This is a genomic window from Clostridium sp. L2-50, assembly GCF_000154245.1.
Classification (GTDB): domain Bacteria; phylum Bacillota; class Clostridia; order Lachnospirales; family Lachnospiraceae; genus Coprococcus.
Genome location: NZ_DS480322.1, coordinates 1 through 197,148 on the forward strand (window position 1 = coordinate 1; position 197,148 = coordinate 197,148).

A 197,148-nucleotide genomic window follows, 5' to 3' on the forward strand; every position below is an offset into this window, starting at 1 on the left:
CACACATGCGCATTCCGGACTATCGTCCTTCATGCTTATGTGTGTTTATCCGTCAAATAAATAAGCAGCGTTGTCTGTACACAGACACGCTGCTTATTTGCTTGACGGATTTATTTTTACATCTTGAACATTTTCTTTTTCTTGAGGATTAGGGCTATGATTATGCAGATCAGGACAATGATACCACATACAATGTAGAAGCCGTATGGGGTTTCTGCGAGAGGCATCCACTTACCTGATACGTTCATTCCATAGATACCGGATATGATCGTCGGGATCGCCATTACGATGGTGATAGCCGCTAAGAACTTCATGATATTGTTCAGGCGGTTATTGATAATCGTCGTCATCAGTTCTCTTGTACCGCTTATGATATCTCGATAGATTCCGGTCATCTCGATAGCCTGTTTGTTCTCGACCATAACATCATCCAGAAGCTCCTGATCCTCCGGATACTGCTTGATACTGCTGTATCTTGCAAGCTTATCTAATACAACTCCGTTTGCACGAAGTGATGTTGCAAAGTATACAAGGTTAGATTCCAGTTCGTGAAGATCAATCAGATCCGCATCCTCTGTCTCATCCTGGATCCGTTGCTCGATCAGATTTCTTCTGCGATCCATAACTCGCAGATAATACTGATAGGTCATGCAGTTTCTATATAAAATCTGGTACATGAAGCGCATCCGTTTCTTTGTACTGAATTCCTTTACCTTTGACTCAATAAATGCATCCAGAACAGGCGTATCCTCCGCGCATACCGTGATCAGAATGTCCTTTACGAGGATAATACCCAAAGGAATAGTTGTATATGCTTCGCGTTCATTTCTCATCTCGATCGACGGAATATCGACAAGGATCAGTGTATAACCATCTTCGACCTCCACACGGGAGCTCTCCTCATCATCCAATGCAGCTCTGACATCTGCCAGATCAATCTCAAAATCTTCTGCAATCAGTTTGGTCTCATCTACTGTAGGTTTCGTCATACAAACCCACATATTGTCTTCATATTCTGTTATCTCTGACAAAACCTTATGATCTGTTCTGTAGAACTTTATCATTCCAAACTACCCACTTTCATATATGGTTTCTTCCATATGAGGATTTCTAACCGAATTTATATTAACACAAAAGCCCACCATGTTCAATCTCAAACCTTATTTTTTACATTCTGTCTGCCGCAGCAAATAGAAAACTGCTCCAAAAGAAACGGTTGTTTTTCCTTTCTGAGATGTATATAATGATGGCATTGAGATTTTATGAAATGAGGTTTTTCTATGGATGCCTATACAAGCTTCGCGCAGGTATACGATGAGCTGATGGATAACATTCCTTATGACGAATGGATATCTTATATCACCAGCCTGCTCCATGAATACAATATCACCGAAGGTCTGGTTGCCGAGCTTGGTTGCGGAACGGGAACGATCACGGAAGGACTTGCAGCCGCAGGCTATGATATGATCGGAATTGATGTGTCTTCCGATATGTTGGAGATTGCAAATGAAAAAAAGATTGCGAATGGTTTCTCATCCATTATGTATCTCCAACAGGATATGTGTTCCTTTGAATTATATGGAACAGTAAATGCCATTGTATGCGTCTGTGACAGCATCAACTATCTGTCAAATACAGATCAGATCACTACCGTTTTTTCTCTTGCAAATAATTATCTGGAAGCAGGGGGTATCTTTATCTGTGATTTTAAGACCAAACACTATTTCCGGGATGTCGTTGCAGATTCAGTGATTGCTGAGGATCGGGATGATGTCAGCTTCATTTGGGATAATTATTATGATGAGGAACAAAATGTCAACGAGCTTGCACTCAGCCTGTTTCTGAAAGAGGAGAACGACCTGTACCGAAAAACGCAGGAATTCCATTACCAGATCGGACTGACCTGTGAGGACATGATTCGTTGTGTAGAACAGGCAGGTATGGAGCTTCTTGCCATGTATGATGCATTTACGCACACGCCAGCAACCGATGACAGTGAACGTGTCTATGTGATAGCCAGAGAAAAACATCACGAAGGCAAATTATATATCTGATCTCCTGCCCGTAGTGATTTTAGTCATCAATTTTTTATTAAGCACTACTTTTATAAGTACAAGCATTATTTTGTTATTAATCAGCACTTTATAAATGCAGGTATTATTTTTAAAAAGGCACCTTAAAAGTGCAATATTTTACGTTATATATAGAAAGAACGAGGAATAACATATGAGTGATTATATTATCAGAGGTATGGCGGCAGATGGACAGGTTCGTTTCTTTGCCGGCACCACAAAGGAAATCGTTGAAACAGCAAGAAGTATTCACAATACCAGTCCGGTTGCTACCGCTGCCCTCGGTCGTCTGCTAACCGCAGGTGCATTGATGGGGGCTGCATGTAAGAATGACTCCGATCTGCTAACGCTCCAGATCCAGTGCAGCGGTCCAATCGGCGGACTAACAGTGACTGCTGATGCGCACTGCAATGTCAAAGGCTATGTCAACAATCCGGAGGTTATCCTGCATGCAAATGATAAGGGAAAACTGGATGTCGCTAAAGCTCTTGATATGGGCGTGCTCTCCGTGATCAAGGATATCGGTTTAAAAGAGCCTTATATCGGTCAGACCCAGCTTGTTTCAGGTGAGATTGCAGAAGACCTGACGTATTATTTTGCAACCTCAGAACAGATTCCAACTTCTGTAGCTTTAGGTGTTCTGATGGAGAAGAACAACACAGTAAAACAAGCCGGGGGCTTTATCATTCAGCTTATGCCATTTGCATCCGAGGAACTGATCTCTGATCTGGAAAAACGTCTGGGTGAATTCACATCCATTACCGCTCTCCTCGACCAGGGTATGGAACCGCTTGATATCGTGAAGCAGATCTTTGAAGGCTATAATGTAGAAGTTACCGATACCATTCCTACGAAGTGGCACTGCAACTGCAGTAAGGAACGTTTCTCACAGGCCGTTATCAGTCTCGGTAAAAAAGAGATCGCAAATCTGCTCGCAGACAATAAGCCGATCGAGGTAAACTGCCAGTTCTGCAACTCGTCTTACACCTTCTCACCGGAGGAACTGGAAAATATGTTACTTGGCAAATAAAACAGAAAACGCTGATCTGTTCCTATGTGAGTGAATATTACAAAAAGAGTTTATCGGTAATGTGAATATGCACACCTATTATTACGCAAGACGCTTGCACTCTATTTCAACGCAACGGTACTAAGTTCTTCGCCTATGGCGACTCACTAAGAACCGGCGTTAAAACAGGCTTGCTTCATAATAGTATACATGTTCACATCGCCGATAAACTCTTTTATAATTCACTTAATTCGTATAGAAACAGATCAGCGTTTTCTATATTCTTGAATTGTCTCTATTATTTATCACTTCTTATTATGGTAACGAGTGATGTCAGCAGCAAGAACATCGGATAAAAAAGCTTCGGCATGATCTGAAAAGCAGAAATGGAATCACCCAGTTCTCCTACCGCGGCAATTGCAACTAACATCTGCGCACCATATGGGATTATCCCTTGAAAGATACAGGAAAAGGTATCAAGCAAAGAGGCAGTCTTCTTCGGAGAGATTCCATATTCCTGTGCCATTTCTCCGGCAATCGGATTTGCCATAACGATTGCTACCGTATTGTTTGCAGTTGCAATATCCATTGTTCCGACTAGCAACCCCATTCCGAGCTGTCCGCCTTTCTTTCCTCGAAAGATCCTGTGTATCCAACTGAGAAGTGCATCGAAACCGCCATATTCCCGGATCAGTGCACATAACGCCGCTACTAATATTGCTACCATACAGGTTTCAAACATTCCGGAAACACCGGAGCCCATATTTGTCAGAAGATCAACAGGTGCAGTATGTCCCCACATCAGCATAATAAATGCTCCGGATACAATTCCCGTAAGTAATACGATAAATACATTCAGCCCTATAATTCCACCGATCAGCACCAGAACATACGGTATGATCTGCACCAGATTATAAGACTGGCTGACCTGACCCCGTATGTCGGTCTGAAATGAAAGTACAAGAATTAATATCAGCGTTATAACCGCTGCCGGAAACGCGATCCAGAAATTCTCCCGGAATTTGTCTTTCATCTCACATCCCTGTCCATTACATGCCGCAATCGTCGTATCTGAGATAAAAGAAAGATTATCCCCAAACATTGCTCCACCCATAACCGATGCAACACAAAATGCCATATCAAAGCCAGACGCTCTCGACACTGCTACAGCAATCGGTGTTAACAATGTGATCGTTCCAACCGAAGTGCCCATAGCAACTGATACAAAGCAGGCAACAACAAACAAAACCGCTACTGAAAATCTTGCCGGAATCAGTGTCAGCATAAAATATGCTACACTCTCTGCGCTGCTTCTTCCGACTACCCCGACAAATGAACCCGCTGCCAGGAAGATCAACAGCATCGTTATAATATTCTTATCCCCAACTCCCTGTGCCATAATCTCAAGCTTCTTATCAAATACCAATTCCCGGTTCTGGATACATGCGACCAGAATAGCTGCAAGAAATGCCACGATGATAGGCACATTATAAAAGCCCATCGGAATTTTCATCACATATTCAAATATAATCCCAAGTCCCAGATACAATACCAGAAATACACCGATCGGTAACAGTGCGATCGCTCTGCCCTTTTTCTCATTCATTTTAATACCTCTCCAAATCACTTATTTAGCAGGAACCGTTCCCGCCTGTCATACTTTCTAATAATAACATATTTTTGTACAGTTCGGCGCATTTTACCGAATATTTTGGTGTAATTTTCGGCTATCATTTCCATTGAAATGCTTTTTTTCGTATGCTAGAATGGTAAACGTTGTATTGTAAGTAATTTTAATATCATAAAGAAAGAGTGAAAAAAATGAAGATTACCAGAGATGATATCAGAAATGTTGCGATTATTGCCCATGTTGACCATGGCAAAACAACATTAGTGGATGAACTTTTGAAACAGAGTGGTGTATTCCGTGATAATCAGGAAGTTACCGAACGTGTCATGGACTCAAATGATATTGAACGTGAACGTGGTATCACGATTCTTTCCAAGAACACTGCCGTCCGTTATGGTAAGACAAAGATCAACATTATCGACACTCCGGGACATGCTGATTTCGGTGGTGAAGTAGAACGTGTCCTGAAGATGGTAAATGGTGTTATTCTTGTTGTTGATGCTTTCGAAGGTGCCATGCCACAGACCAAATTCGTTCTGAAGAAAGCATTGGAGCTGAACCTCAGTGTTATTGTATGTGTAAACAAATGTGACCGTCCTGAAGCTCGTCCTAAAGAGGTTGTAGATGAAGTTCTTGAGCTTCTAATCGAATTGGATGCAAATGACGATCAGCTTGACTGCCCATTTGTATTTGCATCAGCAAAGACAGGTGTTGCTTCTCTTGATCCAGATGAACCGGGTACAGATATGAAGCCACTGTTTGATACCATCGTTGATTATATTCCTGCTCCTACCGGTGATCCGGATGCAGGTACACAGGTTCTGATCAGCACGATCGACTACAATGAATATGTAGGCCGTATCGGTGTTGGCAAGGTTGACAACGGTAAGGTCGTTGTAAATGAGCCTGTTGTTATTGTAAATGAACATGACCCTGACAGAATGTTAAAGGTTAAGATCGGTAAGCTCTATGTTTACGAGGGTCTGAATAAAGTAGAAGTAAATGAAGCAGACATCGGATCGATCGTAGCCATCTCCGGTATTGCAGATGTTAATATCGGTGATACGATCTGTTCTCCTGAAAATCCGGACCCAATCCCATTCCAGAAAATTTCAGAGCCAACTATTTCCATGACATTCATGGTAAATGATTCTCCTTTCGCCGGTAAGGAAGGAAAGTTTGTAACCTCCAGACATTTACGTGACAGATTGTTCCGTGAATTAAATACAGATGTCAGTCTCCGTGTAGAAGAAACAGAGACAACAGAAGCTTTCAAGGTATCCGGTCGTGGTGAACTTCACTTATCCGTCCTGATCGAGAACATGAGACGTGAAGGATATGAATTTGCAGTCAGCAAAGCCGAAGTTATCTATAAGACAGACGAACGCGGTAAGAAGCTTGAACCATTTGAGATTGCATATATCGATGTTCCGGATGAATTTACCGGAACAGTTATTAATATGTTAAATTCCAGAAAGGGTGAGCTTCAGGGTATGGCTCCTACCGGAAACGGTACAACCAGACTGGAGTTCCTTGTACCTTCCCGTGGACTGATCGGTTTCCGTGGTGACTTCATGACCGCTACAAAGGGAAATGGTGTTATCAATACGATCTTTGATGAATATCTCCCATATAAGGGTGATATGAACTATCGTTCACAGGGTTCTCTGATCGCATATGAGACCGGTACTTCTATCACTTATGGTCTGTTCAATGCACAGGAAAGAGGTACACTGTTCATCGGACCAGGTGAACCTGTATATGCCGGAATGGTTATCGGTGAAAATGGACGTACCGATGATATCGAAGTAAATGTCTGCAAGAAGAAACAGTTGACCAACACCCGTTCTTCCGGTGCTGATGATGCATTAAAGCTGACACCTCCTAAGGTACTCAGTCTGGAGCAGGCACTTGACTTCATCGATACAGATGAGCTTCTTGAGATCACTCCTAAGAGCTTCCGTATCCGTAAGAAGATCCTTGATCCTACACTTCGTTTCCGTGCTAAGAGAGATGCCGGAAATAAATAAGCATTTATGTTATAATAATAAATATTACAGTAAGACCGCAGGCAGCCTGATCGCTACCTGCGGTCTTTATTTGTAGAATAACAAGAAAAGCCCTGTATTTTCATACAGAGCTTTTCTTATCAGATTTATTAATCCTCCCATGGGCGGATTCTGTATTTTGCACCGATCGAATCACAGATTCTCCGGCATTCTTCCTCTTCCTCTTTTGTAATCGTGGTATCTACAGTCGTCATAACTACATTTGTTACATACTTTGTAGAACTTCTTGCAAAGTCAAGCATCGCATCAAAGGATTTATCTCCAAACTTACTTCTGACCAGTTCATGATACCGATCTGCATTCGGCGTATTCAAGCTGATCGATACCGTGTCGATCAGGCCTTCCATCTCCGGTGTGATATCTCTGCCATTTACAAGATTTCCCAGCCCATTCGTATTCAAACGTATCGGCATATGATAAGTCTCCTTTACAAATGCCGCAACCTTCTTCAACACCTCAAAGGCTTCCGTCGGTTCTCCGAATCCACAGAACACAACCTCATTAAACCGGCTCATATCGAATTTTGCAAATTCAGCAATCACTTCTTCTGCTGATGGTTCTCGCTCTAACCACAGACTCTTTGATTCACCAACATGATCCATGTTCTGTCTGAGACAGAATGTACATGCACATGGGCATTTATTTGTCAGATTTACATACAGATTATTATGAACTTTATATAATATCTCCATACTATTCGCCTCCTGTTATCTGGCAAGCTTGTACAGACATTCCTCAAAACACACTCCATCGGTCAATGGAAGCTCCATCTCAACGGAACGTTTGATACATTCTTTGATAAATACACTTGCCTTCTTAACTGATTCTGTAAAATCTACATTATTTACGGCATCCGCCGCAAGAATCGCCGAAAAGACATCTCCGGTACCGGAGCGCGACTCTCCGATCTTCTTCGTCTTCACAACGGTTACTTTTCCATTTTCATAGCAGAAGTTAGCAAGGAAGCTTCCCCGCCTGATTCCTGTTATCACAACTTTTACCTGTCTGCTCTCTGACTGTGCTGCCAGCTTCTCCGCCATAGCTTTCAGTTCATCCATATGCCAGTCATCCTTATATGGTGTATCCGTCAGAACACATGCCTCTGTGGTATTTGGAGTAAGGATATCAGCAAACCGCACCAGCTTTTTCATCTGCTGGCACAGTTCGTCTGTATAGGTCGGATATGGTTTGCCATAGTCACCCATTACCGGATCCACGATCACCTTTGTCTCCGGTCTTTTAAAATCCGTAAGGAACCGTTCCACTATACTGATCTGTTCACTGGAACCCAGGAATCCGGTACAGACACCGGAAAACTGCAGATCCAGCTTCTTCCATTCATCGATATACCTCTGCATATGATCTGTAAAATCTTCATAATAGAAGCTGTCAAACCCCGTATGATTGGAAAAAATCGACGTCGGAACCGGACAGCACTGAACCTTCATTACAGAAATAATCGGCATTGCTACTGCTATGGAACAGCGTCCAAATCCTGAGTAATCATTTATAACTGCTATCTTTTTCTGGTTATTATGCGAACCCTGCATATCTTATGCACCTTTCTAACATAAAATCTTGGGTGTATATCAAAATAATCTTCTATCCGGTAATCTATACATAAATACCTGATTTTCTCTGTTACTGTCTTACCTTGATATGAACCTCACGGAGCTGCTGCTCTGTAACCTCACCAGGGGCGCCACACATCAGATCCTGTGCATTTCCGTTCATAGGGAACGGAATAATCTCACGAATATTTTCTTCATTACGAAGGAGCATGATCATACGATCAACACCGGGAGCCATACCGGCATGTGGTGGTGCACCGAACTGGAATGCATTGTAAAGTGCTCCAAACTTTGTCTTCAGATCTTCTTCTGTGTATCCTGCGATCTCAAATGCTTTTACCATGATCTGCATATCGTGATTTCTGACAGCACCGGATGAAAGCTCGATACCATTACATACGATATCATACTGGTATGCCAGAACATCTAACGGATTCTTCTCATTTAAAGCTTCCAGACCACCCTGTGGCATGGAGAACGGATTATGTGTAAAGATGATCTTCTTTGTTTCCTTATCGTACTCGTACATAGGGAAATCGTTAATATAGCAGAATCTGTATGCATTCTTCTCGATCATATCAAGTCTTGCACCGATCTCATTACGAAGCTGTCCTGCAAAGGAAGCTGCCAGTTCTTCTACATCGGCAATGAAGAAGATAGTATCACCTGCTTTCAGATTTGCAAGCTCTGCGATCTCACTCTTCATATCATCCGGAATGAACTTATCGATTGGTCCCTTGTATGTCATATCGTCCAGAACTTCCAGATATCCAAGACCTCCCATACCGATAGACTGAGCATACTTTAAGAGCTTCTCATGCTGTCCCTTTGACAGTTTCTTCGGTACATTGATCGCACGTACAGTCTTGCCATGGAATGGCTTAAATGTACATCTCTGGAAGAAATCTGTCAGATCGATGATACGAAGCGGATTACGAAGATCCGGCTTATCCGTACCGAATTCTAACATTGCCTGCTTATAGCTGATGATCGGATAAGGAGCCTGTGTTACAACAGAGCCTTCCGGTGCGAATTTCTCAAATGTTGCTGAGAGAACTTCCTCTCCTACTTTAAATACATCTTCCTGTGTTGCAAAGCTCATCTCAAAATCGAGCTGATAGAACTCACCCGGTGAACGGTCTGCTCTTGCATCCTCGTCACGGAAGCATGGTGCAATCTGGAAATATTTGTCAAATCCTGCAACCATCAGCAGCTGCTTGTACTGCTGTGGAGCCTGTGGCAGAGCATAGAACTTGCCTTTAAATTTTCTGGATGGAACAATATAGTCTCTTGCACCTTCCGGTGATGAAGCACACAGAATCGGTGTCTGGATCTCTAAGAATCCCATCTCTGTCATCTTCTGACGAAGGAAGCTGATCACCTGTGAACGGAAGATCATATTATCCTTTACTTTTTTATTTCTAAGATCCAGATATCTGTATTTGAGTCGGACATCTTCTCTTGTCTCCTTGGATGTCATGATCTCAAACGGAACCTGCTTGTATACTCTTCCAAGCACTTCTACGGAATGTGCCTCCAGTTCGATCGTTCCTGTCGGGATCTTTGGATTGTATGTCTCCTCATCTCTGTGCTCGATCACACCTGAGATGGATACACAATCCTCTTTTGTAAGTCCATCTAATAACGAAGTGTCTCTCATAACTACCTGAAGAACACCATACATATCTCTCAGGTCGATGAAGGATACACCACCATGATCACGGATGTTCTCGATCCATCCTGCCACCTTCAGCTCTGCGCCAACGTCGCCTTCGCTGATCTCATTTAAGGTTCTGTTACGATAAATGTTTGAAATGGTCATTTTCTGCATTATCTCCTTTGACTGATTTTTATATTTCACAGGTTGCATAAAAAAAGAACTATGCCTGCCCTGCATCCAGGACGAACATAATTCATATCCGCGGTACCACCTGATTTACTGTCTCTTATCTGACAGTCCCTTTCCTTGTTTCACGCACAATTGCGGCGCACCTACTACTGTGAGGTCCATTTCGCAGAACAACCATCTCGCATTTTCCGGTCATCTCTGCAAATGTCTTCTTCACGGGTTCAGCTTGCAGCTGTTAGAGTGTTATTCACGCTTATTCATTCTGCCGGATTCTCACCACCGCCGGCTCTCTGGGAGCGATAAAAAGCGCTACTTCTCTCCGTCTTCGCCTTTTCAATGTGTCAATTATATAGCAGGGAAAATGGCTTGTCAACGGACTTTTCTTAAAAATACAACCCCATTCATAAAAAAATACTTGCCACATAAAAACAATTATGCTAGTATTGCTTTAAACCGTTGAAGGAGAGTAAGTACATGATGCGACAAACATCCCAGAGAGCTGCCGCCGGTGGAAGGCAGTATGTTTTCCATGATGGAATGGACTCCCGAGGGCAAGCTGAACGATGTGGTACGATTCCTGTATATGCATTCTGTATGTAAGCCGGAGATGATACTCCGTTAAGAACGAGATATCTGTAATGTATGTATTTGCAGACAATGAGCGGGCGTATCTGATACGTCAAGCCGGGTGGCACCGCAGGAAACAGTTTCTAATGAACAATCTCCTGTCCCAGCATTTTTATACTGGGGCAGTTTTTTTATGTCTTAATATCTATCACAAATCCATGCAAAATTCTTTGCCCACAAGGATGATGATTTTGCAAAATGCATGACATTATAAAATTCCCCGGAACATATTTATATATCCCATCAAAGATAACCGGGATAACTTAAACTATTTATACAAATGAATCAAGCATTGGAGGGTTATGATTATGAAAAAAGATGCAAACATTCCGTACAAAATCTATTTAAGTGAAAACGAGATCCCAAAAGAGTGGTATAACGTACGTGCCGATATGAAGAACAAGCCGGCACCTCTGTTAAATCCGGGAACACTTCAGCCAATGACAGCCGATGATCTTCGTCCTGTATTCTGTGACGAACTGATCGCGCAGGAGCTGGATGACACCACCCCATACATCCCGATTCCACAGGAAATTCAGGACTTCTATAAAATGTACCGTCCTGCTCCACTGGTTCGTGCATACTGTCTGGAAGAAAAGCTGCAGACACCAGCTAAGATCTACTACAAATTTGAAGGAAACAACACAAGCGGCAGCCACAAATTAAACTCCGCTATCGCTCAGGCTTATTATGCTAAGCAGCAGGGGTTAAAGGGTGTTACAACCGAGACCGGTGCCGGTCAGTGGGGAACCGCCCTCTCTATGGCATGCTCCTACTTTGGCCTGGACTGTCAGGTATATATGGTTAAGGTTTCCTATGAACAGAAGCCATTCCGTCGTGAAGTTATGCGTACCTACGGTGCAACCGTAACTCCATCTCCTAGTACCACAACAGAGGTTGGCCGCAAGATCCTTGCTGAGCATCCTGGAACAACCGGAAGCCTTGGCTGTGCCATCTCAGAAGCTGTTGAAGCAGAGTCCAAGCAGGAAGGCTATCGTTATGTACTCGGAAGTGTACTGAATCAGGTATTACTTCACCAGACTGTTATCGGTCTTGAAACAAAAGCAGCACTTGACAAATATAACATCACACCGGATATCATCATCGGATGTGCCGGCGGCGGTTCAAACCTCGGTGGTCTGATCTCCCCATTTGCAGGCGAGGTTCTCCGTGGCGAGAAGAACTACCGGATCATCGCTGTAGAACCGGCATCCTGCCCAAGTCTGACAAGGGGTGTCTATGCCTATGATTTCTGTGATACCGGCAAGGTATGTCCACTGGCAAAGATGTACACCCTCGGAAGCGGATTCATTCCTTCACCAAACCATGCAGGCGGACTTCGTTATCACGGTATGAGCCCTGTTGTATCCCAGCTCTATCATGATGGCATCATCGAAGCCAGAAGTGTTGAACAGACAGCAGTATTTGAAGCAGCAACCCAATTTGCAAGAGTGGAAGGTATTCTTCCTGCTCCTGAAAGCAGCCACGCGATCCGTGTTGCTATCGACGAGGCACTGAAATGTAAAGAAACCGGGGAAGAAAAGACGATCGTCTTTGGTCTGACCGGAACCGGATATTTCGATATGGTTGCTTATGGCAAATATAACGATGGTGAGATGAGCGATTATATTCCTACCGACGACGATCTGAAGGCAGGTTTTGACGGAATCCCTCATTTCCCCGGAAATGAATTCTAAATCGGCCCTATAAAAAAAGGAAGCTGACAATACATATTATTACGCAAGACGCTTTCGCTCTATTTCTCATGTAGCGGTACTAAAGTTCTCCACTTCGTGGCTCACTAAGTACCGACATTCGAAAAGGCTTGCTCCATAATAGTATTGTCAGCTTCCTTTTCTAGTATCAACTTATAGGATATACTTCATGCTAATATCTTTTTCTCATTTTTATTCTGTTTTCTTCATCACCGCAACAGCTTCCGGACTTCGGTGTTGTAGGTATCCGGATCGTTGGCTTTGCGAATCTTTTTTAATATCTTCTGCTGGTCGGGAGCTTCAAAAAGACATTCCATAAACGACCACAACTCTTTCATCTTAAACATGACATTTCTCGCTCCAAGCCCTGCTTCCATATAACCGGCAAACAGTTCATCGTGGAATGCCAGAAGGATTCCTGCGTTATAGCAGCACCTCTGTTCTGCAATCTCCTGTGGAAGAAACGGATTTCCTATGATTCCACGTCCGATCATGATCTTATCAACCTGTGGATATCGTTCCTGAATATTTTTATAGCCGGCAGCATCGGTAATATCACCATTATAGCAAAGGACACTTTCTGTCTGCTCTCCATATCGTTCTACTGCCAGATCGAACATAGCAAGATCTACGCTGCCACCATAATAATCTTCTCTGGTTCTCGGATGAATGATCACTTCGGTAAATGGATATTTCATTAATACATCCAGAATATCCGGGAATTCATCTGCAAATTCCATTCCCAGTCTGGTCTTTACCGATATTTTGCAGATATCGGCTGCAAATATCTCCTCAAGGAAATGATCCAGCTTTACGGGATCTGCCAACATCCCTGAACCTTTTCCTTTTGAAACAACCGTACCGGAAGGACAGCCCATGTTTATATTGATCTCATCATATCCCATATCAGCTAAAGCTTTTGCCGCTTTTATAAAGCCTTCTGAATGATTCGTCAGAATCTGCGGGATCACCGTTATGCCCGTATTATGTTCAGGGCGAACATCCGCCAGCTCACGATGTCTGAACGGTTTCCCCTTTGCAGGAGCTATAAAAGGCGTAAAATACCGATCGATTCCTCCAAAATATTTCTGATATGCATTTCTGTATATATATCCGGTTATCCCCTCTAAAGGTGCCAGATAGAGCATCATAATTCTCCTTCCAATTATTAAAACATATGTCATCATGATAATCGCAGACACAGACTTCTTATACTTTTATGTCATCACAGCAGTCGCCAAACTCAGTACTCAAATATAGCCAGTGATATATGTTATCTGCATATTCTCACCGGCTATATTCTGACTTATATTTCTATTATACTGTTATTACTCTACGCTGTAGTTTGGAGCTTCCTTTGTGATATGAATATCATGTGGATGGCTCTCTTTTAATGATGCTGCTGAGATCTTAACAAACTCTGCTTTCTCATGTAATTCAGGAATGTTGTGAGCTCCACAGTATCCCATACCGGAACGAAGTCCGCCGATCAACTGGAATACAGTATCTTCAACAGAACCCTTGTATGCAACACGTCCTTCTACACCTTCCGGAACAAGCTTCTTTGCATTCTCCTGGAAGTATCTGTCCTTGCTTCCATTCTCCATAGCTGCGATAGAACCCATACCTCTGTATACCTTGTACTTACGTCCCTGATATAATTCGAAGTCACCAGGAGCTTCATCTGTACCTGCAAATAAGCTACCCATCATACATACATTTGCACCTGCTGCAATTGCCTTTGTGATATCTCCTGAGTACTTAATACCACCATCAGCGATAACAGGAATACCCGCATTCATAGCTGCATCATATGCTTCCATAATAGCTGTGATCTGTGGTACACCGATACCTGCAACAACACGGGTTGTACAGATAGAACCAGGTCCGATACCGATCTTAACTGCATCTACGCCCATATCGATCATTGCCTGTGTACCGGCCTTAGTAGCTACGTTACCGGCGATAACCTGAAGATCCGGATACTTCTCCTTTACCATCTTGAAAGTACGAAGTACGTTTGCTGAATGTCCATGTGCTGTATCAATAACGATCGCATCAACCTTTGCTGATACAAGTTCAGCAACACGATCCAGAATATTTGCTGTACATCCAACGGCTGCTGCACAGAGAAGTCTTCCCTGTGGATCCTTAGCAGAATGTGGATATTTGATCGTCTTCTCGATATCCTTAATTGTGATAAGTCCTTTTAATCTGAAATCATCGTCAACGATCGGAAGCTTTTCTTTGCGAGCCTTTGCAAGAATCTTCTTTGCTTCCGGTAATGTAATGCCTTCCTTTGCTGTGATCAGACCTTCTGAAGTCATTGACTCGCTGATCTTCTTGGAATAATCTTCTTCAAACATCAGATCACGGTTTGTAATGATACCGACTAATTTGCCATCCTCTGTGATAGGCACACCTGAAATTCTGAACTTTGCCATAAGTGCATTTGCATCGGCAAGTGTATGCTCAGGAGATAAATAAAATGGGTCAGAAATTACACCATTCTCAGAACGCTTAACCTTATCTACTTCCTCTGCCTGCTCCTCGATTGACATATTTTTGTGAATAACACCGATACCACCCTGACGAGCCATAGCGATAGCCATTCTGTGCTCTGTTACGGTATCCATACCGGCACTCATAAGAGGAATCTGAAGCTGTATTTTCTTTGTTAAGTTAGTTGTTAAATCCACGTCATTTGGAAGCACCTCAGAATATGCAGGTACTAATAATACGTCATCAAATGTAATTCCTTCGCCTATGATCTTACCCATTTTTTTCTCTCACTTTCTTTTTTTTATTTGTAAGTTGATATAACAGGAGCATTCAAACGAACGCTCCTGTTATATCCAAAATATATGATGCTATGCTATCAAATAACCTATTTAATGTCAAGATTATTTATTACCAAAAATTTCTTTTTTATGAGGAATTATCAGTTATCTTTAATTTTCTGCTACCGGAGCCTGATAAATAAACGCTTCCGACTTTCCGATATCAATGCTGTCATCACCAACCTGAGCAACATAGACTTCCTCACCATCGTCAAACGTGATATCAGGAATAAACAGAGTATTCCGATCTATATAGATTGTTTCCTTCTTGAATCCGTTGTTGATCCAAACAAAACTGCATTCATTGAAATTCTCACCCTTGATATAATATCCATGGGGCTGCTCCGGTGCTTTCTCCGGGTCATCGGACAATTTCTGATAATCGCCTTCTTTTATATCCGTAATATAGATTGGTTCTACACCATACTGCATATCGGTAGGCTCATATGGCCAGCCATCCGGATACATATATCGCTTACCGTATAACATATCATATTCTACATTCCACATTACATCGCTGTATTCAGGATCATCTTCGCTGTAAAGTGTATGCACCTTCTGCATGGCACTCTTTTCAAGTCCGATCACATCAAACAGCTTCGTACTCAGATCATAAGCCGGAATGTCTTCATCTTTATCAATGAAATGCTTCATATTGCTCCATATGAAATATTCCGTCTGATACAGATTTCCATTCTCTACATCATCATTTGTCAGTTCAAATCCCGGTAAATGATCACCATACATTACCAGTACTACATCTTCATCATAATTCTTCAGTTCTTCAATTAAATCCTTGATAAATTCATCCATCTCATGAAGCTGATTGCAATAATATGTCCATTCATTGTCCAGTTCTTCACTTCCCGTACCTGTTACTTTTACCGGATAGGAATAATTCTCATAATCTAATTCACTCGGATATCTTCCATGTCCCTGAACGCTGACCGTGAAGATAAAATCCTTGTCCTCTGTAGATTTCAAGGTCTTCATGATCTCTCCGGTCAGTACATTATCCTTTTCCCAGTTTTTCTGGGTATGCTCTACGTCATACATGTATTCCATAGGGGTAAATGTATCAAAGCCAAGATTCTTGTATACGATATAACGGTCATAGAATGTACCGTCATGGTTATGCATCGCATGAGTAGAATAACCAAGCTTTTTAAACTGTGTCGCCATCGTCTCACAGGTTGTACTTCCAAGTACCGTCTTATATGGATATTCACCGGCACCGAAGTATGCCACATCAAATCCGGAAAGCACCTCAAATTCCGAATTTGCCGTTCCCGCTCCGATTGCAGGCATCGTAAGGAAACCTGACGAACATTCTTCTTTTAATTTTGTGAAATTCGGAATCGGATTCATATTAAAAGATAATTCTTTTACATGTGATGGATCCATGAAGGATTCCAACTGAACTACAATTACGTTTGGCTTTCTCTTTGCAAATTTTGCTCCCGAAGCTTTCACCGTATCCAGTTCATCCTTGATCTCAAGCATCTTTTCTTCACTGTAATCTGACGGCTCACTGATTCCGACATCCACTACACTGTTTGAAAAGCAATATACAAAACCATATTTATCGTATGCTGTTGCCAGATTTGCAAAGTTATCCGAGATTGCCTGTGCATTTAATGCAATCTTTGTAAATAGCATAACCATACAGAAAGATGCAACGATCAGAACCGTTGTACGGATCCTGTAAATATTTCCCTGGATTGTCGGGGACTTTAAGAACAATATGATAACCGCTGCCAGTGCAACAAATAACGCTACACCGATGAATACAACCTGCCATACTGAGAAATACTTATCAATGATGGTGATCGTATTTCTCGCCATCAGCATATCGATCGCTGAAAACGGAGTGATACGAAAGCCTAAAACAATACAGTTCGTTACACCACAAAGCAGCCATGCAAATGAAATAATACCGTAACCAAACACTCTCTTACGCATCAGCAGTGCCAATGTCAGAGTAAAGAAGATAATGGAACAGTTATATAGGAACACCAAGGGTTCATTCACAATATATTTCATCGTATTGATAAATGAGTGTCTTCCCAATATCTCCAAAATAATATCCAGCACAATTGCAATCGCAACACACTGGAATATAGCTGTACTACACAATTTCTTCAATTTGTCTTTCATCTAAAACTCCATTCTGCCGTGATTCGGCAACCACTAACCAAATACTTAATGCAATCCTGTTATCTTATTCATAAACCGGTAATTTCAGAATAAGATTAAATCGGTTTCATTATAGCATTCCTTTCTTTTTATTCAATCCGCAAATTTTACAAATAATTACCTCATTTTTTCATTTTTTGCGTAATTTTTACTTACTTTTCTTCTATCTATATCTTTGGGAATGCTTTATATGATGGGAAAATATCATATTTCGGAGGAAACTACAATAAAACAATTATTAAATCTTCTTTAGGATTATTAAGAAGAAGCCCTTTGTTCCAGCATCGGATCATCGAAAGTCAGTCGTCTATGCTACTGTTTTTCTGATAAATGGCAGTGGCTCATTGAGGTTCAAAGTATCAACCATAAAAAAAGAAGCCTTAAATCTTAAGGCTTCTAAAAAATAAGAGCGCGAGACGGGGATCGAACCCGCGACCCCCTCCTTGGCAAGGAGGTGCTCCACCGCTGAGCCACTCGCGCATTTTCCATTGTTGTGATTTATTTGCCTCACAACAATGGATATGTTATCATAAGACGTTGTATCTGTCAACAACTTTTTTCAACTTTTTTAAATATTTTTTTCACGCAATGAATTACCGCATTGAGCCTAGTTGTTTTCATTCTCTGAAGGCGCCTGAACAGACTCATTTTCAATGGTCTGCAACTGCCCTTTTGCTCTGCGAACATAGCCAACGATGAGCACAACTGCACCAACTAAAAAGCATGCAAATCCAAGGAGCTGTGATACACGGATACCGGAATTGCCGATCATTAAGGAATCTGTACGAAGTCCTTCAATGATACATCTTCCAAGTCCATAGCCTGCTACATAGATAAATGCGAATTCACCTGTAAACTTCTGATGCTTTCTATATATAAGAAGAAAGATCAGCAACATCAGATTCCAGAGTGACTCATACAGGAACGTAGGATGTACTGTTATACATTCCATACCATGAAGCATCTGTGTATTTGCAAGCATGGTATCTGAGATCACTCCACTGCTGATCAGACTGTTTAGTGTTCCTTCATGTCTGTAATAATCAAGAGGGATTCCCATCGCAAATACAGAATCTGTATACGCACCAAACGCCTCCCTGTTGAAGAAATTGCCCCAGCGTCCAAGGATCTGTCCGATCAGCAGACCAAACGCTGCTGTGTCGGCAAGCCGAAGCACATTTACCTTCCGCTTCTTCGCAAAGATGCATCCGGTAATAATACCAGCAATTACACCACCATAGATCGCAAGTCCGCCACCTCTGATATTTAACATGCCAAGGATGGTTTCTTTTATATTTCCCGCCACTATATACTGATCCAGCCGGAACAATATATAATAAATTCTTGCGCCTAAGATTACCGGAATAATCAAGATCAGGATAAAGTCCAGATACATTTCCGGATCCTGCCCTGTTCGTTTCGCTTCATTTGTCACAAGGAAGTAGGCAAGGATAAATCCACACATAATGATGATACCGTAAAACCGGATTTCAAAGCTGCCAATGGATATATGATCACCTACATGCTTCAGGAAGATTCCCAAATGCGGAAAGATAATACTGTTAAAATATTCTGAAATAGTTTCCATTTTCTTGTTATCTCCTAAAGGAAGCTGTATTATACGTTGAACTTAAAGAGGATGACATCTCCGTCCTCTACCACATATTCTTTACCTTCCTGTCTTACCAGACCTTTTTCTTTGGCAGCTACCATATTGCCACATTCCATAAGATCTTTATAGCTTACAACCTCTGCCTTGATGAATCCACGCTCAAAATCAGAATGGATCTTGCCGGCTGCTCCCGGCGCTTTTGTTCCCTTCTTGATCGTCCATGCCCTGGATTCTGTCTCACCGGCTGTCAGATAACTGATCAGTCCAAGCAGTGAATAGCTTGCCTTTATCAGCTTATCAAGACCGGATTCTTTTACTCCAAGGTCTTCCAAAAACATTTTCTTTTCTTCGTCATCCAGTTCTGCCAGCTCCTGCTCGATCTGTGCACAGACAACAAATACTTCTGAATCAAATTCTTTTGCATATTCTTTTACTTTCTGAACATACTCATTTGATGCTCCATCATCTGCTACATCGTCTTCGCTTACATTTGCTGCGAAAATAACCGGTTTCCATGTAAGAAGGTTGTATTCCTCAATCCAACCCTGTTCGTCCTCATCTGTTACTTCAAGAGTCTTTGCAAGCTTACCTTCCTCCAAATGCGCTTTGATACGCTGCTGGAAATCCAGCTCCTTTGCAAGCATCTTATCATTTCTTGCACCTCGTATCGTCTTTGCTATTCTACGATCCAGAACTTCGATATCGGAAAAGATCAGCTCCAGATTAATCGTTTCAATATCACGGATCGGATCAACCGAACCATCTACATGAATAACATTTGTATCTTCAAAGCATCTGACAACATGAACGATCGCATCTACCTCTCTGATATTTGCAAGGAACTGGTTTCCCAGGCCTTCGCCTTTGGATGCGCCCTTTACGAGTCCTGCGATATCTACGAATTCAATAACTGCAGGAGTGGTCTTTGCTGAGTGATACATCTCTGTCAGCTTGTCTAACCTCTCATCCGGTACTGCAACGACACCTACATTTGGGTCGATGGTGCAGAATGGATAGTTTGCTGATTCTGCACCTGCTTTTGTCAGAGAGTTAAATAATGTACTTTTTCCAACATTGGGAAGTCCAACTATGCCTAATTTCATTTTATATATTTCCTCCTTAAAAACCTTGATTTTATGCGGCTTTGCAGGCTTCGTATTTCGCTGGTGTACCAATTAGTGTACCAATCTTGTTATATTCGCATGAAAATACATGAATTTTCATATTGCAACACCTGCCTTCAAAGCCTCTGCCACAAGGTCTATTTCTTTTTGTTTTTCTTCTTCGGTTATATGAACATACAAATTCATAGTGATACCAATATTAGAGTGTCCCAATATTTTCTGTAAGGTTTTTGGCATCATTCCACCTTCAATACATCTAGTTGCAAAAGTATGTCTTAATACATGCATCGAAAAACGCTTGATTCCTGCTTTATCGCAAATTTTAAATAAAGCTGTATCATAAGTGCTATTTTTTACAGGTTGCCCCTTTCTGCAAAGGAACACTGTATCAGCCCACTCTTTATCTATCACTTTGATTTTTCTGTTCTTTTCTTTTTGAGCCTTAAGAATACAAATTGCTTCGTCCGTAAGTGGTATTGTCCTGTATCCAGACTTGCTTTTAGGCGGTCCAACTCTCCACTCACCAACTTTGTACCTAAACTCCATTGATCTTTCGATTGTAAGAGTCTTCCTTTCAAAATTAATATCTTCCCACTTTAGACCAACAAGCTCTCCTGTTCTAAGTCCCGTCTGCAACGCAAATCTATACTGATACTCATAACTCTGTCCTTTAGCTGCCGCAAGGAAACGCCTTTGATCATCAATTGTAAGAGCCTCTTTTTTATCTGATGGCTTGCCAATATCACTCTTCACCGATTTCTTACAAGGATTTGTTATTATAACTTCGTTTTCCTTTGCAAACTCTAACATGTTATACAATGCAATTCTAGTCTGATAAATGGTTGTCGTCTTATATCCTTCATCCGCCATATCTGAAAATATTTTCTGACAATGTATCGGTTTCACTTCTGTAAGAAGTTTATTTTCTATCACGTTCTTGATATTTCTTTCATAACGTTCGGAATAATTACGAACCGTATTGGGTCTCACTGTCTTTTTCTTTAGATCGATCCAATATTCAAACCACGCATCCACAAGCATGTCTGTAGCATTCTCTAAATCACTATGTTCATCAATATATGTTGCATCTGCTATCCATTGTCTGCATTCCTGCAGTTTCTTAAAACGTTTAGATTTTCTTCGTCCAAATCTATCAGTAAATCTAGCCACATAAAGGCCATTCGTCTGCTGAGAAATTCCGACACCCAGTTCCTTACCTTTTAAGCTTTTTCCCATTCTGGCTCCTTTCCACAAGAAGCCCCAAAATAGCAGAATAAGTATACTACATTGAGGCTTGTATTTCAATATTTACCATACATATGTGTTCACAATCTACTCATGAGTAAACGAAAAAATGCTCTATTATATTTCAATATTCTCGGATATAAACTTCTCAAACTCCTTCCGTTTCACCAGTTTCTTTTTTCCTACATATAACACAAACGGACATCTTGGTGCTCTAAGCAAGCTTTCAATTCTATTTATTCCTATATTGGAATATTCTGCCGCCTCTTTTATTGTGAGCGTTACTTTCTGATAAATAGGCACCTGTCCCTGCACTTCTTTACTGTTGTCCGTTATCAAGCACATTCTGTTCCCCCCTATTCAAATTTTCATTATCCAACGCCAATTCCCTCACAATGACCTCATTGATCTGCTGAATGACACCCTCATCCTTTATCTCACCAAATACATTTATGATCTGACGCTCTCCTATCGTACACATCTGCTCTCCCATAAAAAACGTATCCTTGTAAAGCCTTCCATTCACATCCTTAGCTGTGACCTTCACATGTACCGGAAAATCCTTCTTCTTATCCTGCGTTGTTCCAGGCATTACAGTAAATACCGGTGAATGTGCATTGGCTGTATTGTTGCTAATAACTACACAAGGTCTGATTCCTGTCTGCACACACTTACCCTGATTTTTTAGTTCTGCCCATATCACCATATTTCTTCTAATCTTCATCTGTGAACACCCCCTTCTTTGGTGGCATATACAGGTGCATCATCGGCTCCTTCTCATCTACTGTAAATATACGAAAGCCTGCCTCCTTAATAAGTCCAACTCTGTAATATGCATCTGCTATTCCATAATAAATTGTATCCATATTTACGCATACAACAACTTCAGCCTTTCCCTGCCTCATACACTCTATTGCACCACTGAAGTAGCGATTATAAACCACTCGTCCCATTATTCCACGTCTGACAATCGCCACTGGGATAAGATTATTCTGTTTTGTAAATTCCCTGATTCTGTTCAACTGCCTGTTCTCTGCCTCTTCAGCTTTTATTTCATTGTGCTGCTCATCTAATGACAAAATAACAATACATCTTGTTGGATTTGTCATCAGTGGTTTCTTATTTCTGCCTTTTCTTCTCATCTCGTACTCCTATATAATGAAATTTCTTTCAAAATCTATCTTCTTCAAATGGTGATGCTGCGTGTCAAGTTTTCGTGGAACTCAATACGCCCATACACCGTTCGCGAACATCTTCTAATGCCTCATCCTCTGTCGGATATATTCCAATCACAGAACCATCACCGGCTCTCACAATCGTTCCATAATCTGTGATAGTAAACCTGATACCTATCAGATTCTCAGTAACGGGTTCTGAAGCTTTCTGATCTGTTTCTAACATCCTGCTCCGTTATCAGGTTCTGCTTTCACCTGAACTCCAGTGTTCAGCACATACACCATCACATCCAGATCCCTAGCTTTCAGAAGAAATGCCTCCAGATCATCTCTATCCTTTGTGATATCATTTATCTCCCTGACGAAAATCACTTTGACATAATCCTTTTCCATCCACTCACAAAGGCTTGTCACCTTAGCACGGTCAATATCATCCGAAGCCCCTTCATCAACGATAATTTCCACAATCGGCAGTTCTACACTCTTTGCCTTATCCAGCATATCAGCCGCCATATCCATGATCTTATCAACACTCTTTCTGGACTTGATAAAGCCAACTCCCATCACTTCATGCTCTCTCTTAAACTCATTCACATTACTTCTTGTAAATCGCATATCGCTTTCCTTCTTTCTGTAGAATTTGAAACCGATATTTGTGCACTCATATCGCTTTTTATTCCAGTCAGCGTCCTGTCTGGTATGCATTTATCATACTGTACCTGCTCTTTCAAAGTACTCCCTGCAAAAGTGAACCTTCTTCATAATTTCATCTTTCAAGGACGATTCTGTATACTCTCATACAATCTGGTAATAAGCTCCGTCTGCTCCTTGGACATGCCAGTATTCTTCTTACCAAATAGAAGGTAATCAGCGGAGCAGCCAAACTCTTGGCATATCAAAACAAGCTGATAAATAGAACATCTGGCAACTCCTGTTTCAATCCGAGACACCTGGTTCCCATTTATTCCAAGACAGGCTCCAAGCTGTGCCCCTGTCACCTCATTTTCAATACGGATATCCTGTATCCTCTGTCCAACCTCCATCATCATCTGCTTTTCTTCTGAATTTGCTTCTCTCTTCTTTTTCTACATCCTTTCTGATCGTCGTTCTGGCAACCAGAAACGGATTGTTTTTCATATTCAAAATAAGAATCGCCACACTTGCATAAAAAAGGACGCTAAGAGAAAGCCAGATCCAGTCTGGTTGCTTTCCCCTGCGTCTTTGGTGCTGCCATCTTCCGATGTGCCCGTATCAGGTGGGCTATTATTTAATTATCACATATCAGATTCTGAAAGCGCCATCTATCAGACGGCTAATTAACATACCCTCAGTATATTCCTTCAGAATCATCACACGTTTACATCTGTCACACTTCACTCCTATACCTTGAAGTGCAACCGCAGAATCATCTCCGCACACATGATAGTTCATCATCAGCTTCTTACATTGTCTGCAGCGTATCTCAATCACATCTTTATTATTCATACTACAGTTAAGCTCCTTTCCAAATACAAAAACCATCTCTTTGTACTTGAAAAGGAAAAGGGAATCACCTTTGCAAGCTTGCTTGCCGGGAGTTCCGCGCATACCTCTCGTATGCCCCGGTAAATGCTGATCTTTGAAGCCAACTGACCATGATACATCAAGGTCAGGCTCTTCCCTCTACAAACCATAAATTATTATCCTCGTAATATAGATGACGTTCTCTGCCATCAATCATACATGTGTACCTCATTCCAACACCTCCCGCTTTCAGGCTCGTCGCCCTTCTCATATTGTTTACCCGTTGTATCTCATAAACCGTTCCGTCCTTCCAGCAGAGACTTCTCGGTATCAAAATCCCATCCGTGGTAAATTCTGCAAGCACATCTACATATACCTTATTACTCATTGCTTCAACCTCCTGCCAATTATCACTAACAAATCTTAATTGTACGTGGGCAGTCCTTGAGTCTTGCACTATAGCCACATTCCTCCAGTTTTTTAAGATATGCCTGAACGCTTGATGTGGATTTCAGTCCTACATGCTTTCCTATCTCTCTGACTGTCGGAGAATACCCATGTTCCCGGTTAAAATTGCAAATAAACATATACACAACTGTCGTTTTCTCATTCAAATCATAATACATAATTTAAAATATCCTCCTTTACCTGCCATCTGGCAGTAATCGCGTATGCCAAAGTGTCAAAGCCACCTTGTACACCGTTAAGTAGAGCAATATGCCCTTATCCAAAGTATCCATGTGGATGAACCGTATGGTCTTCCTTCGCATTGATTTTTGAAAGATAACTATCCATATACATGAGTCCTCTCTGCACACTGTAATAACCAAACCTCCTGCGTATATCATCGACCGCTGCATCAGCCTTCATCATTTTCTCTCGTCTGGAAATGTCATCAAATAGATCTATCTGTTCCCAATACTTATCCGTGACCAGATCTGCCCCCCTGACTCCGATGCTCCTGATTGTCTTTGACCAGTTGTAATTCTCCTTGAACAGCCGATATGCATATTCTGTAATCTCACTGGTAATATTGGTTGCATGATCAATCTTCATCTGACGGGTAAATGAATATAAGTCACAATCGACTATATCAGCCTTTTGCATGCCTCTGGCAAATACGAAAAGCACGTATGTCAGATCATTCCTTTTCGCAGAGCCATCACGGTATACGAAAATGCAGTATCTGCTGGTACTGGAAACTTCCTTGAAGATGGTCCAAGCAGGACTCTTAACATAGATGAAGCTCTGCTGCCTGAAAACACTTCTTTCGGTGTAAAGATCAGTGGTGACAGTATGGAACCAGAGTTCCATGATGGAGACATTGCATGGGTAGTCAAACAGGAAACTGTTGAAAATGGTGAAATCGGCATTTTCTCCCTGAATGGAGATGCCTATATCAAGAAACTACGAGAAGACAAGGAGGGTATCTTCCTTGTATCACTAAATAAAAAATATGCACCCATCCGTGTCAGTGAAAATGATCGTTTTGATGTATTTGGAAAGGTCGTAGAAACCGGCAGCGCCACAGATTTATCTATCTAAATAGCGAACCATCAAATTCATGCACATTATTTTGGACATATATTCCACTATACTTTGATTTAAAGACAAACTTAGAAAACTACAAGGAAGTGATTGAAATGGCAGTTGTCAACAACTTAAAAGAAATCCGTGAAAGCCGTGGCATCATTCAGGATGATCTTGCAGCTGCAACAGGCTTCTGTACCAGAACCATCAGCCGTATTGAACGTGGAAAGTGCACTCCATCCGCTGAGTTTATGCTTCGGATATCCGCATACTTCAACCTGCTGGTTGAGGATGTATTTCATATAGAATAGTAGAGACCGGGGCAATCTGCCCCAGTCCTTACTGTTTATTATGGGGAGAGTTACCTAATAAATAGCTTTTAAATAAAACCCCATCTATATTTTTATTTTCGTATACAAACTCCCACGTATTTATAGAAGAGTTCTCTTGAAGTGTTTTTTTTACATCATCATAAGCCATTCTCATATACTGTGCTACAATTTCCGATTTAACATTACCCGTTAGATGTCCAAACGCAGGCAACGTTATTGTAAAAATCTGGTTTTTTATCGCTTCAACAAGTGTACTGCGAGTTGCCGTATATATAATTTGCGGATCTAAAATCGGTTGGGGAATCCTCATCGTTGGTGTATGTAGTATTTTTTTGTTATACCCCGGTATATCTATAGTTAAACATGTTCCTACTGGTTGTTCGCCAAGAAATTCTTTCTGAATTACCCTTTGCACATTTGACTGTAATTGTTCGCCAAAGAAATCAACCAGTGCCTTATCAAGCCCTCCATCCATTATTCCAAATGAATTTGCCGCACTTGTCACTCCGTCTATTTTTTCTATATGATCTTTCAGAAAGCTCTCTATATCGCAACAACAAAGTTCAACATTAGTCTCCCATTGAAAATACTTCATCAAGCTATCTATCATTTTTTCATCAATATCTATTATATATATTTTGTCCAGGAACTTCACTTTCCCATTTCCTTTCACCTGTCTATTTCGTAGATTTGCAACGTTACCCTTTCAATTTCTCTCATACCACTGTCTAAGATTAATCACTCAGCAATGCAATCTCAACTCCAACCACTCCATACTCCTTCTCCTCCTCACTGCTATAATATTTTAACATTGTTGAAGGCTCAAAATCATTTTCTTCAATCAGATTCTTTTTAACAAGCACTTCTTTTAATTGCACAAAAGAATCCGCTTTATGAATATCCACAACATAGGTCAATATGTTTTGTCCGGTATCTGTATTTGTAAATAATATCTTATCTCCGGGTTTGATAAGCCGTCTCTTTTCATCACAGAGTCTGAACTCAATTTTCTTCTTGCCGGCTTCTATTCCCTCGAACGGATCTGGTTTTAATCTCATTTCATGAAGCATCACCTGCAACCTCCTGATCCTTTGCTAAAGATATATCTCCTCATCAGTAGTAACGCAATAACAGCCCAATGTTCCCCCTTGTTCCATGTGTCCAGCTCCGGCGTCAATATCCATATAGTAATCTGTTCTGTAGAACTTATTACTCATATCTTTATTTAATCTGAAACAAGGAACATGTCCCACAATAATAAATTGATCAAACCGTTCTTTATCTTTCTTGGGGACTTGATGTAAGTCCATACCAACCATATAACTGTAAATATTATTTTCAAAAGCCTTTTTTATACTACTCTTAACATTAATTGTTCCATCTGCGTTCATTACATAATTATTACAATCAATACCAGTATGCGTAACGATTACATTTCCTAGATATCGGGAGCTAATTTCCGAGTAAATAGGCAAGTGCTCCAAAAAGGATAATAAATTTTTCTTCTCAAAGGCTGTCATGTTTTTAATCGACTTTAACGTGTCTCCACCTCCAAAGGCCGTCCATGTTCTCTCATCAAGAACCTTATCTGTATTCTTTTTGCCAAGAACACCGTTTAGATACATAACGGCAAATAACTCATGATTACCAAGCAGCAATTCCATCGAGTTATCTAAAATATATGGTTTGACATATCTCAACAGAGCAATCCCATCCGGCCCTCGATCCAAAATATCTCCCATAATTATTAAATTATCTTTTTCTCCATCAAATTCTATCTTCTTCAAAATTTGCTTAAATTCTAACAAATTACCATGAATATCTGATATTAAATATAGCATATTACTCCTACCCATTCTGATCTATGTTTTCATCAATTTTCTTAAGTTCCGATATAAATGATTCATCCTGTCTAGGCCAAATAAATCTCGTTAACAACCCTATAAATATCTCTTCCGCAGACAGCAGACTCATACATACCATTACAATATACAATATCTTTGAAAAAACATTGATTTCTGCAAAGCACTCCTCAACAGCTACTGTTGCAAGTCTTACATTAAAAGGAATCGTAACAAATAAAACAAGAACGAACATCCATATACTTTCATTCTTTTTAATGAAAGACACACTTTTCACAGCTAAACACAATATTCCAACTGCAGTTGCAATTCCCCATAAACCAAATGTGCATGTCAATCCTGAACATACGGAAGAATACAATATCATACCTACATTGACTGCACCTATTACTAATTTTGCCATATCGTATCTCAAATTCATTGAAACAGCGCTCCTATCCATATACTGATATCTGCAACTACTACAAGCGGCACTATAAATTGAAAAACTAAAATTACAAGACTTACACATATATTTGCTGCCCCACATATACCATGTACAGCAAAATAATCGACTCTTCTTTGTCTATCAAACAACACAGAAAGATTTGCTTTTGCTGCATCGACAACGAAACCTCCAAATAGACTGCTTAAAGCATGTTCCCCATCTAATCCTTCAGTAAAAGCCAGGTTCATGAGTACTAAAAAAACATTCTGTAATGCGGCAAATAACAGAGCTACTTTCCATGGTCTCAAGAAATTTCCAAATGTTGCCAATATCATAAGTACTCCTGCTAACAACAAATTCATTTCCACACCAGCAAGATTAATCTGTGCTCTTTTTGTATTGCTCTTTATCTTTGATTCATCGATTAAAACATATGCACCAAGGAACATTCCATTCAACATCACTCCAGCTTCAAACACTCTTCCATTTTCATCACTTAAGCAGGAAAAAGCATGTGCAGATTCGTGCAATATCGTTCCCAGAAAAATACCTCCAATACTTCCCAGTAATATATTCAATATAGTAAGATCTTCCATCCCCCATGTATTTTCATATGCAAATATACAGTAAAGCCCATATGCAAAAACCGGCAGGAATAAGATGCACAACAGAAAGTTCAATATTCTAGGAATTACCGAATTTGTTCTAGTCTTATTAGGAATAATCAATGTATATAATTTCATCTCATCTATATGCATACTTCTTCCTGCTTCTCTTACTAGCATACATTCTTTTAAGAATCTAAAGTAGCTGGTACATTCATCGGCTGAAAATCCTTTCATCCTATATGGATTTCTATTTCCATTAAGTCTTGTCAAATATCTAGCCTCTCTGTCTGACAACTTAATCGTTTCATCAATCAGACAGTTTTTCGCTATTACACCATCACGTGTTCTTTTCATCACAACCCAATTAGCACAACACGGATACTTTCCATTTACATTAATTTTTGTTGGCATAAACTCACCTCCGCATCTACCGACTTATGCCAATATATCCACAAAATAATCTGCTTTCCCCATCTCCATGAACTTACACAGATCCACAACATGTTCATTAAAAAGCATAAGTTTTTCCTTACCATCTTTCCATGGATACAATCTGTCCGCATGATAATGTCCCCAGGCCCATCTACGATAATCCAACTGGTTTTCAATTTCACCCAAATACAATTCCATGGTCTTATCTACCTGAGATTGATCAATTGAGCCAAGGAACAAGTCATTCGGTTCAAATTCTATAGGACATGTATGCGAAATAACCAAATCCACTGATTTTTCATGATTAACCAGCATTCTTCCATACTGCATTTCTTCTTCCGATAGCTGCTCATCAGCAAACCACTGCCACCCATTTGCCAATCTGAGCCATTTGTCAACAGAGTATGCTCCTGGCAAAGACAATGTCTTGTAATCTGCAAATTCATAAATAGCCGGACCATCCACAAGATATTCGATATTCGGAAAATCATTTTCAACATAAACCAATCCGCCATATTTTTCTATCGGATTCCATCTCGATGGATTGCGCTTAATCACATCACTGACTCTAGATTCATGATTTCCTCGCAAACAAATATATGTAAATGGCAGCTTTGATAGTGATGTCTTGTAATAAAAATCCGCCAATCCTGTTATTGAATAGTTTAATCCAACATCTCCTAACAATATGATATTATTCTGGCAATCATCCAACTTTAGTCTTTCTCTATGATGATTATAAAAATACTCTATGGCTGCAGCTTCGCCATGGATATCTCCTAGTAAAAACCAATTTTGTTTCACTACACCCTCCTGTTATCTAAAAACTACGAGTAAACAATGCAATATCGTGATTTATAAGCTGTAAACAGACTTCCTTTGCATCTTTTTTATCACAAAGTACCGAATACATTACAGTTACTGTATTTTTGTTGTTCATTGAGCTTCTCACTTCACACTCATGAACCAATGACGATAAATATATGTAACCATTTCTCTTCTCTATATCTGCAACTGTGTCCAGCATCATATCATTATAATCATCATCTACAAATTTATATTCCAAACTATGCATCACATAAAGCTGCTGGTTTGGATTGCTCTCTTCGTTATCCAATCCATAGAATTCAAACTTCAACTCAAACCACTGTGCATAGCAAGAATCAAGGTAAAATCCACTTGTAAATCCTGTTTTCTTACCATTGTCATTCATGTCGATTCTAATATGTATCTTTTCATTTATAACACTTTGCAGCTTATCAAATTTTTTAATAAATGCAGCATATGGCTCGTTAGTTAAAATATCATCTCGTTCTTTCTTCCTGAATATCATCATATGTCCATCTCCTCCTATAATGTATACTTCACGGTTCATTGTCATATATAGTAATAATCTCATCCTCAGGTTCTTTGATTTCTTCTAATATCTAGTCATCTGTCTGTTTATTCAGAAGACTATCAATCGTTAGGTAATATATCTGAGCCGCTGTCTCCGCATAGATTCTGGCATCCCTTTCAATCGGCTGCTCATAATACTCCATCTGTCCTTCCAATGTTTCGTCCCCTGGTTTATAATTACTCAAATTTGTTATCCAATCATTCACTCCATCCTGCTTGAATACGTATAGATTTCTCTGTTCCGGAGTTACATTAATATACATTTCTGAAACAAGATTCTGATAGCAATGTCTGCATTCATGTAAAATAGTCATAAGGAGTTCGTCAGATGTTCCGCCTGGCAAACTACCATCTTTTATCGGCTTAGAATTAATGATAATCGTCTTGGTTGAATGATTATATGTTCCGAGCAATGATGTATCTTCAATATCTTTAAACTCGATATCTATCTTACATAGCCCAAGATATCGTCCTTCGCAATAACAGATTGCTCTCAAAACATCACACTTTTCTTCATAATCAAGTGTTTGAAATGTATCATTATCTCTTATCCATTTTATGGTATCTATATTTTCCTCGAGCCTATATTCATCTCCATAGTCTTCATGAACACTTAGTTCTCCTCCATATCCCGATATTCCAATTCCATCTTGTACATCTTCAGCATTAAGACCATACTCTGCACAAACCTTTGCATAATAATCCTCGTTTAATTTATCATTTGGAAAGCATTTAAGTGCTATTGGCAGCGCTATAATGACTATCGCCGCACAGACTCCAGCATTGCGCCTTACCACCTGTGTGCTTCTAAGGAATCTTGAAATAATAATCTGTTTTTTTCTATCTATTCTCCTTATCCTCTTAGCAATTATGCGAACAACTCCAAGCAGCGATATCACAAATAGTCCCACTCCTAACCACCTGATGAAACTAAACGCGTATTTCCCAATAGTTAAAACTGTATAAGATCCAATACCTAATAAAACATCTTGAATAACCCCTTTACCACTCCGATTATAATTGTAACTGAAAAGGATTCCGAACATACTGGTCAATAACATGCAAATAATCAACCTTGGAATTGAATTATTATATTTTGCGATTGGCACAAAATATGGAAGTATATTATATATGTCAAATGACCCTAATATAAGCCCATACAAAAAATGATCAAACAAGTATTCGCCCTTTGAGAGTGTTGATTTATCCTTGAGTTTAATCCCCTGTTTTCGCATGTTACCAGCCTCCTTCGTGTATCTATATTGTTTTCTATTATGTAATTCTACGCATCTTTATGATTTCTTCTCGTTAAAGCTCAAGTACAATTCTGCATAATCAAGTTCGTCAACATCAAAAAATCTATCTATTGTACTGCAGTAAAGCGAAAACGAATAATATGTTCCACTAACAGCAGGATAATTTTTCCAGCCGTTTAGTACATATAGTATTGTTCCTTCCTTGTCACATAAATTAACATACACCCTAACTCTCTTGATGTTTTCATAATTATTTCCTACCATTTCTATAGAACCATTTACGTGAATATCGTTATCTTCACTTAAAACACCATACAACTGGTCTATCTTAAACTGTTCTGATATCCCATCCCTACAACGTACAATTACTCTTTTTCTTTTATTTGTAGAATCTGACTCCGTATTTTTATCCATAAATAATCCTTTCAAAAAAGTCACTCCATATATTTATTTGCTCTATTTTCTTATAACTCAGCCAATCAATAAACTATTACTCAATAGTGTTCAGAAAACATGAAATCGATTGTATCTTTTTAAATTAATCCCCAAACGGCATTCTGATTATCTCTGCACTTCTTCCTTTATCAGAAGTCTCTGAAACTCTGTCAGTTTCTTTTGATCTACGCTGCTCTGCCGATTTCTTACTTTCTCTTTCCTTGCGTTCCTCCTTTTCTATCTGTTTATCCAGTTCAGCAATTTTTTTATCCAACAGCCTCATGAACTCATCGTCAGCGACGTCTAACATTGGGTAATCCTTATCTTCTCCATCATAACTTCCCTTATTATTCTCTTCATCATTAACGCCAAAGAAAAATTCTACACAATCAAGAATCCCATGTCCGGAATGCATTGCTATTCTTTCATATGGATTTATGGTTACGTTCTCCAACAAATAAATTAATGCAGTTGTTGTGGCATTCTCATCGTACCGATCAATATCTATATCCATAAGATAACCCATGGCTTCTATGTATCCATCGCCTTTGATAATGTCCCCGTCATAACAGTACGCTTCCACTTCTGAAAGACTGTCCATGATCCTGCTCAGAGTAAATGGCATGGGCAGTCTGTCGAAGAAGCAGGCAAATTTGATCCGGTTACCGATATGCTCATCAAAGTTCATACGGTCAAAATCATAAAGAGTTAACAGCAAACCTTTCCATAACATCTCTTTACTTACTTTGTCATTCTTCAGACAACGTAACATCTTCTTCCTTGTTACTTTCCCGATATCTCTATTATTACCTATCTCTACATCCTTTCGTCTAAATCTGCTTTTCCAATAAATTTCATTACCCTCTACGCTGGTTACCCCAATAAATGCATTATCAACTATCACCTTCTTGATTCCAGTCTTGTCCAGGCAAATAAGTCTGCTGCCTTCAAGAATCAAAAGACTGCCATCTGCCAGCTGATTGAGGATATTACCCTGCATGTATGAATAATCGCATATGTCGTCTTTCACATCTTCTATCTTTATTATACCACCCTGTATATCTTCGACAAATACAGATTCATCATTATCGAAGCGATAAATTCTGCCATCTGCCAGTGCCTCTTCCATAAGTAATGCATCCTCTAGTGCATTACGTTCTCTCAGGAAAGCTGTTACATCCTTTTCTCTTTTCTGTATATACAAATGGATATTTTCTTCATCCTTCTTTGTGAAAAATATCACTTCATCGCAGATATAAAAATCAATCCAGGTATCAGATGACAGAATTTTCTGTCTGTCATCCCCATAATCATTAAGAACACTCTTAACACCTTCGTAATTTTCTCTGCCATGAAGATTTCTCTTCATGATTGGATCTTTACAAAGTGCCTCTGTGATCCATGTTATGTATTCTCTGAGATCAAATGAATCCTGTTCATGTGTCTCTGTATTGAGCAGAACAACATGATTGGTATGACTTGAAATCACCTGAATATCAGATAGACGAATTTCCCTTGCAAGAAATGTTTTGATCCTTTTTCTTGTCGTATTGGTGATCATATCTGCGTTGACCAGCCGATCAAGTACATATAAAATTCTTTCAACACAAGATCCAAATGCAGCTCCGTCTCCGGTATATATTTTTTTATAAGCCGACTCAGCAACATCCCCTAAGTAGTCAAATGGCATAAATGGATTCATCTCTGCACCTCCTCGCTCCATACATATTTAGTTACATCTGCCATCGTATCTACCGGAACTAGCTCTACACTTAACCTGCAAAGCTCGTTTCTGTCTACAAGACTTTTGTAACACTCGGATGGAACAATAACTTTTTTTATCAATGATCGTTCTGCAGCAATACACTTTTCAAATGTTCCACCTACCGGTCCTATATTTCCATAAAGATCAATAGCTCCGGTAAAGGCTATACCGTCAGGAATCGGCCTTTCTAACAGACATGAAAGGATAGACATCGTTATTGTTAAGCCTGCTGAAGGACCATCCTTCTTTACAGCATCCGTCATATGAATATGCAGCTTGGGCAGCTCTTTCTCCATATATCTTCCAGCATAACAACACGCAAGTGTTACCGATTCCAGACAGGAGCCTTCTAATAAACCCGTTACAACAACTTTCTTATCCTGATAAGGATTAACAACTGTTTCCACTGCCGTGCATACACCAATACCACTTGTTGTAACAGCGAGAGCCTGTGCTAATCCGCATTTTCCCACTGCAAGTGGCGGCACATCATTCATCCCTACTGTTCTCTCCTGCCCCAGAGCCTCGCGTAAAAGCTCCTTACTAATGACCACACAATCGTCAAATTCACCATTATTGTTTCTTGCAATTCTCATAAGGATGTATTCGAGATCTCTCTCCGCATCACGCATACCGGGAAGAACATCATACTGATTCACATACAGTTCCAATGCGTCACCGGTTATAGACAGTTCACCAATCGAGAACTTCTCCCTTAACTTCGGCAGAATATAATCAGTTATGATTATCTTCTTATCCTGAATTGAATAGTTACTATATTCAACAACCTCCATACGATCTATGATTGGTGAAGGGATACAGGTAATATCGTTAAATGTAAGAATAACAATAAAGTTATTTTTCGGGATCTGGCACTCAAGGTACTGGTCATATATATACTCTTCATTCGGATCAAGAAATTCATATAAGGCATTAAAGAAATCCGGTGTAGCTTTATCTACCTCATCTAAGATGATCACATCTGAATAACTTCCATGACCACTTTTTTCAAGTTCCCGAATGATCATAGAAGGTCCGGCATTACGAACTGTTTTATTCGTTCCCTTTATGATCTCGCCTCCTCCAGCACCTCCTACATTGATCTTAATACAGTTTCTTCCTGTTGCTCTGGCTATCGCCTTTGCTGTACTGGTTTTACCTGTTCCAGCTCTGCCCTTTAAACCGATAACGGTCATCCTGCCTGTATTTTTTTCCAATTTCTTTGACAAAACCGCGGTTTCAATTCTCTCCCCAAGATCATTCTGAAGATAATGAGTCTTATTCAGTTCATCAACTATTGAGCCGATAGCCAGGGGTGCTGTATCTCCTTTAAAGATATTTGCCAGATAATGTACCACGTCTCTAGCATACTCCTTCTGGCTCTCATCATTTCCCCAGTTAAGGATCTCAAACAGCTTGATTGCCTTTTTCTGTACACACTCCTCATACTCATCATAACAGACAAAGAACTTGTGCTCTGCACCAGTGATGTTCCGTACATAAGTATCATGAAGTTTCTTATAATCTTCTTCTGTATAATAATAATTATCGATTTTCTGTACTGAAAAATCCGGGAAGGCTGTCTCTCCTTTTGTCACCGTCTTGACAACTATGGTGCGGATTACATTGTCAAGCTTATTCATATCCATGTTCGCAAGCTTGTATATAAGTATTCTGCAGCTTTTTGCCGGAATCTTCTTCGGGAAATCAATACCATATTCCCTGCAATACTTCGGCACGATAATCTTGTTGATTGTCTCAATGATCTCTGACTCTTCCGCATCCTGAAAATATATCGTAGTCATGTTGGCTCTTAACGACATCGGAATATCCTTGATGTCACTGCATGTAACGATCACGAACATATTCGCAAGGCCTATTTCCACCTCAACAAACTTATCAACAAACGAAGTTTTCTCTATTATTGGAAGGAGCGTATTTCTGATTCCAGATTCATAGAGCTCAAAATCTTCTATAACAAAGACTCCTCTCACTCCCGCTTCCTTGATATGCTCATATACCAGACCAGCCCGTGCATTATCATATATCTTTGATGTACCAGTAAGAGAATCGGTCTCCTTCATCTGTATACCCGCCAGATTTATCACTGTATGTCCCCGCCCTATAGAACCGGCAATCACTTCAGCAAGATGATTGAGTCCTACATCAGGATGCCCAATCAGACATATTGTTTTAGGAGCTATACCAGATATGTTAGCAGCTTCAAATTCTGTATATATCTCTTCAAGCTGCTTACGATGACCAATATGTTCCTTCTCTATCTTTTTCCTTAAAGTATCTATATCTATGTATTTGTAATCTGCATCACGAACCCAGTCGATGTCCAATATGTCCCCCATCTGTTTCAGGTAATTACGTTTTTCTGATGATGAGCAGTTTTTATCAAGTCTGCATCTTATTGTTTCATAAACATTACGAAACTCCAGTGGCATAACTTTTTTGAGTATGTTATATAGTGCGTCCAATTCTTCCTGCTCTTTGTATATCGTCACTTCAGACTTTTTCTCTTCTTCAGCATTTTTATCTGCTAGTGCCAGTTTTTTATTTCCCAGATCTTTCTGTATTTCGGGAGTAAACTTCTCAACACTTCTCTGAAACTTCACCTTCTCTTCTTTCGAGATTTTGTCGGTCTTTACAAGACTTTCTTCCATGTCAGTCACATCATTACAGGAACAAATGTACCATTTCTCTTCATTTTCATCTTTGCATATAGATTTGAGACCTGAAATATACACTGTCTTGCCAGCATATCCATCGAAGTATTCTGGTTTACGATTAGTTACAACCGACCATCTCTTACCAGCAGCCTCAACTTCCAAAGCAGCCATACCATCGGATGTAACTATAATATTGATAAGTCTGACAATCTCGCCTAATGGTTCACACCCATTATCAAGGCTGGTATGATTCATCAAGTAAAAAGCTCTTTCATCCATATTTGTTGTTACATCATATAATGTTTCTTCAAACGTCATTGCGTTATTTCTCTCAAACCTTTTCTTATCAATTGGTATTATATTTCCGCTCATATCGCATCACCTCATTTCCGAATTTATCTGCAACGCATCTTCCGTCCGGAGTATTCCCCTGTCAAGATATTCCAGTTCTAATCCCATATCCACGTACCCCTGAACAACTATCCTATAGTACGACTCCGTAGGTTTCTGATATGATCTAATATTCGCATTCATGATATAGGCCATCGCATTGTACATTTCACCATTTATGGTAACTGGAAGTGTCTCTTTACTATAAAGTCTCGGATATCCCTCATAACGGTCCAGACTCTTTTCACACTCACTGTCTATACTCCATACAGTTATAGGAACCTTTTCTCCGCTTGCTTTCTCAATAGTCGCATACATACGAAAAACAAGCTCATAGTCCATAAGATATCCGTTCCCCACTACATGTGCAGTGGGGCAGCGGTACTTCATCTGTTCCTTGTTCAGATTACTTCCATACGCAATATAATAACTCATATCATGCCACTCTCCTTCCACCATCCATATTTTTCATCAGCTGTGATCTGACACTGCTGAATTCATTGCCAACTATTCCTACCTGATTCATAAAGCTTGACATTTCCTTTCTTTCGAAAGAACACGCCTTCATATGACTACATCTATAAGCATTATTATATCCCCTTGTTCTTTTCAAATAGCAACCCGTACAGCAAATAGCAAGTGCCAATACAATATTTGCTCTAACCTCTTTCTCATCAAGAGTTGCGTTAAAAAGCCTGAATTCTATTCCTTTTCCTTCAACGAAACTATGAAGATTAAGAATACGATATCTTGTACGATCATAATGATTATGTGATGAACCACTATTTCCATACCATATATTCATTATTTTAGCCAAAGATATTTCCCGTCTTGGTATATCGTTAATTACTTCGGCAAAACCAATTTCTGTCTTATGGCACCATCTCATGACCCTGTCCGGGCTAACCCTAAGTACTTCGCATAACATATCTTCGTTACGTGCTGTAATATTAACTATGTTGCGGAGCTGAATAGCAGATATGCCTTTTACATCCACATGAACATGCATTCCACAAGACTGATTCACACCCCCTCCCTTAGCCTTGATTTCACTTGTTATCTTTTCGAGGAGCTGAATATCCCCATAATCAAGAATAGGCGTGACAAGCTCACATTTATAATGATCCAGCTTCGGATTCTGACGGTCAGCCGTAACCGAAGGCTTAATAGATGCATCTCTGACTATCTTCCATGTACGACTCATTCTATCAATAATATGATGTTCGTTATACACGCCGCCCTTATAGATCTTCTGTGTGCCAAGAGTTCTCGCAACTACTCTTGCAGCAGTATCTCTCGATATACCGGTAAACTCTATCTCACATCCAAACCTGCGCTTTTTGATTCCATGCTGCTTACGATAAGCATCTATTTTTTTCTTATATATACCATTTATCCACTCATTAAGGTCTTCTCTCACAGTACCAGGATGCTTGAACACAAAATCTTCAGAATATCCTGTGCAGTAATGATTAGGATCTATCCACGTAGAAAACATCCTAATATCTGTCTGACTATTTATACACGCATTCATATGTTCACAATAGCCCATGCGTGTGTTCAATTCTTCAATATCATTTACTACAGGACATTTTAGATACAACCAATTATGTACCACTCTGGAAGTTCCTTCAAACAATATCTCTCTATCACTGTTGAGCCAATACTGAGGTATTCCTTCTCCCTCAAAAACCGGATTTTCATTGTTACAGAAAAACCTGGCATGATATACATCTTTCCAATCCATACCATGCTTACTGATTCTGGTTGCTCTGATCACTTTATGATGAATAACCTTATCCTCATTCCAAAAAAACTCATGATAAATAGGTTTATCCAGTTTCTGATTTACATACTGCATTGAATCCGAAACGAACATTACCCGGCCATATTCTTTCGCAACCAAAGGATCGACTTTCCTGCCTGTTGCCGCATCTGCATATGACTTGTTTTTACAAAGAACAGGAATATGACAGTTCTGATAGTGAAGCTCAATAGCTCTCTCAATTTTGGTCTTTGACATACTGCACCTTGTATGACTATTTATAAGCTAATAATCATATGTTTCCTTTCTTTTTAATATCGTAGTTCAATACATTCAGATACTGTGTACTTTTGACTATTAACACGTAGCTATGACTACTAGAAAGAGTATATTTCCGTGGTCTTTATCTGAATTGTTTATAGCCATATGTTGCCGGAGTATTCCAAGTACTTATTTCCATCAAGTCTACGATGATAAGCATCAATGATATCATGGTATTTGGACTTTATAAAAGGAAGTAAAACCTCCTGATTTACATAGACATTGATAGTGCCAAACTTAACCTATTTGCCTTAGCTATATCTGCTCTTTCGTCAATAAATACTTCATGTTTTCCCACTATCCAGTGACCAACCGGAGTCTGCGTCACAGCCAGCCACTGGATTTCGACCAATCACCAATCGGTCTCTTCTGGTAGAAATATGTTCAGGAATGGTAAATATCATATCCTGTCAAATTGCCATCATCATCATAATCGAACCCCGCATGTCCATGCCCTTTCGATGAACTGCTTGGCCAAAATACAGATACATGATTTTCTGTTCCCTTCATTACGGTTCCATCATCACTAGTCACTACATCCTTGCCGTTAATAATATCTGACAACTGATTAACTAATGTATAATCCTCTGGATTCCAATGCTTTGACATATTATTTCCTCCTAATATTATATTATTTTAGGTTACCGGCCGGCTCCCATGACATATCAACTAATGTTGCAATCTATGTTTCGATCTGCGCCAAAGATCATCATCAGATGGGGAATATTTCATTCAACATTTTCTTTCTTATTCAAGAACTTGTTATATATGCCGATAACGTTGTCTACCAATATTTTCTTTTTATCTCTTCTTTTTTTATTTTAAAAAAATGTTATAATTTATTTGTTGATATTGTTTTACCACTCAGAAATATTGGAAATAAATTGAAAATATATAGTAAATTTACAACAGGAGGAAAACTCAACATGGATGATATAACCCCAAAGAATTTATATTTAGACATCTTTACAAATAGCGAAACGAACGAACCTATAATATACACTCCACAATATGAATACAGAACTCCTGCAGTTTTTTACAAAGCCATTTTCACAGGACAAATAATTAATAATGAACAGGCTCTGTGGTCGGATGCAACTAGAGTAAATCGTGTAATTAATAAGACACCTGGCTATGAGAAAAAATTCTGGAGCAAACTTGAAATAATGCTCCACTATAATCCACAGATAATTAGCGAAATACGTGATAATTGGATTCTTTTGTTAAATTCTGCAACAATAAATAAAAAAGGACTTATTAATTATGTTAATAAAAATTTTTCTACATCACGTACTGAAACAGTTTTTTTACATAATCTCATAACAAGCGATTTGACCGAATTATTAACTTGGCTTACAATATTTTCTTTTTTACCCGATAAAAGCTATAGATTATATGAAATTCATAAAAATAGGACAAAATCTATTAAACCACCCACTTTTTGGGAAACTCGTCCTGTATACTATGACTGTGTAGCAATAAATGACGCGTTTACACGTCTTAACCTTTCCAATAATACTGATTATACTCCATCTGATATAGACTATTACCGTCTATCCAAATTAACCAAATACATTGAAGATAAAGAATATATTATCGACCTATATTCTGATACAACATGCATTTTCCCTGTTGAAGAACTTTGTATCATGTCAGGGGATTTCAGATTAATAGATATTTTTGCTCAAGGCAAGCACTTAGAAGATTTTAGAACTAACATGTTTGATTTGCTATCAATCCCCGAAGAAAGTATATCATTTTATTTTTCCACTTTTAATATTCCCATTACGCTCAGCATGATAATAGGTGGAGATAAAATGGTTTTACCTATGAGGCACCTTCTACAAATCATTTTTGAATCTGACAGAATTTTTTCTTTTAATATAATGGGATATTTGTCAAGGCTAACAGATATATCATATTCTCTTAAACCAATAAATATCTCATACAACAGTACAGCACTTCATAGACAACGACACAATTTAAAAGTAAACCAAAACCAATAGTTTGCTTATAATTTACCCAATTTTTCATTTTGTCGTTGCTCCATTGTAAATATATATGTTGTACATATAAACTCTAAATAAATTTGAAGGAGTATATAAACACACATATCCACATAGTTTCTGTCCGATTTGAATATATAGAAAAAATATCCTATTCTGTAGGTTTGTCAAACATATGTTACACAGATGCCAGATAATCCTTTAGTACCTGATTTGGAGATTTCCATCCTAATGGACGCATAGGAAAGTTGTTATAATCCCTGCGATTATACACTTTCAACTGTTTGGCAAAGTCCTCAAAAGAATAAAAAGTATGAGTTGCATAAAAACGCTCATTATCCTTTCGGTGGCTTCTTTCAACTTTCCCGTTATGTCGTGGTGTAAAGGGTCGTATAACTTTATGGCGAATCCCATGCTGCTTCAGATGCACCTGAAATAGTGTGGGTTTATCACGGTGAGTGGTAAAACGATTTGTAAATTCTGCTCCATTATCAGTTTGGATACATTGAATGGGTAACGGAAAGGCTTTCACCAGATGCTCTATAAACATAGCAGAAGAATACGTGTTGTGTTCTTCAAAAGCCTCTACGAAACGCCATCTGGAATACTCGTCAATGGCAGTATACTGAAAGAATTGTTTGCCGATGACCTTGGGGTTTTTGAGGCATGCAGAAGGAACAAATTTTACATCAACCTGTATGCGTTGTCCCGGATAATCCATCTGTTCGTAAGGCTTTGGAATATATTTAGGATTTGGCGGATGAACTGCCATAATTCCCTGCTTACGGAGAAATCTGTATAGTCCAGGGATGGAACGGGAGTAACCACGCTGCTTGAGTTTAACCCAAAAGACAACAAGACCGGCATTGGGATTGCGTCTGCGCATATCAAAGATCAGCTTGATCTCTTCAGGGGTATGTTGGTTTGGATGATGATGGGGTCTGCGAGAGCGGTCACGAAGGGACTCAATAGAACCATCATAACGTCGTTTCCAACGATAAATGTATTGACGGTTGGTTTTATATTTGATAGCAGCTTTGGTGACACCAAACCTTTCAGCGTATTTGATTAAGGATAGACGATACCGCATATCTTGTGTTATAGTAGCCATAGCAGAGAACTCCTTTTTTGTTTTTTTGTTGTGGTGACTAAAATATAACACAAAAGAAGCATCTCTGCTTTTTTTATATTCAGTTGTAACACATGTATTGTAATCCTACAAATATATAGAAAAAATATCCTATTCAATCTTGACATAAGATTGGATATAATATATTATGAATGTAAATGTGGGAGGTGTTAATTATGATTGTGATATCCGAAGGAAAAGAAAATGAATTGTCAATTGGCTGTATTGAAAATGAAGGTGATTGTGGTGGTGTGGTCACTCACTAGATCAGCAATTTTCGACCATGATAGGGATTGCATATGTCATGCAGTTCCTATTTTTTATGGAGGTATCGAATGAAACTATCTAAATACAATTATATTGTCAAAAAATCCTCATATTTTCTTATATACAATACATTTACATGTGCATGTGTTATTTTAAATCAACATGAATATAATAGTTTTTGTGACACTTCTCATGATACTGAAAAATCAGAAGAATTTATAAAAATGGGACTTTGGGTTAATGATGAATGCGATGAAACGCAAAAAGCAATAGATAAACTAAAAGAAGACATATATAATAGTAAATACCAAGTATTTAAGATATACATGACTATGAAATGTAATGCAAAATGCTATTATTGCTTTGAACAGCAGTCTGTTGAAGGAAAATACAATATTAACTGTATCGAAGATATTGTAACTTTTATTAAAAATCATCTGATTCCGAATAAAAAGACCGTTATTGAATTTTTTGGTGGTGAACCATTGATAAATTCGAATGGCATTGATGATTTATGTAAAAAGCTGAATTCAAATAACATTGATTTCTACTCTAAAATGATTACTAATGGATATTTATTTAATCAAATGACAATAGCTAATAGTCTTAAAAATTGGAGATTGAAAGTAGTTCAGATTACCTTGGATGGTATGAACTGTTATTATGAGAAAGTAAAAAAAATTTGGCGATCTAAATTCATTTGAACACGTTATAGAGAACATCGATACACTTACTGCTAATAAAGTTATAGTGAATATTCGAATTAATTATAGCAAGACTAATTTTGATGAAGTAATAAATCTCATTCATTTTTTAGGTGAAAAATATGTTCAAAATGAGATGGTAGGAGTTTATACCAGCCCTATTTTTGAGACTGAATCAGAAAGTAATGGATTGAAGATAGCCTTGTTCAATGAGATGTTGGGTGTAGGATTGATTAACAATGTATATAACACAATTACAACACGTGCTGGAAGATGCATTGCAAATTTGCCAAATAGTTATGCTATCTATACTAACGGGAAAGTTGGGAAATGTTCTAGAGCTATTTCTGATGGAGAATTTATAGGAAATATCTATTATACAAGTCGAGAAAAAGAAAAAAAATGGATAAATACTGAAATATCGGTTAAATGTACCAAATGCAAAAGATTTCCATTATGTAATGGTGGGTGCATTTACAAACAAAGTATAAATGAAGATTTCTGTGAAATTGATGAAGATTTATTATTGCACAAACTAAATATAATATTAGATGAAAATATTAGTAGAGTGTGTGAATAAAAGTCTGTAAATGTGATCTTCTATGATAATGATTGGGCTGAAGGCTCTCAAATGAGCATTCAGCCCTTGCTTTATATATAACAGTATTGATTCGAGCATGTCAAGAGCAGGCGAAAATTTCCGCCTGTAAAACAAGCTTTAAATTTTTTATTCGGGCAGTCGTCCTTCGTACATGATGCTCAACTCGCCATAAACCTGTCCCCAGTTTCGAAGCGGCATCGATCATTTCTTGGTTGCCTCAAAAGTGGATAGATATAAAGCCTTTAACAATGCAGTATCGCTAGGGAAGACACTTCTCTGCCGATTAAGTTTGCGGTAGGTAGCATTCAGGCTTTCGATGGCATTTGTTGTATATATAACCTTTCTGACCTCTGCAGAAAACTTAAAAATTGGCGAAATAGCATCCCAGTTTTGTTTCCAGCTTTTCATGGAATTCGGATACTTTTCGCTCCATTTTTTTGTGACTCGTTCCAATGCATCCAATGCTTTTTCTTCGGTTGGAGCCTGATAAATGGTTTTTAGGTCTGCACAGAACGGCTTACGGTCTTTGTCTGCAACATATTTCATGGTATTTCTGACCTGATGAACAATGCACCGCTGATACTCTGTTTTAGGATAGGCGGTAGCGATTGCTTCTTTAATGCCTGTCAGTCCATCTGCACAAATGATCAAAATATCCTTAACCCCACGATTTTTCAGACCATTCAAAACAGAAAGCCAGTATTTTGAACTTTCGTTTTTCCCTACTTCAATGGTTAAAACTTCCTTGTAACCATCCTGATTGATTCCCAGGATAACATAGGCTGCTAGTTTTCGGATAACGCCATTATCGCGGACAGAATAGTGGATTGCATCAATGTAAAGAACCGAATAAACTTCTGAAAGCGGTCGGTTCTGCCAATCTTCAATCTGTGGCATGATTTTGTCGGTTACATCTGAAATAAAGCCTTCTGACGCTTCAAATCCATAGATATCCTCCAGTGTATCTGATATTTGCCGGGTAGTCATACCTTTGGCATACATTGAAATAATCTTTTGATCAATGTCTGAAATGTCTTTTTGACGTTTCTTTACCACTTGTGGCTCAAAGGTAGATTTACGATCCTGTGGAACTTCGATTTTCATACTTCCATAGCTACTGTTTACCCGTTTGGTCTTATAGCCGTTACGGTAGTCGTCGCTGTCTGAGCGTTCAGATTTGGAGTATCCAAAATGATCGTCCATTTCAGCTTCCATCATTTCTTTGATGGTTCCGCCAAGCAGATCTTTCAAGGCATCTTGAATGTCCTGCGCGGATTCAATGTCATACTCTTCAAGGAGCTGACGAATGATGTTTCTTTTTTCTTCGGTCATTTGTACTTTGTGTACCGGTTTCTTTTCTCTTGCCATAAAATAAGGCCTCCTATGATTTTATATTTTATCATAGAAGACCTTAAAATCCTATTTACAGAAAAACTTTCACAGGCTCGCCTTCTATAAAACATGGGAGTTTCTCATTTGGAAAAGCTTCTGCATAGATTAGGCTACTTACTCCAAGCGTGGTCGCAAAAATATGAACCTTGTTAATCTCACCTGTTTCAGTGTCTGTTAAAAGTTCCGGCTGATCGCCGACCCAGTCGATATACATCTTTTCACCCGGGATTCGGTTTACAGCCATTGATACTTTCTGACCACCATAGTTTTCCGCTATGAATCGGTTGAAGTATTCATAAAACTGTGACTTCTCATAACCATCAGGATTCTTTTCTTTATAATCCAGCCAGCAGAACGAAATGTTCATGCGGCTTCCTGGTGTATGGATTCTGTCATAGTAATACTGGAAATCTGGAAGAGGGATATCTTTCCTCTGTAGATTTTTCTGCGGATAGAAAAGGTCCTCAACTTCCTTAGGTGCCATCATTCGGAGTTCCTCAATCGGGATCCCGTTGGCATGATATCGGCTCATGATCAGATTTAACGTACCTGAGCCAATCTTGTAACGGTCCATAACAGACTTGGTCTGGCATCCATTCAAACGCATCTGGATGGAGCCGATAATCGTGTTGTAGTCTTGCATAGTTATGCCTTCTTTCGTAATCATTTGATGACTACGAAAGAACTATAACACGTTGAAAACTTATTGATCAGCTGAAGCGGAAATACGTTCAGCTACATCCGGAAAGACCGATCAGTTCTTAGCGGAATACGTGGTCAGATGAGCCGGAATTTGCAACCTCCTTAACGTAGTTGGAAAATACGCGCGAATTTTCCAACTTTTTAGGAAGATTATCTCAAATTTTTTAAGAATACGGTAGGGTACTGGCTATGGAGCGTTTACGATCAGTAACAGAAAGATCCATACAAAGAAGCGCCAGAACCGACATTTGCCGAAACTGGCGCTTCTTTATCTACGGACTTTTTTTACAGCCCCTTATTATTTTAATGGCAACTGTGGCGAAACTTTTATCCCCCCCCAGATACTCATCTAGTTTATTTACTTGTATCATTAGCACAGTGTTAGTAATCAGCTATATTCACTTACCAAACACGGTCATCAATTATAATATCTGAATAATTTTTGATATTTTTTGTTGATTCCAAAGGCGTAAGTCTAAATGCTCCATTGCCGATATATGTTATTGATTTTGGTAGGCAAATGGAATCTATATTAGTTTCACTGAATGCCATGTTCCCAATATATGTAAGCGTTTCAGGAAGCACAACACTTGTAATATGCGTACGTGCAAATGCACTTTCTCTAATCTCGGTAATACCTTTTGGAATAACAACATCTTTTTGAATGCCTATATATAAGAGCAACTTATTATCTGATACTATAAACTGACTATTCCAATCAAGATTTTTTATATGAATCAGTTCTTTTACATAGTTGCTACAGTCGCATGCACCATTTTGAAAATTGACGCTATAAATTTGATCGCCTAACCCTATCATACTATCAAAGTGCATATAGAATTCCATACCATTATTGAACACCAAAGAAATATGTCCATTACAATCTTCAATCATACCACTTTTAGCTCTATAACGAATTTCTCTGAGCTCTGATAACTTTAAATTTGTGCACTCACAATCAATAACCAGATTACCATTTTTATCAACTCCATAATCTGCATCACACTCTGGATCATCCGAGATAATAATCCTGTCATTATAAGAAATTCCTGTGATTTTACATACTTTTTCCAATATTCTTGTGAATTCTTTCACGAAAGTTTTTCCATCCATTTTGAAACAACTATATCCTCCTAGTCCATTCATAATTTTATATGTTACAAATGAAACACATTAAATATCAAGTCCATTAGCAATACGCACAGCATGTTCCCTCTGGGATTCTCACACACCTTTTGTTCTCTTCCATGGTTGTACATCCTTGTTTTCATGTTCTCTACTCATTATTACGTTACTCTGCATATATCGACACAAAAACACGATTATTGCATACTCTCATCATTTTTCATAAACATTTTTTTATTATTATATTACTTTCATAGCATCAAAGCAATATATTGTCATCTTGTTAACCTTAGGTATTACCAATGGGAAATATATTGATTTCAAGCCGTTAAGCTGCATTGTTATCTTTGAATAATTCTAATTCTTTTAAAGCGGTTTCTTCTGTTGGAGCCGCATATATAAGCTTCAGATCAGCCATCAGCTTTTTGATATCTTTGTATGAAACAAACTTTTTGATCTTAGCTGTGCAAAATGCGAAATCATCTGTATTTTTATTGAATCGTACGCATGCAATATCTCTTACCTACGTCCCGCAACATATTCTATCAACAACTTAATTTTATCTCACTATCTACTCTTATGCTTATCCATCTGCCCCCGATTTATCATCGTATCCGTTATATTCTTTTTCCCATCCTGCTTTGCCATATATGCCTCAAAAGCATCAGCTCCATATACCGGCTGTTCTTCATCAACTACTGCTAATCGCCCTAGAGGAAGATGTGATGTTTCTCTTTCTGGTGTTCCATAGTTTTCCTTATTTTCTGACTTTGACTCTTTCCTGCGATCTCTCAGCTCCTGCATGCGTCTGTCCATAACATCGAGGCGAAGATTATCTACTTTGTCGATGGCGGCATCGAGGTGAAGTTCCAGCCCAGTATAAACTTTCTTCTGCCACTCCCATGGTTTACGGAGATATGTCTGGTTATCACGGGCTATATCATCCTGCACATAATCTTTTTTCTCCCTGCCAGCAAGCGCGCGGAAGCTGTCTGCGATCTGACGACTCGCGGTTCTCATACCTTCTGAGAATCCATCAATTCTTGCAAGTGTCTGGTCTGTCTCACGGATTCCCTCACGTACTTTCTCACGGATTTCTGACAGCTTCTCCTTTGCCCCGAGGAAGTCAGCCACCTTGTTCAGAGCCTCTTTCCCCTTCTGCCTAAAGTCACCTACAATCTCTGCAGCCTTTATCTCCATATCATTTTTCGCCTCAAGAAGTTTCTGTTTCATCTCATTACATCGCGACTGTGCCTTACCGACCACATCTGATAAGACTTCTTTCAGACTCTTTGATACCTGTTCATCACGCATCGCCTGCATTTCCTTGCGCATCTGATTTATTTCCTGCGTCATCTGATCTAAGCGATTGCCGATGATATCAATATAAGCTATCATCTCAAATACGTCTCCAGCCTGACGTCCTCTGTCATTTGATTTTCAGCTATTAAAGATTGCATCCGCACTGGGTGTCAGCATAAATGAATTTCTTACTTTTGAAATCTCTACAATAGGGGATGTCCTGTCTATCCTTATGAGACTGGATGAACAAACTGACATGGACATAACAGGTAAAAAAGACGAAAACGGAGATTACATACCGGACAGCATTTCATTCTCATTTTCAAATGATTCCATCAATAATGCCCTTGCTGCATATCTTGCCTATAAAGATAAGAAGAATGCAGCTATCAAACCAGAAGCTGCCGATGTAGTATATTCTGTTGATGAGCAAAAGATATTGATGGAACATACGCGAAACACACTACTTATTTCTACAGAACATATTTAACATTTCATTATAAAAAATAAAGACGTCATGCATTTTTCTATGCTGACGTCTTTATCTTATAATCCTATCTTGGGGCAATCTTATTATATCCACATTACTCAGTTAATTTTTGGTGTACCAGTTAGTGTACCATTTTTTTATGAATTATATAAATTTATACTAGATTTTATGTATCTAGCAATCACCGAAGAACCCTTGATTTATAAGGCTTTATCGATATTTATGAGGATATATAGAATTATGAAAATAAGGCTGATAAATAACTATGCCGAGCTTCATGGTTATAATTCCTCCTTAAAACCTTGATTTATAAGGTCATACAACTCATACCATTCAGCCATATTACGTTATGTCAGATGGCCGTTCAAAGTTGATGCCACAAGGTAATTTTTCTCTGTATTCTTGTTCTTTACCTGTATAATGGCGCAAAAAAGCCCCAAAATAGCACGATGATTATACTACATTGGGGCATAAAATTCAATGATTATCAGCCGGTTGCCGTCAAATTACTGTCAAATTCCAAGACACATTCTCAGAATTCCCAATATCAGAAGATGCACCGGATAAAACAAATAGTTCACAAGCTTATTCTGCTTTCCACGCTTTCCATTATAAGTAAGCATCAGGCCAAAGCCCAGAAGTGCCCATGGTTCCTTATACATCGATGCAAAATTAAACGGAATAGCAATAATCGGTCTGTCATGAAAAAGATACAGAAAATAACCGATCAACACCGCATGGGAATCATAATCCAGACTCAGATTCATGGCTATCAGACAAGTTACTGCTACAATTATAAAAGATACAAGATACCACAAGAACTTGGGCAGTGTCTGCATCTTCTTTTTCAGGGCATCAATAATCCAGATCATCGCCAACACCAGCGCAAGCGTAAACATGATATTATTCCAGTTTGGTTCAAAAAATACATTAGATGTACACATATCAAACGGAACCTCTGATATAATTCCAAATACCAGGAGTGTTCCCAAATATCTCCATCGATTTCTCGTTTTAAAATATCCCTCCACCAACAGGGAAATAAAGATAGGAAATGCGATCCTGCCTAATATATCAAACAGTTCACTCATAACTATTAAAGCCTTGCTGTTAAAATATATGAAAAATGTTTTATTAACATGATCGATCAACATTGAAGCAAATGCTATATATTTCAGTTGTGCACCGGATAATAATTTTATCTTTTCTTTCATCTTTAATAACGTTCCTCTCCTACTTAAAAATAACTCTGTCTCTCGTCAATAGCGTAACAACCTCTGTATGCTCAGTAAATGGGAAGAGATCAAATGGTGTGATCTTTAACACCTGATAGCCATGTGTGGTCAGATACTTCAGATCTCTCGCAAGGGTATCCGGTCCACAGGAAATATAAACTACCTTACGCGGAGACAAAGTTACAACGGAAGAAAGAAATTCTTCCGTGCTTCCTGAACGAGGCGGATCCATAAACACAACATCAATATGCTCATCTGCGTCTGCCAGTTCTACCATAAACCTGCCTGCATCATTTGCATAGAACTCGATATTTTCTATCTTGTTCATCCGGCTGTTAATCTTCGCATCACGGATTGCTTCTGCATTCAGTTCCACACCAATCACTCGTTTTGCCCGGTCGCTTGCAACGATACCGATCGTTCCGATTCCGCAGTATGCATCTATCACCGTCTCTTTCTTTTTCAGATCCGCATATTTGATCGCCTTGTTATATAATTTCTCCGTCTGAACAGAATTGATCTGGTAAAAGCTTCCCGGCGACAGACGAAACCGTTTGCCACAGAGAACATCTTCTATATAGCCTTTGCCATAGATGACCTGATTTCGGTCACCTAACACCATATTCGTATCCTTTATATTTATATTCTGAACGATCGTTGTGATCTCCGGATGAAGCTTCAAAAGTGCATTTGCAAAATTCTTCTTCGACGGAAATACCGGAGATGCCGTCACAATGATCACCATGATCTGTCCGGTCTGATGTGCTGTCCGGATCAGCACATGACGGATCAGTCCATATCCGCTGTCTTCATTATAGATCATCATTTTAAATGAACGAAACAGCCCTGTGATATCCTGAATGATCGCATCCGCCCGCTGATCTTCGATCTTGCAGCCTTTTGTCTCTATGACATTATGAGTACCCTCCTGATATCGGCCGGAGATGATCGTACCATTCTTCAGTTTTCTGAATTCCGCACATACTTTGTTCCTGTAATAATACGGATTTTCCATTCCCACGATTGGATCGACCGGTGCAAATCCTGAAAGCAGCTTTTCCATCTCTGCCTGCTTCTTTACAAGTAATCTCCGATATTCTTCGTCTGTATATTCGTATGCCACGGGGTTGGGTTTCTTATTTGGAGACTGGACTTTTCTGCCATCCGGTTTTCTATTTCCCGGCTGTCCCTTTATATTTTCTTTCATATTTTATTTCCTTTCAAATCTCTCGTCTAAACATAGCAAAAACCAAACACATGGTCAACAACATTTCCCTGAATGTATATGACTTATGGCCTGTTTTTTTCTTTGCTCTATGCTTCACCTGTCAGGACGACTTTTGTCATATCGTGTCCGACCGCATCCAGATACGATCCGAATACATCTGCCGTGCGCATCCGCAGACTGGATGTATTCACACATGGGTGGCAGCCAAGATACTCGCCTTTTAATATGTCTTCATCCACCAGCAGCCGTACATGATGCTCCGTATCATTCATCAGTCCCATGACACTGACAGCCCCCGGTTCGATATCCAGATATTTCTCCATGTCCTCAGCCGATGCAAATGACAGTCTTGCGCTCCCGATCTGTGAAGTGATCTCCTTCGTTTTAAACGGCTTGTCGCCCGGCATCATCAACAGATAAAACTGTGTCTTCTGACGATTGCACAGGAAAAGATTCTTACAGATTGTCGCCTGCAACATCTTATCAATCTCCTCACATACTTCCATCGTAAATGCCGGTTCATGGTCGACTCTCTTATATTCTATTCCAAGATGGTCAAGAAAATCATATACCCGAATCTCCTTCTCCAGTCTTCCTTCCGTATTCTCCGGTCTTCCATCCAAAAGTTCCAACAGTACTTTGTCCTCCCGTTCCTTATATCTACCTCTGCTGCTCTGTCTGCTGTTCATCCAACATATGTTCAAACTCCGGAATCGGAACAGGCTTGGAAAAATAAAATCCCTGAGATACGCTACATCCATTATCATAAAGGAAATCTGCCGTTCCTCGATTCTCTACGCCTTCTGCTATAATACTTAAGCCCAAATCATTTGACATGGATATCACATGAGAAATGATCGTCTCACCCTGTTTACTGTCCAAACATTCATCCAAAAACTGCCGATCCATCTTCAATACGTCAAATGGTGTATTCTTCAACATACAAAGGGAAGAATAACCTGATCCGAAATCATCCATTAACAATGTAAATCCCGCCTGTTTCAAACTATTGATATAAGACAATGATTCTGCATTCTCCGTTGTCTCCGTGATCTCTAACTGGAACAGCTCCATCGGAATCTGATATTTGTCGATCAGATTCTTGATATATCCAGCAACATCTTCTTTCTGAAGATAGGTTCTCGACACATTCACCGAGATTGGAAGTGGTTGCCTTCCGGTATCCAGCCATCTTCTAATAACTTTACATACCATCTCCCACATGAAACAGTCTAATTTGTATATAAATCCATTTGCCTCAAATACCGGAATAAATTCCATCGGCGACTTGCATTTTCCATTTGCATCAATCCAGCGCACAAGCGCCTCTGCTCCGACGATCTTCGCATGGCTTCTGTCATACTGGTACTTTGGCTGAAGATAAACCTGAAATTCTTCCCGTCTCAGAGCCTCCTCCTCAACTTCCTCGATCGCTCCCGTCTGTTTCACATGATTCATCAGCGTATCCTCATAGAATACAACCTTATTCAAAATCGTCCGCTTACCCTCTGCACGGGCAAGTCCTGCTTCATCTCCATGCTTGCGATATGCCGTTGAGCTGCCCGGTACGATATTCACTCCATATGTAATGCTTAACTTGATATCACCATATCTCCGAATTTTTTCATCAAGTTTATCAATAAATTCCATGATTTCTTCTCTGGAATTATAATAGGTCACGATCTGGAATACATCCGCTGACAATCTACAATGCAGATGTTCCTTATCACACATCACATCCAGCGTGTCATATATATACCGAAGAATATTATCTCCTGTATCACTGCCATACTTCTCATTGATATACTTAAATCTACGGACATCAAACTGAATATATGCATACTCCCGCTCCGGATGCTCTGCCTGAAAACGCGCAATCTTCTTGAGAAAGAATGCCGGATTCTTATCATTGCTAAACGATGTCACAATCTCCCGATTCTCTAATTCCTGTTTGCGCATGATCCGTATCATGCCCACATACTCCCGAATCAATCCTTTTTCATCTTTCTCAAGGTAACAAAGGACTGCCATCAGAGCTTTCTTCCCTGATCTGGTCTCAAGATGCACCCATGTCTCCAAATCATCCATCTTGATCGGCTCTTTTGTTCCCTGCTCAATCTGTCTATACAAATTGCACATTTTATTCTTCTCTGTTTCTTCTATACATGTACAGTCGCAAAATGCTTTTAGTAAATTTTTATCATCCGGATTCAACTCATCAGGCAGAATATCATTTTCCTCAATCGTGTAAAACCGCTCTTGCAGATTCGCGTAAAAATATATGGCGTCGCGGTGATTTTTCCTTATTCTGTTAATCTCTCTCCATGATTCAAATGCCATAATAATATCTTCTCCCAACAATGAATACTTACCTAATTTTACATGTTCTGTTCCCACAGGAACTTGCTATTATATGTATATTAACATGTTCTTTAGCAAAAAGAAAGTTTGCATCCAACTTAATTATTCGGAAATTAAGTGAAATTTGGGTTAATCAATTACTTAATTTCTTGTTAATTGTCAACCAGTCAAGAAACGCCTGACAGCCTTCTACAACATCTTCATAAGTCTCCCGAAAATTTCCACTGTACCACGGATCTCTGACATCTGCATCCCGCCCGGCAAACTCCAGCATCTTATAGATCTTATCCCCACGTCTGTGTCCGGTCATTCGTTCAATATTCCTCATATTCATAGAATCCATACCGATCAGATAATCGTAATGATCATAATCTGAGGCTGTAAGCTGCACGGCTCTTTTACCTTTGCAGCTTATCCCATGTCTGCCAAGTTCTCCTCTTGCCGGCGGATACACCGGATTCCCAACACCATTCCAAATCTCTTCTGTGCTGGTGGCTGCCGATGCGATCTCAAACTGATCGGCAATACCACGTTTTGTTACTATATCTTTTAATATGAATTCTGCCATGGGGGAACGGCAGATGTTGCCGTGGCAAACGAAAAGTACTTTAATCATAGTTTTGTTTCTCCTTGTTTTGCCCCGAAATGCCCTGTTTTGCAAGGGTTTCCGGGGATTTTATGGTTTGCTCTGAAATGTGTGAATGTGGCAAATCAGAGCAGATTTTAGCAAGTTATTACTACCTGTTAGTAGTAAAATTAGTAGTAAAAGGAAGTTTCTTACTACTAAGGAAAACATTTAAACCACATCTATAATTACTGCCGCATGGTCTGTCATTCCACAATCCATCGGCATAGGATCTATTTCCATATTTGAAATAGATGCATAAACTGCTTCTGAAGCGATTGCATAATCCAATCTTCCTCTATATTTTGCCTCAGTTACTGTATCATCTGGATTTCCCTTTTGAACCCACACATCCTCATATCCATATGTTTTCAATCTCTCCACCAATTGTTTATTGCCTCGAGAAACATCATTTGCATTTAAGTCTCCAATAATTATTACTTTATCATTTTTCCTCGCCTTACAAAACATCTCAACAGCATTTAGAAACTTAGTATCACTTTCCTGTGGAAAATGTGTACCATTTACATAAATCCCTTCAACAAAATACAAAATAGACCTATTTTCTCGATAACCACTGTTAGGAGATGCAAATAACGTACATTTCATATTTTTATAAAACATCATTGTAAATGAGTATTTTCCGCTCGGTATTGTTTCATCAAAATAAGAAAAACCCATCTCTTCTATTTTTGATATAAAATCTATTCTTTCTAGTGGACTAACTATCATTTCATTAACTATTAAAACATCCGGTTGCTTATCCTCAATATAATTAAGAAATTTATTGAAAACTACATCTTTATCTATAGCACTCCAGTATTTCCAGTCAATACACTCTCTACCAACCCAAGCATTGTATTTTTTATGCTCCATTAGATGATTTTCTAACCCACCAAAATCATTTATATTGATACTTAAAATTCGCATATATAACTCTCTCTAATTATACTTCTTTCTTTTTAACCTGAAATCTATTACCCGTTAAAACAATTTGATAGTGTTCCTCTTCACTAAATAGAACTCCTGCAGAACACATATATTTTTTTACAGCCTCATCATATCCTTCGATTTCTTCAATCGTTGTTATGTTTTTAAGTGTTTCCCCTGCAGAAGTCAAAATCACATCTCCAATCGGAATACTCTCACTTTCGTGTTGGGTTATTTCCATTGTTTTTCCATTTACACAAAGAAGCACTTTTTTATCTTTAATTCCTGTTGTAATATACCCGGCAACTGAATCAAACTTTATCACTCCTAGTGTTTCCAACTCATTAATTACTTGAAAAGAAATTCCCAATTCATTCATTAATTCGATATTTTCGCTATATGGAACTGCCATCTTCCAATATGCTCCCGTTATTTCCTCGTTTTCAGAAATAGAAACAATCAAAAACCTCATGCTACATAATTGTCTAAAAGCCTTAGCATATGTAGGTGTCATTTCTGATAATATTCTTATCATATTAGGTGGAGTAGTTCCCGGATTATCAAACTCATTACTTAAAATTTTTCCCCATATAAGCTGTATGTTTTCATCTGACACATAAGCTGCCGAATCCATAAAACGCTCTAGCCACTCTTCACTCACACCACAATCACTCGTAAAACTTGTTCCTTCTTTAGCGTTCTGCATTGCAATCTCTGCAATTTGTTTCTGATTTTTCATCTGCTTAAGTTGCTTTTTTGCATTCATCATGGCATACATTTTCGCATCTATTGGCATATCCGATTTTTCAATTTCAGCAATATACATATCAACAGCTTTTTTTGTTATACCTGCATAGGGGAATAACATTCCTAAAGCCCCTACAGTTTTGTTTAACACATTTTCATTTTGAACCAACTCTAACGCTGCTTTACCAGCAACACCTGCAGCAGTTTCAATTCCCATACAAAATACCTCTTTTCATTAGTAACATTATTGTTATATATTATATCGCCACCCTTATCATTTTTCCATAGAAAAAACGCTCCAGTATAACCAGAGCGTTTCTGCTATGTAGTATTGCTACACTACCTTAAACATTTTTTGCGATACCGCTTTTGCATCGTTTTTCTTTTCAATCTCTGCCTGCGCCTTCCTAAACTCTTCCATTCGCTTCAATTCTTCCTCAGCATCATCGAATCCGATATGTGTGTACACATTCATTGTGACCGATATATCCGAATGCCCCATGAGGTATTGTAATGTCTTTGGATTCATTCCCGATTTTGCCATATTCGAACAATAGGTGTGTCGGCATACATGAGGTGTAATATTTGGCATCTGCACTCGGTAGATGTCATTGTATCTGCCAACCATATGGTTGAATCGGTGCTGCCAATGCATTGCCACAAGTGGCATTCCATTATCATCATAAAATAGAAATCCGCTATATCCATCTATGGCTTTCTCCACTTTCGGTGCGTTTCTATCCTCAATGATTGCCTGAAACATCTGCGCCACATCCTCTGTAATAGGAAGTTTCCTTGTTCCGGCATCCGTCTTTGTAGTTTCTATAATATACCTCATATCTGATGTTCTCTGTAGCTGATGGTCGATATTAACGATTCGCTTATCCAAATCAATATCTTTCAGTGTCAGACCGCAAAATTCCGATATTCGCATTCCCGTGTGGAAAAGTATGTAAACCACTTCATAATATTTACAGTACACCACATCGTCATGGACAAACTTTAGAAACTTTCTCATTTGGTCTTTGCTAATAGCCTCTCTTGTTACCGAATCATTTACCACAACTCCAGCAAGCTGGAATCCGAATGGATCCTTTACCAAAATGTCATCATCCACAGCCATCTGAAAAGCTGGTCGCAGCACTCCCCGGATGGTATGAATGGAACTGTAGCTTTTTCCATCTTCCTGTTGCAATTTTATAAGGAACAGCGTTGCATCGGAAGTTTTCACACTTCGTATCGTCTTTTTCCCGAATGCTTCCTTTGCAAGTAATCTCTGCAATATAACATATTCCTGCTTGGTGCTCTGCCTTACTCCTGTTTTGGTTTTCAGATAACGGTCTACCAGTTCACATACTGTCATCTGTCCGTCCACGATATTTACAAGCAAATCTAAATCTGTGTTTACCTGTTTTTCCAACTCTCGAAGGGAAAGGCATGGTTTCTTGCCCTTTGGGAGTTTATCCGTAGGCTCCAGTTTCCAACTATAGACAAAATGTGGTTTTCCATCAATATGGTACTTATACTGATATTTTCCATCTGCCCTTACGCGCTCTCTCGGCCTGAGAACCCTGCGTTTGGAATCCCGCCTTGTCTGTCCTCTTCCTGCCTTTGCCATTATACCCGCCTCCTCAACTCTGGATGGTTACGCAGATACCTTTCAAAGGCTACACGAAGAATCAGCTTGCGTTCTCCGTAGTATGCCAGGAAATCTTCCCCATCCGTATTATTCAATAAATCATAAAATTTTCTCCGGCTCAAAACAAAATATTCGATTGCCTCAGAAGGATTCAAAATATCCTTTTCTGCTAAATCTGGTCATGCCATAAAACACTTCCTTTCTTCCAAAAGTGGCTGTTTTCAAGGGTTTTCGGGGTCATTCTATGTTCGCTCTTCTGCCCTGTAATAGCAACTACTTTCGGCAGATAAAAGGAACTATATTTCTGAAGAACCACTAATAAATTCTTCAAACTTCGGGCGGATGATCAGGAATCTGTTTCCGCAGTACACCGCCACCGTTCCAAGGTTATCCTCTGCAATTCTTCTCAGTTTCTTTATACCAATATTAAAATAAGCTGCTGCCTCCTTGATGGTGAGCATATACTTCTCACTAACAGAAAGCGCTTCATTGCTTTCTGCATTCATAGTATCTCTCCTTCCGACAAGGTGGTCACACAGCTGACTCCTTTGTACTATTTTTTCTTTTTTGTCATTTTCACTCTGATTCTGTGATATTTGCCCCCAGGGGCGGTCTTAATCTCTGTCACCTTTCATGCCGGGCAACGGTGCCGCCCCTTCACGCACAAAAACTGCGAATTTAAACGGGGTATTAACCCCCAATACAGCTAAATACCATACAAGAGGCATATATCCCATTCAAGATGATAGAAATAAAATCAAACAATTCTATGATTATTTCCCTGCATCTGCCATCTGGATAACCTTGATTGCTTCATTTCTTACAAGTTTTCCATCAAGGTACTCAAATGCAAGATATCCAATCTGATCATACAGTACAAATTTTTCCAACAATGTTCTTACCGTCACAGGCTTTCTTCCCACAATCCAGTAATAAGAAAAGTCACCAAATGCAATCGGCTTAGTACCTGTTTCGATATCCGGCATATATTCCGAAATAATAACCTGTTTGCCAAGAATTGTATCATTTGCCTGATTCCACAAATAATTGCCATCGTTATCCTTCAGCTTTCTGAGTGCAAGTGCTGTCTTATCATTCATAAGCCAGATGCCATTTCTTCTATTCTCTGCTACCGCTCTTGGCGGCTACCAGTCCACGCAGTAACAAAGGCTTGTTCATTAAGAACGGGATGAAATTGTCAAGGTACAAATCCGTTACATCATTTTGTGTAACTTTTTATTGTTTTCATGAATATTTTAAGCTATAATGTAACCGAAGTCCAAAAACTGACGGTAACGCTAACGGTTACGAATTAACGATTGGAATGAGGTATGATATGCCATTAAACTGGAATGATGAAACGATTCCATCAGAAGCAGATAAAACAACAGATATATTAGGATTTAAAGAAATCGGTGGTATCGGGCAACTGATTTACCACCCTTTCCGATTCAAGAAATATGAACTTGATATTGATAAAAGCGATGATTATTGTGCAACACCATTTTGCCGCCCCGGATATGAACCCATATTTCCTAAAGAAGATTTTCTTTCCGGACAGGGACTGCTTACCAGCCTTTGCAATCTGGCAATGCAGATAAACAGCTTTGATAATAAAATTCCATATACACAGCTCATCATGGAATGGTGTACAAATAATATGCATCCATATAATATTGATTTCATTTATTCTAAATTGAATGAATCGTTTGATATAAATAGCTTCGATGCAGAAATGGTAGAAAAAGACGGAACATTCGAGATTAACAACTTCTTAGATGACCTCGGAAAATTATATAATGCAGTCATGTTTTATGTTGCTCTCGAAGGTATCTGTATTGCCGATGACGAAGCTGCATATGATTTATCCAAAGAAGGAAAATACTTTGAGGGCTACTCTTTCTTTGATAAATATAAGCATCCTATCGTTGCAATACCGGATGACTTAGATTATGGGGATGCAAAAGGAAACCTCATAGAAGAAATGCGAATTGATAATGAGTACATTACAAATCATCCGGCAGAAAATCCTCCAACCGGAGAATTTGCTACTACACCATATGACGATTACGATGAATTGCGGAATGCTCTTATTGACATCATTCCGGAATTTACCATGAAATTAAAGGTAGATCCCCGCACTAACCGATTAGAATTTTCTACCGATATTAATTCTGTATTTGATATTGCATGGCTGACACTTGCAAGAATGCTTTCCGAAGACCCTGCACCAGAAGATAAAGGGAAATCAGATAATCGTCCAGAAGGCATTATGATTCGTTGTCGAAACTGTGGTAAATTCATAATACGAAAGAGCAACCGACAGGAGTTTTGTGATGCCGAAGAATGCCAGAAAGTTCGAAATGCCCGAAAGCAAAAAGCCTATCGTGAGCGAAAAGCCATTGAAAAGGCTCAAAAAATCAAGAAAAAAGCACATTAATTTATATGATTTGGCGGAAAGGCAAATAGATTATTGTATCTAATGTCAGCCAGATACATGCAATTATGTGCTATGATATTATATAAAATATGTTAAAAGACACCAGAATCCCCCCTATGCAATTTCGCGAAAAAACGTGTTTGAGGGGGCATCGGTCTTTAAGATGAATAGTCACAAAGATAATACTCCCCCTGGGGGTAAGGAGGAATACATGGAGCCATTACTTAAATATAGAGGTGGAAAAAGACGTGAAATACCAAATTTCAGAAATCTTATCCCTCAAAACTACACAACATATATTGAACCATTCTTTGGTGGAGGTGCAGTTTTTTTTGATCAAGAACCAGTCCAATCAATTATAAACGACATAAACCATCCATTGATTAATTTTTATCAGCAAGTTGCCAACAATTATCCTCAGTTAATGCAAGAACTAACTGAATTACATGTGCTCTATGAGCAAAACGAAACTGTATATGCAAGGCAAAAGACCTTACATCCCGAAGCCAGAGTGCCAAATAATAATGAGCCCTTATATTATCAATTGCGTGATATGTATAATGGATTAACACCTTCCACTTACTTAGATGGCACCTTGTACTATTTCATTAATAAGACAGCCTACTCTGGAATGATTCGTTATAATGCTCAAGGCCAATATAATGTTCCTTTTGGAAGATATAAACATTTTCGCGTAAATAACATATTACCTCAACACAGTACATTACTTCAGAATGCGCAAATATTGCAAACTGATTTTGAAAATATATTTGCACTAGCAAATGCAAACGATTTTATGTTTTTAGATCCACCATATGACTGTATATTTCACGACTACGGCAATATGACAACTAATTTCGGTGAAGATGAACACAGGAGACTAGCTTCTGCTATACAAAACGTCAATTGCAGAATTCTTATGGTAATTGGAAGAACTCCATTAACCGAAGAATTATATGCAGGACATATTGTCTCAGAATATCCAGTAAGATATTCCGTTAACATCCGAAATCGTTTTGATACCGACACCACTCATATTGTTGTCACTAATTATTAGAGGAGGCTTGCTTATGAATTCAACAGATATTATAAGAGACTATATAGACAATCAATTAGGATATACAAGAACTATACGAAATAGTAGTTTGAATATGGATGAAATTATACTCCCTTCCGGAGAAAATGTAATCATCTCATATGCCGATGTTTCTATCACTGGCACAGATAGATCAAAGCCACAAATCAGAATCTTTGCAGACAAGGCAGTTGAAGCCTTTAAGACTGCACGCACCGAAGGAAAACGCTTTTTTTGTTTGACTATTTATAGTAAAGCAATGACATATGTAGCATACATGTCCAATATCACACTAGATGAATACATTATTTCTATTGAAACAAATATGAACAATATGTCAGGTCGTATGGATATCAGAAGCCTATACGAATGGTTAGATAATTATACCGCCACCCACGGTCCACAAGACTATGTAAGATGTAATAAATCAGACCATACCTGTAGCATCTTCCAGGCATCTTTCATAAGAATCAAAAATAGAACCACTAATTTGACCACAAAAATGAAAGAATACTTTGGAATGTTTGATTTGAGGCCATATTTTGTAACTGCATTAAGAGCTTTCAACTATGAACCAAACACAAATACTGATAAAAAAAACATAATTGCATTTGGAGCACCTGGAACAGGGAAAAGCTATGGTTTCAAGAAAAAGCTTGATGATTTGGGCGTTTCGTCAACAAATTACGAAAGAGTTACTTTTTTTGCAGACTATTCTTACTCTCAATTTGTTGGAACTTACAAACCTATTGAAATTGGTGGCACAATTACATATAAATTCGTTCCCGGTCCATTTATGAGAATATTAAAAAAAGCATTAGAAAGTGGATTAACCAACACACCCGAAAATTTTTACCTTATTATAGAAGAAATAAATCGTGCAAAGGCTGCTGCCGTATTTGGAGATATGTTTCAACTTTTAGATAGAGACGACAGCGGCAAAAGTGAATACTCGATCAATGCTAGTGAAGACGTCAGAGCATACTTGGCCGATACTTTTGGCGGATCGTCAAATGATTACTCTGAGTTGCGTATTCCAAACAATATGTATATCTATGCTACTATGAACAGCGCTGACCAAGGTGTATTTCCTATGGATACCGCATTCAAACGTAGATGGGGATTTAATTATATTGGTGTAGATGATGAAGAATTTAAAATTGTACCAATTCCTGGAAGCGGAGGTCATGTAACACCTGTAGAGAATCAAAATGACACATTCAACTTAGCTGATGGACCAATTGAATGGAATGTTCTAAGAAGAGCAATAAATCTGAAACTTTCAAATGAAAAAATAAGAATGCATGAAGATAAACTAATGGGACCTTTCTTTATAAAAATATTAGATGCGAGTTGCAATAGTATCTTTTCTCCTGCAACGAAAGATGCAGATTTCATTAAATTGTTCTGTGACAAAGTGCTTATGTACCTATTTGAAGATGCTGCAAAGACCAAACGACCAGACCTATTTGAAGGCATTCGCCCGAAAGAAAAGCTAAACAGATATTCTTTTGTCTGCTCAGAGTTTAGACGAATAGGTCTTGGTATTTTTGGTGACAATTTTAGGACTAAAGAATATGCCAATCAAGAAACAGAACGAAATAATAAAAGAATCGATTTAACACACTAATTAAGGAGTTGATACTATGTCTGTTATTTCCGCTTATGTAAGGGAAGACTGGTATTATTCCATCGAAAGCATTAAGGAGATGTTTCTTTTCAATAAAGAAAGCTACTCCACAGAGGAAGAAGTCTCTAGGCATTTGAAATCTTATATAAAGGAATTACTCAGTAGAAATATTTTAAAAGCCGAAAAAAAACAACAACCTGATGAAGCCGATATCGAATTTGAAAATTATGATGATAGCGATCTTGTTGCAAATACTAAAAGATATAAATTTTCCTTTGTGGGCATAGCCATATGCCAAAATCGAATAATATATGTTTATCCCAAATATATCGGAAGCGCCACTGCTCTTCCAACTTATGAGCCTCAAAAAGAATTAACACAAGTTGTACGTGTTATTGAAAAGTATAGTAGAGAAAAAACAAAACAGGATATTCGAGATATAAATTTATTTGTTGATGAAGATGATAACGGCAAACCGAACACCTTATCTGTAATGTTATTTCTACTTGAAGATTACGCTACGAACGGTCCTTATGAAACAGATGAAGCTATTATAGAAATAAATGGTAGTGATAATATTTTGTGGCAAAAAACAATCGATGATACATATCCTATTATCACAGATAACAGGCCTTTGTATGTCGAATTATACACCCAACGCAATGTATGTGATGATTACGATTTTATTAAAAGACTGCATGCCTATGTTGTAACATCCTGTTCCTATGAAATAGATGCTGCTGGATTAAGTGATTTTTTTAGCCTACCGTATGCTGAAATCTCAGATGATGAAATAGATTCATTTGGTGACACTGATTATATTCTTGAAAAATTGGATTTAGCTTTATCGGAGACATTTGATGATCGAAAGATAATGGTATTAAAAGCTATGAAATTATATTTCAAGAGTAGTAAAATACTTGTTGGTGATACTGAAATCCAACTTATAGGAACTCGTTCTTTCAACTTAATTTGGGAAGAAGTATGCGCAAAAGTATTCAAAAGTCAAAAAGCTGATAAATCCAGACATCCTGACGTAACAGAGATTGAGCCTAATATAGATTACTCCGTTATAAATAAGGAATTTGCACAAAAACCACCGACTTTAGTTGAGCTAATAAAGCAACCAATATGGAAAAAATATAAAAAAGGAAGTACCGGGCTTCCTACCGCTACTTTAAAACCTGATTATTTAAGATTCGAAAATACAGGGCAGAGAAATCACTATATTTTTTATATCTTAGATGCCAAGTACTACTGCCCTGTATGGACTGATAATAAAATTGAAGGTCAACCTGGTGTTGAGGATGTGGCAAAACAATACATGTATTTCATTGCATACAAAGACATACTGAAGCAACTTCGCGAGGTTCAACATCAAACAGTGGAAGTAAAAAATTATTTTCTCATGCCACAACGCGAGAACGATCCTAAAGTAATGGGCTATGTGAAATTCAATGTACTTAAAGACTTAGATGTTAATATTGGTCTAGGTGTAGTCGAGGTTCGTATGCTTTCACCTACTTTTATGTTCAATCACTATCTCAATAACACAACTGCAAATTTAGCCGACTTGCAATAGCTATGTTAGTAAAAGCCACAATCCCTGTGTTCTTGCTCCCAACGATTGTGGCTTTTTATGTTCAAAGTTTTGTATGTGTGCCATCGCTTAGTAGTCGGTTACTACTAAGGATTTCTCCCAACACCTTTGCCTTTATCCCGATTCCGCCCATGAGCCTTAGTAGTCGAAACCGTAGTAATTCCAAGGCTTTCTGCCATATTCTGCCCTGTGTTGCCCCAGTCTGCGAAGATATGCATTATCATAAAACTGGAGTGCCGTGGCAGATGAATAATACTTTAATCATAAAATTCTCCTGTTCTCATCTCGCTATCGCACATTGTCACGATCTCCATCAAATAGCCACTTATGCCAGCATAGTGGTTATTTCACGCAAATACCCTGTAATGCCGATTTTTGCGTTGGTTTACCGTTTTTGGTGGCATTGTATTTTTCCTATTAATGACTACACTTTTCGTAAAACACTTCAAAATGCAGCAATTGGGGGGCAGTATGTAGTAGTCAAATCGTAGTTAGTTAAGGGGGCAGACTACTGACTGAGATGTGCATTTTTCATTATATCATGCAATTGCTGTACATGCTTTGTCCTCAAATACTATCCATCTAGATACTTTATTACTAATTTCAATAGAAACTTATAATAACCTGATGCATACTTTATCTTGCCAATTGTAATAGGTTTTATCAGTCCCATACTTTCTCCATGCTCTCAAAAGTCTTTATGCATAATCGGCATTCATAAGATATTCTCTTAATTCTACTTTCTCTTTTTCCTTTTCAAGATTTATACAATATTCTTCTATATATTTTCTGTGGTCAATATAGTCAATACCCTTAAGATTATCCTTCAGTAATTTGAGGAAGTCTATTTTTTGCATAATTAATGGGATCTCGCTTCCTGACCATGAGCAAGATGAGGGAAATAAGTGTATTTTCTTGAAATCTTCCAGCTTCTTGTTTTCTTTTAGGAATTCAAGAATATATTCCAATTTCCAATCCGGCAAGACATTTACAACCATATCTATAAATCTTTTACATTTATCAATTTCAAAATTGTTTTCCCGTATCTTTTCAAACAGCCAATATTTCTTTCGTTTCATTATAATTTCATCTGATGTCTTAGCAAATAATAAAACAGCCGGTTCTTTTATGTAAAAGATCATGTCGTCATCTATAAGAATCTTAAATGCATATTCCACACATTCACGCCACTTATCTTTTCTCCATATTAATTCAAAAATTTTACGTACATTTCCATCTCTGTGCATATTATCTTTTGATTTAACCCAATCAATATATTTCTTCCAAACTATAGGTTGTTTCTCGAATATCTTTGCAAAAAGTTTTCCACTGTAATCAACATAATGACTATTTTCTAGCGCATTCATATAAATTCTTACCAATGCATCAATATCATTTCTAAAGAAATTAATAATCCTATCTACCTCTGTATCATTATTACGTACATGGTCTAAAAAACTTGCCGATAGTTTAGAATTAGTTAATATCGCTTTTATTACTGTTGCTTTAAATTCACTATCTTGTTCACTGTAACGAGCCATAACCTGTACTGTAGTAATGATTGGCTTGTCATTTGCCAAATTATTAACTATAAAAGCTTTATAATCATTAGCAATCTTCTCATTTATTTCTTTTTCCGGCACACACTCCCAAATAAATGACATCCATATATCTCTCTTGTCAAATGCACTATCATTTACAAAGCAATATGTTGCTTCATAGCCTATATGATCAAGCAAATATTTTACCTGGCGATATCCATTCAACCTAAATGGTGCATTTGCATCAAAATATTCTTTAAGCACCTTCAAATATAAATCGGATTTATCTTCTAGAATTTCAAAAATATAATCTAACCCCGAATCTAGTGACCATTGTTCCCTATCATAGACTATCTTTTCCAGAAATTTACAAGAGCAAAATAATTTTTGAAAATCATTCAAATCATATGTGTCTATTTCTTTCGAAATAAACTCTTTATGTAAGCGCTCATCTTCTTCTATTGTTTGACCAGTCAAAGGCTCATAGGTCAGCATTCTATAAATTCTGAACTCTGTATTTCTCTCAGCAACCATATAACGATGATCCGGCTTTATGCCGATTTGCTCTGCTGCCTCTTTGTATTTTGCAATAACCATCGCATCAAAAAAATCAGGCGAATTCTTGTCAATTATATAGTCATATATTATATTAAAATCTAGCTGTAAATAATTCTTAGAGTCCTCTTCGTCTAATCTATTAAGATGAATTTCTAAAAGGAAGTTATTGATTGCATTATAATACTCTTTTTTCTTACGTAAAATAGCTAGATTCTGCCATATACGAGTACGTATATGAGCTAATTCCTTAGTATAACGAAGTGTCATCCTTACAAAATTGACTGATCTGCTATTTCTAATCTCTTCTGTAAAAGACACTTCTGTTTTTAATGCACATTCAGCAATCTGTAAATACAGTATGCTGTTATTATAGTTTTCACCCTCCCCTGTATAAGCCCATAACTTATCTAACAAACGCATTTCATGATTATACCTATCTCTATATGAATATTTATCATATAATAACCGATCACTTAACACAAAATTAAAATCCATTATCAAATCTGGCCTTTTTTTATAGTACAGCATCAAAAGATCAACTGCATCTTCAAAGTTCTTTGTATATTTATAACCTCCCAAAATTTCTATTATTTTTTTTGTAATTTTGTGATATTTTTTTTTAGAGTTAATATCAAAACTATGTAAGTCAAAATCAACGTTCGATTCTTGATCTATACAATTCTTAATAATAGATAAGGCCTTATCTGGATTAACTCGATAAAACGATTCAAGATACTCCATATCCTGTTCCATTGGTGCATTATTCCACGCAGCAATTATTGATTCTTTAATATATTTTTTACACTCTTCTGAATTGAATATTGTTAACAGAGTATTCAATGTATATATTATTTTATTCCGAAATGTAGGAAATCCCATTGATATCAAGCTTTCTACACTTATCCATCTTTTCTCAAATAAAACATAATAAAGTATATAATTGCTAAAACTTTGATCTGCAATTTTTGTTATCTCGTTTTTAAACCAATCTATTAATTCCAAAGAATACAATTTTTCAATTATATCATCCTCAATAATTTTCTCTCCATATAAATTTTTTATATCACTATACAGTTGATTTTCATTATTTTTCACCGGTCCAGCTATAGCAATAAAAAACAACATAAGCACATCTTCTTTTGTCAGCTTCGCTTCATTGATAATTCTTCCATAGTAATTTTTAAAAATATCCTCAGCATTACATATTGCTTGATATCCGTCATCTATTGATCGCATACCTGCAAGAAAAGCAAGTCTAATATTTCCATTTGCAATATCTGCAATCTTTTTAAGATAATCTGGATTCACTATCCCTAAGTCCGACTTTAAAATATCTTTTATTTCATCATCCTTAAATTCTCCAATTTCAATGATACAAGGTAATACAAACATTGATACAGCCTCTATCACTCTATCTTTGGCATAATCTCTTACGGAAATAAGTATCTTAACATCAAAATCTGTTGATAATGTCAAAATAGTATTAAGCACATTATCTATACTTGCAACCATATTAGCATCATCGAAGAAAATTAGATATCTTCCAGGATCAGAAATGTAATACCTTATATCATTATATAAAAGATTTCCATTACTTTTGACGCAGAAAACTTTTATCTTTTCAGAATCTTGTCGTCTACATGCTTCTATGGCCAATCTTGTTTTTCCAATTCCCGATGGTCCTGTCAATACGGTCACTTTGTTATTAAGTATACTAGTACATGTCTCATTAAGTTCCAGCTCTCTATGAAGAAAATCACAATTAATTGGCGCATTTATACCATATACATCATATATTTTAACAAAATCCTCTATCTCAAAAAATTGATTTGTATCAATTGAAATCCCAAGCTCATCTTTTGCAATATGTGGATAAAATAATGCCAAATCATGTGAAAGCGTATCTATTCCAATAAGTTCAATTTCGATGCCATCAATAATTTCCATAATGTTATCGAATTGCTCTATATGAATATTTGTAGAACGGTGACCACAAATTATTTTTTTTATTTTCTCCTTAGGTATTGATAGTTTCGATTTATCAAAACATGATAAAATATCAGCACGTATTTTCTCTACAGGATTTGAACTTACAGTTCCATAGTTTATTAAAATATATTTTCCATCATTAGTTACTACATATGAGTCAGGTGTCCCCTTTGTAGTTTTATTAGTTCCTGTTTCAACTCCCAAAGTTTGAATATTATTAAATTTATATTTTTTGTAAAGATATGCATCAAACAATTTTTGAAAGGCTCCCCCCTCCAACTGTATGATTGCATTTTGAATAGAATTTATATTTTTCAACTAAATCTCCCCCTTAGTATTTCTATGTTAAAACTAACAATAACGTATCATTTCATTGTTTCAATTACTATACTATCCATTCGTATTGGAAAATTTTCTGATCTAAGCATTTTTCCAGCAATTTTACCCAAGCAATACACCTACCTCACCCCAAAATAGCAGGTATTTTTTCCTTTTCCTTCTTTCCTCAATTCTCCTGATGCAACCAATTTTCGCAATGCACCTTCAATAGAGCTGTCACTGAGTGTAGGGCATAGCTCCCGTATATCCTGCTTATTGAAACGTCCAATTTTATTATGACTTGCTCTCCGTACCATTTCAAGTGCAGGTAGTTTTATTTCAACCAACGCCATTCTGTCTTCAAAGTCTTTATAGGCAGCAAGAATGGTACCAAGTAAATATTTAATAAATGGCACTACATCTTCTGTTCCATCATGCCAGCCCGGCTGAGCCGCAGCAAGAGCCTCATAGTACAGGTCTTTATTCTTGGCAATCTTTGCTTCCAATGAGACATACTTTCCAACATAGAATCCACTCCGATATAGCAGTAATGTAGTGAGCAGACGGCTCATTCTTCCATTTCCATCATTGAAAGGATGAATACATAGAAAGTCATGTATAAAAACAGGGATAGCAATAAGTGGCTCCAATTCCATATTTCCTATGACACGATTGTATTCCTCACAGATTCTGTCGAGTGCCTCCTGTGTTTCAAATGGAGCAAGTGGTGTAAACAGCACTTCGACATGTCCATCTGGATAAGTAGCACTAATATAATTCTGTACATTCTTTGTTTGCCCTGCAAGCGGATTGTTCATATGACTATATAACATCTTGTGCAGTTGCAAAATATAATTTTTTGTAATAGGAATCGCATCAAAGCTATCATGAATAACATTCAGAACATCACGATACCCCGCAATTTCCTGCTCATCCCGGTTCTTAGGTGTTGTCTTTTCTTCAACAAGCTGACGCATTCTGGTACTCGTCGTAACAATGCCTTCAATAGCATTAGATGCCTCGGTGCTTTGTATTTTTGCAATCTCTACAAGTTTATCAAGTTCTTCTGGACGCTGCCTCAAATACATCTCCTGTTTTCCAGCTTCTTTATAAATAGCAGCAATTAACCCTAAAATCTCTGAATCCCATTTCTGATATTTAATTGCAGAATAATTGAAGTTTCGCATTCCCTTACTTCTCCTTCCTTTTCCTTAAATAATAGTGTTAATTAAGGGAATAGTCAACAAATTAAGCGAATAATCTTATAATATTCTATCCCAATTAAGGAAATATTATTTTTACCTATCTAATCCTTATTTCTCTCCATCTCTCTCTGAATCCAGGTCATGATCACATCCACAAGATACTCCTGCTGTATCTGGCTCAATTCCCTGCCCAGCTGTATCTTATGCCATTTTCGGATGCACTCCCTGCAGCAGGTTGCAGTTGCATGCTGTGCGATAAATACCGGATGCCCTTTCATCGGCGTCTGTTTTCCATCGTTTGGAATAACCGCCGGAGCTTCCCGCTTTGCAATAAAGTCCTGCGCATGCTGTCTTATAGTATCCAGTCCTTTTTCATTTATGTAATCAATATCCTTCTGCTTTAAATGAAAGCTGCTTCGGAACTTGGAATTACCAAGTCTCTCAAATAGCTGCTTATACCATTCCTCTTTTGTCATCAAAATTCTCCAAACTTCTTATGGCATCCTAACACTTCCTGTTAGAATGCCATCTATAAACATAAATACTATATTATTTTTCCCCATGCTCCTTCACGACCAGTCTGCCTCTTCCACTTTCCTTCGCCTCGTATAATGCATTATCTGCTTCCTCATATAACCGGTTAAAGGTTACTTCTGACTTAGCGATGACTGCGCCCATAGAGATGCCGGTCCCTCCCTCTGCAGATTTTACTGTCAGATTTACTTTGTCAAATATCTGCTGGGCATGTTCTTTGATCGCCTTCTCCGGCACACTCTTATTGAAGAACATCATTACCGCAAATTCGTCCCCACCCATACGACTGGCAAAATCTTCATTTCGTAAAGACGCAAGCAATGTCTGGGCGACTAAGATCAGATATTTATCACCATTATGATGACCATAGGTATCATTATATTGCTTAAATTTATCAACATCTATCATGATCATCATTGCATTAAAATCACCTGATAACAGCTTCATCTCCATATCATTCCGAAAAGCCGCATGATTCAAAAGGCCCGTCAGGGAATCTGTACGATATGTATTCTCCCAATTCCGCAATCTGACTTCCGCCTTATTCTGCTCTGCATCTGTCAGGATTTTCATGGAATAAGTACTCGATACATCTGAAATAATAATCTCTGCACGATCCTGTTTAACTGCCGAATCGTAAAAGACACGTCCATAACAAAAGACATAAATATCCTTTCCATCCTTTCGATGGAGTCTGTGTTCCTGCAATACATATGTACTCTTAGCCAGATTGGCATTTGTCCGGCACAAATATTCTGTCCGATCAGCTTCAGGGATCAGATCCATCTGATTCATGGAATTTTTTTCTACATCCTCACCGGAATAACCTGTCAGCTTCTCGAAATTATCATCCACAGACAAAATATTCCATGAACCATCCAGCAAATATCTACTGCATTGCACTGTATGTACACAGAATGCTTCCTGAAGTGTACTGTTATCCTCCGGTTTTGCCACTTGTTTGTGTTGAGGTTTTTCCTTCTCCTGCCTGAACTTATGAACTCCCTTTACGGTATCAGAATAATTCTCTGATATCATTTGAATAAACTCGGAAACAATAAACGGATCAAATTGTGTTCCGGCGCATTTTTTTAATTCTTCAAGTGCATCGGATACAGGCATTCCATTTCTATATGGACGGTCACTTACCATCGCATCAAATGCATCAACAACAGCAATTACACGTGACAGTACAGGTATACTCTCCCTGCTCAGTCCGTCAGGATAGCCCTTTCCATCCCATCTTTCATGATGATGTCTGATTTCCTCTGCGATCTGCTTCAATTCTACATTACTGTTTGCAATATCATAGCCCTTTTCAACATGTGAACGCATGATCTTCCATTCTTCATCGGTAAGTTTTCCCGGTTTGTTCAATATCTCCATTGGAACACCGATCTTTCCGATATCATGAAGCAGACAGAGAAGGGACAAGCGGCTTTGCTGTATATCGGATAACTCTATACGTTTACCAAGCTCTGCACCCATAATCTGTGTACGGCGAACGTGATGCTCCGTATCACTGTCACATTCCTCAAGTGCCCGTATCAGAGATGCCAGCATATCCGAATGAATGGATTTGCTGTCTACTAATTTCTTTGTACGCATAGCTTTAGTTGTATTTCGAATGCTTTCAACTATACTGTGTGTCTCATCTTCTACTACACTGACTGCGTACTGAATACTTCCGTCGAACTTCTCCTTAAGTTTTCCGGCACATACTGCCATCTCATCTTCACTGCTTCGGCTACACAATGCTATAAGATGTGCCTCGGTTCCTCTGACATAATATGCCCTTTCAGGAAAACAGGTTCTCATATTTTCCGACAACAACCGGATCTTCTGATCCCCTGCTTTTTTCCCAAGTGTGCTGTTGATAACAGACAAACTATTAATATCGCATACAGCAATTCCTACCGGGAACGTAAAATGATCATTTTTTTCCAATGCAAGCTGTTTGAAATTTTCCCATTTCTGAAATCCTGTAAGCATATCCGTCTCAAGTGCGATATCTGTAAATACAAACATCTGACCAATCTTATGGCCGTTTTTATTTTCAAGCTTCTTTACATCACACCGCAATGTTTTTTCTTCCGTTTCCAACTTAACATAGCATTGCAGGGAAAAGCTGTCGTCATCTGATTCCGGATCAAACGACAATCCATATACATCCAGAAAACTCTGAAGATCTTTACATCCGGTCAACAGTTCTTCTCCCAGGAAAAAATCAGCTCTTTCATTATGCAGAATCAGGTGCTCGTCATCATCAAACAAAACGATGCCCTGCCCTATATTTTCAAATATACTTGTCTTCAATTTATTCAACATCCCATGTGTGGAATAATCAAAGCAGCTCCAATAAATAATAAATGATACTACACTGTATCCTCCGATCGAATAGTCCAGTAAATTCACTACAGATTCGCCCGGTAAAAATAAAAAGATCGCATTTGACCCTACAATAATAAGAATTCCTATGATAACACTTAAATACTGCCAACGATATTCATGCGGAATCTTGCAAATCTTCCGAATCAATAAACCTACCACCAATAACACCATTACATACGAAAATATCAGATGGAGCTCATACAAGGGCTTCATCTGATAGCTATACTTTGCAATCAGCGTATCCCGTGGTTTATATTCAATTGCAATTTCCATAAATGGATTAACTGCAAACACGATCAATTCATATATACAATATAAAAAGCAGAATGCTACCATCCATTTCCCATATCCGGAAAACTTTCCTTTTGTGAAATAAACCGTGAAAATTAAAAGAGAGACAAGCATAAAATCTATACTTATAAAATATATACTCGACATAGCCGCCATGCACATATAGGAATCACTCATGATACTGATCAGATAACTAATATCTACAATAGCCGCACCCATACAGGCAAACCCCAGAAATCTACCTGTTGTTTTATTCTTTTTAAAAGATTTTACCGCTAATAATATATCTGTAGCAGCAATAATAATTGATATGACTATATATGCATTGATCACAACTGTCTCATTCATAGTAAACCTCCAATATTCAGACAAAATCCGAGTTTATTTTACTATTTTTGAGGCAGCATGGCAACACCTATGCGTATCACAAACGCCGGCAATTTACCAAATCTGTTAAATTCAACTCTTATCGTTTATTCAGTATCAGAATCTTGTTTGAAAAATTCCTTACAGCCGGAATCTTTCCAAGCACCTTATATACAGGAACGAATTCCTTCATTCCTTCTACCAGACTGATATCTTTTTCGCTCCGGAAAGAAGGTGCCACACTCTGAAATGCTTTTCCGCTTTTCACACCCCAGATGAATTTCGCCTGGCTTCCCTCTATGGACTTCTCTTTCATATGCTTCACAACAAATGGTGCCATTACCTCAACCAGAACCTTTGCCTGTGTAAATGTCTGATCAATAATCTCAAACATCTTACGCACATCCTGCTCCGTTAAATACATCGTAAGCCCTTCTATGACCACCAAAACCGGTTCTCCATGATACTCGATATCCAACGTATACGATGGATCTGTTGCAGACTTAGCGATCTGGTAAACAGGGCCATTCTCCTCAAGGAAACGACTTCGAATATCCATGGTCTCCGGAAGATCAATATTGTACCAACGTTGATACTTTCCCTTCATCCGGTAACACCGGGTATCCAGTCCACAGGCAATATTTACAACAATGGCATCCGGATGCTTGGTCAGATAATCATTTACCAGACGATCCAGTACGATCGTTCTTGCAATTACACCGCTGCTCATCAGTTTATCGGATTCCGCCTTTGAGAAATCATAATCTAACCGGGATACGATCTCGATTGCTTTCTCATCATAGATATTGTGATTTTCTTTTCTGGATTCTGCTGCTCTTGCAAATAAAGTCTGCAGCATTGTCTCCGGTACACCCTGTACACTGACCTTTGTCTTATTCTGATTTTCTGTCTGCATTGCTTTTCCTTCACTCATTGTTTTATTCTCCTTTTCTGCATTTACATAACAAATGTTATTTTTTGTTATGTTGTAAAAAAAGAACCCCACAGCTACATATCACATGCTGTGAGGCTCTCTTAGATTCTGTATTAATTTATCTGTTCCACCCATCGAGTAGATCCCAATCTTCTCAACCAGATACAAACTATCTTCCATACTATAATTTCCTTTAATAATCTCCAGACATCCATCCAAACGGATCTTGGCCAGTATCTTTACAAGCTTCTCATCCGGCTCACATTCCATCCGGCTCTTATAAAATGTATATATCGACTGCTCCATCAGTTCTTCTACCTTGGAACGATACATTTCATAACAGCTTCCTTGCGTCTTCTCCAGAATGACCACCGCTTCTTTTCGGTGTTCCAGAATAAATCGCATCATCTGAACATCTAACTGCGTACCAATCTCCGGCTCTGCAAGCTCTAACTCCATATATCTGACAAGCAATTCTTCATACTGCACAACCAGTGGTTCAAAAATCTCCCGGAACAACGCTTCTTTATTCTTAAAATAAAAATACATTGCACCGGTTGTAACTCCTGCCCGGCTGCAGATCATTCGAAGACTTGCTTTATTATAGCCATGTATGAAGAATTCGTCTAATGCTGTCTGTTTGATTTTCTCTATTGTGTTTTCCTGATCATTCATCATAACACATGTTATGTTAGACGTTTCTAACCAAAATGTCAAGTATTATTTTCCGGTCACGCTCTTTACCTTATAATTTCTGACACCCGAAGCCTTCTTCTCTTTTATTTTTCTATCACCTGACATATATTCCTGCAAAATCTGTGTCTTCTATCCCACGTGATCTTACAGGAACAACAGTAATACAATATACATTTATTTTACTTACATAATCTTTCCATCTGTTGAAATTGTAACCACATTCCACGGAAGGAATTTGCCGCTGTTCTGAAGAGCATTTTTTACAGCCATCTCAATACCACCACAACACGGGACCTCCATTCTCACAACCGTAACGCTCCGGATATTATTATTCCGGATGATCTCTGTCAGCTTTGCAGAATAATCTATCATGTCAAGCTTCGGACAGCCAACCAAAGTGATATGTTCCTTAATAAAATCCCGATGGAAATTCGCATATGCATACGCTGTACAATCCGCCGCAACAAGCAGCTTTGCTCCATCAAACCAAGGGGCTGTCACCGGAACAAGCTTGATCTGTACCGGCCACTGGCGCAGCTCTGACTCCTGCTGTCCCATCATCGATGCTAACTGCTGTACAAGCTCAGATGATACTTCACCATTTTGCACAGTCTTACTCCCTGCTTCAAAAGTTCTTGTCTTTTTGTCATACCGGTCTCTGTTAAATGTCTTCATAGCCGTACCCGGACAACCACATGGTAGTGGTTCTCCTGACGGACTGCCTGCTCCATTTACTGTCTTCTCAGCTTTTGCCGCCAATACCGCTGCCTCATCATAGTCCGCTGCTTCACGTTCAACAAATGTAATGGCTCCGGTCGGACAGGTAGGAAGACAGTCTCCCAGTCCGTCACAATAATCATCACGAAGCAGCTTTGCCTTTCCATTCACCATCCCGATCGCGCCCTCATGGCATGCCGATGCACATGCCCCACAGCCGTTACACTTTTCTTCATTAATTTCTATAATCCTGCGAATCATCGTTTTTCCTCCTGAATACCTGATACCTGATCATTCTATGATATTTGCTGTTATATCTGTCGCTTCTTTGATCGACATTATACATCGCAGCTTACTTTCATCACTTAACTGTCAATCAGGTTCTTGATTTTATGTGCTTATTCTAATATACTTATTTCAAAATGTATGTTGGATTTCCAACAAAACAACATTTAAGGAAATGGAAATTTTATGAACAAACACGATCTTACATCCTATATTGATACCCTGTCAGCCTGCCGCCTGTTTACCGGCATCGATGAACAGGATCTGCCGGCTATGCTTACATGTCTGGACGGAAACCATATTCATATAAAAAAAGGGAATCCCATATTCGTAGAGGGCGATCCGGCACGCTTTATCGGAATCATTCTTACCGGAACAGCGCAGGTGATCCGTGAAGATTATTATGGGCACCGAAGCGTCATGACCAATCTACAACCCGGTGATCTGTTTGCAGAAGCCTTCTCCTGCGCAGGTCTTTCTACTGTACCGATCAGCGTCTTTGCCATGACTGACAGTGATATTCTGCTTCTGGACTGCCACCACCTTCTGACCTCCTGTTCGAATTCCTGTGATTTTCACAACACCCTGATTCGAAATCTGCTGCACGAAATTGCCCGGAAAAACCTCGCGTTAAATCAAAAAATACGCTATATGTCAGAGAAAACAACCCGTGATAAATTAATGGCATACCTCTCCGACCAGGCAAAACAGAATCATTCGGATACCTTCACTATTCCTTTCAATCGTCAGGCACTCGCAGACTATCTCGGTGTAGAACGCTCCGCCATGTCCGCTGAAATCAGCAAACTAAAAAAAGGCGGAATCATCGACACTCAAAAGTCGACCTTCCGCCTACTCTAAAAACATGCTTGCAAAGAGCATTCTTATTATATAAGTTCGTGACATAAAACATCACACGGACGGTATATATATCTTTATTGCGCAGAACACTTTCGTTCTATCCTCATGTAACGGTACTAAGCTCCCGCTTAATAGCGGATCGCTAAGGACCGACATTCGGACAGGTCTGCTTCATAAAATATATATACCATCCGTGTGATGTTTTTGTTCATTCCCTATTTTTCAAGAATGCTCTTTGCCAGCTTCTGCTGCTCCTCTGTTGGAGGATCGATTCCCTCTAATTTATAAGGAATTCCAAGTCTCTCCCACTCCTGAATACCCAGCTTATGATATGGAAGTACCTCTACCTTATCCACTGTTTTAAGAGTATCTATAAATTCTTTTGTCTTCTTCAGATCATCCTCATCTGTCGTAATTCCCGGAACAAGTACATGTCTGATCCACATATGCTTGCCCTGATCGGACAGATACTGTGCAAGCTCCAGAATATTCTGATTTGAGAATCCTGTTAATTCACGATGCTTATCATCATGGATCTGTTTGATATCAAGTAGAAAAAGATCTGTAAGGCTCATCAGTTCATTGAACTTTGAGAAGAATGGTTCTTCTCTGGTAAATGGATTTCCGGCCGTATCGATCGTAGTATGAATACCCTGCGCCTTTGCCAGCTTGAAAAATTCGATCAGGAAATCCATCTGAAGTAATGCTTCACCACCGCTTACAGTGATACCACCCTGACCTTTCCAGTATGGCTTATAACGAAGTGCCTGCTTTAACAGATCTTCCGGAGTTCTGGCCTCGATCTTAACACCTTTATCTTTGAGCAGTTTTGTATTCTCTTCAATTTTTTTCTCAAGTGCTTCTCTTTCATCATCGCTGACATCGTCAGCATACAGTCTGCTGTAATCTGTTACAAGATTCCATGTCTCTGGGTTATGACAATATTTGCATCTCATCTTGCATCCCTGTAAAAATACAACAAATCGAATTCCCGGACCATCGACTGCTCCAAAGCTTTCTGTTGAATGAATATATCCTAAAATCTGTTTCTTTTCCGGCATGTTCCACCTCTAAGTTCTTTCTATTATTTTACACAAATACACATTAAACAACCACGACTATGCATCTGTTTCCACCACTCACAGCTTCATAGCCTCTTTCTATTTTCTCTCTGATACACAATTTTCATACATGATATAATGAACGCAAAATTATTTGCTCGCAAGAATGCTGATTTTGCGGAATGCATAGAATGTGCGAAGCACATGATATAATGAACGCAAAATTATTTGCTTGCAAGAATGCTGATTTTGCGAAATGCATAGAATGTGCAAAGCACATGATATACGGATAAAAATCCGTCTACCTTATGCTGTAAAAAAGTCCCGGAGATAGACTCCCCGGGACTCCAATCTTTTACTTATCTGTTAAAACATTCAGACTGTGTAAGATTTACAGTGAGTCATGGAATGTTCTGTTGATAACGTCGAGCTGCTGCTCACGTGTAAGTGAGATAAACTTAACAGCATATCCTGATACACGGATTGTGAAGTTAGCGTACTCTGGCTTATCCGGATTCTCCATTGCATCAAGGAGCTTATCCTTACCGAATACGTTTACATTTAAGTGGTGAGCACCCTGATCGAAGTATCCGTCCATAGCGCTTACAAGCTTTTCAGCTCTTTCTTCCTCATCATGTCCGAGTGCTGATGGGTTCATTGTCTGAGTATTTGAGATACCATCTAATGACCACTCATAAGGAATCTTAGCTACTGAGTTCAGTGAAGCAAGAAGTCCTGATGTCTCTGCACCGTAACTTGGGTTAGCACCTGGTGCGAATGGTGTCCAAGCACGTCTTCCATCTGGAAGGTTACCTGTGTACTTACCATATACTACGTTTGATGTAATTGTCAGGATAGATGTTGTAGGCTCTGAATTACGATATGTGTGTCTCTTCTTGATGTCTGTAAGGAACTCATGAAGAAGCCATACACCGATGTTATCAGCTCTGTCATCATCATTACCATATTTAGGGAATTCTCCCTCGATCTCAAAGTCTTCTGCAAGACCTGTTTCTGCGTTACGAATAACCTTAACCTTAGCATACTTGATAGCTGACAGTGAGTCGATTACGTGTGAGAATCCGGCAATACCTGTTGCAAATGTACGACGTACATCTGTATCGATAAGTGCCATCTCTGCTGACTCATAGTAATACTTATCATGCATGTACTGAATCAGGTTCAGGATATTTACATAAAGTCCTGCTAACCAGTCAAGCATCTTCTTGTACTTAGCAAGAACTTCATCATAGTCAAGATACTCTGAAGTAATCGGAGCGTACTCAGGACCAACCTGCATTGGCTTGCCTGTCTTCTTATCTAAGAACTTCTCATCTTTACCACCGTTGATAGCGTAAAGGAGACACTTAGCAAGGTTTGCACGAGCTCCGAAGAACTGCATCTCTTTACCTGTCTGTGTAGCTGATACACAGCAGCAGATTGAATAGTCATCACCCCAGATAGGCTTCATAACATCATCATTCTCGTACTGGATTGAGCTTGTTCTTACTGAGATCTTAGCAGCATACTTCTTGAATGCATCCTGAAGAGCTGAAGAATAAAGAACTGTAAGGTTTGGTTCTGGAGCTGGTCCCATGTTCTCAAGAGTATGAAGGAATCTGTAGTCGTTCTTTGTAACCATTGAACGTCCGTCAACACCGATACCACCAACTTCAAGTGTAGCCCATACAGGGTCACCTGAGAACAGTTCGTTGTATGACTTAATTCTTGCGAACTTAACCATACGAAGTTTCATTGTGAAATGATCGATAAGCTCCTGAGCCTCAGCCTCTGTAAGCTTTCCGGCCTTAATATCTCTCTCAATATAAATATCAAGGAATGTTGATACACGTCCAACTGACATAGCAGCACCATTCTGTGTCTTGATAGCTGAAAGATATCCGAAGTATAACCACTGGATAGCTTCCTTAGCGTTTGAAGCTGGCTTAGAAATATCATAACCATATGACTGAGCCATAACCTTCATCTCCTGCAGACGTCTGATCTGTTCTGCAAGTTCTTCTCTCTGACGGATAACATCATCAAACATGTTACCATCGCCACAGTTAGCCTTATCTTCCTCTTTCCAAGCGATCAGCTGATCGATACCGTAAAGAGCAACTCTTCTGTAGTCACCTACGATACGTCCACGTCCATAAGTATCAGGAAGACCTGTTACGATATGTGTATGACGTGCAGCTTTCATCTCTGGTGTATAGGCATCAAATACTGCCTGGTTATGTGTCTTGTGATAATCTGTGAAGATCTTGTGGAAGTTCTCGTTTGGCTTGTAACCATACATTTCCAGAGCTTCCTCAGCCATCTTAATACCACCATAAGGCATGAATGCTCTCTTAAGTGGTTCATCTGTCTGAAGACCAACAACCTGCTCAAGGTCCTTTGTCTCAGGATCAATATATCCAGGGCCGTATGCTGTGATGCTTGATACAACATCAGCATCCTCCTTTAATACACCGCCGTTATCTCTTTCTGCTTTCTGAAGAGCCTGAAGCTTGTCCCAGAGCTTGTTAGTAGCATCTGTTGGTCCGGCAAGGAAGCTCTCATCTCCGTTGTACATTGTGTAGTTGTTCTGGATGAAGTCTCTGACATTGCATTCTTCTTTCCAGAGTCTACCTGTGAATGAATCCCATTCCTGGTTCTGTAACATAATAATTTTTTCTCCTTTCAATTTTATATTATGTGAATATATAATACACTCTAAGGGTATTATACAGAATCTTTTTTTATAATTCAACAATCCTTATCATTTTTATTGTATTTCTTTTCGTACATTCGACTGTTTTTACATAAAATACACAGAAATGTTTTGACTGTTTTGAATGTTTACAATATAATCTGCTTTAATTTTTTCAAATTCGTCTCCGGAAGCAGAAATGTACTTTTAATCGTCTCAAAATCCACCCCCTTCGGTGAAATATTGGAATGTATATAACAGGTGTCAAAACCCACAGCAGCCGCACCCTCGATATCACATTTCGGATCATTTCCTATCATGAGTGTCTCTTTCGGATTCAGTCCCTGATCCCTGATCATAATACGGTAAAACTTCTCATCCGGTTTCTTGCAGGAATAGTCCGAAGATATATATACGGAGTCAAAACAATCGTAAATATGAAGCGCTCGCATCTCATATTCTGTAAAGATCCGTTGTGCATTGGATAACAAATATAAGCATGCCCCCCGCTGTTTTAATTCATCAAGTAATTCTCCGACTCCATCATACAGCCTTATGTATTCCGTTGTCAGCACACGGAAAAACTGACCGGCGTAGATTGCCAACATATGATCCGGCTTTGTATTTTTCCGGAGGAACAATTTACGAAATACATTCTCAATCTGTATCTCCGGATACATCTCATGTTTGTCTCCCTGCAGTACACCTTCCATCTCGTTTATGATTGCATCGTATGCAATTCTTAGCTCTTCTCCGGTATAATCCGCTCCATAATAATTATAAAAATATGCCAATCGCTCCCATACCGCCGGAGCTTCTTCATCTGTATGAATATCGACTAAAGTTCCATACAGATCAAATACATAATTTTTATATTTCATAACTTCATACCTCTGTTTCCGTGCATTCTACATCTGCTTACTATTATTATTTCAGGTTTAAATATATATCTTATACTGATAATCTGCTTAATTTTTTTGCTGCTTAATTCTTTTGCTACTTAATTCTTTTGCTGCTCATCCTTAACAGCTTTTTTCTTTATCTGCTCTGCTATTTCCCGAACGGCTGCCTCTTCTTCCTCTTTTGCAATCTTCTTTGCATAAGAGATCGTATGGATCAGATTCACCAGCAGCATGACCGCAAGCGGAATAATGATGATCGGTATAAATATCAACGAATTTGATACCAGTCGAACAAGATTTTTTGTCGATTTTAAGTATATATGTCAAATATTTTAACATACTGTAAACAGAAAATCCAGTATTTTATATCAGGAATGCGTTAATTACGGCAAATAACTGCATACGTGAAAAAAGCTGCCGGAATCCATCATATATCTCCCTTTTCACCTGCATTATATCAGGCAAAACCGGTTAATAAATGACCAATTCCGACAGCTTTTTGTCTCAGCTATTGTTTCTTATAATATCCCATATAATAGTATACTGCTCATGATTCTCTGCTGTTCTTCTCTGCATCTGCAGATATCTTATCGCTATCCGATTCTTTTTTAATAAATGTCTCATTAATGAAAAAGAATCCTCCGAGACCGATTGCAACAACGCCAAAAACAATAGCAAATATATCCATACCCATTTTATTATTCTCCTTTTCTTCTTACATATTCGGTTTTCAAATGTAAGAAGTCAGGAGTTTCTTTCCGTCCTTTTTATGTATATACTCAAGCCTTCGATACCATTGAGATGCATGCACCAGTGTGCCAATCTTCACCCACCATTTTCTGGTATCACAAACGAACCCGGATAAGGTAAACAGAAATGGTAAAACCAGGATCCACAGATCAACTGTTTTCTCTGATTGAAATGATTTCAGGCTCTGCGTTTCAAACACTGTACGAAGAACGCTTCCTGTCGGAAGTATTCCTATTTCATTAATTGATGTCGTCCGGACTTCACGAAGCACAGATTTATTCTGTTCAAACCCCCGCTCCATTCTGGAACTTTCTATATCACCTATGCCAAAAACGGTGGCAGCTAATATCAATATGATACAATATATCACACATATTTGTTTCTTCTGTTGTTGAAGCATAGTTGCCACCTCACTTTCTGTAGATTTCTTTCTGCATATCCTATACTTACTGCATGCCACATAATCAACACACTTGAGAACGAATAATTCTGCGTTCATTATCTCATAAATATAACAAAATGAATATTCTTTATTTTATTCTTATCTATTTCTTAATTTCTTCGCGGAGCTGTGTTCCAAGTTTCTGAATATCTTCTTCCAGATCACCCTCCAGCTCATGCACATCTTTTTCAAGACGATCCTTAAACATCAGAAGGAAACTGATAAGAAGCAATCCGCTGGATATCCAGATAGCATGGAAGCCCAGATGTACCGACAAAACACCTCCGATTCCGGCTCCGACCGCAAAGAACAGGATCACACCGAAATAATATAATGACATTTCTAACTGCTCCGGCTTCTTTTCTCTTAAATATACAGATAAGGCCGCTGTACCACTTCTGAGATTTCCGATACACATCGTACTCGCATAAGAATGTCCGTTGACTTTTCGGAATGTCTGAACCTGCATTGCACAGGAAAAAGATACTAATACCGTTGCCAGCATGTTCCATCCTTCTGTTAAAAATCCAACAAAAAACAAAATTAAAATCTCCATCAATAAAATGGATTGTCTCCAATGAAGCTTCTTTGCGTATTTGAACCGTCCCTGTACCTGTTCTGCAAAAAACACACCAAATGCAAATGCAAACAATGGATACAGATAACGAAGTCCTGCCTGCCATTCACCCATCATAAAATGCTGACTCATCAGCACTACATTTCCTGTCTGCGCATTCGAAAACACTTCATCTCTTGTAAAATATGTATAGGCATCCTGAAATCCACCGGATAACGCCAGAAACACACTGGTAATAAACGCTTCCGACATCTGCCGTTCCGCCTGTCTGTTCTGCCCAACTTTCATCTCAATCAACTCTCCGTTCTTCTTCAAATAATATCAGACACAATATAGTTAGCAAGAACGATATGCCCTGCTTCAAAGAAAAACCGGATGTGAAACCCACACCCGGTTCTTCTTTGTCCGAAGTATATCCTGACGTTATAATGTCTCAGGTGTATCTCACGAACATATATTGTATTCTGATCATTCAGATATTATTTCTGAGGACCTGCTGCAACTAATGCCTTACCGGCTTCGTTGCTCTCATACTTAGCAAAGTTCTTGATGAATCTGTCAGCAAGATCTAATGCCTTTGTCTCCCATGCAGAAGCATCTGCATATGTGTCACGAGGATCAAGGATTGCCGGATCAACACCCGGAAGCTCTGTAGGTACTTCAAAGTTGAAGTAAGGGATCTTCTTTGTAGGAGCTGAAAGGATAGCACCGCTAAGGATAGCATCGATGATACCTCTTGTATCCTTGATTGAGATACGCTTGCCTGTTCCGTTCCATCCTGTATTTACAAGATAAGCCTTAGCTCCGCTCTTCTCCATCTTCTTAACAAGCTCTTCAGCATACTTTGTAGGATGTAACTCAAGGAATGCCTGTCCGAAACATGCTGAGAATGTAGGTGTCGGCTCTGTGATTCCACGCTCTGTACCGGCAAGCTTAGCTGTGAAGCCTGACAGGAAGTAGTACTGTGTCTGCTCTGGTGTCAGAATAGATACCGGAGGAAGTACTCCGAATGCATCTGCTGAAAGGAAGATAACATTCTTTGCTGCAGGAGCTGATGAAATAGGACGAACGATGTTCTTAATATGATCGATTGGATAAGATACACGAGTATTCTCTGTAACGCTCTTATCTGTGAAGTCGATCTTACCATTTGCATCTACTGTTACGTTCTCAAGAAGAGCATCTCTTCTGATCGCATTATAGATATCTGGCTCTGAATCCTTATCAAGGTCGATAACCTTTGCGTAGCAGCCACCTTCGAAGTTGAATACGCCGTTGTCATCCCAGCCGTGCTCATCATCACCGATCAGGAGACGCTTAGGATCTGTTGAAAGTGTTGTCTTACCTGTTCCTGAAAGACCGAAGAAGATAGCTGTGTTCTCACCGTTCATATCTGTGTTTGCTGAACAGTGCATAGCTGCCATTCCCTTAAGTGGAAGGTAGTAGTTCATCATTGAGAACATACCCTTCTTCATCTCTCCGCCGTACCATGTATTGATGATAACCTGCTCATGGCTTGTGATGTTGAATGCTACACATGTCTCTGAGTTAAGACCAAGTTCTTTATAGTTTTCTACTTTAGCCTTTGATGCGTTGTAAACAACGAAATCCGGCTCGAAGTTCTCAAGTTCTTCAGCAGTTGGCTTGATGAACATATTTGTTACAAAATGTGCCTGCCAAGCTACTTCTACGATAAAACGGATAGCCATACGAGTATCAGCGTTTGCTCCACAGAAAGCATCAACTACAAATAATTTCTTATTTGAAAGTTCCTTCTTTGCAATATCCTTAACGGATGCCCATGTCTCTTCTGTCATTGGATGATTATCGTTCTTGTAACCATCTGTTGTCCACCATACAGTGCCCTTTGAATTCTCATCAACAACAATATACTTATCTTTAGGTGAACGTCCTGTATAAATACCTGTCATTACATTAACAGCGCCAAGCTCTGTTTCCTGTCCTTTTTCATATCCTTCAAGAGTAGATTTAGTCTCTTCCTCGAAAAGTGTTTCATATGAAGGGTTGTAAACGATCTCTGTAGTTCCGGTAATGCCATACTTGCTTAAATCAATATTTTTCATTGTACACAAATCCTCTTTTCTTTCTAAGTATTATTCTATGGAGGTTAGTTTGTACTACCAACTTCCACAGCCAATTTGTATTATAGCCATCCCTAATCAAAAAGTAAAGAAAATCTTTACCGGATATGACTTTTTTACAATTTTTTTATAATCATCACGCCTGTATTTTATAATTTATATTTGTTTTAGAAACACAGACAGATTGCATAGACAAGTGCCGCCATGATCCATGCAACAACACACTGTCCGACCACAACTACCAGTGCCCATTTGCTTCCAAGTTCCCGTTTTACGGAAGAAACGGCTGCTACACATGGAGTATACAGCAGACAGAATATCAACAATGACAGAGCGGATGCCGGTGTCAGGATCTTATGGATAACATCCATGCTTCCGGTCAGCACAGACAATGTTGATACTACACTCTCCTTGGCCATAAATCCGGATATCAGTGCCGTCGATATCCGCCAGTCTCCGAAACCAAGCGGTGCAAATACCGGTGCGATCAATCCTGCGACAACTGCAAGGATACTGTTCTGTGAATCTGCCGTCAGGTTAAAGTGCAAATCAAAGCTCTGTAAGAACCAGATCACGATCGTTGCCACAAAGATAACCGTAAATGCCCGCTGTAAGAAATCCTTTGCCTTTTCCCATAATAACTGCAATACATTTTTCAATGCCGGCATTCTGTAGTTTGGAAGCTCCATAACAAACGGAACTGCCTCACCCTTGAATAATGTCTTTCTGATAATAAGCGCCACAAGGATTCCTATCAGTATTCCCACAACATACAACCCAACCATAACAAGTGCTTTATACTTTGGGAAAAACGCTGTTGCAAAGAATGCATAGATCGGAAGCTTTGCAGAACAGCTCATAAACGGGGTCAACAGGATCGTCATCTTACGATCACGCTCCGACGGAAGGGTACGGCTCGCCATAATGCCGGGAACCGTACAGCCGAAGCCAACCAGCATCGGCACAATACTTCTTCCGGATAACCCAATCTTTCTGAGTGGTTTGTCCATGACGAAAGCAACACGAGCCATATATCCACTGTCTTCCAATAACGAAAGAAATAAGAACAGCACCACTATGATCGGAAGAAAACTCAGCACACTTCCAACTCCCTTAAAGATACCATCGATCACAAGTGAATGAAGCACCGTGTTCACCGACCATGCAGTCAGAAGCTGATCCATCTGCGCTGTCAGATAATCAATCCCTTTCCCCAGCAGATTCTGAAGTACCGCTCCGATCACATTAAAGGTCAGAAAGAAGACCGCTCCCATGATCAATATAAAGGTCGGTATCGCGGTATACTTTCCCGTAAGAACCGCATCGATCCTCCGGCTTCTGATACGTTCCTTACTCTCTGCCGGTTTGACAACCGTTTGTCTGCAGATCCGCTGTATAAAATCGAACCGCATGTCTGCAATTGCTGCTGCACGATCAATTCCACGTTCTTCTTCCATCTGGCTTACAATGTGTTCTATCATCTCTGTCTCATTCTGTTCAAGATGCAGAGATTTTTCCATCTCTGCATCCCCTTCTGCCACCTTCGCCGCAGCAAAACGAACCGGGATTCCCGCATTCTCTGCATGGTCTTCGATCAGATGCATGATTCCATGCAGGCACCGGTGCACCGAACCACCATGATCTTCCGGATCACAGAAATCCTGTCTGCCCGGTCTCTCCTGATATCTGGCGACATGAACTGCATGTTCGATCAATTCATCTACACCCTGATTCTTGATCGCAGAGATTGGAATAACCGGAATTCCAAGCATACTTTCCAGCTGGTTAATACGGATTGATCCTCCGTTCTCACGAACTTCATCCATCATATTCAGTGCCAGCACCATCGGTATATCAAGCTCCATCAGTTGCATCGTCAGATAGAGATTTCTCTCAATATTGGTTGCATCCACGATATTGATTATGCCCTTTGGTTTTTCATCGAATACAAACTGTCTGGTTACAATTTCTTCGCTGCTGTACGGCGAGAGAGAATATACACCCGGAAGGTCAGTTACTCTTGTGTCCGGATATCCTTTGATCATTCCCTCTTTCCGATCAACCGTTACTCCGGGGAAATTACCTACATGCTGATTCGAGCCTGTCAACTGGTTAAATAATGTCGTCTTGCCACAGTTCTGGTTACCAACCAGAGCAAAGGTCAGGATCTCATTCTTCGGCAGCGGATGTTCATCTGCTTTCACATGATATTTTCCGCCTTCGCCAAGTCCCGGATGCTCTACTAAAGCTTTATCCTTTTTGTTATCTTTCCTATGTTCGTCTTCATCTGATTTTTTATCTGATACCTCGATCTGCTCAGCATCCGCCAGTCGGAGCGTCAGTTCATAATCATGAATACGAATTTCAAGAGGATCGCCCATTGGTGCATATTTGATCAGTTTAACCTCAATACCGGGTATCACGCCCATGTCAAGGAAATGCTGTCTCAGTGCTCCATCACCGCCAACTGTACAGATGGTTGCGGACTGTCCCTCTTTCAAATCTTTGATCGTCATTTGTATCGCCTCTTAACTCTTTATAATAAATATTTATCAATTGCTTCTGCACATCCATCATGGTCACAGTCATTGACAACAACCGCAGCAACTGCTTTTACATGTTCATTTGCATTTCCGACCGCAATCGCTAATCCTGCAGTTTCCAATATATTCAGATCGTTGTCTGCATCACCGACCGCGATCGTCTCTTCAGGTTCAACACCCAGGTGCTCACACAGCCGGAGCAGCCCGGTTCCTTTGGTAACTCCTGTCGCCGAACATTCCAAAGCGGTCTTCTCTGCATCCGCAAGAACAAGATTCAGTCCGGCAAGTCTCTTTCTGGTTCTCTCCCTGCCTTCTGTTGTCGCATGATACAGATTCAGCTTCGGGACCTCAAATGGATGTTCCTTATAATATTCATAGATATCATCGACCTGTGTTGTAACCTTCTCATACATTGGCCGATAGACGCCCATCCCAAAGCGTTCCATCTGGGGTATGTCCTTTTTCTGCACTATGGATTCGATTGCAAGCAGATGCACCATAAGATCTTCTTTTTTACTTTCTGCCAGAATCTTTTCTGCCAGTTCAATAGAGATTGAATTCGAATACAGGATCTTTTCCTCTTTTACATCATACAGGATCGCGCCGCTGGAGCAGACAACATAACGCAGCCTCGGAATCCGCTTAAAATATTCCCGAAGCTCTGCCACACATCTTCCGGTTGAAAGGATCACTTCCTTTCCTGCATCAAATGCACGATTGATTGCTTCCAAAGTATGTTCTGATATCTGTTTCCGTGAATTCAGCAATGTTCCATCCATATCGAATGCAATTAATTTGTATTTACTCATGTATATCTCCTGTCGTCTTATTGATAATTTTTATCTATAAGTCTCTCTATATATACAACATTTCAGTCCGAATGTAAATCAAAACAACAAAAAAGGACACCCTCGTGGCCCGGATGTCCCATGCTATAGCATTTTTTTGATTAAATAAATTATTTAACCTTGATTGTTACTGTCTTTGTATAAGCTGAGTAGTTCTTAGTCTTAGCAACCTTAACTGTTACCTTATAAGTACCTTTCTTGATACCCTTTGATAATGTAATCTTGCCATTCTTAACCTTGATCTTCTTGCTGCTTGCTGTATAAGTAACTTTAGCCTTTCCCTTTACACCTGTTGCTTTGAATGTGTAAGATTTGCCTTTCTTCTTGAAAGTCTTAGCCTTTGTTGCCTTATACTTGTTTGTAACCTTTACATTCTTCTGCTTTGCTTTCTTGATTGTATAAGAAGATGTTACAGATCCACTGTACTTACCTGTACCTTTAATAGTTACTTTATAAGTACCTGCGTTCTTTGTACTCTTCTTAGAGAAAGAAACTGTATAATCAGTACCTTCCTTTAATGTTACAGTCTTGCCATCTGCGTTCTTATAAGTCACTGTTTTAACACTAGGCTTCTGTGACTTATTATTAAATGTAAAGGATTTCTTTGAAAGAACAATTGTTGTATTGCCCTTTAAAGAAGCCTTACTAGGAGACTCTGTTGCAGCCATTGCTGTACAAGGAATCATCAGAGCGATCACCATGATAATAGCGATCAGTTTCTTTAAATTCTTCATGTTTTATCTCTCCTTCCTACCACATTTTGGATAAAGGTGTTTTCTCCCATTGTTGATAAATACTATCCTTTGTCGGAATCAAACACATATATGATAAAACAACTGTATGCCACGTACCAGTTGATTCACCCAAGCTTTTCATTTTATTTTTCCTTTTTACCGGAATATTTTTTTTCGCCATAACCGTAGCCATAGCCATAATCCTTGCCATACTTTCCGTAATAACTCTTATATGCTCTTCCCGATGCCTCAACACGGTTTAGTATAACACCCAATAATCTGCAATTCACCTGCTCTAACTGCTGCATGGACTGGCGAATCACATTTCTTGATGTCTCGCCGCTTCTGACAACCAAAACGGCTCCATCACAAAGGGATGCAACCTGTGCTGCATCTGCCACACTTCCAAGAGGCGGTGAATCTATAATAACATATCTGTATTGTTCTGCCAGCTTATCTAAAAGCTCCGCAAACCGGGCATCCTCTAATAATGCAGATGGATTCTCTAACAGGTTGCAGCACGGAACAATATATGCATTCGGAATATTTGTCTCATATACAACATCTTCATACTCGGCCTGTCCCGACAGGTAATAACCGAGATCCTTGATCTCCGACTCAGACTTCATATTGTGTCTTCCTTTGATCACAGACTTTCTGAGATCCACATCCAGGAATACGGTCGGGAATCCTGCCTCTGCCATCATCTTCCAGAGATTGATGGAGATTGTGCTCTTTCCCTCATTCGGAAGACTGCTTGTGATCAGAAGCTTCTTAGTATTCTTCCCACAGAATTTGATATTAATTCTAAGTCGGTTCATTGCTTCTTCTATTGCATATGGCATTTCATTAAAATCTATACTGAGTTTTTTCATTTGCTTCTTCCTTTCAGACCGGATTTTGCCTTATCTTTATCTGTTGCTGAATCTCCCTGATTGAACTGATCACTCTCAGGAATGGAGGTCAGCGGAACGATTCCAAAATACTTCTCCATATCTGAAGCGGTATGGATCGTATCATCTAACAGATATCTGATAATGATAACCAGACAATATAGGAATGCTCCGAGCAAAGCTCCGATCAATGTGAATTTCAGGTAACTCGGTCCTGCTTTCTCATCCGGTATTCGTGCAACCTGTGCAATATTAGGTGCATTGGTACTCATAGTCTCAGGCAGATACTTAACCGAAATTTCCGCAAGTGTATTTGCAATGTTCATTGCTTCTTCAGGATCTGTACTGGTAACTGTAATCTTCAATACACGGGTATCCGTTGGGTTCTCTAATGTGATCATATCTGCAAGCTGTTCATAATCATAACTAAGATCCAGCTTTGCAATTACCTGCTCTAATAACGGATAACTGAGCATCAGGTCTTCGTAGTCTTTTGTAAGAGATGTACCAATATTCAAATCAGACAGATTAACAACAGAATCCTCTGACGCTGATACAACATACAACTTTGCTGTAGACTGATATGTCGGTTTGATCAGAAAATAAGCACATGCATTTAACAAAACTGCTCCGAGCAGAAATGAGAGAACGATAAAATGGAGCTTATCCATCAATGCATATCCAAGATCGACCAGATCGATCTCTTTATCGTCTTCTTCCGCCTGAACAACTCTGATATAGTTGTTTTTTTCTTCTTTTGCTGTATCCGATTCCGATACTCTCTTGTTCTCTGTACTCATATTCTCCTCCGTAAAAAGTAAAACTACTTTTTATTCTTCGTATTCTTCGTAAAACAATTCTGCTATTGCCGCTTCCAGGCTCTGTTCGTTCGGCTCAAATGTGGCATATCCAAGTTCATCCGTTCCAACTGTACCATCAACGGAAACTTCTCCCTCATCCTTTTCCTTTGCAACCAGAAGCGCAAGCTTGCTAAATTTACTTTTATTGATGCTGGTAACCATATAGTCCTGAACGGACTCATACAGGTCTAGCGGATAGGTACTGCTCTGCTGACACTTTTCTTTGATGAGCCTTTTTAATTCAGTCATATATACAGCTTGTCTATGCATACGATTCTCATTTGTCTCATCAGCAACGCCCCATCTGTCATGAATAAATTCTTCCGCCTGTTTATCAGTCAGACAGATTGTTTCACCTTGCTTAAGATCCGGATCGATCTCGGAAAAATCATCTTCGATCGTAACCGTTACTCCACCGGCCATATGATTGATCGTACCGATAGCACCCATATTGACCGCTGCATATCCATCAATTTCCTGTCCGTGCAGATATTCGGATACAGCATCTACCGTATTCTCACAACTGGCTTCCAGTCCGTCGCCACTGGAATGCGCCAATGCAATCTGCATCTCCGTTTCTCCGAGATAAGAATTATCCAGATCAAGCGATTTTACATTTGTGATCGTATTACGATTAATCGCCATTGTCTTAAATGTTCCCGCACTGATATCACGAACCATAAGGATCAGTACATCATTCTGATGTCCTCCGTCATAATCCGTCACCTTTTCTACTTTATCATATGAATCTATACCCATAAACAGGTATGTCTCTATATTCTTCTTCGGAACATATTTCTTACCATTTAGCGTGACCACTCCAAGCTCCGTTTCATATGCCTGCTGTGCCCGAAGCTTCTGTCTGTCAATTACACGAAATACCATCGCCAATACGATACAGAATGCTGCAACAGCCACTATGGTAATCATCAGTTTTTTATATAATTTTCTTTTTTCCTGTCTGCTGTGAATCACTCGTGACATCTCAAACCACCCTTAAAACAGACTGCTTATCAGATCAGATCCACCTGTCGGAAATGCTTTTTCACATATAATCAATGCAATAAGTATCATAAATAAAACTACACTTATTATAATTGCAACTTTTTTCGACATAATCGATATCCTCCGTATTACTCTGTCACCTGAAATCTTATCCTTCGGCTGTTATTCCTGCATTTTATCATTCTTGATCTGCTGCAGCAAATCCACTCCATATTCATCCAAGCGTCTGATACAGGCTTCGCCTGCTTTTTTTCCCAAGATCTGTCGTCCCTCCATCAGATTCGGCGGACGATGATGAATTCCGTGGCAATCACTTCCTAAAATATGTGCCTGTCCTCTTTTGAACATCTTTATCAACGTATGTGACTGTTTCCAGTCCGATAAGCTCTCTGCATTGATCTGTATCGTTACCGGAAGTGACATCAGTTCTTCTATGTATTCTTTATTTCCTGCCGTTTTCATAAAACGTTCCAGATGCGCAATGATCAGCGAAAACTTTCTCTCCTCGATCAGATTTCTTACCTGATCTATATCCTTCTGTCTCCACATTCGGAAAGGCATCTCTAATAACATAATCCTCGAACCGTTAATTGTCAACCGATCTATCTTCTCGGCCTGATCCATTCCCTCAAAAAAGGCGACCTCCGCACCCAGTAAGATCTGTGGAGTGTCTTTACCCAATTGATCTTCTATCTTCTGATATGCTCCGAGCCTTTTCTCTGTAAATCGTTCGATACGGTCACAATCTGCATAAAAATGTGGCGTTGCGATCATGATGTCAACACCCGCTGCCTTACTTCGGCGAAGCATCTCTATCGATGTCTCTACATTCTTACTTCCATCATCTATACCGGGAAGAATATGAGAATGAAAATCTATCACTTTCATTATGGGACTCTGACCTTTCTATTTAAAATAAATAACACGGGATACTGTTTTTATAAAACAGTGGCAACAGATAATACAGTTAACATCCTGCTGTATCAATAGAATCTAGGTTATCAAACCTTTTATAATATCCTGTCACCCCACAAACGTACCAACTGCGTTCGTTTTTCTCAACAGTGATTATGCCACAGTGGGCTTCTAATGTAAAGATGTCGAATATAATTTCTGCATTTTTATATTAAAAGCCCCTATCATCCATTTATTTTTCGTCATTTTACCGAGTTTATTTTTTATGTCTTAATTCCTTTACAGCTCCGGAAAGCTTAATCGGATTACCATATCGGAGTGTTGAATTACGGAAGATCTTACCTCCCAGAACACCCATACCGATCACCGATATATATAAAATTATTGCTGATATAACAACTTCCCATGTTGCTACATCTCCCATCGCAACTCTTGCAAACATTGCACTGTAAGAACTGATTGGAAGATAAGAGCAAATCTTGATAACCAGGCCATCGACATTTGTCAGGTTCATAAGTACAACGAAATATACGATCATTACAATCATCTGCGCCGTACCGGCTGATTTGTTCAGATCCTCGATCTTAGATACCAGTGCTCCCAGTGCCCCATACATAAATGCATAGAACAGGAATCCACCAAGACCGAATACCGCAAATGCGATCAGAACATCAGATGGGATATTTAATACGGCCCCCATAAATCCGCCCCAGTATTCCTTATTAAAGTTATATGAGATCAGCAGGGCTGCCATGATAAGCCCTACCTGAAAGAACGTAGCAACTGTTCCGGCAAATACCTTTCCGAATAAGATATCTCTGGAGTTCGTTGTCGTTACCAGAATCTCGATCGAGCGGTTGCTCTTTTCATTTGCCACACCGGTTGCAATCGACATTCCATACATAACGATCAGCATGAAGATCACGATAACCAGAATATAACAATACCAATAATTGCTTGTGCTGTCCTTACCGAGGATAACTTCTTTTGCCTGGATATCTGCATAATCAAGACTCATAAGTTCATCAAAATCCAGATCATGTGCTTCACTGTACTGTTTCTTGGCAAGCATGGACAGATAACTGTCAAAGGCACCGGTGTAATCATCAAACACGCCTTTGTTATAAACATAATATGTATATTCTGACGTACTATAAACTACATAACCAAGTTCCGCATCTTCACTTTTAACCAGCGACTCTACTTCTGCTGCATCCTTACATTTCTGTAGCTTGACATCCGGATATACCTGCGCCAGCAAGCCTTCATCCATAATACCGGATGCATCATAGTATGCATATACGGATTCATTCTCCTGATCCGATTCGTCCTCTGCATCTGTCTCTTTATCAGATGAAAGGCTTCCACTTGTAAATGATTCCTTAATTCTCGGTGCGAACATGATGCCTACACAAAGAAGTGCCAGTAAGATTGTTGAAATCAGATAGGATTTACTGCCAAAATAATTACCCAGTTCAAACTTTAATATTGTACCAATCTTTTTCATATATCTTAACCTCTCTTTCCAAACAGACCCTTTTTCTGCTTTGGTTCAAATTCAGAAAAAGAAGTTCCGATATTATTTTTTTCTTTTATTTCTTCCGGTGTCTCCTCATCTCCGACTACCGATACAAATATATCATTCAGGGAAGGCTCATAGACACCATAACTTCTAAGCCTGATTCCCAGCTCTTTAAAACGGGAGAGCACCTGCCATTCATCCTGTTCCGACAGGATCTGTATCACAACATGATGCTTGTTATGACTGATCACCTGTACCTGATCTGCAAACTTATCACGAAGAACTTGTTCCAGTTCTTCCGATTCCATTCCGACAGCCGCAACTGCTTTGTGACCTTCTCCGTATTCTTCCTTAATCTTGTCAAGGTTCCCTGCCAGTGCCACTTCACCATGATTGATCACTACGATATCTTCACAGAATTCTTCCACATAGCTCATCTGATGACTGGAGAAGATAACGATCTTTCCGTCTGCGATCAGTTCATTTATAACATCCTTTAAGATCTGTGAATTCACGGGATCCAGACCGGAAAATGGCTCATCTAAGATCACGATGTCAGGATCAGCTACCAATGTTGCCGCAAGCTGTACCTTCTGCTGATTCCCCTTCGATAATGTATCCAGCTTCCGATTCTCGTATTGGATCACATCCAGACGGGTCAGCCATTTCCTCATATTTTCTTCCGCCTGCTTCTTATTCATCCCACGAAGCTTTGCCAGATATACTAACTGCTCACTGATCAGACGTTTCGGGTATAAGCCACGTTCCTCCGGCAGGTATCCGACCTGCTCCGGCTGATAGACAAAGGGTTCTCCATCTAATAAGACCCGCCCCTCATCCGCATGGAAAACATCCATGATGATCCGGATCGTTGTGGTCTTACCCGCACCATTTCTTCCCAGCAGTCCGAGTGCGCTTCCACCCTCTACCGAGAAATTGATCCCGTGCAGGATCTCTGTGCCATCAAAGCTCTTTTTGATGCCCTGTAATTCTAATTTCATATCTCTCTCCTTTTTATGAACCGACATTCATATCCCTGTTATGAATGTACGATCAGTTTCAGATTGCAATTTTCATCTACTATATCATAATTCAACTCTGAAACAATCTTTAATAATCTTAATTATCGTTTGTAACGGTTCATATTTGCCTCTATTCCGGTTCTATTCAAAAGTAAGGAAATCCTCAAATTCTATCTCGGACGGCAGTCTCAGATCCCCTCTTGGGCTTACCGATACCGTACCGACCTTTACGCCATCCGGCATACAGTTACGCTTGAACTGCTGACGGAAGAATCTGGTATAGAATACCTTCTGCCATTTCTTTATCTCTTCATCTGTAAATGTATATGCTTCTGTTTCCCCATCTTGCAAAGCTTCTACACTCTGTCTTACCGCTTCTTTACAAAGGTCATAGACCTCTTCCGGCTCCATGCCATAACGCAATGTGTAATACAAGAAGAAATCATGCAGGATATAGGATCCGACAGTATCCTCTGTCTTCTGTGCGATCGTTCCGTCAGCATTCGGCGGAAGCAGTTCAGGGCTTACAGGCGTATCAATGATATCTTCAATCACATCCTTGATTCCCGGGAATCCATTTCGATCCATATCATGTCCAACTTCATCTACCAGAGTCCGGACCAGAGTCTTCGGGATGCTGGTATTCACCGCATACATGCTCATGTGGTCTCCGTTATAGGTACACCAGCCAAGTGCAAGTTCTGACAAATCACCGGTTCCGATCACAAATCCGCCCTCTTTATTCGCTACATCCATCAGGATCTGTGTCCGCTCTCTCGCCTGACAGTTCTCATATGTAATATCATGTACTGCTTCATCCTGTCCGATATCTGCAAAATGCTGACGGACAGAATCTACGATACTGATCTCCCGGATGTCACATCCAAGCAGCTCCATAAGCGTAGTTGAATTGCTCTTTGTCCGTTTCGTTGTTCCAAATCCCGGCATCGTGATACCGGTTACTGTCTCCGGCGGCAGTCCGAGGTTCTTTACTGCCTGTGCCGATACCAGAAGTGCCAACGTAGAATCCAGTCCACCCGACACACCCACAACGATACAGGACGCATGCGTGGCTTCTATCCTTCTCTGCAGACCGGCAACCTGCATCGCAAAAATCGACCGACATCGTTCAAGTCTGTTCTTTGACGGAACAAATGGGGTCATAGACACCCTTGCGCATACTTCTTTTTTCTCTGCAAATACTTTTTCGCAGGTTACCGTCATGTATTCTCCGGCATCAAAATTCCGTTTGCACTCCGCAAAGGATTTGTTTGCCAGACGATCATGGCGGATCTTTGTCATATTAAAATCACGGATCAGTATACCATCTTCAAACGGCTTGATCTCGCCTAATAATTTTCCGTTTTCATACATCAGATTGTGGCCGGAAAATACCAGATCCGAGGTTGATTCATAGGCTCCGGCCGATGTATAGACATATCCACAGATACAGGAGGATGACATACTTCCTGTCAGTGTTCTTCTGTACTGTTCCTTTCCGATCACTTCATTGGATGCCGACAGATTGAGCAAGATCTCTGCTCCCTGAAGTGCCAACAGTCTTCCCGGCGCGATCGGTGTCCAGAGATCCTCGCAGATCTCCATACCAAATGTAACATGTTCCTCCTGCTGATTCGGATCTGTCATCTCGAGCAGAATGGAATTGCCAAATAAGGTTTCCGAACCGTCAGCCATCTCAACTGTCCGGTTCTCTACACGCCTTCCACTGAACCAACGTTTCTCGTAAAACTCGCCGTAATTCGGCAGATATACCTTCGGTGTAAGCGCAAGTACTGTCCCGTTCCATAAAAAAGCTCCACAGTTAAATAATTCTCCGTCTACTTCATATGGCACACCGACAACAAGTGCTGCACCCTTTTTACCGTATTCTGCAGTCATTTTCGCCAGTTGTAACAGTCCTTCTTCTGCTCTGTCGATCAGACGACGATTCACAAACAGATCACCGCAGGTATATCCGGTCAGCGACAACTCCGGTGTAACAATAACATCGACCTGTTCTGCATATGTTCTATAGACTGTTTCGATCTCCTCGCAATTCTTTGTAACATTGCCAAGGTGAACTCTTGGTGATACAGACGCAATCCTTACTAAATGCTTCATGGTTATTCTCCTGTATTTTATCATCTTATTTTTTATAACTAATCTGTTTTATTTGCTATTTTATTTCTCTTTTAGAATCGAGGTACGACAACCTTATCAAGTATCCCCGTCAGATATGCGATAGTTACTCCGTAATTGGTCATCGGTTTCTGCTGTTCCTTCGCATGGTCGATTCTGGACATAATATATTTGCGGTTAAACATGCAGCCTCCGCACTGTATGATAAGATCATATCCTGTCAGATCATCCGGGAAGTCCGTTCCGCTGACTATATCGATCTTCATGGTTTCTCCATACCGTTTCCGCAGCATCTTAGGAATCTTTTCCCGTCCGATATCTTCTTTTAACGGTGCATGTGTACAGCACTCTGCAATCAGCACATGGGATTCCCCATTCAGCTTTCCTATCGCATTTGCCCCCTCTATATAATATTCGATATCTCCCTTATATGCGGCAAATAACACAGAAAAGGATGTCAGCATGGAGTTTTCCGGCTTATGCTCATAGACATAGGCAAATACCTGAGAATCCGTTATGATAAGCTTCGGTGCTTCCGTCAGATGGGATAAAGCTTCTACATACTGATCTGTTGTCACACTCATAACAAGACATTTTTTATCTAACAATTCTCTCAGTGTCTGCACCTGTGGCAGGATCAGTCTGCCCTTCGGTGCCTGAATATCCTGCGGCATAACCAGCATAACCAGATCTCTCTTTGTTACCAGCTCTCCGAGGATCGAAGAAGCACCATATTGCTCCGGCAGGTTCCGCACAAGCTCTTTTCTTACCTGATCCATACCGGCTCCTGTCGCGACACTGACTATAACTGCATGCTGTCCCGTCTGTTGATACAGCTTTTCATTTATCTTCTCTGTATCATTCCGGATATCTGCCTTACCGATTACCCATATGACAGAAGTCTTCTTTTCTCTGAAATATTCATACCAGTGAAGTTCCTCGTCCATATCGGTATCTGTAAGTAATATGATCGCTATATCTGTTTTTTCCGCTGCAAGCTTTGTCTTCTCTAAGCGTTTCCCCCCCCAGTTCTGTTTCATCATTAAAACCTGCTGTATCGATCAGTGTACAAGGGCCGAGCGGATAGACCTCCATCGCTTTATATACAGGATCGGTCGTCGTTCCTGCAACATCTGCTACAATTGATATATTCTGCCCGGAAAACCGGTTGATAAAGGATGATTTTCCACTGTTTGTCTTTCCAAATACTCCGATATGAAGTCGATTTCCGGATGGTGTCTCATTTAACCCTGCCATGTGCTGCCCTCCCTGTTGTTATACGCTGTCTGCTTCAGCATTTATCTGCAATCTCTTTTATCTGTATGGAGCTCTTATTTCGATCATCTGTTAAAAACGGAAGTCTCTCTGACCTTCTGCGATATCATGTATATGATCCGCTGTGATCTGTCTGACCTTCTCATTCGGAATCCGCGCAAGCTCACGTTCGATCAGTTTCAGACCGATCTGCTTCGTCTCAGAGCTTGCATAGTCTTCCAGATATTCCTTAAGCGTCATAAGGGCATTTGGATGACAGCAGTTTAAGATCTGCATATTCTTACAGAGTGCCATAAAACGGTCTCCGGTCCTTCCTGCTCTGTAACATGCTGTACAGAAGCTTGGTATATAATCCATCTTCATCAGCCAGTTCACAACCTGATCCAGCGTTCTTGTATCACTGACATCAAACTGTGCCGATGTGATATCTTCTGATGTCTCCGGGATATCATATCCACCTACACTTGTTCTTGAACCTCCGCTGATCTGTGAAACACCAAGCGGCAACACTTTCTCACGAACTGCCTGACTCTCTCTGGTAGATATGATCATTCCTGTATATGGTACTGCGATACGGATCAGTGCGCAGATCTTTGCAAATGTATCGTCACTGATTCCGTTATCGAATACATCCGGGTCGATATCATCTGCACGTTTGATCCTCGGAACACTGATCGTATGCGGACCTACCCCATGAACCGCTTCCAGATGCTCTGCATGCATCAGTAAACCTGCAAATTCATACCGGTACATTTCCAGTCCGAACAGTACACCAAGTCCTACATCATCGATACCGCCTTCCATGGCACGATCCATGGCTTCGGTGTGGTAATCGTAATCATGCTTCGGACCTGTCGGATGTAATTTCAGATAGCTTTCCTTATGATAAGTCTCCTGAAACAGGATATAGGTTCCGATGCCTGCATCCTTTAACTTCGTATAATTCTCAACTGTTGTCGCTGCTATATTGACATTGACACGGCGGATTGCGCCGTTCTTATGTTTGATACTGTAAATTGTATTAATACATTCCAGAATATATTCGATCGGATTATTCACAGGATCTTCACCGGCTTCGATCGCCAGACGCTTGTGTCCCATATCCTGAAGTGCGGTAACCTCTCTTACAATATCCTCCTGGGTCAGCTTCTTTCTTGCAATATGTTTATTCTTGCTGTGGTATGGACAGTAAACGCATCCATTCACACAATAATTGGACAAATACAGCGGCGCAAATAACACGATACGATTCCCGTAATAATCTTCCTTGATCTCCCTTGCCAGATCATACATCTCCCGGATCTTATCCGGCATCTCACAGGCCAGCAGCACGGACGCTTCTCTGTGCGTCAAGCCCTTTTTTAGTCTGGCTTTTGCAAGGATCTCATCAACGATATGTACGTTATCTTTATTCGCATCGGCATATGTCAATGTCTCTCTGATCTCTTCATCTGAAATAAATTCTTCTGCTTTTAATGATTTTACATCATACACTTGTATCTGCCTCTTTTCTTCTGCTATATAATTCTTCTTCCTGTACAATCATCTGATCTGCCTCGTGTGTTCTATAAAATCAATATATCCGTGAGCAGACCTTTGTTATGCTTCAATCTATACTTAATAATAGTATAGTGGAACACTCAGAAAATATCAACTGCCATAAAAATGCAGTTATATAGTTATACAAATCATAAAAATGCAGCATATAGTTATCCTTTTACAATAACCATATCCTGCATTTTCACGTTCTGACTGTTCTCTTATCCAAGTGCTACATCAAGCACCATCATCAATGAAAATCCTACCGCAAACATGATCGTACCAAGATTCGTATGCTCACCCTCTGCCATCTCCGGTATCAATTCCTCAACGACAACATATAGCATAGCTCCTGCCGCAAATCCCAGAAAATACGGAAGCACCGGCACCATGATCGAAGAAAGTGCGATCGTAAGCAGAGCTGCGATCGGCTCTACGATACCGGAAAAGAATCCATAGCCAAATGCTTTCGGTTTACTGCAGCCTTCCGAACAAAGCGGCATTGACACGATTGCTCCCTCCGGAAGATTCTGGATCGCAATACCGATGGATAATGCAAGTGCCGCCGTCAACGTAATGTTCGTGTTGCCACTGATCCATCCGGCATAGACAACACCGACTGCCATTCCTTCCGGAATATTATGTATGATGATCGCAAATACCATCATAGTCGTACGTTTGAAATTGCTCTTGACCCCCTCTGCCTCCTTACTGTCAATATGCAAATGTGGCATCAGAGTATCGATCAGTAATAAAAATATAATTCCCAGCCAGAAACCGATAGTTGCCGGAAGAAATGCAAGCTTCCCCATTGCTTCCGACTGCTCCATCGCCGGGATCAGCAGGCTCCAGATAGATGCAGCCACCATAACACCCGCCGCAAATCCAGACAATGCTTTCTGCAATAACAGATTCATCTGTTTCTTCATAAAAAATACACAGGCTGCTCCTGCCGTCGTTCCAAGAAGCGGCAGTCCCAGACCAACAATTAAACTTAATATCATATATATTCACGCTCCATAAATTATTTCCATTTATTATATGAATCATCTCTCCTCTGTTTCCTTATTATAGCGGAATACTGTTATTTATGCCATGACCTGTTTTTTTCTTATCTGTATTTTTCTATCATTTGAGGTCTGTCTGCCACAGATTCTTCAATATATTTCATATTGCAAAACCGACCGTCGATGCAAGATTTAATATCCGGCTTCCGACGATCGGTCTATATTAGATAATATTCATTTGAAAACTTAATATTGCTGACAAATTATTTATATTTTATTTTACAGTTTTAAATAAATGTCAATAAACCTATCGACTTTAAGAACAGGATAAACAACAGGATCGGTGTTATGAATTTCACCATAACCACATACAGACCTTTTCTGCTGAATTTTTCTCCGTTCTTCTGCACTTCTTCGATAACCGTCTGCGGTTTGGAGATCCATCCGATCAGGATACAGGTTCCGATTGCTACGATCGGCATCATAATGTTATTACTGATGTAATCCATGATATCAAGGATCTGTGCGATCGATCCGTTTGGAAGCTTTACTTCAAAGTACAGCTTGTTATATCCAAGACATACGATCGTTCCAACAATGATCGCAACGATCAACTCAATAATACCGGCCTTTGTTCTGCTTGTATGGAATTCATCCATGATACTTGCCACGATTGCTTCCATGACAGACACTGCACTGGTAAATGCCGCAAATAATACCATTGCGAAGAACAGACAACCGATCACATTTCCCGCCTTACCCATCTGGGCAAATACTTTCGGAAGTGATACGAACATCAAACTTGGACCCTGTGCCATTCCCTCTGTTCCTGAGAATACATATACAGCAGGAATGATCATAACGCCCGCAAGGAATGCTACAACCGTATCAAAAATCTCAATCTGTCCAACTGATTTATTAAGAGCTGCATCATCTTTTACATAAGAACCATAAGCAATCATAATACCCATGGCAACAGACAGACTGAAGAATAACTGTCCCATTGCATCCAATAATACCGTAAAGAAGCTTTTCACAGTAAGTCCGTCCAGATTCGGAATCAGATATAATTTCAAACCTTCTACACCGGTTCTGACAATCCCATCATCTCCGGTCTTTTTGATCGTTATGGAGAAGATTGCGATTCCTATAACCAGAATGATCAGTAACGGCATGATGATCTTGGAAAAAGATTCAATTCCTTTATTAACACCACGAAATACGATAAATGCCGTAACGGCAAGAAATATCAACATCAAAATGACCGGTTCGATATCTGATGTAATAAAGCCTGTAAAATAACCGTCCTGCGCTGCCTCTGTACCCTTACCGGTTAAAAATGCGAGGAAATATTTGACAACCCAGCCACCGATCGTTATGTAATATGGGAAAATAATAACCGGAACCAGACTGGCAATGATTCCCAGAAATCCCCATTTCTTATTCAGCTTCTTATAAGCGGTAAGCGGACTCTGCTTGGTCTTCCGACCGATTGATACTTCTGTCACCAAAAGTGTATATCCAAATGTCAGTGCAAGGATCAGGTATATAACCAGGAACAGTCCACCGCCATCCTTTGCTGCAAGATATGGAAAACGCCAGATATTTCCTAGTCCTACTGCGCTTCCCGCGGCCGCCAGAACAAATCCAAGCGAGCCGGAAAAAGTATTACGTTTCTTTTCCATGTTTTGTTTACCCCTGTCTGTATATCACAGACTCTTTCTGATTTATTTGTTATCCTCTTAGATTCTATGGAAGCTTCTCCAAATTCTCTCATAGAACAAACACTTTTCTAATATAGCATACCAAGCAGTCATCTGTCATCTGAAAAATTCTACTTTTTCTACGAACTTACTCATATTATGCCGCATACGGTCAGATTACCTTTTTGCCGATCCATCTGCCGCTCAGGTACCGCCGGATGAACAGCACGCCACGTACGAACTGATCCATGATCATAGCGACCCAGACACCGAATACACCCATACCCATATATTTGCCGAGCACATAACTGAACACGATACGACAGATCCACATCGTACAAATGGAAACGATCATACTATACTTAACATCACCGGCTGCACGGAATGTACATGGAAGCGTAAATGCTACCGGCCAGATCGTAGATGCCGCGATACCATGAAGCATCAGGATCTTCTCGGCAGCAGACTGCGCTTCGTAAGATAGTCCATACGCTTTCATGACCAGAGGAAGAACCGCAAATGTAAACAATACCGTAACTATGATACATATATATGCCATGGTCAGAACTTTGATCGTATAATATTTTGCCTGCTCGTAATCTCCTGCTCCCACGCATCTTGATACTACTGTGACCATGGCAAGGGATGCCGCCATACCCGCCATCAACTGGAATCCGGCAATTACATTACCGACTGCATTTGCAGCGATCGCATATGTGCCAAATGTTGAGACAAGGCTGAGCACAAGGATCTTACCAAGCTGGAACATACTGTTTTCCAGTCCGTTTGGAATACCTACCAACAGAATGCTTTTTAACATATGCCAGTTTGCCCGATAATGCAGACTTTTCTTTATATAAATACGTGTACTGTCCTGCTTCGCCTGTGCACTTTTCTTCGGAATCAGCAATATGATCATAATAACCGCTGCCGCAAGTCTGGAAACCAGGGTAGGAATCGCAACGCCTTCCGTTCCGCATTTGCATGCATAGATCAAAATGGCATTTCCCGCTACATTGATCCCGTTCATGATCAGAGATACCCGCATGGATATATTAGAATTACCGATGGAACGGAAAATAGCCGCACCGGCATTATAAAGTGCCAGAAACGGAATCGATGCGTTTACGATCATCATATAAGTATCTGCATGACCATATACATCTGCTTCGATCTGACCAAACACATGATTTAGGATCAATCCCTTGCCTGCATACATTAGCGTCATGACTCCGAGCGACAGGATCAACGAAAACCATATGAGCTGTGTAGCTGCCTCTCCCGCCTTTTCTTTATTCTTCTGTCCCAGATACTGTCCGACCGTAACCGCACCCCCAGTCGCAAGTGCTGCAAAGAGGTTGATGATCAACTGAAAACAACTGTCTACCAGCGATACACCCGAAACAGCCGATTCCCCTACCGAAGATACCATGATCGAATCCGCAAGTCCGACTAACATCGCAAGCATCTGTTCAATGATCAATGGCACATATAATCTGACCAGATCTTTATTTGAAAATAAATATGTACTTGTATCCCGTTTTTTCTTATGTTTAAACACAATATTCCTGCTTTCTTTTTTATCCAATAATGAATTATACTCATCTCACATTTTACATGCAAGTTATATCTTTTCTGTATTTGCGTCTTTATCAGCATTATCTTTATCTGCTTATGTTTTCTAAAATAGGCTTTTTATTGATATTCTGTTACCATTCTGTTAGAAGAACATTACAAAAACATGTTATGCACTTTTTACCGATATTTAAGGACTTTTTCTATGGAAACGCTAAATTATTTGTGTTAGTATGTTGCTTGCGCATCAGATACGGCTTATCGTATCTGAATAAAAAGGAGGAATACGAATGAAATGCAATTTACAAAAATGGCACAGATTCAGATTTCTGATTCTGTCGCTGTTACTTATCTCGGCTACACTTCTCTTCTGTCATCCATCGGTCAGTAAAGCAGCTCCTGTCACTCCGGATTCTGCAGAAGAAATTCCTGTTGTAAAAAACGGATTTATGAAGGAAGCAGACGGTACACACTATTATGTAAATGGAAAATCCTTAAAGGGGAGACAATACATAGGGGAATATACATACTGCTTTAATCCTGCAACCGGAGTCATGGTGACAAACGGTTGGTACACGACAAAGGCAGGTAATAAATATTATCTGAAAAAGAACGGAACCGCAGTTACCGGAAAAAAGACAATAAACAAAAAGACTTATATCTTTTCAGATAAGGGCTGCATGCTAAAAGGCTTCTGTAAGGATTACAAAACAGGCAAACGATATTATACCGGAACAACCAGCGGTGTTATCAAGACCGGTTGGAAGATCACTCCGAAAAATTCCCGTATGTATTTCGGAAAAAGCGGTGCTGCTTATACCGGAAAACACAAGATAAAAAAGCACTGGTATTATTTCAAAAAAAACGGTCATGTATACACCGGAAAGTTCAAAATCAATAATAAACTATACTATGCAACAGAAAAAGGTGCGATCAAAACCGGAGCATTCAAAGTCGGTAACAAAAGATACTATGCTACTGATAAAGGCGTAATACGAACCGGCAAATTCAAAATCGGTCATAACACATACTATGCAACTAATTCAGGTGTCCTTAAAACCGGACTGTTTAAGATTGGAAATTCTACCTACTATGCAAATGCAGTAGGCGTGATCCAGACCGGAAAATTCAAGACAGGTAACAAATGGTACTATGCCGATGCATCCGGAGTGATTGAAACCGGAAAATTCAGAATCGGTAACTGTCTGTACTACACAGATAAAAATGGTGCTATCTACCGTACCGTAGATGGAAATAAGAAAATGGTAGCTCTGACATTTGACGATGGACCATCTCCTTATACTCCTATCGTACTGAATACTCTGGAAAAATATGATGCCGTTGCAACCTTCTTCGTTGTCGGCAACCGTGTTCCTGCTTATCCATCCTATGTAAAACGGGCATATAACCTGGGCTGCGAGATTGGTACTCATACTTATGACCATGCATGGCTCAACCAATTATCGGCAGCCGGCATCAAAGATGAGATCAAAAAAGGATCAGACGCCATTGTCCGTGCAATCGGTGTAGCACCTACACTGATGCGTCCACCCGGTGGCTGTATTAACGAAACTGTACGAAAGAATGTTGGGCTTCCGATGATCCTGTGGTCGGTCGATACCAGAGACTGGGAAACAAGAAGTACTCCTACAACGATCACAAGAGTAGTAGATGGGGCTTATGACGGTGCTGTCATCTTAGTTCATGATCTGCATGAATCAACAGCTATTGCATCAAAGACATTTATTCCGAGACTGATCAAAAATGGTTATCAGCTTGTAACCATCAGCGAAATGGCTGAGCTTCGCGGTATAACAATGAAAGCCGGAGAGACATATAATTCATTCAGATAATACACAGGAGCCTTGTCCTGAAACAAGCTCCCAGACATATTTCCGCTTTACAGAATGAGATTTCTTATAATGAGAATCTCCCTGACAACGCAAAAAAATAAGATGGAATCTTACCACCCCATTGTAATAAGATTCCATCTTTTTATTATAATCACCATAAAACCCCTGGTAATTTTTTATCTGTTGTATTTCTTATGAGCTGACTATAGCATGCCATTTTTTAAGCGTCAACCCATAATTGTCAGATTTTACAGGCATTTTGTCAAATATTCAGAAAATTAATTCAGGCGGTATAAATACAATACTTCGTACCTACACCGCCTAATAAAATTAAGTGCTATTCTATTACTTTCCTATTACTTTAAAGGCTTGCCTGTGAGAAGCTCATATGCCTGAAGATATTTGTCAATTGTCTTCTGAACGATCTCATCAGGAAGCTCCCAGTTGTTATCCGGATTTGCCTTTAACCAGTCACGCGCAAACTGCTTATCAAAGGATGGCTGACCATGTCCCGGTTCATATCCTTCAGCAGGCCAGAAACGGGAGCTGTCCGGTGTGAGCATCTCATCACCGAGAACAATATTGCCATTCTCATCCAGACCAAACTCGAACTTGGTATCTGCTATGATGATACCTCTTGATAATGCATATTCTGCACACTTCTTATATAAAGCGATTGTATAGTCACGAAGCTTTGCGCCATATTCTTCGCCCTTGCCAGGAAATCTCTTTTCCAGATATTCAACACTCTGCTCGTATGAGATATTCTCATCATGATCTCCGATCTCTGCCTTTGTGGAAGGTGTGTAGATCGGTTCCGGAAGCTTATCGGATTCTTTTAATCCTTCCGGAAGCTTGATACCGCATACTGTACCGTTTTCTTTGTAGCTTGCCCAGCCACTTCCTGTGATATAACCACGAACGATACACTCAACAGGGAGCATTTCCAACTTCTTGCACATCATACTGTTTCCGTCAAATTTCTCCTGCCGGAAAAATTCAGGCATATCCTTTACGTCAACCGAGATCATATGGTTTGGAAGAATATCTTCTGTCATATCGAACCAGAATTTGGACATCTGTGTCAGGACTGTACCCTTCTTTGTAACGATATTCTTTAAAATGACATCAAAACAACTGATACGGTCTGTTGCTACCATGATAAGGCTGTCACCATTATCATAAATCTCACGTACTTTACCCTCTTTAATCGGTTTCATTTCCTGCATTTTTGATACCTCGCTATGATTTTATGATTTGTATTTTTTACTCTTACAAACTATCACTATCTACCTTTAATGTCAAATAGGTTATATGATTTATTGTAAACGTTTTTATTTTAAAAATCCATTGATAATCTGCTCTTCCGCTTCTGCCTCTGTCAACCCAAGTGTCATCAGCTTGATCAGCTGCTCGCCTGCGATCTTGCCGATCGCTGCCTCATGGATCAGGTTTGCATCAATGTTATTTGCCGTCAGCTTCGGACTTGCCGATACGCTTGCACTATCCATAATGATCGCATCACATTCACTGTGACCCTTACATTCATTATTGCCATTGATCGTAGAATAGAATTCCTGTCTGGACTGATCTCTTGCAACCGATCTGGATACTACATTTGCACTGCAGCCTTTTCCGTTTAAATCTACATCAAAATCAGTCTTTGCATACTGCTTCCCATGTGTCATTATCTTCTCGCGGATCTCTAAGGATGCGTTGTCCTTTAGATCACCGCTGGTCTTTCTGACGGTCGAATCAATTCCCTTGATCTGGGTTGTCTCCATCTCCATCGATGCGCCTTCCTCTAAATGCACGATGGTTTCAGGATTCATGATATTCTCGCCATTTCCATCTCCCTCACCATAGTGACGTTCGATGTATTTTACCTTTGCATTTTTTCCGATATAAAATGTATGGATACCGTCATGCTTGGAGGTATCCACACCACAATTATGAATACCACATCCGGCTACGATCGTAACATCGCAGTCCTCTCCGATATAGAAATCATTGTATACCATATCCTGCAGACCGCTCTTACTCAAAAGAACAGGGATGTGCACACTCTCATTTTTTGTTCCCGGTTTAATGATGATATCGATTCCCGGTTTATCCTCTTTTGTTACAATATCTATATTTGCAGTTGTATTTCTACTGTCAAGCTGTCCGTTGACACGAATGTTAAATGCGCCCTCCGGTACATCATGAAGTCCTGCTACCTGCTGCAATAAACTCTTCTGAATTAAATCCATGTTCTGTTACCTCACAACTTATTTCTGTTTTTCTTCCAGCACCTTGCAGGTGGCTGATTCACCGGTCAGTCTTGGCATGATCGCATCTCTGCTTCCGATTGCATCAACATGACCATTTGCGATCACAACAATCTTATCTGCTATATTAAGGATTCGCTCCTGGTGGGAAATGATCAGGATTGTTCCGTTGATCTCCTCCCGCATCTTCTCAAATACCTTGATCAGACTGTTGAAGCTCCACAGATCGATGCCTGCCTCCGGCTCATCAAATAATGACAGCTTCGTACCTCTTGCAATGATCATTGCGATCTCGATACGTTTTAACTCACCACCGGAAAGACTTGCATTTACTTCACGGTTCACATAATCTCTTGCACATAAACCGACTTCGGAAAGGATCTCACAGATCTGTGAAACATTCATCGTTTTGCCGGATGCTATAGATACCAGATCTTTTACGGTAAGCCCTTTAAAATGAACCGGCTGCTGAAATGCATAGCTGATTCCTTTCTTTGCACGTTCTGTTATATTCAGCTCTGAAATATCTTCGCCATCTAAAAGAATCTGTCCGGTCGTCGGTCTGATGATTCCTGCTATGATCTTTGCAAGTGTTGATTTACCGCCACCGTTAGGTCCGGTAATTGCTACGAAATGTTCGTCTACTGTAAGGTCAATGTCTTTTAATATTGCTTTCTCTTTTCCATCCTCATTTACAATATATGAGATGTTTTTTAACTCTAACATAGTTCCTCCATCGCTGTTTGTATTTTTTTAAACACACTGTTTTATAGTATATCCTAAAATCCCCTATATTCCAATATTCTTTTAGTATTTTTTCCAGTTTCCGGCGGAAGTATGCGTAGTTTTTCTTCCTATAATTAAAAATAAGTCCATCCGGTTGTGTGGGGGGTATGACTGTATTCACCCTATATGACATTTATGAGGATTTCGTTGTGAGCTGCACATTGTCAGTAAATACGAGTGCCTGTCTGAGCCGAAGGCGAGTTGGCACAGGAGTATTTACGGATCAGACATGTGCAGAGAACAGAAACCGCAGTAAGTCATATAGGGTGAATACAGTCATACCCCCCACACAACCAGATAGACTTATTTTTTATAGGTGTTTTATATAAATTAAGAATTTCTCTTCTTTGTTAATACGCCTGCGATTATGAATATAACACCAAATGCTACGGAGATAACGCCCCAGATTACCAAATCGGCATAGGAACCTGCACATATAAGGCCGATCAATCCGCCGACTATGTAGAAGCCTGCACTTGTGAATGCGCCGCCTGCTCCGGTTGACTTTCTGGTTACAATTCCAACGATTCCTGCAACAAGGAAACAAACTGCAAGTAATACACCTGCAGAGCCTCCGGATTCCCCGTTTTCTTCCAGTGCATTTGATAATCCTGCCGCACAGGACTGAAATGTTACTAAGACTGATAACACGATTGTTATGATCCCTGCTACGAGTCTGAATGTTGATAAAGGTTGCTTTGTCTTTTCCATAATAAATTCTCTCCTCTTTCTGCTGTTATAAGTGTTCTTGCTATTATATTAAAATCCCCCGGCATCAGTCATCATTCAGGGTATTTTGATATAATTACAACCACTGCATATTCTATCTTATAAAATTATCAGAAAGAGCTGGTGTGCTGTCAGCACACTATCGGAATATATCTTCTACTATAACGAATACAAACACTACTAAGAAAAACCATGCCACTGTATATAAAAATAATCCAACCAGCTTCCATATCTTCTTCGGTGAACGTACAAGCGGAAAATAATTCCAAACGTCCAGATAATTATTCCAAAAAACGGAGTAATAATAAACATCATAAAATATACAAAGCGATTTACATATAACCAAGTTCCGGAGAGCGGTTCTCCATGATCTTTTACTTCTACTGTCAGACAGAAATATATCCAAAATATATAATAAATGGCTGCAACAACCATATTCAGGACTTTCCCTTCCCGAAATCCCGGCGGCAGAAAACGAGTCCATGCAGGGCGGATTTTCCCTTTACGCTCATAAGGATCTGATATAGCAGATGTTTCAACTGTAACCGTTTTATCATTCAACGACTCTTTATCCGTATATGTATCGAAACACATACTCTGATAAACAGCTTGCATCATTTCCTCTGCTGTCTGATATCGTTTCTCCGGATCGATCTGGGTTGCTTTTCTGATTATCTGTGACACTTCCGGATAATCTTCATAGATTCCGTCCCGGATTAATTTTCCACACAACATATAATTTAATAATACGCCAAGTCCATAGATATCCGTCCGCGCATCTGACTGCAAAAAACCGTATTGCTCCGGTGCTGCAAATCCTCTTGTACCGATCAGCTCGGTATCCCGATTTCTCTCTGCGTCAAAAACTCTTGCGGTATTGAAATCGATCAGATATACAGATACGATTCCCTGCCCCTTTTTGAAATCTCCCTGAAGCATTACATTTGTCGGCTTGATATCCCGGTGTACGATCGGCGGTATATGACTGTGCAGTTTTTCTAATGTCCGGCAAAGATATTCGATCACCCTGCCGGCAGCATCCAAATCCAGGCATCCAAATTGTTCAATATATGTTTCCAACGTGATCCCCTGTATGTATTCTTCGATCAGATATAACGTACCATCCTCTTCCATACATTCATAAATCTGTGGAACGTAAGGGAGTTTTGATTGCTGTAGCCAATCATATATAGATTTGTCATATTGCGTCAGAATTTTTTCCACATAAATCTGTCCGGTCTCTATATGCCGCACCAGAGAAATTCCCTTTTTATGCTCTACTTCTTCCAGTCTGCGATAAAAGGACAGACGACTTTGTATTTCTAAATTCATATCATTTTCCTATTGTTTATCTTGAAATTGCATTATCGACAAGTATAATAAATATTATATGGTACTGATAAAAATTATCAAGGGAAAGAATACAGGATCGATCATGAAAACGACCAGAACAACAGATCTGCTGAATGAATTATCAACCGATGATTCAAATATACATTTTAAATCTTTTATAACATCTCATGCAGATGATATGTCCTGTGACAATCTGCAGGATTATTTTAATCTGTTCTTTAAAGATCACCCGGAACTTCTGATCGCCGATGTCATAAAACGAAGCAATCTGGACCGCGGCTATGCTTATCAGATCTTAAACGGCAGGAAACCACATCCCGGAAAATACAAGCTGGTTCTTCTGACATTATGCGCCGGAATGAATTTGAAAGAGATCCAGCGTGCACTTACAATCTCCGGAAATGCCGTATTGTATCCCAAATTTCCACAGGATGCTGCCCTGATCGTATGTATCAATCAGAACTGTACTTCTGCATTTGAAGTGATGAATTTCTTTGCGGAAAATAATCTGGATTTTCCTGAATAAACGGAGGTATATCAAATGGATACTTTTAGAAACATGAGAAACGACAAACTGGCGAAAGCCATGATAAACAAGCTGGCTGCCAGAAATATGGAAGGCTTCTATGTCCAGACAAAGGAAGAAGCTAAGGAGCTTGCACTGAGTCTGATCCCGGAAGGAAGCTCTGTCGGCTGGGGCGGTTCCATGACCGTAAAAGCAACCGGACTTTTAGATGCTGTTATCGAGGGAAACTACAAAGAGCTGAACCGTGATACGGCAAAAACACCGGAAGAAAAAGACCGGATCTCCAAAGAGTGTTTCTTTGCAGACTACTTCTTAACAAGCTGCAATGCGATCACTGAAGACGGCATAATGGTAAATATCGATGGCAATGGAAATCGTGTGGCTGCCATTGTCTACGGTCCTTCCCATGTTATCGTGATCACAGGAATGAACAAGGTAGTACGAACAGAAGAAGATGCTTTAAGCCGTGCAAGAAATGAAGCAGCTCCGATCAATGCACAGCGCTTCGGACTTTCAACTCCTTGCAGCACAACCGGAGAATGTGCAAACTGTCTGTCACCGGAAACAATCTGCTGCCAGTTCTTAACCACCCGCTATTCCAAGCACAAAGGCCGTATCAAGGTCATTCTTGTAAACGAAAATCTGGGATTTTAGAATAACAGACAAATTTCAGGGGCTGTTTATTATTATTGCGCAAGACACTTTCGTTCTATCCTACTCTGTATAACTTCGAACTAACCTCGACAATACCTCGCTAAGTTCTCAGTTATCAACGCAACGGTACATAAGGTTGCAAAATACGCAACCTAAGTACCGGCGCTCGGACAGGCTTGCTACATAATAATAAACAGCCCCTGAAGTTTGTCCGTTATCCTTCTATCGAGATAATCTTCTTTTCTTCTACTTCCGGCTGGTCGTCGAATTTTGGTACATAGACATAAAGAACGCCATTTGCAAATCTTGCTTTAATATCCTGTTCACTGACTTTATTACCAACATAAAAGCTTCTCTTATAGTGACCGGAATATCGTTCCCTCTTGATATAACTTCCCTCTCTGCCTTCATGATCTGATCCGGCATAACTTGCAAGGATCGTCAGATATCCGCCTTTTAATTCCGCCTTGATGCTCTCCTTTGGAAATCCCGGCAGATCCATCTCTATCTCATATCCGTCCTTTGTTTCGAATATATCAGTTGCCATTGTAGTCATGGTACGAAGTCCGGAACGGCTGCCCCAGAAGGAATCATCAAAAAAGCCATTCATCATCTCAAAATTATCTGAAAAAATACTTGGTCTATCCATCCTAATTACCCCATTTCTATTAATATTTCTGGTTTTATATCTGTTTTACATTACCAACGTTTTCTGTATTTTATTTAGAGACACATATTATAAAATATCTTTTCGTTATTTTTACGCTTGCTTTATATTATTTATAGCACCTTTTGTTAGCACTGTAAACAATTGAGTGCTAATTTAAATATTATCTTTTTGTAAACTTCTCCTCCATTACGCGGATACCATGATAGAACATCTCATTAATCGGAGTTGGCACGCCAAGCTCTTTTCCCATCTTTATGACATTGCCGGCAAACATCTCTACCTCAGTCAGCTTCTCTGCTTCCAGATCCTGCAGGGTTGATGGTTTGTTCTCGGGTGGAATCGTCTTTACTGTAACATCCTGCTCCGCTATTTCTTTTTCACCTATATCGATTCCCTTCTTCTGCGCGATCGCAGCCACTTCCCGCATGGCATTGTCACGGATCCAATTCGCACTGTCGCTGATACGGAAAAATCCAAATGGGATACCGAGCAACGCACAGGTCATATTTTCTCCAATATTGCACATGTATTTAAACCAGAGTCCCTTTAACATATCCGGATCGATCTCATATGGAATATCGGCATGATCAAATACTTCTTTTACAGCAAGTACACGATCTGACAGAACATCATTTTTCTTCTCTCCGAAGTGAATCTTGCCCCAGTACGGATCAAAGTCTGCTTTTCCATCTTTCATAACAATGGACATTCTCATATATGCATATAATACATGTTCTTCGCCAAATGCCTGAATCAACTGTTCCTCACTGTCTACACCATTTAGCAAAGACAGGATCAATGTATGTTCACCTACCTGATGGCGGATATCTTCTATTGCCTGCACAAATCCATAGCCCTTTACACCGATCAGGATCAGGTCCGCCGGCTCTCCCTGTTCTTCGGGTGTCACGATCGGAAATCTGTAGTTGACGCCATTGATCGTAACTCCTTTACTTTCCAGGCGTTTTTTACGTTCACCACCTGCAATAATATAAAAATCATCTCCAAATGCTTCATATAATCTTGGTGCAAAAAATACACCCATGGCTCCAAGTCCGATCAATGCAATTCTTTTGATCTTCATATTTCTTATTCCTCTTTTCCACTATATTGATTCTTTGTTTAACATTCTATCCTGTTTTGGTGTGATTCCACGCCATCTTTTATATGTCCTTATAAAATGACTACAATCAAAAAATCCTGTTTCCCCCGTTTCTGAACATTGATTTTTTCTGATTTTCTGGCTATGGCAACTAGCAATGATTGTATGCGTGACTGCACGGCAAACATATACATTGCTGCTTTTGTCTCATACTCTGATACAATATCGCATGCAAGTGAATTAATCTCACCCAGAGTATCCTTTTCGTGCAAAACAATACAACAGTCTTCCTCCGCTGTCCTCCTCACAAAACAGTCATACATCTTCTGCAAATATGCCTGTGGGATATTTAATGTATGAATGTTGAACTTGATAACTGCATACCAGACGTTTTCTGTTCTCAATCGATGCCCCGATTGAGGGTGTTTACCTTTTCGCAGTCTGCTTCCAATAATCTGCGAAATGATCTTGCGGCTGTATTCAGTGGATGCTGGCTGTCATATATCATGCAGATATGCCGGTCAGGAATTTTCTCCTTTAGGACTGCCTGTATTACTTCTCCGCGTTCGAGCGCCTCACCTGCCATGGATTCCGGTATAAATGCCAGTCCCAGCTCACAACAGACAAGCGGCAGGATCTGATCTGTTGTCGCAGCCTCCGTATCCGGTGCAAATTCTATCCCGTGCGATAAAAACAGCCGCTCATAAAATCGAAATGTCATCGTTTCTCTTCCAAGACTGATCAACGGATAATTCTTTAATTCTTTTAAAGACAACGTCTTTCCCTGCAGCTCTTTAAAGGATTGTCCACCGATCAGAATCTCCCGAAACGATCTCAACATTCTGGTTTCAAGAGGCGAGTCTGCTTCCACCGGTGTCGACACAACAGCAAAATCAATCTTACCGCTCTTTACTGCATCTACTGCCTCCGGCGTGGAATGATTATAGATTCTCAGTCGAATTCCCGGATATGCAGTATGAAACGACCTTAATTTATCAAACAAATATATATTTAACGCTGTCTCGCTGGCTCCGATCGATATACTTCCATGTACCATGCCCGAATAGTCCGCCAGTTCATCCTCTGCCGTTAATAACTGATGCATAGCTGCCGACACATACATATATAGTTTTTCTCCCTCCGGTGTAAGCTGAACGCCCCGGTTGGTTCTTACAAATAAGGTACTGTGCATCTGCTGTTCCAGACAGTTCATCGCTCTTGTAACATTTGGCTGGCTACTTTCCAGAACCTTCGCAGCCTTTGTAAAATTATGATATTTTGCCACATAATAGAAAATTTTATAATATTCAAAGTTAATATTCATCTGTCTTCTCCGTTTCTTTTATCATATCAAATGATTATGTCTGTCATATCAATTATATCTTTTACTTATCTTTTTGCCAATAGTATAATTGTGCAGAACAGAAAAAGAAAGGAAGTCGGTTAAGCATGAACGAAACTACAATTTTTCCACGAGAAAAAAGAGCAGATTTCTTATTTGAAAAAATCCTGAATGATCCATGGGCATGTGAGAAATTACAGGAAACATTTGCAAATTACCTGTGCTATAACGATGATGCTTACGACGCACCACTTCCGGCAGAAGAATTTGCACAGGCACTATTCAATTCCTATCATAACCGGGATCTGTCTGCATTTCTTATGGCGATCTGCAACAATACCCTGTTTGATCTTCTGCGCAATTCCTTTCTGATCCCATATCGATTCAACGCAGATGGCAAAACAAATCCTGTTATTATGACAGATGACAATGGTCAGTTGCTTCCTGAATACAAAACTTCGATCCGGGAAAAAGAATATCGTCATTTTCATAAGATCTATCAGGCACTTAGAAACAATAAAAATATCTATCTAGCCCGCGCATACAGATACAGTCACGATTATGCCGCAAATGACATGAAACCGGAACAGAAGATTCTGGAAAAAAGTGACGGTGTACTGTTGATCCGCGAGCTTCCCGATACTGTAAAGCAAAAGGAGACAGAGGCAGAAGCATATTCTGCTGTATGGGATCTTATGATCGCACTGGAAAAGGAGCTTCCTATGTCCTACATTTTCTACGGGCAGGATTCTCTGGTGAAAAATAATTCCCGATATGATGAAATCGGCATATTCCTTCCAAATTCATTATTCCTGACGAATCTGGAACATCATATTGAAAAAGCGGAGGAGATCATCTATGCCAAAGAACAGTAATTATACAGATATCATGGAAAAAAACCATATGGAAATTCCATGGCATGATTATGTAAAAAACGATAGCAATGTCCTGATCGCCAAGGCGGGGCTGATAGAAAAAGCCTCTGTTATTGGAAGGGTCGGGTTAATTATGCTCTCCTGTGGAACAGGTGCCTGGCGTGTTCGTACTTCCATGAACCGCCTGTCCAAAGAACTGGGCGTAACCTGCACCGTTGATGTCGGATTGATGTCCATTGAATTCAACTGTTTTGATGGAACCGACTGCGTTTCACAGTCTCTGAGCATTGCAAATACCGGTGTAAACACCTCGAAGCTCTATCGGATGGAACAATTCGTTGATAATTTTCCAAAAGAAGAAGCCCATCTGACGGGTGAGGAAATCCACCGGCGTCTTGATCAGATTGAGAAGATTCATACACTTTATTCACCTGCAAAACTGGGTCTGGCTTCAGCCCTCGCCTGCTGTGCATTTACCTTCCTATTAGGCGGCGGTCCTGTTGAAATGATCCTGGCTTTTATTGCAGCCGGTGTTGGAAATGTCATCCGTACCAAAATGATCAAGCACCATTTTACCCTTTTCTTTAACATAGCAGTATCCATATCAGCCGCATGCCTGACATATGCCATCTGCTTTCACCTTGCAGAAATCTTCTTCCACGTATCTGCACTCCATGAAGCTGGCTATATCTGCTCAATGCTGTTTATCATTCCCGGATTTCCATTCATAACAAGCGGCATTGACCTGGCTAAACTGGATCTTCGGTCCGGGCTTGAACGTCTGAGCTACTCTGTCATCATAGTTTTAGTAGCCACTATGTTCGCCTGGATCATGGCATTGCTGTTACATTTTCATCCTCAGGATTTCTCCTCTTTGAATCTGGCTGTAGGTACAAAGCTTATCCTGCGGATCATTACAAGCTTCTGCGGAGTCTTCGGTTTCTCCATTATGTTTAACAGCTCGATTCCGATGGCTGTCACCGCTGCCTGTATCGGAGCAGTTGCAAATACTCTCCGGCTGGAGCTTGTCGATTATACAAGCACTCCTCCGGCTGTTGCCGCATTTGCAGGCGCATTAACCGCAGGTCTTCTTGCCTCCGTTATAAAAAGGAATAACGGATATCCAAGAATCTCTCTGACCGTTCCGTCCATCGTTATCATGGTTCCGGGACTTTACCTTTATCGTGCTTTCTATAATCTTGGTATCATGTCTTTAACAGAGGCTGTTTCATGGCTTTCATCTGCGATCATGATCATTATTACTCTGCCTCTCGGTCTGATATTTGCAAGGATCCTGACAGATCGTACTTTCCGGTACTGCACCTGATTCATGTATCGGACGCAAGCCCTTATTTATCTTTTATGTTGAAAAATTATCATTGAATTATGTCGTATTCTGGCATATAATATTTCCAATATTTATATATTCAGGGAGCTGACAAATTAGCCGGCTGAGAGGAGAATGAAGTTCTCGACCTGTGAACCTGATTTAGGTAATGCTAACGTAGGGATGTGTATTAGAGGTGCCCTGCGGCATCTTTTTTTATTGCTCTGTGGCAGATCGGGAGCACCACTTTCTGCCACGTAAAATAACATTGGTTGTGATAAGGAGGATAATATGGAAAATTACACAACACAAATGGACGCAGCCAGAAAAGGGATCATCACTCCGGAGATGAAGATCGTAGCGAAAAAGGAACATATGGCTGTCGAGGCGCTCAGGGATTTAGTTGCAAAGGGACAGGTTGCCATCTGTGCTAATAAGAAACACACCTGTCTGAATCCTGAAGGTGTCGGCAGTATGCTGCGTACCAAAATCAACGTAAACCTTGGAGTATCCAGAGACTGCAAGGACTATAACATTGAGATGGAAAAAGTAATGAGCGCAGTTAATATGGGCGCAGAGGCGATCATGGATCTGTCCAGTCATGGAAATACACAGCCATTCCGTCAGAAGCTGACAAGCGAATGTCCTGCCATGATCGGTACAGTTCCGATCTATGACAGTGTCATCCACTATCAACGTGATCTTGCAGAGCTGACAGCAAAGGATTTCATCGATGTTGTCCGTCTTCATGCAGAAGATGGTGTTGACTTTGTAACCTTACACTGTGGAATCACAAGAAAAACGATCGATCAGATTAAGAAACATAAACGTAAAATGAACATCGTAAGCCGGGGCGGAAGTCTTGTATTTGCATGGATGAGTATGACCGGTCAGGAAAACCCGTTCTATGAATATTTCGATGAGATTTTAGATATCTGTGAGGAATATGATGTTACGATTTCCCTCGGAGATGCATGTCGTCCGGGCTGTCTGGCAGATGCGACTGACGTATGCCAGATTGAAGAACTGGTACGTCTGGGCGAGCTGACAAAGCGTGCCTGGGCACACAATGTACAGGTTATGGTGGAAGGTCCCGGTCATGTACCACTTAACCAGATCGCTGCAAATATGGAAGTTCAGAAGACCTTATGCATGGGTGCCCCATTCTATGTTCTCGGGCCTCTGGTTACAGATATCGCTCCCGGTTACGATCATATCACCAGCGCGATCGGTGGTGCTGTTGCTGCCATGAACGGAGCTGCTTTCTTATGCTACGTTACCCCAGCCGAGCATCTTGCACTTCCAAATGTAGATGATGTAAAACAGGGTATCATCGCATCGAAGATCGCTGCTCATGCAGCCGACATTGCAAAGGGTATTCCGGGCGCCAGAGATATCGATGATAAGATGGCGGATGCCAGACGTGTCCTGGACTGGGATGCACAGTATGCCTGCGCACTTGATCCTGCTACAGCCAAAGCGATCCGCGACAGTCGTATGCCGGAGGATGATCACTCCGATACCTGTAGTATGTGCGGCAAGTTCTGTGCTGTCCGCAGTATGAACAAGGCTCTCGCCGATGAGTACATCGACATTCTGTAGTACGAACGCAAATAAAATGGGCGCTATGTATTATCGCAACTAAATTTTCTACCAGAATACACATGTCTGATTCACTCATGCTTCTGTGCCAACTCGTCCTTCGGACTCAAACAGGCACCCGCATTCGTTGACAATGTGTATTCTGCTGACGAAAATTTAGCAACCGACAATAACATAGCGCCCATTTTATTTGCTGTCGTATTGCAGAATGTACTCCAACTCGCCTTCGGCTCAGACAGGCACCCGTATTTACTGGCAATGTGCATCGCATGACGAAATCTTCGCTAATGTCAATATATAGTTAGTCAATGACAGAGAACCGCCCATTTTATTTGCTGTCTTATTGCAGAATGTAAAACATGCAGTTCTTAATAATCAGAATGTGTTCCAACATCTTTCTTTCATAAAATCTGCAATAACAGAGATATTTTCACCTTCAGCTAAAAAGCCTCTCCCGTGTTTGCATTCCTCCAATATATGCATTCATCTTTTCTTGTCATACGATGGATGGTCGCCGCGGTCAACCACAACCTCGTATCCGATTCCCTGCATTCTCCGCATCATACAGCCACAGCACTCCGAGGCTTCTTCCCCGGTGCAGATCTTATTGTCATATAACAGATATTTTTTCCTGACACCGACCGGTGACAGATTCGGCATCACAACATTTGCCCCGGCAAGAATCCCCTTCTCCCTGCCAAGCGGATGGATCGTGCCAAGTGCTGTTGTCGCAGGAAGCAGCACAGTAGGATGGATCAGACGGATAATTGACAGCAGCCGTAAGGTCATCTCAAGTGTTCCGGCAGCCTCTTTTCCAAATGGTGTGTCTGCCTGCGGAATAAAAGGTCCGATTCCGCACATTTCCGGTTCCAGTTCTTTGATCAGACAGAGATCCTCATATAGCGTATCGACCGTCTGATATGGTGAACCGACCATAAAGCCACACCCGGTCTGATAACCGATCTCTTTCAGGTCATGCAGGCACCGGATCCGGTTGTCAAATGACATTTCTCTCGGATGAAGCTTCTCATAATGTGCCTTATCCGCAGTCTCGTGACGAAGCAGATAACGTTCCGCCCCGGCAGCAAAATACCGCTCATAGGCTTCCCTGCTTTTCTCTCCGATTGACAATGTGATCGCACAGTCCGGATGCTGGTGTTTGATCTCTGATACGATCTCACAGATCTGGTCATCTGTATAAAACGGATCTTCGCCTCCTTGTAACACAAATGTCCGAAAACCGAGCCGATATCCACTCTGACAACAGTCAAGAATCTGATCTTTGGTCAGCCGGTACCGATCAACATGGCAGTTATCTCTTCTTATTCCACAATAAATGCAGTTATTTTTACAATAATTTGTGAACTCGATCAGTCCACGCATATAGACTTTATTTCCATATACCTTCTGCGCTTCCGTTCTGGCACATACCATCAATTCTTCGATCATTTCCTGATCGTCTGTTCCCAGCAGAAGCTGAAGCTGTTCTTTTGTAATATTCTGTTTATCGCGAATCTCTGTTATCAGTGTATGCATAAACGGTTTCCATCCTGTTTTTACTTATAAATAGTTTATCACATTTTTCTCTTATACAACATCCACTTTTCCGGATTGCATACAAACGATGCAAAAAAAGTTCAAAGATATTGCATTTCTGTGTCGGTTTATATACAAAAATGATGCATTTCAAATATATGCTAGATACATCAAATAAATGAACAACCGCTCATGCCCGGGCAGCGAGTTTCGACAACAGACCATATGTCTGTAGATGACCAATAATATAAATACTTACATGAAACCGGAGGAACTTGAGGACATGACAACTCTTACAATCAAAACAAATGCACTGGATAACAATATACGGATCATCAAACGTCTGGCAAACGGCGCAAAGGTCATAGCAGTATTAAAGGGGAACGCTTATGGGCTTGGACTTACAAAATTTGCATCGTTCTTACAATCAAAGGGTATTGATAACTATGGTGTAACCGAACTGTCAGATGCTGTCACCTTACGCAGAAACGGAATCACGGGAAATATCCTGCTGATGACTCCATTATATAACTCAGAAGATATCACGACTGCGATTGATCACGATATCACGCTCAGCATCACCAGTACCGACTGTGCGCATGTGATCGATGAAACGGCCGCCTACATGAACCATCCGACAGTCCATGCACATCTCTGCATTGACACCGGATTTGGCAGATACGGCTTCTTATGTTCAGATGAAAAACAGATTGCCAATACAATTCAATCACTGAGGCATATAAAAATCACCGGCATCTTCTCTCATTTTCATGCGGCAGCCTGCAGAAATGAATACTATGTGAAGAAACAGTTTCAGGATTTTACCCATCTCTGTGATGCTCTCCGGAAAGATGGCGTCCCGGTAGGCATCCGTCATATCTCATCTTCAACTTCGATGATAAAATATCCTTCCATGAACTTAGATGCCATCCGCATCGGTTCTGCTTTTCTTGGCAGACTTGCGGTTCCAAATGATTATGGTTTTCGTGAGGTCTGTAATCTGTCCGCCTATGTGGACGATATCTATGAACTGCCGGCCGGTCACAACATTGGCTATGGTCACAGCTTTAAACTGTCACACAATGCAAAGACAGCCGTTATCTCCGCCGGATATTATCATGGGCTTGGAATGGAACGCCACACCGATTCCCGAACAAATTTCTTCTCTCCGATCCGTATTTATTATAAATTAAAAGGCACTTTCCATAAAAAGACACCGGCTGCCAGCTTTAAAGACTACCGGCTTCCGGTGTTAGGTCAGATCAGTATGAACTCCGTTATCGTGGATACAACCGGATGTAATATCTCGGTAGGTGATACGGTTACATTTCCGATCAATCCAATCTTCGTCAACAGCGCTGTTCCGCGGGTGTATATGTAACCTGTCTCATGTTGTCCGGGCGACTGCCGGTACGCGGGTGTATATGTATCCTGTCTCATGTTGTTTGAGCTACTGCCGGTACGCGGGTGTATATGTATCCTGTCTCATGTTGTCCGGGCGACTGCCGGTACACTTTGTACTGTCGTTTGCTTTTTTTCGTTATGAGATGCAAATTGTCAGCGAATGCGGGTGCCTGTTTGAGCCTGAAAGGCGAGTTGGCACAGGAGCATGAGCGAATCAGACATTTGCAACGAATAGAAAAAAACAAGACATACAAAGTATACCGGCAGTATCCCGGACAACATGAGACAGGATACATATACACCCGCAGAATAACAGTAGCCCGGACAACATAAGGCAGCCAAACTTTATATCACATGGATGCGACAGGTGTTACTATCATATACTTTGCATCCCCGGTCAGCGGATCACGGCGTTTGTAATCGAATAATATATAGCATACTTCAGACAGACGATTTCCCGTCTCTCTGTTGTAATAAATCTTTTCTATGTGTGTCATTCTGGACATAGATTTCCAGTCACAGCCATGATAGTCTTCTTCCCGAAGGTATCTGTGGTCGTTGGCCTCACGGATGTAGAAGTCCCGGAACAAATCTCTCACACCCTCCTGTTCCGGGGCGAAATCCGGCCGGGTCTTCATATTCTCACGAAGATATAAGTCAAATACCAGCATTTCCCGAATCAGTTCTGTCTTCTCAGGGAAGTGTTCTTCTGCAAAATGAAGCAGTACATGATACCGATAGATTCTCGCCGGTGTCTGGATAAAATATCCCTTTTCATCATAATAAGAAGCAAGGCTCGCATAAAAATCAAACGGCGAATCAAATTCTTCCACCAGGAATGGCAGCGTGCTCTCAAACTGACAGCTGTTATAATAAATCTCTACCATTTCTTCGATCTGCTTTAATCGCAGGATCTCATCATAAGATATCCACTTTGTAAATAAGACTTCATACGGCGGACAGCTCGTATACTGTAAGCCATACCGTTCTGCATTGTCATGCATCTTCGAACCCTTTAGTACCTTTAAAAAACCTAACTGAAGCTGCTCCGGCTTCATCGCATATACATCATTAAAGGAATGTGCAAATGATTCATAATCCTCATACGGAAGCCCCGCGATCAGATCCAGATGCACATGCACATTATGTCCCTGATGGATCCGGGCAACGATCTTTGCCAGCTTATCAACATCCATTACACGATCGATCTCCCGTATCGTCTGCAGATTTGTCGACTGTACTCCGATCTCCATCTGTATTGCCCCCGGCCGCAGACTGTTGACCAGCTCCAATTCTTCCTCATTTAAAATGTCTGCTGCGATCTCAAAATGAAAATTTGTGATCCCATTGTCATGTTCATTGATATACCTCCAGATCTCCATTGCATGTTCATGGGAACAGTTAAATGTCCGGTCTATAAACTTTACCTGTTTTACCTGATGATCCAGGAAAAACTGCAGTTCCTTCTTCACCAGATCAAAACTGCGGAAACGAACCCGTTTGTCAATCGACGACAGACAATAACTGCACCGGAACGGACAGCCTCTGCTGCTCTCATAATAAATGATCTTATTTTTAAAAGTGTCCAAGTCATAATACAGAAACGGAAGCTCCGACAGATCGGTAAGTCCTCTTGGCTTCGTACAAATAATATCTTCTCCTTCCCGAAGCACCAGTCCGTCAATATCTCGAAAATTTCCGGTATCACGGAAATTTTCAATACCACAGGAATTCCCAGTATTACAGGCATTCCCAATATCATAAGACTTCCCAGTATTATGAATATTTCCAATATCAAGATATCTTCTCAACACATCATAAAAGGTTGCCTCTCCTTCTCCAACCATAACTCCTGTAAGCTCCGGCATCTCCGCAAGAAGCTTATCAGCATCATAGGTTACTTCCGGACCACCGACCCAGATATCTGTATCCGGAAGGAGCTTCTTCAATTCTTTTATGATCTCACGGATCATCTCGATATTCCATATATAACAGGAAAATCCAACTGCATCCGGTCTTCTCTTATAGATATCTGCAAGAATCTCTCCCTTTTGATTGTTGATCGTATATTCTGCGATCCCGATATATTCTGCAAGAGACGGCTGTCTCTTTACCGAATAAGAATACAGGGAATAAATACCCGGATTTGAATGAATATATTTTGTGTTTAATGCTGCCAGTAAGAACTTCAAGGAATTCACGACCTCCTACTATATGATTTTCTGTATCTTTGCAGGCTCATTCATAATAATCTCTTTTTTCATATTTCCGATATATGAAATTATTTATCTATTTCAAGGATTATACCACAGATAAGATTTATTAAGCTACAAAATCCGGAATTTGCCTTTACTTTAGAAATCGCGGATGATAGACTAAGGCTGTAGACAAAATTATATTATAGGAGGGTATCTATGAACAAAAAAATGAAACACTTATTACTGGCTTTATGTGTCTGTATCTTTGGTCTTATGATGACAGGTTGTGCATCAGAAACTACAACTACCATAAAAGTCAAATCGGCAACTAAGGCTGACTTCTCTATTCAGGTTGGCTATGACGATGAACTGTTATCCGCTATTGCAACCATGTGTGAAACCACAACAGAAGATCTCATCAAAGAACTGAAAGGATCAGGAGCTGTATATGCCAAAAAGACAATCAACGGCATCACCTACCACACCTTTACAGCATCTGCAAAAAATGCAAAAATGACAGATATTGAAAAGCTGTTAGAAGAAGCCGGATATACAAATGTATGTCTTACCAAGGATTTCTTCTATGCAACCTTTGATCCTGATAATGCCGCAAAGAACATGTCTTGTATCGCAGGGCTTACCAGCAAAGCAGCAGAGCTTCAGGCTAACGACAATTATGATCTGTCAAACATCCAGTTCTTTATGAAGACCAGTGTTACCATGAAGTCCAAGATCAAGACAACAAACGGTAAACTGTCCAACAAGTCAAAGGCAGTAAAATGGACGATCAAGGATGCTTCAAAGAAAAAGAATCTTTACGCTTCTACAGCTAAGACAACCAAGACAGCAAAGACAACAGCCGTTAAGAACAACAAGTCATACAAAGCCGGCAAGAAGATCACAGTATCAAACAGCAAGAGCCTTGTAAAGATGAAACTGGACGGCAAAGCAGTTAAGAAGAACACAGTCGTTAAGAAAAAGGGTACACATACCCTGACCATCTGGTCAAAGAACGGCAAGGTTCAGAACGTAATCTTTACAATTAAATAAGACGATTTATCACATAAAAAAACATCCATATCTTTATATACAGCATTTATCTGTATTATAAAATATGGATGTTTTAATTTTATAATTTTATCTTTTATCATAGACAAGAATCCATCTGCTCTATATTGTTGTGAAGCAGATGGATTCTATACTATAACCACATTATTAAAGTTCTTTATTTCATCCAGACATCGATATCCACCGAGCCGGAGATTCCCGGCACACTTCCCTCGCTGGTGTACTGCCAGCCGGTAAACAAATATGGGAAATCGGGTACATTGGAATATTGTGCCAGCCACAGCTGATAATCTCCCAGCCGATCCATATCCAGATTCTGTGCATACCAGTTCCTGTTTGCATAGATCATCGGTGTATATCCTGCATCCTTGATCGTATCGCAGAATCCAACGATTGCATCCGTCCGTTCCTCATTTGAGATATCATTGGCACGGGCGCCGTCCGCTTCCATCTTCTCCGTATCGATCACTACCGGATAACTGATCTTATAATCAGCAATGTTCTTGAGCACATACTGTGCCTCTTCCACGCCTTCCTCGTAGCTTACCGCCTGTGTATAGAAATATACACCGACCGGCATCTTGCTTTCGAGTGCAGTCTCTATATTCGTTACATAATTATCATCCAATGCCAATCCACCCTGAGTGTATCCACGATAACCAAGACGGATCATTGCAAACTGGATACCGGCTTCTTTTACCTGATCCCAGTCGATCGTTCCCTGATGACCGGATACATCGATTCCCAGCTTTGCCTTCTTGATATTATCATCTGAATAACGCATATACCCATCATCATCCATCTGAAATCGTTCCAGATCATAATTATGTCTGGCTACCTTGCTACTGATCTTATAGAGCTGGCAGGTCTCACGATCATCACCGACGATGATATAACTCTGCTTGATATAATTCCAGTAATTCTCGTAGATCAGATTTGCGAGTTCACCCGGTGGAAGCTCCACCCCATAAGTTACTTCTGTATATAACGTAGGCTTCGACCTTGTCGTCTTATTATGCTCCACCCCTATACAGATACCCGCTATAATACCGATCATAATACCAATTATAATGCATACCGCATATTTCATACGTTTTTCAAGTTGTTTTTTTCTGTCTATTTCTCTCATGTCTGCCACAAGCCGTTTAAAATTGGATTCGCTCTGTACCAAGTCTCAATTGAATAATTTTATCATATTTTCGTCTGATCGCATGGCGATATCGTCTTGCCACATCATCCGAAAACATATCTGTAATATCTTCTTTATTCAGAATCGCTCTGTCATATAACACTCTGTATTTGATATTCCAGTCATACATCAGACTTGTACAGTTATCGATACTTACCTTTATAAACGAGCCTTTCTTCTTTCCTGTTAATACTTTCAGATTTGCCTGCTTTCTGCCAACAGAATTCTTGACATCAAACAAAACCTCAGCCCCCGGAAACCGCTGCCATATAGCATCAAGAAACGCCTGTAGTTTCTTTGTTGTAAAATACTTCGTAACATCACAGCATACAAATAATATCGCTTCTCCCTGATTCTTCTTAACACTGTCAAGCCAAGTAAAATCCAAAATAGATTTTCCAATGTTCTGCTCCCTATCCTTGCTCTCCAGCATTCTGCGGCGAAGTTCCATTGTCTCAGGCATATCAACATTATACCATCGGATCCTTCCGTTATCCATCCGCGAAAACATGGTATCAAGTTCCGCCCCGACATTTACAATGATCCCATCTGCATACCTCATAATAAACTGTTTTACCCGTTTGTCAATCTCTACGATTCTTCCCATCTTAACCAGACGATCATATTCCGAATACATCGCATTCAGATCCTTATGGGAAACATTCAATTTGGTTGCGAGCTTAATAGATTCATCATCCTGATAAATCTTTGGATAGCGTTCCGCCACCATGGATCTTGCCCACACTGCCCGCTTGATCTCCGGGTTTACGAGTTTTGCTTCATCCTTAATACTGTCACTGATACGATTGATGATCATACGGCACTCAGGAATATGAGGATGCTCGATATAATCATGAGGCATCCCGAAATATTCAAAATAATGGATTCGAATCTGCTGTTTCTTTAGTCGATCATACAGATATCTTGCATATCCGTTTAACAGATCATCTTCTACCGTAAAAATGGCAATCTCATCACAGATATCAGTCAGATCTGCGTATACCGGACAGGTATATTCATTTTGATGATACAAATCCCTGATCCAGTATTTTCTCAAAAATTCTTTTATTCCTGGACGATAATAATACTTCCGCATCTCCTTCTTTCGATCCATCATTAGGTTCGCCATATTACCATCCATAAATTCAGTATCCATCGCCGGAGATAACAGAATCAGTTTATCCGGTCTCCTGATACCTTCTTTCCATGAAAGAACTGCCAGTGATAACGCAAGTCCGCCACCGGTCGAATCTCCGACTACTACCAGTCGGTCGATTGACATTTTCTTTGTCAGATGACGATATGCTCCGATCAGCATATCAAATGTATCCTGTGCACAGAACTCCGGTGTCAATGGATAGATCGGAACAATCGCACCGTAACCATTTTTCTCGATGACGGATGCAACAAATTCCCACTGATTTCTATTGATCTCCATGCAATGCCCGCCGCCGTGAATATAGAAAAAGAAATTTCTAACCTCTTTTCCTTTTGGCTTCACATAATAACATACACCAAGCTTTTCTTCGACCTTTGTGATCTCAAACTCATCCTGCATCCACTTTGGAGGAGTGCTGCATTCGTATTTTCTGCCCTTCAAGACCTTTTTTGCAATGTCATCTGCTTTCATACGTTTATCATCGAGCATGATACCTTCTATTTTCTCTTTTATGATAACAAGACTGTTTTGTGTACTCATATACTTTCTTCCTTAATATACACGTAACCCATTTTTACCTGTTACCATTTTCACATAACCATGGGTGAATATCAAGTAAAATTTAATTCTCAGCTATAAATCCCCAGTCTTCATCTGCCGTAATATTAAGGCTCTCAGACAGTGGCACAGGATCTATGAGATCACCCGTTACGGCATCTAAAATTACCAGCTGAGACGTATATGGATCATCATGATCATTATCTGCTTCCTCATGCCTGCTGAATATCCATGCAGGCACAAAACAGTATGTATCCTGATCCTCAGTCTGCCTCAGACAATATCCAAGCTCCAGATGATCAAATATTACTTCTCTGTATCCGGTCTTATATTTCTTATAGAATTCAGGTATTGCTTTCTCTGCCTTCTGTATCATTTCATCAAATGAAAGTAATGTGACCGAGTCTGTCTGTCCTGTCGGTTCCAGATAATCTTTCCAGCCGGCATTGATAACTCCATTTCCATCTACATATATCGTGTAGGATTCATGCGGAAGATCAAGTTCTATATCACCATCTTCCCCTGACAGATAATCAGTATCATAATATGCATAATCAGCAACCATCTGTGTACCCGCTGCCCGTCCATACAGGAAAATATAACCATCCCATTCACTTGCACCGACAGGGTTGCCGCTGTCATCATAATATGCCCACATCAGATCACTGACACCTTTAACCTGAACATCACTGATTCCCAGATCCAAAAGAAAATCATCAGCGATCGTCTTTGCTTCATCGACTGAATAGATACACTTGTTATCATGCACCATGGCTTCCGTTTCTTCCTCTGTCGTTCCGTCCTGTCCATTTCCTTGTGATGATTCGGTTTCCGTTTCCATGGACGCCGACTGCTCCTTATATTCTTCTACAGACATCATCGGGAGCTGGATCATATCCACCTCGGAGGCTCCATCCTGCGGACGATACTGTATCAAACTCTGTGTCATCTTAAAATGCGCCATCGGATATTCTGCACATGGAAAACCAAGCTCGAATTCTATATCATTACAGATGCCCTTATACAGATCAGCGGAATAATCAATAGCTGCTGCTCCATCCTCCGATGCTGCATCAAGCATTTTTTCCAGTCTCTTTATCTCATCTGTATACTGCTCCTCAAAGATTGCTTCTCCGTTTTCTTTTCTTGCTTTTGCATCTTCGTATTCCTGTTTTGCCGCATCCAGTTCATTTTCTATATCAGCTTTTGTCTTTGCTTTCTCACCACTCAGCTGAATATCCCGGTCAAATACTGCATTTACCACCTTTTCTTTATATTCCGGCGTCCTCTTCCTCTTTTTCACATATTCACGGATCGTACCTGACGTATCAAATGTCTGAATCCGGTCTGCTGCGATCTCGATAGATTCCAGCTCACTGTCTGCCGGATCTATCATCTGATGACAGGATTCCGGTATATCATAACCGGCAGAAACCGTTCCACTGTCGCCATTTGCATCCAGCCCTGTCTGTGTCGTTTCCTCCTGCTGCACGGAATCATAATCGATATCCTTCTTCCCACAGCCGGAAGTTATGGCTGTAAACATTAATGTGCCTGCAAATAACAACGCCATTCCCTTTCTTTGTTTCACCCTTGATTTTTTCATATTGATCTTCATCCTTTCCTGTCTTAGAATTTCCCGTTTTCCCTCATATTTCAGATAAAGTTCTGATACTGTTTATTATTTGCTATTCTGTTTCTACATTCATGGTCCGATATGTACCAAGGGCCTTTGATACTTCCACGATATCAATATAGGAACCGTCTGTTGCATCAAGCACCACCATCTGATCCGGATTCGACTCACCCTCAACATTTCCATTATCGTCTGTATATTCTTCAACCTGCGTAAATATCCATGCCGGTACATATTCAAATTCCCCCTCCCGCTCGCCCTGTCTCAGGCAATAGCAAAGCTGCAGGCGGTTATATTCAATCGTTTTATACTGTGTACTGTATTTTGCATAATATTCCGGGATTGAGGAATCTGCGCGCTCCATCAATTCTTTAAACGAGAGCATCTCTGCCGCTTCCGGTTCTTCCTCAGAAGAAAGATTATTTGTCCAATCCGCTCCGATGACACCATTATCATCGACTACGATCGTGCAGGAATCCGTAGGAATGGTTACTTCAGCATGTATCTGTGTAAAATTATCAACATTCCACGCATATAGTCCCTCTCCGATCGACTGATCCTTTATCATATGGTTGAATGTAAAATAATATCCATCGACATTTATCTCTACCGTACTGTAAAAATCATTATAATCCCATGCGAGCGCCGATGTCGAACTAAGAGACATATCATTACATCCGACATTCTTTAGAAAAGCTTCTGCTATTTCAAGTGCCTCCTGTTCTAAATACTTACATTCATTTACCGCCTTCTGTGCTTCTTCTGCTCCTGCATTACCATTTTCTACGCTTCTGTTTAATTCTATATACTGTCCACTCCTTATCGAATCCATCGGTTCATCCGGTGACCGGTACGATATTATATCCTCTTTTAATTCAAGACTGTAATCTGTATCTTCATCATTTGGTGGTGTAAAAATAAACTCATGATCTCCGATCGTTCCCAGATAACGAAGTGCAGAATAATCACCTGCCGCAGGATAAGTATCCGGTGCTTTCTCCAGTTTATCCTGAAGCTCTGCGATCGCATCATTTGCCTCCTTGATATGGTCTGCATCCGTTCCCATATTCTTCTTATATGCCTCCCAGGAATCAATCTGAGCTTCTATATCTGTCTTTGTCATATTATCCTCATCGTAAGCATAGATTCCCTTGCTCTTATCAAATATAGCTTCGGCTGCCTTTTTCCTGCCTTCCTGTCCTGTATTATTCCTGGATAATTTCTCTGTATACATTATGGCTGTGTCCGGTACTGAAATGTCACTGACCTTCATGGTGATATCATTAAGCCCTGAATCTCCGACCGCAATACTTCCATCATATGACTGCGGAATATCATATTTATCCTGAAGGCTTCCACTGTCCTTATTTCCGCTGCTACCATCGATATTATAATCTACATTTTTCTTGCTACAGCCGGCAAGCATCGTCGATACCATCAGCGTACCAACCACCAGCCATGCTGTCTCTCTTTTAAATCTTTTGTTTTTCATAGCCTTTCACTCCTTCATTTCATCCATTTTATTCCCCACTATAAAAGCTTCCTGCCGCCTTTGATAATTCAAGCAGATCGATCACCGTGCCATCCGTGGCATCTTACGACTTTCTAATTAAAACACACTATGCAATCATTTTTGCATCATATCTGTACATTTCCTGAATAATCAAAAAGGCACACCCATCGCCTTCTCTATATAATTACACGACTTGTTGCGTTTCTATTCGACTTGCACGCTTGTGTGGAGCACTTATCGAAGGCGAGTCAACGACGATGCCTGAGTTTAGTGCGTACCATGTAAGTCCCCTTAGCGAAGACAAACCAAAGGTGCAGTCTGAGTTTAGTAGGACTTACTGATTTATCAGCAGTCGCCCAAACTCACCCTGACGGGTTCAGACATGGGCTTGGTGCTGATAGCTAGTGCAAGTCTCATAACGAAACTACACAAATGTCGATGTTAATTATATAGAGAAGGCGATGGATGTGCCTTTTTAATCTACAGTTTTAATTTATAGTTTTATTCCTCAGAAGTATCTTCTGCACTGTTGTCCTCAGCGGAAGTATCTTCTGTACTGTTATCCTCGGAGGAAGTATCATCAGTATCATCGATATCTTCTCCGTCTTCTGTCGGTGTGTCATCATATGTATAATATGTGCCAAGTGACTTGGACAGTTCCAGAAGATCGATCACTGATCCGTCTCTTGCATCTATAACTACCAGCTGTGTAGGATTGTCTTTTTCTGAATAATCCTGATATTCATCATACTGGGACAAAATCCATGCAGGTACATAATCGAACTCACCATCTTTCTCGCCTTTTTTCAGGTAGTATGTAAGTTCCATTCCGTTAAACTCAATCTTCTTATAATTAGATGGATATTTGCTGTAATACTCAGGAACCGTTTCATCCAGCTTTGCAAGCAGATCTTTATAGGAGAGAATCTCTGCTGCCTGTGGTTCTCCGTCTGCCTCCAGATATTCGCACCAATTTGCTCCATTGATACCATTGGAATCTATAGAAACCGAACATTCTTCCGTCGGAATATCAATAGAAGCATTATCCTGCTGAAGATTTTCAACATTCCATGCATTTACAGTAGCAGTTGGCTGATTGTTGATCGCCCTTGAATATGTAAATGTATAACCATCTACTTCAGTTTCTAAATTATTGCCATCATTATCATAATAAACCCAGCAAAGTGCTGATGTCTTCTTTAATGATGCATCTGTGCATCCAACCTTTGCCAGAAAATCATCTGCCATCTGTCTGGCTTCATCTTCTGAGAATGTACACTTATTCATGTCTGCATCTACAGCGCTTGCATCGTCACTTTCATACTGCATATAATCATCAAGAGTTGTGGAATAGCAGCCATTTGCTCCATCCTTTGGACGATAGGTCAAGGTATCTCCGGTAAAATATAATGAATATCCGGTAGAACCATTATCTTCATCCGGTGTTGAAATTGTAAATTTCTGATCTCCGATCGATCCGATAAATGCATCACCTGAATAATCGCCGGCTGCCGGATATTCATCCGGTGCAGTCTGCATTTCCGTCTTCAGATCCTCAATCCATGTATCATAGTATGATACCATATCTGTATCAGAACTATTTTTCTTCTTTTCATTCTCATACATGTCGATTTCTTCCTGAATATCTGATTTGGTACGTTTCTCATAATCATACTCATAGATACCCTTATCTTTATCAAATACAGCCTCCACTGTCTGCTTCTTATCATCATTTGTCGTGGTTTTCTTCTTGCAAGGTGCAACATACAGATCTCCTGTATCCGGTACGATCACCTCTTCTGCATCAATGGCAATCTTCTGAATACCGGAATCACCTGTTGCGATCTGTGTATCACAGCTCTCAGGAATACCATATTTACCCTGAAGACTTCCGCTGTCTGCGTTGCTTCCACTTCCAGATCCTCCATTTCCGTCTACATCATAATCCACATCTTTCTTTCCGCATCCGGTTGCTGCTGTGCTGACTGCCAGCATACCGACCAAGAGCATAGCTGCCATTTTCTTACGATATGTACGAAATCCCACTTTATTATTTTTTTTGTTCTGCATATAAGTACCTCCTCTTTTCTTCTCTCATTATTATAGCTTCTGGATCATATCCAGTAAATGATTAATTTATAAATGTATTTACCGAGTCATTTCATTACTTTTCAGCTGTGTCACCGGTTGTGTCATCGGTTGTGTCATCTGTTGTATCGGAAGAAGCATCTGTTGTATCCTCTGATGAATCAGTATCTCCGACAGAGGTTATCGATGAATCTCCTTCATCGGAGACATCTCTTGCAATCGTATCAGTATCATAATTCTGATATGTTCCAAGTGACTTAGACAGTTCCAGAAGGTCGATCACTGATCCGTCGGTAGCATCTAAAACCACCATCTGATCCGGATAGTCTGCATTATTTGATTCATCTGCCATATCTTCGTACTGGGTCAATATCCATGCCGGCACATATTTGAATACTCCGTCTTCATCAGTCTTTTCCAGATAATAAGCAAGCTTCATGTCATTGAATTCAACCTTCTTATATCTGGTTGGATAAGTTGTATAATACTCCGCAATATTTGTATTTGCTTTCTTTAGAAGCTCATCAAATGATAACAGATCCTTACTCTCCGTCTTATCTGTAATCTCAAAATAATTTACCCAGTTTGCAGATATAACACCATTTGAGTCAACGTATACTTCACACTTTTCTGATGGAATACTTACAGAGGCATCATCCTGCATAAGATTATCAACATTCCATACTTCGGCAGATGCTGTCGGCTGATTATTGATCGATCTTGTATAGGAAAATACATATCCATCGACCTCTACTGAATCTGTATTACCATCTGCTCCATAATAATACCAGTAAAGATCCTGTGCCTTATTCAGTGTTACATCTGCCATACCGATCTTATTTACAAATTCATCTGCGATCGACTGTGCTTCATCTTTTGAGAATGTACATACATTTGTGGATGACATATCAACATCCGTCAGATCATCACCGGTATCCGGTGTGGAAAAATATACACCGCTGGCACCATCCTTTGGACGGTAAGTGATCAGTTGATCTTTCAGACCCATGGAACCGCTTGCCCCTCCCTGATCATCTACATTAACTAGGAATTTTCTACCACCGATCTCTCCCAGAAATTCAGTACCGGAATAATCATCAGCTGCCGGATATTCATCCGGAGCCTTCTGAAGCTGATCTTTTAAGCCATCGATCATGGAATCATACCAGGTTGAACCGGAAGTATCTCCATTCGCTGCAGAATTCTTCTTCTCCTTTTCGTACTGATCGATCTGTTCCTGAATATCTGCTTTTGTCATATTATCATAATCAAATGCATAGATACCTTTATCTTTTTCAAGAAGCGATTCTACAAGTTGCTTTTTTGCATCATTTGAAATTTCTTTTTTCTTTGCATATACGATTGGAAGATCCATTGTACTTGGAACTGATACCTCATCTGCTTCGATCGCAAGCTTGCTCAAGCCACTGTCGCCTGTCTCAAGTGTCATATCACAGGATTCCGGAATTCCGTATTTATCCTGAAGACTTCCACTGTCTGCGCTTCCTCCATTTCCTGATCCACCATCTACACTGTAATCTATATTCTTCTTTCCACAGCCTGTAAGTGTACTTCCTGCAACCAGAACTCCTGCTACGGCAAGTGCTGCCATCTTTTTATAATGCAGCTTTCTGTTTACCTGTGTTTTCTTAATACCTGCTGTGTCTTTTCTTATTTTTTCAAAATAATTACCTCCTGCTGTGATCCTGCATTCTAACAAACAAAATTAATATATTTTTTCAGCGCTGTAAAAATATTAACACAAACCATCGATTTTGTTCATTAATACGGGTCTATTTTTTTATTAAACTTTCTTAAGCTTTCTTTTCATTTTTCCCGACATATTAAATGTACATGACCACTACATATTTTATGCAATATAGTTGCATCCTTTTTGCATCCTTTTTCTACAATTTCTTGTATTTCTATATTGCATTTTTTCTTTTTATGTTATAGTATGTGCGATGAGAAAGAATAAAGAGGTGTCATTCCAATGAATATTACCATGTTAAAAAGTAAGATCCACAGAGCAGTTGTTACACAGGCTGAACTGAATTATGTCGGCAGTATCACCGTAGACTCTGAGCTTTTAAAGGAAGCAGGAATTCTTGAATATGAAATGGTGCAGATTGTTGATATTGAAAATGGAAATCGTTTTGAGACATACACGATCGCCGGAGAACCGGGATCAGGTGTTATGTGTTTAAATGGTGCCGCTGCCAGACAGGTTCAGGTAGGCGACCATATCATTCTGATGTGTTATGCTTCTATGACACCTGAAGAAGCCAAAGAATACAGGCCAACGGTAGTCTTTGTAAACGAAAACAATTCCATCTCCCGTATCACCAGCTATGAAAAGCATGGCGAGATAGGCTAGAGAATAAAGCAAAAAGAAAGAGACAGTACCTAACGGCAATGTCTCTTTCTTTTTAATTTACGATATGAACAATCGCTTTTCTATTTTTCTTCTTTATTTACTATCCGCAGGACTCTGGCCAGGTTGCTGACTACGACTGCATTTGGTAATACATTCTTGGTTACAACTCTTTCCCATTCCATTCCTGTTTCATCTCTTGAGAATCTGCTTTATCTGATGATATATCTTGACTATTAGCCTTCTGATCATATATCTTTGTATTTACGTCATAGGAATTTGATGCATAGCCCTGTTCATCCGCATTATAGCCGTTCGAATAATAGTCCTGCCCATTTGCCTCGTAGCCATTCGGATAATAACCTTGCGTATTTGCTTCGTAACCGCTCGGATAATAGCCCTGCTCATTCGTTTCGTAGCCATTTGGGTAATAGCTTTGCGCATTTCCCACATAGCCATCCGGGTAATAGTTTTGCGTATTTGCCGCATAGCCATCCGGGTAATAGTTTTGCGCATTCGGATAATAGCCTTGTGTATATAGCTGCTGCATGTTCTGAGCATTTACAGGCTGTATATATTCTCCGCTTTCCGACTGCTGATTTTCTGATGTAGTTTTTTTCTGCTTCTTCTGTTCTCTGGCAATCTTCTTCTCATTTTTCTTCTCGGCTTTCTTCGCCAGACGTTCTTCTCTGTGTTTTACCCTGTATGCCCGAACGATCAGAATATATACGATCCATAAGATAAGCAGGGAAACGATCGCAATTCCGGCATATAACTGCCACCGATGATAGGATGTAGCATAACGGTAGCCAAGCTCACTGTCAAGTGTTAACAGTTTATCTCCTGATACCTGTATTGTCAGATAGATGCTGTAACCGATCACACCCGCACCTGCAAGTGTAAGAAGGATCTGAATAATAGTATATACGATCATGACTGCTTCCTCCTTTTCCTGCCCTTTACGAATACAATGATATAAAGGATCAACAATACGAGAAACAAGCCGCCAAGTGCGATATATTCAAATATCCGCTTCACTGTTTTTCCTGATTCATAGGTGACTGTCGCTGAATATACCGACTGATTTCCCACAGCATCTTCGGCAATTAATGTTATCGTATTCTCACCGCCTGACAGCGTTATCTTCTTGTTAAAATAGTTCTGTGTCAGTTCAACAGGTTCTCCGTTTAATGTAAGAACTGCACCGGCTTCCGTATATCCATTCAGATAGATGCTGCCTTCCGTTACTACTTTTCCGTTTATGTCTTCGGATACAGATAATTGCGGTGGAATCGTATCTACATAGATATCTTTTGAAAATTCGGCCGCATTTCCTGTTCCGTCTGTTACTACAAATGAAACTGTGTTATCACCATCTTCCAGATTCACACGATACATGCCGGATTCTTTTTCTCCCTCCAGAATTTTCTGTTCTCCCAGATATGCATCAAATGTGCTGTTAGTATCTAATGTCACCGTTGCATTTATGAAACTGTTTTTTGTCATATCCGAATCCGTATCAAAGGCTACATCTGCCGATACTTTTACTGCAGAATCTGCAGTGATCAGATCATACATACAGCTCTCATTTGCTCTCACAACTGCCAGATATACTTTGGATGCATCTTCTGCATAATCTCCATAATAAGCATCTGTCGCTCCAACAGCTTCTTCCTTTATCAGATTATGAGCCTCGTCCCATACAAGCACTGTATAAGCTTCATCCTCTGCTGCATTCCATGAAATGTAATAACCATCGTTATAGGTTCCGCCTTTTACACCGTCTACCTTCTGTGAATCATTCGGATTCTGATAGCTGACAAATCCGTCACTGTACGCCCGCTGATAGATTCCATCCACAGATACACGGATATAAAAATGATACTCACCACTTGAAAGGCTGTCCAGATCAAAGGAAACAGTACCCTTCTTATCCATATATTCACTGTAAACACAAGTTCCGTCAAATCCCTCAGAGTCTGTATCTGCAAATATTTCTACATAGATCTCATCCGGGCTGTCTGTGATCTTATAGTCTGCTGTTACACTTCCATCTGTATTCTGTGTTACCGCAAATTTGCTGATCACTAAAGAATTCGGAAGTTCACCAACTGTTACATCTACAGTTCCCATATTGTCACCTGCCACCTTAACTGTCCAGGTTCCTTCTTCTCCTTTTCCTACATTAACGATTGCTTCACCATTTGACTCGTATACCTGATCCGGTGTCTTATCCTTACTGTAGACTTTACCGGATGGTGACGTCAGCGTTACAGTTCCTGCCTGTTCATAATTTTCCCACGTCACATAAAAGACTGCTTCTGTATATTCATAATCCAGATCGATCGTTACCTCTGTCTCCGCTGCATGAACCGGAAGTATCAGACAGCCAACTGCAATAGTCACCATTAACAGCCATATACATATTTTACTTACTATTCTTGTCTCTCTTTTCATATGCTTCTGTTACCCCCTTAGTTGGATGATGCATGAACTTTATCCCACAGGAAGAGTTCTCCATTATCTTCATACCAGATAGATGCTTCTTTCTCTTTGCCGTTATTCCCACTGTAATTCAATGTTACCTTGGCTTTATTAAAATCCCAATCCCAGTCAACGGCAAGCTTCGATGCTCCCTTTGCATGAACATTAGCAGGTGCCATATCCACGTTACCATTTACACCAAGCTTGATATATCCACCGGTCAGATTGCCACCAAGATTTGCATCAGCACTTCCGTTTACCTCACAGCCAAAGCCTGAGATTCCAAGTTCTACAGAAGCAGATACATCCAGACCATCTTTATTTATCTTTGCTGCTGCCTTCGCCTTTTCTGATCCAAGCAGTGACAGATCAGCCGAGATTGTAAATTCTGGATCACTGAAATTAATCTCTACCTTACCATTTGCTTCACCGATCTCACCCCATGACTTGAACTTCTTCATCAGAGCATTATTGCCGTTAAACGAAGCAAACAGGTTGATATCTGCACCCGCAGTTCCTGCAAGTATAATGTCCTGCTTATTATATAAAGTATTATCAAGACCGGTACCGATAATATTATATGTTTTCTCCGGGATCACTGATTCGTACAGATTTAAGGCGATCGTACTCATACCCTGCAATTCTCCGCCAACCTGATTGATGTCAATGACTTTATAAACCGTTATTCCCGGATCTAATGCTGCTCCAATCGTTACTTTATCCGGCAGCCAGTAATAGGAAGAAAACGAGCCGTCAAATCCGGCAATCCGACTGTCAAAGAATCCCGGTATGGATGTTGCCAGATCAATCTTTCCACCAATCTTCCAATACTCGTAATCAGGATCCAGGGAATTTAATTTTAGTGACAATTCATTGATCCCAAAGGTTCCAAAATTAATCTTATCATCTACAGATAATGTTACTTCTCCACCAAACTGAATGCCATCCGGTGTGATCGCCATTGATAAGGATCCATCTAAGCCTCCAAAGAATTCTTTTGCTCCAAACTGCTTTAAGCTGCTCCGTTTCGTGACAGGCTCCGACTCCTTATTCGCTCCGGTTTTATGTTGAAGTGATTTCTTTGTTGAATCAATAATTTCATCCAGCCGGAATGATGAAATATCTACCTGTAACCGGTTACTGTGCAGATTTACCTCTGCAACATCGATATCCATGATAAACGGCACGGAAAGATTCAGACTGGCAATCGTCTGATCAAATGATATATCAGATCCGCTGACCGTTACATAATATCCATTTTGCCCAATTACATAATCTTTATTTCCCATAACAAGACCGGCGAAGCTGCCATTGGCCTGTTCCATCTCTGCGTAACTGACATAGAGTTTTCCATCTCCCTGAACCTTACCGGAATCACCGACCTTGATCGTCTTATTTGCCACAAGGGAAAGATCCGGATCCATGTCGTCCACAATGATCTCCATATCACCTGAGCTGTGAACAAATCCGTTAATCATGACATTTCCACTGGCCGCCAGGCGATCATCTGCTGTCTGACCAATGGCATCTGCCGTGATCGTCATATCACCAAGTCGGATCGAGGTTGTTGTTCCTGCTTTGAATACCTTAAACAGAGATTTTCCTACAACAAGACGACCATCTGTTGTCTTCACTTTGACATCATAGATACCGGCAGTCAGTTCGCCATTTAATTTGCCTGTAAGACTTGTTTTATCTGCTACCTGTATATCTGTTAATACCAGATTGCCAACCGTCACACTCGCAATATCAGAAAATCCTCCGCCATTTACAGTCAAGGTGATACCATTCTGTACATCCTTTACAGATACATTTCCCGGCGTTACCGAAGATACTCCGAGTGTATTCTCATCTACTTTCCGGATAAATCCTGCATCATCTGAATCCTCCGGTTTATTCTCTTCTTTCAAATAATAATTCTTTGTCGCTGTTGCATTATATTCTGCGATATCAACAGTAAGGAATCTAGGATCTACATCCGGATTCTTTGTTACCGTATATGATATGCTGTAATTATTTACGATATATTTCTGAAGATACAGATAGATATCCGATAGCTCCGTAGATGCAGATGCCTTTACGAATTTACCACCGGTTACTTCTGCGATTGCCTGCATATATGCGTCATCACATTCGCCAAATCCAACCGTATATACACTGATTCCAAGTTTTGCTGCTCGGTCAGTTGCAGCCTGCATATCTTCTTCCGAACCTCCGTCCTGTCCGTCAGACATCAGGATAACTGCTCTGCTGCCTTTTTCCGCTTCCAGATTATCAAGTGCAAGATTTAGACCGGCAGATATGTTGGTTCCACCACCATCTGAAATAGCTGCTATAGAGTTCTTCAGCGTTCCGCTTCTGGATGTCAACGATTGCTCCAGATATGCCTCATTATCATATGAAACAATCATCATTTTCTCTGAGGTTATATGCTCTACCGCTTCTGTTGCGGCCTGCTTTGCGTTTGCGATCGCCGCACCTTCCATACTGCCGCTCTTATCCATTACGATACCGATACTGACAGCTTCACTCTCTGCCCCGCTGTTCAGTGTAAAATCCGTGATCTCATACTGCGTATCGATCACCGTAAAATCTTCCTTTGTAAACTGATCTGCCAGTTCTTCTTTGGAGTCCTTTGTTCCATTGATATTAATGTATGCCTGAATGGATGGATATGCCGAAGTATCGATACGGCTGATATGAATGTTGATCCTATCGTATTTTAATGTGGTTGCAACGTACGAATTAAATGAACCATTTATGGTTTCTTCCGATACAGGAACAACCTGACTGCTCTGTTTATCTACCATATCGTTAACGGCAGCATTCAGCTCAGCATTATAACTGTCATCGGAGATCTGATTGTACTGTGTCACAACTTCATCAATTGCATCTTTTAATAATGATGAATCACTGATCTTAGCACTGTTATCAATGACATTATGCAGATGCTCGTTTGCCGTATCTCTGTCATCCATTGCAAGATACAATTTGGACAACTGCAGTTCGTAAAATCCCGTATCGTCTCCACGATATGGCTCCTGTACAAGAACATAATTAACTGCACGCTTGATCGGTACATAACTTGCATCCTTATAATAGGAATCCGCTTCCTCCAGCAATTCATTTATCTCATCTGCATGTGCTCCGTCATAACCTTCATCATCTATCAGCTTTTGTGCCTTCTCTTTCGCGCGCTCCGCCTTCTTCACCAGGCTCTTGATCTCATCATCCTTCATATCGAATGAGTCTTCCGTATAGTTCTGATCTCTGGTATTTCGATATACTTCTTCGACAATTACATCCGTATATATAACCGTATTCTCCGGGCTTTTAAAATTCTTGTTCAGCTCGGAGGCTATATCCTTTGCCTTATCAAAATCATTCTGATATACATAATAACCGATCTCCCGCCGGAGTACTTCTTCTGTCTCACCATATGTATGCTTCAGATCCCTGATATCATCCTCTGTAAGATCAGCAACTGCCACGCCATGGATCTTATTGTCAAGCTCATACGCTTCTTCAAACTCCCGCTGTTCTTTTCTGGTAAAATCAAGATCTTCGATATAGGCAGTCAGTGAATCCGTCAGTGTTTCATTTAATGCATTACCCGTGTCATCTGACTCCCCACTCCATGCAGTCTCCTGAACTCCATCTTCTTTTTCCAGATCAGACAGATAAGATTCATAATCTGTATATGCCTTTTCTCCTCCGGAGATCATTCCTAGTTTCCCGGAGCAATAGTCATCAAGAGCCGTCAGATATGCCTTTCCTGCCTTACTGATCCCGTTTTGTTCTGATAACTCCTGAAGTTTAAAATGGCCATTAATATAATCTCCGTTCATGACATCACATGCCACACTGAGCAGTTCTTTTTCTTCAAAAGAACCTGCAATGTCGTCAAGAAGGATTGCCGCCTGATCGATATTGCCCTCTTTCATATAACAATACGCCATATAGATATTCTGATCATTTGTATCTGCGTCCGTAAAATATGCCCGGACGCCAAGAAAGGTAGTCCCGGCAAAAGCCAGAACTACCCCTATCGTGAGCAGCCATTCCGGGACATTTCTCTTTGTCTTAAAGATGAAATGTCCGCATATATCAACGACTGTAAAAAACAGAAAGATAATTGCTATCTTCAGTAAAATATTTAATTCCAAATTTTGCCCTCCCTTAAATATCTGAATCTGATCTGTTTTAAATGAAGACCATTTTTACCGACATTCAGACGCATAACTGAAAATCTGGTATGCAGATCAAATTCTTTTTTGATAACCATGTCTTCCCCATTTGTTCCATGGAATGTGAAACTGAGGCTCGGTATATTGGTATAATACAACGTACATGGCATTTGGGCAAGTTCTGAGAGATTGGAACTTCCGATCAGTTCGATCTCATAAATTCCTTTTTTTTGTACATCAAACGGAAGTACATAATTTACACCGGCTTTCGACTCCTTGGTATCAAGTCGTAATTCATAGTCGCCATCTAATCTGACAAATTCAACCTCTGACAGATCAACATCATCCGGTTCCGCCGGACGATTGATGATCGATACCTCTGTCGGGCAGCCCATTGCTCTGCGCATTGCTTCTGTATCAAGTACAAAGCCACAGATGTTCGCTGCATTTCTCTGAAGCTCCGCGCGCTTCAGCCGTCCATCTACGAGTGCTGCGACTGTATTGTCTCCGCTGGCATTTGTTGATCCATCCGGACATACCATATAGATATCATTCTGCGCACGTGCCATTGCCGCAAAATTAATCTTATCCGGCTCCTGTCCACGCTCATTGATGGATGCCCACCAGTCAGTCATGACGATACCTTTAAATCCCCATTCTTCTCTGAGGATTGTCGTACAGAGATCATAATTTCCGGCTGTCCATACTCCGTTTACCGGTCCGTATGTCGTCATGATCGCATCGCAGACACCACTTTTTACGATCATCTCAAAGCCTTTCAGATAGATCTCCCGAAGTGCACGTTCTGATACAACAGGATCTGCAAAATGTCGTCTCATCTCCTGATTATTTGCACAGAAATGCTTCGCTGCCCCTGTTACACCTGCTGCATGCAGACCTTCTAACACCGCACCGGCAAAGCATCCTGTCACATATGGGTCTTCCGAGAAATATTCAAAGTTTCTTCCATTTAACGGATGACGGTGAATATTCATACCGGGTCCCAGTAAACAGTCAACCCTCTGTGAGATCATCTCATAACCGGTACAGGTGTAAAGCTCTTTTACAAGCTCTGTATTAAATGTACATCCGATGATCGTTCCGTTTGGCAGACTGAATGCTTTCACGCCACAGTCTAACCGCATACCGGACGGTCCATCACTGCAACATACCGAAGGGATTCCATGACGTTTGATCAGTGACTTGGATACACCGCCAAATGCTGCTGCCGTTCCCGGTGTTACAAGTGAACTTCCCATGCCTTCTCCTCGAATGATACAAGTAAGGTCATCGTCTGTCAATTCTGAAATAAATTTATCCATTCCGATCGAACCATCTGCCACATCGGATAATGTATGAGTACCCATCGTCTGACGGATCTCCTGTGGAAGATGATCCTGTCTTCTTTGCTTCTCGTTTGATGCATGCTGTGGTGCTGCTTCCATCATGACCTGATATCCGTTCTCTGTCTCTGCTGCCTTCATTCTGTCAAATGCTTCTACCGGAGCAAGTGCAGAGCAAAGCTGTTCGATCACAAGATCATCTGCAAGCTCAAACGCGCCTGCACATTCTGCACTTCTGACATTTTCGCCGGCAAATACATGATATGTGCCTGCTTCTAATACAAATGCATAAGCATGTCCTGTAATACCGGAGTCGTCATAGGAAGCAAAGCGGCTGTATGGAACGGTAATATCCAGTTCTTCTGATTCACCCGGTGCAAGCTCCTTCGTCTTTGCAAATCCGACAAGAACCTTATCTGCTTTTCCAAGCTTACCCTGCGGAGCTTCCACATAGACCTGAACAACATCTTTTCCTTTCTTTAAACCGACATTTGAAACAGTTACATGAAGTGTAAACTGCTGTTTCTCCGGCTCATTTGCAAATACAACGACTGCCTTTTCAAATGTTGTGTAGGACAGACCATATCCAAATGGATATCTGACGCTGTCCTTTGCGAAAGTCTCAAAATAACGATATCCGACATAGATATCTTCACTGTAATAATTCTTATCCGGATCACCAAAATATGGTGTAGAAGGATAATCAGCAACTTTATATGCGATCGTGTCTGTCAGATGACCGGATGGTGAAACAGCTCCTGTTAATACATCTGCCGTTCCAAGTCCACCGACCATGCCGCCCTGCCATACATACATAACGGCTTCCGGCTGGTAACGGTCTATAAAACTCATATCGAGCAGGCCGCCGACATTTAATAAAACTATCATCTTATCAAAGTTCTTTCTTACTTTTGTGAGCAGATCTTCTTCCACATCTGTAAGCTGATAAGAGCCCTTTGTATCACTTGCATCCTTATCCTCGCCTGCTGTACGTCCGATGATCACGATAGCTGTCTCTGATCGCTTGCCGGCTGCTTCCACAACCTCATCGGTCAGCTCCATTTCTTCCTGACACCACGGTTCATTTCCCCAGCCTTCGCCTTCATTAAATGGATGTGTCTTTTCCCAGTCCTGATAGATCCTGATCAGCTCCTCATCCAAGATGACCTGACCACTCTCACGAAGACCATCTACGATTCCATAGACCTTTGATACATTTACCATTCCTCCTGAACCGGTTCCGCTCTTATAATAGTGGTTCTGGATTCTTCCAAATACTGCCACCTTCTCATCTTTTACAAGCGGAAGTGCCTGATCTTTATTCTCAAGCAGAACACAACCTTCTGCTACTGTCTGTTTTGCAAGTGCTACATACTGATTCCAATCCAATACTACCTGATTCTTCATATCCATCATACTCCTTTTCCTGATTTTATCCGTTTGTTTTATCTCATTTATATAGTTACGTCCTTGTTTAATTTATAAATATAATAATATTTTTTTATTTATAGAAATATAATAAAAACGATATTTTTATCATTTTTTCGACTATTTTAAAATCAAAAAAACTGCTGTTTGAATTATTCAAACAACAGTCTTTTCCCATATTTTATTTGATTCATTCTTACAATATTAAATGATTTTATTAATCTGTTCTTTCAGCAGTTCTATATCATCGCAATATCCAATTATTTTCTTAAGAATCTCTACATCATTATTCTTCATAAAGAACCACCCCCTCATTTTGAATATTGTCTAAAAATATCTTGTCTTTTATACCCGTCGTAACGACATCAACATGACACTGTAATTCATCTTCTAAATCATACACGAACGCCATGTACTTTATTAAACTCGTCATCTTTCCTTTATCCACATAAAGATCTACATCACTGTCATCATTTGCTTCTCCTCTTGCATAAGAACCAAACAAACACATACGAGATATGCCATGTTTTTTTGCAATTGGTATTGTTTTATCTTTGATTTCTTCAATTGTATAACACATCATACATACCTCCCTCTCAAAATATGCAAGCAAGTAATTTTATGTTTATTATACCACAAGAATCCCGCCCGGCATACACCAAACGGGATTCTTATATTTTTCTGTATGACTGACACTTACTGTTTATTCTTTCTGCTCTTTGCGAACACACAGCCAGCTCCAACAAAGCATGCGCAGCTTGCAAGAACTGCTACATAAACGATCGGGGTTGTATCACCTGTTTTTACGAGCTTAGAATCTTTACCGGTCTTATCTTCGGTTGTACCTGTATCTTTAGTAGTCTCTGAAGATATTGTTGATTCTGTATCTTCCATCTCACCGGTATGTTCCTCGGTGGTATCTTCATCACTGTCTGAATCTGTATCCTCCGTGGTTGCTTTCTGAGTTGTCTCGGTTGTAGCATCCTCGGTCGTAACTTTTTCTGTCGTTTCTTCTTCAGTCGTCACATTCTCCGTTGTCGTCTCCTGTATAACCGGTATAGCGGCTGTCTCTACCTTTCCACAAACAGTACATTCATGCTTCTTTATTCCTGTAGCAGATGTTGTGGCTGCTGTTACAACCTGCCATGCGCCATACTGATGACCCTTTGCCGCAACTACTGTATCAAGAAGTGTGATTTCCTGTTCACCGTCTGCATCACGGAAATATTTGCCGCATTCATCGCAGTACCAGTATGCGATATTTCCTTCATCCAGACAGGTGGCTTCTCCGGCAGATACTGCCTTCATATTATGTACATGCTTCTTATTGATTGCAAATGAATCAACCACGCTCATATCACTGGTTCTATATGTTGTTACCTTAAACTGGCTGTCTGACACATCTACTCTTGAAATGTTTGGAACATTTTCCTGATTCATCACTCTGGAATATGGGAAGCTTGCATTCTTGATCGTGTAGAACTTGGAACCAGATGCAGAGTTTAATGTCACATATAAGATTCCTGTTGGATTTGTGATCGATGAATAATCGGCATCATTATAGATCGATGCATCTGTCATCGGATCAAGTCCATCCATCATGTAGGTTCTGCAATATACATGGTCATGTCCCATAAGAACCACATCGATATCAAGATCCTTGAATACCGGAACCAGTTCCTCTCGTCTTGTCAATATGCCGCTCTCCAAAGAATGGCTTGCTACGGAATAAATGGAGTGATGGAATACAACCACCTTCCATGTAATATCCTGACCTGCAGTTGCCTGCATTGCCTGTTCCATAAATGCCTTATGCTCGGCTGTCGATGTATTGTTACTGTTCAGTGCAAGGAACAGTACATGATTGTATACGAAATAATAGTCTCCGCCTGCTGCAGTCGTTCCATAGCTGCTTTCATTCGGATTGTTAAAATGCTGATCGTACGCCGCAGAACCGGAATCATGGTTACCTACCACTGTTGCGGTTGGAAGATCAAGTAAAGTATCATGCTCCAGATATCCGTCGTACTGATCTTCATTTGATGCTGTATTTACCTGATCACCTGCTGATAACAGGAAGTCCACACCGTCAAATGCACTGTTGCCGGAAATCAGCTTTAGCGTCTTCTCCCATCCGTCTGTATCGTTTACAGAACTTCCGCTTGCACCGATCTGTGGATCACCTGCTGCTGCAAATGAGAATGCGCCTGTTCCACCGGTTGTAAAGGAACGGATCTCTGACTTTGTCTCTCCATTTACCAACTGATAAGCATATGTCGTATCAGCTGACAGTCCGGTTGCTGTCGTCTGATAGTTGTAGTAACCGGATTTGTTGGATGCAGTTTCATTTGCCGTGAAGCTCTTTGCATCTGCCGGCATCTCGTTCCCACTGACTTCTGAATTCTTAGCAACCAGAAGTGTGCCTGTTCCATCAACATCTGCATACCAGGTTACATTGATCTCAGACGCATCCTTACCAACCGTCCATGAGATATTCTTCTGTGTATATACCGGTACGGATACTGTCGTCTCAAATGTAAGAGTCGGCATATCAAAATAAATATCCGAGCTGGATGAGCGTCCCTGATGAAGCTCTACTGCTATAACATTTTTTCCATCCTTCACTGCCGCAAGTGCTGCCGGATCACTGGTACTGATCGTTCCGGTCTTTGGATCGCCGGCATTGGAACCGCCATACTGAAGATTGCCTGTTATGCTGTCATCATCAAAGCCTGCAATCTTCACACCATTTACATATACGGTTGCTGCATCATCATAGATCACACTTCCTGATATCTTCGTTACCTTAGAAGCATCCGGTATCGTTACATCCGTACGGAAGAAAAACGCTTCAATATCGGTTGTTCCATCTGCCTTGTACTGTGTTAATAATGTCTTTGGTGTACATCCGCCACCCAGATCATTGATTTTTCCTTTCTTTGCTCCAAAAGGACCTGTCGCTGTCTTCCATGCAGATATGTCATAGTCATCCTTGGTCCAGCTTGTCCGGTCATAGCCTGCTGCTATGCTGTCGCCTGCCGGGTCGCTTCCATCATCCAGATAACTCCATGTTACATTTCCATCCATTGTTACATCATTCTCTGCTGCCCTTGTCTGAAAAAGGGGCTGTGCCATCGTTGCTACCAACAATAATGACAAAAGTGCAGAAAGTCTTCCTGTTGTCTTACGTCTGTGTTTTTTCATTCATTTTCCTCTTTTCATCTTTTCATTTTATCTATGTGAAATGCGCATTGCTGCGCAGATTCCTGTCGTTATCGGTACGGTAAGGATCACTCCGATCGTTGCACACAATCCCTGTGCAAGCTCGATCGCCAGGTAGTCCGATGATATGAACTGTGTCCGGCTCACTCCATAGGCGGTTAATACCAGCATCGTATTGAGTGCCGTTCCCGCAAATGCAAGGATCAGCGTATTGCTCATGGTTCCGATCATATCTTTTCCGATATTAAATCCCGACTTCATAACCTGTCGAGCGGTTACCGAAGGATCTACAGCGACCAGTTCCATAAGCGCTGCCGTAAGGGAAACTGCCACATCCATAACGGCTCCAAGGGAAGATACCAGAACGCCTGCGATCAGAAGTGATCGAACCGAAAGTCCTGTCGCTCCCTGAATGACCAGTAGTTCTTCCGCATTGTCACTGTTAAATCCTGTAAGATGTAAGGTTTTTGAACTTATGTAAAAAATAATTCCTGTTACTGCAACTCCAAGTACAGTAGCAAGTGCGGATACAGCCGTCCGTCTGCTGCAGCCATTTAACAACAACAGGCTGACTGCTGTTCCTGTTAATATGGTCAGGATTGAGACAATTACAGGAGGAAATCCGTGGTAGATCGCCTGAACCATAAACAGTACTACCAGAAGAAGTGTAAAAACGACACCGGCTAATGCCCGTAAGCCTTTTCCTTTTCCCACAAACAACATTACCGTGGCAAATACCACCACAAGGATGCCAAGTGGCAGGCACCTGTCATAATTGAATACTGTGTAGTAGGGAGCTACTCCCTCCGGCATATCTGCACATACGATTATTTTCTGATTAGCGTTTACATAGATGTTATGTGTCTGCGACAAATAATTATCAATCGATACTTTGTCGCCTTTCTGATCTCCTTCCAGAATCAGAACTGTAAGCTCCTGTTCCCCAAGATATCTGGAATGATCATATGGATCTGTCTCCAGCCGCTCATTATCGACAGATACTACCCGCCCTCTTACGAATGTCCTGCTGTCGTTGTTGTACATTGTATAGCTGTTGATCCGATCCCAATCAAATGAACCTGCCGCCAGAAGAAAGGCTGCTCCGATCAGGAAAACCGCGATATATACTGCATTTCTTCTCACAAATAAAACAAGATGCTCACCTGTTTTTTCATCCGTTTCCCTTATCGTTTTGTCTTTTTTCTCTGTCTCTTTCATTTCCGGCTGCCTGCTCCTTATACATATGAGGCGAACCTGCCTGCTCCTTGAGGTGGTCTCACTTCATTTCTGTATTTATTATAGATATGCCTGCATGTGCCTGCTATCACACTTCCGTAAAGATTGCAAGGAGCATATATTTCTTTTGTAAAATTCACGAAAAAACAGGCAGTCCCGTTATAAGACTGCCTGTTGGTTATATTTGTGTTGTCTTTGAAAAATAAAGGCAATTAAAAATAGATAACCATGTTCCAGGTTATCTACTCTTAATGTCTGATTTATTCATTTTTAGAATCTGTAATTGATCAAACATACAATTTCCAGTTTTTTAACTGTAACAAACTATCGTAATACATTCGATCTTGAATAAATGTAAAACAGCTCTTGTGTATATTTATAGCCTTCTTCCATCTGCTCAAAAGAACTATCAAATTCTTCAAAGCCACTCTCATCCATCTCATGTGCAGGGCTTTCAACATATTTCCACATTTTTCCCTCAAGAGCATCCTCGTCAAGAACTTTTACCATAAGAGCAACCGGGTATACATCTTTGTCTATACACACATTATATCGCTTACAATTTTTAAATCCATAACAAGCATAATTTTCTGGATTCCCCCAAATCGCTATCGTGTCAAAGCCCAGCTTTCTTGCTGCCTCCAATGAATGTTCAAGAAGCTTTCTTCCATAGCCCTTTCTTTGATAGTCGGGATGAATTGTAAATGGGCCGAAAGATAAGATTTCTTTTTCTGTTCCATCCATAGCAACCAGCTTTGCCTTCACATAAATAATAGAACCAATTATTTTCCCATCCTCTTCTAATACAAAATCTAATTCCGGAATAAAATCTTCACTATTTCGAACCAAATGGGCAAAATAATGTTCATTGCATCCCGGCACAGACAAGTTCCAAAATATCTCCTTTATCATTTCCTCTACAACTCTATAATCATCTGTTTTTTCATTTCTTATAATCATTTCACGTTCTCTCCTTATATTGCAATTTTCTCCAAACTCAAAAAGGCATCCGTTAACCAAATGACAGATGCCCATGTTTTAATTTAACTACTTAAGATATCCCTCTCCACCCATTAGCATTGTCATTTTCTCAATCCTTTCAAGCGGAAATGGTGGATGGCCAATAGGTTTCATTGCAATTGACATTAGCTTCATTGGATTATCATCTGCCGCAACTCTGTTAGAACTCAATGCTCCGCACATCTTACATCGGTGAATAATAGCCCATTCGCCCTTATTTTTACCCATACTGATACTGGTTCCATATGACCACCGCAATCGGACTCTCGGTCTCCTGGTTCAACATCAACATGTAGACTGTACAGACAATTCGGGCAATGATTTCTATGGTCACTTCCTGCCCCTTCTGGAGCTACAGTTCTTCCACAATTTTTACAAACAAACGTTTCGTTACAGGGATGCGTCTTATAATATCCCTTTTCGTATTGCTTGCGCTTGTTTTCTCTATTCATTGTTGAATCCTCCATCTTGATTTTTTGAGGATTCATATTCACGTATTATTCCTTGAATTCTTTTTTCTGAAAGAAAAAACATTTTGCCAAGTTCTGCGATAGTTTCACCCGAATTGAATCTACTTACTATCTCCTTGTTTCGCTTTGCAAGCCTGTTTTTGGCACCGTTCTTTTCACCCCAGCCCATTGCTTTCTCACTCCTGCGCGGGATATATAAAACTTTGCCATCAACATATTTTTGAATTTCTCTAATCAAGTCTTCTGGCAAGACTTCATCTGCATTAACATAGCTCATATGCGTCCTCCTAATTGTCACCTTAGGATGCAATGGCTATAGCATTTAATTTTTTTTGCAATAGCCACTGCTATCGCACAATTACCTTATAATTCTTCATAAAACTCTCTTTGAACCTTTCTGGTTGTATTTTGTTCAGAATACCATACGCAAACTATAACAACAACCTCTAATTCGATTTAAATCGAAATCAATTTCTCAATATAACATGTTAATAAAATTCTAATGGAACAAAATTGCTGCACGACGGCCTGCCAAGGCTGTCTTTCTTATCATTTTTCTAAAACAAATCGTGCTACTTTAACATTTCCATCCATTTCCATAGACACTATATTAAATCCACATTTTTCTGTATAAAACTTTACATTTTTCTTTTTATCTATGGGTGTAACTAAGGTAATTTTATCCCAATCCCTATAGTGTGATGTTACAAATCTAATTGCTTGCGTTCCAATTCCTTTTCCTTGAAACTCTGGGACAACACACAAACACCCAACTTCATATATTCGCATTTCCACTTTTTTACAAGAAACACAACCGACCGGTTCACCATTATATAAAATAATAAATTTTGGATATTCTATTATAGATTTTTCCATCATCTCTTTAGTCTTTCCATACGCCGGACATTCACCATATTTAATATAATCACTATAAAATGCAAAATTATAAATATCTATTAGCAATTCTGCATCCGTAATATCTGCTTTTCTATATTCAATCTTCATAAACAATACCTCTCCAAATTCCGATTTTTCTTTCCCGTATTAATTGCTATATGTTTTCACTTGAATAATTAAGCATTTTTCCAAACAAAAATTTAAGAAATCTTATACATATCATTCTTGTAGAACATTATTAAATCGCTTTTTTCAGAATTTCTTAGAACGACAAGGACATTAAACACATCTGGGAATGGCGAAATCATCCCCATACATGCCATGCCAAAATTCAATCCATTTAATACTCTAAATTCAGCAGGACTAATTACAAATAATATAAATGGAACTAACCCAAGAACAAATGGCAACAGGCACATCAATATAAACCGATCTCGCCTCAATGGATATGATGCTAATGCAACAAATGTTGCCTTTCCTTTTATTCTGCCTATTGTTACATCTGCTTCCTTAGGATAAACAATTCCATGTAACCACTCATGAATTATTAACAGTAAAAAACCGAAAGCAAATCCGACCAGAATAAATATTGGCGAGATTACAACGGTCTTGCATATTATCGTTTTACAAAGCATAGCAATAAAAAGGATAACACATAAAATTACAGCAATTGGCACTGCTTTTTTCATCAGTTCACCAACACTCTGCGGTGTTTCTATCTTTACTGCACCATCCAGCAAATTTCCTGTTTGATATTTATTTATATCGTTTATTGACCACACAATTTTTATCATATTAAATCCCTTTATTCATTACCTCCTGAACTTTTATCAGAAAAGCCGCTAGAAGTTTTCTTCTCCATCACATAGTTTTTAAGTGTAATTCCCATCCCCTGATAATTTATATGGACATACAGCCTAGCCAGACAGCCAGATTGATCAATGTCTCCAAATCCAACAACCTCATCATCCTCCACTGCAACCACTGTTTTATGATTTAAAAAAGAGTGGTTCCATTCTTGTAAATCTACGCTACCGGTTGCCCATGCATTTAACTGTTCTTCTGTATAATCCTTTACATTTATGCTATGTACCGTATTGTAGAACAATTGCGCCATCTGCTCACAGTCAGTTGACTTGTATTCTCTAAGTTCCATCTTTTATCCTCATAAACTGGAATTGAGATTTCATGTATTCCAAGGGATTTAATAATTGTTATATTTTATTATCAAATATCTCTGAATCCCTTGAAAACACTAAGTTTGTCGCAGGTGATCTTTCCCTTAGACTTTCCCTTATGTTATATCTTCCCATATGGATTTATGAACCCTGATAAGGGAAAATACAAGGAAAAGAAAATCCTCTAAAACAGTATAACACAAAATAAAAACGACATGGTGAACTGATTGAAATGCTTCTGATTTTTGTAACAAATGATTGATTGAATGATAAGGAGATTTGATACGATGAGAACAATATTTGCAGAATACAATCCACAACGCAACAGCATTGATGTTTATACTTCTGCTGGCTATATGCTCCGCATTGACTGCTGGGAAGCAGAAAAGAATTTAAAAACAACACCCAGATTAGATTGTGCATTAAATGCACTTGCTATTGATGAACCACTTGAATATGCAAGACTATACCTTGATGGAACTATGCAGATGTGGGTTGATGCCGAAGATTCATTTTATTTATGATGATTATACTGTCACTCCTAGTGTCTCCAGAGAGTGACAGTTTCATTGTCATTTTGAGCTCGTCTTTTTTAAGACAAGCCTCGTATATTTATTTGTAAGCTGCGTTCGCTTCTTCTTGAGTGATTTTCCCAGTTTTAACAGCATCAGAAATTGCTTCGTCTAATTTAGTATAAACAGTAGTTGTCACAACTCCGAAGCCGCTGACGAACAGCAGAGCGATCCACAGCCACTCATACTGTTGTCGCCGGTCTGCGGATTCTGAACATCATCCGAAGGCTTGGTGGTATCGTCAGACTTGGTAGGAGCGGCAGGTTTGGTTGCCTTCTGACCTTCTTCGATAGTCTGAGTCGTTACTGCAGAGCCACCGGCAGAATCAAAGGTTACGGTATAGTTTTTATTTCTTTGTTGTAACAGTCTTAGCTTTTGACCAGCCTGAATAAATCCTTATGGATTTGCCGTTAATCTTAACTGTCTTATAGGTGCGAACTCTTACATAATACTTTTTCTTGCCCGAAAGCTTTGAAATTTTCTTTGATACTGTTGTATTCTTGCCTACTGTTACGGTCTTAGCCTTGCTGAATTTACTTGAGGCACTGTACTGTACCTGATAGCCTGTTGTCTGTGTAGCCTGCTTCTTCCACTTTACTGTAAACTTCTTTGAACCTGCTTTAAGTGAGGAAATACTTGTTGCCTTTGGCTTGATTGTGAAATAAAGCGTCTTTGTTCCGCTGTATTTACCCTTAAAGGTAATCTTTACTGCGTACTTGCCAACATACTTTCTGCCTTTTGCATAAGACACAGTATAGTCAGTATTCTTAACAAGTGTCTTTCCTGTTCTGTCCTTAACAATAACCTTAGGTGTTCTAACCTTTCCATTATATGTTAATGATGTTGCTTTAAGCTTTATGCTTGATGCCTTTGGAATTACTGTCGTTGAAAGAGTTTTCTTACATACCGAACAGTAATTTACTATCTTGCCGTTTGCTGTTGGGGTTGCCTTTGTTACGGTTTGCTTTGTGGTGTGGGCAATCTTAGCAATATTGCCCCAAGATGCAAGGTCGGTTATTTCCTTTGTACCGAGTACATCTTCATAGAACTTGCCACAACCTTCGCACTTGTAGTATGCTTCCTTACCGCCATCTGTGCAGGTGGCAGCTTTCGCAGCAACCAAAGTCAGATTGTGAGTGTGCGGTACAGTTTTGTAATATCCGCAGGTGTCGCAAACATTGTCAGAACCGTAATCGTGAGCCGCTTCGTCCTTTTTGTCGTGGCAACGAGAACATTCATGCCAGTGGTTAGTATCATCAGACTTCCATTCTTTGCCTGCGGTATGTCCGGGAGCCGGAATCTTCACACTGGTTTTATCGGTAATTTCTACCGATCCTGTTGCATCTGCGAACCACTTGTCACAGCCATCGCAGGTGTAGTATGCGGAATTGCCCGCAGTAGTGCAGGTGGCAGCTTTCGCAGCAACCAAAGTCAGATTGTGAGTGTGTTCTTCGTTTTTATTTTTGTAATAATATGTAACAACCGTTCCGTCCGAAACAATAGGCTTATTCAAGCCGTCAACCTTTATAAATTCATAATCATAAAGTGTTTTTGCCGGTGTTAAATCAAGCTTTGTGCCGTATGGCACGGTAAATGTTCCGCCGGCAGTGTTTGGAATTTCAGAGCCGTCCTCAAATTTATACTGAATTGAAACGGTTGTGTAGCGCTGTGTTTCCGTATTGTCGTCTGCAAGCACATTTCCGTTTTCATCGAGCACCTGAAATGCCACGGTATCGCCGCTCTTAAGCTGTGCATCAGACGGAATTTGATAAATAAGCGAGCAACTCTTTAAGCCTGAATTAAAGTCGCTTTTGATGTGATCCAAAGCACCGAGCGGCCAGAAATTTGCCTTATCATTCCAAACAGGAATGTCAAAGGTTTGTACTGTTTGAAGCGGATTCCCCGATGAATCGGTCGCAACGCTTCCGTCGGAGTGCTTAATCCACATTTTGAATTTTAATTGTCGTGCATTTTTATCTGAAATGTTTTGAATAACAGTTCTAAGCTCGATTTTTTTACCGTTCATATTAGTATTAAATCTGCTTTTGCTGTTGCCGCTCAAAAGTCGGTCATTGCGATTATATGTGTAATTATAATATGAACTTGTTTCAAGGTCGGTAAAATCAGACGGCTTTGAATAAGCGCCCGTATATTCCTTAACCTCGGGAGTTGCAACATAAAGGTCTACATCCTTAACAAGCTGAGACATTCGCTTGAAGCCCTGCAAACGGCAAACCTCACAGAATTGATAGTTTGTGTCTCTCATTATGCACTCATAACTTGAAACAAGCATTTTTGAGCCGTAAGCATTGCGGCAGGTATATGTGTTTCTAAAACCTAAAAGCTGTCGCCATTTTATCTTTTCCGGGTCTTCAACCGAGGAAAGATTGAGTGATTTAAGTTCCTTATCGTCAAGCAAATATCCGTTACTGTATTCATCACCGAGACCGAGCAAACCGTGTCCAAACTCGTGTGCAAAAGTTTTTGACGCACGATAACTGTCTGATGGCGAAATGAAATAATGGAAGCCGTATTCACGGTTATTATAAGCACCGCCGAAATCTGATTTTGTGTTTACAACCATAGCGAACTGAGCAATATAATCGTGAACATAATAATAAGGCTCATATTCCGAACCGGACGGAATTGTGTTTGGATCACACTTTTTTTTGATATGAGCATCGTGAATTTTCTCGATAAATTCAGGACCGATACATCTCTCAAAAATATGATTTTTCCACTGACTTCCGTGGAGATTATTAGAAATAACAGGCGAATTATATTTGTCGACTATAACATCAAAGAAGGTGCTTCCACCATTGTCAAAAGTCGATTCGGAAGCTGTGCAAAGAGCGTAAACATTGAATCTGTCGGCATAACTGCGATACGGTTCATATTTCATAGCGTCCTGCCAAAGTCGTTTGACATCATTGATGAATTTGCCCTGCTGACTTTTTGTGTATCCCTCGCCGCAAACGACAACAACCATATTTTCCGTGTCGCTGCGTGTTTTTTGGATGGTATAAACAGGGATGGTAGGATTAGAATATTTTCCGTCATTTGAATACCACGGGCCGAGGGTGAGCTGAATGCTTTGCTCGGTGCTGACATTCCAATCGGGATTTGCGTCCTCGGCAGGTTCCGAAATTGTATAATCATCCTCTTGCTTATTTGGAGCAGAGCCGATATAAGGACTGCTTTGTGAGCCGCTGCCGGAAGTTGTAACAAAATATTCGGAATCGAGATAAAATGCAGGTCTTACGCCCAAATCGGAATACCACGGAGCATAACGACCGACCTGACCCGATGAACTGATATAACGCATATCGTGATTGCAATCGGTAACAGGAGTGCGAAGCCAATAAGGCCAAGCCATACCGTCATTATTATACGCAACATAATAACCTTTGAGATTTTTCCACACGGCATTAGCCTGCTTTACATCAAGAAGAAAAACCTTTTCGGTTGTAGTTTCAAAATATGAACTGTCGTAGTTTGCCACCGCTTCCGAAATATCGGTGTAGTATAACAAATCCGAATTTGCGTCTCCATCAACTATGCCCTTGTTGTATTCGGGATGAGAAACGAGAGAACGCTGGGTAACGGTTTTCATTGCCGCAATTTCAGATTTTGAAAAAGCGTTGAGAAAACCCGCTTTTTCGTTGTACGCTCCCACACCGCTTACATATCCGTCTTTCGGAGGGTTGCCGCAAAGCCAATCGACTTTGCCTTCAGCTGCGGTCGAATTTAACCAAGAACGCATATTGCTGTCTTTCCAATAGTTAGAACCGTAATCATCACGCTTATAGCTTCTGCTGTGTGATTTTGAATTGCTGTTGTCATTTGTTTTGGCATCATATGCAAGGGTGTCAACAATTTTGTCTGCAAGCATAAGCGGTCCGTTATTGTCAATGCTTACACATCGCCAAAGAATTGAGGCATTGTTATACGCGCCCATTTTAACATAGTCGCCAACTTTAATATCGGGCTTTGATGCCGCCTGAATGGTCATCGGCAAAACGGAGATTGCCATGCACAATGCCAAGAATATTGCGGTTATTTTTTTCGTCATTAAGGAACCTCCTTTATAAGCTACATATTTGCTTTTATTATATTGTAAGGTGTTATATGCGTCAATGAAAATCCACCTTATTCCGTGAAACTTACCATAGTGTTACATCCCTTTTTTTCAGCAATAATACCTGCTGGAAACTGATTTTCGCAATACATTTTATTTCACCCACTAGGTTAAACAAAATTTTGTTTTTTTACTGTATCATCATGCATTATCCTGTATAATGAAAGTATCAAAAGATAGGCGGAGGCAGTGCAATGAAGAAAATACACATTGAATTCAGCGATGAGCGGCTCATTACTCCCAGTGGTCTGGTATTCGTAGGGCAAATACTTGGAAAAAGCAGTTTTGTTAAAAAAATCAACCGTGCTCCAATTTCAAAAGATTATCTGCAGAAACAGATAAAAAATGGAGACGTGCTCCTCACCTATATTGGTATGCTCTGTCAGGGAAAACCCCAGTATGAGGCTGTCCGTGAAATGATAGATGACCCTGACTACTACAAATACGCATTAGGCATCTCCTATGCGATTCCTTCCGCCGAAACACTCCGTCAGCGTTTTGACATGATCGGGGATTCCCTGCGCAAAGACATCCAGCAGGCAAATGTCGACATGCTGCGTGAAATGCACATAGAGCCGACAGCCCTGGATAACGGCTTTGTTCCTGTCGATATTGATGTAACCCCCTTTGACAATTCGAAATCCAATAAGGAAGGCGTATCCCGTACCTACAAGGGTTTTGACGGATATGCACCAATTATGGCATATATCGGCACAGAAGGATACCTCGTCAATCTTGAACTGCGGATTGGGAAACAGCACTGCCAGAAAGAAACTCCTGATTTCCTGAGAGAGACCATTGAACTGTGCAGACAGCTGACGGAAAAACCACTGCTCATCCGGCTAGATTCCGGCAACGATGCATCTGAAAACATAGGCATCTTTATGGAAGAAAGCTATAAATACAACAATGTGTCTTTCATCATAAAACGGAATCCCAGACAGGAAAGTAAAGAAGAATGGCTGGAATCCGTCAGGGAATGCTGCCAGAATATCCAGCATCCACGTGATGGGAAAACTGTTTATATCGGACAGACCTTCCGGAATGTGACATATTCCCTTTCTGATAACGAGGAGAAAACTGTCGGAATACGCACAATTTATGAGATCACGGAAAGAACCATTGACCGATATGGGCAGTATTTTATCGTACCCGATATAGAACTGGGCACATACTGGACAAACACTTCCCTGCCAGACGAAACAGTCATTAATCTTTACCATGCCCACGGAGAAAGTGAGCAGTATCACAGTGAAATCAAGACGGACATGGATGTTGGAAGACTCCCGTCGGGAAAGTTTGAGAGCAACAAACTGGTGCTAGAGCTGACAATGATCGCATATAATATCCTTCGAATCATAGGGCAGGAATCGCTGAAAAAGAAGGATGCTCCCGGCCGGAAGAAAATACATCGCCGAAGAATACGTACGGTGATCAGTAATCTTATGCAGTTTGCGGGACATCTGACAGAACATGCCGGCCGTCTGGTGCTGTCCATTGGAAGGAGTAATCGCTGGAGATTTACTTTCAAGCGTCTTTATGACAGCTTTGCATTCATCACCTGACAACAGGTAGCTGAATATGGCAATGGCAGCTGCACACAAATGGTGCAGTCTTTTTTTGAACGCAAAATTATGCAGCATTTTCAAAATTTAGTATACAATAACAAATATGGCAAACTTCAAAAGTTCATCTGCGACATTGTCATAAAATTTAACTTCTACCATTCTACCAATACCTCGTCAAATTCCGATTTATCTTTCTACTCAACTACACGCCAACTTCTTTAAAAGATTAACATAATATTTAAGCTCATTCAAGGAACTCAAATAAACGCACAAGTGGAATACCTCAAATTAAGTTTGTTTATTTGAAATTGCAATATAACTGCATATAGAAATCAGGAAACTTATACAGTACAAAACAACCGCTCCAAAACTAAACATTACTTCTTCCAAATAAGTTAGTCCTGGCATAAATCCATATCCAGGAAGATTATTATAGTAAATCATCAGTCCTATGGATATAAGCAGCAGAATTAGTTCTGCCGAAAACAATATTCGCCAAAGTTTTTTTGTTTTCTTGCGAATGGTTATCACAAATAATATTATTTGAAATATTAAAATTACTATATATGTAATCAGTAGGAACAGTGCCATTACTATTTTCCTCCGTAAGTTCCGAGTTATATGATAATCCAAGTGAACATTAAATACAAATAAGGCAATAATGCCATAATCTCATTGAATACGAACAGCTTGCTTCCAATTTGAATCTTATACTTTGTTCTCGCTTTCTTATAGAAAAACACGCAGCAAATCGTTGTTGCAATAATATGTATTATTCCAATTATCAAAACCAGCCAATGCAATCTTATATTTTGGAACTTATTATCATATCCAGTCAGATCAAACCATATTACAATGAACCATGCAAGTAAGTCATTTACTAAATACGCAATAATAACAATTTTTTCAAAGAGTATTTTCATCAACACCGGTAATACTAATACAGGAAATATATCGGAAATTGTATTGGAGGTTTTTATCATGAGAAATTTTATCTTATCGTGTGAATCGACAACGGATCTGTCATATTCTTATCTGAATGAACGGGAAATTGCGGTCATTCCTTATACTTACATCATTCATGAACATGTATACGAGGATAACATGGAACGAAATCCGGATCTGATGCCGAAGTATTATAAGATGTTGGAAAAAGGGCTGCTGCCTACAACCTCCCAGATCAACGAAGCTTCCTATTATGATTTCTTTGAAGGACTGATACAGAATGGTGATGTGCTTCATATCACATTCAGCTCCGCCTTAAGCGGATCGGCAAATAATGCCTATCGTGCGGCGGCAGCAATAAAAAAGAACTATCCGGGAAAGCAGCTGCAGGTCATTGATTCTCTCTGCGGTGCAGGAGGGTATGGATTGTTAACGGACTACGTTGCCGATATGCGGGATGAAGGTCTTTCATTGGCAACAGCTGCCGACTGGATCATGAAGCATCGTACCTGTATCCATCATCAGTTTTTTACAACCGATCTCACCTTTCTGCACCATAGCGGACGGATCAGCGGCGCTGCTTCCCATATCGCATCGATCCTGAACATTCATCCTCTGATCCGGCTGGATCAGAACGGAATGGCAGATGCCTATACAAAAGTCCGTGGCAAGAAGCGCGCCGTAAGAGAGGTGATCTCTGAGATGGAATACTACGCAGAAAACGGGACAGACTACAATGGAAAATGCTTCATCTCCCATGCTGCCTGCCCCGAGCTTGCTTATCTGTTAAAGAACTCCGTCCTACAGACATTTCCGAATGTCACCCATCCGGTACGCATCTTAAATGCCGGTACAATTACCGCATCCCACTGCGGTCCCGGCGCTGCCGGACTGTTCTTTCTCGGACGCGAACGCCCGTATTAATTTAATATTCATCCGGTACAAGTACCTTTTCAATCTCTGCGATATAGTATCTGTGATAATCCTTATCCGGATATACCTTTGCTCCTTCCTCAGGATCAGCAAAGGTAGCAGGATCAATATCTCCTTCGCACATTTTTCTGCAAATGAGTGTAATGCCTGCCTCCTTGATAACCGGAACATCACCACAGAAATCAAGGGTGAGCCCTGCTCCTGCAAATTTATCCGCTACATCCTTACCGGATGTTCTTCCGCAATAAGTCAGTGCCTTTCTGTACTCTTCCGGAAGCATACAAACGGAAAATTCCTTCTGTTCATCGATAAACTGCTTTGTATATCTCTGTGGGCGGATATAAATCGTTATAACAGGCTTTGACCAGAATTCACCAAAGGAACCCCAGCTTACTGTCATCGTATTTGCCTTTTCATGATCTCCTGCAGTTACAAGTGCCCACTTTTTGTTGATCATTTCGATCAGATTTCCTTTTAATTCCTCTGCATTAATTTCTTTCATCTTGATAATACCTCACTTTTCTGATTACTCAGTTCCTGAAGTGTTTACTGTAACAGAAATACATCCTGATACAATAATGAGGCACTGATCATTCTCAATGCCTCATTGCAAAATCGTATGGTACACTGGTATTACCAACTGGTTTTTGGCTCATTATACCATCCGCTTTTGTTTTGTCAACCAACAGCTTTTCAGAAACAAATCGTTTTTTATTACTTTTTAACACAGGTTTTATAATATATGAAATTATTTTCAACCTTATGCTTTTCTTTTTTTATTTTATTCAGATATCAAATACTATAACTTTATTTTTTATAGTGATCGGTCTGTTTTCAGATCAAACACACCCTGTCCATATCGTTTAAACTGCATCATCATCTCATGTGTCAGACTCAGATGTTCTCCATAGTCCGGGATCTGCTCGCGTTCTACCCATTCACCGCTTGCAAGTTCTTCATGATCGATAGTCAGTTCCGGTCCATGCTCATCTGACTTTTTTCTGTCTGCCTGACAGAAGAATCCCATCAGCAGATTGCTGTCAAATCCCCACGGCTGTGATTTGTAATACCGGATATTCTTAACCGGTATTCCGACTTCCTCCATCACCTCACGCCGAACCGTTTCCTCTACCGTCTCACCTATTTCCGTAAAGCCGGCGATCAGGGCGTATCGTTTATACTCTCTTGCAGCGTAAGTTGTAAGAATGATGCGATTGCCATCTGTCACTCCGACAATTACTGCCGGTGCGATTGTTGGGAAGATCAGATGTCCGCAGGACGGACAACGGAGCATCCGTTCTTTCTCATCCGGGAGCACAGGCATTCCGCAGGCTCCACAATAGCGGTTCATCGAATACCACAGATACAGATGCCATCCGGTTGCCGCCGCAAGCACTTCTGCCTTTGGCTTGCAGCTTCTGGTCTTATACATGCTCCGGTATTCATAACCCGGAATCTCCAGACGCTCTCCCCAATTTACATCAGTTGCTCCATTCGCTGATCTTTCAGCATAATAAGGCTCTGTTGTCCGGACAAGATCCTGCGGTCGATACAAAAAATACTGTCTGTCATCGATCACAAACAGGTATGTCAGATTATCCTGCCATGATGCATCCTGCGTGACCGTATCATTTATTCCTATATAGCTTTTATATTCCGAGACAGTGAGCCAGACCAGCTCATGCTCATCCTCTACCTTTTTGGCAAGGATCAGTTTCTCGGAAAATGCAAGGATCACATCATCATTCTTCGGCGGTTTTCGATATGCATATTCATTATGAAACCGTTTTGGTTCTATATCCTGTATCATCTTCCTATACCAGACAGGCTGTCTGATACGATATGAAAACATCTGTATTATCAGTGCTTTTATATGCGGATCAGCCAGCCTGTTTCTTTCTTTTTGAATTTATACCATGAATCATTTCTGTCGACACTGTCGTTTCGATTCATGTATGGACACAGCTTTGCGTCTCTGTTATTACTTCTTTAACTGAGCCAGACGTTCTTCAACCTGGGCTTTCATTTCTGTATATTTTGCAAGCTTGGCTTTTTCTTCTTCTACCTTAGCAGCCGGTGCTTTATCTACAAATTTAGGATTTGCAAGCATACCGGATGCACGCTTGATCTCGCCGGCCAGACGACCGGATTCTTTCTCCAGACGCTCGATCTCTTTGTCGATATCAACCAGCTCTGCAAGCGGAATATAGAGTGCGGCATCATGTATCAGGGTAGATACTGCATTCTCGTCAATACCATTCTTGCTGTCCTGAATGAATACCTCACTTGCATATCCAAGTGTTGCAAAGAAATTCTTTGATGCTTCAAATATATCACGGATCTCACTCTTAGCAGATACAACATATACAGTTGCTTTCTTGCTTGGCGGTACATTCATACCGGTACGCAGATTACGGATCGCACGAACCGCAGCCTTGATCGTATCAACTGCATTTTCATCCTGTTTGAAGCTCCACTCTTCTTTATATACAGGCCAGTCAGAGATCATAATAGATTCTTCCTCATCCTGAATGTTACAGAAGATCTCCTCCGTGATAAACGGCATATATGGATGTAATAATTTCAATGCCCGGATCAGAACGGTCTTTAATGTCCAGAGGGCTGCTGCCTTTGTCTCGTCTGCATCATTGTAAAGTCTTGGCTTAACCATTTCGATATACCAGTCACAGAATTCTTCCCATATGAAGTCATATACCTTGGAAACTGCGATACCCAACTCGTATTTCTCCATGTTATCTGTCATCTCAACTGCCAGATCATTGACCTTGGATAAGATCCAACGGTCAGCGATCGTAAGATCAGATAATTTTACATTTGAGAAATCAGCCTTTTCCATATTCATCATAATGAATCTGGATGCGTTCCAGATCTTATTTGCAAAGTTTCTGGAATTCTCTACACGCTCCCAATAGAAACGCATATCATTTCCCGGTGCATTACCTGTGATCAATGTCAGACGAAGGGCATCTGCACCATATTTATCAATAACCTCAAGCGGATCGATACCATTTCCAAGAGACTTACTCATCTTCCGTCCCTGATCGTCACGAACCAATCCGTGGATCAGAACATGCTTAAATGGGCTCTTTCCTGTCTGCTCCAGTGCTGAGAATACCATACGGATAACCCAGAAGAAGATGATATCGTATCCGGTTACAAGTACGTCAGTCGGATAGAAATATTCATATTCCGGTGTCTTCTTTGGCCAGCCAAGTGTTGAGAATGGCCAGAGTGCGGATGAGAACCATGTATCCAGTGTATCTTCATCCTGTGTCAGATGTGTGCATCCACATTTCGGACATACCGTCGGAACTTCTCTGGAAACGATCGTCTCATGACACTCATCACAGTAATAAGCCGGAATTCTGTGTCCCCACCAAAGCTGACGGGAGATACACCAGTCGCGGATATTTTCAAGCCAGTGGATGTATGTCTTATCAAACTGCTCCGGTACAAATTCCAGCTCATCTGTCTTGATCAGGTCAAGAGCTGCCTGGCCCATTTCCTTCATACGGACAAACCACTGTGGCTTGATCATTGGCTCTACCGTTGTCTTACATCTGTCATGTGTTCCTACGTTATGTGTGTGTGGTACAACCTTTACAAGAAGACCTTCTTTTTCCAGATCTGCTACCATTGCTTTTCTTGCTTCATAACGATCCATGCCTGCGTATTTGCCGCCCTTCTCGTTGATCGTAGCATCATCGTTTAAAATATTGATTTCTTCCAGATTGTGTCTCTTACCTACTTCGAAGTCGTTCGGATCATGTGCAGGTGTAATCTTTACACAGCCTGTTCCGAATTCCATATCTACATATTCATCTGCGATAACAGGAATCTCTCTGTCTGTTAAAGGAAGCTTCAGCATCTTACCGATGATATCCTTATAACGCTCATCCTTTGGATTTACAGCAACCGCTGTATCACCAAGCAGGGTTTCCGGTCTGGTCGTTGCAATCTCTACATATCTTCCTTCTTCTCCAACGATCGGATAATTGATATGCCAGAAATGTCCTTCCTGTTCTACATGCTCTACCTCTGCGTCCGAAATGGATGTCTTACATACAGGACACCAGTTGATGATCCTGGAACCTTTGTAGATATATCCCTTTTCATAGAGATTAACAAATACTTCCTTAACTGCTTCTGAACATCCCTCGTCCATTGTAAAACGCTCTCTGTCCCAGTCAGCAGATGAACCCAGCTTCTTTAACTGATTTACGATTCTTCCGCCGTATTCTTCTTTCCATTTCCAGGCATGCTGTAAGAAAGCCTCTCTGCCGATCTCCTTCTTATCAATGCCTTCTGCCTTTAATTTCTCTGTTACCTTTACCTCTGTAGCGATCGCTGCATGGTCTGTACCCGGCTGCCATAATGCACTGTAGCCCTGCATTCTTTTGAAACGAATGAGGATATCCTGCATCGTATTGTCCAGGGCATGACCCATATGAAGCTGTCCGGTTACATTTGGAGGCGGCATAACGATCGTAAATGGTTTCTTACTGCGATCTACCTCTGCATGAAAATATTTCTTATCTTCCCATTTTCTGTACAGCCTGTCTTCTATGTCGGCCGGATTGTATGTCTTTTCCAGTTCTTTCATCTGTTCCATCCTTTCTGTTTTTATAGCATCTTTAGTGGAGCGTTTTTCCTTTACAGAATCAATCTTCTTACATAGAAAAAGCCCTTTGAAACATCTCTGTTCCAAAGGGCGTATCTTACGCGTTACCACCTTAATTTATCACTCATCTTATTCTGTAACGGGAACGACCCGGCGCATCCTACTGAACATTTCGGATGTGCTGCTCCAAAGCTACCTTCCCACAAATTTCCTCGAAAGACCTTTCAGCCTGTGGATCTTCCTCTCTGGCAGTTCTTTTATGGTACTCCTCTTTTTCCTTGCATTTATGCTGTTAAACTAAATCTCATAGTACAACAGAAGTCTTTCCAGTGTCAAGCGGTTTTAAACGTAATCTTGCTATTTTTCATACATCAATACTCTTTCCCACGGCATAAGTGTCGCTCCATCATCCTCCGGGAAACATGCACTCATCTGATCCGATATCACCTTTAACTTTTTCCGTATTCTTTCATAGCTAAAGAATCCATTATCATTCTGCTGATCCGTCATGGCATATTCAAATACTCTCGCACGGTCTTCATTTGGAAAGCTTTTTGAGTAGGTGTCAATAAATGCAATCTCTGACGCATCACCGGATGAAAATGCAACATAGGTATTGTCATTGCTATTTTCATTTGCAATATAATCGTAATCATAATCGAATCCATCCGGGTTGCACTCCGACCAAATTCCTTCATCAAACCAACAGCCGGTGTAATTCATATGGTTCTCGATCGCATGGAAGATCTCGTGGTGGATCGTGCTGATATAGGAGGACTGATCATTGATATCAATAACCAGAAATGTGTCATTCTCCAGAGTATTCTGAACTCCGGCAGCTGTTGTAAGTGCCGTTTCATCTGTTCCTATGATCGCACCTGCCAGATAGATCTTTAATATGCTTCCATATCCATCATCCAGATTTTTCAACATCCGATCCGGATATTTCTTCAACTCATTCTTCAGAACTTCCAATGACTGAGCAGTCAGAAGTGCATTGTCTGATGCCTCATAACGGTAGATATCCTTGCTGCACTCCGACACTTCATCAAATATATGTATCTCTACACCATTTTGATCTCCGATATCCTTTGCCTGCTGCCGCAGCTCCTGCTTCAGCTCATCAGACGGATGATCCAGATAACTCCATGGATAACGGTAGACTCTGGAATCACCGGAAATGCTGCGTGCATCGTTCAGATCCCATATGTATACTTCCGGTGTGAGTCCGCTCGTTGAAAATACAAAGAAGTTGTATGTATCTATATAAGTACCTTGATCGATATAGATATAATTTGTTTCATCAAACGGAAATGTTACTGCAAGTCTGCTTTCACATTTACCGGTATCCACATTATAGATCCGGAACTGCAGCTTCTGTGTATTCGTCTCCTGCGACTGGCTGGAACTGCCATACATAGCCAGACCATGTTCTACATCGCAGCCAACCTGAAAATCACCTGTATTATCCGGGAACAAAATACCCGCTTCTTCCCCGGAAGTTTCTCCATACACCTGATAGACCTGACCATCCGCATATACCGATGCGTAGTACTTATCCCCACTTCCTTCAAATTGCACGATATCATAATCACCGGTTTCTTTTATATCTTCACCGGTCACACTATAACATCTGACCTCCACACGTTCTGCCGTATTATCATATGCCGACACCACCAGATACTCCGGTTCTTCCGCATATCCTAGCAGCGTTGTATCTTTTCCTTCTCCTGAATATGCCGGACACACCTCTGACTCTTCCCCTGACCGCAGATCATATTCATAGATCTGTCCATCCTCTGCATTTGTATAGAAGAAGCCGGTGAGATCCTTTGACATCAGATAACTGTCCGGTGTCCCTTTTTCGATTGGCATAACAGACTCATTATCCAACAAGGATCCATAACGGATCAGCTCTTTGTTGCCTTTATCATAGAGAACCACCTCATCGGTTCCATTTGAAAATACATCTGATGCATATGTATCCTTCGGGCAGCTTACAACCGCTTTCTGCCTGAGATCCGCCAGATCATATAGTGCCAGATAACCGTCTTCTCCTACGCCATACTGGATTCCAAGGGCATCCCCAAAAGCAAACATCTTATTGATGTAAATATTATCTTCCTCTACTTTCATATCCAGTTGATACAGATTCGTATATCCGGATACCTTTGCCTGCTTGTAGTATTCCCCCGAGACGATCGATTTCCACTCTTCTTCTGTGGTCGGTTCTTCGGTTGTCGTCTGTGAGCCATCTGCCCTGTCAGTATTTTCTTCTGTCAGATACCCGGAAGTTGTTCCCCCATTCTGATCCCCACCTGTCACCTGACAGCCTGTTATCTGTCCAAGTGTCATGCTGATAACCAGCACTCCTGCCAGCCATCTGCCGATACCTTCCCTGTAATTTCTTCTCATATATGCACCCCATTTCTATGCCATTATAATACCCCTAATTTATTTCCACTTTTTAACAGAATATCATATATTAATTTCCTTGTAACTAATAAAAACCATCAAAATGATGGTTTTTAAGCACTGTTTCGCCATCATTTTAATGGTTTTATATGTTGATCAATTATTCAAAGCATTATCCCAGGATCACTGCCTGCCCGGAGCTTAACCGTATACGGTTGCCATTTAAGCATACGTCATTCTTATTATCTAACAAAACGTGAAGCTTCGGCTGCTCATTTGCAGTCAGCAGATCAACCGTGATATCTTCTCTGCTGTAATTCGTTATAATGTAAACGGTCTGGTCTTCCGTCTTTCTTGCATATGCAAATATTCCATCCTTCTCCACAAACATTGGAACGACCTTGCCATAGGTAAATACTTCTTTGTAGTCCTCGGACTTACGAAGTGCGATCAGCTTCTGGTAATAGTACCATACTGAATCTTCCCTGCCAAGCTGTTCTTTTACATTGATCTCTTTATAATTTGGATTTACAAAGAGCCATGGTGTTCCGGTTGTAAATCCTGCCTGTGCAGAATCATCCCACTGCATTGGTGTTCTGGCATTATCCCTGCTGTTCTCATAGCAGGCTTCCATCGCTTCTTCTACCGTACAGCCAGCATCGATTGCAACTGCATATTCATTCTTTGTACTAATATCATTGTAATCATCGATCGAAGCCATATGACAGTTACGCATACCGATCTCCTGTCCCTGATAAATAAACGGAATACCACGCAGCATAACACTGATCGTTCCCAGTAATTTGATTCCGTCTTCATTCTGAAGGTAATCCGGCAGATAACGGCTCGCACCTCTCGGCTCGTCGTGATTCTCTATAATATTTGCAAGGAAGCCAACATCTTCACATTCCTTCTGTGCATGGAAGATCTCCTTTTTCAGATCATCAAATCTGACCTTCTTCGCATCGTACCAGCCATGATCGCCAAAGGTCATCTCATGCGCTGAGAAATCAAACATCGTTGAAAAATGTCCGTCGTCACCGATAAATTCTTCCAGCTCATCCTTCTTCATATTGAATACTTCAGCAACTGTAAACGCATCGTACTTTTCAAATGTATGCTTCTTCAGATCCTCTAACAGTTCACCAACGCCATCGACGCCCTCAACCATATGGAAGATTCCTGTCATTCCATCTGGTCCGTCCGGCTCATAATCCGGAAAACTCAGATCTTTCTTGATATTGATGATCGCATCGATACGGAAACCCGCAACGCCCTTATCCAGCCACCAGTTGATCATGGTATATAATTCATTTAATACCTCAGGATTGTTCCAGTTCAGATCCGGCTGTTCCTTTGCAAACATATGAAGATAATAATAGTCCGTTCCTTCTACCTTTTCCCATGCACTTCCACCAAAATAAGACCGGTAATTGCTTGGCGGATTGCCGTCTTTTCCCTTACGGAAATAAAAATAATCGCCATATTTACCCTCCGGATCTTTTAATGCTTTCTGGAACCATTCATGCTGATCAGAACAGTGATTAATAACAAGATCCATAATGATATACATATCCCGCTTCTTCGCTTCTGCTAACAACTCATCGAATTCTTCCATCGTTCCAAAGATCTCATCGATCTTATAATAATCTGAAATATCATAACCCTGATCGACAAATGGAGACTGATAGATCGGAGATAACCAGATAATATCGATTCCCAGACTTTTCAGATAATCTAAATGATCGATCACGCCACGAAGATCACCGATTCCATCTCCATTTGTATCCTGAAAACTCTTTGGATATATCTGATATGCTACTTTACCATGCCACCATTTTCTTTTCATTATAAAAACCTCCTGTGTTCCTTTTATACTGTCTGTATCTGTTCCACCATCGGATACAGATACTCGTTCTTTTTACACTTTAATTACAGTATACGGAATACAAAGAGGTTTTCTATCTTTAAATTGACTATTTTATTGTACTATTTTGACTTTTTACGATATTCGGAAGGTGTCATGCCCTTCTCCTTTTTAAAGCGTCTGATAAAATATCCGATATTGTCAAATCCACAAGCAGATGCAATATCTATGATCTTATCCTCTGTCTCTGCAAGTGCCGTTGCCGCTTTCTCCACACGGATCACATTGATATATTCTGTGATCGTCTTCCCGATATTCTTCTTAAAATATCGGCAAAAATACTGTTCATTCATATTGACCAGCTCCGCCAGTTCGGACAAGCGGATCGGTGAACCGTAATGCTCCCCGATATACTGCAGCACCTTTTTCAGATTCTCTACCGTTCCTGATTCTTCCCTGTCTTCCCTGACCTGTCTTGTAAACAGGTCATACTTATATGCAACTGCGATCAATTCTAACATCTTTGCCTTGATATTCAAATAGAGCATATTTTTCTGTAGATTCTGTTTCGGTTCTCCTGCCACGTTCTCACGCGTTATTGAAGAATCCAGATGCTGCACTTTCTTCGTATCATGTTCTTTCATCTGCCTAAGCACCTGTTCAATCTCTTTATAACAGGCACTCAATTCCTCAAATGCCGCATCCCCGCTCTGGCACAGAACCGGCATCCGAAGCTTTCCTTCTGCAAGTGGGCCAAGCACCTTCGCCTCCGCCGCATCATACCGTTCAAAGCACAGGATATCAACAGGGAACACAACCGCACTTTCTATACCATCCTTTTCCAGGATCAATGCATGCAGTTCTTCCGGATGGATGCACATAAATGCCGGTGCATGAACCTGATACTCCTTTGTATTTATCCATACCGGGAAATCACCTTTTTGAAAATAGATCCATTCCATTTCCTCATGCCAATGCGGAACCACATGCCACTCATTTTCTCCGTTCCATTCGTACAAAGCAACCGGATACTGCACCGTTCCATGTGTTCTATTCTCTTTTAACAATGTATTTGCCATTTCCTGCTTTTTCATGCTTTGGTCCTTTCTTATTTTATGCTGGACATCTTCTATATTTCATTATACACTTTTCCTATATGGGGACAAATGGTTTTATATCGTACATTGCATTTATTTTCTTATAATTTCCCCCATATTACCCAATGATCAATTTTTAACAGGAGAAAAAAGAATGGACATACTCCCACCAATATCAAATATCAAACGAAACCACCCGGTCTCACTGCCGGATGCCACTCTGTTTCCAAAAAGCATCGGCGTTCTGGCAGCAGGAATTCTGTCTGCCTCTGTATACACTTGCGAGATCGATCGTACACCAAGATTTATTTTCCTTGGAATCGGTATCGTACTGATCATAATTGCCGTTATATTACTGATACGCTATATAAAACAGGTGACCGCATTTAAGAAATACAAACCTGCATGGGAAAAACACAAAAGCATCTATGATGATTTTGCCATAGAGCTGAATCACTGGTATGATTCCGGACTTCCACCAAAGAGCTGTGACGGTGATACCTCCTACGCCCTCCACCTGCAGAAGGAACGTCTGAATCGCAAAGGTATCCAAATGATCCACTACACAACGCCTGCCAAAGACACCAATGGCACCTCTTATCTTACAAGAAACACGGTCTGGTATTCCGTTGATACCATGGACGAAAGGATCAACCGGCATCTGCGATTTGAAAATACATCCGGCACCATATATGACCGGAAATCAGATGATATCATGTATGAGGTGGTTGTGCATACACCAAATGAAGCAGAGCTTCATCATATGACCATGACCTGTCCGAACTGTGGCGCTGTCAATCCGGTTGCTGCCCTGACACAGGGTTGCCCATACTGCAGCACCGTTTTCCAGATAAAGGATCTGTTCCCGCGTGTCACGAATACCTATTTTATCCGGAATAATGCTTCCATGAAAAATGTAAACAAACGAGGCTCCACCATATGGATCACTATTCTGGTTGTATTTCTATTTACTTTTATTTCCTTTCTTTCAGACTGGGAGAATCCGATTCCTGCCAGCCTGATCATGTCCTATTTTGTCACACTGATCTTCGGCGGCATCACCGGACTTATGCTTTCATCCATTCTTTTGATCATTAAGCAGTTCAATCGTGACGGTCGAAAACGTATTCCATTCTGGTCTTATGTGACAGCAAAGGGAAAGATCTCACGAGCATTTGCGCCTTATGATCCTGTTTTTTCTTTCGAGAAATTTGAAGGCCAGATCATCTCCCTGATCCGCATGACCGTTCTGGCAGATCACCCGGAAAACCTTGCTTTCTATCGTGGTTCTTCTTTTGATCCATATTTTCAGGATATCATCGAGATGACCTACATGCAGGCTTTAACTGTCAATGATATCCACATGGAGGGAAGTGAACTGTGCCTGAATCTTCGTACCTGGTGGATCAACTACAGTGAACATGATGGCGCCATAAACCGTCGGGGCGACTGTATCGACGTATCCCTCCGACGTAATACCGCCTACATGGAACCGCCCGGTTTCTCCATTACTTCCGTCCACTGCCCTGCCTGTGGCGCAAGCTTCGATTCCGTACGCCAGCGCATCTGCCCTTACTGTGGCAATGACTACCATATGGAAAATGCAGGCTTTGTCATTGAAAAGCTGGAGCTGTCTTAATGCCTTCGTCCACATACAATACGAACCCCTCTATAATGACGTGCCGGATTTTCTATTCTCTGCACATGCCTGATTCGTAAATACTCCTGTGCTAACTCGTCTTCGGCTCAGACAAGCACTCGTATTTACTGGCAATGTGCAGTTCATAACGAAAATCCGTCAATGTCATGTATAGGGGGATTCATATTATATGTTAGCGGATGCCATTAGGACAGCTCCAGCTTTTATTCAATCCTATTCTTCTCCAATGATATGGCGGGCAACATAGACACCGCTGGCGGAGGCATGGGACAACGAATGCGTTACGCCACTGCCATCTCCGATCACATATAAGCCCTTGTGGCAGCTTTCCAGATTCTCATCCAACTCCACTTCCATGTTGTAGAACTTAACCTCTACACCATATAACAGAGTATCATCATTTGCTGTTCCCGGTGCTACCTTATCCAGTGCATAGATCATTTCCATGATTCCATCTAAGATACGCTTTGGAAGAACAAGACTCAGATCACCCGGTGTTGCCGTTAAGGTCGGTGTTACCAGCCCTTCTTCAATACGCTTCACGGTACTTCTTCTGCCTCGAACCAGATCTCCAAATCTCTGTACAATTACACCACCGCCCAGCATATTAGATAATCTTGCGATACTCTCACCATATCCGTTACTGTCTTTAAACGGTTCTGAAAAATGCTTGGAAACCAGAAGTGCAAAGTTTGTATTCTCTGTCTTCTTCTCATCACCCTCATAGCTGTGTCCGTTTACAGTGATGATACCATTCGTATTCTCATTTACCACAATTCCATTTGGATTCATACAGAAGGTTCTGACATTATCTTCGAATTTCTCCGTACGATATACAATCTTGCTTTCATATAATTCATCCGTCAGATGTGAGAAGATAACTGCCGGGAGCTCCACACGGACTCCGATATCGACGCGGTTGGATTTTGTAGGGATCTCAAGCTCCTTACATACCTTTTCCATCCATTTGCTTCCGCTTCGTCCAACGGATACGATACATTTATCACAGTCGAATTCACCCTTATCGCAGATGATACGATAACCACCATCAATAACCTGTACTGTATCAACCGGTGTATCAAAATAAAAGTCTATATGATCCTTCATCTGATCATACAGATTCTGAAGAACAACATAGTTGATATCAGTTCCCAGATGGCGAACCGACGCATCCAAAAGCTTCAGCTTGTTCTGAAGACAAAGCTTCTTGAACTTCGTTCCGGCGGTTGAATAAAGCTTTGTTCCCTCGCCGCCATTTTCCATGTTAATCTCATCTACATACTTCATCAGATCAACAGCTTTCTGCTTACCGATATATTCATACAGTGTTCCACCGAAATCATTTGTGATATTGTATTTTCCATCTGAGAATGCACCTGCTCCGCCAAATCCACACATGATCGAGCAATGCTTACAGTTAATACAATTCTTGATCTTATCGCCATCGATCGGACATTTTCTCTTTTTTAAGGTATATCCTTCCTCGAATACAGCAATCTTATACTCCTGTTTCTTCTTCATCAGTTCATATGCCGCAAAGATTCCTCCCGGTCCTGCACCGATAATAATCACATCATACTTCATACACAACTTTACCTTTCATTTATCAGACAAGCTGATCCCGGAATTCGTCTTTTAATTCCGACAGGATCGTATCCATACGTCTGTCATAATCTTCAATATGTCCATGAAGTCGGTTATAAACCGCTTTCTGGACTTTATTGTAGATTGGAAGCTCCCGCACATCTTCTTTAGAATCGCCAACTTCACTCATCAGATCCTCTAAGAAGTTCGCAGGAAGTCCCCGCTTCTTAATCTCTTTTTCAAGTGTCGCGGTATCCACCGTAACTGCCAGCACACAGAAATATTCGATCAGGGATTCCTCGTTCTTATTTAACGAATATGCCTTAATAAAACAGCTCTTTGCTTCATCAAGCTGAAGATTTCCGGCCAGAGCAACTGCTTTATTATGATATACATTTCCGAGGAATTCATCCTCCTGTTTTTCTTTTTCCAGATAGCAGATAACCTCATCATAGATCGCACCCGCTTTTATATAATGCTTGTACCGCAGATATCCATCCGCCCGCAGCTTCTCGACTTCGTATGATTTTAACGTACGAAGCTTCTGGCATTCCGCCATAAACTGCCGTACTTCTTCACTGCTGTAATATCCGCCATACACTAGGATCTCCACCATGATATCCTGAACAAATGCATGCTTGTCAAGTAATGTATCGATCTTGTCTGCAAGCTCTGTGAGATCAAGCTCTCTTCTGATCCATGCCGACAATCTCGCCGATACATCTTCTTCCCCCACCAGCACCATATTATTATACAGGTAGTAACACAATTCCTCGTAGGAATATACAGATACCTTGGTATTCAGGAACGTATATGGATTCTGTGCAGTTTTTGTATTACATACAATTATTTTTCCCATTTCAGGTCAAATTCCTTCCTATATATCTTATTTGTGGTCGGGAACATCGTTCCAAATCCTTCATCCCTGATAACAACCGCTCCCTTTTCCGCACTGTAGAATTCCGCTTCCAGTGAGATCTTGGTCGTCTTCGGCGGACGCTTCGGCAGTCCGTGGATCTCGATATGCTCCTTATCATAATCTCCTGTCAATATGTTGCGATAGATCAGCTCCACCTGATTTGATTCGTCCGGAAAGATATATAATTTTCCCTTTGTGTGGAACCATTCCTGTCCTCCTCTGGTGATCGGCACAAATGTCTTGCTGTCATCATTTAAACTGATACCTATATCAAAGCCAACTGTATATTCCGACCGGATCAGATAACGGTCAAGCACCTTGCTGTGCCGGTCGCCAAATGCCCGGTAGCAGGCTCCCTTTGTATAGATATTCTGACCGACAAATACCCGTCTTCCCTGACAGAGGATCGTCGCCGACTCCTTCAGCCAGTTATCTGCAAAGCCAATTCCGGTCAGGAACACCGAGGACACATAAGTCTCTGCCAGAAGCTCCTGACAGATTGCTGCGAACTGCTCATCCAACTCCTCATCGTCCTTCTTAAACGCTGAAAATGTCAAGCGGTCTTTCAGGTTCTGATGAAATACATCTACGATCTCCGGTGATTTGTTATGCGTAATATCGAATCTGTAATAATCAAGTCCGCTGCTGTTAAAATCAAACAGCACCACACTGTTATTTCTTAATGACTCCGGCTGATTAAAGATGTAATAAATTCCACTGTCTATATGGCTTGTAATCTCAAACTGTTCATCACTCAGATGAAGTGCTTTCTGTAACTCCTGCACTGCCTTGATGATATGAATATCTGCATCTGCGATCGTTACTACCAGCCGCCTGATCTCATAGCTTTCAAACTGTTTTGTAAATTCCCGGATATGAAGCAGCAGCATTTTGACCAGAAGGTCTTTTGCTTTATAACTTGTTCCATAGATCTCCGTGTCCTCGTTGATGATCGTCTTCTGGTAAATACGGTCAACCACCACGCCATCTTCCTTGAACCGTTTTCCTGCAGCCACCGCTCCGACACTCCAACCGGATTCATCCTTTGCTCCGGTTCCGTCTTTATATTTATCTGTATAAAACATAATATTTGGAAGCAGATATGTATCTTTGGAATCGCTGTGACAGATTGATTCCGGTACTCCTTCATCCAGCTTATAATAACTTAACTGTGTATACTCCGGACTCAGATCCAATCCCAGATATAATGGATGTTCCGTCATGTTATCTCCTCCTGTTTCTGCTGTCTTATAACAATATCAGATTCTCCTCAAAGAAATGTGTGTTATTCAGATAGGTATCCATCGCCTGGATCAGCTCCTGATCATTTCTTGTCTCCTGACTGATCAGCATACTGTTGATCAGCTCAAATCGATTACTGTTCTTCTTATGACATGTTGTATTCTTTAAAATATCACTCTCAACGATGGATGAATTACCGCTCTCCGCACCATCAATGGAATATAACAGCGTCTCTCCGTGGAACACAACAAATTCCTTGATATAGATTCCCGGTATGATCTCATTCATTCGCTCCGATTTGTAATGTGCCATACTGTTGCTTTCCTGTCCGAAGCTGTAGCTTACCCAGATCTGTCTGCCGCTCTCGCCCTTAAAGATCAGATAGGTCTTAAACTTCATATCATCCGGCAACGTTACAAAGGATGCAAATTCTTTAAAGAACGGCAGGATCTTACTGCTGTCTATAAAATGACGAACTGTATTCCGGATCCATTCCTTCTGTTCTGCCGAGAACCGTCCACCGCAGCCTGCAAAATAAGAAAGCAGCGCCATCTCTGAAATCTCATCTGTAATGTTCTTCTTCTCCACCTCTTTATACAGACATTCCATGATATCCGCAGGAATCTTCAGATCCTTGATAATATACTGGTATGCACAGAACCGTAAAAATGCCTTGACTACCATGCCCCTGCTTCTGCCTGCGTAATAAAGCGCAAAGATATCAAAGATTGCCTCTGTATAAGCATCTGCAAACATCATCTGTGCCAAGATATTCTCTGCAAGCATATCAATATCACGATAATTTGTGTTAACTGCCTTAAACAGCTCTGCCATTTCCTCTAACGATCCATTATAGTTATTGATCAAAAATGCTAGAACCTTCTGTGTCGCATACCCCCTCCGGTACAGATATACACAAATGGATAATAACGTCCTGTCATCATCATAGCGCTTATCGGATATTCCGAATTCCGCGATCCGTATCAGTTCATCCACATCCACATCTACATATCCAAACCGATGTATTCCGTTAAATGCCTGCTCATACATCCGTAAAGAAATGTAATATGTAATGATCCGGGAAGCGTCCTCCACTTCCACATAATTCAAATCAATTCGTGACAGATATTTATATAAAATGTCCGCATCATAATTCTCATGATAATACTCAACCATATGGCGGAGTGCTCTCTGCCGGATCAGATAACTGATATTCGGACAGTTAGAGATATCACGCGCCAGATTGATCTCGGATGCATCCTTATATGAAAAGCTGTCTATATCGTTATACTCAAATAATAACAGACGGTAATCCTTCGGATTATACTCTTTACAGATATCCAGATAATTTTCTTCTCCGACAACCGGCTCAAGCCGGTATGGTACCGTATTGATATATCTGCAGCCCCGACTGTCAAGTAATGTAATGATAGCGGATTCTGACACGATCTCTACATAAGCTTCTCCATCAATCACATCCACCTGTTCACTCTTTTCCAGTTCCTCATGTGTTACAACCACTGATACAATATTCTTATTCCGACAGGTCAGCTTCTGCTTGAATATGATATTAATTAACTTTGATGCAAATTCCGGCTTCACGCTCTCCGGCTCCAGAAATTCTTCATAGATAACCGTCAGATCATCACTCACTTCTCCGTCGATGATCTTCTTCTCCATGAAGTTCTCGATCGCCGGAATATACTCATGGAACACATTCATATTCTGTGCCTTATTCATGATGACATTTGCATAGAGATACGCCAGCTCTTCATCATCTAACGTATTCTTGTAATTGAAATAACGGAGAATGGATTCCGGTATCGGCTGATACGTCTTCTTATCCATGCTCTTTAAGAAGCCCTCATACAAACCAACATATTTAATTCCTGCATTTGCCGCATCCTGATAATATACATGATACTCTTTATCACATTTTTTAAATCTGAGAAGAATTTCACATATCGTATCCAGTGTCATACGATCATGCTTTGCTGCATAGATATTCTCCAGCATCTTGAATGCGTGAATATCAAAGAGCTTCATTCTTGCAGCCGTCTTTACGAATTCCATAATGACATCTTCGGATACAAACTCATGCCGCATACCCCATCGGATAGCTGAGATCTCAAGCGGTGCGATCCGTTTCATCATAAGCGGCTGCTTATTGAACATATCACATATTTCAAAGTAAATAACCGGGCTGTTTACACCCTCATTATATAATTTCCGGATATCCTCATAGAGATTCCATTTATCCTCTGTATAACTGTAGTCCACAAATAACAGCAGCCAGAAATAAAACAGCTTGTCCTTCTCCTGTTCCAGTCGTCCGCGGACAAGTCTTGCCGTGCTGTCGATCATATCCTTATCCTTTGTCAGAAGTGCTTTCAGATAACTGTAATAACACTTCTCCATGCTGCCTGCCTCGTTCAGATCGGCATCTGCATCGATACGGACAAATTCCTGTTTTACATATTCTGTCTTGCCCTCTAACAGCTTCATATGAAGCAGACCCAGACGGTAGATATTATCCTCCGGTCTGTATTTGACCAGTGTTTCCAGTGCCTCTGTCGAACGTTTCGTGTAATCAGCAAGTGCCATCTTATCCGTACGGAAATCAATGTATGCTTTTGCCAGTGCCTCATGGCCTTTCTTGATCATGAAATTCACATGACGGTTCTTCGGCTCGGTTCGCTGAACCTCCGGCTTCTTGATGCTGACTTTCACGCTGATATTCTGCAGGGTATTATTAAAATGGATATAACCTGCCGATACTCCTTCCGGGATCTTCGTCGGATCGATCAGGAAGTTCAGTTCATAATTATTTCCGGTGAAATCCTGACCTGTGATCCTGGTTGCTTCCGGGATCAGGAAATCGCTGTCTGATGTAATATAGGTATGGGTATAACCCCAGGTATTCTTATTTACGGAGATCGTTGCACGAACCAGCTCGTCCGGCATCTCGATCAATAACTCACGCTGCTTTGCTGTCAGGGTGAGCACACGTTTCTTATGAGTATATACAAGGAATTCTTCCATCGCCTGATTGATGGATAACGATTTCTTCAGGCTCTCATAGACACCCTTTATGATCGCATCATCCCCTAAAAAGGTACGCACGAATTCCGGGCTGTCAAAGATCTGGACTGCTACATCCCAGTGCTCCTCTGCAAAGGTCGCGAACTGAAACAGATCCTCGATCCGTTTGTCTTCGACCAGAACATAAGGCGGTACAACCTCCACGCTGTATGGAATCTTATATTCGCCGCCATCCGTTATGATGTTGATATGTCCTTTGAAGCTCTTGCCTTCTTCGATTCCGCGGGCATCAAAAGAAAAGGCAACCGTATTCCGTCTGCCTACAAATGTATGACTCTTGAAATCGAACAGGTATCTGCTGTCATATACCATCAATTTGATCGGCACATCATTTTTTGATACCACCTTAAAGGTTCCCTGAAATACGGAGCCGGCTTCCACAGCCAGTTCCAGCTTTGCAATGGAAATATCAATATCCGGTCTTTCTACATTGAATTCTCCTCTGGCGTACTGTTCTACGATCCCTTTCATCTGGTTCTCCTTGCTTTCGTAATCATTTTATTAAAACTCATGTATTTTTCTTGTAATTAAATCCCCGAATCGGTATAATTATATAAAAACATATATTTTGATTATAGCAAAATAAATAGTTTTTTGAAACATTATATATGGAAAAAGAGGAATTTTTATGGGAAAAAGTACATCACATCTTTCTGGAAGCAATCTGCTCTCCCAGAATGAATCTGTAAGATTTGACCTGAACATGAATCCGCTCGGGGTTCCGGATTCTGTCAAAAATGTCATTCTTAACAGCATCGAAGATCTGAAGCGTTACCCGGATGGCTCATATACAAGATTAAAGGAAAGTATCGCAGGCTATTCAGGTGCGGATCCGGACGATATCATTGTCGGAAGCTGCTCATATGAATTTATCAAACTCCTGATCGAATTCAACAGTCCAAAGCATGCTGTTCTTCTTTCACCGGGAGCACACAACTATGAGAAGGTCCTGAAAATGAACGGCTGTGATATCACATACTATCAGTTATCCGAAGAAGAAAACTACGAACTGGATATTGCGGATTTCATCTCTACGTTAAATGAATCCATTGATATGGTATTTATCTCGAATCCAAACGGAACAACATCACAGGTCATCGACCGCGAATCTCTGGAATTCATCGCAAAGATCTGTACAGGAAATGATATTGCACTGGTCGTTGACGAGGAGTATATGGATTTCGTTCAGGATAAGGATGATTGCACCGCTATTCCGCTGGTTAAGGAATATGACAATCTCTACGTTCTCAGAAATACAAGCAAATTCTTTGCAGTACCCGGACTTCGATTAGCCTATGCAATTACATCAAATCCGGTATTTAAAAAGACAATGTCGATCACAGGATTTCCTTATGCGATCAATACACTTGCAGAGGCAGCCGGCATCGATATGTTCAAGGATGCTTCTTATATAAGCAAAACCCAGACACTGATGAAGACGGAACGGAATCTGGTCTATTCTGCACTGGCAAGCCGCAAGACGATCAAGCTCTATAAGCCGGATGCGAATTTTATTCTGGTCAAATTACTGAAAAAAGACATTTCCGCACAGACGGTTGTGGATCATTGTCAGAGTAAGGGATTGTATATCAGAAGCTGTGCAGATATCACAGGACTGGATAATTCTTATATCCGCTTCTGCTTCATGAATCCGGAACAGAATGATCTGGTCGTAAATACAATTTTAGAGATCGTATAACAACTATATATGTTATTTAAATGAAAGGGTGGTACATACATATGAAACATGACGCAATGAAATTAACATCTTCTTACAACAATCAGTTATACATCAAAGTGATGAACGGTCACTTTGCTACAAACCATTCTCATATCAACCAGTACATTGATATGACAACCCTGAAAGTCAGAGGCACTATGGCTGCTGCCGCTGCCAAATCCATGGGAACCGAATATGTAGCATCAACTATCGTTGATACGATCGTCTGCATGGATGGTACTGAAGTGATCGGTGCTTATCTGGCAGAAACCTTAAGCCAGAACGGTATCACTTCCATGAACCAGCACAAGTCCATCTACGTTGTTACACCTGAGGTTCACAGCTCCGGTCAGTTGATCTTCCGTGACAACCTCCAGCCAATGATCGAAGGCAAGCATGTGCTTCTTCTGATCGCATCTGCTACAACCGGTAAAACGATCAAAAAGAGTCTGGAGTGTATCAAATACTACGGTGGTTCTATCGCAGGTATCTCTGCTATCTTCTCTGTTGCGACAGAGGTTGACGGCTATCCGGTACATGCACTGTTTACCGAAAAGGATCTCCCTGATTACAAGACTTATCCTCATGATCAGTGTCCAATGTGTCAGGCCGGAAACCGCATTGAAGCTATTGTAAACAGCTATGGTTATTCTGAATTATAATTTATAGTATCCAAAATAGAAGCCTGGGAGAAATTTCTCCTAGGCTTCTATTATTATCATTATCTTTATTACTCCTCCAAATATTTTTTTACCTCACCAATAACCAGCTTCGCTGTCTGAAACTGTTCTTCCGCTTTTTCTCGCGACGCAATATAGAAATCATCATAATCACTTTTTTCACGTACTCTTTGTAGCGTTCCAAGCTTTCTTCCTATTTCACGCGGAAATATTTCTTTAGCCACATATTCTTTATTAAAGTATCCCATAACATCTTTATGACGCTTAAAATCAACTGTACTCAACGCCAATATAGCTTTTACTGCATAAAATGCAGCATAGTAAGACCGATTAATCGAATCCTTATACAAACCTTCTTTTAAACAATGTGCTGCTACTTTCAAACTATCTTCAGCTTCAGCAATTCGATAATTACTTAAATTCTTTTGTCTCTCATCCAATTACTATCCCCTCCTTCTCTACATTATCAAAAAACGGCAATGCCCCCAACCAATATTTATAATGTTCCTCATTTTCCAGAACAGGATTAATCACAATGCCTGATTCCAATTCTAATTCAAAAGCAAGATCAAAAATTTTGTTCTCGACTTGTTCTATTTCTTCTTTTGAAAAGGGGGTTAATATCATAACATCAATATCTGAATTTTCCTTATAATCACCACGAGCATAAGAACCATAGACAATAATTTTAGAGAAATTATTTTCCAATATTTTTTTAGTACCCTGTGCAAAGGTCATTAAAACTTCCTGTCTTGTCATAAAATTTTCCTCCTGTTCCTGATTATTTTTATTCATATATTATGTAGTTATAATAACATTTTTTATTTATTAATGCCATTTAAATCTATTATAATCCCAAAATTCCTCAAATATCACTGAAAAATTATTTCATCTTATTATTCATGCTTTGGACAGCTTTCATTCGTCCATTTCTTCGGATTCGTGTCATCCGGTATCAACCCGGTCAGAAAATATCCGTGATAATTTTGCATTATTTGATTTCGCACTGACCTGGTAACGCCCACAAAAAAGAGGAACCCTTCATATCTTGTTCCACAAAAGTCAAATAAAAAACTAACGATTGTGTGTTCAAAACATAAAAGATTCCTATTTTTATTCTTTAAACTTTCTGTCAATCACCGGCACTATACTTGCAACTTACTATTAACTATGGTAATGAGAACGCTTATAATGCACGATGAGCCCTGCTGCCGCAAGGATCAATATTACTACAATCACCCACACCTGCGGAGTTACATCCTTAATGTTATAGCAGCGGACATTGATCCACATCTGATTGATCCGTTTGCTGGCATCTGCATCAAAGTACTGCATGATCGCACTTCGCTCGATCGCCGCTTCGTCCGGATACTGGGCATAGAGCTGACGTCTTGTCTGCTCCTCCGGAGCTGTTATGATGTAATCAGGATCCGAATTATCACCACTGAAGAAATAACCAAGCGGATATTCTGTTGTATCTTCTTCTCCATCTTCCGCACCATAATTCCAGTTCAGATAATCAAATACTGTATTATCATCTTCGCCTCCTGCAATAACAGAAGTATATCCGATGTAGTACATATTTCTGACTGCATTGTCCGGTCTTGAAAGAAAGTTCACAAAGCTTTCTGCTACCTGTTGTTTTCTGGCATCTTCATCGATACCATCCTTTAACATCACCCAGCCATCAAACCAGAGATTAGTAGATTCCTTCGGCACGGCGAAATCAAGATAAAGATCATCTTCTTCTGCCTGATCCATCGCATAAACCGCATCACCGGACCACTGATAATTTGCAAGTACCTTGCCGGATACCATATCTGCCTTACCACTGTCTGTCTCAAAGGAATATACATTGTCCTTCATATCCTGAAGCAGATCCTGTACTTCCTGTATCGTTTCCGGGCTGACATCATTCATTACCCGAAGCAGATCATCATGATAAGTATCTGCATTTGTGAATTCCTCTGATGTCAGTTCGTCCTGCTTTAAAATACCAAGTGCCGCAAAATAAGAATCACGCACATTATCCTTGATCGTAACCTGACGTGCAAACTTCGGATTATCCAAGATATTCCATGTACCTGCTTCTTCCTCCGTTATCTCCTCCGGATTATATAAGATACCGGTTACACCCCACATATATCCGGCTGCATATTTGCTCCAGCTCTCACCATTGATCTCATTTTCATCAAAGGTCTGTCTGATATATGGAGATACTCCCTTTGCATAATAATTTTCCTCTATACTCGTGTCATAAAACGAATCCGAAAACGGAACTACTTTTTCTTCTGCCATCAGCTTCATGATCATGTAGTCGGATGGACAAACCAGATCGTATTTATCACCAAGAGTAAGCATGTTATAAAGGTCTTCATTTGTTCCAAAACAGGAATATTCCACCTTTACCTTCTGACCATATGTCTCATAGTACCAGTTCTCAAAATCCGTCACCATGGAATTCTCACCGAAGATCTCGGTTCCATCTTCCAGGTCGATTACTTCGTCCTCATCCCATTCTCCAAGGTCGATATATTCTTCCCAGTTGGATACTCGAAGCACGATCGTATCATCCGACTTCTGTACATCGGCAGCATCTGTCTTTGCTGCATCACTTCCTGTATTATCTGATATGGCAGATGCTTCTGTCTGATCCTGCACATTATTATCTGCCTCCGCATGTACCAGATAAGCCGCAGGTGTAAGCATCATAAGTCCGGCACAGAAGCCGGCAAATCCTTTGAATAACTTCTTCTTATTCATATCTGCCACCTGCCTTTCCGGCTCTCGCCTTTGCCTTTGATGTCATATTCATACCAACAACGATCAGTATAACGATCACGAAGATCACTGTTGATAACGCCCATAAAGCAGTCTTGATCTCTGTCTGAGATCCTTTCGTCGCATTTACGACATAAGTACTGATCGTATCAAAGGTCGCAGGCTTCGTATAGCTTGCAATGAAATAATCGTCTAATGACAGGGTAATTGCCAGTGCAAATCCTGAAATCACCCCCGGCAGGATCTGTGGAAGGACTACTTTTACCAGTGCGGTAAATGGTGATGCACCCAGATCCATAGCTGCCTCATACAGGCTTCCATCCATCTGCTTTAGCTTCGGTACAACTGACAGATAGACAAACGGGGCAGACAGCACAACATGTCCAACGACCAGCGGCACATAGGATTCCTTACTGACACCAAATACTACGATCAGCAGGATACAGATTGAAAAACCGGTTACAACATCTGCATTTACAACCGGAACCTGATTCATCGCAGATACGATCCCCGATGCAAGTTTCTTGGAATAAAATGCACCGATCGCACCCAATGTTCCAAGCAGAGTGGCAATCAATGCAGATCCAACCGCAAGAAGAACCGTACCCCAGATCATATCTGCAAGCTCAGGCTTTGTAAATAACGTAATATAATTCTGAACGGAAAATCCGTGTATTGTTCCGATATTTGCCGAATCCGTAAAACTATAAACTGCAAGGATCAGAATCGGCAGATAGAGGATCACCAACATCAATATAATAAAAACAACCCGAAATCCTTTTTTCATTATAACAATGCACCTCCTCTGTTGTTGTCTTCTCCCTCATATTTATTTGTAAAGAGAGTAAAGATTAATATGATCAACAGAAGCACCAGTGCGATCATGGATCCATTGTGCCAATCGTATGCAGCAAAATAGCTACCTATCAGGCTACCCATAACATAAGTGCTGTTATACAACATATCCAATACAACATAGTTCGTCATAGACGGAAGGAATACCATCACGATACCACTGATGATACCCGGAACAGATAACGGAAGCGTCACCTTTAAAAATGTCTGAACAGAGCTCGCACCCAGATCATTTGCTGCTTCTAACAGACTGTTATCTAACTTCATCAATGTTGTATAGATCGGCAGGATCATAAATGGAAGAAAATCATATACCATACCGATCACGGAATTCAAAAACGGATAATATGCCAGATTATGCTCGATCAACGTCAAGACTTCTTTTAAAGCAGTCAGTCTTAACGTAAAATTGATCCACATCGGAAGAACGAAGATCATAACAATGATCGACTTTTTCTTCCATTCACTTCTGGCAAGTATATAGGCGATCGGGTACGCCAGCAACAAAGCTGCTGCCGTCGATACACAGGCGATCGCAAAGCTGTAGGCAAGGGTTCCGATCGTGTTCGGACTGGTGAAGAATCCTGTCAGGTTCTCCAGCGAAAACTGCCCCTCTCCATTTGTAAATGCATAATATATAATGACTATAAGCGGTGCAACCACAAAGCATATCAGGAACAATGCATATGGCACACACAGTTGTTTTCTGGAAAAACGTAATGTACTCATCTCTGTCTCCTTTTGCTTTCGGTTATTTCTTAAGTTCAAAGTGGATCTTATCCTTTGGAATCACAAGGCTGACAAAGTCATCCATATTCCAGAGATATTCATCGTGAACAATGAAGTCTTCCTCATTCTCCGTACGGACTACATAGCTGTAGTGGTCTCCTTTATAGATCAGGTTAATGATATGACCGGATATGATACCTTCCTCCTGATCATCACTCATCGTAATATCATCCGGCTTGATCGTTAAGATCACCTTGAGCCGCTCATAATCGATGACATCTCCGGACGCATCCATTAATACACCATCCTCATAATGAGACGACGGAACGATCTTACTCAGATCACACTCAAGCTCACCATCTAAGAATTCCAGCTTATAATATTTGTCAACTCCTGTCTCGATGCGGTTCAGTGCTTTCTCCGCAGGCATAACATGAATACCATCCGGTTCTACATTCAGTCCAACCATGTCGCCTACCTTTGCAGACTTTGTGGACTGTATCACGATCTCATTTTTACCGGACTGTACTGTGATCTCATAATGAACACCTTTAAATACCACAGAGATAACCGTTCCTTTTACTGCTCCCTGCTCCGGTGGCACGATCAGGATATCCTCCGGACGTACTACGACATCCACCTGTGTTCCATGTTCTACATCATCCAGACATTCGAATTCCGCACCGCAGAAACGAACCTTTAATTTGTCTGTCATGATTCCATTAAAAATGTTGCTTTCTCCGATAAAGTCGGCAACAAATGCGTTCTTCGGCTCATTGTAAATATCCTCCGGCGTACCGATCTGCTGGATACGGCCTTCTGACATTACAACGATCTTATCTGACATTGTAAGCGCTTCTTCCTGATCATGGGTTACATAGATAAAGGTGATTCCCAGTCTCTCATGCATTCCCTTTAATTCGAGCTGCATCTCTTTTCTCATCTTCAGATCCAGCGCACCTAGCGGCTCATCAAGCAGCAGGATCTCCGGCTCATTTACCAGTGAACGTGCGATCGCGATTCTCTGCTGCTGTCCACCGGACAATGTCTGAACGCGTCTATCTTCAAATCCCTCAAGATCTACCATCTCAAGGGCCTTTTTTACTTTCTTTTCAATCTCAGCCTTTGGAAGCTTTTTCAGCTTCAGACCAAATGCAATATTGTCATAAATATTTAAATGTGGAAACAATGCATATCTCTGAAATACCGTATTGATCGGGCGCTTATTTGGTGGTAACTTGCTGATGTCCTTACCATTTAATAAGATCTCCCCCTCTGTCGGCATCTCAAAACCGGCTATCATTCGAAGTGTGGTCGTCTTACCACAACCGGACGGCCCTAAAAAGGTTACAAACTCCCCACGCTGTACCTCCAGATTAAAGTCATCCACAGCCGTAAAGTTATCATCAAAATTTTTTGTGATATGCTTTAACTCAATAATGTTTTCCAATTATTTATACACTCTCCTTTTCAAGTTATTTGTAATTTTTATCATTAGACAAAAATCAACTAATTCTAACATATCCGGGAGAAAATTAATATATATTTCGTGTTATTTTTCTTAGGTTTTGTGTAAATTTTACATCTGAAATTTCATCGTCTGAGAACCGACGCATACAACCTGACCAGATCTGTCTTATCGCCGAATTGAAGATGAACCGAACCGTAATCCGTCCCCTGAAGCCGAACATTTTTATTCACTGCCAGATCACTCAGATGCACGCTGGAATTCAGCCGCCCGTACCAGCCATCCGGAGTCTGCGTAAGCCCTGTGACCGGAAGCTCAGCCAGCAATTTTTCTAATAATGTGTCCTTCCCTGACGGCTGCTCGAACAAGTCTGTATCTGATATCTTTTTCATTTCTGCCGGATGTGTCTTCTTCTGCATCACACTCTCTGCTGTCTGCAAAGAAAGATCTGCTTCGACGCTCACTGTCTCATCAATATTCAGATCATTATAAAACGTATGAATCCGGTCAACTGCTTCTATATTGTCCGTATGAAAGATCAGATAACTCTGACCGGTATTAGAATCAACAAGAAAAGTGATCCTCCAGGACTCACTTTCCGCGTTACTTTGAAATGTTGTTATAGAATCATCCTGTCCGGTGATTGTCAGTTCACCGGAAGTTAAGCCAAAATATTCAGCCGTATTTAACAGGAGATTTTTTATTGCTGTCGGCGCCAGACGAGAATGAGACACCTGATACACACCCCATGCACTCACATCCGCATCGATCTGCCTCTGTGCATCTGCCTCCCGCACTCCGGCAAATACTTCTTCTATGTCCATTTTCTCATTTATAAAAAACTGCAATGCTGCTGCGATCCAGACAAGCAGCACCATGTATATCTTCGCTGATCTTTTCACGTACATGTCCACCACCCTTTTTCTATATTCTGGACAATATCATATTCTTTTATACTTAGCGTATTATTTTTACTTTACAGGTCATTCCTTTCTCATAAAAGAAAATGCTGTCAGACATATAAATGCCTGACAGCTCATCGACTACAGAAATCTCCGGCTCTCTATTTTATCTTCATCTTCTTTGTAATTCCCTTTTTTAACAGGAACTTCTTATATACCGTCTTCTTTCCTTTCGGAACCTTGATCGTAGCCTTTGCCTGAATCTTTGTAAATGCCTTCGATCCTACTGAAGATGCTTTTAACTTTTTCGACTTGATCGTAACTGTCTTCAGATTCTTACAGCCGGAAAATGCATAACTGCCGATCTTTGTTACATTTGCGCCTATTGTAACCTTTTTCAGCTTCGTTCTGTTTACACAGGCACGAGATGCGATCGCTGTTACCTGATAGGTCTTCTTACCAAGCTTCACGGTCTTAGGAATCGAAAGTGTCGTAACTGAATTCGAGGTTACTCCACCAAAGGCAACCGTCTTTGAAGAAGTGATCTTATAGATCATCTTATTTTTGATCACGACATCACCTTTCCGATATCCTGTCTTTACTGTATTATCAAATGATAAAGTATTATCCTTCTTGAAAGTTTTCACGCGCTTGGACTTTGTCTGTACCTTGGATAACTGGTATGGATTGATCTCTACAAATACAGGAGAACCATTATTTGTGACATACCATACAACCATACCGGATTTTGTAACGACCGGTTCACACATGGCAAGTGCAAGTGGTGATGCGCAGATTGCTGATGCTTTATTTCCGGCTTCGTCTAACAGCACCATCTTTGTCGTATATGTATTTTTCTTTGTATTCTTTTCTTCCCATAACAGAAGGAACTGGGAACCACTGATCTTCACAAGCTTTGGATTCATAACTGTGATCTTATCCTTGGCTGTATAGTTTGTGATCCATGTAGCATCATTTTGTAATTTTGTCTTGGACCCCGCATTAATGTAGACGTTCGTTACTGATGTCTTTTCGCTTTTAATACCGGTTCCTGTCAGAATATAATTATTATCTCCAAGCTTCAGATCATTTAATGTATAACCTGTATAATTATTTCCTTCATACCCCGGTATAGAGATAACGGTTCCATACATAGATGGTTCTCCAACCTTTTTACTCACCTCCGTTGCTGTAAGTGCAATCCCTCTCGGATATGCATCCCCCAGATCTGCCCGGTAAATATAGGTTCCATCGGTTGCAATCTGCTGTGCAAAGGAATGGCTGACATAACCTTCTGACAGATTCATTACACCATAATACGAATCTACCAGCTTCATGCTGTTCTCATTTACTACAAAGGTGCAGTTTGCCTGATGATGATATCCGTCGTCACTGGCAAACATCGTATGACAGGTATGTATATATAATTTACCAGCCGTCTCCGTCATCGAAAGTCCGCCTGCATTAAACGGAGTATAGGTATTGGCTCCCTTAATCTTACAATTGCCAAGCCTTTTCCAGTTCTTATCATATTTAACGACACGGATTACTTCCTTCTTCTTGCTCTCCTTTGGATTTGACTGGCCAAATACAAGATAGTTGTATTTCTCACCGCTATAATATCCACCAAATAGCGGGAGTTCGCATTTAATCTTTTTCTGGCTCTTTAACCGATAGGATGAATCATAAACTTCACGAATAACAGAGCCACGGATGTACTCTATACGTTCAAAGGTTCCATCCGCTCTGGCATTCAGATAGGCCGTCTGGACATTTCCATATGTATATCCTGAATTGATACTCTGGTGCATCGTAGCTGATACTGCTCCTACCGCCCCCGTCGATTTATATGCATTTCCGCTCTTTGACAATGTCGAGTCTGTTACTTTGACCGTGATCGTCTTCTTCACATTGATCAGCGATGCACTGATCGTGATCTTAGCAGTTCCTTTTTTCCATGCATTCAGATTTCCTTTCTGATCTACACTTACAACCTTTGGATCCGAACTCTTATAAGTGTAATCCAGAGAAAATCCTCCATTTGTACTGCAGACCACAGTACCTGATGCTCCAACCTTCATATTTGCAGGTGCATTTACATTAAAGCTAGTCGGATATGTCCAGTCAAAGGTTTCGAGATAATAATTACTATCCTTTTTTTCTATCACAACACAGTTGTTATTCTTATCCATAAAAAACGTGTATACAGGATATGTAGTCTGCATACGGATCTTTTCTTTGTTCGTTGCAATATCATATTCTGTCAGTACTTTTTTATCTGTTTTTGCAATCAAAGAGGTTCCGGCACTATTTAATACACATCTTGGTCCGATACTGGAAAGATCAAAATTTTCATCATCGCCATAGTCAGAATCAGCTGTATAAAATGCCATCTTTAAAGCATTTTTATTTGCAATATTGATTGGTGATACTGATACGCTACTGTCGATCAGGCTGATACTGGTCGAACTCTCTGTGACATCATTGATATCATATTGATTGGAATCCACCAGTGCACAGATCTCTCCATTAAATGTAGATAATGTAGCAAGATATCGTCCATTCAGCATCCGTACCGGTGTCTTATGCGTAAACCAGCCAAACTGATACAGATACATCATGTTCGCACCCTTGATCGTGATGGAATTATCACGGTTCACTTTTCCTGCTTTCAGGCTCGCCATGCTGTGATCGAAGCCCCAGTATCTCCAGTTCTCTTGCCCCAGATAGTAAAAGTTTCCATTCGTCTGATCGAAGCCCAGGAATTCATATATATCCTCTGCTCCGCCTTTCTGGCTCAACAGCTTACCATCCGGACTGAACAAATATAATTCATCCTCGTGTGTTGCTATATAATATCTGCCCGCTCCATCTACACCGAGCGCTGATATAAGATTTGCCCAATATCCATTTACATTAAATGTATCAAAATTCTGCTGTTTTTCTGCTCCTGTCTTAAAATTATAACTGTCAATCTCTACCTGACAGGCATAGCTGTATGAATCCGATGAAGCATCTGTATTTCTCTTATAATCTGTGGTCGCAAAATAAACGGCATCTTCATTCATATATGCATCTTCTATATAATATCTGCTGGTATATACTGTTGTATATGTTTCATTTGTCATATCATAAAAGACGATCTCATACTGCTTTGAATTGTCGTATACTTCTTCCCCTACCGTATGCAAAAAAAACATACCATTCTTTTCTGGTACATACACCATGTCATTATACGAAGATGTCTCCCCGATCTTGTCCGCATCCAGCTTCACTGCAGCTGACGCGGCTAACTCTGCTGTATCAGGTTCCGTCTGCTGTATCTCGTTGACAGGCGTCTGTGTTGTTGTCCCGGTCTCCTCACTCGCCTGTACGCCGACCGGTGCCACGAGCAGCCCAAGACCAATCACAACCCCTGCAAGAGCAGTTGTAATTCTGTTCCATTTTCTCATACTCACATACTCCCTTTCATTTTTAACTTATACATAGTATACATTTTATCACGGCTTCCATACTTTACACAATCATAAATATAGAAGAACCACAGACAAAAATCAGGCAGCTCCAAGCTGTATAAATATATCCATTCTTCCGGATGTATATCCATACGAAATACCTGTAACTGCCTGTTTTTTATATTATTAATTATTCTCCGTCAGAACATACTTCTCCTGATAGTCTATCATCTCTTTATAGATTCTCTCACAGTTATTATGATCTCTGTAATAGAAGAAGTCATCGGCACGTTTTACATACTCCGGCTTCATCTTACAGTCGTTCTGCATATACTCGATCAATGTATGGATCAGCTCATCATTATCATGGCAAATTTCCCCAAATGCCATCGTATCATAATGGAAAGTTCCTTCCTCATAATGCTGTGGAATATCTTTATGATGCAGATATACCAACGGCTTTCTCATATAAGCAAAATCGAACTGGATTCCTGAGAAGTCCGTTACCATCAGACTGGACTCACAGAACATATCCTCATAACTCATATCACCAACTGCCGGAACAATATCCACAAAATCATTCTTGTCAAAGTCATCTACCTGTGAGCTTACGATTGGATGCAGAACATACTTGATGCGGTATCCATATTTCTCGGCAGCATCGATCAGACGCTTATCATTGATGAGTGCATTAAACACCTTGAAATATTCTGATTCCTTGAACAGTGGATTGTAATCCCGCTGTTCGCTCTCACTGGTACGAACCGGCATCGCTGCCTGCATTCTCCAGGTCGGGCTGATCATGATCTGCTTCTTTGCACGATCCTTCAATCCATCATATCGTGGCACTCCCGTCAGCTTCAATGCATCATAGCCAACGTAATCGTATACCGGTCGTGACAGATTTTCGATCTCATACTTCGATGCACAGAAATATAATCTGGTATTATCACGAAGTCTGTTCTGTGCGATCGCGATCTTCTGAACTGACATACCATGCTGAACACAGCAGACATGGAAATGCGTCAAATCTCTGATGTAGGATGAATTTGTAAGTGTATATCCGTTAAATGCGTATACTGTTGAGTTCGATATAACCATCATATCCGCATACAGGAATATAAGTCTGTGCTTTAAAGAGTCACGAACCAGTGGCTTGTATCCCTCTTTTTTCAAACGCTTATAATCCGTACTCTTTTTATCGACCAGATAATAATGCTTGATCTTCTTATTCTGCGCACTTGCATATTTGTACAGATATTCGGAAGAATCTCCACCCTTATAGATTTTATCAATATACATCCAGATCGGCTTTCCGGTCATAAATGGTCTGCAGATAAAATACAGGACTCTAAGTAATGCATATTTTCTGGTGTAGTTATTCTTCAACAGCATATCTTTTAACAGCTTCAGTTCTTTAATAAACTTCTGCCGTTTATTGACCTTACGGATGATGATACCCTTTCGTTCCGCTGTCATCATGTATTCTCTGTTATCCCCGAATACCCAATGGCTGCTTCCAAAGGCATTGCAGACACGGCTGAAATGCGATGGATAGCGAATATTGATCGGCTCTAACTGGTTTCCGATCGCTGCTTCACAGAATAACTCAGACTCTGATTTATCCTTGACAGGGATTGACAGATGAAACGAATGTCTCTTACAGATTGCCGCACCAAATGCCTTTGTCAAACCATATCTTTCATTGTACTGAATCTTATATTTCTTATTGTTATAACGGAAATACACTTCATCCACCATCGAATACAAGATTGGATGAACCGTACCGTCAATTTCCAACATGCCGTCTCTGTAATTTATAAACAATATATTTGTGGAAAGACTCATCAAAGAATTAAATAATGTATCTCCGATTCCATAGTAAATCTTTCCGGCAAGGAAGAAGCGTTCAAACTTATAATCTTTTCCGTTTCGAAGGATTCCGTATACCCATTTCATCGTATCACCGGTGATACAATCTACAACCTTATTCCGGTTCAGCATGATATTTTCTTCGATCAGACGAAGCGCCTGTCCGATCAGTTCCAGATATTCTTCACCATGGCCTTCTTCGATCACATGCTTGTTCTTGTTATCCATATTTCCATTAAATCTCGCCATAACGGAATACATGAAATTATACTGGATAAATACCGGAATACTTCCGTATGTCACCTTCATTTCCTGTAAAAACGGCATCCAAAAATCAGTAACTGATTCAAAATACCACTCTCTCATATACAGTCCGCGATAGAATATATTATCGTGTTCTTCATACTCATACGCTGTTAATGTCGCATATGGCAGAAAACATGTCTTCATCGTCTTCGCCATCAATCGAAGCATAAAATCCCGTTCTGCCTCCAGTCCAAGAGCCGGATCAACCGACTGCTTTTTGAATGCTTCTGCACGGATGATCACGCCACCAAATCCAAATGGAAAACAGTCATACTTACTTTTCAGATCAATAATGTAAAAGGATTTGATATCCTCTCCATCCGTAACCTTTTTATAATTACGAAACGCTCCAAATGTCTCATCATGAAACGCCTTTGTTATCATATATGTGTCCATGTCATAGCAGTGAACATTTCCTTTTACAAATACTTCTGCCAGATTCGACGAGATATCATCACCTGCATGTATGATCATAATATAATCACCGGAAGCCTTCTCTGCCATCTTCTGGTGTGCGTCCTGCTCGGATACATACGTTTCTTTATTTACTTTACTTGTAAATGCATGATTGCCGATTCTGGTAATAACATTTTCATACCATGAACGATCGTCCTGTACACGATCTGTATTTAAAATAACCTCCACCTCATAGGAAGCTGTTACCGAGTCTTTTTTACCATTATTATATTTCTTATCAACATGCTTTCCTGCGACTGTAACCTGATTGTCATGCTCCAGACTATAGGATGCCATTTTCTCAAGTGCTTCCACTGTTGTCTGATTTAATTTCTTATCATCCGACAAATAGCAAATAATCGATAATTTCATTTTCATTTCTCCTGCACTTTTCTATTACTTCATACGCATTTAGACTTATGTCAACTTACAAATAGACATACAGTAATATTGTACATAAATTTTACATATAACGCAAGTGCAAGATATTGGCTGTATTCAGCG

General features: G+C 40.4%; 162 protein-coding genes, 1 tRNA gene, 4 pseudogenes, 1 riboswitch and 2 other annotated features. Of the genes and pseudogenes, 31 read left to right on the top strand and 136 right to left on the bottom strand.

The window, feature by feature from the left end; translation table 11 throughout:
- Positions 1-116: 116 nt before the first annotated feature.
- The gene (locus CLOL250_RS08020) at positions 117-1,064 is read right to left on the bottom strand and encodes a magnesium transporter CorA family protein (RefSeq protein WP_008401814.1); all 948 of its coding nucleotides are present in this window, start codon (positions 1,062-1,064) and stop codon (positions 117-119) included.
- A 216-nt stretch (positions 1,065-1,280) separates the two neighbouring features.
- Between CLOL250_RS08020 and CLOL250_RS08025 the strand changes: the two genes are divergently transcribed.
- On the top strand, positions 1,281-2,054 hold the full coding sequence (locus CLOL250_RS08025) for a class I SAM-dependent DNA methyltransferase (protein ID WP_008401815.1): 774 nt from the start codon (positions 1,281-1,283) through the stop codon (positions 2,052-2,054).
- Positions 2,055-2,226: 172 nt separating this feature from the next.
- Entirely contained in the window at positions 2,227-3,102 is an 876-nt protein-coding gene (gene hslO, locus CLOL250_RS08030) for an Hsp33 family molecular chaperone HslO (protein ID WP_008401816.1), read from the top strand.
- 277 nt (positions 3,103-3,379) lie between these two features.
- Here hslO and CLOL250_RS08035 read toward each other — a convergent pair whose 3' ends face one another.
- Positions 3,380-4,687 (bottom strand): Na+/H+ antiporter NhaC family protein, encoded by a 1,308-nt coding sequence (locus CLOL250_RS08035; protein ID WP_044945602.1) that lies wholly within the window; start codon positions 4,685-4,687, stop codon positions 3,380-3,382.
- A 215-nt stretch (positions 4,688-4,902) separates the two neighbouring features.
- On the opposite strand from CLOL250_RS08035, the gene typA reads away from it, so the two are divergent.
- Complete coding sequence (gene typA, locus CLOL250_RS08040) at positions 4,903-6,741, top strand: translational GTPase TypA (protein ID WP_008401819.1); 1,839 nt, start codon at positions 4,903-4,905, stop codon at positions 6,739-6,741.
- A gap of 128 nt (positions 6,742-6,869) precedes the next feature.
- Here typA and CLOL250_RS08045 read toward each other — a convergent pair whose 3' ends face one another.
- The 3 genes from CLOL250_RS08045 to aspS all read right to left on the bottom strand — a co-directional run bounded on the left by CLOL250_RS08045 (position 6,870) and on the right by aspS (position 10,173).
- Positions 6,870-7,472: a TIGR04100 family radical SAM protein gene (locus CLOL250_RS08045; protein WP_044945605.1), complete on the bottom strand. Its 603-nt coding sequence runs from the start codon at positions 7,470-7,472 to the stop codon at positions 6,870-6,872.
- A 15-nt stretch (positions 7,473-7,487) separates the two neighbouring features.
- The gene (locus CLOL250_RS08050; protein WP_008401822.1) at positions 7,488-8,330 is read right to left on the bottom strand and encodes a pyridoxamine kinase; all 843 of its coding nucleotides are present in this window, start codon (positions 8,328-8,330) and stop codon (positions 7,488-7,490) included.
- Positions 8,331-8,421: 91 nt separating this feature from the next.
- The gene (gene aspS, locus CLOL250_RS08055) at positions 8,422-10,173 is read right to left on the bottom strand and encodes an aspartate--tRNA ligase (protein ID WP_021943673.1); all 1,752 of its coding nucleotides are present in this window, start codon (positions 10,171-10,173) and stop codon (positions 8,422-8,424) included.
- A 73-nt stretch (positions 10,174-10,246) separates the two neighbouring features.
- Positions 10,247-10,535, bottom strand: a binding site (T-box leader).
- Positions 10,536-10,674: 139 nt separating this feature from the next.
- Between aspS and CLOL250_RS14185 the strand changes: the two genes are divergently transcribed.
- Positions 10,675-10,800: a hypothetical protein gene (locus CLOL250_RS14185; protein WP_274922261.1), complete on the top strand. Its 126-nt coding sequence runs from the start codon at positions 10,675-10,677 to the stop codon at positions 10,798-10,800.
- A 329-nt stretch (positions 10,801-11,129) separates the two neighbouring features.
- Positions 11,130-12,524, top strand: a complete 1,395-nt coding sequence (locus CLOL250_RS08060; RefSeq protein WP_008401825.1) for a TrpB-like pyridoxal phosphate-dependent enzyme — start codon at positions 11,130-11,132, stop codon at positions 12,522-12,524.
- Positions 12,525-12,751: 227 nt separating this feature from the next.
- Here the strand turns inward: CLOL250_RS08060 and CLOL250_RS08065 are convergent, their stop codons facing one another.
- From CLOL250_RS08065 to CLOL250_RS08145, 18 genes are all read right to left on the bottom strand, one after another.
- Entirely contained in the window at positions 12,752-13,693 is a 942-nt protein-coding gene (locus tag CLOL250_RS08065) for a tRNA dihydrouridine synthase (RefSeq protein ID WP_044945609.1), read from the bottom strand.
- Between the two features lie 177 nt (positions 13,694-13,870).
- Positions 13,871-15,322 carry an IMP dehydrogenase gene (gene guaB / locus CLOL250_RS08070; RefSeq protein ID WP_008401827.1) on the bottom strand — a complete coding sequence of 484 codons (1,452 nt, stop codon included), beginning with the start codon at positions 15,320-15,322 and terminating at the stop codon, positions 13,871-13,873.
- A gap of 171 nt (positions 15,323-15,493) precedes the next feature.
- Positions 15,494-17,539 carry an LTA synthase family protein gene (locus CLOL250_RS08075; RefSeq protein ID WP_008401828.1) on the bottom strand — a complete coding sequence of 682 codons (2,046 nt, stop codon included), beginning with the start codon at positions 17,537-17,539 and terminating at the stop codon, positions 15,494-15,496.
- A gap of 447 nt (positions 17,540-17,986) precedes the next feature.
- Positions 17,987-18,058 (bottom strand) — tRNA-Gly (locus CLOL250_RS08080).
- A gap of 127 nt (positions 18,059-18,185) precedes the next feature.
- A complete protein-coding gene (gene lgt / locus CLOL250_RS08085) occupies positions 18,186-19,166 on the bottom strand; it encodes a prolipoprotein diacylglyceryl transferase (protein ID WP_008401829.1) in 981 nt (326 codons plus the stop codon).
- 29 nt (positions 19,167-19,195) lie between these two features.
- The gene (gene ychF, locus CLOL250_RS08090; protein WP_021943678.1) at positions 19,196-20,293 is read right to left on the bottom strand and encodes a redox-regulated ATPase YchF; all 1,098 of its coding nucleotides are present in this window, start codon (positions 20,291-20,293) and stop codon (positions 19,196-19,198) included.
- Between the two features lie 117 nt (positions 20,294-20,410).
- The gene (locus tag CLOL250_RS08095) at positions 20,411-21,550 is read right to left on the bottom strand and encodes a tyrosine-type recombinase/integrase (protein ID WP_008401831.1); all 1,140 of its coding nucleotides are present in this window, start codon (positions 21,548-21,550) and stop codon (positions 20,411-20,413) included.
- Between the two features lie 126 nt (positions 21,551-21,676).
- Positions 21,677-21,898, bottom strand: coding sequence for an excisionase (locus CLOL250_RS08100; RefSeq protein WP_274922262.1), 222 nt, complete (start codon positions 21,896-21,898; stop codon positions 21,677-21,679).
- Positions 21,879-22,283 carry a type II toxin-antitoxin system PemK/MazF family toxin gene (locus CLOL250_RS08105; protein WP_008401833.1) on the bottom strand — a complete coding sequence of 135 codons (405 nt, stop codon included), beginning with the start codon at positions 22,281-22,283 and terminating at the stop codon, positions 21,879-21,881. The genes CLOL250_RS08100 and CLOL250_RS08105 overlap by 20 nt, the downstream gene beginning before the upstream one ends.
- Positions 22,273-22,701, bottom strand: a complete 429-nt coding sequence (locus CLOL250_RS08110; protein ID WP_008401834.1) for a recombinase family protein — start codon at positions 22,699-22,701, stop codon at positions 22,273-22,275. Before CLOL250_RS08110 ends, CLOL250_RS08105 begins: the two co-directional genes overlap by 11 nt.
- A gap of 64 nt (positions 22,702-22,765) precedes the next feature.
- Complete coding sequence (locus tag CLOL250_RS08115; RefSeq protein WP_008401835.1) at positions 22,766-22,960, bottom strand: hypothetical protein; 195 nt, start codon at positions 22,958-22,960, stop codon at positions 22,766-22,768.
- The gene (locus tag CLOL250_RS08120) at positions 22,954-23,439 is read right to left on the bottom strand and encodes a hypothetical protein (RefSeq protein ID WP_008401836.1); all 486 of its coding nucleotides are present in this window, start codon (positions 23,437-23,439) and stop codon (positions 22,954-22,956) included. The genes CLOL250_RS08115 and CLOL250_RS08120 overlap by 7 nt, the downstream gene beginning before the upstream one ends.
- 68 nt (positions 23,440-23,507) lie before the next feature.
- Entirely contained in the window at positions 23,508-23,777 is a 270-nt protein-coding gene (locus CLOL250_RS08125; RefSeq protein WP_044945612.1) for a helix-turn-helix domain-containing protein, read from the bottom strand.
- On the bottom strand, positions 23,740-23,877 hold the full coding sequence (locus tag CLOL250_RS13930) for a hypothetical protein (protein ID WP_008401839.1): 138 nt from the start codon (positions 23,875-23,877) through the stop codon (positions 23,740-23,742). Before CLOL250_RS13930 ends, CLOL250_RS08125 begins: the two co-directional genes overlap by 38 nt.
- 138 nt (positions 23,878-24,015) lie before the next feature.
- On the bottom strand, positions 24,016-24,219 hold the full coding sequence (locus tag CLOL250_RS08130) for a hypothetical protein (RefSeq protein WP_044945675.1): 204 nt from the start codon (positions 24,217-24,219) through the stop codon (positions 24,016-24,018).
- Positions 24,220-24,382: 163 nt separating this feature from the next.
- Complete coding sequence (locus tag CLOL250_RS08135) at positions 24,383-24,625, bottom strand: hypothetical protein (protein WP_044945614.1); 243 nt, start codon at positions 24,623-24,625, stop codon at positions 24,383-24,385.
- A 25-nt stretch (positions 24,626-24,650) separates the two neighbouring features.
- The gene (locus CLOL250_RS08140; RefSeq protein WP_008401843.1) at positions 24,651-24,863 is read right to left on the bottom strand and encodes a LexA family protein; all 213 of its coding nucleotides are present in this window, start codon (positions 24,861-24,863) and stop codon (positions 24,651-24,653) included.
- Between the two features lie 97 nt (positions 24,864-24,960).
- Positions 24,961-25,344, bottom strand: a complete 384-nt coding sequence (locus CLOL250_RS08145) for a DinB/UmuC family translesion DNA polymerase (protein WP_008401844.1) — start codon at positions 25,342-25,344, stop codon at positions 24,961-24,963.
- Here CLOL250_RS08145 and CLOL250_RS08150 point away from each other — a divergent pair.
- Both CLOL250_RS08150 and CLOL250_RS08155 read left to right on the top strand, forming a co-directional pair.
- Positions 25,339-25,782: a S24 family peptidase gene (locus CLOL250_RS08150; protein WP_008401845.1), complete on the top strand. Its 444-nt coding sequence runs from the start codon at positions 25,339-25,341 to the stop codon at positions 25,780-25,782. The two genes, CLOL250_RS08145 and CLOL250_RS08150, sit on opposite strands and share 6 nt — an antisense overlap.
- A 98-nt stretch (positions 25,783-25,880) precedes the next feature.
- Complete coding sequence (locus CLOL250_RS08155) at positions 25,881-26,078, top strand: helix-turn-helix transcriptional regulator (protein ID WP_008401846.1); 198 nt, start codon at positions 25,881-25,883, stop codon at positions 26,076-26,078.
- A gap of 28 nt (positions 26,079-26,106) precedes the next feature.
- Here the strand turns inward: CLOL250_RS08155 and CLOL250_RS08160 are convergent, their stop codons facing one another.
- From CLOL250_RS08160 to CLOL250_RS08225, 14 genes are all read right to left on the bottom strand, one after another.
- Positions 26,107-26,772: a macro domain-containing protein gene (locus CLOL250_RS08160; RefSeq protein ID WP_008401847.1), complete on the bottom strand. Its 666-nt coding sequence runs from the start codon at positions 26,770-26,772 to the stop codon at positions 26,107-26,109.
- Positions 26,773-26,833: 61 nt separating this feature from the next.
- Positions 26,834-27,157, bottom strand: a complete 324-nt coding sequence (locus tag CLOL250_RS08165) for an ASCH domain-containing protein (protein WP_274922263.1) — start codon at positions 27,155-27,157, stop codon at positions 26,834-26,836.
- A 36-nt stretch (positions 27,158-27,193) separates the two neighbouring features.
- On the bottom strand, positions 27,194-27,955 hold the full coding sequence (locus tag CLOL250_RS08170; protein WP_008401849.1) for a metallophosphoesterase: 762 nt from the start codon (positions 27,953-27,955) through the stop codon (positions 27,194-27,196).
- On the bottom strand, positions 27,948-28,364 hold the full coding sequence (locus CLOL250_RS08175; RefSeq protein ID WP_133302394.1) for a hypothetical protein: 417 nt from the start codon (positions 28,362-28,364) through the stop codon (positions 27,948-27,950). The genes CLOL250_RS08170 and CLOL250_RS08175 overlap by 8 nt, the downstream gene beginning before the upstream one ends.
- Positions 28,365-28,378: 14 nt before the next feature.
- Positions 28,379-29,407, bottom strand: coding sequence for a hypothetical protein (locus CLOL250_RS08180; RefSeq protein ID WP_008401851.1), 1,029 nt, complete (start codon positions 29,405-29,407; stop codon positions 28,379-28,381).
- A gap of 24 nt (positions 29,408-29,431) precedes the next feature.
- Entirely contained in the window at positions 29,432-30,232 is an 801-nt protein-coding gene (locus CLOL250_RS08185; RefSeq protein ID WP_008401852.1) for a metallophosphoesterase family protein, read from the bottom strand.
- A gap of 16 nt (positions 30,233-30,248) precedes the next feature.
- Positions 30,249-30,764, bottom strand: a complete 516-nt coding sequence (locus CLOL250_RS08190; protein ID WP_044945618.1) for a hypothetical protein — start codon at positions 30,762-30,764, stop codon at positions 30,249-30,251.
- A gap of 91 nt (positions 30,765-30,855) precedes the next feature.
- Positions 30,856-32,061, bottom strand: coding sequence for a hypothetical protein (locus CLOL250_RS08195; protein WP_008401855.1), 1,206 nt, complete (start codon positions 32,059-32,061; stop codon positions 30,856-30,858).
- Between the two features lie 57 nt (positions 32,062-32,118).
- Entirely contained in the window at positions 32,119-32,511 is a 393-nt protein-coding gene (locus tag CLOL250_RS08200) for a hypothetical protein (protein WP_044945620.1), read from the bottom strand.
- A gap of 109 nt (positions 32,512-32,620) precedes the next feature.
- Positions 32,621-34,219, bottom strand: a complete 1,599-nt coding sequence (locus CLOL250_RS08205) for a hypothetical protein (protein ID WP_044945622.1) — start codon at positions 34,217-34,219, stop codon at positions 32,621-32,623.
- Positions 34,216-37,332, bottom strand: a complete 3,117-nt coding sequence (locus CLOL250_RS08210) for a S16 family serine protease (protein ID WP_008401858.1) — start codon at positions 37,330-37,332, stop codon at positions 34,216-34,218. The genes CLOL250_RS08205 and CLOL250_RS08210 overlap by 4 nt, the downstream gene beginning before the upstream one ends.
- A 6-nt stretch (positions 37,333-37,338) precedes the next feature.
- A complete protein-coding gene (locus CLOL250_RS08215; protein ID WP_044945625.1) occupies positions 37,339-37,785 on the bottom strand; it encodes a gamma-glutamylcyclotransferase family protein in 447 nt (148 codons plus the stop codon).
- 1 nt (position 37,786) lies between these two features.
- On the bottom strand, positions 37,787-39,373 hold the full coding sequence (locus tag CLOL250_RS13385) for an amidoligase family protein (RefSeq protein ID WP_008401860.1): 1,587 nt from the start codon (positions 39,371-39,373) through the stop codon (positions 37,787-37,789).
- A 447-nt stretch (positions 39,374-39,820) separates the two neighbouring features.
- A complete protein-coding gene (locus CLOL250_RS08225) occupies positions 39,821-40,045 on the bottom strand; it encodes a hypothetical protein (protein ID WP_008401861.1) in 225 nt (74 codons plus the stop codon).
- A 317-nt stretch (positions 40,046-40,362) separates the two neighbouring features.
- On the opposite strand from CLOL250_RS08225, the gene CLOL250_RS08230 reads away from it, so the two are divergent.
- A complete protein-coding gene (locus CLOL250_RS08230) occupies positions 40,363-41,442 on the top strand; it encodes a hypothetical protein (RefSeq protein ID WP_044945627.1) in 1,080 nt (359 codons plus the stop codon).
- 178 nt (positions 41,443-41,620) lie between these two features.
- Here CLOL250_RS08230 and CLOL250_RS08235 read toward each other — a convergent pair whose 3' ends face one another.
- A complete protein-coding gene (locus CLOL250_RS08235; protein ID WP_044944537.1) occupies positions 41,621-42,553 on the bottom strand; it encodes a DDE-type integrase/transposase/recombinase in 933 nt (310 codons plus the stop codon).
- Positions 42,554-42,906: 353 nt separating this feature from the next.
- Between CLOL250_RS08235 and CLOL250_RS08240 the strand changes: the two genes are divergently transcribed.
- Positions 42,907-43,542, top strand: coding sequence for a 4Fe-4S cluster-binding domain-containing protein (locus tag CLOL250_RS08240; RefSeq protein WP_008401864.1), 636 nt, complete (start codon positions 42,907-42,909; stop codon positions 43,540-43,542).
- Positions 43,543-43,588: 46 nt separating this feature from the next.
- On the top strand, positions 43,589-44,122 hold the full coding sequence (locus CLOL250_RS08245) for an SPASM domain-containing protein (protein ID WP_008401865.1): 534 nt from the start codon (positions 43,589-43,591) through the stop codon (positions 44,120-44,122).
- A gap of 147 nt (positions 44,123-44,269) precedes the next feature.
- Here the strand turns inward: CLOL250_RS08245 and CLOL250_RS08250 are convergent.
- The 4 genes and pseudogenes from CLOL250_RS08250 to CLOL250_RS08265 form a co-directional block, all read right to left on the bottom strand.
- Positions 44,270-45,511: pseudogene (locus CLOL250_RS08250) on the bottom strand (IS256 family transposase).
- A gap of 55 nt (positions 45,512-45,566) precedes the next feature.
- A complete protein-coding gene (locus CLOL250_RS08255) occupies positions 45,567-46,178 on the bottom strand; it encodes a transposase (protein WP_044945629.1) in 612 nt (203 codons plus the stop codon).
- A 461-nt stretch (positions 46,179-46,639) separates the two neighbouring features.
- On the bottom strand, positions 46,640-47,383 hold the full coding sequence (locus CLOL250_RS08260) for a leucine-rich repeat domain-containing protein (RefSeq protein WP_008401869.1): 744 nt from the start codon (positions 47,381-47,383) through the stop codon (positions 46,640-46,642).
- 546 nt (positions 47,384-47,929) lie between these two features.
- Positions 47,930-48,787, bottom strand: a pseudogene (locus tag CLOL250_RS08265) (DUF6674 family protein); the annotation flags it as partial.
- A gap of 133 nt (positions 48,788-48,920) precedes the next feature.
- Here CLOL250_RS08265 and CLOL250_RS08270 point away from each other — a divergent pair.
- The gene (locus tag CLOL250_RS08270; RefSeq protein WP_156782871.1) at positions 48,921-49,154 is read left to right on the top strand and encodes a hypothetical protein; all 234 of its coding nucleotides are present in this window, start codon (positions 48,921-48,923) and stop codon (positions 49,152-49,154) included.
- Between the two features lie 512 nt (positions 49,155-49,666).
- Here the strand turns inward: CLOL250_RS08270 and CLOL250_RS08275 are convergent.
- The 11 genes and pseudogenes from CLOL250_RS08275 to CLOL250_RS08325 form a co-directional block, all read right to left on the bottom strand.
- Positions 49,667-50,368: a TraX family protein gene (locus tag CLOL250_RS08275; protein WP_008401875.1), complete on the bottom strand. Its 702-nt coding sequence runs from the start codon at positions 50,366-50,368 to the stop codon at positions 49,667-49,669.
- 19 nt (positions 50,369-50,387) lie between these two features.
- Positions 50,388-51,596 carry a 23S rRNA (uracil(1939)-C(5))-methyltransferase RlmD gene (gene rlmD / locus CLOL250_RS08280; RefSeq protein WP_008401876.1) on the bottom strand — a complete coding sequence of 403 codons (1,209 nt, stop codon included), beginning with the start codon at positions 51,594-51,596 and terminating at the stop codon, positions 50,388-50,390.
- A 107-nt stretch (positions 51,597-51,703) separates the two neighbouring features.
- Positions 51,704-52,306, bottom strand: a complete 603-nt coding sequence (locus CLOL250_RS08285) for a prolyl-tRNA synthetase associated domain-containing protein (RefSeq protein WP_008401877.1) — start codon at positions 52,304-52,306, stop codon at positions 51,704-51,706.
- Positions 52,278-53,957 carry a GGDEF domain-containing phosphodiesterase gene (locus CLOL250_RS08290; protein ID WP_147554317.1) on the bottom strand — a complete coding sequence of 560 codons (1,680 nt, stop codon included), beginning with the start codon at positions 53,955-53,957 and terminating at the stop codon, positions 52,278-52,280. The genes CLOL250_RS08285 and CLOL250_RS08290 overlap by 29 nt, the downstream gene beginning before the upstream one ends.
- Before the next feature lie 154 nt (positions 53,958-54,111).
- A complete protein-coding gene (locus CLOL250_RS08295) occupies positions 54,112-54,594 on the bottom strand; it encodes a low molecular weight protein-tyrosine-phosphatase (RefSeq protein WP_044945634.1) in 483 nt (160 codons plus the stop codon).
- 180 nt (positions 54,595-54,774) lie between these two features.
- Positions 54,775-55,533: an endonuclease/exonuclease/phosphatase family protein gene (locus CLOL250_RS08300; protein ID WP_008401880.1), complete on the bottom strand. Its 759-nt coding sequence runs from the start codon at positions 55,531-55,533 to the stop codon at positions 54,775-54,777.
- 16 nt (positions 55,534-55,549) lie between these two features.
- Positions 55,550-56,497, bottom strand: coding sequence for a DUF2806 domain-containing protein (locus tag CLOL250_RS08305; protein WP_008401881.1), 948 nt, complete (start codon positions 56,495-56,497; stop codon positions 55,550-55,552).
- A 117-nt stretch (positions 56,498-56,614) separates the two neighbouring features.
- Positions 56,615-57,898 (bottom strand): site-specific integrase, encoded by a 1,284-nt coding sequence (locus CLOL250_RS08310; protein ID WP_008401882.1) that lies wholly within the window; start codon positions 57,896-57,898, stop codon positions 56,615-56,617.
- A complete protein-coding gene (locus CLOL250_RS08315; protein WP_008401883.1) occupies positions 57,898-58,074 on the bottom strand; it encodes an excisionase in 177 nt (58 codons plus the stop codon). Before CLOL250_RS08315 ends, CLOL250_RS08310 begins: the two co-directional genes overlap by 1 nt.
- Positions 58,075-58,215: 141 nt before the next feature.
- Complete coding sequence (locus CLOL250_RS08320) at positions 58,216-58,425, bottom strand: excisionase (protein ID WP_008401884.1); 210 nt, start codon at positions 58,423-58,425, stop codon at positions 58,216-58,218.
- A gap of 267 nt (positions 58,426-58,692) precedes the next feature.
- Positions 58,693-59,037 (bottom strand): annotated as a pseudogene (locus CLOL250_RS08325) (phage major capsid protein); the annotation flags it as partial.
- Positions 59,038-59,255: 218 nt separating this feature from the next.
- Between CLOL250_RS08325 and CLOL250_RS08330 the strand changes: the two are divergent.
- From CLOL250_RS08330 to CLOL250_RS08345, 4 genes are all read left to right on the top strand, one after another.
- Entirely contained in the window at positions 59,256-60,359 is a 1,104-nt protein-coding gene (locus tag CLOL250_RS08330; RefSeq protein ID WP_084770688.1) for a hypothetical protein, read from the top strand.
- Between the two features lie 211 nt (positions 60,360-60,570).
- A complete protein-coding gene (locus CLOL250_RS08335; RefSeq protein ID WP_044945636.1) occupies positions 60,571-61,416 on the top strand; it encodes a DNA adenine methylase in 846 nt (281 codons plus the stop codon).
- Positions 61,417-61,429: 13 nt separating this feature from the next.
- Positions 61,430-63,064 (top strand): McrB family protein, encoded by a 1,635-nt coding sequence (locus CLOL250_RS13390; RefSeq protein WP_049941099.1) that lies wholly within the window; start codon positions 61,430-61,432, stop codon positions 63,062-63,064.
- A gap of 16 nt (positions 63,065-63,080) precedes the next feature.
- On the top strand, positions 63,081-64,646 hold the full coding sequence (locus tag CLOL250_RS08345; protein ID WP_008401890.1) for an LlaJI family restriction endonuclease: 1,566 nt from the start codon (positions 63,081-63,083) through the stop codon (positions 64,644-64,646).
- Between the two features lie 716 nt (positions 64,647-65,362).
- Here the strand turns inward: CLOL250_RS08345 and CLOL250_RS08350 are convergent.
- The 7 genes from CLOL250_RS08350 to CLOL250_RS08380 form a co-directional block, all read right to left on the bottom strand.
- Positions 65,363-69,070: a hypothetical protein gene (locus CLOL250_RS08350; protein WP_008401893.1), complete on the bottom strand. Its 3,708-nt coding sequence runs from the start codon at positions 69,068-69,070 to the stop codon at positions 65,363-65,365.
- A 140-nt stretch (positions 69,071-69,210) separates the two neighbouring features.
- Entirely contained in the window at positions 69,211-70,257 is a 1,047-nt protein-coding gene (locus CLOL250_RS08355; protein WP_008401894.1) for a Fic family protein, read from the bottom strand.
- Positions 70,258-70,376: 119 nt separating this feature from the next.
- The gene (locus CLOL250_RS08360; protein WP_008401895.1) at positions 70,377-70,751 is read right to left on the bottom strand and encodes a DUF4186 domain-containing protein; all 375 of its coding nucleotides are present in this window, start codon (positions 70,749-70,751) and stop codon (positions 70,377-70,379) included.
- 73 nt (positions 70,752-70,824) lie between these two features.
- Complete coding sequence (locus CLOL250_RS08365) at positions 70,825-73,839, bottom strand: diguanylate cyclase domain-containing protein (RefSeq protein WP_008401896.1); 3,015 nt, start codon at positions 73,837-73,839, stop codon at positions 70,825-70,827.
- 118 nt (positions 73,840-73,957) lie between these two features.
- The gene (locus CLOL250_RS08370) at positions 73,958-74,791 is read right to left on the bottom strand and encodes a class I SAM-dependent methyltransferase (protein ID WP_274922264.1); all 834 of its coding nucleotides are present in this window, start codon (positions 74,789-74,791) and stop codon (positions 73,958-73,960) included.
- An 81-nt stretch (positions 74,792-74,872) separates the two neighbouring features.
- Entirely contained in the window at positions 74,873-75,469 is a 597-nt protein-coding gene (locus tag CLOL250_RS08375; RefSeq protein ID WP_008401900.1) for a TetR/AcrR family transcriptional regulator, read from the bottom strand.
- A gap of 201 nt (positions 75,470-75,670) precedes the next feature.
- Entirely contained in the window at positions 75,671-76,465 is a 795-nt protein-coding gene (locus tag CLOL250_RS08380) for an ATP-binding protein (protein WP_008401901.1), read from the bottom strand.
- A 210-nt stretch (positions 76,466-76,675) separates the two neighbouring features.
- Between CLOL250_RS08380 and CLOL250_RS08385 the strand changes: the two genes are divergently transcribed.
- On the top strand, positions 76,676-77,350 hold the full coding sequence (locus tag CLOL250_RS08385; protein WP_008401903.1) for a Crp/Fnr family transcriptional regulator: 675 nt from the start codon (positions 76,676-76,678) through the stop codon (positions 77,348-77,350).
- Positions 77,351-77,565: 215 nt separating this feature from the next.
- Here the strand turns inward: CLOL250_RS08385 and CLOL250_RS08390 are convergent, their stop codons facing one another.
- The 24 genes from CLOL250_RS08390 to CLOL250_RS08490 all read right to left on the bottom strand — a co-directional run bounded on the left by CLOL250_RS08390 (position 77,566) and on the right by CLOL250_RS08490 (position 105,445).
- Positions 77,566-78,411, bottom strand: coding sequence for a radical SAM protein (locus CLOL250_RS08390; protein ID WP_008401904.1), 846 nt, complete (start codon positions 78,409-78,411; stop codon positions 77,566-77,568).
- Positions 78,412-78,802: 391 nt separating this feature from the next.
- Positions 78,803-81,079 carry a formate C-acetyltransferase gene (gene pflB, locus CLOL250_RS08395; RefSeq protein ID WP_008401906.1) on the bottom strand — a complete coding sequence of 759 codons (2,277 nt, stop codon included), beginning with the start codon at positions 81,077-81,079 and terminating at the stop codon, positions 78,803-78,805.
- A gap of 176 nt (positions 81,080-81,255) precedes the next feature.
- Positions 81,256-81,987 (bottom strand): HAD family hydrolase, encoded by a 732-nt coding sequence (locus CLOL250_RS08400; RefSeq protein WP_008401907.1) that lies wholly within the window; start codon positions 81,985-81,987, stop codon positions 81,256-81,258.
- Between the two features lie 119 nt (positions 81,988-82,106).
- Complete coding sequence (locus CLOL250_RS13935) at positions 82,107-82,280, bottom strand: hypothetical protein (protein WP_156782872.1); 174 nt, start codon at positions 82,278-82,280, stop codon at positions 82,107-82,109.
- A gap of 275 nt (positions 82,281-82,555) precedes the next feature.
- Positions 82,556-82,702, bottom strand: a complete 147-nt coding sequence (locus tag CLOL250_RS13940; protein WP_008401909.1) for a hypothetical protein — start codon at positions 82,700-82,702, stop codon at positions 82,556-82,558.
- Positions 82,703-82,738: 36 nt separating this feature from the next.
- Positions 82,739-83,257: a hypothetical protein gene (locus CLOL250_RS08405; RefSeq protein WP_008401910.1), complete on the bottom strand. Its 519-nt coding sequence runs from the start codon at positions 83,255-83,257 to the stop codon at positions 82,739-82,741.
- A gap of 46 nt (positions 83,258-83,303) precedes the next feature.
- Entirely contained in the window at positions 83,304-84,092 is a 789-nt protein-coding gene (locus CLOL250_RS08410; protein ID WP_008401911.1) for a YoaK family protein, read from the bottom strand.
- Positions 84,093-84,256: 164 nt separating this feature from the next.
- Positions 84,257-85,861 (bottom strand): phosphoenolpyruvate carboxykinase (ATP), encoded by a 1,605-nt coding sequence (gene pckA / locus CLOL250_RS08415; RefSeq protein ID WP_008401912.1) that lies wholly within the window; start codon positions 85,859-85,861, stop codon positions 84,257-84,259.
- Positions 85,862-86,046: 185 nt separating this feature from the next.
- On the bottom strand, positions 86,047-88,395 hold the full coding sequence (gene feoB, locus CLOL250_RS08420; RefSeq protein ID WP_008401913.1) for a ferrous iron transport protein B: 2,349 nt from the start codon (positions 88,393-88,395) through the stop codon (positions 86,047-86,049).
- Positions 88,396-88,415: 20 nt separating this feature from the next.
- The gene (locus tag CLOL250_RS08425) at positions 88,416-89,231 is read right to left on the bottom strand and encodes an HAD family hydrolase (protein WP_008401914.1); all 816 of its coding nucleotides are present in this window, start codon (positions 89,229-89,231) and stop codon (positions 88,416-88,418) included.
- Between the two features lie 149 nt (positions 89,232-89,380).
- A complete protein-coding gene (locus CLOL250_RS08430) occupies positions 89,381-90,004 on the bottom strand; it encodes a hypothetical protein (protein ID WP_008401915.1) in 624 nt (207 codons plus the stop codon).
- A gap of 143 nt (positions 90,005-90,147) precedes the next feature.
- On the bottom strand, positions 90,148-90,879 hold the full coding sequence (locus tag CLOL250_RS08435; protein WP_008401916.1) for a CpsD/CapB family tyrosine-protein kinase: 732 nt from the start codon (positions 90,877-90,879) through the stop codon (positions 90,148-90,150).
- On the bottom strand, positions 90,876-91,697 hold the full coding sequence (locus CLOL250_RS08440; RefSeq protein ID WP_008401917.1) for a YveK family protein: 822 nt from the start codon (positions 91,695-91,697) through the stop codon (positions 90,876-90,878). Before CLOL250_RS08440 ends, CLOL250_RS08435 begins: the two co-directional genes overlap by 4 nt.
- A gap of 30 nt (positions 91,698-91,727) precedes the next feature.
- Positions 91,728-92,741 carry an LCP family protein gene (locus tag CLOL250_RS08445; RefSeq protein ID WP_008401918.1) on the bottom strand — a complete coding sequence of 338 codons (1,014 nt, stop codon included), beginning with the start codon at positions 92,739-92,741 and terminating at the stop codon, positions 91,728-91,730.
- A gap of 183 nt (positions 92,742-92,924) precedes the next feature.
- A complete protein-coding gene (locus CLOL250_RS08450; RefSeq protein ID WP_008401920.1) occupies positions 92,925-93,650 on the bottom strand; it encodes a CpsB/CapC family capsule biosynthesis tyrosine phosphatase in 726 nt (241 codons plus the stop codon).
- Between the two features lie 283 nt (positions 93,651-93,933).
- Positions 93,934-95,184 (bottom strand): ABC transporter permease, encoded by a 1,251-nt coding sequence (locus CLOL250_RS08455; RefSeq protein ID WP_008401921.1) that lies wholly within the window; start codon positions 95,182-95,184, stop codon positions 93,934-93,936.
- Between the two features lie 5 nt (positions 95,185-95,189).
- Entirely contained in the window at positions 95,190-96,200 is a 1,011-nt protein-coding gene (locus CLOL250_RS08460; protein WP_084770690.1) for an ABC transporter ATP-binding protein, read from the bottom strand.
- Between the two features lie 162 nt (positions 96,201-96,362).
- On the bottom strand, positions 96,363-98,342 hold the full coding sequence (locus CLOL250_RS08465; protein ID WP_044945644.1) for an NAD(+) synthase: 1,980 nt from the start codon (positions 98,340-98,342) through the stop codon (positions 96,363-96,365).
- Between the two features lie 71 nt (positions 98,343-98,413).
- Positions 98,414-99,400 (bottom strand): [FeFe] hydrogenase H-cluster maturation GTPase HydF, encoded by a 987-nt coding sequence (hydF, locus tag CLOL250_RS08470; RefSeq protein ID WP_342413216.1) that lies wholly within the window; start codon positions 99,398-99,400, stop codon positions 98,414-98,416.
- On the bottom strand, positions 99,282-99,617 hold the full coding sequence (locus tag CLOL250_RS14325; RefSeq protein WP_008401925.1) for a GTPase: 336 nt from the start codon (positions 99,615-99,617) through the stop codon (positions 99,282-99,284). The genes hydF and CLOL250_RS14325 overlap by 119 nt, the downstream gene beginning before the upstream one ends.
- A 90-nt stretch (positions 99,618-99,707) precedes the next feature.
- On the bottom strand, positions 99,708-101,129 hold the full coding sequence (gene hydG, locus CLOL250_RS08475; protein WP_044945704.1) for a [FeFe] hydrogenase H-cluster radical SAM maturase HydG: 1,422 nt from the start codon (positions 101,127-101,129) through the stop codon (positions 99,708-99,710).
- Positions 101,130-101,395: 266 nt separating this feature from the next.
- The gene (locus tag CLOL250_RS08480) at positions 101,396-102,178 is read right to left on the bottom strand and encodes a ZIP family metal transporter (protein ID WP_008401927.1); all 783 of its coding nucleotides are present in this window, start codon (positions 102,176-102,178) and stop codon (positions 101,396-101,398) included.
- A 290-nt stretch (positions 102,179-102,468) separates the two neighbouring features.
- Positions 102,469-103,866 (bottom strand): sodium-dependent transporter, encoded by a 1,398-nt coding sequence (locus CLOL250_RS08485; RefSeq protein WP_008401928.1) that lies wholly within the window; start codon positions 103,864-103,866, stop codon positions 102,469-102,471.
- Positions 103,867-104,056: 190 nt separating this feature from the next.
- Entirely contained in the window at positions 104,057-105,445 is a 1,389-nt protein-coding gene (locus tag CLOL250_RS08490; RefSeq protein ID WP_044945646.1) for an MATE family efflux transporter, read from the bottom strand.
- A 304-nt stretch (positions 105,446-105,749) separates the two neighbouring features.
- Here CLOL250_RS08490 and CLOL250_RS13395 point away from each other — a divergent pair, with 304 nt between their 5' ends.
- Positions 105,750-107,312, top strand: a complete 1,563-nt coding sequence (locus CLOL250_RS13395) for a polysaccharide deacetylase family protein (RefSeq protein ID WP_008401930.1) — start codon at positions 105,750-105,752, stop codon at positions 107,310-107,312.
- A 356-nt stretch (positions 107,313-107,668) separates the two neighbouring features.
- Here the strand turns inward: CLOL250_RS13395 and CLOL250_RS08500 are convergent, their stop codons facing one another.
- The 5 genes from CLOL250_RS08500 to CLOL250_RS08520 all read right to left on the bottom strand — a co-directional run bounded on the left by CLOL250_RS08500 (position 107,669) and on the right by CLOL250_RS08520 (position 112,429).
- Positions 107,669-108,541: a phosphoribosylaminoimidazolesuccinocarboxamide synthase gene (locus CLOL250_RS08500; RefSeq protein ID WP_008401932.1), complete on the bottom strand. Its 873-nt coding sequence runs from the start codon at positions 108,539-108,541 to the stop codon at positions 107,669-107,671.
- Positions 108,542-108,646: 105 nt separating this feature from the next.
- Positions 108,647-109,564: a SufB/SufD family protein gene (locus tag CLOL250_RS08505; RefSeq protein WP_008401933.1), complete on the bottom strand. Its 918-nt coding sequence runs from the start codon at positions 109,562-109,564 to the stop codon at positions 108,647-108,649.
- A gap of 18 nt (positions 109,565-109,582) precedes the next feature.
- Positions 109,583-110,308 carry an ABC transporter ATP-binding protein gene (locus CLOL250_RS08510; RefSeq protein ID WP_008401934.1) on the bottom strand — a complete coding sequence of 242 codons (726 nt, stop codon included), beginning with the start codon at positions 110,306-110,308 and terminating at the stop codon, positions 109,583-109,585.
- A gap of 390 nt (positions 110,309-110,698) precedes the next feature.
- Entirely contained in the window at positions 110,699-111,079 is a 381-nt protein-coding gene (locus CLOL250_RS08515) for a hypothetical protein (RefSeq protein ID WP_008401935.1), read from the bottom strand.
- Between the two features lie 198 nt (positions 111,080-111,277).
- Positions 111,278-112,429: a serine/threonine protein kinase gene (locus tag CLOL250_RS08520; protein ID WP_008401936.1), complete on the bottom strand. Its 1,152-nt coding sequence runs from the start codon at positions 112,427-112,429 to the stop codon at positions 111,278-111,280.
- 58 nt (positions 112,430-112,487) lie between these two features.
- Here CLOL250_RS08520 and CLOL250_RS08525 point away from each other — a divergent pair, with 58 nt between their 5' ends.
- Both CLOL250_RS08525 and CLOL250_RS08530 read left to right on the top strand, forming a co-directional pair.
- The gene (locus tag CLOL250_RS08525) at positions 112,488-112,976 is read left to right on the top strand and encodes a hypothetical protein (RefSeq protein ID WP_008401937.1); all 489 of its coding nucleotides are present in this window, start codon (positions 112,488-112,490) and stop codon (positions 112,974-112,976) included.
- Positions 112,977-112,991: 15 nt separating this feature from the next.
- A complete protein-coding gene (locus tag CLOL250_RS08530; protein WP_008401938.1) occupies positions 112,992-113,630 on the top strand; it encodes a lactate utilization protein in 639 nt (212 codons plus the stop codon).
- A 214-nt stretch (positions 113,631-113,844) separates the two neighbouring features.
- Here the strand turns inward: CLOL250_RS08530 and CLOL250_RS08535 are convergent, their stop codons facing one another.
- The 4 genes from CLOL250_RS08535 to CLOL250_RS08550 form a co-directional block, all read right to left on the bottom strand.
- Positions 113,845-114,279, bottom strand: a complete 435-nt coding sequence (locus tag CLOL250_RS08535; protein ID WP_008401939.1) for an Hsp20/alpha crystallin family protein — start codon at positions 114,277-114,279, stop codon at positions 113,845-113,847.
- Positions 114,280-114,460: 181 nt separating this feature from the next.
- Entirely contained in the window at positions 114,461-115,384 is a 924-nt protein-coding gene (locus CLOL250_RS08540; RefSeq protein ID WP_008401940.1) for a ketopantoate reductase family protein, read from the bottom strand.
- 89 nt (positions 115,385-115,473) lie between these two features.
- Complete coding sequence (locus CLOL250_RS08545; RefSeq protein WP_008401941.1) at positions 115,474-115,806, bottom strand: hypothetical protein; 333 nt, start codon at positions 115,804-115,806, stop codon at positions 115,474-115,476.
- Positions 115,803-116,726: a LysR family transcriptional regulator gene (locus CLOL250_RS08550; protein ID WP_008401942.1), complete on the bottom strand. Its 924-nt coding sequence runs from the start codon at positions 116,724-116,726 to the stop codon at positions 115,803-115,805. The genes CLOL250_RS08545 and CLOL250_RS08550 overlap by 4 nt, the downstream gene beginning before the upstream one ends.
- A gap of 125 nt (positions 116,727-116,851) precedes the next feature.
- On the opposite strand from CLOL250_RS08550, the gene CLOL250_RS08555 reads away from it, so the two are divergent.
- The 3 genes from CLOL250_RS08555 to thiC all read left to right on the top strand — a co-directional run bounded on the left by CLOL250_RS08555 (position 116,852) and on the right by thiC (position 120,548).
- Positions 116,852-117,619: a DUF4866 domain-containing protein gene (locus CLOL250_RS08555; protein ID WP_008401943.1), complete on the top strand. Its 768-nt coding sequence runs from the start codon at positions 116,852-116,854 to the stop codon at positions 117,617-117,619.
- Positions 117,603-118,946 (top strand): threonine/serine ThrE exporter family protein, encoded by a 1,344-nt coding sequence (locus tag CLOL250_RS08560; RefSeq protein ID WP_008401944.1) that lies wholly within the window; start codon positions 117,603-117,605, stop codon positions 118,944-118,946. Before CLOL250_RS08555 ends, CLOL250_RS08560 begins: the two co-directional genes overlap by 17 nt.
- A gap of 91 nt (positions 118,947-119,037) precedes the next feature.
- Positions 119,038-119,147: riboswitch (TPP riboswitch) on the top strand.
- 90 nt (positions 119,148-119,237) lie between these two features.
- Complete coding sequence (gene thiC, locus CLOL250_RS08565; protein WP_008401945.1) at positions 119,238-120,548, top strand: phosphomethylpyrimidine synthase ThiC; 1,311 nt, start codon at positions 119,238-119,240, stop codon at positions 120,546-120,548.
- 483 nt (positions 120,549-121,031) lie between these two features.
- On the opposite strand, the gene hydE is transcribed toward thiC, so the two are convergent.
- A complete protein-coding gene (gene hydE / locus CLOL250_RS08570; RefSeq protein WP_008401949.1) occupies positions 121,032-122,084 on the bottom strand; it encodes a [FeFe] hydrogenase H-cluster radical SAM maturase HydE in 1,053 nt (350 codons plus the stop codon).
- A gap of 235 nt (positions 122,085-122,319) precedes the next feature.
- Between hydE and alr the strand changes: the two genes are divergently transcribed.
- Complete coding sequence (gene alr / locus CLOL250_RS08575) at positions 122,320-123,465, top strand: alanine racemase (RefSeq protein WP_008401950.1); 1,146 nt, start codon at positions 122,320-122,322, stop codon at positions 123,463-123,465.
- Positions 123,466-123,838: 373 nt separating this feature from the next.
- Here alr and CLOL250_RS08580 read toward each other — a convergent pair whose 3' ends face one another.
- Positions 123,839-125,689, bottom strand: coding sequence for a B12-binding domain-containing radical SAM protein (locus CLOL250_RS08580; RefSeq protein ID WP_008401952.1), 1,851 nt, complete (start codon positions 125,687-125,689; stop codon positions 123,839-123,841).
- Between the two features lie 213 nt (positions 125,690-125,902).
- On the opposite strand from CLOL250_RS08580, the gene CLOL250_RS08585 reads away from it, so the two are divergent.
- Complete coding sequence (locus tag CLOL250_RS08585; protein ID WP_008401953.1) at positions 125,903-126,736, top strand: hypothetical protein; 834 nt, start codon at positions 125,903-125,905, stop codon at positions 126,734-126,736.
- A gap of 175 nt (positions 126,737-126,911) precedes the next feature.
- Here CLOL250_RS08585 and CLOL250_RS08590 read toward each other — a convergent pair whose 3' ends face one another.
- The 6 genes from CLOL250_RS08590 to CLOL250_RS08615 all read right to left on the bottom strand — a co-directional run bounded on the left by CLOL250_RS08590 (position 126,912) and on the right by CLOL250_RS08615 (position 136,617).
- Entirely contained in the window at positions 126,912-127,883 is a 972-nt protein-coding gene (locus CLOL250_RS08590) for a glycoside hydrolase family 25 protein (protein WP_008401955.1), read from the bottom strand.
- Between the two features lie 16 nt (positions 127,884-127,899).
- Positions 127,900-129,642: an alpha/beta hydrolase fold domain-containing protein gene (locus tag CLOL250_RS08595; RefSeq protein ID WP_008401956.1), complete on the bottom strand. Its 1,743-nt coding sequence runs from the start codon at positions 129,640-129,642 to the stop codon at positions 127,900-127,902.
- 82 nt (positions 129,643-129,724) lie between these two features.
- Complete coding sequence (locus tag CLOL250_RS08600; RefSeq protein ID WP_147554318.1) at positions 129,725-131,266, bottom strand: hypothetical protein; 1,542 nt, start codon at positions 131,264-131,266, stop codon at positions 129,725-129,727.
- A gap of 82 nt (positions 131,267-131,348) precedes the next feature.
- Complete coding sequence (locus CLOL250_RS08605) at positions 131,349-132,788, bottom strand: hypothetical protein (RefSeq protein WP_008401958.1); 1,440 nt, start codon at positions 132,786-132,788, stop codon at positions 131,349-131,351.
- Positions 132,789-133,310: 522 nt separating this feature from the next.
- Positions 133,311-134,879, bottom strand: a complete 1,569-nt coding sequence (locus CLOL250_RS08610) for a DUF6034 family protein (protein WP_008401959.1) — start codon at positions 134,877-134,879, stop codon at positions 133,311-133,313.
- A 94-nt stretch (positions 134,880-134,973) separates the two neighbouring features.
- Positions 134,974-136,617, bottom strand: coding sequence for a DUF6034 family protein (locus CLOL250_RS08615; protein WP_008401960.1), 1,644 nt, complete (start codon positions 136,615-136,617; stop codon positions 134,974-134,976).
- A gap of 273 nt (positions 136,618-136,890) precedes the next feature.
- Between CLOL250_RS08615 and panD the strand changes: the two genes are divergently transcribed.
- On the top strand, positions 136,891-137,274 hold the full coding sequence (gene panD / locus CLOL250_RS08620; RefSeq protein WP_008401961.1) for an aspartate 1-decarboxylase: 384 nt from the start codon (positions 136,891-136,893) through the stop codon (positions 137,272-137,274).
- A gap of 160 nt (positions 137,275-137,434) precedes the next feature.
- On the opposite strand, the gene CLOL250_RS08625 is transcribed toward panD, so the two are convergent.
- The 14 genes and pseudogenes from CLOL250_RS08625 to CLOL250_RS08685 all read right to left on the bottom strand — a co-directional run bounded on the left by CLOL250_RS08625 (position 137,435) and on the right by CLOL250_RS08685 (position 154,714).
- A complete protein-coding gene (locus tag CLOL250_RS08625; protein ID WP_008401962.1) occupies positions 137,435-138,205 on the bottom strand; it encodes a hypothetical protein in 771 nt (256 codons plus the stop codon).
- The gene (locus CLOL250_RS08630; RefSeq protein WP_008401963.1) at positions 138,202-139,728 is read right to left on the bottom strand and encodes a hypothetical protein; all 1,527 of its coding nucleotides are present in this window, start codon (positions 139,726-139,728) and stop codon (positions 138,202-138,204) included. Before CLOL250_RS08630 ends, CLOL250_RS08625 begins: the two co-directional genes overlap by 4 nt.
- 17 nt (positions 139,729-139,745) lie before the next feature.
- A complete protein-coding gene (locus CLOL250_RS08635) occupies positions 139,746-143,921 on the bottom strand; it encodes a vWA domain-containing protein (protein WP_008401965.1) in 4,176 nt (1,391 codons plus the stop codon).
- The gene (locus tag CLOL250_RS08640) at positions 143,912-146,692 is read right to left on the bottom strand and encodes a glycoside hydrolase family 3 protein (protein WP_044945711.1); all 2,781 of its coding nucleotides are present in this window, start codon (positions 146,690-146,692) and stop codon (positions 143,912-143,914) included. The genes CLOL250_RS08635 and CLOL250_RS08640 overlap by 10 nt, the downstream gene beginning before the upstream one ends.
- Before the next feature lie 307 nt (positions 146,693-146,999).
- Complete coding sequence (locus CLOL250_RS08645; RefSeq protein ID WP_008401969.1) at positions 147,000-147,296, bottom strand: nucleotidyltransferase family protein; 297 nt, start codon at positions 147,294-147,296, stop codon at positions 147,000-147,002.
- A 113-nt stretch (positions 147,297-147,409) separates the two neighbouring features.
- On the bottom strand, positions 147,410-149,917 hold the full coding sequence (locus CLOL250_RS13400) for an FN3 domain-containing metallophosphoesterase family protein (RefSeq protein ID WP_008401970.1): 2,508 nt from the start codon (positions 149,915-149,917) through the stop codon (positions 147,410-147,412).
- A 27-nt stretch (positions 149,918-149,944) separates the two neighbouring features.
- Entirely contained in the window at positions 149,945-151,153 is a 1,209-nt protein-coding gene (locus CLOL250_RS08655) for a YibE/F family protein (protein ID WP_008401971.1), read from the bottom strand.
- A gap of 342 nt (positions 151,154-151,495) precedes the next feature.
- A complete protein-coding gene (locus CLOL250_RS08660; protein ID WP_044945658.1) occupies positions 151,496-152,131 on the bottom strand; it encodes a GNAT family N-acetyltransferase in 636 nt (211 codons plus the stop codon).
- An 87-nt stretch (positions 152,132-152,218) separates the two neighbouring features.
- Positions 152,219-152,374 carry an RNHCP domain-containing protein gene (locus tag CLOL250_RS14330; protein WP_446714952.1) on the bottom strand — a complete coding sequence of 52 codons (156 nt, stop codon included), beginning with the start codon at positions 152,372-152,374 and terminating at the stop codon, positions 152,219-152,221.
- A pseudogene (locus tag CLOL250_RS14335) lies at positions 152,375-152,679 on the bottom strand (RNHCP domain-containing protein); the annotation flags it as partial. It abuts the gene before it with no gap.
- Positions 152,636-152,938 (bottom strand): CD3324 family protein, encoded by a 303-nt coding sequence (locus CLOL250_RS08670; RefSeq protein WP_008401977.1) that lies wholly within the window; start codon positions 152,936-152,938, stop codon positions 152,636-152,638. The gene CLOL250_RS08670 and the pseudogene CLOL250_RS14335, both read right to left, overlap by 44 nt.
- Positions 152,939-153,210: 272 nt before the next feature.
- Positions 153,211-153,666 carry a GNAT family N-acetyltransferase gene (locus CLOL250_RS08675; RefSeq protein ID WP_008401979.1) on the bottom strand — a complete coding sequence of 152 codons (456 nt, stop codon included), beginning with the start codon at positions 153,664-153,666 and terminating at the stop codon, positions 153,211-153,213.
- A 92-nt stretch (positions 153,667-153,758) separates the two neighbouring features.
- Entirely contained in the window at positions 153,759-154,352 is a 594-nt protein-coding gene (locus CLOL250_RS08680) for a DUF3267 domain-containing protein (protein ID WP_008401980.1), read from the bottom strand.
- Positions 154,353-154,363: 11 nt separating this feature from the next.
- Positions 154,364-154,714 carry a GNAT family N-acetyltransferase gene (locus tag CLOL250_RS08685; RefSeq protein WP_008401981.1) on the bottom strand — a complete coding sequence of 117 codons (351 nt, stop codon included), beginning with the start codon at positions 154,712-154,714 and terminating at the stop codon, positions 154,364-154,366.
- 288 nt (positions 154,715-155,002) lie between these two features.
- Between CLOL250_RS08685 and CLOL250_RS08690 the strand changes: the two genes are divergently transcribed.
- Positions 155,003-155,260, top strand: coding sequence for a DUF6061 family protein (locus CLOL250_RS08690; protein ID WP_008401983.1), 258 nt, complete (start codon positions 155,003-155,005; stop codon positions 155,258-155,260).
- Positions 155,261-155,443: 183 nt separating this feature from the next.
- Here CLOL250_RS08690 and CLOL250_RS14400 read toward each other — a convergent pair whose 3' ends face one another.
- Both CLOL250_RS14400 and CLOL250_RS08695 read right to left on the bottom strand, forming a co-directional pair.
- Positions 155,444-155,698 carry an InlB B-repeat-containing protein gene (locus CLOL250_RS14400; RefSeq protein WP_082241386.1) on the bottom strand — a complete coding sequence of 85 codons (255 nt, stop codon included), beginning with the start codon at positions 155,696-155,698 and terminating at the stop codon, positions 155,444-155,446.
- Positions 155,655-159,380 (bottom strand): M64 family metallopeptidase, encoded by a 3,726-nt coding sequence (locus CLOL250_RS08695; protein WP_008401985.1) that lies wholly within the window; start codon positions 159,378-159,380, stop codon positions 155,655-155,657. The genes CLOL250_RS14400 and CLOL250_RS08695 overlap by 44 nt, the downstream gene beginning before the upstream one ends.
- A 260-nt stretch (positions 159,381-159,640) precedes the next feature.
- Between CLOL250_RS08695 and CLOL250_RS08700 the strand changes: the two genes are divergently transcribed.
- Positions 159,641-161,011, top strand: coding sequence for an IS1380-like element ISClsp2 family transposase (locus CLOL250_RS08700; RefSeq protein WP_008401986.1), 1,371 nt, complete (start codon positions 159,641-159,643; stop codon positions 161,009-161,011).
- A gap of 984 nt (positions 161,012-161,995) precedes the next feature.
- A complete protein-coding gene (locus tag CLOL250_RS08715) occupies positions 161,996-162,883 on the top strand; it encodes a DegV family protein (protein WP_008401991.1) in 888 nt (295 codons plus the stop codon).
- A 1-nt stretch (position 162,884) separates the two neighbouring features.
- On the opposite strand, the gene CLOL250_RS08720 is transcribed toward CLOL250_RS08715, so the two are convergent.
- The 6 genes from CLOL250_RS08720 to CLOL250_RS08745 all read right to left on the bottom strand — a co-directional run bounded on the left by CLOL250_RS08720 (position 162,885) and on the right by CLOL250_RS08745 (position 172,910).
- The gene (locus CLOL250_RS08720) at positions 162,885-163,394 is read right to left on the bottom strand and encodes a flavin reductase family protein (RefSeq protein WP_008401992.1); all 510 of its coding nucleotides are present in this window, start codon (positions 163,392-163,394) and stop codon (positions 162,885-162,887) included.
- Positions 163,395-163,706: 312 nt separating this feature from the next.
- Entirely contained in the window at positions 163,707-164,702 is a 996-nt protein-coding gene (nudC, locus tag CLOL250_RS08725; RefSeq protein ID WP_008401993.1) for an NAD(+) diphosphatase, read from the bottom strand.
- 171 nt (positions 164,703-164,873) lie between these two features.
- Positions 164,874-167,516: a valine--tRNA ligase gene (locus CLOL250_RS08730; RefSeq protein ID WP_044945721.1), complete on the bottom strand. Its 2,643-nt coding sequence runs from the start codon at positions 167,514-167,516 to the stop codon at positions 164,874-164,876.
- A 101-nt stretch (positions 167,517-167,617) separates the two neighbouring features.
- Positions 167,618-167,822, bottom strand: a binding site (T-box leader).
- A gap of 69 nt (positions 167,823-167,891) precedes the next feature.
- Entirely contained in the window at positions 167,892-169,949 is a 2,058-nt protein-coding gene (locus CLOL250_RS08735; protein WP_008401995.1) for a hypothetical protein, read from the bottom strand.
- Positions 169,950-170,121: 172 nt separating this feature from the next.
- On the bottom strand, positions 170,122-171,798 hold the full coding sequence (locus CLOL250_RS08740) for a glycoside hydrolase family 13 protein (RefSeq protein WP_008401996.1): 1,677 nt from the start codon (positions 171,796-171,798) through the stop codon (positions 170,122-170,124).
- A 140-nt stretch (positions 171,799-171,938) separates the two neighbouring features.
- A complete protein-coding gene (locus CLOL250_RS08745; protein WP_008401997.1) occupies positions 171,939-172,910 on the bottom strand; it encodes an AraC family transcriptional regulator in 972 nt (323 codons plus the stop codon).
- A 157-nt stretch (positions 172,911-173,067) separates the two neighbouring features.
- Here CLOL250_RS08745 and CLOL250_RS08750 point away from each other — a divergent pair, with 157 nt between their 5' ends.
- Positions 173,068-174,552, top strand: a complete 1,485-nt coding sequence (locus CLOL250_RS08750; RefSeq protein WP_044945663.1) for a zinc ribbon domain-containing protein — start codon at positions 173,068-173,070, stop codon at positions 174,550-174,552.
- Between the two features lie 234 nt (positions 174,553-174,786).
- Here the strand turns inward: CLOL250_RS08750 and CLOL250_RS08755 are convergent, their stop codons facing one another.
- Genes CLOL250_RS08755 through CLOL250_RS08770 form a run of 4 tightly spaced genes read right to left on the bottom strand, consistent with a single transcriptional unit; the run spans position 174,787 to position 181,891 of the window.
- Positions 174,787-176,157, bottom strand: coding sequence for an NAD(P)/FAD-dependent oxidoreductase (locus tag CLOL250_RS08755; RefSeq protein WP_008401999.1), 1,371 nt, complete (start codon positions 176,155-176,157; stop codon positions 174,787-174,789).
- A gap of 22 nt (positions 176,158-176,179) precedes the next feature.
- Entirely contained in the window at positions 176,180-177,016 is an 837-nt protein-coding gene (locus tag CLOL250_RS08760) for a hypothetical protein (protein ID WP_008402000.1), read from the bottom strand.
- Positions 177,004-178,299: a DUF5716 family protein gene (locus CLOL250_RS08765; RefSeq protein WP_008402001.1), complete on the bottom strand. Its 1,296-nt coding sequence runs from the start codon at positions 178,297-178,299 to the stop codon at positions 177,004-177,006. Before CLOL250_RS08765 ends, CLOL250_RS08760 begins: the two co-directional genes overlap by 13 nt.
- A 25-nt stretch (positions 178,300-178,324) precedes the next feature.
- Positions 178,325-181,891 carry a DUF5717 family protein gene (locus CLOL250_RS08770; RefSeq protein ID WP_008402002.1) on the bottom strand — a complete coding sequence of 1,189 codons (3,567 nt, stop codon included), beginning with the start codon at positions 181,889-181,891 and terminating at the stop codon, positions 178,325-178,327.
- A 157-nt stretch (positions 181,892-182,048) separates the two neighbouring features.
- On the opposite strand from CLOL250_RS08770, the gene CLOL250_RS08775 reads away from it, so the two are divergent.
- Both CLOL250_RS08775 and CLOL250_RS08780 read left to right on the top strand, forming a co-directional pair.
- Positions 182,049-183,119: a pyridoxal phosphate-dependent aminotransferase gene (locus CLOL250_RS08775; protein WP_008402003.1), complete on the top strand. Its 1,071-nt coding sequence runs from the start codon at positions 182,049-182,051 to the stop codon at positions 183,117-183,119.
- A 41-nt stretch (positions 183,120-183,160) separates the two neighbouring features.
- Entirely contained in the window at positions 183,161-183,802 is a 642-nt protein-coding gene (locus tag CLOL250_RS08780) for a phosphoribosyltransferase (protein ID WP_044945666.1), read from the top strand.
- Positions 183,803-183,870: 68 nt separating this feature from the next.
- On the opposite strand, the gene CLOL250_RS08785 is transcribed toward CLOL250_RS08780, so the two are convergent.
- The 9 genes from CLOL250_RS08785 to CLOL250_RS08825 form a co-directional block, all read right to left on the bottom strand.
- Positions 183,871-184,260 carry a HEPN domain-containing protein gene (locus CLOL250_RS08785; protein WP_008402005.1) on the bottom strand — a complete coding sequence of 130 codons (390 nt, stop codon included), beginning with the start codon at positions 184,258-184,260 and terminating at the stop codon, positions 183,871-183,873.
- A complete protein-coding gene (locus tag CLOL250_RS08790) occupies positions 184,253-184,579 on the bottom strand; it encodes a nucleotidyltransferase domain-containing protein (protein WP_044945669.1) in 327 nt (108 codons plus the stop codon). The genes CLOL250_RS08785 and CLOL250_RS08790 overlap by 8 nt, the downstream gene beginning before the upstream one ends.
- A gap of 405 nt (positions 184,580-184,984) precedes the next feature.
- A complete protein-coding gene (locus CLOL250_RS08795; protein WP_008402009.1) occupies positions 184,985-186,583 on the bottom strand; it encodes an ABC transporter substrate-binding protein in 1,599 nt (532 codons plus the stop codon).
- Complete coding sequence (locus CLOL250_RS08800) at positions 186,576-187,388, bottom strand: ABC transporter permease (protein WP_008402011.1); 813 nt, start codon at positions 187,386-187,388, stop codon at positions 186,576-186,578. The genes CLOL250_RS08795 and CLOL250_RS08800 overlap by 8 nt, the downstream gene beginning before the upstream one ends.
- Positions 187,388-188,185 (bottom strand): ABC transporter permease, encoded by a 798-nt coding sequence (locus CLOL250_RS08805; protein WP_021943440.1) that lies wholly within the window; start codon positions 188,183-188,185, stop codon positions 187,388-187,390. Before CLOL250_RS08805 ends, CLOL250_RS08800 begins: the two co-directional genes overlap by 1 nt.
- A gap of 22 nt (positions 188,186-188,207) precedes the next feature.
- Positions 188,208-189,635, bottom strand: coding sequence for a polyamine ABC transporter ATP-binding protein (potA, locus tag CLOL250_RS08810; RefSeq protein ID WP_008402014.1), 1,428 nt, complete (start codon positions 189,633-189,635; stop codon positions 188,208-188,210).
- A 143-nt stretch (positions 189,636-189,778) separates the two neighbouring features.
- The gene (locus CLOL250_RS08815) at positions 189,779-190,561 is read right to left on the bottom strand and encodes a hypothetical protein (RefSeq protein WP_008402015.1); all 783 of its coding nucleotides are present in this window, start codon (positions 190,559-190,561) and stop codon (positions 189,779-189,781) included.
- Positions 190,562-190,716: 155 nt separating this feature from the next.
- Positions 190,717-194,007: a leucine-rich repeat protein gene (locus CLOL250_RS08820; protein ID WP_008402016.1), complete on the bottom strand. Its 3,291-nt coding sequence runs from the start codon at positions 194,005-194,007 to the stop codon at positions 190,717-190,719.
- A gap of 189 nt (positions 194,008-194,196) precedes the next feature.
- Entirely contained in the window at positions 194,197-197,016 is a 2,820-nt protein-coding gene (locus CLOL250_RS08825) for a CDP-glycerol glycerophosphotransferase family protein (RefSeq protein ID WP_049941101.1), read from the bottom strand.
- Between the last annotated feature and the right edge of the window lie 132 nt (positions 197,017-197,148).

Bases quoted from the DNA above. Each gene is read 5' to 3' on its own strand.
- CLOL250_RS08020 (WP_008401814.1), bottom strand. From the start codon at position 1,064: ATGATAAAGTTCTACAGAACAGATCATAAGGTTTTGTCAGAGATAACA.
- CLOL250_RS08025 (WP_008401815.1), top strand. From the start codon at position 1,281: ATGGATGCCTATACAAGCTTCGCGCAGGTATACGATGAGCTGATGGAT.
- hslO (WP_008401816.1), top strand. From the start codon at position 2,227: ATGAGTGATTATATTATCAGAGGTATGGCGGCAGATGGACAGGTTCGT.
- CLOL250_RS08035 (WP_044945602.1), bottom strand. From the start codon at position 4,687: ATGAATGAGAAAAAGGGCAGAGCGATCGCACTGTTACCGATCGGTGTA.
- typA (WP_008401819.1), top strand. From the start codon at position 4,903: ATGAAGATTACCAGAGATGATATCAGAAATGTTGCGATTATTGCCCAT.
- CLOL250_RS08045 (WP_044945605.1), bottom strand. From the start codon at position 7,472: ATGGAGATATTATATAAAGTTCATAATAATCTGTATGTAAATCTGACA.
- CLOL250_RS08050 (WP_008401822.1), bottom strand. From the start codon at position 8,330: ATGCAGGGTTCGCATAATAACCAGAAAAAGATAGCAGTTATAAATGAT.
- aspS (WP_021943673.1), bottom strand. From the start codon at position 10,173: ATGACCATTTCAAACATTTATCGTAACAGAACCTTAAATGAGATCAGC.
- CLOL250_RS14185 (WP_274922261.1), top strand. From the start codon at position 10,675: ATGATGCGACAAACATCCCAGAGAGCTGCCGCCGGTGGAAGGCAGTAT.
- CLOL250_RS08060 (WP_008401825.1), top strand. From the start codon at position 11,130: ATGATTATGAAAAAAGATGCAAACATTCCGTACAAAATCTATTTAAGT.
- CLOL250_RS08065 (WP_044945609.1), bottom strand. From the start codon at position 13,693: ATGATGCTCTATCTGGCACCTTTAGAGGGGATAACCGGATATATATAC.
- guaB (WP_008401827.1), bottom strand. From the start codon at position 15,322: ATGGGTAAGATCATAGGCGAAGGAATTACATTTGATGACGTATTATTA.
- CLOL250_RS08075 (WP_008401828.1), bottom strand. From the start codon at position 17,539: ATGAAAGACAAATTGAAGAAATTGTGTAGTACAGCTATATTCCAGTGT.
- lgt (WP_008401829.1), bottom strand. From the start codon at position 19,166: ATGGAAACTATTTCAGAATATTTTAACAGTATTATCTTTCCGCATTTG.
- ychF (WP_021943678.1), bottom strand. From the start codon at position 20,293: ATGAAATTAGGCATAGTTGGACTTCCCAATGTTGGAAAAAGTACATTA.
- CLOL250_RS08095 (WP_008401831.1), bottom strand. From the start codon at position 21,550: ATGGGAAAAAGCTTAAAAGGTAAGGAACTGGGTGTCGGAATTTCTCAG.
- CLOL250_RS08105 (WP_008401833.1), bottom strand. From the start codon at position 22,283: ATGAAGATTAGAAGAAATATGGTGATATGGGCAGAACTAAAAAATCAG.
- CLOL250_RS08110 (WP_008401834.1), bottom strand. From the start codon at position 22,701: ATGAGAAGAAAAGGCAGAAATAAGAAACCACTGATGACAAATCCAACA.
- CLOL250_RS08115 (WP_008401835.1), bottom strand. From the start codon at position 22,960: ATGTTAGAAACAGATCAGAAAGCTTCAGAACCCGTTACTGAGAATCTG.
- CLOL250_RS08120 (WP_008401836.1), bottom strand. From the start codon at position 23,439: ATGCATACCAGACAGGACGCTGACTGGAATAAAAAGCGATATGAGTGC.
- CLOL250_RS08125 (WP_044945612.1), bottom strand. From the start codon at position 23,777: ATGGAGGTTGGACAGAGGATACAGGATATCCGTATTGAAAATGAGGTG.
- CLOL250_RS08130 (WP_044945675.1), bottom strand. From the start codon at position 24,219: ATGAATAATAAAGATGTGATTGAGATACGCTGCAGACAATGTAAGAAG.
- CLOL250_RS08135 (WP_044945614.1), bottom strand. From the start codon at position 24,625: ATGAGTAATAAGGTATATGTAGATGTGCTTGCAGAATTTACCACGGAT.
- CLOL250_RS08140 (WP_008401843.1), bottom strand. From the start codon at position 24,863: ATGTATTATGATTTGAATGAGAAAACGACAGTTGTGTATATGTTTATT.
- CLOL250_RS08145 (WP_008401844.1), bottom strand. From the start codon at position 25,344: ATGCAAAAGGCTGATATAGTCGATTGTGACTTATATTCATTTACCCGT.
- CLOL250_RS08155 (WP_008401846.1), top strand. From the start codon at position 25,881: ATGGCAGTTGTCAACAACTTAAAAGAAATCCGTGAAAGCCGTGGCATC.
- CLOL250_RS08165 (WP_274922263.1), bottom strand. From the start codon at position 27,157: ATGAGATTAAAACCAGATCCGTTCGAGGGAATAGAAGCCGGCAAGAAG.
- CLOL250_RS08170 (WP_008401849.1), bottom strand. From the start codon at position 27,955: ATGGGTAGGAGTAATATGCTATATTTAATATCAGATATTCATGGTAAT.
- CLOL250_RS08175 (WP_133302394.1), bottom strand. From the start codon at position 28,364: ATGGCAAAATTAGTAATAGGTGCAGTCAATGTAGGTATGATATTGTAT.
- CLOL250_RS08180 (WP_008401851.1), bottom strand. From the start codon at position 29,407: ATGCCAACAAAAATTAATGTAAATGGAAAGTATCCGTGTTGTGCTAAT.
- CLOL250_RS08190 (WP_044945618.1), bottom strand. From the start codon at position 30,764: ATGATGATATTCAGGAAGAAAGAACGAGATGATATTTTAACTAACGAG.
- CLOL250_RS08195 (WP_008401855.1), bottom strand. From the start codon at position 32,061: ATGCGAAAACAGGGGATTAAACTCAAGGATAAATCAACACTCTCAAAG.
- CLOL250_RS08205 (WP_044945622.1), bottom strand. From the start codon at position 34,219: ATGAATCCATTTATGCCATTTGACTACTTAGGGGATGTTGCTGAGTCG.
- CLOL250_RS08210 (WP_008401858.1), bottom strand. From the start codon at position 37,332: ATGAGCGGAAATATAATACCAATTGATAAGAAAAGGTTTGAGAGAAAT.
- CLOL250_RS08215 (WP_044945625.1), bottom strand. From the start codon at position 37,785: ATGAGTTATTATATTGCGTATGGAAGTAATCTGAACAAGGAACAGATG.
- CLOL250_RS13385 (WP_008401860.1), bottom strand. From the start codon at position 39,373: ATGTCAAAGACCAAAATTGAGAGAGCTATTGAGCTTCACTATCAGAAC.
- CLOL250_RS08225 (WP_008401861.1), bottom strand. From the start codon at position 40,045: ATGTCAAAGCATTGGAATCCAGAGGATTATACATTAGTTAATCAGTTG.
- CLOL250_RS08230 (WP_044945627.1), top strand. From the start codon at position 40,363: ATGGATGATATAACCCCAAAGAATTTATATTTAGACATCTTTACAAAT.
- CLOL250_RS08235 (WP_044944537.1), bottom strand. From the start codon at position 42,553: ATGGCTACTATAACACAAGATATGCGGTATCGTCTATCCTTAATCAAA.
- CLOL250_RS08240 (WP_008401864.1), top strand. From the start codon at position 42,907: ATGAAACTATCTAAATACAATTATATTGTCAAAAAATCCTCATATTTT.
- CLOL250_RS08255 (WP_044945629.1), bottom strand. From the start codon at position 46,178: ATGCAAGACTACAACACGATTATCGGCTCCATCCAGATGCGTTTGAAT.
- CLOL250_RS08260 (WP_008401869.1), bottom strand. From the start codon at position 47,383: ATGAATGGACTAGGAGGATATAGTTGTTTCAAAATGGATGGAAAAACT.
- CLOL250_RS08270 (WP_156782871.1), top strand. From the start codon at position 48,921: ATGGACATAACAGGTAAAAAAGACGAAAACGGAGATTACATACCGGAC.
- CLOL250_RS08275 (WP_008401875.1), bottom strand. From the start codon at position 50,368: ATGAAAGAAAAGATAAAATTATTATCCGGTGCACAACTGAAATATATA.
- rlmD (WP_008401876.1), bottom strand. From the start codon at position 51,596: ATGAAAGAAAATATAAAGGGACAGCCGGGAAATAGAAAACCGGATGGC.
- CLOL250_RS08285 (WP_008401877.1), bottom strand. From the start codon at position 52,306: ATGAACAGCAGACAGAGCAGCAGAGGTAGATATAAGGAACGGGAGGAC.
- CLOL250_RS08290 (WP_147554317.1), bottom strand. From the start codon at position 53,957: ATGGCATTTGAATCATGGAGAGAGATTAACAGAATAAGGAAAAATCAC.
- CLOL250_RS08295 (WP_044945634.1), bottom strand. From the start codon at position 54,594: ATGATTAAAGTACTTTTCGTTTGCCACGGCAACATCTGCCGTTCCCCC.
- CLOL250_RS08300 (WP_008401880.1), bottom strand. From the start codon at position 55,533: ATGCGAATTTTAAGTATCAATATAAATGATTTTGGTGGGTTAGAAAAT.
- CLOL250_RS08305 (WP_008401881.1), bottom strand. From the start codon at position 56,497: ATGGGAATTGAAACTGCTGCAGGTGTTGCTGGTAAAGCAGCGTTAGAG.
- CLOL250_RS08310 (WP_008401882.1), bottom strand. From the start codon at position 57,898: ATGGCAAAGGCAGGAAGAGGACAGACAAGGCGGGATTCCAAACGCAGG.
- CLOL250_RS08320 (WP_008401884.1), bottom strand. From the start codon at position 58,425: ATGAATGCAGAAAGCAATGAAGCGCTTTCTGTTAGTGAGAAGTATATG.
- CLOL250_RS08330 (WP_084770688.1), top strand. From the start codon at position 59,256: ATGCCATTAAACTGGAATGATGAAACGATTCCATCAGAAGCAGATAAA.
- CLOL250_RS08335 (WP_044945636.1), top strand. From the start codon at position 60,571: ATGGAGCCATTACTTAAATATAGAGGTGGAAAAAGACGTGAAATACCA.
- CLOL250_RS13390 (WP_049941099.1), top strand. From the start codon at position 61,430: ATGAATTCAACAGATATTATAAGAGACTATATAGACAATCAATTAGGA.
- CLOL250_RS08345 (WP_008401890.1), top strand. From the start codon at position 63,081: ATGTCTGTTATTTCCGCTTATGTAAGGGAAGACTGGTATTATTCCATC.
- CLOL250_RS08355 (WP_008401894.1), bottom strand. From the start codon at position 70,257: ATGCGAAACTTCAATTATTCTGCAATTAAATATCAGAAATGGGATTCA.
- CLOL250_RS08360 (WP_008401895.1), bottom strand. From the start codon at position 70,751: ATGACAAAAGAGGAATGGTATAAGCAGCTATTTGAGAGACTTGGTAAT.
- CLOL250_RS08365 (WP_008401896.1), bottom strand. From the start codon at position 73,839: ATGAATGAGACAGTTGTGATCAATGCATATATAGTCATATCAATTATT.
- CLOL250_RS08370 (WP_274922264.1), bottom strand. From the start codon at position 74,791: ATGAGTGAAGGAAAAGCAATGCAGACAGAAAATCAGAATAAGACAAAG.
- CLOL250_RS08375 (WP_008401900.1), bottom strand. From the start codon at position 75,469: ATGATGAATGATCAGGAAAACACAATAGAGAAAATCAAACAGACAGCA.
- CLOL250_RS08380 (WP_008401901.1), bottom strand. From the start codon at position 76,465: ATGATTCGCAGGATTATAGAAATTAATGAAGAAAAGTGTAACGGCTGT.
- CLOL250_RS08385 (WP_008401903.1), top strand. From the start codon at position 76,676: ATGAACAAACACGATCTTACATCCTATATTGATACCCTGTCAGCCTGC.
- CLOL250_RS08390 (WP_008401904.1), bottom strand. From the start codon at position 78,411: ATGCCGGAAAAGAAACAGATTTTAGGATATATTCATTCAACAGAAAGC.
- pflB (WP_008401906.1), bottom strand. From the start codon at position 81,079: ATGTTACAGAACCAGGAATGGGATTCATTCACAGGTAGACTCTGGAAA.
- CLOL250_RS08400 (WP_008401907.1), bottom strand. From the start codon at position 81,987: ATGAAATATAAAAATTATGTATTTGATCTGTATGGAACTTTAGTCGAT.
- CLOL250_RS13940 (WP_008401909.1), bottom strand. From the start codon at position 82,702: ATGGGTATGGATATATTTGCTATTGTTTTTGGCGTTGTTGCAATCGGT.
- CLOL250_RS08405 (WP_008401910.1), bottom strand. From the start codon at position 83,257: ATGAACGCAGAATTATTCGTTCTCAAGTGTGTTGATTATGTGGCATGC.
- pckA (WP_008401912.1), bottom strand. From the start codon at position 85,861: ATGAAAAATATTGATTTAAGCAAGTATGGCATTACCGGAACTACAGAG.
- feoB (WP_008401913.1), bottom strand. From the start codon at position 88,395: ATGACGATCAAAGATTTGAAAGAGGGACAGTCCGCAACCATCTGTACA.
- CLOL250_RS08425 (WP_008401914.1), bottom strand. From the start codon at position 89,231: ATGAGTAAATACAAATTAATTGCATTCGATATGGATGGAACATTGCTG.
- CLOL250_RS08430 (WP_008401915.1), bottom strand. From the start codon at position 90,004: ATGAAGAATTTAAAGAAACTGATCGCTATTATCATGGTGATCGCTCTG.
- CLOL250_RS08435 (WP_008401916.1), bottom strand. From the start codon at position 90,879: ATGAAAAAACTCAGTATAGATTTTAATGAAATGCCATATGCAATAGAA.
- CLOL250_RS08440 (WP_008401917.1), bottom strand. From the start codon at position 91,697: ATGAGTACAGAGAACAAGAGAGTATCGGAATCGGATACAGCAAAAGAA.
- CLOL250_RS08445 (WP_008401918.1), bottom strand. From the start codon at position 92,741: ATGTCACGAGTGATTCACAGCAGACAGGAAAAAAGAAAATTATATAAA.
- CLOL250_RS08450 (WP_008401920.1), bottom strand. From the start codon at position 93,650: ATGAAAGTGATAGATTTTCATTCTCATATTCTTCCCGGTATAGATGAT.
- CLOL250_RS08455 (WP_008401921.1), bottom strand. From the start codon at position 95,184: ATGAAAAAGATTGGTACAATATTAAAGTTTGAACTGGGTAATTATTTT.
- CLOL250_RS08460 (WP_084770690.1), bottom strand. From the start codon at position 96,200: ATGAAATTAGAATTACAGGGCATCAAAAAGAGCTTTGATGGCACAGAG.
- CLOL250_RS08465 (WP_044945644.1), bottom strand. From the start codon at position 98,342: ATGAAGCATTTAGTAAGGATTGCGTCTGTATCACCAAGAGTTCACCTT.
- hydF (WP_342413216.1), bottom strand. From the start codon at position 99,400: ATGAAACAGAACTGGGGGGGGAAACGCTTAGAGAAGACAAAGCTTGCA.
- CLOL250_RS14325 (WP_008401925.1), bottom strand. From the start codon at position 99,617: ATGGCAGGGTTAAATGAGACACCATCCGGAAATCGACTTCATATCGGA.
- CLOL250_RS08480 (WP_008401927.1), bottom strand. From the start codon at position 102,178: ATGATATTAAGTTTAATTGTTGGTCTGGGACTGCCGCTTCTTGGAACG.
- CLOL250_RS08485 (WP_008401928.1), bottom strand. From the start codon at position 103,866: ATGGAAAAGAAACGTAATACTTTTTCCGGCTCGCTTGGATTTGTTCTG.
- CLOL250_RS13395 (WP_008401930.1), top strand. From the start codon at position 105,750: ATGAAATGCAATTTACAAAAATGGCACAGATTCAGATTTCTGATTCTG.
- CLOL250_RS08500 (WP_008401932.1), bottom strand. From the start codon at position 108,541: ATGCAGGAAATGAAACCGATTAAAGAGGGTAAAGTACGTGAGATTTAT.
- CLOL250_RS08505 (WP_008401933.1), bottom strand. From the start codon at position 109,564: ATGGATTTAATTCAGAAGAGTTTATTGCAGCAGGTAGCAGGACTTCAT.
- CLOL250_RS08510 (WP_008401934.1), bottom strand. From the start codon at position 110,308: ATGTTAGAGTTAAAAAACATCTCATATATTGTAAATGAGGATGGAAAA.
- CLOL250_RS08515 (WP_008401935.1), bottom strand. From the start codon at position 111,079: ATGGAAAAGACAAAGCAACCTTTATCAACATTCAGACTCGTAGCAGGG.
- CLOL250_RS08520 (WP_008401936.1), bottom strand. From the start codon at position 112,429: ATGAATTTAGAAATACAAAGTCGTCTGTCCTTTTATCGCAGACTGGAA.
- CLOL250_RS08525 (WP_008401937.1), top strand. From the start codon at position 112,488: ATGGTACTGATAAAAATTATCAAGGGAAAGAATACAGGATCGATCATG.
- CLOL250_RS08530 (WP_008401938.1), top strand. From the start codon at position 112,992: ATGGATACTTTTAGAAACATGAGAAACGACAAACTGGCGAAAGCCATG.
- CLOL250_RS08535 (WP_008401939.1), bottom strand. From the start codon at position 114,279: ATGGATAGACCAAGTATTTTTTCAGATAATTTTGAGATGATGAATGGC.
- CLOL250_RS08540 (WP_008401940.1), bottom strand. From the start codon at position 115,384: ATGAAGATCAAAAGAATTGCATTGATCGGACTTGGAGCCATGGGTGTA.
- CLOL250_RS08550 (WP_008401942.1), bottom strand. From the start codon at position 116,726: ATGAATATTAACTTTGAATATTATAAAATTTTCTATTATGTGGCAAAA.
- CLOL250_RS08555 (WP_008401943.1), top strand. From the start codon at position 116,852: ATGAACGAAACTACAATTTTTCCACGAGAAAAAAGAGCAGATTTCTTA.
- CLOL250_RS08560 (WP_008401944.1), top strand. From the start codon at position 117,603: ATGCCAAAGAACAGTAATTATACAGATATCATGGAAAAAAACCATATG.
- thiC (WP_008401945.1), top strand. From the start codon at position 119,238: ATGGAAAATTACACAACACAAATGGACGCAGCCAGAAAAGGGATCATC.
- hydE (WP_008401949.1), bottom strand. From the start codon at position 122,084: ATGCATACACTGATAACAGAGATTCGCGATAAACAGAATATTACAAAA.
- alr (WP_008401950.1), top strand. From the start codon at position 122,320: ATGACCAATAATATAAATACTTACATGAAACCGGAGGAACTTGAGGAC.
- CLOL250_RS08585 (WP_008401953.1), top strand. From the start codon at position 125,903: ATGAACAAAAAAATGAAACACTTATTACTGGCTTTATGTGTCTGTATC.
- CLOL250_RS08590 (WP_008401955.1), bottom strand. From the start codon at position 127,883: ATGAGAGAAATAGACAGAAAAAAACAACTTGAAAAACGTATGAAATAT.
- CLOL250_RS08595 (WP_008401956.1), bottom strand. From the start codon at position 129,642: ATGAGTACACAAAACAGTCTTGTTATCATAAAAGAGAAAATAGAAGGT.
- CLOL250_RS08600 (WP_147554318.1), bottom strand. From the start codon at position 131,266: ATGAAAAAATCAAGGGTGAAACAAAGAAAGGGAATGGCGTTGTTATTT.
- CLOL250_RS08605 (WP_008401958.1), bottom strand. From the start codon at position 132,788: ATGAAAAACAAAAGATTTAAAAGAGAGACAGCATGGCTGGTGGTTGGT.
- CLOL250_RS08610 (WP_008401959.1), bottom strand. From the start codon at position 134,879: ATGCAGAACAAAAAAAATAATAAAGTGGGATTTCGTACATATCGTAAG.
- panD (WP_008401961.1), top strand. From the start codon at position 136,891: ATGAATATTACCATGTTAAAAAGTAAGATCCACAGAGCAGTTGTTACA.
- CLOL250_RS08625 (WP_008401962.1), bottom strand. From the start codon at position 138,205: ATGATCGTATATACTATTATTCAGATCCTTCTTACACTTGCAGGTGCG.
- CLOL250_RS08630 (WP_008401963.1), bottom strand. From the start codon at position 139,728: ATGAAAAGAGAGACAAGAATAGTAAGTAAAATATGTATATGGCTGTTA.
- CLOL250_RS08640 (WP_044945711.1), bottom strand. From the start codon at position 146,692: ATGAAGAATCAGGTAGTATTGGATTGGAATCAGTATGTAGCACTTGCA.
- CLOL250_RS08645 (WP_008401969.1), bottom strand. From the start codon at position 147,296: ATGATGTGTTATACAATTGAAGAAATCAAAGATAAAACAATACCAATT.
- CLOL250_RS13400 (WP_008401970.1), bottom strand. From the start codon at position 149,917: ATGAAAAAACACAGACGTAAGACAACAGGAAGACTTTCTGCACTTTTG.
- CLOL250_RS08655 (WP_008401971.1), bottom strand. From the start codon at position 151,153: ATGAAAGAGACAGAGAAAAAAGACAAAACGATAAGGGAAACGGATGAA.
- CLOL250_RS08660 (WP_044945658.1), bottom strand. From the start codon at position 152,131: ATGATTATAAGAAATGAAAAAACAGATGATTATAGAGTTGTAGAGGAA.
- CLOL250_RS14330 (WP_446714952.1), bottom strand. From the start codon at position 152,374: ATGTGCGGAGCATTGAGTTCTAACAGAGTTGCGGCAGATGATAATCCA.
- CLOL250_RS08670 (WP_008401977.1), bottom strand. From the start codon at position 152,938: ATGAGCTATGTTAATGCAGATGAAGTCTTGCCAGAAGACTTGATTAGA.
- CLOL250_RS08675 (WP_008401979.1), bottom strand. From the start codon at position 153,666: ATGAAGATTGAATATAGAAAAGCAGATATTACGGATGCAGAATTGCTA.
- CLOL250_RS08680 (WP_008401980.1), bottom strand. From the start codon at position 154,352: ATGATAAAAATTGTGTGGTCAATAAACGATATAAATAAATATCAAACA.
- CLOL250_RS08685 (WP_008401981.1), bottom strand. From the start codon at position 154,714: ATGGAACTTAGAGAATACAAGTCAACTGACTGTGAGCAGATGGCGCAA.
- CLOL250_RS08690 (WP_008401983.1), top strand. From the start codon at position 155,003: ATGATAAGGAGATTTGATACGATGAGAACAATATTTGCAGAATACAAT.
- CLOL250_RS08695 (WP_008401985.1), bottom strand. From the start codon at position 159,380: ATGACGAAAAAAATAACCGCAATATTCTTGGCATTGTGCATGGCAATC.
- CLOL250_RS08700 (WP_008401986.1), top strand. From the start codon at position 159,641: ATGAAGAAAATACACATTGAATTCAGCGATGAGCGGCTCATTACTCCC.
- CLOL250_RS08715 (WP_008401991.1), top strand. From the start codon at position 161,996: ATGAGAAATTTTATCTTATCGTGTGAATCGACAACGGATCTGTCATAT.
- CLOL250_RS08720 (WP_008401992.1), bottom strand. From the start codon at position 163,394: ATGAAAGAAATTAATGCAGAGGAATTAAAAGGAAATCTGATCGAAATG.
- nudC (WP_008401993.1), bottom strand. From the start codon at position 164,702: ATGATACAGGATATAGAACCAAAACGGTTTCATAATGAATATGCATAT.
- CLOL250_RS08730 (WP_044945721.1), bottom strand. From the start codon at position 167,516: ATGAAAGAACTGGAAAAGACATACAATCCGGCCGACATAGAAGACAGG.
- CLOL250_RS08735 (WP_008401995.1), bottom strand. From the start codon at position 169,949: ATGAGAAGAAATTACAGGGAAGGTATCGGCAGATGGCTGGCAGGAGTG.
- CLOL250_RS08740 (WP_008401996.1), bottom strand. From the start codon at position 171,798: ATGAAAAGAAAATGGTGGCATGGTAAAGTAGCATATCAGATATATCCA.
- CLOL250_RS08745 (WP_008401997.1), bottom strand. From the start codon at position 172,910: ATGAAAAAGCAGGAAATGGCAAATACATTGTTAAAAGAGAATAGAACA.
- CLOL250_RS08750 (WP_044945663.1), top strand. From the start codon at position 173,068: ATGGACATACTCCCACCAATATCAAATATCAAACGAAACCACCCGGTC.
- CLOL250_RS08755 (WP_008401999.1), bottom strand. From the start codon at position 176,157: ATGAAGTATGATGTGATTATTATCGGTGCAGGACCGGGAGGAATCTTT.
- CLOL250_RS08760 (WP_008402000.1), bottom strand. From the start codon at position 177,016: ATGGGAAAAATAATTGTATGTAATACAAAAACTGCACAGAATCCATAT.
- CLOL250_RS08765 (WP_008402001.1), bottom strand. From the start codon at position 178,299: ATGACGGAACATCCATTATATCTGGGATTGGATCTGAGTCCGGAGTAT.
- CLOL250_RS08770 (WP_008402002.1), bottom strand. From the start codon at position 181,891: ATGAAAGGGATCGTAGAACAGTACGCCAGAGGAGAATTCAATGTAGAA.
- CLOL250_RS08775 (WP_008402003.1), top strand. From the start codon at position 182,049: ATGGGAAAAAGTACATCACATCTTTCTGGAAGCAATCTGCTCTCCCAG.
- CLOL250_RS08780 (WP_044945666.1), top strand. From the start codon at position 183,161: ATGAAACATGACGCAATGAAATTAACATCTTCTTACAACAATCAGTTA.
- CLOL250_RS08790 (WP_044945669.1), bottom strand. From the start codon at position 184,579: ATGACAAGACAGGAAGTTTTAATGACCTTTGCACAGGGTACTAAAAAA.
- CLOL250_RS08795 (WP_008402009.1), bottom strand. From the start codon at position 186,583: ATGAATAAGAAGAAGTTATTCAAAGGATTTGCCGGCTTCTGTGCCGGA.
- CLOL250_RS08800 (WP_008402011.1), bottom strand. From the start codon at position 187,388: ATGAAAAAAGGATTTCGGGTTGTTTTTATTATATTGATGTTGGTGATC.
- CLOL250_RS08805 (WP_021943440.1), bottom strand. From the start codon at position 188,185: ATGAGTACATTACGTTTTTCCAGAAAACAACTGTGTGTGCCATATGCA.
- CLOL250_RS08815 (WP_008402015.1), bottom strand. From the start codon at position 190,561: ATGTACGTGAAAAGATCAGCGAAGATATACATGGTGCTGCTTGTCTGG.
- CLOL250_RS08820 (WP_008402016.1), bottom strand. From the start codon at position 194,007: ATGAGAAAATGGAACAGAATTACAACTGCTCTTGCAGGGGTTGTGATT.
- CLOL250_RS08825 (WP_049941101.1), bottom strand. From the start codon at position 197,016: ATGAAATTATCGATTATTTGCTATTTGTCGGATGATAAGAAATTAAAT.